The following is a 221,699-nucleotide window of genomic DNA, read 5'->3' on the forward strand; positions in this document are numbered from 1 at the left end:
TCCATCTTCGTATTGTATACCTAATTGATTGAGCTGTGAGCGCTCTAAAACGTCTCCAATCTCACCATCAGAAAAAACATCTTCTCCGTATACGACCCCCTTTTCTGCATTACCAAGGTTACCGTAGAATCCAACTTGCCAAGGGTCAACCCCTTCAGCAGTGTAATACTCCTCGGCATACGAATTCAAATCAATTGACGACCGAGACACATTTGACATGCTGTACTCATACGATAGAAGATCGAAAACAAATTGACCTCTACCGCTCTCCACCACAACAAATCTGTCTGGAACTATTACAAACTTAGTGTACTTTCCTTTCTTTAGAGGTTCATCTGAAACAACGATTTCCCCCGTCTTATCATCAATTTGGACAGAGGTATTGTCTTCGACTTCTTGAGTAGCGGCTTGACCACTGAGAACTTCATCTCCTTCAGAAGTATAACTGGTTTCTGTGATTTGAAACGAGTGAGTGAATTTCTGCCCATCCTTCTCGAAAGTGTCGTGAAACGACGATATGTCGTTTAGTTCCCCACTTACTAAACCTATAACACCGGCTTTCATATCCTCCTGTTAATACTTTAGACGTATATTTGTTACTGTTAGAACGAATTTCAATCGATGCATCATGATGCATTCGCGAGATGCGAGTAGTTATTCTATATTATTGTATGCTCTGTTAGTAGGAATTTACTCAGGCGTCTCTGATTTGTTCTTTAAATTTCTTGACTCTCAGTATTAACACTATAAACGACTAGCTCAAAGACCTCCCGTGGTTCAAAAAGGTATTACCGGAGGTAGAATCCGTCGTCCGCGAGTTATGTTTGGTCCGCTGGTCAATTCAATCGGGTACCAGCGTCTACGTAGGCGTTACTCCTCGTGATCACGACCTGGCACGGACCGATTTCGCGGGGCGTCTCATTGTTGTGTTCCATCGCAATGTCGAAGGACTTGAACAATTCGGCGCAGTCAAGGCATGGGTACTCATTCTTCATTAGCCTCCGGTATCTTCGATTCATTGATTGCGTACATTCCATGGCCTAACGGTTCAACAATGTCATCCTGCTTCAGCCGACCGAGCCGTTCGCGGACATACTGGGCAGAATAGCCAGTTTGCTCAGCAATTAATGGCGCATTCGCGCGCCCTTCCCGAAGCACGTCCACGATAGCCCAATCTGCATTGCGCATGTCGTCAGCATCCATGAATTCGGTTGTTATACTCATCGGTGAGTGATAAGTCACGGGCAATGGCCTAAAACCTATTGGCAATAACCCACAACCAATAGGTTTAAGCCACTGCCGAATAGACTATGAAGTAGAGACGCAGGGTGGCCGGGAAAACGATTCTCGGCCGGCTGCTTAGAACAGCCGACCTGTGTCCTGATACAGGACAATGAGTATTCAGACGCGTACCCACGAAACGGTTTCGGAAGTTGAATCGGAAACGGAAACCACCCAAGTCGACCTAAGTGCGGTCGCTGGCGAGCACACGGCAATGGCCGATCAGCTCCCAGATTTCGACGTTTTTCACGTTGCACGACAGGCCGCGACGGACGCCCTCGAGACCGCGGTTACGGAGGCGATCTGAAATGGCGATTACCTCGAAAGACGTTCGCGAGGAGGACGCCGAACCGCGCCTAGAAGACGAGTTCCACGCGGAGGCTCTCGAGATCGAACGTGCGAAGACGGCCACCCAGCAACCAGTGCGGGCCGACGGCGGCACGGACCACGCCGAGCTTCGCGAGGGCGAGACTCGAGACGACGACAACCTACACGCGCGGCGAACCCAGGAAATGAAAGAGACCGCCGAAGCCGAACTCGAGGACGAACCGATCGACGTCGGTGATCAAGTTGAGGACCGCGAGGACTTCGATGCGACGATGGTCGTCGTCCGAACCCCACTCGAACCGGCCAACGAGGTCGACGCCCGGAACGGAAAGACCGTCGCGGAGTGCAACCCAGAGTATCCGGAGGATGACGACGTCGTCGTTGTGAAGTTCCCAAAACGGACGAGCGTCAACCTCTCGTCGCTCCAGGGCTACGCGTTCCCGCGTTCGCGGGTTCGGATAACGTCTCGCGTCCACGATCGCGATGGAGGTGACAACTAATGTCGACCGAAACAGACGACACCGCCGTCGCCGGCGCGCTCGAGGGCGAGACCGTCGACGGGACTGTGCTGCCGCGGTCGTTCCTCGTCGAAGGGGCAGGCCCGGTCACCGTCGTTCGCGAACACGATGACGTCACCGAGCGCACCGAGGGGAAGATCTCGATTTCCCGACGACTCGAGACGCTCGAAGCGTTTGCAATGTTCTGGTATTACCGGGACCTCAAGAACTGGAAGCGAAACGCGATTCGGGAAGTCCTCGAGGACCACGAGGACGGCACGACTCGCTACATGATCAGCGACGAACAACTCGAGCAGTGGGATGTTCAGGTCGACGGCCGAGCGGAGGCGTTCATCGGCGTCGCCGAGACGATCGTCGAAGACGAGGTCGCCGACGACTTTGACGCACCGAACCAGCGATTCCTCGCCTACAGCGAGAACCCCACTGGACGGGACGTCGACGAGCTGACGCTCGAGTTCTCGAAGGACCTCAAAGCGTCGCCACTCTGGGGCCCAGGTGTGCGGCTCACCGAGCTCGTCGTTCGGCACGCCGAGCGCGACGACCTCGGGCACTGCGTCGAAGCGCTGCTCGAGGAGGTCGAAGGCTGATGGCGGTCGCCGAATCTCCACAAGCCAATCTCGGCGATCGCGAACAGCGCGCTTTGGAACAATACCTCACCGTCCTCGAGGAAGATCCGCGCGTTAGGGGTGCCGACGATCTGTTCCTGGTCGTATCCGAGAGCGGGTCGGAGTACCTTGTCGATCTCGACGGCCTCTCGAACTGCGAGTGCCCGGACTCGACATACAGGAACATAACCTGTAAGCATATCCACCGAACGCTGTTCGCAACGGGGCGACGACCGATCCCCGTCAGCGTCGATCGCGACGACGTCGACGAACAACTCGGACACCACGTCTCTGGTGAAATCAGGTGGTCCGAGTGAGTGTACAGACGTCGAATATCGACGTCGCTACCGAAGCTGTGCAATCACATCCAGTGGTCCAGGACGCTCGAGTCGTCGATGACCACGCTGGGCTCGAGACCCTTGAAATCGTCTTGCTCGAGCATGTTGATCGAGTACCACCGGCCGTTCTTCGTCAGCTTGGAACCCATGACTGTGGAATCAAAGCAGCCACGCCACAGGGCGACCACCTGTTTGTTGAGGTAAAATGAGCCGCGACGCACTTGCACGTGATACGGAGTACCAGATTATCCGGAGCGAGACACCGGTTTGGGACGACGGGTTCAAGATCGGCGAACCGACCGGAGAAATCGAGTGTTGTGGGTGTGGTCGATCGGCGATGAACATCGACGAGATACCTCACCGCAAAGACTGTACCCAGCGTTGGGCGAAAACCGACTTCTGGCGTAATCGGTTCAACGGTTAGTCGGCCAGAATATTCGGAAATACAAGTAGTCTTTTTAGTGGACCAAAAGAACGTGGCAGATATGATCGCCGATCCGCGGGTGTTCGATGACGAGTTCGTCCCACCCGATCTACTCCACCGGGAGAACGAGATCGAACAGCTTCTCCGACGGTTTACGACCCGACACCCGACGGAATCGGATGTCCTCATTTCGGGACCCAGCGGGGTCGGGAAGACTGTCCTTGCGCGAACGGCGGTTGACCACCTCGAGACACAAACAGATGTCACGCGAGTGTTCGTCGACTCGCTCGGGAGAACAACCGGCGGCGTCCTCCGGGCGATGCTTGAGCAACTCCCTCGAGGTGCAGATGACGTTTCCCAGACGCTCCCGACGCGGGACGTCTGTCGGGAGATCCGCGAGGCGATCACCGGCGAGACGATCGTCGTCCTAGACGAAGGCGACGACCTCCCCCATACGAACGCAGTTGGCGAACTGCTCGCGATGGCCAACGTCACGGTCGTTGTAATCGTCCACGATGGGACCGACTGGCTTTCTCGTTTAGATGTCACCGATGGGCACCGCCTTGACCAGGGCCATCTCGAGCTTGGACGCTACGGTGTCGACGAACTCGCAGACATCCTTGAGCGGCGTGCGCTTCAAGGCTTACACGGCGATGTCGTCTCCCGAGCCCAACTCGAGGCGATCGCCAACGAGGTCGCCGGCGTTGCTCGCTACGGCATCCAGTCACTGCGATCCGCAGCGATACTCGCCCACGAACGCGGCCACCGGCGGATACGTGATCGTGATGTCGATGACTCCTATGAGCACGCCCGCCACCGAATGCGAAAGTTGAACCTGAGTTCGTTGCCGTTCCACCACCAGGTGCTGTATGCGATCGTCCACGAAGCTGAAGAGCTCTCGGCATCGGAGTTGCACGACCACTATGACGCTGTTTCGGAGGAGATCTATGCTGGATCGCCACCACAGCCACTCGGAGAACGCGCTCGCCGCGGGAAGCTCTCGAAGCTCCAGGAGTACGATCTCATCGACTATGATGGCCCGACGCGGGATCGGCTCTACTGGATACTTGACCAGAATGTCGATCCGAGGGTCGAGTTGCCAGAACCAGTCTCGTCACACTAGTGGACGCTTCGTTTGAATGTGTTCTGGGAGCGTATCAGTCGTTAGAATAGATTTCCGCTCGTATCTCACTGAGCACGTCATAGGCGTCGTCCCTATCAGTTATCCACACTTCCGCTTGATCAGCAGTCACATATTCAAGAGGCATTTCATCATTCGCCGCCATCTCATCGAGTACTGTCTCGATATCGGTATCGTACCCGGTCCCCAGAAATTCGAGGTGTGGGACCGGCATTGGTGTTCCAGTCATTGCGTTACTGACACACCCCGTTGAACGAAGGTGGTGCAAAATATCTGCTTTTATGACCTTCTTCTCCTCCATTCAGTACTATCTTGGTTCTTCTATCACTGCTACTTTACTATTGCTAGTAACCTGGCTACATGAGATAACGCAACTCGATTGCACAGCCGCAACAGTTTAGACTCGTGGTGACAAAATACCACTGTGACTACCCCATGAGTGGACCAGATCCCAGAGCGTATACCGACAACTCGGCGTTCGTCCGGTTGCTGGAAACCGAAGGACGGGTTCGCATTCTGGATGTCCTTCTCCGGCGGCCGCAGGCATCACTCACCGCCGGAGAGATCTCGGAGCTCGCCGGGTTCGATACCTCAACGTTTAGCCGGAACAAAGGAGAACTTGAATCGTTGGATATTGTCGAGAAGGACTTCGATAATGGGCAAGCGGTGTACTCGCTCAACACCGATAGTGAGATTGTGCAAGTCCTCGGTGAAGCGCACACAGAACTTGCTCGGTTCGATCCTGAGGTCATTGAGAAGACGCACAATTGGGACGACCGTCAACTCAAAAAAACGCTTGCGCAAATGGATAATTTGGAAGGGGATACCGAGGAGGATGCTGATGAGGAAATCAGTCTTGCAAAAACGCTCATACACAAAACCGAAAGTGCTGAAGTATGACAATTCAAAAAGACATCGGTACCCCGTCAAAATCACCCATCCATAGTCTCGGTTTTATACACGCAGACACCGGCGAGAAAGTTGCAGAGTTTATTGAAAAACAGGCGGTGGTGGTTCCGGAAAGGGGTGATTCAATAAGGCTTGGGCATCTCATAGCCAATAATGAAGAGCAAGTAGAATCATATCCTTCTGACAACTATATTGTGGAAGACATCACATATTCGTATGATCTCATAGACCGTCCAGACCACAGCGACCGGTTATCAGTTACTATTCTTATAGAAGTGACGCCCGACGATTGATCGGTTCACCACCAACGACATTCGGAATTGAAAGGGGGTTTAAAGCAATCACCATGCCAACCAGCGGTTGTCATGTCGACTGCAAAACAAACGATCGATGTCGACCTCCGCACTGACATCGACGCCGAGCTCCCCGCGGAGGTGCCACGGGTGGTTACCCTCGAGATCGAGTACGGCGACGAAACCGAACGGACGGTGACGATCGATTACGGGCAAGAAGAGTGGACATTCGAGTTCGTCGAGGGCCAGTGTACCGACCGTGATCCGCCAACGCGGCCTATCCCTCAGTGGATCAACGAAGCACTCAGAGTTGTGGAAGCAGAGATTCGGTGAGAACAGATGTCAGTCTTCGACATCCTCGACCGGGTCCAAGTCACCGGCATCGAGCTCTTCGTTGAGGTACGCCTCTCCCGTTTCCGTAATTCGGTAGAGACCGCGAGAAATCTTGGTGACAAGACCGTATCGAGCCAACATGGGGAGGCGGTTACTCGCGTGTCCCGCAACAGGACCACCAAAATCCTCGACCGCTTGTGGTGTGAGATTCCCTTCCTCGCGAAGCAACTCCAGAATCCGATCATCGCTGGGAACCATCCAATCCGCATCTCTTCGCATCGTATCTCCAGTATTTACTGTCAAACTCATAGTGTTCCCGATTAGTATCCAATAGTGAAAGATACGCCTTAACCGTTCTGGGGTTCTAAGTATAGACTTAGTAATTCTCAGTAAGGATTATGTAAATGGAGTCGTATACTATGAATTGGAAGTCAGAATATTGGGCATGAAAACGCCCACCGTGCTGGCACACGGCGGACTGGCTTCCGAATCCCATCACGAGGATTTCGAAAGCATGCACAACGAGTACACCGGGGTAAAAAGAGATTACCCCACAGAGCGCAGTACCGCTGGCCGCAACCGCGGCCAAGATGACTCTCCAGCGAGCGACAGTTCTTTGGAAAAACCACCGCGCGAAGACGCGGCAGTACAGACGGGAGGTTGTTCAGGCCAGCGACCCCGTCTAGGTGACCCGTCCGAACGCGACGCGGATAACGCTATCCCATCGGCGTATCTGGCCGGAGCACTCGAGCGCGCTGACCGCCACGATTCGGTGTTCTTCTACGGGGTGCACGTATGAGCGTCGTTGGAAGGGTCGTCGGCGGCCTGCTCGGCACCGAACCCGATCACACTCCCAAGACACCACTCGAGATCGACGACGTATCGCTCATCGTCGACAACGAACGGCGGCGGCTCACACTGCACGCACTCGAACGTGCCGACGAGCCGATCCCGCTAGGCGACCTCGCCGAGATCGTCGCCATGGGCGAGCTCGAGAAGCCGCCCGCCCAGGTCAGCGGGAAGGAACGCAAAGCCACCTACATCGCACTCTACCAGACGCACCTTCCGCGCCTCGAGCGCATCGACATCGTCGCGTACGATCGGATGGCCGATGGCATCGAGAAAGGCACGGCGTTCGAACATGCCCACCGAATCCTCGAGGCCGTCTACACCGAGGTCGAGGGCACCGAACAGATCGATGGAGGCGAGCGACGATGACCTCGGTCAACTCCTGGTACCCCGAACCCGTCGAGATGGACGGCCCTGGCCTCGAGTGGGGACCGGTCCAGTGGGCCAAAGTGGGCACGTTCTCCGACGACGAGCACCCGCAACTCGGCGACAACGAGCGCCGATTCTACACGATCGCCATCCGTCGTGGGTGGTCAGAGGAGACCGACGCCGCCTCGATCGCGGTGCTCGGTGTCACTCGGGATCTCGAGAGCGGCGTCGAGACCCGCTACCGCGCCGACAGTGAGAACTGGACGCCGGTTGATCGCGACGGCATCCCACCATCGGTGTGCAAACGACCACCGAGGGATTCGAACATCCCGGTAGCGCGGAAGGCAAAGTTCCGTAGTGTCCTCGAGCGCGCCCACGACCGTGGTAACAACCCCGTCGACACGCGTTCCGACAGCGCTAGCGAACTGCGCGCCGACGGCGGCACCCGCGAATCCGAGCAAGTCGATCGCGCCGTTCGCGAAGCCGCGACGCTCATCGACGCCGGTGACTCGAAACGCGTCGCCATCAGCTACGTCGTCAACGAGTACGAACTCGAACACCGCCGGGATGACATCCACCAACGCGTTCGGGATCGACTCGAGCACAAGGTGGTCGCCGACGGTGGTCGTGATGCGTTCCTCCGTGGTGAGTGCCACTACTGCGACGTCTGCTCAACGCCGTTCGAGACGCTGGGCGAGTTGATTCGGCACGACTGTCAGGACCAACAGCTAGTCGCCGACGGCGGTCGGCCCGAACACCACGCAAGCTGTGATGACTGTTCCTGGACGTACCGCGACACCGACCTCGTCGACGTCTCCGACGAGATGGAACGCCACGCACGAAAGGAGATGCATGATGTCGACCTTGAGCGGGCGGTCGCGACCGACGGCGGTAACGCTGTGGGCAGTACTGAGCGCCTAAAGCAAGAACAGGGTGTTACGACAGAGTATCAAGTAATGCTGACGCTGGAGCGAGGGTCTAAGCACATTTGGGCAGGACGGAGAATGACATACTGTAGTCCTGCTCCAACCTCAGAAGAAGAAGCGGTAGAGCTGACGAGACAGAAGCACGATGGCGAAATAGAAGAAATCCGTGGTGTAGAGACGCAAGAAGTCCCCGCGCCAGAGAAGTGGCCTGATGATGACCCACGTAGGCGGTATGTGGACACGGATACCAAACGCGACGGGGGTGTCTAGTGATGTTCTACCGCGTACGCTTCCACCTCGCGAGGCTGCTCGCGATGGCGATCTGCGAGCCGAAACTCCGACTCGGAAAGCGTCGTCACGACAACTACTGCGACCGCTGTGGCGAGTACTGCGGGTGCTACTACGCCCAGAAACTCGCGTTCCCAATCGAGAGCTTCGAGCCCGACGCTTCCTCGAAATGGGAGAAGCTGCGGGCGATGTGGAACGCCGAGTACACCCGCGTCTGCATCGAGTGTAGCGCCGAACTCGAATCAGCAGCTGAGAACTCCACTGGAATCGAAGGGGGTGACCGGCGGTGAGCGAGATCATCCCCGAGGACTTCGACCTCAAACACGCCCGCCAAGCCCCGTCGACGACACCACACAAGGAGCGACCACGCTGTCCCGAGTGTCGACAACTCGCGGTCAGGAAGAAAACAGGGAAACCGACGGGGGTCCCCCAAGGCGACGGCGACTACTACTGTAATCGCTGCGGGGCGCAGTTCGACGAGCCCGTGTACGGTGAGTACGATGAGTGACGCCGCCGACGGGCTTCGTCGCTTCGCCGACGTCGTCGACGCATTCGGCGAGACGCCGATCGACGTCGACAGCGCTCAGCTGCTCGAGGCCGACGCAAACGAGCTCCGCGGACAGCTCACCGTCACCGTTCGCGAAGACGACCTCGAAGGCTTCGGTGTAACCACCGAACCCGACGATCAGCACGAGGAGACTGACGAGGGCGAGAAGGACACTCTCGATCATACCGTCACCGAGGACCTCGAGCGGGCATACAACGAAGCGGGCGGCAATATCAGCGCTGCCGCCGAACGCTTCGAAGTCGGGTACGGTGCAGTCTACCGTCGGATGACCGACCACGACGTTCACGAAACTGACAGTGACGAGAACGGCACCTCCACCGAGGACGATCCCGAGCCAGAGTCAGAGGCACACGACCTCGAGGAGGACGCCGCGGACGACGCGCCGGCGGGCACCGGCGACGACGTCCAGGACGAGAGCGACGAGATCACTGTCGACGCCGTTGACGGCGGAAGGGATGAACCCGATATAGAGCTCCCGGACGGGGTGACAGCCGCGGACGTCCGGGTCGCGACCGACGAACGCGAAGGACTCGGAGACGTTGCCGACGACCTCGGCATCACGAGAGGCCGTGCGCGAGCGATCACGGTCGCACTCGACTGCTATGGAGATGTTCGGGACATCCCAGGAGGGCGACGATGAGCCAACGCGAGTGCTCCGTCTGCGGGCAAGAACTCGAGAGCCCGCTTGCCGGGCCTGCTCACGCACGGAAACACAAAAACAAATTCGAGGAACTGACCGGACGGCGACCGGATGACTACAGGGAGGTCCAGGAGCAGTTCAACGACGGCGAGGTTCCCGGCGACGTCGACCTCGAGGCCGGGTCGCCGACGACGCTCGAGCAGTTCGTCGACGGGCGAGCACAGCTGAACCCACTCCAGGGACTCGTCCTGGTCACGATCGTGTCGGCAGCCCTCTTACTCTCACTCCTGTTCGCCGAGGGGGTGGTGTTCGCGTGATGGCGAGTGTCGAGGATGTCGCCGATCGCGAACGCCGGCGTGCGGCTGAGCATGCGGTCGGCGAGATCCCTGACCACGTCCAAGACCGGTGGCCCGATCGGGCGCTCATCGACGACATCGATGTCGACCAGGCGTGGCGCGAGGCCGATCCGATTCACTACCCGAGCGCGCACCTCGGCGCAGTCGCGCGTTACCACCGTCGAAGTGATACCGTCATTCTCGCCCGACAGGGCGCGATCACGACGTGCATCGAGCTGATGGATCGACCGTGGTCCGAGCGCATCTACATCCGTAATCAGGTGAGCGACAAATGAGTAAATCTGCTACCCCAACCCCCGACGAACCCGCTGATGAGCTGACCGACGACGAGCGAGAGCTGTTCAAACGACTCGCAGACCATTACGACAATGAGGTGGGGCGCATCTTCGAGATCGCGCTTCAGTCCTCGACGGACAGCGAGGAGGCCAACTCATGAAGCTCGTCACGCTCCATAACGTGGGGCTTATCCTCGAGCGTTCGCCGGCCACTGATAAGGTCACCGCGCCGGTCGGGGTCGTTTTCGTCGACGATCTCGTCGTCGATCCGTTCTTTGAGCATGTCGACCAGCTGCTTGGCCTCGAGGTCGAGACTGAACCGGCAGTGGATGCAGAAATCTCGGTCGTGGGGCGTCTTCTCCCCGCAGCGAGGGCAGGTAACCGGAGCGACCTCTTCGGTCGTGTCCTCGGTGTCAACCTCGAGGCCGTGCATGGCCGCGTATTCCTTCTCCTGGGTCTCACCGGAGAACTTCGCGACGTACCGCGAGATGACAGGCGAGCCACGAGCCCGTCCCTGCCGGTCTTCGATGAACGCCTGGGACTTGTCGCGCATCGAGAGCCAGTAGGCGTTCGACTTTCGCAGATTGGTCGGCGTGACCGGCTTCTGGACGTCGGCTCGAGCAGCGGACTCCTTGAAACACTGGAGGAACCGCTGGTAACTGAGCCGGCCGGTGCTGTTGAGCTTCGACCAGAGGTAGTCGTCGCGACCGCCGGGATGTTCGTTCAGCCAGCGGTTCACGTACGGCGTCGCGAAGATCAGATGGACGTCGTGCTCGCCCCGCTTCCCGTCGACGCGGACCTTGGTCGAGTGTTCACCGTCGGTGACGTCACCGACCGTCATGTCGTAGAGCTCGCCACCCCGGAATCCACCCTCGAACTGCAGGGCGATGATCGCCTTGTCGCGCGGGTTGCGGGCCATCTCGATCATCGGCTTGACGTCGTGCTCGAGGTCGAGCATGTCCGCTTCGTCGGGCTCGGGATCGTAGTCGCGGGTGGTCTTCGTCGAGATCCAGTCGTGCGTGTCGGGGATCTCGTCGTCACGAGTGACGTGCTTGGCGAGCAGTCGGAACGCGACGCGGTAGTCGCGGTTGGTTTCCTGGGATCCGTCTTCGACGTCGTAGGTGTCGTGGATCCAGCGGACGACTGTCTTCGCCGCGTCCTTGGCCTCGTAGAAGGGGTCGCCGTCGACGTCGCTGTCCTCGAGGATGGACTCGTGGAGCTCGGCATCGGCGTGCTCACTCATTCGGACGAGATGCCGGAGGAGCTTCTCGTGTCGGTGGTGGCCGTAGTCCTCCCGTCGGAGTCGGAGTTCGTCGCTGAACTCGAGCAAGAGTTCGCGATCGACGTCGGAGCCGCCACGATCGCCCTTCGTGAGCTTCTCACGGAGGACTTCGACGCCGCGTTTTGGGTCAGGAGCCATGACTATTCATTCAAGCTGACGATGTTAAGGGTTTGGCTGAGATCCCTCCACCGGCTTTCTTCCGGCGAACAACTTCGTGAGCCGGGAGGCTGTCTTGGAGGGATTTGGATCAGGGAGGGGCGTGCTCCGACCGTGGTTCGCAATCCCCCACCGGCTTTTATCGAATTGCTCACAATCCAATAACTCGGGGTCCTGGACTCCCGACGCATGCAGCGATTAGTTTCCATTCTGAATAGTTGGAAGTAGCTAGTCAATGAACGTGATACCGGTAATCTCGAACCGTGCCCCACCTTCAGTTCCCTCGAGTGCGCGAACATCCCACCCGTGGGAGTGGGCTACTTGCTCGACGATCGAAAGTCCGAGGCCAGTTCCATCACCGACAGATGAATAGCCGATCTCGAAGATTTGGTCGAGTTCCTCAGGCGGAATTCCGGGACCAGTATCTTCGATAGCAAAGCCCGTTTCCATCGGTTCGACTCGGACGGTGATGTCCGGCCCTCCGTGCTCGATCGCGTTTCCGAACACGTTCTCGAGCAATTGGCAGAGCCGGTTATAGTCTGCCTCGATAGTCGATGAGTCCCTGTCATCGATACAAAGTAATTCACCTCCGGCAGTCTCACCGTTAACAATAGTCCAGGCATCTTCAACAGCTTTCCAAAGAGAGACAGGTTCGGTTTTACCGATGCCTCGTCCCCGCTGAGTAAGCCATAACACGTCATCGATGAGACGTTTCATTCGATCGTGTGCGTCCGCAATCGCTTGATGGTACTCGTTCTCGCGCTCTTTTTGAGCGAGTCCCAAGTATCCGTTGGCCAAGTTTAACGGATTTCGAAGGTCGTGAGAGACGACACTGGCAAACTCGTCGAAATTATCACGTTCACGCCTGAGTTTCTGCTCGCGCTCCTTTCTCTCGGTGATATCGGTTGCCACACCGGCGATCTCCACGGGAACTCCCCGCTTGTCAGTAACCAGTTCGAGTCGCGATTGAACCCACCGGACTCCCCGATTCGGGTGTTGGACACGGAACTCTTGTTCTACCGGCCAGTCAACCACCCCGTCCTGTTGATCTGTTATCTCCTCGACTATCTTGCTCCGATCGTCGGGATGGAGATAATTCATCCACGATTCGGGATCCTTGTATGCTTCCTCGGGTGTGATCCCGTAGACATCCTCGACAGCAGGATTTGCATACAGTGTCTCCGAGTAGTCTGTCGTGACGAAAAAGAAGGCATCACGCACATGTTTGCCGAATCGCTCGAATCGATCATGTAGTGACCGTAATTGTTGTTCGCGCTCTTTCTGTTCGGTAATATCACGGACGTACCCCGCGATCCGGCTCACAGTTCCGTCCTCGAAGATAGGTTTTCCCTCGCTTCGAACCCACCGTAGCGCTCCGTCTGGACGAATTACCCGATACTCGATCTCATCTGACTCGCCGGCCGCGACCGTTTCCATGGAACGGGTTACAATCTCGCGATCTTCGGGATGAACGTACTCCAGAAACACTTCGGGGTTGGATTTCACTTCGAGGATCGAACCACCCCAAATATCTTCGTACGCCGAATTAACGAACAGCAGTTCACTCCAATCGCTGTTGAACATGAATAGGATATCGTCAGACCGTTCAGCAAGCTGATGTAATTTCTGCTTAGTTTCTTCAAGCTCGTTTTGTGATCGAGACTGTTTGACGACGTTTCCGATCCGATTCGCGAGTACCGTGTACTGACTGGTACCGGGCCCCTTTTGAAGATAGTCCGTCACACCTGCAGAAATCGCGTCACTGGCCACTTCCTCGGAGCCTTTTCCGGTATAGAGAATAAACGGCAGATCAGGATATTCCTCTCGAACGGCTTCAAGAAACTCAATACCGTTCTGCTCAGGCATATCGTAATCAGAAACGATGCAATCAACATCGTACTCGGCAAGGCATTCCAGACCGGCGTCTGCAGCGGTTGCGGTTTCGACGGAAAGTCGGCTATCCTCACGTTGAAGGAAGGTAGCAATCAGGTCGGCCAAACTCGAATCGTCGTCGACGTGAAGAACTAGTATCTCCTCTTCACTACCACTTACCATCTCTCTTTATAACTGGTGGCATGGCCCTGTTGTTCTTTCGGCCACCCATTCTCCGACGTACGAGAGTTGTTCGAAAAACGAAAGCGCAGCTTCTGAGACGGTCTACGACCAGATCCATCTCTGCACCAGATCACTCGGTTTTCGGACCCAGCAGTGGTGACAAAACAATCCTCACGCGGGAGGCAGTCAATCACTTCGAGAGACGGACTGATCACGCGAGTGTTTGTCGACTCCTGCTAGAAAACAACGGGAGGAAGTCTAACCGCGCTTCGCTGAGCGTGTCGACGAACGGAATCCGACTGACGAGTAGGAGTAGATATGAGTACCTGAAGATGGAGTGTACTCTCATGGAACGACGACACTTCGTTGCAGGGGCGCTCGCGGCAACGATCGGAGAACGTGCCTCTACCGAAGCAGCCGACGACGAACCCACGTTCGTCCTCGAGAGCACGGCGGGGAACGACGTGATTATCTACGATAACCCGTACGAGGGCGTCGACTGGTCCTCGGACGGCAGGTACAAAGCCGATCACCACGTCCACTGGCGAGGGTTTGGAGACGAACCCGCCGACGCGCTCGACGTGTTCACAGACGGTGCGGAAGTCGAGGGTGGTTCATTGGACGACGATCAGCTGTACGAGGTTCTGGGAGTTGGGTCACAAGCCGAGGACGAGGAACCGTACTGGGGGTCCGACGAAGGCGGCTGGGAGGACATGGACACCCGGGACGACGATTGGCAAACTCGAGATCCGGAAGCGCTCGGCCTCGACGGCGTGATATCTTTTCCGAGTCAGGAAATCGACGACGTTGAGCACATCTGTCACTTGTTCGCCGTTTCGTCTCCACAGGATTTCGAATACTACCCCGGCAGCGGTGGCTCGACGGGTGACTACGGCGACTTGTCTGAGGCCCTCCCGGAGATTATCGAGGACGACGACAACACGATCGTTTGCGGGCGGGGCCAGGTCGTCATCCCGCATCCGTCGCGATACATGAGCTCGGTAGATGACTGGGATCGATATCTCCCGTTTTTCGAGGAGTACAGCCTCGATGACGGGCTCCTTGGTCTCGAGATTTATCAAAAAGGGCTCGGAGAGCAGGGCAATCACTACGGCGACGGCTTGGACCTCAAGGACATGTTCTCCATGTGGGACAGTCTCCTTTCCGAAACCATGCCAGAACGCCCGATTTGGGGGTTTTCGGCGAACGACTGTAATCTTGGCGAGTGGGGCCACGGGGCCGGTCCGGACCTCCGCTGGTGGACGGTCCTCCTCTCGGACGACGAGTTCGATCCGTCGTGTCAGCATGAGTCTCGGTTGGCACTGTTCGACGCCCTCGAGGAGGGGCGATTTTACATCACCATGCGGGACCGGTACGATCAGTGTGACCCGGCTGGCGCCCCCGAACCACCGCAGGTCACTTCCATGGATATCTCTGCGGAGGAGATCACGATCGATGTTGATTGGCCCGACGAGATCGGAACGATCGACTGGTACAGCAACGGTGACGTGGTCGAAACCGGCGAGACGATCGAACTCGAGGAGAGTCACATCCCGTACGTGCGAGCGCACATCTACCGCGGCGATAGTACCGGAAGCGGGAATTCGGACGGACAGATCGCAACCCAGCCGATTGCACTGGTCGCGGACGGCTACGAACTACCGGGCGACCTCCGAGATGTCTCGGTATCACGTTTGTCGACCTGACGGTCCTCGCGGGGCTCTCGGTTGGCGCTCGGGCCCTAGTCGACCGTCATCCGCCAACGAAGAGCGTGTGTCGAACGGACGATAATTTCAGAAGCGTCGCTGGCCGTCGACGGCGAAGTGGTGCCCGCTCACGGACCGTTTTTGAGGACCGCTCACTCGAGAGCCTCGAGTAGCGTGGCGACGAGTTCGAGGTAGCCAAGCGTCGCGATAGTAACGACGATCAGGGCGAGCACGAACGGAACGATCGTTCGAACGCGCTCGCGGAGCGTCACGCGCTTTTGCTCACGCGTCGCCCAGACTAGTTGGAGAACCGTCACCACCATCGGAATTGCCATCGTTACCGTCGTCATCGTATTGTCCTCCGCGTGTTTGTCACACATTGTTGAGGGGACTGTCGGTTGTGTGACCGAGCGGACGGTTCGATTGCCATACTGACGACGGGGAGGCGTTTTACTTGTACCTCAGTCAGACACTCAATAGCTGAAAAAGGGGTCAGACAGCTGTCTGACGCGGTTCAAGGTGTCGTTCGGTATTCAGTTCGATCGGGGGGAGAGTCAGACACACTCTTCGGCAAACAGCCGCTGAGCTGTCTTTATCGAACATTATTCGGTAGATTGGCCGTGTTAGAGTAGACAGACCGGTTTCGAATCGTGATTCAGTACCCGATCGAGTCGTTCTGAATCGGGTGCCATCTGCAACGGCGAAATCACCAATACGCTTCGAGAAAGCATCGTACAGTCGCTATCACTCTGAAATTTCGTTGCTTTCCATGGCAACCGTTTCCGTAGCGACGAACTTCGCGAGCTGGCGCTTTTGGTGATTATGGACGAGATGGTGCTCGAGTTTCTGACCGTGTTTGATAGAATCGTGACAGAGCGGACATTCGAGTGGTGGTTTCGTCGCCATACCATGGTCACATTGCTCGGGCGGATACCTCTGTTGCTGGCGAATTCAACCAGTGTACTCCCAGCGGTTGAGTTCCGGAAAAGCGATGCGTAATTGTGTAAATCATCGATCGACGAACCAGCAGCCGAGTAGTCACACTACGGATTCGGCGAGTGTGGCATTCCCTGATTCCCGGCTGCAAAAGGCCTGTTATGGCCTGACGTTGGGTACCCCAGCGTAAGGGTATGCGTCGGGAAGAATGGTGTGTTGGCGATGATCGGTCTGTTGGCAATAACAGATTCCCCCCATCCTCCTCCTTCGCGATTTGCTATTTCAAGTACGAACATATCAATCTTATCGCCGGTTCGATTTGGGAGTTCTATATACCACAAACCCATGCCGGTTTTCGACAACTTATCTGTTTTTCTACACCCACGGTTGCGTTAGAGAACCCGAGAGGGGCCTAAAGGGTATCCGCGTTCAGTCGGCGAGCAGCCACTGGAATCGCGGGTGGATCCACGACCACTCTTGATCGACGATCCAATCCCGAAGTTGTTGACGGTTAGACACTCCAGTTACGGTATCGACGAGTTTTGACGGCGATTCACCCGTCACTGGTTTGTAGGCAATTGATCTGGTTGCCGTACAGTAAAATGACGCCCGTGTACAGTCGTCTTGCAGGCCGATAAGGTAGCGGTTTATCTGATCTTCAGCGAGTAAGTACTCGCTCACTTGCTCGACATCGAGGTCGTCATCGTTGTGGCGAACGTCGACGATCGCCTCGATTAACTCTTCCTCGAGCTTCCGTTCGTGGTTCGGACTCATACTCGAAGAGTTGGTATCGGAGAGCAAAAGGCAACGGCAGGCGAAATCTTCCCGGAAGAGTTTATCAGCGGGACAGGAGAATACCTCGAGGTCGTTCGGAAATCGAAGATTCTCAAATCACTTGAACCCGAGGTAATTCACACCGCTGATTGGGCCTCAGATGCCCGAGTTCTGTGCGTTTGAAGCGGCTCTTTCGAGGGATCTGTCGTTACGTGAATTTCCCTTTCCAGAATGCGTGGTGGCTTGCATACGTCCGGGTAGTCGATATACGTCTGAGTCGCCGACGACGAGATATGACGTCCGAATCAACTGGCACGATGCGCAATGCCGAACAACCGGCCAGCTGTCCGCACTGTGGCACCGCAAACGACTTCGTGTTCACGTACTGTCGGGACTGTCTCGCGGAACTTCCTTCGACCCCATCGGCTACTCCCGAAACGAACCTTTAACTGATCGCTGACATCTTATTTCTAAACATACCCTTCTAATCAAGGTATCAAACGAGAGCATGGGTTGACTAACCCAGAGAAGTAGAGATCAACCGCCGTACTCAACGCGATACTGTTCCCCTATAGAGCGTATTGTCTCAGTATTTGTGATATCGAAGGATACTGTTCATGTTCATTGAGTGAACTATATCAGACACGGCGTTGGGACGCCTACTACGTGTGAACCTCACGACCACTCTGGATCGAGTTCTCTCAACCGTTGGGTATCCATCCGCGACACACGGATTGATCAACCGATACGCAGACAGACTCGAACTCGACATCGAACCGTCAGCTCGCGTTTCCAGCGGCTGTCTCTTCCGAGGGGCGATCGATCTCGGTCCGATGACGAGAGTGAGTCGTGGGTGTATACTCAATGGAGATGTTACCGTCGACAAACAGACGAATTTCGAGCCGAACTGTGACGTAATCGGGAACGTCGAGTTCGGGAAGTACTGTGCGATCGCAAAACGAAGCACGTTCCAGCAGATCAACCACGAAACGACGAAACCGTCGATGCAGATCCGGTTGTACGACGAAGTCCTCGACAGCGAATTGCCACCAGCGTCGAACGGCCCGATAACAATCGGCAACGACGTCTGGGTCGGAATCGGGGCGACGGTGCTATCAGGGGTTACCGTCGGTGACGGCGCGGTCATCGGTGCCGGCTCGGTCGTCACCAGCGATGTCGAGCCTTACTCGATCGTCGGTGGCGTTCCCGCAGAGCACATCAAGTGGCGATTCCCCGAGGAGGTTCGAGAGAAACTTCTCGAGACCGAGTGGTGGACCTGGGACGAAGCGACGATCCGAGAGAACCGTGACTTTTTCGAGCGAAAGATACAGGCCGCTTCCGACATTCCCGTTTTCACCCCGGATTCCGAGACGGAGGATGGGGCGGTCGAATCGAATACGCTCCCAGTCCATTGATCGGAGCGCTTTGATGACTTGGCCGGGTGGATTTGCGAACACGAACACTCCGCAGAGCAGACGGTCAAACTACCGCCGAAAGTCCGAGCACAATACCGAACGCGCACACGGCCCAGTCAATCCTCGAAAACGAGAGCGCAGGAAGCGTCGGGTTCCACGAGAAACACCGGGCCTGCAGTGCGACCGATAGCCGATCCGCTCGAGTGAACGCCCTCGAGAGTCCGAGAACACCGATCCGATTGACGCGGTCTACGACACCACGTTCGGTTCCGAGTCGGGCGGCCATCGCCTGGCGAATGCGCTGGAGATCGGTCAAAAGCAGCGGAACGAATCGAAAGACTAGGCCGACCCCCATCCCGAGCAGTTGGCCGGGTTTTCCGGGAACCGTTCGCTGGATTGCCGCTCGAGAGTCACGTGCGGGCGTCGACCTGACGTACGCTGCGCTGAACAGGAGGATCAACAGCACGCGGTAACTGGCCAGTGCAGGATCGACGCCGTCGGACGGGACGATCCAGGGAGAGCCGACGGTGAGAATCGAAATGATCGGTGCGGCCGCGAGGATCGGAAGCGCAAACCGATAGGCGAACAGCGCCCGCGAGAGCGCGACGCCGGCGGCCGCGAGCCCGAGAATCGTAAAGAGGGTGAAGACGACGAGCGCTCGTGGCGTCGTGTGAGCCAGCGCCGTGACGGCGAACCCGATTTGGACGGCGAGCTTCGAGCGTGGATCGAGCCGATGGGCGAACGTGTCGTCGGGCTCGTAGGTCAACATTCGGCTGAATCACCCGACGGTCCGTTCGCAGGCGGCGAGGAACGCGCTTTCCGGACGGTGCTCGAGCATCGTCCGCTCGAGCGGCAACCGTTCTCGCGAACGGTCATGACGGGACTCGAATCTCGAGATCCGCCAGCGACTCGAGCGCCCGCGCCGGCGGCTCGTCGACCAGGATCTCCCCCTCGCGCAGGACGACGATCCGATCCGCGAGCCGGGCGACGTCCCGAAGGTCGTGCGTCGAGAGGACGATTCCGGTGCCGTCCACCGAAAGGGACTCGAGCCGGTCGAGAACGGCCTCGCGCGACGGCTCGTCGAGACCGGTAAACGGTTCGTCCAACAGGAGATGCGTCGGTTCCATCGCCAGCGCGCCGGCGATGGCGACCCGCGATTGCTCGCCGCCCGAGAGCGTGTCGATGCGGTCGTCTCCTCGACCCTTGAGGTTCACCGCCTCGAGCGCGGCTTGGACGCGACGATCGATCTCCTCGCGCTCGAGACCGAGGTTTTCCGGGCCGAATGCGATATCGTTGCCGACGGTCGCGGACACGAACTGATCCCGCGGGTGTTGAAACACCATTCCGACGGCCGTTCGAGCGGCGACAGGGTTTTCGGCGACCGAAACGCCGTCGACGAGCACTTCGCCGCCGTCGGGGGTCAATAGCCCGTTGCAGTGTCGAAGCAAGGTCGTCTTCCCGCTCCCGTTCGCCCCCGCGAGGAGGACGAACTCGCCGTCTTCGATCTCGAGGGAACACTCCTCGAGGACGGTGGTATCGTCGAAGCCGTAGGTGACGGATCGGAATTCGATCATGTATGCGGTTTCGGAGTCGTGGACTCGTTATGCGGTGTACTCACTATGTGGTGTCGATAACGCCGGAGCGAACGATCGCGATCGCGGCGGCCATCTTGAGCAGGTCACCAGGGATCAACGGAAGCGCGACGACGGTAAACGCTTCCAGTAGTGCGGTTTCCGTTACCCACGCGTACCAGATGAATCCGCCCAGATAGACGACCGCGGTCGCGACGGCGAGGCCGAGGATCACGATCGGAAGGGAGACGGTTTCCGGGTCGCGAAGCTCACGGCCGCGGTGGACGATCGCTCCGACGAGCAGGGCTCCGACGGGGAACGTCAAGAGAAATCCGCCGGTCGGGCCGAGTAACACGCCGGGGCCCGCCGAGAACCCGGAGAAGACCGGCGCGCCGAGTGCGCCCGCAAGGAGATAGAGAATCATCGCGAACGCTCCCCACCCTGGACCCAGATACAGCCCGGCGAGGAAGACGACGAGCATCTGGAGCGTTCCCGGGACCCCCGAAATCGGTATCGCGACGAAGGCTGTCGCCCCCATGAGCGCCGCGAGTAACGCCGCTCGAGCGAACGACCGGACCACGTCCCCCTCGACGAGGTCGACCGACCCCTGTTCGGTTTCCATACCCCCTCTCGTCCGTAAACCGTGATCAAAACTTCGGTTTACCGCGTCTCGAGCGTCGGTCTTACGAACTCGAGCAGTCAGTCCGTTCGCGGAGTCGGGTCACCCGTCTGGTCATCGATGGCGTCGCAGAGAGCCAGTTTGGTGTCCGCGTCGGGCGGTGAAGACTGATTCCCGCAGCGTCGTGGCTTCGTTCGAACGCGGTGACGAGCGCGTCGGTACCAATCGCTTCGGCGGCTCGGTCGTCGGCGCGAAGTCGGAGCCGACGGGTACCCGCTAGCCCGCCGAAGACGAGGAGCAACGCGAGGGCGAGCCCCGGAAGGACGGGAAGATCGGCAAGCAATACGCCAGCAACGGGAACGACCGGAAGGAGGATCGTCAGGATCCCCCACAATCCTTCGAGGTGTCTCGCCTGCTGTTTCCGGCACGCGAGCAGCGCTGTAAGCGTCGAATCGTCTAGTTTCTCGAGAGCGGCTTCGGAGCAAAAAAGGACTCGTCCGGTCGGCGCTCCCGAGAGTTCGATCGAAATCTGCTGTTCACCGCCCTCGAAGACCCGAACGCTTCGAGGCGAGAGTTCGGCCGTTTCGAGGAGGCGATCGATGCGTGCGTTCTCGGTATCCGTCGGGGCTCGTGTCGATCCGAGAACGATCCCGAGCAGTGGTCCGCCGACCCAGAAACCGATGCCCAGAGCGCCGATCACGATACCGACGAGGCCGGTTCGAAGGAACGGCCCGACCGCGGAGAGAATGCCGAAGACGACCAGGGTAAGTAGCGTTAGATCGCGAGCGTAGCGTCGCCGTACCGTCGACCGATCCTCGTCTGCCAAATCCGGTCTGTGCGAAAGCGCACTCGAGATGCCGGCGGTTCCGACGACGCCACCGGCGAGCCCGGCAGCGAGCGCCCCGAAAACGGCGGCGGGAAGGGACGAACCGGCGAAAGCGATCGGCTCGGCCAACGATGCGAACGCTTCGCCACGCGAATCGACGAAGATCCAGACGAAGAGACCGCTCAGGAATGCGAACGCGATAGCTGCAATGTGCAATCGCCACGAAACCGTTTCGTCGCCCCAGCGCCGACTCCGTCGAGCGAGCAGGAAACAGCTGATCGCCGAGACGATCGTCCCGATTCCGATGCCCGTCACGAGAACCAGGAGAACGGCGTCGATCGAATATCCCATCAACTCATCGGTGTCGAACGCGTTACAAATATATTACTATTTCAACGGTCTGAGACGAATCGAACGGGGTGACGATCGACTCCAGTACCGGCGGACCCGACTCGCATCGGGAGCCCAATCGATCGCTACCTGTCGGATACGCCTACCGTTTGAGAGCCACAGCAACAATCTCAAACAGCGGAGAAATGGACTCGAACAACCCGGATAGAGAAGTCTCAAAAACGGCGTCGGTTTGCAACACGAGATTGTATCGTCCTCCTAACTGGAACGAACGGGGTGCTTAAGCGCCGATTCGTCCCGCTTCGGGTCGTATGGGGTTCGATAACACGACGTCTCGAACGCGGGGGAACGGAAATCGCGGAGCAACGCGCGGATCAGCGGAAGGGGACGGATCAACGGAAAGCCACGGGCCTACGGAAGGCAACGTATCAGCCGAAAGCCACGCACCAACCGAAAGCCGTCGAACAGGTCCGTCGACGGCCGCAACTCGGCAGGGCGCACAGAATTGGGAGGACCGAGGCGGACGATGAAGCGAACGACGCTTCTCCTAACGGGACTCGTCGCCGTCTCGATGGTCGTCAGCGTCGTTGCCCTACCGTTTCTCGGGGGTGGGGGCTTGTTCGATCAGCATCCGGATGACGAAGCGGATGGCGCGATCGAGATGGACGATTCCACTGCGATTACTGACACAAATATTGGGGACGAACAACTCGACGAAAGCGAATCCGTCGCGACGGGGGCGTCCGACCTCGAGGCGGTATCGATGGCCGCCGTCGAGCCGGAACTCGAGACGGCCGATGCGGGCGCGCTCACGCAGGACGACGAAGACGCCGTCGAGGCGGGCGTCGAAGAGGGACTCGAACTCGCACAGGCCCAGGGCGTCGAGATCACGCAGGAACAACGGACGGCGGCGCTCGAGGGGGCGAGCCAGTCCGCCGCCCAGTACCAGGAAGCACAAGCCGAGCAGGTTCAGGAAGCGACGAAAGGTGCGGTCCACGGCTCGCTGATGCAATCACAGGCCGTCGAGGCTGAGCAGGTCCAGGCGGCCGTCGTCGGGTCAACGAGCGGTGCCTTAGCGCAGCACCAGACCGTCAACGCGAGCCAAATGCAAGCCGCGACTTGGGGAGCGACCCACGGCGCGATGGCCCAGTACCAGCGAGTGACGGTCGAGCAGATTCAGGTTGCGACCGCCGGTGCGGCCGCCGGGGCGGCCGCCGAAGCGGGCGAGAAGGGCGTCGATCGAGCGCCGAAGATCCAGGAGGCCGCACAGGGTTCGGCCTACGGCGTCCTCGAGCAGTACCAGAAGATCACGGCCGAACAGCGCCAGCAGGTAACTCTCGAGCACGTCCAGTACGCGGCGGCGGGTGCGGCGAGCGGTGCGCTCGAGGGGAGCACCGCCGCGGCGCTCGAGCAGGATCAGCGACTCGAGGTCGAACAGCAACAGGAGGTGACGGTCAAACAGATCCAGAAAGCGGCGACGGGAGCCGCAAAAGGAGCGCTCGTCCAACAGCAAGCGGTGAGCGTCGAGCAGACCCAGGCCGCGGCCCACGGTGCGGGCGTGGGACCGTTGAAACAGCTCCAGACGGTCAGCGTCGAGCAGGTACAGCGGATTTCGATCACGCAGGTCCAAGAAGCCTCCTTCGGCTCGGCGAAGGGTGCGATCGCCCAGAGTCAGGCGGCCTCGATCGAACAGATCCAGTCCGCCGCGGACGGCGCGGGCCAGGGCGTGCTTGTCCAGCAACAGGAGATTTCGGTCACGCAGATTCAGGCGGCGGCGACGGGCGCGGCGAAGGGCTCCGTCGAGTCGGCGATCCAGCAACAGATCGTCGAGGTCGAACAGATTCAGGCGGCGGCTTTCGGCGCAGGAGAAGGGGCGGTCCTCCAGCAGCAAGCCGTCGAGGCGACGCAAGTGCAGGCGCTGGCCGAGGGTGCCTCGAGCGGCGCGCTCTTCCAGCACCAGGAAGCGTCGATCGAGCAGATTCAGATCGCCGCCTCGAGCGCCTGCCAGGAGGCGGCGAACGCGATCCAGTACCAACAGATCAGCGTCACGCAGGTGCAGTCGCTGACCCAAGAAACGGCCAGTGACGCGGTCGCCTACGCCATCGGAGAAGGCATCGACGACGAAGCCCAGATCATCCAGTACGTCGAGGTAGAGGTGGTCCAGATCATCGAAGAGATCGACGAACTCGAGGGCGAGGCGTCGATCAGCATCGGAGACCAGGAAAGCGGGGGCGAGAACGTCACCGTCGACAGCGTCTCCCTCTCCGAGGGTGGCTTCGTCGCGATCTACGACGGAGTCGACATCGGCGTCGATCCGGAAGGCGTCATCGGTCACTCTGCGTACCTCGAGTCGGGCGATCACGAAGACGTCCAGATCGATCTCGACGACCCGCTCGAGGAGAGCGGCCCGATCGTCGCGGCCGTCCACCACGATACGACCGACGATCAAACCTTCCAGTACGTCGACAGCGGCGGCGAGGACGACGAGCCCTACGTCACCCAGGGCGGCGCGCCGGTGCTCGACAGCGCGTTCATCAGCGTCGAAGACGACGAGCCGGAGCCGCCGGACGAGCCCGAGGCGACGCTCTCGGTGAGCGATCAGGAAGGCGACGGCGAGACGCTCGCGGTCGACGAGGCGAACGCGTCCGTCGAGTACGCGATCGCCGCCGAGTACGATGGCGAGGCGGTCGAAACCGATCCGTTCGAGGCGAACGAGACGGTGACAAACGAGACGGTTTCCCTCGAGCCGCCGATCGAGGAGAACACGACCGTCGACGTCTCGGTTCTCGACGCCGAGAACGAGACGGAATTGGCGAGCGAGTCGATCGAGTACGTACTCGAGGACGAAGAGCCCGACCCGCCTGACGAGCCCGAAGCGACGTTGTCCGTCGTCGATCAGACGGGTAACGGCTCGACGCTCGCGGTCGACCAGGCGAGCGCGACCGTCGAGTACGGGCTGACCGTAACCGACGAGGAAGGGACCGAGATCGCCGCGAGCGGACCCTACGACGCCAACGAAACAACAAACGACGAGACGGTCGCGCTCGAGCCGCCTCTCGAGGAGAACGCCACCCTCGACGTCAACGTCGTCTCGGCGGAGGGGGTCGAGACGGGTGAGAACGGTGTGGAGGCTGACGGCGCGGGGACGGACGGCGGTGAGGCGAACGGTGCGGAGGCGGACGACGGGGAAACTGACGATACGGAAGCGGACGACGAGACCCCCGAATTCGACGGCGAGGTGCTCGAGAGCGAAACCATCGAGTACACGGTCGAACCCGACGACGTGCCCGACGAGTTCGAGGCCGAGTTCCCGACCTGTTTCCAGGCGGAAATGACCGGCACCTTCGAGGACGGTGACCGAATCATCGTTGCGACGACGTTCTACGAGAGCGGCGGCATCGGAAACACGCTCGGGGAGTACTCCGTCACGGTCGGTGAAGACGTCGAGGCACCGCTCGAGGGAACGATCGTCTTCGAGGTCGACGAGCAGTTCGCCGTAACTGAGACCGAAGAGGGCGCGCTCGTCGAAGTTCCGAGCGGTAACTTCGGTGCGACGATCGTCGGCTTCAGTTCGCCCGACGCGGTTCCCGGCAGCATCGACTACTCGAATCCAGAAGCGGGCGAGTGCGTCGAGGAAGTTCGGCCGGAGCTCCCCGAACTCACCGTCGAAGACACGACGCCGACCGACGACGGAATCGACGTTACCTTCGGCTACGACAACCCCAACGACGCGGACCTGATCGTCGAGAGCGAACTCGAGGGAGCGACCGAGGACGAACCGCCGACCGAACTCGCGCCCGGTTCGGACTCGTTCACCGTCGACTGGACGCCCGAGGACGACGACGAACAACTCGCCTGGGTGGTCGACATGGGATTCTACGACTACGACGAGCCCGTCGTCGTCGAGACCGATCCCGCGGGAGAGATCGATCCGGACGATCCCGCCGAGTTCGCCGTCGACATCCTCGAGCCGATCGAACCGGTCGAACAGGGCGACGAGCTCATTCTCGAGGCCAACGTCGAGAACGTCGGCGATGAGGAAGCCACGCAGTCGATCGATCTCGAGCTCGACGGCGTCTCCGACGCCACCGACCTGACGCTCGAGGAGGACGACGGCGAGACCGTCACGTTCGATGTCGATACATCCGATCTCGAGCCCGGCGAGTACGACGCGACCGTCTCGAGCGAGGACGACAGCGAGACGGCGACGGTGACGATCGAGGAAGCCGCGGACGAGGAGGCAGATGAAGCGGAGGCGGACGCGGAGGATCCTGAGGCCGAGGACGATGACAACGCGACCGCGGAGGACGAGGACGACGTTCTCGAGGAAGACGATCCGTTCGAAGAGGACGATCCGCTCGAGGACGAGGCGCCCGACGAAGATGAAGACGGGCTCGAGAACGAGCCCGACGGAGCGGACGATCCGACGGACGCTGAATCGCCCGAAGACCCGCCGGCGGGGGGTGAAACCGATGGCGAGGAACCTGGTGAGTCACCCGAGAACGACGGGGAGATCGAAGTTGACGGCGACGACGGTGCTGATGGGGACGAGTTTGGCGGTGACGGGCCTAACGGGGAGAACCCAGCAATTTCACCGCTTCGGTAGGGTGGTTCGGTATATCTCGCCGGAGAGGCGGTTACGGTTCCGTCCAGTCGTTGCCGAAGACGGCTCGAGCGAAAAACACCGAACTGATGGCTCCGAGACCGAACAGAGCGTAGTACGCGATTCCCACGGACTCGAGGGCGATGATGACGGCCACGACGACCGTCGCGAGTAGCACGACTCCGACCGAGATAATTTCGCGGTCGAGTCCGCGCGCGTCGGCGAAGACGTAGCCGAGGCGAATCGCCGCAATCACGCCGAGAATCGAGAGGTAGCTTCCGACCGAGATGTCGAAAATCAGCGCGACGACGCCGAGAATCACGGCGAGTTCCGTGGCGGCGCGGAAACTGAAGCGCTCTCGAGCGAGGCCGACGAACGAACCCATAGGTCACAGTTCCGGCAATATTACCTAACTATTGTGGAAGCGAGTCAATCTATCGTGCGCGGATCAGTCGTACTTTCGAAAGCCGATGTCTCGAGCCATCTCTCGGAAGGACTGGCGACACAGCCAGATATCGTACTTACCGATCAATCCGTCCTCTCGGCCGGTTGCCCGACAAACCTGCGTTTGTCCGGTCTGGGCGTCGTCAGTTCGTTCGGTTTCAGTCTGTTCAGTCATCGGCTGTGAGCACTGGTTAGGCCACGATTTCTGTCGTCCGGAGCGAAACGCTGGAACATCAAGCTCTACCGAATCGCTTCATTACCAAGAATCTTGCTAAATGAGTGCCTCAAGTTATTAATCAGGTGTCGGTCGTCGAGAGGTTGTCAGCGAGTCAACTTGGTTGACGATTTCGAGACGAGCACAGTGACTCGAGCGCTGAACCGAGAGAACGACTTCGCTCTCGGTACCGATTCTCCGAGAAAAACGGATCAGCGGGCGAGCCGTCGTCGGAACTCAGTGCTGGTGACCGGTCGCTTCGCCGAAGGTGACGCCGAAGCGTTCTTCGAAGAGATCCATCACGCGAGCTTCCTGGGCCTCGAGTTCCTCGTCCGTCCCCTCACCGTGGTGGACGACGTGGTGGGCTCGGCTCGCGAACGAAAGCAGCGCGACGTCGCCGAGCGTTTCCGTGGGAGTCTGTCCGCCTTCGGCGACCATGTCGACGAGTCCAGCGGGTACTGTTACGGTTTCCGTGTCTCCGTCGTCCGCTTCTATCGAGAAGGTTATCGTCTCTACTTCGTCTGTCATACGTCTACCCTGGCGGAGCCCACCTAAATGTGCTGTGGCTTGCGACTCTCGGCCCGGCGGATATCGGCTAGAAGACCGGACGGTTCAACCCCTTTCAGTGTCGGCTCGGTATTTTTGGCCGTCGACGACGTAGCCTCGAGTATGCCATCAGTCGAACTCGACGAAGAGACGGTAGAGCGCTTGGATCAACTGCGCGTCGAAGACGAATCGTACGACGAACTGATCACCGAGCTCATGAACATCTACGAAGCGAGCGAGTTGACGATGTTTCACTCGGGTGATTAACGAAGCGAAACGAGACCGTCTCGCCGGGCAACTACTTCGGAGTTCGGCGACTTACTCCGGTGGTTCGTACGGTTCACGGTGGACGACCGGCTCTTCGTCCTCGTCGATACGGATCGTGACCACGATTTCGTCGCCCTCGGGATCGAACGACGTGGTAAAGAAGTTCGTCGACGGAAGCGTCTCGGCGTCTTCTTGCCACACCGAGCTTTCCTGACGGAGTTCGTCGGAGTAGGCCACTAACTCGTCGGCTTCGATATCTGACGCTCCCGAAAGGTGTATCGTTGCTATCTCTGTTTCCGTATCGAATTCGACGTCGGTGACGACCTGGTACTCCTCGTCGTCGACGGGCTCGTCGTCGGGCACCTCCGTCGGTTCCTCGTAGGGGAAAAACACCGTCCACTCGCCGTCGTCGGTGAGGAGGATGAACCGTTCGGTCTCCTCGACGAGTTCGCCGTCTTCGGTCGTGTCGTAGGTCGCCTCGACCAGCACGGCTTCCTCGCCCTCGAGGACCTCCTCGAGGGAAACGTCGCCTTCCTCGAACCAAATTTCGATTCCGGGCGTCTCGAGGACGTCGTCAGTATCGAACTCCTCGTCGACGAGTTCGCGCTCTAGGTTTTCGGTGTCGGCGGGTTCGTACGAAAAGCCACCGCCAGCGCCGCCGCCGTCTCCGCCCTCGTGACCGTCGTCGGTTTCGTTTCCGTCGCTCCCGCCGTCACCGTCGGCGGCTGCCTGATTGAACGGGTGGTACGTGTGCATGTGCTCGCGGACCGCGTCCGGATCGTCCTCTGTGGAGGCTTCGAAGTAGGCGTCGACGACCGCGAGCGCCTCGTGTTCGTCGTCCTCGTCATCCGTTCCGTTATTGGCGCTCGATCCGTCGTCGGAGCTCGTTCCGTCGAGGCATCCGGCGAGCGCGCCAACGATACCCGTTCCGGCGGCCAGGATGTACGTTCTGCGCTTCATATAATGAGCAATGCGACAGGTATGAAAGGGTATTTTGACGATTTTCCGGTTCACAAACAGCCCGCGACCTCCGGAATATCGCCGAAAACGATCGGCCTCGGCCGAGACGAACCGGATAGCACTATCGCAGGTCCGGGTTGCTGTCGAATTGATCAGCCTCGAACCCGTTGGACGAGCCGTACGAAACCGAGTAGAGCGAAGACGGCCCACCCGAGTGCGATTAGCGCAACGATAGCGAGGAGTACGTATCCGCGTCGTTCCCTGCCGGACAGCTCGAGCCAGCCGATCGGTCCAACCCACACGGAAAGATCAAACCAGCTAAACAGGAACACGACGACGGTGAAAGCTCCCAACAGCAACAATCGATTCCTGACGTGTTTCCGAATGGATCGTCCCGGAGAATCGCTCGTCATCGGCGACTATCGTTGATTGCGATCATGAGTATCATCGGCCCGCTGATTTGGCGGTCAACCCGGGGATACCGCTTCGTCTACTCAGTTCTCGGCCGCGGCTTCGCAGACGCCTTCCCATCGGCGATTCGACTCGAGTTGCGCCTGTAACTCCTCGGCGTACTCCTGGGTGAGCGTCTCCGCGGCTTCGCGTTCGGCGTCATGGGAGCCGCCCGAGGATCCCCCGCCCATTCCGAGGGCGCTTTTGATCGAATCGACGACGCCACCGCCGGAGCTCGAGCCGCCAGCAGCTCCGCCGCCGGCACCCATCGCACCCATCTGCGATCGAACGTTCTCGAGTTCCGGAAGGATGCTATCGACGTTTTCGGTGTTCGCGACGATTCGAGCCTCCTCGGGGGTTTCGGGCCGTTCGATTTCGAACTCGGTCGCAGTCATGATCAGACTCCACTCCTGACTCGAGAATCGGGAGCTCTCCACTCGCGGGGAAAACTCCTGATCGACGGTCATCCGCTCGCTGACGATCCGGTCGGTCCAGGCGTTGTCGCTCATGGGAACCGGTTGGGTGGGTGATGGTATCAGGGTTTCCCTGTTGACTCTCGTGAACTGGCCGAAATCGGGGTCGGTTCCCAGCGAGCAACAAAACACCCAACAGCGAAGCGCCCGAGAAGGCGAGTATGTCCGAAGGCTCGATCCGTCGCCGCGGTTACCAGCAGCTTCGACGACTGGTTCTCGGCGGTTACTACCGACTCGTCGGAGCGAACTACGCTCGGGAGGCGATCGCGCCGCAAAAACGGACGGCGGCCGGGACGATCCGGAGCTACGAACTGTACAACCGCCACGGCAACGACGAGATGCTCGCCGAACTCGACGATCGGTGCGGTCCGGACGACGTTATCTACGATATCGGTGCGAACGTCGGAACCTACTCGATCGCGCTTCTGGCCGCCGAACCCGGCCGGCGAGCCGTCGCGTTCGAACCCGCACCCTCGGCCGCGGAACACCTAATCACGAACGCGGCGCTGAACGACCTCGAGGACCGCCTCGAGATCAGTCCCGTCGGGCTCGGCGAGGAGCGGGGGGCGAAGCCGTTCTACGTCTCCACGTACACGGAGCTTTCCGGATTCGAGCGCGAGAGCGCCGAGCGCTGGGAGGCGTCGGTCGCGGAAGTCGTGCGGGTTCCGGTCGAGCGCCTCGACGCGATGGTTGAGGCGGGGCCGGTTCCGGACGTCCTCAAAATCGATGTGGAGGGAACCGCGCCCGCGGTGTTGAAGGGGGGTCACAAAACGCTCGAGATCCAGCAACCGCTCATCTTTCTCGAGTGCCACGAGGAGGGTCTCGAGGGGAACGCACCCGCCGAGTGTCGGGAGATTCTCGCCGATCACGGATACACAGTCGACGAGCGAGAGACGTACTGGGTGTGTGAACCACCCCACAGCAAATCTCGACCGTCCTAAGAGGGATCGTTTGTTCCGACCGGCGGGCCCGCTATTCGTCGACCTCGAGTTCGACTAACTGCAACGATCGATTTAGATGACAGACGTCGTGTGGCGGATCGCCGACGATATCTTTGATGCGGTACTCCTCGTCGAGGTCGATCCCGTCGGGTTCGCAGTACTGGTGGCTCGGGCACTCGACGTACGGACAGGAGCCCGGAAGGCTGTTTTTGCTCCCCGCGTACGCACCTTTTTTTCTGACGTTCGCTTTGGCCGAAACCGGTTCGACTTCGACGGCCCGAACGCCCTCGTCGTGCATGGCACACTCGAGGATCTGGGCGTTTTCGCGGATCGACGTGACGCGGTATTTGGTATCTTCGGAGAGATTGAGACACTGACTTCGGTACGGACAGCCGGCACAGGCGTCGGCTTCGCCCTGATAGACGAATTCGGTCCCCGGTTCGGCTAGCCGGGTTCCGAGGAGGGTGACGGTCGACATATCGAGAGGTAGTCGCCACTCGCGGTTAAGCCTCACGTCCCGGATCGAAGCGGGTGAGCGGTGTGCGTTTCACTTTCCGCAGTTCTACAGCTTTTTCGTCACTACACGCGTTTCTCAGTCGCCCACGCTCGTCAGTCTTCCACGCCGGTTCCGCCGGTGAGTTCGTCGAGTCGTTCGAAGTACTCCTCTCGAGGGACCTGATAGAGTTCGCGGTAGTCGATCTCGCCGTCGTCGAACTCCCGAGCGAGTTCGGTGAGAGACTCGAGGGCTTCGGGACGCGACGGGAATCGATTGGTCTCGCGGAGGTACACCTCGGGCTCGAGATAGAGCGTGACGTGCCAATCGTCGTCGGCGGTTCCCGGGTTGGCCCCCGGTCGACGAGTGCGGCGTCCGTGCGTGAGATAGAGCGTGGGCAAACACGGAGCGGGAAACGCATCGCCGTTGAAGATGTCGGGTCGGTACGCGAGGACGATGCGACCATCCTCGCCCTCGTTCCAGACGGTCCAGCTATCGGGGAGGCCCGCCAAATTTGCCATCGTGATCTCGGTAAGAGGAGGGAACGTAAAGTATCGTCGTCACCTCGGTGATTCGGCCCGTCGAAAACCGCTCAACTAGCCCGTTCTCGAGTCACGACGAGCCGCGCGCCAGCGCTCCGTGTCCATGCAGGCCGTTTGTTTATACGCACGATTCCCCAAAACATGGTGTGATGCCCGTTGACAATCAGAGGTTCTGTCAATACTGGCCTCGAAGCGGCTTCTCATAAATACCCTTTGGGGCCAAGCTTAAGTCGCTGTATTACTACATATTAAATACTTCCGGTATCCGATAGCCGGATCGTGCCTGCCCACAGGTGCTGTCGTACCGTGAGAACCTCCAGGTGCTGTCGTAACGCGACGAGATGTCGACGGTCGCCCACGCTCGCGCGGTGATGACAACCATGACACCACACCCGACGCCGCCCGCGGACACCCGCTCCCAGAGGGCTGCCACCTCGAAGAGCAACGCAATCGTCTCTCGGTTCGACGTTCTGCGGCGAACATCGACGGTCGCAGCGAGGACGTCACCGTGTTCGAACCAGCAATATGCTACTCATTCGGCGAGCCCATTCATTCTGGGTGCGGACACGGACCGGCGAACAGAGAGACAAATTCAACAACTGATACCATGACTGGTGACATCGAGACGCTCGAGAAGCTCAGTACCGATTACAAGCAGTCGATGCCCGAAGACCTCCGCGAGACCAAGTCGTTCGACTGGTATCTCGAGGAGGCCTACCGGGATCCGAAGATTACCCGCAACGCCCACCAGCGGGTCGCGGACATGTTCGATTACTACGGCACGACCTACGACGAGACGGAAGGGGTCGTGGAGTACCAACTCGCCAGCGAAGATCCGCTCGGCGACGGCGAGAACACCTTCTACGGGAAGGTGATCCACCAATCGATCCACGAGTTCGTCAACAAAGTCAAATCGGGCGCTCGACGGCTCGGCCCGGAGCGCCGGATCAAACTCCTGCTCGGTCCCGTCGGTTCGGGGAAGTCCCACTTCGACAAACAGGTTCGAAAGTACTTCGAGGACTACACTCTCCAGGATGAGGGCCGGATGTACACCTTCCGGTGGACCAACCTCTGTGACGTCATCAAGGATCAGGATCCGACCGACGACGAAGTTCGGTCGCCGATGAATCAGGATCCGCTGGTCTTGCTTCCCCTAGAGCAACGGCTCTCGGTACTCGAGGACGTAAACGAGCGTCTCGACGCGCCCTACACCATCCAAAACGAGCAGAGTCTGGACCCCGAAAGCGAGTTCTACATGGACAAACTGCTCGCGTACTACGATGACGACCTCCAAGCCGTCCTCGAGAACCACATCGAAATCGTCCGACTGATCGCCGACGAGAACAAGCGCCAGAGCCTCGAGACGTTCGAGCCCAAGGACAAGAAGAACCAGGACGAGACGGAACTGACGGGCGACGTTAACTACTCCAAGATCGCCGTCTACGGCGAGAGCGATCCGCGCGCGTTCGACTATTCGGGCGCGTTCTGTAACGCGAACAGGGGGATCTTCAGCGGGGAAGAGCTCCTGAAGCTCCAGCGAGAGTTCCTCTATGACTTCCTGCACGCGACCCAGGAGATGACGATCAAGCCCAAGAACAATCCGCGGATCGACATCGACCAGGTGATCGTCGGGCGGACGAACATGCCCGAGTACAAGGACAAGAAAGGCGACGAGAAGATGGAGGCGTTCAACGACCGAACCAAGCGGATCGACTTCCCGTACGTCCTCTCCTACGAGCAGGAGTCCCAGATCTACAACAAGATGCTTTCCAACGCCGACGTGCCCGACATCAACGTCGAGCCCCACACGCTCGAGATGGCGGGGCTGTTCGGCGTCCTCACGCGGATCGAAGAGCCCGATACCGAAACGGTCGATCTGCTCGCAAAGGCCAAGGCCTACAACGGCGAGATCGACGAGGGCGACGACATCGACGTGAAGAAGCTCCGCGAGGAGGCCGCGGCGAAAGCCGAGATCGGCGAGGGAATGGTCGGGATCTCCCCGCGCTTTATCGGCGACGAAATCGCCGAAGCGATCATGGACTCGAAACACCGCTCGCGAGGCTTCCTTTCACCGCTAACGGTCTTTAACTTCTTCGAGGAGAACCTAGAGCACCACGGCTCGATTCCCGAGGACAACTTCGAGAAGTACTACCGCTACCTAGAGACCGTCCGCGAAGAGTACCGCGAGCGGGCAATCGAAGACGTCCGCCACGCGCTGGCCTACGACATCGACGAGATTCAGCGCCAGGGCGAGAAGTACATGGATCACGTGATGGCCTACATCGACGACGACACGATCGAAGACTCGCTGACGGGCCGCGAGCAGGAACCCGACGAAACGTTCCTGCGGTCGGTCGAGGAAAAACTCGACGTGCCAGAAGACCGCAAGAACGACTTCCGACAGGAGGTGAGCAACTGGGTCTCGAGGCGCGCACGCGAGGGCGAGGCGTTTAATCCGCAGGACAACGAGCGCCTGCGCCGCGCGCTCGAGCGCAAACTTTGGGAGGATAAGAAACACAACATCAACTTCTCCGCGCTGGTCAGCGCGAGCGATATCGACGACGACGAGCGCTCCTCGTGGATCGACGCCCTGATCGAACAGGGCTACTCCGAGGGCGGCGCAAAGGAAGTGCTCGAGTTCGCCGGCGCGGAGGTGGCGAAAGCCGAAATCGAGGACTGACATGAGGGGAGGAATACCATGAGAGGATCCGATTACGTCCGCGAAGCCGATCGCACCTTAGAGGAGACCTACGAGGAGCCGATGAGTCTCGGGGCGTACGTCGATCGGATCTTCGAAAATCCGACGATCGCCTCCCACGCGTCGAAGTACTTACTCGAGGCGATCGAAGCGGCCGGAACGCGGACCGTCGTCGAAGAGGGCGAAGAGAAACAACGCTACCGGTTCTTCGACGATCCGCACAACGACGGCGAGCACGCCATTCTCGGGAACACCGAGGTGCTCAACAGCTTCGTCGACGACCTACGGTCGATCGCCGCGGGTCGGGCGAAAGACGAGAAGATCATCTGGTTCGAGGGGCCGACGGCGACCGGAAAGTCCGAACTCAAACGGTGTCTCGTCAACGGGCTTCGGGAGTACTCGAAGACGCCCGAGGGCCGTCGTTACACCGTTGAGTGGAACGTGACGACCGCGTCCGACTCGAGAGGGCTAAGCTACGGCGGCGATCCGACTGTGGGCGACGACGAGCACTGGTACGAGAGCCCGGTCCAGGCCCATCCGCTGACGGTGTTCCCGGAAGAAATCCGCGAGGACCTACTCGCGGAGCTGAACGGACAACTCGAAGATCACGTCCCGATTCACATCGACTCGGAGCTCGATCCGTTCTCGAGGGAGGCCTACGAGTACCTCGAGGAGCGGTACCGCCGACAGGGCGAAGAGTCGCTGTTCTCGGCAATCACCGACGAGAGTCACCTTCGAGTGAAAAACTACGTCGTCGACGTCGGACAGGGCGTCGGCGTGCTCCATTCGGAGGACGACGGGCCGCCAAAGGAGCGATTGGTCGGCTCCTGGATGCACGGCATGTTACAGGAACTCGACTCCCGCGGCCGAAAGAACCCGCAGGCGTTCAGTTACGACGGCGTCATCTCGCAGGGCAACGGCGTGCTGACCATCGTCGAGGACGCCGCACAGCACGCGGACTTACTCCAGAAGCTGTTGAACGTCCCCGACGAGCAGTCCGTGAAACTGGACAAGGGGATCGGAATGGATGTCGACACGCAGATGCTCATCATCTCGAACCCGGACCTCGAGGCCCAGCTCAACCAGCACTCGGATCGCAACGGGATGGATCCGCTGAAAGCGCTCAAACGCAGGCTCGATAAACACCAGTTCGGCTACCTGACGAACCTGAGCCTCGAAACCGAATTAATTCGCCGAGAACTGACGAACGAGACGTCCATCTGGGAGGCCGATAGCTACAACGAACTCGAAGAGCGGATCCGCCAACCGGTATCGGTGACGGTCAGAGATAGCGAGGGAGAGACGACGGTGCGAGAGTTCGCACCCCACGCTATCGAGGCCGCGGCGCTGTACGCCGTCGCCACACGACTCGACGAGGAGAACCTGCCGGCCGGTTTGGATCTCGTCGAGAAGGCGTTGCTCTTCGACCAGGGCTACCTGCAAGAGGGCGACAGTCGCAGAACGAAAGACGACTTCGAGTTCAACGGCGACGGTCACGACGGCGAACACGGCGTGCCGGTGACCTACACTCGCGACCGACTCGCGGAACTTCTCCAGACAGACCGGGATCGACACCACGCGGAGCTTCCGGTCGAGGACGTGATCATGCCTCGAGACGTGTTGAACGCGATGGCCGACGGGCTCGGGGACGCACCGGTGTTCTCGACCGGCGAACGGTCCGAGTTCGAGAACCGCATCGTCCCGGTCAAGAACTACATCTACGACCAGCAGGAGTCCGATGTCATCGAGGCGATCATGCACGACAAGCGAGTCGACGAGGAGACCGTCGCCGAGTACGTCGAGCACGTCTACGCCTGGGAAACCGACCAGCCGCTGTACAACGACCGCGGCGAGGAGGTCGAACCCGACGCGCTGAAGATGAAACTCTTCGAGGTCGAACACCTCGGGCGCTTCTCGGAGGAGGCCTACCAGGGCAACCAGCCTCGAGAGAGCGTCGTCCAGTTCCGCCGCGAGAAGGTGATAACCGCGCTCAATCGTCACGCGTGGGAGCACCGCGACGAGGATTTCGCCGTCGAGAACGTCGATCTCACGGCGATTCCGGTCATCAATACGGTTCTCGAGAGCCACGACTGGGACGATGTCGAGCGGACATTCGAGGACTTCGATCCGCGCCAGTGGGACGACCCGCCGAGTGGCACCGAAACGGAGGCCGTCAAGGAGCGAACGATCGAGACGATGGTCGATCTCTTCGAGTACAGCGAGGCCTCCGCCGAACTGACCAGCAGACACATCATGGGACAGGTGAGCTACCGATGGAACTGAACACGAACGAACACGGGAAACGGGAGCTGGGCGGGGAAACGAACCCGACCCGAGCCCCGGCAGTCGCGGGTGCCCGGTGGGCATCCGAACGACTCGAGCGAACGGAGGTGCACAGATGGGGCTGAGAGACGATCTCGAGCGATTCCGTGAAGTGGGCGAGAAGCGCCGCGAGGATCTGGCCGACTTCATCCAGTACGGCGATCTCGGCCAGAGTCGGCCCGGTTCGATCAACATTCCGGTAAAAATCGTTTCGCTTCCGGAGTTCGCCTACGATCAGCGCGATCAGGGCGGCGTCGGTCAGGGAGACGGCGATACGCCCGACGTGGGCCAGCCGGTCGGTCAGCCCCAGCCCCAGCCCGGGGACGACGACGGCGACGACGGCGACGAACCCGGCGAGGAGGGTGGCGAACACGAGTACTACGAGATGGATCCCGAAGAGTTCGCACAGGAGCTCGACGAGGAACTCGGCTTGGATCTCGAGCCCAAGGGAAAGCAGGTCATCGAGGAAAAAGAAGGGCCGTTCACGGACCTCACTCGATCGGGTCCGGACAGCACGCTGGACTTCGAGCGGATGTTCAAGGAGGGGCTCAAGCGCAAGCTGACGATGGACTTCGACGAGGAGTTCCTGCGAGAACTGTGCAAGGTCGAGGGGATTTCGCCGCGCGAGGTCTTCGAATGGGCCCGCGGCGAGAACCTCCCGGTGTCGATGGCCTGGGTCGAAGAGGCTCACGCGGACGTGGCCGACGAGCGCGGGAAGTGGTCCTCGATCGAGGAGGTCGAGGCCAACGTCACCCGCGAGAGCGTCCAACAGAGGATCCGCCGAGAGGGTATCAAACATGTACCCTTCCGCCGGGAGGACGAGCGGTACCGCTACCCCGAGATCATCGAGGAAAAAGAGAAGAACGTCGTTGTGGTCAACATCCGCGACGTGTCGGGCTCGATGCGTGAGAAGAAACGAGAGTTGGTCGAGCGAACCTTCACGCCGCTCGACTGGTACCTACAGGGCAAGTACGACAACGCCGAGTTCGTCTACATCGCCCACGACGCCGAGGCGTGGGAAGTCGACCGCGACGAGTTCTTCGGCATCCGCAGCGGCGGCGGCACGAAGATTTCGAGCGCCTACGAACTCGCCGCCGAACTGTTGGAGGAGTACCCCTGGAGCGACTGGAACCGGTACGTCTTCGCCGCGGGCGACTCCGAGAACTCCTCGAACGACACGGGCGAGCGGGTCATCCCGAAGATGGAGGAGATCCCCGCGAACCTCCACGCGTACGTCGAAACGCAACCGAGCGGCAACGCGATCAACGCCACCCACGCCGAGGAACTCGAGAAGCACTTCGGTCGCGACGCCGAGGACGTGGCGGTGGCGTACGTCAACGGCGAGGACGACGTGACCGACGCGATCTACGACATCCTCTCGACGGAGAGCGAATCGGACGAGTAAGTGCAAAACGAGCAACAAATCATGAGTAAAACGAATTCCAACGCCGACAGGTTCCGGAAGCAGGCGATCGCCGAGGAACTCGAGGAGCCGGTCGAGGAGGCTCGAAACCTGGCCGAAAAACTCGGCCTCGAGCCGTATCCGGTCAAGTACTGGATCATCGACTACGACGAGATGAACGAACTCATCGCCTACGGCGGATTTCAGTCGCGGTACCCTCACTGGCGGTGGGGAATGCAGTACGACAAACAACAAAAGCAAGGCCAGTACGGCGGCGGAAAGGCTTTCGAGATTGTCAACAACGACAATCCGGCCCACGCGTTCTTACAGGAGTCGAACACGATCGCCGACCAGAAGGCCGTCATCACTCACGTCGAGGCCCACTCGGATTTCTTCGCGAACAACGAGTGGTTCGGCCTCTTTACGAGCGGACAGGCCGACGAGGGTGCGGTCAACGCCGCGGCCATGTTAGAGCGCCACGCTCAAGCCATCGACGACTACATGTCCGATCCGGACATCGAGCGGGCGGAAGTCGAGAAGTGGATCGACCACTGTTTGACCTTAGAGGACAACATCGACCAGCACCAGATCTTCACCCGACGGCTCGATATCGAGGGCGACGTGCCCGACGAAATCGACGAGGATCTGGCCGAAAAGCTCGACGAACTCGGCCTCTCCGAGGAGGTCAAGGGCGAAGTGTTCGACGAGGAGTGGCTCGAGGCCGTCGAGAACGAGGACGTCTCGGTCGAGTTCCCCGAGGAGCCCCAAAAGGACGTGCTCGCGTTCGTTCGCGAGTACGGCAAGCAGTTCGACGAGGAGTCGGGCCGCGCCGTCGAGATGGAGCCGTGGCAGCGGGACATCCTCGATATGATGCGCGCGGAGTCGTACTACTTCGCCGCCCAGAAGATGACGAAGGTGATGAACGAGGGGTGGGCCGCCTACCACGAATCCCGGATGATGAGCGACGAGGGCTTCGCCGGGGACGACGAGTTCGTAAACTACGCCGATCACATGGCGCGGGTGCTCGCCTCTCCCGGGCTCAACCCCTACAGCCTCGGCATGGAGCTGTGGGAGTACGTCGAGAACAAGACCAACAGGCGAGAGGTGTTAGAGCGTCTGCTCCGCATCGAGGGTGTTTCGTGGCGAAACCTCACCGATGTCGTCGACTTCGATGCGGTCCTCGAGACGCTCGGGCCCCCGGACGCGCTCGCGCGGATCACGTCCGAGACCCTCGACGAGGTCGCGGAGCTTCGACCGGAGTACGTCGACGACGAGGCGCTCGAGGCCGCTCGCGACGGAGAAATCGATGTCGAACAGTACCCCTGGAAAGTCCTCACCTACGACGGACTCGCGCGACGGCACTACTCGCTGGTCAAACGCCAGCACCGCGGGTTCCTGACCCGGATCAATCAGAACGACCTCGAGCAAATCGGTCGGTACCTGTTCGACGACGCCAGATACGAAAGCGTCGAGGAGGCACTCGCCGATGTCGAATTCAGCGCGGGTTGGGATCGGATGTTCGACATCCGGGAAAGCCACAACGACGTGACCTTCCTCGATCAGTTCCTGACCCAGGAGTTCATCACGGAAAACGACTACTTCACGTACGAACACTCCCAGGCGACGGGACAGTTTCACGTCTCGAGTGACGAAGCCGAAGACGTCAAGAAGAAACTGCTCCTCCAGTTCACCAACTTCGGGAAACCGACGATCGCGGTCTACGACGGCAACTACAACAACGCCAACGAGTTGCTGCTGGGTCACCAGTACAACGGCGTCATGCTCGATCTCGGGCAGGCCAAAGAGACCCTCAAGCGCGTCTTCGAACTCTGGGGTCGTCCGGTGAACCTGCTGACGGTGATCAAGGAAGTCGACGAACACGATATTGAGGTCGCAAAACGAAGGAATCGAGAGCCCGAACCGGAGGAGCGAGGAAAATGCATCCGCTACGATGGCGAATCGATCACGGTCGAAGACGTGTCGTGGGAGGAGGTCGAACACCTCGCCGCAGAGGATGTCGATTACGACACGAAACCGGACGATTGGCTCGCGTGATCGTCTTCTTGGCTTGATTCTCTTTTTTCCCTTACCGTCTTTTTCTCCTGATTCCTCGCGGAAAAACCATCGGAAGACTTTTAGCGCTTATCCCGTATCCCAACAATAGCATGGACAGCGATGGGGAGACGTCGGTCGAGCGCGATAGCGATTCGACCGTGGGTTTCGAGCTCCCGACCGTCTTGGCACAGCTCGATAGCGACGATCCCTCGAGCCGCGAACAGGCCGTCGAGACCGTCCGATCGGCTGTCGATACACACCCTGAGGCATGTCTTCCAACCGTTCCAAAACTTCGAAAACTACTCGCTGAACGCTCGAACGAATCGAGAGACGCGATCGCATACTGTCTGGCGGAACTTGCGGACGAATCACCCGACGACGTAGCCCCCTCGGTCCCGGGAATGGTCTCGTTTTTGACCGCAAACGAGGCCGACTCCGCGGCTCGAGACCTCTTTCGGTGTCTCCACGCGATTGCTGAGCAACGACCGGATACCGTTATCGATCACATCGATGAACTCGTTGTCGTCCTCGAGCGGCGAGAGGGTGTCGACCGGTGGGGCGTAGAGTTACTGGCGGAACTCTCCAGGGAGTATCCGACGGAACTCACACCGGCGATCCCCACACTTCGTGAGACGCTGGCGAAACACCCTCAGAAAGGCGGTGTTTCGGCGCTGTCGGCGCTCGGACGGGTGGTCAAAACGGAGACGACCGTCGAACTCGAGTTCGTCGATGATATCGTTTCGCTGGTCGAACACGAGGACCGTGCGCTCCGAAACAATGCGATCGCGTGTCTCGGCGACATCGCTCGCACGTCGCCATCGGCGATCGAAGATGCGTGTCCGACGATCGCCACGACACTCGAGAGCGACGATCCGAACACGCGAGCGAACGCGGCCGTGACGCTCGGCCGTGTCGCGACGGAAACCAACGATATCGGGAGGGGACGACAGCGATTACTCGAGTTGCTTTCCGATGACCACGCCCACGTTCGGGCGAACGCCTGTACGGCGATCGGCTACGGAACGGTCGAGGATGCCCGGGATACGCTCGAGGAGCTCGCAGCCGAAGATCCGAACGCGGTCGTCCGCGAGCGAGCCGCGTGGGCGTCCACGCAGTTTTGACCCGTCCACTCTTGTCTTTCGATCACACAGCACCAGTATGCAGTGTTCCCTCGAGACTGACCAACGGCTGACGACCGTCGATCTGACCGACCGCGTCGCGAGTGCAGTACCGGACGATGCCGAACGAGGACTGTGTACGGTCTTCGTCCAGCACACGACGGCGGCAGTTTTCCTGCAGGAGAACGAAGAGCGACTTCGAGCGGATCTGGAGGGATTCTTCACGGACCTCGTTGACGACGAGGGACACGCTCACGACCGCCTCGACGGGAACGCCGACGCGCATCTCAGGGCGTCGATCGTTGGCCCGTCAGTGACGATTCCAATCGAGAACGGCTCACTTTCGACGGGCCGGTGGCAGTCGGTGCTGTTGGCAGAATTCGACGGGCCGAGAACGCGAACGGTGTCGGTGACGATCGTCGAAGAGTAAGCGAGACCCGCGATAGTAACTGTGAGTATCCCGCTCGAAAACCCAGTATCAGTCGAGTGGGTGTCAGTCGAGTTGGGCCTGAACTTCCTGTTCGTGCGTTTCGACGATCCGTTGGGAATGGCCGGTTTCGCTGGAGCGATAGATGGCGTCGATCACTCGTTGGACGGTCAACGCCTCGTCGATCGTGTTCGTCTGGGGCTCGATCCCCGTCGCGACGGCTTCGAGGAATCGCCGATCCTGTTCCTGATGGCCGGTTATCGACGGGTCGCCGGTAAGGTCGACGTCCGCGTAGTGGTCACAGCCGGTCGTTCCGGTCTCGAGAATCGTGAGATCGTTGTCGCCGATATCGAACGATGCGCCGGCTTCGGTTCCGCGCACGACGAAGTCGGTCGAGGGCTCCCGGTTCGTCGCCCAGGCCGCCTCGAGGGAGATCGTTGGTCCGTCCTCACACCGGATGAACGCACTGACCGAATCGTCGACGTCGTACGATTCGGCGGAGGCGTCCCAGTTGTCGCCGAATCCGTCCGGATCGGCGTACTCCTCGCGTGTCCCGAACGTCGTCCTCGTCACGCCGGACACTTCGGTGACCTCGGGAAAGCCGAGCGTGTAAAGCGCGAGGTCGATCGCGTGGACGCCGATATCGAGCAACGCCCCGCCGCCCGCCAAACCCGGATCCGTAAACCACGAACCCGGCCCGGGGACCCCGCGCCTCCGAACGTAGTTCGCTTCGACGTGGGTCAACTCTCCGAACCGTCCCCGGTTGTTGTACTCGTTGAACATCGCCGTCGACGCCGCGTGACGGTTGTGAAAGCCGACCATACAGATCCCGTCGGATTCGGCTTCGGCGTCGACGATCCGCTCTGCACTCTCGAGCGTGTGTGCGAGCGGTTTTTCGACGAGAACGTCGAGCCCAGCCTCGAGCGCTGCGACAGTGATTGATTCGTGAAATCGGTTCGGGGTTGTGACGATGACGGCGTCGACCGCGTCGTCTCTAACGAGTTCCTCGTGGGATTCGTACGTGCGCGCATCAAACTCTTCTGCGAATCGGGTTCGCTTTGCTTCGACGAGATCAGCACCGGCGGAGATATCCGCCCCCTGGTCGAGAAAGTTTCGTGCGTGTAGTTGCCCCATTCCACCGAGACCGACGATTCCGATTCCGATCGAACTCATTTAGAAACCACCGGTTTCTCTCCGGAACAACTCGATGACCGAAGACTAACAAAATGTTTCGGCGTCGTTTGTATGCGATGCCATCTGTCCATAGAGGTACGGGGTGAGGGAACGAAATAAGTATTGTGTCCTGTTAATCTATACAAACATCCAGATATTCAGATTATATTTGATATTATACCTATATGTAGGGATTTTGTGGCGAATAACAGTATATTCCGTAGACGAGTAACAGCGTATTTCCCTTCTCTCAGTATCGAAGAACGGTAGACCGGAACGTCCGATTCGATCGACCCGGCTACGCTCGTCGAGTGTCGACGAGCTCGACGACGACCGATAGCTCCTCTCCCGTCGCCGCCTCGAGTCGCTGTCTGACCGTTTCTGCGAACTCCGGCGGCTCCTCGGATCCGGGCGGTCGCTCGACGAGGACTGTCACCGCGGGCCGCTCGCCGGTATAGTAGTCGTATGGCTCGTACTCCACTGACACCTCCTGGAACTCGAGGTCGTCGTAGGCAGGATCCTCGCTCATCGTTTCGAGTTCCACGGTTACGTCGTGTTCGACGGCAGCGGTGTGGTGTGTTCCGTACGTAACGCCGACGAGCACGACGGAAAGAAGCGCGATAACGAGCACGATGACTATGACACGTGATCGGAGTCGGCCGTAGACCCGTTCGACGCTTCCACTCCGGTCCGGCCGGTATCCCGAGAGCCAGAGCAACAGGAGTGCAGTGAGATTGATCGAAAACATGTTGATCAACACGAGCGTGCTCGCGGTGAGGATAACTTCCGGGTGTCCCCAGGCGATCCCGAGTCCGGCGGTCGCTGCGGGTGGAATCAGTGCAACCGCGATCGCGACGCCGACGAGAACCGATCCCACGTTTCGCGTGAGGCTGATCACGCCAGCCGCCCCCGATCCGAGCGCGAGAAACAGGGAGAGGAAGCCGGGAGTAATACGCTCTTGAACTTCCGGAACGGTCGTTATATCGAACGCAGGTGGAAGGAGAATCGACCCCCGGAGTAGATAGCCCAGTACTGCCGCAGTGAACACCGACGCGAGAAGTCCGAACACCTGCAACTGGACGCCTCGAGAAGCGAGGCTGTCATCGTCGACGATGACGCCGACGCTCGCGGCGAGGGCCGGCCCCATCAGGGGAGCAACGACCATCGCACCGATGATGGTCGCAGCCGAATTAAGCAACAGTCCCGCGGTCGCGATGATCGTGCTCAACACGAGTAACGCGAAGTACGTCGACGATTCCGGGGCGAGATCGACCGCCCGCGACCGGAGTTCCTCTCGAGAGATACGAGACCCGCCAAACTGCTCACTCAACACGTCCTCCTGCTCGGAAACGATCGTCTCGGCGGCGACCACGACGGAATAGGACTCATCGGTCAGGCCTGCTTCGTGGAGTTTCTCGAGTATCGGTTCGACACCCGCCGGCGTAATTGGTATCGAAACCAGCGCCTCGAATCCGCCCGGGCCAACTTCTTCGGTGATTGCGTAGTCGATTCCCTCCGCTTCGAGCGTCTCGAGAACGAGGTCTCGATCGCCGCGCGGGACGAAAATCTGTAAGAGACGCATGGGAAACCTACGGTAGATAGCGAGATAACGATCTGTGCCGGACTTCGTGACAGTCACCGAGATGGTCAACACGACCAAACGCTACGGGCTTCTTTCCGACCCCCTGTCACACTCCTGTGACGGCAAGCCGAGAGAAATAGTACGTACTCGAGTGATACGCGTCGGTACCGAAGAAGAGAACGGGCGCGCAAAATAAACCTCGATAGCAGTAGTTCTGATTTTGGTCGCTGTATTTCAGTTAGATAGACGGTTTAGCTACAAACCTGAAACATAGCCCTCAAATTCGAAACTACTGATAGCCAGATTGCCCGATTCACCACGAGAAAAAGTGTTCTCGTTGCTGAGCGTCTGTTGGTGATCAGACGAACGGGGGCAAATTTACAGCTCGAATCCTTGAAGCACCTGATTCCGAACTGACTCTGCAAATCCTTCTGGGTCAGTGACTGGATCCGGATGACCGCTGTTGTTCTCGTTTCTGCCGTCCTTTTTCTTCTTGTCGTCTTTCTTTCTGTCGCGTTTTTTGCCGTCTTTTCTTCTATCGTCGTGCTTTTTATCGTCTTTCTTTTTCCTGTCCTTTTTCTTCTTGTCGTCTTTCTTTCTGTCGCGCTTCTTGCCGTCCTTTTTCTTGTCGTCTTTTTTCTTCCCGTCGCGTTTTTTGTCGTCTTTCTTTTTGTCGCGTTTCTTGCCGTCTTTCTTCTTGTCGTCGTGTTTCTTGCTGTCGTTTTTCTTCTTTCCGTCGTGCTTTTTGTCGTCGTGTTTCTTGCCGTCTCGCTTCTTCCCGTCGTGTTCCTTTTGTTCGCCTGCAGAAGCAATTCCCGTTAGTCCAACTGATCCGACACCGACCACTGCGGCGGTTCGGAGAATGCTACGGCGACGTTTGGTATGGCTATCGTCTCTCATAGTGAGTTGGGTTAGACCCACTATTACTCTCCTTCAGAAACGGCCATGAAGCGTGCAACTAGTTGCACAAAGAAATCAATTTGTGGTGGTAATTCTGCGAGATATAGTGTTGAATATGCGTTATTAAAAAGGACACAATGTAACTAGTCGTATAAAATGAACGCGGGTAAACACCCAAAAGCCGTACTGTCTTACTCTCCACTTCCCCGCACTCGAGCGGTGGCGACGGCTCCCCGCCAGAATAGCCGGAAACAGGGTAGGTTCGCCCAATTCATCTCATTCATTATTTTCCGACTTTCAGTATTTATTTGGTAACTAAATGGGAATATTTCTGCAATTACTCGGGAAGAAAAAGACTATATACTAATCATTTCTTCAACTATGTGACGAGCATGCCTCCCAAAATTGGCACCCTCTCCCACCCTTCGGACGAAACCGCCAGCAGTACGCGGTCCCCGAAATCGGAAGAGTACTCCGGTGATACGATCTTTCACATCCTTCAGACCAGTCGACGAAGGGAAACAATTAGATACCTATTAGACAACGACGGCCCCGTCAAGATGCGTGATATCGCCGAGCACGTCGCCGCAGTAGAACACGAGACAACCGTTGGGAAACTCGACTCGACGCAGCGTCAGCGCGTCTACATTCCACTGTATCAATCCCACCTTCCAACGCTTGACGAGGAAGAGATCATCGAATACAACAAAAACCGCGGGATCGTCCAACCGACGGACAAACTCGAACTGTTTCGGCCGCATCTCGAAATTAAAAACGGGAAACGAAGCGACACGCAAGATCAGGAAGAAAACACGCCCCGGACGGATTGGACCACTATTCTGCTACTCAGTTCTACCTGTGTAAACGTTCTTCTTGCATCAATCGTTGGCGTTTATGCCGCAGTTAGCGAGATGAACACCGGCTTCCTGTTGATCGCGGTCATCAGCGCATTGATAGCCATCGGGATAACGTTCTGGACAGCCAGAAGGAATCGCTTCGGTTCGTGGTTCTCGAACAGAGATTTACCGTCAGCGAATTAGCGCCCCGTCTACGAAACGAACGTCGAATCCCCGATCGGAGATACCGCAGTGCAAGCGACGAAAGGGCTACTCTTCGTCACGTTACAATGTCGCTTTGCCGTCGTCGGTAATGACGCTCTCGAGCAGTGAGACCGGCGTGGCATCGTACGCCGGGTTCTCGACGGCGAATCCTTCCGCTGGCTCGAGCAGTACTTCGCTTCCCGATCGAAACTCGTTTTCGAAGACGAACCCGTCGGTAATGAGCTTCGCGGCCGAGCCGAGCACGGTTACGGGCACCTCGAGTTGGTCAGCGGTGGCAGCGATCGGGAACGTCCCGACGCGATTGTACAGCGTTTCGTCGACGATACAGTCCATGCCGATGACGACGCGATCGCACTCCTCGAGATAGAGTCCGTTCGCGCTGTCGGTGATCAGCGTCGGCTCGATGTTCTCTAACGTGGACAGTTCTCTGACGGTTTTTCGGCCGATATATCGCGGTCGTGCCTCCGTCACGTAGACATCGATCTGCTTTCCGTCGGCCGAGGCCAACTCGAGCGCCTCGAGGACCGTCGAAGAGTAATCGTGGGTCAACAGCGTGTCTCCGTTCTTGAGCACGTCGACGGCGTTCTCCGCGGCTCGGCGCTTTGCGGACTCGATTCGGGAAATAACCGCCTGAATGTGGGTCTCCGTGGCCGTCTTGGCTTCGTCGACGGTTTCTGGGTTTTCGTCGGTCACTTCCTGATTCACCGTTCGAATCGCGTTCTGTAACGATGCGTGCGATGGATTCGCCCGACGAAGCACGTTTCCGTTCTGTTCGAGCGCGCGAAGGTACTCCTCGACGGTCGCGTACTCGCGATCGAGTAGGTCCCTGAGCGCGCGCGTCGCGTTTACGGCCACCACCGAGGAGCTGTGTGTCTGCATCTCCCTGATTTCCTCGGCCGTCTCGTCGATCATACCCGTGACCACAGCCGTTAGCGCAAAAGGTGTTCCGGGAACTCGACGACTCCGGCCGGGTGGCTCGGATTGGAGTCCGTCCCATCGATGTCGCTCGCACTCCACAGGTTTACGTCGTCAAAGCCCGATAGTAATCGATTACCGTCACCGTTCGAGACACCTGTCCGCGGTGCGATGCCGTCATCAGCGTCGAACGACGACCGGCGCTAGTCGACAGGTCAGTGACGAAACGGCCACAACCCGCCTGGAAGTACACCACGCCGGACGAGGAGACTTGCACGTCCACCGACGGAATCGCGTTCCGCTGTGGCGAGGACGGTCAGTCACCGATCTCGAGAGAAACGCCACCATGGGTGGGGCCAACCGTTCTCTCTCAATTTCGTCAGAGACGAACGGGGCGTCGAACTCGAGCCGGATCCGCCAGCATACGGCGGGTCTCGCTTCGATTGTACCGGCTGAGATGGCGGTCCGTGCCCAGTAACACAACGCTTTTTCGACGGCGGGGCTGACTACCGGTATGGATGAAGCCGCCGTTCGCGATCGGCTGCAATCGGTCGAGGATCCCGATCTCGGAGACGATATCGTCTCGCTCGGCCTTATTAACGATCTCACCGTCGACGACGGCGAGGTGACGATCGATCTCGCCCTCGGTGCACCGTACTCTCCCTCGGAGACGGACCTCGCCGCCGAGGTTCGGACCGTGCTCGAGGAGGAAGGACTCGAAGTCGATCTCTCCGCGAGCATTCCGGACCGGGACGACCTCACGACTGACGAACAGGTTCTGCCGAACGTCAAGAACGTGATCGCCGTCGCCTCGGGTAAGGGTGGCGTCGGAAAGTCGACGATGGCCGTCAACCTCGCCGCCGGACTCTCCCAGCAGGGCGCTCGAGTCGGTCTCTTCGACGCTGACGTGTACGGACCGAACGTTCCCCGAATGGTCGACGCCGACGAGCCGCCGATGGCGACGGAGGACGAGACGCTCGTCCCGCCCGAAAAGTTCGGCGTGAAGCTGATGAGCATGGCGTTTCTAACGGGAGAGGACGACCCAGTCATCTGGCGCGGTCCGATGGTTCACAAGGTAATCACGCAGTTGACCGAGGACGTCGAGTGGGGCCACCTCGACTATCTCGTCATCGACCTGCCGCCGGGAACGGGTGACACCCAACTGACGATGCTGCAAACGATGCCCGTTACTGGTGCCGTCATCGTCACGACCCCACAAGGCGTCGCGCTCGACGACGCCCGCAAGGGCCTCGAGATGTTCGCCAAACACGACACTGTCGTTCTCGGCATCGCGGAAAACATGGCGACGTTCGCCTGTCCCGACTGCGGCGGCGAACACGACATCTTCGGCTCCGGTGGCGGCGAGGAGTTCGCGGCGGCCCACGACATGCCGTTCCTCGGGTCGGTGCCACTCGACCCCTCCGTCCGCGAAGGCGGCGACGAAGGCGCACCAGTCGTCCTCGACGAGGATAACGAGACCGGCGATGCGTTCCGAAAAATCACCGAAAACGTCTCGAACAACACCGGGATCGTTCACCGCCGCTCGATAACCAGCCCCGCCGCGACGCGACCACCCGAAGAGGAATGACCGGGAACGGTGACGACGGCGCTTCGGAATCGGACGCTCAACGCGGTACTGACTCCGATGCAGAAGTCGCGTTCGAGCCCAATCCCGAACGAGTCGAGCGGTTGCGGACCATCGCCGACGAGATTCGGGGCGAAACGAGCGAAAGCAAACAGCTCGCGAATATCCTCTATCGAACCAGCGACCTCTACGACGCCGACGAGGAGACGAGTCCCGAGGAGATCGTCCGGAACGTGAAGTTCATTCTCGAGGTCACCGAACGCGGCGGGCTCGGCCGATAGGTCTGAATTCCCCCGTTCGGGATGTCGAAAGCGATCTCGTCGGGAGCAGACGCGCCGTTTTTGTTCCCGCGACGCGAGACTCACCCTGTGGACGCGAACCAACAGTCTCGAGCGAACCCTTTTGGTATGGACGAGGAGTGCCAAAACTGCCCGGCACTCTGTGAGACGCGAACGCAGGTCGTCCACGGCTACGGCGACGTCGGCGCGGACTTCTTGTTCGTCGGCGAGCGACCGAGCGCCGTATCGGACGAACTGGGCGTCCCGTTCGCCGGTCCCGAAGCGGACGAGACGGCTGACAGATCGACCACTGACGAATCAGCCAACGACGGACCAGCCAACGGTGGCGTCCGACGAATCCTCGAGCGGCTGGGACTCTGTGATGCGACCTCCCCGCCGTCGGAGCCGACGCTAGTCAACGTCTACCTCACGAACCTCACGCGCTGTCGGGATCCCGAGCGACCTCCGACTGATCAGGAAATTTTAAACTGCGAGCCGTATCTCGAGGCCGAAATTCGGATGATCAACCCGGAAATTCTCGTTCCCGTAGGCGAGCGCGCGCTGGCCGAAATCGCCACCGAGTACACGCGAACGCCTGCCGAAGAACTCGATCTCGAGGAATCACACGGCGAGCGCATTCGTGGGCGCGGGTTCGAACTCGTACCGATGATCGCCCCGAGCGAGCAGACCGACGAGCAGACCCAAGTCTGGGTCGAAGCGTTCGCGAAACTGTTGGCGACGGATTATCGACAGACGAAGGGGCGGCAGGGTCGCTAACGGTCGCGGAAGGGTTTGCTCGAGAATTCTCGGCGTTACCAGTACGGATTGGCTAGCCACCGCCTCGAGCGCGAGCCAAGTACCGCGAGCCCCACCACGACGAGCGCGGCGAGGGCGAGCGATCCGAGCGTCGGGGCGAGCAAGCTTTCGGTCGCTCCGGTCGTCTCGAACGCGAAGCTATCGACAAAGCTGGCGACGGCGACGACCACGAGCGACGCGATAGCGAGTATCCCGAGTACAGCGGTCGGTGTTCGATAGTTCATACCATCGGTAACGCACCCCTGGACTATAATTCGTCCGACGATTCGGCTGACGAATCGGTTCGGTGGTCCGCGAGAGCCCGCGAAGCACTGCCTTCAAGGCTCGCCGGAGCCGACTGGCGACTATGATCGTCGTCGTTCCGGTGGATCCTCCTCGAGACGGGCTGGTACTAGCGTCGCTCGCCGAACGGACGCCGCTCTCGGAGCGGGAGGCGAGACGGCTCTACGAAGCGACGACGGCCGACGTGCTTCGCGGCGTCGCGGCCAGCGGCGGGGAGCTCCTCGTGAACTATCGAGACGAGGAAACCCTGCCGGCGGATTTCGACGGCGGCGACCCCGAAGCCGAGGTTCGCTCGCTCGTCGAGGATGCACTCACGGAAGAAACCGTGAGCGATACTCGATTCGAACGGCAGGTTGGCTCCACGCGGTCGGCTCGTGTCGGTAACACGGTCACTCACTTGCTCGAGCGCGAAGAGACGGCGAGCGTCGGCGTCCTCGAGCCGACGGCACCGCTCGTCGGGCGAACCGAAATCGACGGCGCGGCGATGTCGATCCGACGCCACGATGTCGTCCTCGGCCCGTCGTCGGGCGGTCGGACGTATTTCTCCGCGTTCTCGGAACCGATCGATTTCGAAGACGCGTACGCCGTTCCCGAGCTCTCGACGCTCGCGACTCGAGCGGCCGACGCCGGTCTCCACAGCGGCTTCGCGCCGATGTTTCCGACCGTCGAAACCGAGCAGGGACTCTGTGCGACGGTCGCGATGCTCGAGGCCCAGACGGCCGCGGACAGAGTCCGCGCACTCGACACCGCGGAGGTCGTGGGCGAACTGGGACTCGATGTCGGGACGGACGAGCGACTCGAGCGCCGATAGACCGACAACGCTTTTTAATCGGATGCGGAAAATGGGGATGAGGTGGGGTGGCAGAGCGGCCTATTGCGCCTGCCTTGAAAGCAGGTGGCGTCAGCCTCTTGGGTTCAAATCCCAACCCCACCGCTTTTGCGACGAACAATACGTGAGGAGCAAAGCGTGAACGTTGGGATTTGAATGAGACCAGTCGAGCGCAGCGAACGGTGAAACCGTGAGCGAGCACGTCTGGGCGTGGTTCAAATCCCAACCCGCCGTGCTTTCCTGTAAAAAGGGTGTCATAGAACGGCTCTCGAGAATTGGTTTCGTCCGTGCCTTCGGTGTATATCGCGGTCAGTTGGCTTGTGCACTGAACGACAGGAAACTTATTGGAGGTAGAGTTGGAACTGTTACATATGAGCCAGAACAAATCTGATGGTGGGAAGTTCATTGCTTCAATCCATCGCTCGATACTTGGTTCACTACTCGCAATAGCCGGGATTGTGGGGCTTTCCGGGGTAATGGAAGCCCTCACCGGAGGGCACCTATTGTTTGGTCTCATTGGAATCGTAGTTGCTGGAATCGCAGTCTATTGGATTTATTACTTGTTCATGGAAGGTTTGCAAGAACGGTGAGGGAAGATCCGATACATACTTCGCCCGTACTTACCGTTCGACGGATAGTCACAGGAAGCATTCGAACTGTTCTATGGCACTCTCTCTATGGAGAGTAAGTTGAGTCGTCCAGCGGTACTACAAGGATGCCTACAACAGCCCGGTAAGTCCAAATCAGACGCGATCACAGAGTCTATCGATAGCTTTGAACTACTTGCGAACAGAAGTAGTTAGAAAGGATGACTTTTCCTTCACTTCCCGCTGGATATGATGTTTCGAAGCCCGTACAGGCCGGACGATCAGACTGTCATATTACAGTTGGGTTCGACCAAGACCGTTCTCACATTCCTCGCTTCCTTGTTCAACTCCACTATCAGACGGGAACTAATCCGGTTCAGTGGGATACAATCGCCCGCATGGACCATAACGAAACATCAGTAACCGGGCACGATGTCTACCAAGAAGGGCTTCACGTCGATACCGATCGACGTTCGAGCAAGGAAGTTCACCTGAAGTTAGCACACGGACTATTACCGTCAAATCGTGGGACGGTGATCCGAGGATGTGTTGACTACTTCAGGCGGGAAACGGACTACTTTATCGATGTCTACGAGGAACGAACGGTACCAGGTGGTCCGCCGAAGTGGTCAGATGGAGGCGAGAGCACACGTACCTTTATCCGTCCGAGCACAGTAGGAGAGAATATGAGCCAAGAGTCGCCTACTCAGGACTCTCTTTCGCCAGATGAGCTCACAGAATTGCTCGCCGATGCAACTGACACAACGGCGGAAGAGATCGACCAAGGCGCGTCCGACCTTGAGATCGCCTCGCCGGAAGAGGCGACTATCGTTGACGAGTAAGTCCATCGACGACCTATTTTCGCTGAGACGAGATCACCCACTACAGATGTGTATCTAACCCTGTACCAAACACTTTTTCACTTATTACTTTTCATCCGAAGACATGGAAATCCGTGAGTTAACAGATGAGGATGAGCGACGTGAGGCAGTTCCGATTCTCCGTCAATTGTGGAGTGACGCCGGCCCCGACAGCATATTGGAGTGGACAGCAGATGATGAATACTATTTGTTTGGCGGGTTTGTCGAAGGCGAATTAGTTGGTGTGGCTGGCGTCCTGGTTAAACACGTCCTCCACCATGCCCGGCACGCATGGCTCTACGACCTTGTTGTGGACGAATCGCAGAGAGGAGAGGGATACGGAACTTCGCTTGTAGAGTTCGTAGAACAATGGGCCGACGAGAGAGGGTGTGAGTACGTTGCGCTGGCGTCGCCACTGGCGAAAGACGACGTTCACCAATACTACGAGAACCAAAACTACGAAAAATGGGGATACGTCATCGAGAAGCAACTGTGATTAGTACAACCTCTGTACTTATCAGTTATCGAGCGAATCGAGAACCGATCACTTTCAGTGTCCGGCGGAGCTATATGCGGCTTCCACCCGAGGAACACACATATCGACAGCGACCGCATACTGCCATGGACGTCTCAATCCTCCAATCCACAATCGAAATCGACGAATCGCTCGTTGAGGAATCGTCCGCAGAAATCCGAACCCAAGTTCGCGAATACGAACGCGGCGACCGACAGGCGTTCGACCTCGAGATCGCCACACCCATCGGATTCCTCGGCGACGTGATGGATGCGATGAGCGAGATTCCCTTCGGGGAGACGCGCTCGTACGGCGACCTCGCGGCGGCCCTCGAGACGAGCCCCATCGCCGTGGGGCAAGCGTGCGGCCGAAATCCCGTGCCGGTGATCGTCCCCTGCCACCGCGTCGTCGGGAGCGACGGCTCGCTCAACGGCTATTCGGCGGCCGATGGCGTGGAAACGAAACGGCGATTGCTCAAGCTCGAGGCTCCTGAGCAGGACACGGTACAGACCCGGTTAGTAACGGACGCGTAGAAAATAGTGTACAGTTGGCGGCAAATACCGATTCCTCTCGAGACGAGATCGCGAACTACCGGTACGAAAGCTCGAGTTCGCGCGCCCGCTCGAGTAGCTCCGCCTCGTAGTAGTCCCCGGTCTGTGCGGGCCGCGTGCTGTCGATCGCACGGACTTGCTGGACGGTGTTCCGGAAGTTCTTGAACGTCGCTTCGTCGACCATCTGGCCGTCGATGGTGACCGCGCCGGTGCCCTCGCGTTTGGCTTCGTTGAACCGCTCGATCTTGTGCACGTCGCGCTCGAGCTCCTCGGGCGTCGGCATGTGGACCGTGTTGGCCTGAATGGTCTGTTTTGGATAGAGCGACCAGGAGCCGTCGAGGCCGAGCGAGGCTTCGTGTTCGACCTGGTCCGCGTACTCGTCGGCGTTGTAGTAGGTCAGCCCGGCGCGCTCTTTGAACAGATCGTCGAAGGGTCCCCCGATCGAGAGGAGATTCCCTGCGCTGGCTTCGTTCGAAAGGGCCTCGAGGAGTCCGTCCCAGCGGGGCATGCCGTCGCCCAAATCTCGACCACCGAGTTCGGCCGCGTAGTCGACGGGACCGAAGACCAGCGCGGTGAGTCTCGAGTCAGCGCCGAACTTCGAAATCTCGCGGAGATCCGATCGCGCGCGACCGGTCTCGACGATGATCGAGAGGCCGATCGAGCCGTCGGCGTAGCCGTGTTCGGCTTCGGCCTCCGCGACAACCTCGGCGGCTCGCTCGACGTCCTCGAGGCGGCCGACCTTCGGGACGACGACGCCGTCGATCTCGTCCCCGATTTCGGCGACGAGTCGGTCGATCTGCTTTCGCCCCTTCTCGCAGTACTCCTCGTCCTCGTAGCTCCACTCGACGCGGGGCCAGATTTCGCCGGCGAACTCGTACTCGGGCACCAGTTCGATCGTGTTCTCGAGCCCCTCCGCTTTCATGTCCGGAGCGGTCCCGTCTTCCATGTCGGGGACCAGCCAGTCGGGTGCCTGAAACCCCTCGGACTCGAGGGCCGAAACGAGGTACTTCGCCGAATCGTCTTTCGGGACGGCGGCCGGTGCGGTCTGAAACGTGCGACAGAGTCGGATATCGTCGGTCATTGTCGTGGGTGTGTCTGTGGAAGTTGGTTGAACGCGATACGTTTCGTTAGTCGTTGGATCGCTTGTCGCTGGACCGTTTCTGAATCTCCGCGGTTCGAGTTCCCGAGTAGACGGGTTCGTCGTCCTGGTTGAACGCGATGTGCTCGAACCGGACAGTACCTGCCTGGTCGGATGCCGTGTCGTCCTCGGCCTCGAGCACGCGCGTGAACGCGTAGACGGTGTCGCCGCTCGCGACGAACGTGTGGAACGTCTCGTCGTCGAAGCCGACTTCGCGCCAGGTCCGTTCGTCCGAGCGCGCGTGACCGAGCGCGGTCGAGCGCGTGACGTCGCCGTAGGTGACGATCCCACCCGACGGCGAGTCGCCCATCACGTCCGCATTGTGGTGTTGTTTGGCCGTGTTGAGCGTCGCGAGCGGCAACGACGCGACGGTCACGTCGTCCTGCGTGCGACCGCGTTCGTGGCGGTAGGCCACCGCGGCGTTGCGACCGGCGCTCTCCTCGAGCGCCGCGACGAAGTCCTCGAAGTAGCCGCCCTCTGGGGTGAGAAACTCCGCGGGGAGGTCCTCGGAGCCCTCGGCTCCGGATTCCGAAGCAGCCTCCGAAGAGCCGCCGTCGGTTTCGACGGGCTGGCGGCGGGGGATCATGTTTGTTCGCTCGTACGAACACAGTACGTCGCCGGTCTCGGCGTCCAGTCCGCGCGTTCGCCAGGAGACGATCCCGTACTGGGGTCGGGAACTCGAGGTGGCCGTGTCGACAACCTCGCTCTCGACGCGTAGTTCGGTGCCGGCGTACACCGGTGTGCCAGGGAACCGGACGTCCGTCCGCCCGAGGAAGTAGCCTCCCTTTTCGCTCAGGTCCTCGACGGTGATCCCGAGCGTCGCGGCGGTGAGGTAGTCGGGGTGAATCGGCGGTTCGTCGAACCCTCGAGCGGTCGCCGCGTCGGTCCGCCAGTAGGCCGGATCGTGGTTCAGCGTCTGGCTCATCCACGACTCGTTACCCCACCTCGAAAGCGTGAGGCCGGGATCGTGTTCGATAAGGTCGCCTTCCGCGAAGTCCTCGAAGCAGTTACCTTTCTCTTTGGTCTCGGCGCGCTCGAGCGCGCGAGAGAACGTCTCAGTAGTAGTCCAGTCAGTCATTTGCAGTCACCTCCTCTGGGTCCGTCTCGTATTCCGTTCGTCTCTCTGCCCGTTCCCGCCGCGCGATCGTTCGGCGCATCTCGTTTTCGACGATCATGTAGCCCTCGTCGAAGCCCATGCCGGGCTTTGCGAGCACTTGTGCAGCGTTCGTCGCCAGAGCGACGTGTGCGCAGGCTCGAGCGGAGGTTTCGGTCTCGTTGCAAGTTCCTCCGAGGTACGCTCGAGTCTCGGTTCCCTCGCAGTAGCGAACGGCCTGTCCGCTCCGGTGGATCCCGCCCAGATCGGGCGTCTTGATCTGGACGATATCCGCCGCTTCGGCGTCGACGAACGCTTGTACGTCCTCGAAGGTGTTACACCACTCGTCGGCGACGATGTCGACGCCGACGCCGGCTTCTTCGAGCCCGGCGCGCAGTTCGGTCATCGCCTCGATCTGGCTCGCGCGGTCGCCGACGTCCATCGGCCCCTCGATCTGGATCGGGGAGGGACCCGACGCGTCCTCGAGCGCCGCGAAGTAGTCGACCACCTCGGGGCGGTCGTAGGGCGCGCCGAAGACCTCGCCGATCATGCCGTAGACGTCGATGTGGAACCGGGGGTCGTACTCAGCGGGGCCCAGCTCCTGGGATCGCTCGACGAGCCACTCGACGTACTCGAGGAGCGTCTCGCCGTTCTCGCCGATCTTTTCGACGCTGTTGATCAGCGCGTGGGGGAGAACGGGGACGCCCTTGATGAACATCTTCTCCGTGTTCGTGTAGCGGTCGTCGCCGGACTGTCCGAACACGGGAACGGGCTCGGTCGCGGGTTCCGTGCCCAACGCGTCCGCCAGTACGTCGGTTGGCGTTAGTCCTTCAGAATTGGCAGCTGCGGCCAGTAACGCCTGTGAAACCCCGTAGCGGATCGCCGTGTGCAACCGGTCGCCGCCGATTTCGAGGTCCTCGAGGAGTTCGGCGTTCTCGAGGAACGCGCTCGCATCTCGCCCCTCGAGGACATCGCTGACGGGGCCTTCGATAACCTCGGCGTACGCCTCGGCCTGGAACAGCGGATCGCGCCCGCCGGCACCGGAGTACTGCACCGCCGCGCAGTCGCCCCGAACCTCGGTGCCGTCCTCGAGTTCGACATCGACGATGATCGACTCGCCGGCCTGGCGGATCTCGTCGAATCCGTCGGTGACGGGATCGCCGTCGTAGGTGAACCCGTCGTGTTCGGCGCCGTCTTTGATCGCTCGCTGGTCGTCGAAGAAAAAGCCCGAATAGCCGGGTGTGGCGTGGATGGCTTCGATTTCCATCTCAGGCACCCCCCTGCGGTCGGCCGATGAGCTTGCCGTCGCTGATCGCGTCGACGTCGTCGGCGACCATTCGGAACGATTGCTCCCGACCTTCGGTGTCGGCCCGCTGTGTGAGCCGAGCCTTGTGGATCTCCTTGATATCGTCGTCCATCTCGAGGTCAGCCCACTCGAAGATTCGCACGCGGCCGTCGTCGTCCCGTGCCGGCAACACGGCACCCGCCGCGCTGTCGCTGGGTGCGAACGGCACGTCGAGTGCGCCCGAGTCGAACGCCTTGATCGTTCCTTGAACCACGTCGCCGTCGCCGTGGTCGAAGATGGTGTCCATCAGACACCGCGTCTCTCGCTCGATGAGATCCTGTTCCTCCTCGATGCCGTCGATGTCGATCTGTTGTTCGATAGCCATGTCGATGACCTGTCGCGTCGTGCGCAGTCCCGCGGAGTTCGCCTCCTTCGTCGGAACCCCCTGGAACTCCTGAGGTGATTTCGTGATGACTTTGTCCGGCTGTGCGATCGAAGCCGTCATCCCGCCGAGGCTGATCACGCCGTTCGCTCGAGCCTCGTCCGGCGGGAACCCGCCCATCCACTCGTGGAAGACGGTCGTAACGACGACCTCATCGGGGAGGTACTCGTTGCCGAGTTTTTTCAAGGCGTTCAGCGCCGCAACGTCCTGGACGATGTTGCCGACTTGTCCGTAACCGAGCGTGACCGAGCGCACACCCTGGGTCGCGGCGAGCTTGCCCTCGACGAGCATTATCGCGATCGCGATCGACGGCGGAACGAGCGTCCCCGTCAACGGGCCGAACGGCTCGCGGTTGATTCGGACGCCGCGTTCGGTGTAGGCGCCCGCGAGCCGGTCGACGAACTGCCACTTCTCGATGGTCTCTTCGAGCCCGTGGCGTTTCGTGTAGGGGATGTTGTAGGAGATCGGACCGCCTTCGAAGCTCTGGAACCCGCCGGCGAACGTGATCGCGGCGAGCAACCTCGCGTCGGGGGTGCCGTGTCGGACCTCGATCGGCGCGTCGATCGAATCGATCAGCTCGCGACAGCCCTCGACGCCGTGGTTGACCGCAGGGAAGCCGTTGAGCGTATCCTCGCCCGTGTCTCTGGCTTTCTCGAGGCCTTCTTCTGCCTTCCCGTACTCGTTGTCGCGCGTGTACGAGTCGATGGTCGTCGGGAGGAGATCCGCGTTCCCCTCGCTGTGGAGGTATTCGAGAAGTTCCACTTGATCGTCGAGTCGAGGCACGCCCGCTCGCGGTTGCAAGAGCGGGTCGTCGGCCGACTCGAGCACGTCGGCGAACCGCTTGCTGTCGGGCAGTGATTCGTGGTACTCGATCGCTTCCTCGAAGTCGACGGCCTCGCCCGTCGACCAATTGGATCGAATCTGTTCGTCGATACGCTGTAGCTCTTCGGACGGAATGCGTTCGTCTCGTATCATTTAGAAATGAATCATTAGGAACTGATGGTCGCTCGTTCCGTTTCCGGTGTCCGGTTGGTGAGGTCCTGAGTCAGGGCGGCGACCGCCTCTTCGGTATCGGTTTCGGAGTCGAAGACCCGATCGAAGCCGAGTTCCTCGAAGGTCGCTCGCGTCTCCTCGAAGTCGTCCTGTCCGACTGCGAGGTTGCCACCGATGTAGGTGGTGGCGTCGACGCCGGTCGCCTCGAGCAGCTCGTGAAAGCCCTGGCAATCCTGCTCGGCGTGACCGTAGAGCGAGGAGACGAGTACGGCCTCCGCGTCGTGCTCGAGTGCCGCCTCGGCGAACTCCTCCTGGGAGGTCTGTACGCCGAGGTTGATGACATCGAACCCTGCTGCGTCGAAAGCCTGCTCGAGGATCGTAATGCCGACGACGTGGGCGTCGGAGCCGATCACGCCGAGGACGACCGTTTGGGACATCGTATTCGAACGCTCGAGACACCGCAGTATAAAGTTAATGATCTTCCATGATAATATTCTTTAAACATCCTTTCACCCACACCGTGTGACATAACCACACCTTCATGATTAATAGCAAAAGTTATTTACGCAGTATCGGAAACGTGGGCTCATGGGAGCGCTGTCAAATCTTCGCGTGTTGGATCTCACGCAGGTCCTCGCAGGCCCGTACTGTACGATGTTGCTCGCGGATATGGGAGCTGATGTCGTCAAGATCGAACGTCCCGGCGGCGACCTAATCCGGTCGAACCCGCCGTTCGTCGAGGATGCGGACGAGGAAGCCTACGGCGGTTACTTCCAGAGCGTCAACCGCGGCAAGCGGAGCATCGAACTGGATTACGGCGACGACGAAGACCGGGAGGACTTCCTCTCGCTCGTCAAAGAAGCCGACATCGTCGTCGAAAACTACCGCTCCGGGACAATGGAGAAGTACGATCTCGGCTACGAGACGCTTCGCGAGCACAATCCGGAACTCATCTACTCGTCTATCCGCGGGTTCGGCGACCCGCGGACGGGCGAGACCCACCGACAGGGTCAACCCTCGTTCGATCTCATCGCGCAGGCGCTCGGGGGCGTCATGGAAATCACCGGACAGGCCGATGGTCCGCCGACGAAAGTCGGGCCCGGCATCGGCGACCTCTTTACGGCTACGCTGAACTGCATCGGCATCCTCGCGGCGGTCAACCACCGCGAACAGACCGGCGAGGGCCAGTACGTCGATACCAGCATGTACGACTCGATGATCAGCATGACCGAACGCGCGATTTACCAGCACTCCTACACCGGAACGGCGCCGACGCGACAGGGGAACTCCCACCCGACACTGTTTCCCTACGACGCCTTCGAAACCGCCGACGGGTACGCCGTCATCGCGGCGTTCGGCACGAACCACTGGCGAGAAGTCTGCGCCGCGATGGATCGAGAGGGACTCGCCGAGGAGTACCCGACGCCAGCGGCTCGTCTCGAGAATCGCGACCAACTTCGGGAGGAACTCGCGGCCTGGACGAGCGAACAGTCGACGGACGAGCTCTGTGAGACGCTCGAGGGCCGCGTTCCGGTCGCACCCGTCCAGAACACCGAAGACATCTTCGACGATCCGCACGTCCACGACCGAGAGATGATCGTCTCCGTCGAGCAACCCGGCGCGGGCGAGGACGTCGAAATCGCGGGTAATCCTATCAAGATGACCGAGACGCCGCCCGAGCCTCGAGGACGTGCGCCGTTGCTCAACGAGCACCGCGAGGAAATTCTCGATCGGATCCGCGGGGAATCCGAAGCGACCGCGGACGACGACTAGCTCGCGGGCTCACCTTCCGCTCACGCCTTCCTTTTCGTCCCGTCTCCGATTTCGACTCCGAGAAGAAGTAACGTTTTTGCGACCCCCGCGCACACGTCACGGTATGGATTGGCCACACGACCCGGACGGCGAGGAAGGGAGCGAGGGGATGCGCAACTACGACATGGCGATCATCGCCAAGAAAGTCGACGAGGACGAGGACTTCCCGCTCGAGGTCGACGAGTTCGTCGCGGAGTACGGCGACGATCCGATCAGAATCAACTACCAGCGCGTCGTCGCACTCAGCGACATCTTCGAGTACGTCGAGGCCGACTCGTTCGAAACGATCGTGGACATGCACAAGGAAGTCGGTAACGCGATGCGCGAAGGCGACTTCTGGGAGTACCATCCCAAAGGAGCCGATCCTGAGAAGAAACACGCATAGTCGGCCGTTCGTCGAACCCATCACGGATCTGGATTACGTATCACTTATACGAACACGTTCGAAAGATCGGACACAGTGACTAACACGCAGGTTACGCTCATTCAGATCGACAATTACGGTCCGTGGACGGTGACGCCCGAACCTCGCCGCGAAGCCGACCTGCAAACGATGCAGTCGCGGCTGTATGCGGACATCTCCCAGTTCGTCGGCAACCGCGGCGGCTACACCTTCTTCACTCGCTTTGACAACATGATTGCCGTGACCAACGGGCTCAGCCTCGAGGATCATGCGGTCCTGCAAGAATCGGTCGGCAACCGGTATCCCGTCACGTTGAGTCTCGGCGTCGCGACGGGAACGAGCCCCGTACAAGCACTCTCGGACGCGACGGAATTGGTCCAAGATGCCGGCAGCGCTCAGGACAAGAATCGGCGAGAGATCCTCGACGGGCGAGTCGTCGAAGCGAGCCACGGGACCACAGACGACGTACAGATCGCTCATTTCGACGTCATCGACGCGACGGGCGAGTACACGGACGAACTCAACGCCTACGATACCTTCATAGAGATCGAACAGGGGTACGCGGCGCTCATGCGACATATGCGCCACTCCCACCGGAGCCTCTCCTTTTTCGTCGGCGGCGACAATATCATCGTCGTCTGTCCGGATCTCGATGAGGTCGACTACCGGGAAGCGATCGGTCACGTCGAACAAGCAGTAGACGTCGAGCTCCAAGTCGGCGTCGGTCGCGGGGCGGACGCCCACAACGCGGGAATGGCGGCAAAACACGCCCTCGAAACGTGCCGAGCCGACGGAACGCGCGCCGAACTCGAGTGGTAAGCCACTCGAGGAACGGGACGTCGGTGCGATAACCCCGATCGAGCTCCAACCTGAATCCTTCGACGGCACCGGGATTAAACCTGGCGGGGGTAGCTTTTAGAACGTCTGTGGGTATTGTTCACACATGGAACCGGAACTGTCGGTCAGGGACGTCCTGACAACGGAGTACGTCGGCGTTAGTGAGTCAGACACCGTTCTCGGTGCGGTCCGGCTCATGCGCGAGGAGCGCGCCGGCTGCGTCCTCGTCGTTCGGGGGTCGGAACCGGTCGGAATCGTCACCGAGTGGGACGTCCTCGGACTCGTCGCCGAGGAAGCAGACGCCGCCGAGACGAACATCGGTGCCGTAATGTCCACGCCCGTTATTTCCGTCCGCGGCGAGCGAGCGCTCACCGATGCGGCAGATCTAATGGCTCGAGAAAACATCCGAAACCTTGCCGTCGAAGACGAATCGGAGGTCATCGGCGTGCTCACGCAACGGGACGTCATCGCGGCGGCCGGATCGTTTCAGGCGACGGCGGCGCGTTCGGCAGACACACAGCGAGACGAGGACCTACTCTCGAGTAGTGTCAACGTCAACGACTCCCTGGATTCACGAACGGACGGGAACGCCGACCCCGAGGTTCTCCCCAACGGCGGTGACGAGTACTCGACGCAGGGGGTCTGTGAAGACTGTGGCTCGCTCTCGGATTCGCTCTGGGATGCCAATGGCCAGCTCGTGTGTGCGGATTGTCGAGCAGTCTAAGAAGCCCGCCTATTCCCGTCCTCACGCGGGCCCAACGATAAGTTGTGTCAGCAAGTAGGGCAGATATCAAACCGATAGAAAGACCTTTCGGGCGAGACGATGGAGGGTCGATAATGATCGAGACCCTCGACGATCTGGACGTCGAAGGGACGACCGTGGGCGTCCGCGTCGATATCAACAGCCCGATCGCCGACGACGGATCGCTGGCTGATGACGCACGCCTTCGCGCCCACGTCGACACCCTCTCGGAACTCTTGGACGGCGGTGGCCGCGTCGCGGTCCTCGCCCATCAGGGTCGCCCCGGCAGTGACGATTTCACCGGGCTCGAAGCACACGCAACGCGTCTTTCGGACTTGCTCGATCGAACGGTCGAGTACGCCGACGTGACGTTCAGCGACGCCGCTCGAAAGACCGTCCGATCCCTCGAGAACGGCGAGTGCGTCGTCCTCGAAAACACTCGGTTCTACAGCGAGGAGTACATGGAGTTCGCCCCCGAGCAGGCGGCACAAACGCACCTCGTCGAGGGGCTCTCTACCGTTCTCGACGCCTACGTAAACGACGCGTTCGCCGCGGCTCACCGCTCACAACCCTCTCTGGTCGGGTTCCCGGCGGTCCTCCCGAGTTACGCCGGTCGCGTAATGGAAGCAGAGCTGGACGTTCTCGGTTCGATCGAGGAAACACAAGAACCGCGCGTCTACATGCTCGGCGGCGCGAAGGTCTCCGACTCGATCGATGTCGCCTGGAGCGTCCTCGAGAAGGGCCTCGCCGATCACGTCCTGACCGCGGGCGTCGTCGGGAACGTCTTCCTGATCGCCGACGGGGTCGATCTCGGCGACGAAAGTTCGGACTTTATCTACGATCAGGGATACTGGGACGAGATCGATCGCGCGAAGGACCTTCTCGACGCCTACGGCAGTCAAGTCGCACTGCCACGCGACATCGCGATCTCTCGAGACGACGAGCGCTACGAACTGGGTATCAACGCCTTACCGCCGAAGAACAACGAAGGAGCGCTAGACATCGGGAGTTCGACGTTGGCCTACTACGAACGGCTCCTCGACGATGCGGGCACCGTTATTCTGAACGGCCCCGCCGGCGTCTTCGAAGACGAACAGTTCCGAACCGGAACGCGCGGACTGTACGAGGCTGCGACCGACGTCCCGACGAGTATCGTCGGTGGCGGTGACACCGCCTCGGCCCTCCGATCGCTCGGCATCGACGGCTTTTCACACGTCAGTACAGGCGGCGGTGCCGCGCTTCGAATGCTGACCGCCGAACCACTCCCCGCCGTCTCGGCACTCGAGAATGACCCAGAATCAGCCAGTCATTGAACCCGCGACGACCGCCGATCTCGATGCGATCGTCACGCACTGGGTCCAACTCGCTCACGATCAGCGGGAGTACGGGTCGTACATACTGGCCGAACAGAACCGAGAACTAATGCAGGAAGTGCTGGCGGCACACAGTTTCGACGGGCGACTGCTCGTCGCTCGAGTCGACGGAATCGTTGCGGGCTTTGCGTCGTTTTCGATCGAACAGGGGTCGTTGGCTCTCGAGTCGACTCGCGGGTTCCTCTCGAACCTGTACGTCCGTCCGGCGTATCGAGGGGAAGGGATCGGGACCGAGTTGCTCGAAGCCGTCGAGCAAGCGCTCGTCGAACGCGGCGCCGACGACCTGATTCTCGAGACGATGGCCGAAAACGAGCGAGCGCGTCGATTCTATCGGCGTGCGGGCTACGAACCGTTCCGAGTCTCGATGGAGCGCTCGCTCGAGGATCGGACGAAAAACGATACACACTCAAAGGGGGAGGAATAACGCATTCATAGCGCCAGGGGAGCATGGGCGGTTCATGCACTCGACTTGTAATCGAGACTCCCGGGGTTCAAATCCCTGCTCTGGCTTCTTTCGTGCGTGTATTTTCGCGAGCGAGAAAGGCGAAGGAAGGATTTGAATAAGAGAAGAGTTTGCACTGACCTGGTTCAAATCCTTGCTCTGTTTTCAGACTGTATAAGTTCACAACCAGTCGTACCTTGATCCCGAAAATTCTTCGCGCCGGAATCGGTCGATACCGCAGACAAAAGCCGATTCTCTAGCCGCTGTGGCGTTGCGATCGACCGGTCACTCGACGCACACACCATGAAAATTGAAAAATCGCATCGAGCGGTGATGGTGAGCTGGCTATCATTCCGAACTCAGTGCATGAAACATAGGGAAATAGTTAATAGGTATTGCCGATAATAACTACGTGCCCATCCAGGTTTCCCCCAATCTGGAGGCGACACTACTCCCCCTACACTCTTTCCCCACTTTTCGGTCGGACTGAACGAATTTTGCTTGAGGGATGAAAGAGAGATTCTCTACTGTAAAGTCGTGACCTAATCGCCGGCAATCATTCGGAGTCGAAAGGAGAGATATACTAAAATAAGGACGAACGCGCCGGCGTACAGCCAGGCATCGGTCGAAATGGCGTATACGAGTGCACCAATATTGAGAACGATACCAAACAGGTAAATCGGTTTGAGTCGAGTCGTATCCATTACGTCGTTATTCCTCCCCGAGACGCTAGTTTCTATCGTTCCAGACTGCACTAGCAAGAGAAGATATAACTATCCGTTAATCAAAACTCCAGAGTGTCTCTGTGCTAGACTTGACGATCCCCTCAAAATAGGCGATATTGTATAAACGCGTCCATTAATGCCCATATTCCTACAATACACTCAGATATAGGTCACAGGATTTATAACTGATCGTGTTAAGTGTGCGCTCAATGCTACTCTCAATGGACCGGTCTGACGGAAGTTCTCAGCGATCGCTTAGTTTCGAGGTTATCAACGCCATCGCAGAGAAAGAGGGAGTCGACACGACAGCCATCGAACCGCCCGAGTACGAACCGCTCTACGAAGTTCTCAATCCAGAAGCGCTGGACGCTCTATTTGCACCTCGAGAGGACGGATCACCTCGAGCGAACGGTCGAATTGAGTTTGCGTACTGCGGATATCAGGTCACAGTAACAAGCAACGGAGAGGTCCACGTTACCGAGTGAAAAACGTCTTCAGAACTATATTAGCGACCGTCGGCTGTGAGTTGATTCCGTAACTTTGGGGGGATCGAACGGGCCGTTCCGTCCTCGCGATCGACGAAGACTTGCACGGATCGCGCCGTTGCAGCCCGTTCGCCGTTGGCTCGAATCTCGTATCCGATCGGAATACTCGAATCGCCGAGATCGGTAACTTCCAGCCCGACCCACACATCCTGCTCCGCTTCGATTGGCGTTTTGTATTCGATCTCGAGCGATGCCAGAACCGTATCGAGATCGACGAGTGATCGGCCGACGACATCGCGGAAGTACGCTTCGCGAGCTTCTTCGAGGTACGTCGCATAAATAGCATTGTTAACGTGGCCCATGAAATCGACATCTCGGAGACGGACGTCGACAGCCACTTCGTAGGCGTACTCGCTCATCTCAGTTACCCGTACGTTCTGGGGGGAGCTATAGCCACCGATTTGTCGCCGAGGTCAACAGTTAGCTTCGAAGACAGTTTCGTGCAACCGCGTGGAGACAGTTTCCATCAACGGCTCGAGATTCGCCGTGTCGTCGCGGTTGTACTCGATCAGCGTCTCGAGGGCCTCCTCATCGCCGCGTTCGTACTGGTGCCAGAGACGGACGGCATCCCGCCCGGAAAGGTCGGGCTTGTCACGATTGATTCCGAGATCTTTCTCGACCTGTTTGAGTCCGCCGTCGAGGCCGATCTTCTTACACGGGTACATGAGGTCGACGTGTGGCATCGAGACATCTACGTCGTAACACGTTTCGAGGAACGGGACATCGAACCGTTTCCCGTTAAACGTGACGAGCAACGACGCGTCGTCGAACTCCGCTTGCAAGCGAGCGGCAGTGAGATCGTCGCCGTTGACGAACGTCTTCGTGTCGCCGCCTCGGTGGACGCTGACGGTCGTTACGTCGTTACGAGCGGAATCTAACCCGGTCGTTTCGATATCCAGGAAGCAGGCGTCGCTCTTAACGTTCTCGTAAAGACGCCAGTGACTCGAACTCGGAAACGCGTCGGCGAAAAACGACATATTCCCGCGCGTCAAATGAGATTTTCCCTCGTCGATAAACGACTCGATCCGCTGTGCGAGTGTCTCTCCGACGACTTCGCCCTCGAACTCGTCCCAATGGGTTACACCGTTCGCCCAGAGGCGGTGTTCAGTCGCCTCACCAACCCCTTGGACCGGAATGAAACTGTTCTCGATTTGCACACCTGTGGAGGTGTTTTGCGGGGACAAAAGCGCTTGGATCGGCGCTTCTCGAGGCCGTGGCAGCGGCCCACTCACGTCCGTGAAAATCGCTTTCCGAAGATCGCCTCCCTTGCTATCGTAAAATCGTGGTAATCGGCTCTCTTTTCACACAGGAGATACTACTGTGGGATATGACCGACCGTGACGACGACCTCGCGGACGCCGTCCGCGAACTCTCCGAAACGATCGACGAACTGCGCGAGGAACTCGCGCCGCGTCGTCGTCGACCAACGTTCCGTCCGCCGACGCCGGGTGAGATGCTCCGCGTCGCAGACGAGTTCGCGATTCCGGCGGCGCTAGCGCTGTTGAAGGCCAACGTCCGTGCACTCGAGGCGTTTCAACGCGGTATCAAGGTCGTCCAAACGGAGCAGGAAGCACGAGATCGGACCAAAACGGCCGCGAAATCGACCGAAAAGCGTGCGAAAAAGCTCCGAAAGACGACCGTCTCACAGCTCGATACCGTCCTCGAGGAACTCCAGCGCGGTGTCTCCGAGGGATCGGTTCCGGCCGACGAACGCGTAACCGACCTGCTGAGTGAAGCTCGAGAACTCCGTGACGACGTGGACCGACGCCTCCGTGACGCCGTCGAGGAGACCGACTCGACCGACGCACAACCGATCGAGATCGACGGTGACGACTCGGACTCGAGCGAGTCCGACCAGGCGGGTTCCGTCCTGAACGACGAAGACGATTCGAACGTCGACGTCGACGCCGAACTCGAGACGCTCAAAGACCAGTTCAACGATGACGACCCGTCGACGGACCACCGGGGGGATCGACTCGCTGACGAGTCCGACGGACTCGGAGAGGAAGACGGGGATCAGCCTCCTGGGAGTGACGACGGCGATGAATCGCCCGACGATGACGACGGCGACGCCGCGGACGACTAATGGTTCGAACGGCGGCCGATTTTACTGATTGACGGCGCAGAAATCAATGTTGAAGACGATTATCGACGGGGAGAATCGCTTGCCAGTTCAAACCGGTTCGAATCGATAGCCGTCCCACTCCTGACTGTCGGGCTCTCTGATTCCCTCGCCCGGTGTCCGAAGTTCGTCGACGTAGACCGGCTCGACTTCGTCGCCCGTTTCGATGTCGTCGCCCGTCGCCTGGCCGATCGCGCGGACCGGCTCGCCGTCGACGTCGAACTCGACGATCGCGAGCGTGTTGGGCTCGCGGACGCCGGGCGGCGTCGCCGTACTCGTCGTCCACGTAATCACTTCGGCGGTGTACTCGCTCAGATCGACCGTATCGACTGGTTCGCTTCCGTCGGGGCCGACCGGGTGGCCGGGGTAGCTGATCGATCCGTCCTCGTAGCGATAGGCTTCCATGGTCATGCTCCTGCCTCCATGATCGTCGTAATAACGCAGTTTCCGAACCCGCCGACGTTACAGCAGAGACCGACGTCGGCGTCGACCTGTCGCGGCCCCGCTTCGCCGGTGAGCTGTTCGTAAATCTCGACGCCCTGTGCGACGCCGCTCGCCCCGAGGGGGTGACCCTTCGACTTCAGCCCGCCAGAGGTGTTGATCGGCAACTCGCCGTCGCGATCCGTGTACCCCTCCTCGACGAGCTTCCACGCCTCTCCCTGCTCCGCGAATCCGAGTCCTTCCATCTGCAGGAACTCGAGGATCGTGAACATGTCGTGGAGCTCGGCCACGTCGATATCGTCGGGCTCGTAGCCGGCCATCTCGAACGCCCCTTCGCCGCTCTCGACGACGCCGCCCATGATCGTCGGGTCGGGTCGTTCGTGTACGACGTGGGTGTCCGTCGCACCGTCGATTCCCGACACCACGACGTAGTTGTCCGTGTACTCCGCCGCGACCGACTCCGGACAGAACATGAGCGCCGCGCTTCCGTCGGTGATGGGACAGAAGTCGTAGAGCCGAAGCGGATCGGCGACGACGGGTGACTCGAGGATCGTCTCGAGGTCGACTTCCTTCTGGAACTGCGCGTGAGGATTGTCGACGCCGTTTTTGTGATTCTTGGCCGCCACTTTCCCGAGACTCTCTCGCGGCGCGTCGAAGCGCTCGAGGTAGTGTCTCGCGGTCAGTCCCGCAAAGGATGGGAGCGTGACGCCGTGTTTGTACTCACACGGATGCGTGAGCGACGCGATAACATCCGTCGCCTCAGCGGTCGTCCGGTGTGTCATCTTCTCCCCGCCGACGAGCAACGTCATGTCGCTCGCGCCGCTCGCGACGGATCGCCACGCTGCGTACATGCCGGCTCCCCCGCTCGAGCTGGTTTGATCGACTCGTTCGGTGTAGGCCGGTACCGCGCCGATATCGTGTACCAGCGCGTTAGGAACGCCGGTTTGTCCCTCGAACTCCCCGCTCGCCATGTTCGAGACGTACAGATGTTCCACGTCCGCCGGATCGACGGCCGCGTCCTCGAGGCACTCCTCGCCGGCCTCGGCGAGGAGTTCACGTATCCAGGCGTCTCGTTGCCCGAACTGGGTCATCGAAGATCCGATAATTGCAACTCGTTCCATACCCTGACAATCACGGGAGATCGGTTTATATGATTGGGTCCCGAGTTGCTCGTCCAGCAGAAATAACAGCGTTCGAAACGGAACTCAGACTAATGCCGCCCCGAAATTCAGGCCGAAGCCGCCTCGACGTTCAAGCCGACCGGCTTCGGAACTCACGCTGACGCCGCCTCGAGGTCGCTCGCACGCGAGCGTGCCTGCGAGATGACCGTCGGCCGCGCTTCGAACGAAAGGAGGACGTCTTCGTCGCCGTAGGTCACGTCCTCGACGTGGGCATTATCGTGAATCCACGAGACGAGACTCATCGTGTCGTCGGTCATCGGGAGGACGAGCCGTTCTTGCTCCCAGTCGGGAAGCTCCCGATCGATTCGGTCAAGCAAGTCGTCGATGCTCGTCCCGTCGCGCGCGCTGACCGTGACGGGGTTCGGGGCCAGCGCCGAGATGGCGGCGGCTTTCTCCTCGAGTTCCTCGTCGCTCACCGCGTCGATTTTGTTCAGGACGGTGACGATCGGGGCCTGGTTGCGCTCGTAGAGCGTGTCGTGACAGGTGACGAGTTTCTCGTGAATCTCGTCGATCGGCTCGCTGACGTCGACGACGAGCAAGACGAGATCCGCGCGATAGACGGAGTCGAGCGTGGATTTGAACGACTCGACGAGCCAGTGTGGGAGGTCGCTAATGAACCCGACCGTATCGGTCACGAGCACGTCTCGAGGCTCGATGTCGGCCCGGCGCGTCGTCGTTCCGAGCGTCGTAAAGAGTCTGTCCTGCGATTCTGCCGTCGAATCGAGATCCGGGTGAAGCTCCTCGTTTTCGTCGACGTCCAGATCGTCGGCGAGTCGGCGGAGAAGCGTCGATTTTCCGGCGTTCGTGTAGCCCGCGAGCGCGACGAGGTCGAACCCGGATGCGCGACGGCGCTCGCGTCTGTGCTGTTCGTTCTTTTCGATCTGCTCGAGTTCGTCCGTGATCCGGCTGATCTGGGACTTGATGTCCTGCTCCCGGCTTTCGTCGTACTCGCCGAGACCCATGAAACCGGGGTGTTCGTCCCGTTTTGCCAGACTCGTCTTTGCCTCCGCTCGAGGGAGTTCGTAGCGAAGCTCCGCGAGTTCGACCTGGAGCTGTGCCTTTCGGGTCTGTGCCCGTTGGCCGAAAATCTCGAGGATCAGCGTGAACCGGTCCATGATCTCGACCCCCTCGGGAAGGAGCTGCCCGAGGTTGTACATCTGATACGGTCCGAGACGGTTGTCGAAAATGACGGTTGTCGCCTCGGACATCGCGGCCTTCTCCGCGAGTTCGTTCGCCTTCCCCTCGCCGAGTTGCAACGCGGCGTCGGCCGTTCGGGACTGGGTTACTTCGCCGACGATGTCGTATCCTGCCGCCCGCGCGAGCTCTCGTATCTCGCTCGTGTCGGGCGTTCCGGAGTCGATTCGTTTTGCGATGAGTGCCTTCATACGATTAGCTGTGCATTGTCTGAGCAGTTGTCGATCGACGGGTACGCCGTACTACCGCCTGTGCCGTCGATTGGTTCGGGCTAACGGTCAACTTGACGCCCGTCCGGTGCTCTGACACGCTAGAGATGCCGGGCAGTCACCTCAATTGATGCTGTCGGACTCATACTCCACTGTAGGAGTCCGACCGCCTTGAATCCCGTGGCGCTTTCCGATCGCGACGACTCGGGACTGCATCGCTCGGACGTTCTGTGTTGGCTCCCGGACTGCCGTCGGTTCGGCCCACGATGGTTCTTACTGGTCATCCATCTGTAGACCTATCCATCGCCCATTACCTCAGTTAAACAACACATATGGGATGAACTCACCTTCGTTCGCTAAATAGCGAATGTCACGTACCACAACTGATTTTGTCACCGGTTCCCTTCGATCGCCTGATGGTGGAGATTGATCCAACGTCGGTGGGGTTCGAGTTCGCTGCGAGTGCGATTCTCGGCGGACTGATCGGCTTTGCGGTGAAAAACGTCGCAAAAGTCGTCGCAGTCATTATCGGCGTCCAGCTCGTCGTCTTTCGATACCTCGAGTCGAACGGTATCGTAATCGTCGACTGGGACCGGCTCACCGCGGGATTGCTCGAGACCCAGGACCAGGCCAGACAGGGGGTACACTGGATCAGTTCGGTCGTCTCGACGCTCTCGGTTGGCGTCGGATTTGCGAGTGGGTTTTTGCTCGGTTACTATCGCGGGTGAGTGGTCCCCGGTGGGACGGTTCGAGGAATTGACGTACTATCGGGTTCGGAGATCGTCTTTGTCCTTGACGACCTGCGTTTCAGCTTCGCCGCTGGTATTCTCGTTGACCACGTCGTAGAAGTCGTTCTGGAGGCCTGCGGGGAAGGTGATGACGCCGATCCACGAGCCGTCAGGCTGCCACTCTTCGCTCTCGAGGTCGCCGTACTGGCGGATCTTCGCCTGTGCACTGCCAGCGTGCTCCGGCGGAATCTGGACCGCGATCGAGACCTCTTCGAATCGAATCGGGATCACTGGTCGAAGGTCGTCTAACGCGTCGTCGACCTGTTCGCTCACCGGCTCCATCGGATCGACCGTAAACCCGGCCTCCTCGAGCGCGTTTTCGATCCGCTCCGGTGGATGGGGCGCGTCGTCCATCTGCGGATTGATGGCGTTGCGCGCGATCGTCGTGATGAGCTGTTTTCGTTTCTGCTCTTGCATCTCGCGGCGCTGGTCGGCCGTGATCTGAATCTCTCCGTCTTTGATGACCTCCGGGATGATCTCGAGTGGATCCGTCGTATCGAACACCTTCTCGAGGTCATCCTCGGCCGGTCGATCGCCACTCGAGGCGTCCTCGAACACGTCCTCCGCGGCGATGTAGTCCTCGAGATCGCCGTCGAACTCCCCCCGCTTGATCTCGAGTGCCGCGTCGGGATCGACTAACACTTCGAATCGCGCCCCGTGTGACTCGAGTCGCGCCGTCACCGCCTCGTCGAGTGATATCATACCGGTGCATACCCCCGGCCGGGTAAAAGAGCTTTTGCCGCAGGCCAACGCCTCGGGTTCTTCGAGTCCGGCGGTTTCCGGAAGGGCTGCGGTAGAGACATGGATACGACAACATACTGCTGAAACGTTTCCCCGTCTGTCTGGACACACGGCTGTCCGACTAGAGTGAGCGAAACGCAAACGCAAAAGGTGACGCGTTATTCGTCGTCTTCGTCCGCGTCTTCCTCACCGAGGAGGTCGTTCTCCTCGAGGTGGGACTCGATCTGGTCGAGACCGAACTGTTCGAAGGACTCGGATTCGGCGTCGACGGTTGCAAGCCCGACTTCCGACGGCAGGAGACCGCCGTCGTTGACCGATGCGAGCGCGTCGAGCGCCAGCGAAATACCGCCGTCGAGATCCGCTTCGGGGTCGTAGTTCTCCTCGAGATAGCTCTGGAGTTCGCCGCGGTCCGCGCCGACTGCGAGTGCTTTCCACTCGTAGGGCGTTCCCGACGGATCGGTCTCGAACAGGCGCGGTTCGCCGTTGTCGATACCGCCGACGATGAGTGCGACGCCGAAGGGGCGCGCGCCGCCGACCTGCGTGTACTGCTGGATGTGGTCGGTGACGTTCTTGGTCAGCGTTTCGACGCCGACCGGCTCACCGTAGCGCAGGTGATTGACCTGTGCCTGACGGCGGGCGAAATCGATCAGTTGTCGAGCGTCGGCGACATGCCCGGCACTCGCGATTCCGATGTGGTCGTCCGCCTTGTGGATCTTTTCGACGCTCGAGTCCTCGAGGAGCGGGGACGGGATCCGCTTGTCAACTGCGAGAACGACGCCGTTTTCCGTTCGAATGCCGATACTCGCCGTACCACGTTTGACCGCCTCGCGGGCGTACTCGACCTGGTAGAGTCGGCCGTCGGGCGAGAAGATCGTGATGCCTCGGTCGTACGCCTGCTGTTGGGCTTGTCCCTGCATAGTATCACACTAAATCGAGGTCTGTCGCGCCGACGAACGCGTCGTCGAGTCGGATATCAGCGGATCCGTTTCGGCCGACCGCGACTCGCTCAGCGTTCTCAAACACGACGTTTCTCTCTGACGGGACTTGCCCGCGTTTACCTAAAAACTTTTCTTCAGCGGCACGGATCGTACCACTGATCCCTGTGACCCGAATACCGACCGGAGAACCGTTAATACGGTCGATACAGGCGAGCGCTGCCCTGGCGGGTTCCGTCTCTCCGTGACGAACTTTGATGACTGTTTTGCCGGTTCCGTCCCCGAACTCGAACCTGACCACCGATAGATCGGCGTCTGCACTCCCCGGATCGCCGAGTAAATTCTGGCCCGCGTACCAGAGTTCACGCTGAAACGACCGTCGATCGATGTTCGCGTCGGGCCAGGACTCGAGTTCGACAGCAAGGTATCGCCATCGAGGACGGAGATGTTTTGGAAGGTGCTTCATCACGTTGTTCGTTATTCGGATCCCGTTTTATCGCTTGTCGAACGTTCGGCGACGAGGACGCCGACTTGCTCGTGAACTCGCTCGACCGCTGTCAGCGAAAATCCGGCGTCGGTGAACGCGTCCGCGAGCGTTCCGACGGTCGCCGGGTCGTCGACGTCGGGTGAGTAAAACGGCTCGCTCGGGTCCGGTTCGCCGAAGAACATCACGTCGCCGAGGACGAACGTCTGCGGTTCGAGGGAGGCGATAGCATCGATCGCCTCCCGTTTTTCCGCGTTCGAGAGGTGGTGCATCGCGAAGTTCGACGTGACGATATCGACCGGGCCGTCGTACTCCGGCTCGCGGAAGGTACCCTCGCCGAACGAGACGTTTTCGAGCCCCCGTTCGTCGGCTTTCGTCCGCGCTTCCTCGAGCATTCCCTGGCTGATGTCCCGGCCGACAACGTGTCCGGCGTCGTCCGCGAGTGCGAGTGCGATCGCACCCGTTCCGGTCGCGAGATCGAGAACCGTTTCGTCGGGGCCCGGATCCGCGTGCTCGATGACCAGATCGGCACACGCTCGATACTCGGGCGATTTCGAGTCGTCGTACTCGCTCGCTTTCTCGTCGAACCGAGCCGCGTGTTCCTCAAGGCTCTTCTTCATATCGTCCCCGTTTGACCCCCGGCTCAATGAACGAATCGGACTGGATCTCTCGGTTGCGCTCGGCGAGCGTTTGCCACTCCTCGAGACCGGTTTCGATCCACTCCGGTGAGACGCCGAGTTGTTCGCCGAGCGCGCGGAGCTCTCGCGGACTGCGAAACTCGAGGTGTGATCGAGGACCTGCGCTCACGACGTAGGGTGCGTCGTAGTAATCGACGATCTCGCGAAGTTTCCGAAGTGACTGGATGGTTCGAACGCGTCGACCGCCGCTCTCTCGAAGCACGTCGACGAGGTTGAACTCGATACGGACGCCGTTCTCGAGGGCTGCCTTGACGAGGACGTGATTGATATCGCCGCTCCCCGCCATCGGATGGGCGAGCACATCGACTTTCTCGTTTTCGACGGCGAAGCGATTCATCTCGTTGGTTCCGCCGTGAATCGCGAGTATCGTGGTCGACGACCGATAGTTTCCGACCGACCCGCTCGCCCGTTCGGGCGTATCCGCGCGGATTTCGATTCCCTCCACGACGTCGACGCCGTACTCCGCCGAGATTTCCCGGGCGTCGAATTCGCTTCTCGAGTCGTCGTGGTTTCGGACGACCACGCCGTCGAAGCCGTATTCGGCCGCCGCCTTGGCAAGTCGAGCGACGGTGCTTTCACCGTCTGGTCGAGCGTGGACGCCTTCGTACATACTCGAGTTTGTACGCGGTGACAACTTGGGGTTTACGTACTCAGATTTGAGTCGACGAGGATCGGAGGAAAGGGATCGAAAACTGGCCGAATTCAGGACGAAAGGGATTAGTTGAGGATCGACTGGGTAACGGTCGCAATCTGGCCGTTATCCGCTTCACGAAGCCGGTCGTCGCCGATCTTTAGGCGAAGCCGTGGGCGGCCGACATCGATCGGAACCTTCTCGGTGTCGATGAGACCCATGTCCTCGAGTTTGGTCTTCGTTCGGGAGAACGTCGCCTTGGACGCGATGCCGACATCCTCTCCCCACTTGCTGATGTCGTACAGGAGCGCTTCGTTTTTCGCTGCGACGACCAGCGAGATGGTCACCTCGTCGAGGCCGTCCCCGTCTCCACGGGCAGTCTCGAGGGAGTTGAGGATAGCGGTGAAGTCCGCTTCGGCGTCGGGACTGATCTCCTCGGAAAGTGTCTCTCGAACGTCGCTGATCGGCGGCGTTCGAAGTTTGAACGGTTCCGCGTTCTCCCATCGGGTTTCGTACGCGTCGAACGTGTCGTCGACGAAATCGTCGTCATCCGTCACGAGTCCTCCGACACGGTCTCCGGCGTGAACGACGGCGATAACACGATCCTCAGTGAGACAGAGTGAATTTTCCGGTGTCTCCCCCAGGGTTCGGAGATCGAGTGCACCGTCACTAATGAGATCGGCGGCGTTCGAGGCGACGATGAAGTCCCCCATGACGTCCTTCAACGTCTGTTCGTTGGCGAGCATCTGGACCGTCGGCAGCGAACCATCGAAATCGGTTGCCACCGAGACGAATTCTTCGATTGCATCCCGGGATGGGTTTACCATATAAACGTCGCCACTTGCGTCCTCTAGAACGGCTCTGAGGATATCGTCAATCTGATGATTGAGTAAATTCGAAGACATCTGTGTACCGAACTAAATGCCGGCGACATACTTAATTTTGTTGGCCGTTCGCACAGGATAAGTTACACTCTCAACCAAATACTGGTAATTTTTATCGGTTAGTGGTTCGTTCTACACGAGATTTGGTTGAATGAGGGATGTGTCTCGTTACCCGTATGGACTCACATCACAAATAATATATAACACGCCGATTTTCCGACTGGAGAAAACGACTGGAAGAAGTATAATTCGGAAGGGGTCGTTCGAGAATAGGGGGTTTTCGTCTACAGTGATATGCTTCGGGAGCGCGGTAATCACCACAGAACCGATACAACGTTCGTGAAGAACGCATCCGAACAGCGAGAGCAATTCAAATAGTAATGGTAATCACTATATACAATCGGCCAACAGTCACAAGTGCATGGGCACTATCCACCAATCGCTTTGGCGTGTCGGTTATGAGATACAAACACGATTCAGCCGAACAACCTGTCCCAATCGAGTGGGGTGTGCGTCTGCGAAGCGAGTGAGCACCTACGGCGGACCGTAGTTACCGATCTGAGCCAGCCGTCAGTTTTTCGAATAGCTGTTGGGACCAGTACACGTCCCCATCGTATATCACGGACGCGTTAGCCCCTTCGAGAAACGGGGGCAGTTCCTCCTCGCTCAACAACAATTCCGAGGGAGAACCACACAGATAGGCGTGTTCGTTGCCTTCGGCGTGGGGAAAGTAATACGAGCCGTTCTCCCGCGTCGAATAGCACTCGACAGAAAGCAGGTACTGATCGTCGTCGACCGCATCGATAGTCACGGTCGTCGGATACTGTTGTTCTCCCTGCGAAAGCGAATGCGTTCCGTCACCAACGACTGCATAGTCCTTGCCCATCATAATCCGTCTCCGCGCAAGGTCCATCGCGCGTTCGATGCTAAACCCGCGAACGAGTAGTTTTGCGAACATCGAGCCGACTTTGATGGCGTGATCGTTCAACACCTTCTGGACGGTGACTGCTCCGGCAACGCTTCCCTTTTCGACGAGATGCAACCCCTCGTAAAACGAACCACAGGCGTTCAGGAAGAACGTTTGCGTGTTACACTCCTGGAGACTGCTCGTCGAGAGCGTTCCATCGGGACAACACAATCCTTCGGTCTCACAGTGGCCGATATAGTGAACGAAATCGTGTTCGTCCTCGAAGACGCGAGCGAGCTCTGCGGTTGTAAGCGACTCTTTGACGGTGAGTTCTGTCGAGAGAGATTCGGATCGCTCACGGTAGATTTCTGCGACCGACTCGTGTTCGCTCGCCATCTCGGGATCGTTTAACACGACGACGATCGACGACGTTTCACTCCGGCGCTCGAGATATCGGAGCCGGTTATTGTAGGCGTCGGGCACCGATTTGAACACGTCGATCGGAACGCCGTCGGCGATCCAGCCGTGGACGCGTCCGCTTCGAAGTTCCGGCTTAATGATATCGATCGAGGGAATTTGTCCATTTCCGGGACGCGCGGTCGTAGCTTCGTTCCGGTAGAAATCGTCGAGCGATCGTTCGACCAGTTCCTGCTCGGCGAGTTCGGAGAACTTCGGTGTGGAAATCAGACTCATTCGATCGAGCAAGAACGGGAGCGTTTCGGCGTTAGCCGGTGTTGGATCGACGTATGTCGCAAGGTGCCACTCGGGGAGTCGGTGTTCTACCGCTTGGTAGGGGACCTCGAGGTATCTCGCGAGTCGATCCCGAATGGATCGGCCGTACAGGTGGTCGCTATCGATCTCGAGCGTGTCGAGGAGACTCAGTTCGGAGAGCGACGTTCCGAACGGACCGACGTTTCTGACCAGGCAATCGAGAAAGAAGACCTTGCGAAGCAATTGCTCGATTTCGTCTTCGAGGGCCGGCATCGGCGAAAGACGGTGATCCTCCTCGAACTCCTCGAGGCGGAGGCGGGGGGTCTCACAGTCGGTGGGCCTAACGGTTGCGTGGAGATAATAGGCGAGCGGTGCGGTGACGTACAGGGCTTCGTACGTCGGCGGAACCAGCAGTTCGATACCTGATTCGGTAACGTCTCGACGAACGCTTTCGGGGATGTCCAGTTCGGAGCCTGTTTCGATACGAGGCGGGTGGCCCCTGAGCGAGGGATACGTCCTGTCGGGACTCGTGGTCTTCTGGGAAACGTGGAGGTGGCTGATCGCGCGTGCGAGACCGCCGGTCGTCTCGGGGACGACGATCGTCTCGGCGGGGATTTCGTGACGACTGCGAAAGCCGAGAACGATGCGCATCTGTTCTGGAAACGAAACGACGACCGTTTCGATATCGTCGGTCCGGTGAATCGTCGCCGTGCCGGAAAAACGGAGATAGGTTTTGATTCTCGCATCGACATCGACGACGTATTCGCCGCGAGGGAGCGAGAGCGGTTCACCGCGAGGATCGAGTTCGTACTGTTGATTGGTGCCGATATTGGACGCATAGACGACGGCGTGTGGCAATCGAAGTTCGTCGGTCGTTACAACAATTGTTTCGTCGACAGGCCGCTGAATGTCCGGGCCTGAGCCAGAAATATCGAGATCCGATCCACTGACGACGATCTCGGCGTTGTCTGCGTCAGCGACTCGGAGATTTCCGTTAGTAATTTCCCACCGTAGCATCAACTCGAGAAATGCGACTCGGAGAAGTTAGTTGTATCGAGCTAACAGGCCCTCGTCATTTGTGAATCAATGCCGTGGTATCGGACGGACGGAACTGGCCTCACTTGCCGAGGAAAGGTACACTTATGGAGCATCCAGTCAGGAATTTCACTATGGAACACGACCGCGTCCGGGACGTCGATCCCGCCGTCGCCGACGCCCTCGAGAGCGAGGTTGATCGGCAGCGATCGACGCTTCAGATGATCGCGAGCGAGAACCACGCCAGTCGAGCAGTCCTCGACGCACAGGGGAGTGCGCTGACGAACAAGTACGCGGAAGGCTACCCCGGCGAGCGCTACTACGGCGGCTGTACGTACGCCGACGAAGTCGAACAACTCGCAATTGACCGGGCATCGGACCTATTCGGTGCAGAACACGTAAACGTTCAACCGCACTCGGGAACGCAGGCCAATCAGGCGGTCTACTTCGCAATGCTCGAGCCGGGCGATAAGATCCTCTCGCTCGATCTGACCCACGGCGGCCACCTCAGCCACGGCCACCCCGCCAACTTCGTCGGTCAGCTCTACGATGTCGAGCAGTACGAGGTCGACGCCGATACGGGCTACATCGATTACGAGGGCCTCGCCGAGCAGGCGGCGGAGTTCGAACCGGACATCATCGTCTCCGGCTACTCCGCGTACCCACGCGAAATCGAGTGGGGACGTATTCAAGACGCCGCAGATGACGTCGACGCACTCCACCTCGCAGACATCGCTCACATCACCGGACTCGTCGCGGCGGGCGTTCACTCCTCTCCCGTCGGCATCGCCGATTTCGTTACCGGCTCGACGCACAAGACGATCCGTTCCGGCCGCGGTGGGATCGTCATGACGAGCGAAGAGTACGCGGACGACATCGACGCGGCGGTCTTCCCCGGCGGGCAGGGCGGCCCGCTCATGCACAACATCGCCGGCAAGGCCGTCGGCTTCGAAGAAGCGCTTCAGCCGGAGTTCGAAGAGTACGCAGAGCAGACGGTCGTAAACGCCAAAGCGCTCGGTAACGCGCTGTCCGAGCACGGCTTCTCGCTCGTTTCGGAGGGGACCGATAACCACCTCGTACTCGTCGACCTCCGCGAGAGTCACCCGGACACCTCCGGCGGCGACGCCGAAGAGGCGCTCGAGGACGCAGGAATCGTCCTCAACGGCAACACCGTCCCCGGCGAAACGCGCTCGCCGTTCGATCCGAGCGGTATCCGCGCAGGGACGCCGGCTCTGACGACGCGCGGCTTCGACGAGGACGACATGCAAACGGTTGCCGACTGCATCGCTCGAGTCATCGACGCACCCGAAGACGACGCCGTCAAAAGCGAGGTCCGAGCGGAAGTCGACGCGCTGTGTGAGGCGAACCCGCTGTACGAATAGGTCGAACTCGACGTTCGAGACAGTTAGACGTTCTATCTGGCGGTGTACACTGTTTTGAGATTTGCTCCGTTTACACCCTCTCCCCTGACACTCGCTGGCAGGGTACTTACCGGTGGACCGGTCCAATCGTCGACGATGTCGAAACGACCCACTGGCACGTCGATGGATGACGACCGACTTCTCGAGCTTCACCGGGCCGGAGAGTCGACCGAATCGCCACTCGCGGTAACCGTCACGCCGGTACTCGAGCGCCTGGAGATGCCCGAGGACAGCCACATTGATTGGAACGTCGACGAGCGCGACCAGGATCCAATGTTGGTGTTCGGCCGAATTTCCGAGGACGAGGTTTCAGACGCTGCGTATCCGCGTCGCTTGCACGATACTGACGGGGAGATATCGGCACCCGTTCCGGACACGCTTCTCTCTACCGACCCACCCGACGGGATCGGCCTCGAGCGCGAGTCCTACGATCCCGACAACCCGCTGTTGTTCGAATCGATCGCGACCGGCGAGACGATCGGGTTGATTCCGGCTCGATTCGACGACGGGACGCCGTTCCGCCGGGAGCCGTTACCGGAGACGGACACCCGGAGCGACCCGATCGCACAGGCCGAACTCGAACGGGACGACGCGACCGACGATCCGTCGCCGCGGCCCGAAACTATCGACGCCCCCATAGACGCCGAGGTGCTCGAGACGGTCGTCGAGGAAACGGATATCTCGTTCGAGGCCCTTTCGGGCGTCCTCGAGAACCTGAGCCGGCAACGTCTCGTCGGCGAAAGCGATGCGGTCGGGGAGTACCCGCCGGTGGCGGTAGACGACCGTGGAATCTGCATCGTGTCCGACGACGAGTGGGAAGAGCGCCTCGAGCCCGAACTATCGATGGACGACTCGTCGGTACTCGAGGCCGCACGGCTGGTCCACAACCGGCAGGCGAAGCGACTTCTCGGCCAAATCGAGGATTCGGATCTGCAATACCGCGGGTTCGACGAGGAGTACGACGCGATCGTGACCGACGAACGCGAGACCGCAGAGTGGGACGTTACCGAAGCCGGTTCGGGATGAGTTCGGTTACGATATCCACAAACGTGAACATCTTCACCATCGAGGGTGGGAAAATAGGCACAAACCCGAGGGTTGATTACGCTCGCTCACGGCATCTCGAGTGATGACCGAGATCATCGATGGAAACGCCGTTGCGAGCGAGATTCGCGATGGATTGACCGACGCGATCGAAACGCTCGCCGACGCCGGAACGCGACCGGGACTCGCGACCGTCCTGATGGGCGACGATCCCGCGAGCCAGACGTACGTCAACATGAAACAGCGCGACTGCGACGAGGTCGGGATCGAGGGGACCCACGTCGAAATCGACGGGGATGCCCCCGCCTCGGAGCTGTACGATGCGATCGAGGATCTCAACGACGATTCGTCCGTCCACGGATACATCGTCCAGGAGCCGGTTCCCGATCACATCGATTACAGAGAGGTGCTTCGCCGAATCGATCCCGCAAAGGACGCCGACGCGTTCCACCCCGAAAACGTCGGCCGGCTCGTCGCGGGCCAGCCTCGATTCAAGCCGTGCACTCCACACGGAATCCAGAAGTTGCTCGCGGCCTACGACATCGAAACGGAAGGGGCGGACGTGACCATCATCGGCCGGTCGAACATCGTTGGGAAGCCGATGGCGAACCTCCTCATGCAGAAAGCCGACGGTGGCAACGCGACGGTGACAGTTTGTCACTCCCGAACCGAGGATCTCGAGGCGAAGACACGCGGAGCGGACATCGTGATCGCCGCTTCGGGCGTCACGGAACTCGTCGACGCCTCGATGCTCGCCGACGGAGCGGTCGTGATCGACGTCGGCATCTCTCGAGTGGACGCGGACAACGAGAAGGGGTACGAACTCGTCGGCGACGTCGACTTCGAGAGCGCGAAATCGAAGGCGAGCGCCATCACACCCGTTCCCGGCGGCGTCGGGCCGATGACTCGAGCGATGTTGCTTCATAACACGGTCAATGCGGCGAGCGACCAGCAGGGAATCGACGTCGACCTTCCCTAAGCCGGATCTTCCGATAGTCGGCTCTACTGGCGTTCCAAGCCTGAATTGCCGGGAGAAATCGATGGCGTCATCTGGTTTTACTCTCAGTCGATGCTTAGAACGGGACTGGGAGGCGAGCTTTCGTTACTCGTACTCGAGCGTTCGAATTCTGTGCGTTGCACTCGCCAGGGCGTCTTCGTCGCCACGGAGTCCATCCGCGAGTTCTCGAGTCGCCCGAATTAGGGTTTCGGCGGTTTCGGGCTGAATATCTCCCTCGAGCATCCGAATTCGCGTAACGTGATCCCCGAGCGTCTCGAGTGCGCTCTGTTGGTCGGTCGTGAGCGATCCGTCGTCACTCCAGGTTCGGATATCGCGGCGGTACTCTCGAACGGCGTTCGCGGCGGCGATTCCGCGAGCCGATCGGAGCGACGGCGGAACCTCATCCGGCGCTGGCCGTTCGCCGTGATCTACGATCTCGAGCAGGGAGAGGAAGTAGAGCTCTTCGTCCTCCTCGAGGCGTCGTTCGCGCACGACGATATCCCCAACGTGGAGTAACTCGGTTGCGGCGAGGTAGGTATCATCGAGTTTCCGAAGATCGCCGCCGTTGACGAATCCGCGCTGGCGAACGTACTCGCGAGCGCGCTCGCGACTTCGTTCGGCGAGTTCGCTCGTCGAGCTCTCCTCGATAGTGTTCCGAACCGGCGTTAGGTCGAACGTGACCTCCATATCCGTGTGCTCGGTTCGCTCGTCGAGCCCGACGCTTCGGAGCGTCCCACAGTTCGGACAGCTAACGCTCCCGGTTTCGTAGTACGACCATCGGGTGCCACACTCGGTACACTCGCGTTCGCCCCGAATTTTCATATTCGCGTGTACGACGAGCAGCCCAAAAGACCCACCGACCCGTCCTTACCCGCGTAAAAACACCGTTGCCGCGGAGACGCCGCCAACACCGACCGTCAGCCAGTACGTACAGACCCGGTAGATGATCGCGATAGTCAGTGCGGCCGCCGGCTCGAGCTGACCCAGAGTCGTCAGGCCCGCCGTCACCATCGCTTCGACTCCGCCAGTTCCACCGGGAGCGGGGACGACGGCACCGAGCTTTCCGAGGGCGACGACGAGCGCAACGATTGGCAGTGCGAGACGATGACCGAGCGCGGCGGCACCGATGTAGACGGGGAGCATCAGGAATATCATCCCCACGTGTGCGTACACCGTCGTGATGAGTAGCGTTCGTCTGTCCGCCGTGATCATCGTGATAGTCGTGTAAAAGCCGTCGAGTCTAGCTTGGACGGCGGACCGGCTGAGTTGTTCGTCGAACCGGGACGTGAATTTCCCGAGAGCACGTCGAGCGGCGGTTGTGCTGAAGAGGACGAGCCCGTAAACGATATCCGGACGACGAACACCGATAACGACGATCGAAATGACCGCGACGAAGAGGGCACTGAAAGCGACGAACTGTACGAACAGATCGGTGCCGAGCACGTCACCGGTTGCGACGATCCCGAGAGCTAAAAATCCGAACGAGTAGTACGGAAGGTAGTTCAGCAGATCCGCCGAAACGATCCCGGCGAGACCATCCTCGTATGCCATCTCCGAGTTCTGGGCAACGAGGTACGCGACGAAGGGTTCGGTTGCAAGCTGACCGTAGGGCGTCACGTATTTGAGGAACATCGCGGTGAGAAAGATGCCGGCGATGCGTTTGCGAGACAGTTCGCTATCGACCAGCGTGAGAAACCTGTTCCAGACAAATCCGCGAAATGCTAACGCGAGAATTCCCGACAAGACACCGAGACCTAATACCGAGTAGTCCGCCCTCGAGAGCTCTTCGAACACGTCTTGGCTCCCAACTGCGGAAATGAGAACGACCATGAGGAGCGTCGCGAACGTAAACCCGAGAGCGATGCGTCGTTTCACGATTCGATCATTGTATTGTAATTACAACTACGATATGAATGCAACGGGATCGAGCCGAGAGACGGTTCGGTCGATTACTCTATTGTTCTCTCGTTGAGCTGACTATCAGATTTTGTTATTGGACGTACCCCAGGTCATCAAGATACGGCAGTTGCAGGCCGCATTCCAACAGCCTGGAACGTACTATCTGATTGTATGTCTCGCCCACGACTCAATCGACGGAAGTTCGTAGTTGCCGCTGGTTCAGCAAGTGCACTGGTTTTGGCTGGGTGTGCCGACGACGACCCAGATGACGATGATGACCCTGCAGACGATCCCGAGGATGATAACGGTGATCCGGTCGGCGACGACGATGATGACGATCCAGATGAAGACGACGAGGACGACGATGACGAGCATACACTGACTGTAACCGTTGAGGACGGTGACGAAGAGCCCGTAGAGGGTGCGACCGTCACTGTCGACGACGGCGAGGAAGACGATCCGATGGACGACGAAGAAATGGAGGACGAAACCGACGAAGACGGCGAGGTGGAATTCGAGGACCTCGAGGACGGCGAATACACCGTCACCGCCGAATACGAAGGAGATGAGGCGGAAGAAGACGTCGAAATCGACGGTGACGACGAAGAGGTTACCCTCACCCTCGGTGAGGAAGGCAACGGCATGGACGACGAAGAAGACGAGAATGGCATGGACGAAGATGATGACGGCAACGAATCAAACGATACCGACGCCTAATCGAGAGGTCGAACTCCCCATACTCAACTGAACGATCGATCGAGTGATCCAATCGGCCGCTCATTTTTCGACGGACTGTACCCCGATAGTGAGATCGTTGCGCTCGAGAGTGGTCGAAATCGTTCATCAAAGCTCTCCTACGGGTTTGGCAACCGGCGACCTCCATCGTGTGCCGGTGGAAGGACTTTTTGCGTCTCGAGCAGCTACTCACTCGTATGCGAGACGAGGAGGAGATCCGAGAGCAGTACGAATTTCTCAAAGAACATCTCGAAAGCGAGGACATGAACCACGACGGTGTGGAGCAAATGTTTACGTATTATAAGCGGGCGCTTGGATGGACCCTCGAAGAAGAACACATTTAACGACGAACAGTAATCGTCTCAAATATATCGGGCTTCAGGCATTGTCGGTACCTTTAAGTACTCCGGGCCAATTTCTTCAGGTGACGCTTCGCTTGGAGGTCCGAAGCGTCAGCGGGGACCAATTCAGGGCGGCAAGCGACCGCGTGGCATTTTTCCGCCACGCGGTTTGCTTTCCTGTTTACGGATAGCTAATGTTCGTTAGTTGACTCGATACCATTTGATTGCAGAGAATTCCTTCGGTAGAAAGTCCGGTAGCGGGTCGAATACGTTCCTAATTGTACTCTTAAAACCGTCTGAAAGCTAAACATGAACTGCGCATTATGTGTGGTTACGTGGCGATTCTCTCACTAGTACTATAGGTAGGAAGAATCTCTATTGTGCGTATGCGACTCGAAAAATGGTCGTATTGATCGGAGAAACCCGATATACTTATTAAATTCCGACAGTAAGTACAACCGGTACTTACCCAATGTACGACCTGACAGGATTTCAGCGGGACTTGCTCTACGTCATCGCTGGCGAGGAAGAACCCCACGGACTGGCAATCAAAGACGAACTCGAACAGTACTACGAAAAGGAGATTCACCACGGGCGACTCTATCCAAATCTCGACACGCTCGTCGATAAAGGGCTCGTAGAAAAGGGGCAGCGAGACCGTCGAACGAATTTCTATACGCTCACTCGACGTGGACAACGCGAACTTGAGGCCCGTCGCGAGTGGGAAGCACAGTACGTCGAGTTGTAACGGCGAACCCGTCCTCCCTCGCTCTTCGTTGCGTATCGGCCCGTAGCCGTATTAACTGACCACGAATGATTCTTCATCCCAATTGACACGGTGATTCGTCGACCCGATTCACGTTCGTCTCTCGAATACCGGTGAAAACCGTTCAGCGAAAGTGGACGAATACGAATTCCTCCGGTAACAGAAACTGGATTTCAGCAGTTCGTTTATATGTTCCTACGAATAACACTGGGAGGTGAACGGAATCACGTTACAGGTCGTCGAGGGAACGCTCGACGAAACTGTCGTTCGGATCGCACTCGCCGGCGCACTCGGGTTGTTTCTCGGACTCGAGCGCGAGTGGTCCAAGCGCTCAGCTGGGATCAGAACGTTCTCCCTGATCAGTCTCCTCGCAGCCGTCTTTACGATTCTCGTTCTCGAGACCGATATCGGAGAAGGATTGCTCGTTCTGGGTGGACTGCTGGTCATCGTTCAGGGCGTCTTATTGGCCGTTAGGGGGCTCATAGACGACGATGCCGAAGCCGGTCTCTCACTGACGACGTCCGTATCGATGCTCGTCGCCTACGGCGTCGGATCGCTAGTCGCGGCCGGGTTCATCATCGAGGGCGTGACCGTTGCAGTCCTCTCCTCGCTGTTGCTCGTCCTCAAACGCGAACTCCACGAGTTCGCCTGGGGGCTCTCTCGAGAGGAAATGCGGTCGACGACGGAGTTCGCGATCCTGGCGTTCGTCATCTACCCACTGTTACCTCCCGAATACGTACTCGAGATCGGAACCATCGACATTCCGGTCGAGCCACAGGTGATCTGGTTGATGGTCGTCGCCGTGGCGGGAATCGGTATCGTCAACTACGCAATCGTCTCGAGTTACGGCGGCCGTGGAATCGCAGTCACGGGGTTTTTCGGCGGACTGGCGGCCTCGACCGCGGTTGTGGGGACGATGCTCGATCACGTTCGCCAGCGGCCGGAGGCGGCGTCCTACGCGGTGGCCGCTATCATCCTCGCGGACGCGGCGATGGCCGTTCGAAATCTGGCTATCGCGCTCGCGTTTACGATGGGAGGCGGCGTCGAAATCCTCTACGAGGCCATCGTTCCGCTCGGGGCGGTGATCGTCGTTGCGTTCATCGTAGCTGGTATCACCGCGGATTGGCGAGAGTCGACCGTAATGGAACTCGAGAGTCCGTTTTCGATGAAAAATGCGCTTGCGTTCGGAGCGGTCTTTCTCGCGGTGTTAGTGTTCGGGTCGCTCGCGGAGGTCTGGTTCGGAACGCTCGGGTTCTACGTCACCGCCGTTGCGAGCGGGCTCGTTTCGAGCGCCGGCGCGACGACCTCCGCGGTAGTCCTGTATCGTGGCGGTCAACTCGGTCCGACGGAAGCGACGATCGCGATTTTGCTCGCGACGGTCTCGAGTATCGTCGTCAAGGCACTTCTGGCTGCGACGTCGTCGAACCAGCAATTCAAAAGTCAGGTTGCGATCTACAGCGCCGTGTTGTTGCTCGGCGGTGCGCTGGCGTCCGTTATTCTGGTCATCTAGCGGACGATAATGGTCTTTATGCAAGTCGTTCGAGAGGACGATCGTTCTCCTTCGATTCACGCTGGAGCCGGCCGAGATGGCGCTCCGAAGTCGGGACAGCTTTGGGTATCCGTGATCCAGTATACGACGTGTCATACCCGGTCCGGGCGAGTCGGCGCCGCATTCAGCGCGATCACGAAACGATCATCGACGGGATCGACTACTGTGCCGACGCGGTCGCTGAGTCGTGGGACGGCACGCAGACAACCGAACGGCGACGCGTCGTCGAACCGTTGCGATCCGCCCTCGAATCGGCGGGAATACTAGAGGCGCTGCCCATCGTTCTCGCTGACGCCGTCGAATCCGCGGGATACGAACTTGAGGCGACACCGGTTCCTTCAGCCCCGTACGTCGTTCTTACGAGCAAAGGACCGATCTGTCGGGCGACGATCGAACCGGGCCGAGTACTAATTCGTTTCGACGTGTTCGATGTCGTGTACAATTCACAACCCGTCTACCAACGACTCGACGGCATTCAACTCTCGGTCTCGCTGGAGTGAGAGAACTGGATGTCGAACTGCCAAGGGTTCCCCTGTACTCGCGACGAGGAGCGATTGGTATCAATGCGCACATATTAATAATACCGCAGTATTTATTACTAACATGCCACAACAAGGTGTTGGTGACTAATAGTGACTGTTAATCCACGTTCGGCGTCCCGACGGCGGGTGCTCGCCGCATCAGGTTCACTGGCGACGCTCGGTCTCGCCGGATGTCTCGGTGGGGACGACGACGGTGACGACGAGAACGGAGAGGAAGATGGAACTAACGGTGAGAACGGAGACGACGATGAAAGCGAACCCGACGACCTCGATGTCGGGGAGTTCGAAGTCATCGATCGAGACGACGATTCGGTCGCCGTCTACATCCACGGGGACCACTGGCACGATGACCCGCTCGAGGTCCCACACGATGACAACCTTTCGCTCGGTGCACACGTCGAAGACGAAGAGGGCGACGAGATCGAACTCGGCGACGAGTACGAACTCGCCGTCGAGGTGTCGGACAGTGCAGAGGAAGGAATCGTCGAGATCGATCCGGACGAAGACTTCCACGGGGATCACGTCCACCTTCACGGAGTCGACGACGGATTCACGACCGTCGTGTTCCAGGTTCGATCCGATGATCACGTCGTCTACGAGACTCCCGATCTCGAGGTTGTCGTCGGCGACGACCACGATGATCATGACGACGACCACGACGATCACGACGACCACGATCACGACGACCACGATCACGACGACCACTGATCGGCCTCTCGCATTCCGGTGTTGCTACCGGGAAGCTTCAGGTTTCGATCGACCGCTCGAGCAGCTACCAGGATTCGAAGCGAATCGTATACGCGATCTTCGGTTGCTCGAGTCGCTTACTAAGACGCATTTGGAGAGTAGTACGAGTTAATAACTTCTGAACGGCCCATAATAACGCTTTTATCCATCCACTCGTACCTACCCGTATGAACTATTCACGTCGGTCAGTCCTTCGAACGGGGGTGGGAGCCGTCGCACTCGGAACGATCGCCGGGTGTCTCAGCGAGCCGGACGGCGGCGGATCCGAAGGTGGATACGCCGCGTTCTTTCCGCTCTGGGACTGGGCCGAGCAGATTGCGGGTGAGGAAATCGCCTTCGAAAACGCCATCGATGCCGGACAGATGGGACACGGGTGGGAACCGCCTAGCGATCTCCAGCGGGATATTGCAGACTCGAGCGTCTTTATCTACCTCGACACCGACGAGTTCGCGTGGGCCCAGGAGTTTGCTGCGGAGTTCGAACGCGATTACGACCACGTCACGTTGATCGATGGGATGGACGGACTCGAGAATCAGCTCCTCGAGATGGATACCGACGGCGACATCGACCGCGAGCCAGCGGACCACGACTTCGACCCCGACCAGATCGAAATTACCGGGTTCGACCTCTACGATCAACGAACCGGCGAAGAAGTCGCCTATTGGCACGACGATCACTGGCACAGCGGCGTTCCGGACGTTCCCGTCGGCGGCGAAATTGCGCTCGCTGGCGTCTTCGAGGATGCAGACGGGAACGTGCTCCCGCTCGGGACCGACGAACAGTTTCAACTCGAATTCAGCTACGTCGACGAGGAAAGCGATGCGCTCGAGTTCGAGTCCCGAGGAGATCACGTCGTCCTCTCGGGTACCGAGGAGTCTCAGACGCGAATCGTCTTCGAACTCGTCGCTAACGATGAGGTCGTCTGGGATACGAGCGAAGATGCCTCGATCGTCTCGGTCGTGGCGGAACTCGAGGAGACCGATGCTCCCGAGAACGCGGATCCACACGTCTGGGTCGATCCCGTCATCTCACAGGACATCGTCGAAACGATCGCAGCAGGGCTCGCGGAGGCCGATCCGGATAACGCCGAGTTCTACGAGGAAAACGCAGTTGACTATCTCGATGAACTCGAGGCAATCGACGACCAACTACACGAACTAACCGAAAACGCGGACCGTAACGTTGCGGTTTTCGCTGGCCACGATTCCTATCAGTATATCGAACGCCGGTACGATTTCGAACTCCACACGCCAGCAGGCGTTTCGCCGGACGAAGTCGAGAGTACCGAAGATATCTCCGAGATGATCGAAGTCGTCGAGAAACACGATATCGAGACGATCCTCTACGATCCCTTCGAGACGCAAAACCCCGACGAGGACGTTCCCGACATGGTCGAGGTCCTTCTCGACGAAACGGATGCGACCGAATACGAACCGCTGACGCCGCTCGAGGGTAATACCGACGAGTGGGACGATGCGGGATATGGATGGGTCGAACAGATGGAAGAGATCAACATCCCGTCGTTGAAACGAGCACTCGGTGCCGAGTGATTCGACGAAAATGGAAGAAATAAGCCGTCTCGCGTTCGAGAAGGAAGTGAGCATACCGTGAACCCGGCAGTTGCTATCGAGAACGTCACGTTCGCCTACGGAGACAAAGTCGCAGTTCGAGACGTGTCGCTGACGATCGAGGAGGGTGACTTTCTCGGATTGATCGGCCCGAACGGGTCGGGGAAGACGACGCTGTTACATCTCATGCTCGGGCTTCACTCCCCCGATTCGGGTTCGATCGAGCTGTTCGGCGAACCGGTTTCGGAATTCGAACACGGCGAACGCATCGGCTACGTTTCCCAGCAGGCGACCAGCCGTGGCGGAACGATGCCGGTGACCGTCCGCGAGGCCGTGACAATGGGGCGGTTTCCACACGCGGGCCACTCGAGGCTGAGCGATTTCGATTACGAAATCGTCGACGACGCGATCGAAACCGTCGGAATCACTGAACTCGCCGACCGGCGAGTCAACCAGCTCTCGGGCGGCCAGCGCCAGCGGGCGTTTATCGCTCGAGCGCTCGCCTCCGAGGCCGATCTCCTCGCGTTAGACGAACCGACGGTAGGGGTCGACGCCGAGTCTCGAGACGAGTTCTATCGACTGCTCGATTCGCTGAACGAGTCGGGGATCACGGTCGTGTTGATCGAACACGATATCGGCGTCGTCACGGACCGCGCAGACCACATCGCCTGCATCAATCAGGAACTGTACCACCACGGAGATACCGAATCCTTCGTCGAAAGCGACGCCCTGACCGAGGCGTACGGAACATCCGGACAGGTCGTCCACCACCACCACTAATGGCCCGCTCACTCAGACGAATCGTCGAATTCGTTGGAATCGGACTGACGGCCCTGTTGGCGGTCGTCATGATCGCGTTCGTCGGCCTCGAGTGGCTTCGCGGCTACGGGTATGCTGAAGGACTGTACGATCAGTTCATCATCTTCGGACAGTGGATGGACGTCTATCTGGGAACGAACGTCTTCAGCTACGGATTCATGTGGCGGTCGGTCGCGACGGCCGTCTTCATCGGAATCGTCGCGCCGCTGGTCGGAACGTATCTGGTCCACCGAGAGATGGCGCTCATCGGTGAAACCCTCGCACACACGGCTTTCGCCGGCGTTGCCGTCGGATTGCTGTTCACCACGACGACTGATTGGGACGGCTCCTTGTTGACGGCCGCGCTCGTGGTTGGCGTGCTCGGCGCACTCGGCGTCCAGTGGCTGACCGAACGCACGAACACCTACGGAGACGTTCCCATCGCGATCATGCTGACGGGGAGTTTCGCCGTCGGAACGCTTATCATCAGCTACGGTCGCGGACTCTCCGGTGTGAACATCGAGGAGTACCTCTTCGGAAGCGCCGCGTACGTGACGACCGGCGGATCGCAGTTGATGGCGGCGTTGAGTCTCGCGGTCGTCGCCATCGTCGCGGTGACGTACAAACAGCTGTTGTTCATTACTTTCGACGAGCAGGCCGCACGCGTCGCGCGACTCAACGTCACCTGGTACAACACGCTGTTGATCGTGATGACCGCCGTCGTCGTCGTCGGAGCCATGCAGATTCTCGGGGTTATCCTCGTCGCCGCAATGTTGGTCATCCCGGTCGCGGCCGCCTCCCAGATTTCTCACAGCTTCAGGGAGACGCTGATCCTCTCGATCCTGTTCGGCCAACTCTCGGTACTCGGCGGATACGGTATCGCTATTCACCAGGGGCTTCCCCCGGGTGGATCCATCGTCGTCGCCGCAATCGTCATCTACCTCGCGGCAATCTTCGGCTCGAATCGGTCGATATCGGCACTTTCGATGCACTGATCCGTGACAGCTCCTTCGGACTGGGAACGTCGAATACGTTTAACACGCTGCTCGTGAAATCCACGACCGATGGGAAGGCTATCCGAGCTGTTCGAACCCGAGACCGTCGCCGTCGTCGGCGCAACGGATCGCGAAGGCGCAGTCGGACGGGCGATCCTCGAGAACCTTTCGAGCGGATTCGCGGGTGAGGTCGTTCCGGTAAACCCGAACCGCGATACCGTGTTGGGCCTCGAATGTTATTCCGACTTCGAGAGTGCACCGTCGGTCGATCTCGCGATCGTCATCGTCCCGCCGCCGGTCGCCCTCGAAACGCTCCGAGAGGTCGGCGAGGCGGGAACCGAAAACGTCGTCGTCATCACGGCCGGGTTTTCCGAAACCGGTGCCGAGGGGGCAGAACGCGAACGCGAGCTTCGCGAAATCGCGGAGACGTACGACCTCAACGTCGTCGGCCCGAACAGTCTGGGAGTCATGTCAACGCCAGTCGGAATGAACGCGACCTTCGGCCCCGAAAACGCACGCGAGGGGTCGATATCTTTTATGAGCCAGTCGGGCGCGTTCATCACCGCGGTGATCGACTGGGCCAACGAGCAAAAGATCGGATTCCGAGACGTCGTCTCGCTCGGCAACAAGTCCGTTCTCGAGGAGACGGACTTCGTCCGCGAGTGGGGAGACGACCCGGACACGGACGTCATCATCGGGTACCTCGAGGATATCGACGCGGGCGAGGAGTTCGTTCGCGCCGCGCGGGAGGTGAGCGACGAGACGCCGATCGTGCTGGTTAAATCCGGCCGGACGGATGCCGGGGCACACGCGGCCTCGTCTCACACGGGTGCAATCGCTGGGAGCGAACGTGCGTACGAAACCGGGCTCCAGCAAGCCGGCGTGCTCCGAGCGCAGTCCGTCCAGGAACTGTTCGATTACGCTCGTGCGCTTTCCGGGTTACCGCTACCGGAATCCGGCGATGTCGCCGTCGTCACGAACGCCGGCGGCCCTGGCGTTCTCACGACGGATGCGGTCGGCGATTCGTCGCTCGAGATGGCGTCGTTTACTGACGAGACGCTCGAAACGCTCGCAGAGTCGATGCCGAAGGAGGCGAACATCTACAACCCGATCGACATCATCGGCGATGCAGATGTCGAACGATTCGGCGAGGCGCTCGATACAGCACTGGCGGATCCGAACGTCGGGAGCGCCGTCGTCGTCAGCTCACCGACGGCCGTACTCACGTACGACAAACTGGCGGAAGTGGTGATCGAGACGCGGGAGCGACACGGAAAGCCAGTCGTCGCCTCGATGATGGGCGGCGACCGAGCGCGAGCCGCCGAGGAAGTGCTCCGCGAGTTTGGAATCCCGAACTACTTCGATCCGGCACGGGCAGTTTCGGGGCTCGATGCGCTCGCTCGGTACCGCACTATTCGGGACCGCTCTAGGGGCGACCCGAAAACGTTCGATGTCGACCGCGGGCGAGCGCGTGAGATACTCGAGCGGACGAACTCGCGGTCGGGCAACCGCCTCGGCATCGAGTCGATGGATCTCCTCGAGGCGTACGGCATTCCGACGCCCTCGGGGTCGGTCGTCGACGATCCGGAGAAGGCGCGGGAGGTTGCAGAATCGATCGAGGGCGACGTCGTCATGAAAATCGCGAGTCCGGAAATTTCACACAAGTCGGACATCGGGGGCGTGAAAGTTGGCGTTTCCGACGAGGACATCTACGACGCTTACGAAGATTTGGTCGCGCGGGCACGAAATTACCAGCCGGAGGCGAAGGTGCTCGGCGTCCAAGTTCAGGAGATGCTCGAAATGGACGAGTCGACCGAAACGATCCTCGGGATGAACCACGACCCGCAGTTCGGGCCGCTGCTGTTGTTCGGCCTCGGCGGGGTTTTCGTAGAGATTCTCGAGGACACGTCGGTGCGAGTTGCGCCAATCGGCGAGAGCGAGGCCCACGAAATGATCGACGATCTCAACTCCTCCCCCTTGTTGGCCGGTGCCCGGGGCCGCGAGCCAGCGGACATCGACGCCATCGTGGAGTCGATCCAGCGGCTATCACAGCTTGTGACTGATTTCCCGGCGATCCTCGAGCTCGACATTAATCCGCTCGTCGCAGGATCTACCGGTGTCCAGGCGATTGATCTCGTCCTCACAGTCGATACGGAGAAACTATGACAGACACAGATTCCACACCAGATAGCGACACGGACAACCGGACCGACACCAAGACACTCCTCGTTAGTTCCCTCGAGCCAAGCACCGGAAAGACTGCGATCGCGCTGGCGCTCGGCCGACTCGCTCACGGCGATGACGACGACGGCGGAACCGTCGGCTACATGAAGCCGAAAGGAACCCGCCTCGAGAGTAACGTCGGGAAGACGCTCGACGAAGATCCGTTCCTCGCTCGAGAACTCCTCGAGTTCGAAGCGGAGATTCACGACATGGAACCGATCGTCTACTCGCCGACATTCGTCGAACAGGTGATTCGAGGTCGGGAAGATACCGATGAACTCAGGGAACGAGTATTGGAAGCGTACGAAACGCTCGCAGCGGGCTGCGATCAGTTGTTCGTCGAAGGTGGTGGCAACCTCGACGTTGGCGGCAGTATCGACCTCACCGATGCGGATGTCGCTGAGTTGCTCGACGCTCGGGTCCTCCTCGTCGCGTCCTACGAGTCTCCCAGTGACGTCGACCGCGTCATTACAGCGGCTCGAACGTTCGGGGATCGATTGGACGGCGTCCTCTTTAACAACGTTTCCGACGCAGCGTACGACGAACTCGAAACGGACGTCGTTCCATTTCTCGATGGGAACGGGATTTCGACGCACGGAATTATCCCGCGAAAACAGACCCTCGCCGGCGTGACGGTGGACGAACTCGCCGAGGAACTCGGTGCAACGGATCTCACAGCGGACGGCTCCGAATCGTACGTGGAACGGTTCACCGTCGGTGCGATGGGTGCCGAGAGCGCGCTTCGGCACTTCCGCAGGACGAAAAACGCCGCCGTCATCACAGGCGGCGACCGGTCGGAAATTCACACGGCCGCGCTCGAGGCACCCGGTGTGAACTGTCTTATCCTTACTGGCGGGCACCGTCCGTCGAGAACCATCATCGGGCGGGCGACCGAACGAGGGGTTCCGATACTGGCAGTGCAAACGGACACGCTCACTACCGTCGAACGCGCCGAGGACATCGTCCGAACCGGTCGAACACGCAGCGAACGAACCGTCGAAGAAATGGAATCCTTGCTCACCGAGTACGCGGATCTCGACCACGTTTTCGAGACGCATCCGTAGCAGTGACTCGAGTGTCCATCACTGGGTAGCTGTAAAACCGGTAGGTCGGTCCGGGCAAACCGACCCGTTCCGGGTCGCCGAATGTCAGAGGCACCCCGGCACCTGTGTCTACACGTTCCATACCCATATGCTCATTTGGTGCGTTACCGACCACGAAGTCATCTCGGTTATTTAGGCCTTGTGGCCATTTATAAGCAAACCCGTCGGAATTGCGGAGAATACGGATTCGTGTGTCGTTAGTTCTTGAAGGTGCGTAATAGGTTTTATTCTTTCTTGACAGAAGGTCGATCGGCTTGCGCGTCTGACTAACAATTAAGAGTGTTCCATACAAGAATGGGATTATGGACGATACTCAGCAAGAAATAACATCCCTCGTCGGTCGCGAAGTCTACTCGAACAACGGCGTTTTCGTCGGCGAAGTCGAAGACCTTCGACTGAACGTCGACGGGCAAACCGTCACCGGACTCGCGCTCGGGAGTCTCAACACGGAGCTATTTGAAGCCGAAGCTCGCAGTGCGAGCGGCGTTATCGTCCCGTATCGATGGGTCCGCGCCGCCGGGGATGTTATCCTAATCAACGATGTCGTCGAACGCGTTCGTAACCCTGACGAGGAAAAAGAGGAAGTAATCGCGTAGTTAGCTTCCGTTTGAACCTTCGCTCCCATCGACTCCCATCGCATCGAACAGCGTTCGTTTGACCGCTTCCTCGGTCAGTTCGAGGAACGTATCTCTCGTTTCCGCCGAGATTTCGATTCCGGTAAAGATGCCCAGCGGGATCTCCGCACTCGCCTGCGTGGAGTGTCCCGCCGTTTCGCCGATTTCGCCGTAGGCGTCGTCGAGGATTTTCCCGATGTTAATCCGGATATCCTTCGAGCGCGCCGAGAGGAAAATTGTCTCCTCGGCGATGCCAAAGACCGCGGTCGTCGTTACGCCCTCGAGATTGAGCAGGTGACTGGCAGCCTGGGTCAACGCTTCTCGATCGCGAACGATTCCAGCGTTGGAAACGAGATGGCTCCCCTGAACGTCTCGGTTCGCGATTGCCTCCGCGAGCACGTCCAGAGTTTCCGGAGACATCGACGGCGATTCGACCTGTTCTAAGGTATCGTGATCCGCGAACGGGTAGAGATAGGCTGCGGCGGTGAGATCCGCCGGGGTCGTATCGCGTTTGAAATCGAGCGTCTCGGCTCGAATCCCGTAGAGAAGTGCCGTCGCGACTTCCTCGGAGACGTTGACATCAAACTCCTGAATGTACTTCGTCATAATCGTCGACGTCGAGGACATGTTCGGACGAATGTCGACGAACTCGGGCTCGTACTCCGCCTCGGGCTCGTGGTGATCGATAACGATATCCACGTCGAGGTCGATCTCGCTCGACGTCGAATGATCGACGAGCGCGACCGTATCGTGGCCGGAAAGATCCTCGAGTTCGTCCCACTGGACGAGATCGATCCCGAGGAGATTCACGAAGGCCCTGTTCTCCTGGTGACCCATATCCCCGAGATACACGATATCGGATTCGACGCCGAGGTGGTCTGCGATCGCCTGTAACGCGGCGGCGCTTGCAATCGAGTCCGGGTCCGGACTTTCCTGGGTCACGATTGCCAGTCGCTCGGACGTCTCCTCTAACAGCTGTGCGAGCTTTCCGGCGTTGTACTCGAGTTCCCCCGACTCGAGTGCGCGGAGCGCCGAATCTGCGATGACTGCGGACGGATTGATGACGATATCGGCACCGAGTTCGGAGAGTTCGTCGCCGGAGACTGGATCGCTCGCGCGGGCGACGACGAACTGGTTGCTGTCCGTGTTTCGAATGTGTTCGACGGCGCGTTTGTTCGCCTCGACGTTCGAGGCGAGGATCAAAACGACATCGCGTTCGGCCACCAAATCGGCGGCCTCCGGTTCGCGAATGTCTGCGGTTCGTGCATCGAGGTCCTGATCTCGGAGTGATTCGACCCGGCTTTCGTCTCGGTCGATGATAAGAACGTCTTTGCCTTGCTCGACGAGTTCCTCCGCGACGGCGTAGCCGACGCTCCCACAGCCGAGAATAGCGTAGTCAGAAATCGACGAGATCGTAACCCCCATACTCATATGAACGTGATGTAGGTCTCACAGCACTTAACGCTCCCGAAGATTGGTACGTTCCGTGAACGGTGATTGGGATTGGCAGTAGTTGATGTGTGCGCACCCCTCCCACGACGGGTGCCAAGGGAAACGTATTTGAATGCGTATCCGAAAATTTCGGGTACAGGGCCGGTAGCTCAGTTAGGCAGAGCGTCTGACTCTTAATCAGACGGTCGCGTGTTCAAATCGCGCCCGGCCCGTTCTACACCGCGAACAATTCGTGAGCGGTGCATCACGGAACCGGTGGGATTTGAACGCAGGGAGAGCGCAGTCTCGCGAACGAAGTGAGTGAGGAAGCGATCGACCGTGTGTTCAAATCGCGCCCGGCCCGCTTTTGCGACGAACACTTTCGTGAGGAGCAAAGCGGCCAGAGCGATTTGAACTAGACCAGAAAGGCGCAGCAGAGCGAGCATTTCTTGGCGTAGTTCATAATCGCGCCCGGTCCGCTTCACTGACGCACGATAGCTTGCTGTCACTTCTACAGAAAAAGCACCATCCTTTTCATGAGAATTAAGGGAACTTGTTATTCTATATATCGGTTGCCACCACAAGGCCAACGGCGGTGCTGTGGGAAGGTCAAAGTTGAAGGGTTAGGTGAATAAAGATACAGATAAGTGAGGGTATCAATCATGGCAACAGTTCGGAGAGAAGACAAGTGGACGCTTGAAAAGGATAGAGAAGGAGTATACGCAATCTGTGAACGGGGGAAACTCAGCGCTCGCGTGATCACAGCTGATTACGAACCTCAGGGCATAATGGACGACGTGGCCTCAGATATGATGACGGAAACAATTGAAGTCCGCAACTTCAAAGAAGCAGAACGGGAATTCCACAACTATATTGAACAGGTGGAGAGTGGAGGATTTAGCCTATTCTGACCGTGCCAAGAAAGCCCCGTTGTTACTCCAACTCCACAGCCTTCTCCGGTGAGTGATTGCTGCGGTCGTTGTGTGCTCGAATTGTACAGACTGTTCAAGCCGTTGAATAACGCTTACCAGACTGTCCACCCGCTTACGTTGAATAACGCTTACCAGACTGTCCACCCGCTTAATCCCAATCGAGAGAGAAATCTAATAGCCGCAACTCTCGGCGGAATTAGCTCTTCTCGCAGGGTCGCCAGTACACTTTCCCGCTCGCAATCTTCTTCGACTCGAGGTCACCCATAAAAGTCAGATCCTCGAGTTTGGTACGAGCAGTATTACGGTGACAGTTCAATAGTTCAGCGATCTCGGGGGCGTCAAAGGGCTCGCACCCATCTTCGGCGGCTACAAAGAGATGGAGAACAACGTCAGTTGTGATTCTCGGTTTTCGTCCGCCAGACATTGCCTATGGCCCCTCATCCGAACGGTCTGCGATTTCGGACAACTCGAGCAGATCTGAAATCTCGTAGGTCGGCGTCACCGAGAGGTCGACGGAACGGCAGTGCTCGCGGCGGACGAACACCGAATCCAGCCCGGCCCGGTGTGCGGCGATCACGTCGCTTTCGCTATCGCCGACGTAGAGCGCCGAGTCGGCCTCGAGGTCGGCCAGCGCCTTCTCGAGGTAGTGGGTGTTCGGCTTTTTCAGTTCGAGGCTCTCGAGCGTTTTCTCGCGGCCGTAGTAGGTATCGAACAGCGAGTGGAGGTCGAACGCGTCCAAGACGAACTCGATCGTGCTGTGATGGTTGTTGCTGACGACGCCGCAGGTATGTGGGAGTGAAGCGATCGCAGTAACATCGTCATACACGGCTCTGGTCCCGTCCCGAAACGTCTCGAACTGGGATTGCTCGTCGAGGCGTTCGCGCGCCTCCCAGAACCGCTCGGGTTCGAGATCGTACGTGGTACAGATTTCGTGGAGGTCCTCGAGCGTGACGCCGTCGACGATCGCGTCGACGTGATTGGGATCGATATCGGTCACACCGACCGATCGGAACGCGCCACGGGTTGCTTCGGCCTGGGTTTCCCGGGCAGGCGGATCGACGAGGATCCCGTCGCTGTCGAAGAGGACCGTATCGTGCGTTGTCACGTCTACCGGTTCTCGAAACCGGGAGTTGATTATTTCGATTACTGCTTTCTGGTGTGGCTCTTGCCCTCGAACGTCTCCTCCGTGCAAATTCGGACGGAATGCGTCTCTGTCGCGGGGACTGGCTTCGAGTCCCGTGTCAGTGTACCACGTCGACTCGTAGCTATGCGTGCCGTGGAAACGATCGAGAACAAGTCGTCAAAACGAACGGTCGGTCGATGCGCTATTCTGATTTGTCGGCGTTCATCTCCGGAATCTCTTCGGTTTCGTCGATTGGTTCCTCGATCGGCTCATCGTCTGGCGGCTGTTCAGTCGGCGGTTGAGCACCCGGCGATTCGAAATCACCAGCCGACCCGGTTACGAGGAAGTCAGCAATGTTTCCGATGAGGACGTTGTTGTCCGCCCGCTGTGCGTTTTCGGGCTCGAGGAAGCTCGAGTCTCCGATGAGTGCGGTGTTCCCGTCAACGGCAGCGACGTCGTACTCGCCGTCTTCACGGGTGGTCGACAGCGTCGCATCGGTCTCGAGCACCGCATCACTGTCGCTGGTTCCCACTGAGGAGGCGCTTCGGAGAACGACCTCGTCCACGCCGTCGGTCAGTTCCGAACTCCCGGTTGATTCGGCGTAGATGCTGAGGTAGTTGTTATCGTTCTCCGCGACGTTGTAGAGATAGCCCGCATCCGTGTACAGTCCGTCCGAACCGCCGAGTTCGGCGACGCTACCTGAGCTTCCGGGATCGGCGGTCATCACGAAACGACCGCCGGCGTCGGTAAACGCGTCGATGCTCTCGCGATCTTGTGCGGTGAACGAGACGGAGCCGGGCGCGACGAACGCGTCGGCCTCATCGAGCGATTGTGCGAGCGGTCCGTCTTCCATAGCGCCCGCGTAGAACTCCACCTCGTGGCCGTTTTCGATGAGCGTCGAGACGAGCGGCGTAACGCTCCGGTCCGCACCGCCCATGGTACCCGTCGAGAGTTCGGGGGACTCCCCGCTATCCTCGATCGGTAGCGGATCGACCGCGACTTGGCCCGCGGCCGCTCCACCGGTGTGGATCAGGACGGTATTCGATGACTCCTGGCTATCCATCGTGATATCGCCGCCGTCTGCCGTTTCGTCGGGCAGCGCATGCTCTGGTTCGAAGTGACTCTGGTCGAGCTCGGCCGGTTCCGGCGTTCCGTCGTCGACGACGAGGGTGCCTGCGGCGACGAGCCCGATGGTGAGAACGAATCCGAGAACGAACGTGGCGATCAGCGTTCGGCCGGTCGCACTCATGGGCGTTCACCTCCGTGGTCCTCGTCAGCGCTCGAATCGGTCGATTCACCGCCGACTTGATCGTGCCAGACCTCCGGCGCGATCAGTTGTGGCTGATATGGATTGATCTCCGCCCCACCGGTATCCTGTATCACGGGTTCACCGTCGTCCGTCGTTTCGATCACCAGTCCGTCGAAGGGACCGGCATCACTACGGTTCATCTCGATATCGTAGGAGTCTACTCCAGCCGCTTCTGCGGCACTGTGGATTGCATCGTCGAGCGTTCCGATCTCGTCGGCGTATCCGTTGTCGACTGCTTCGACGCCGAAGTAAGTTCGTGCGTGTGCGACTTCTTCGCGATCGAGCTCGATCTCGTCACCACGTTGTTCCATGACACTGTCGATGAACGTCTGTTTGATCATCTCCGTATCAGCTCGGTCATCGTCCGGATGAGCGGAGCCTTTGTCCGGTGCACTCTGTCCCTCGCTCGGTCCGGTCGGCATCGGTGCCGGACCGGTCACACCAACGCTACCGACCGTCGAAGAGGGTGACACGAAAATCTCGTCAGCGGGTGCCATCGCGTAGTACGCACCCGAGGCACCCATCGAGTCGACAGCCGCCGTTACCGGCATCTCCTCGGCGGTCCGTTCGACCGCCGTGTACATTCGCTCGCTCGAGGCCGGTTGTCCGCCGCTGCTGTCGATTTCGAGAACGACTGCCTCGACGGAGTCGTTGTGGCGCGCGTCCCGCAGTTCGTCTTCGAACTCTTGGGATTCACTCGAATCAATAATTCCGTTTACTTCAACGACTTTGACCGTCCCGTCTCCACCACTACCGAGGGCGTATACTTGCGGTGCTGCAAGCGCACCAGCGGCGATTGCGAGCAACGCTACCACCGCAACTTGCTGTCCTCGCGAAAGCCTATTGAATGGCCATAACGTCATGTGCTCTGACTTTCTCATATATAATACATAACTCGCTAAGAGGAGTTTCAGTCTCAGAAAATCCGGTCGAGTCGGCTACTTACTGCAGTAAACACGTCTAGGAACCGGCATCGCTGTTATTTGCGGGCTAATTCGACCGTGAGCACTACCGCGACCGGTCGGTCGACGGGATAGTCAGACTGAACAGTGCTAATATGTTTGGAACTGCCGTTATTGCCCCCCTCCCAGTAAGTGAGTCCATGACCTCGATCGCAGATATCGAAATCCCTATCACCGAAACCTGTCTCGGCGATGTTTCGGACGCTGTACCGACGCTTTCTTGCGAGATGGAACAGGTGATAACCTCGAGAAACAGAACGTTGTGGCTCTCGGGAGCGGAATTAACGGTACTTGAGTCCGCACTGGATGAGGGATCAGCCGTCGGTGACTATACACGGGTTGGCGGTGGAGACGGGCGATGGCTGTTCGACATCGAATTCGAGCAGGGTTCCGTCGATATTTTCGAGGTCGTACGCTCGACGGACGGGACCGTCCTTTCTGCAACGGCGACGGACGGATCCTGGCAGCTCAGAGTTCGGTTCGTCGAACGCGAAGCGATACGCACGTTCTACGATCGCCTCCGCTCAGTGGATATTACACCCGAGATCGTTCGATTGTACGATCCGACGACTGAGATGCATTCCCGATACGGAATGACGACTCAGCAGTACGAAACGCTCCTCGCCGCTATCGATCACGGCTATTTCGAAATACCCCGTGAAATATCGATGCAAGAACTGTCCGATGAATTGGATGTCTCCCACCAGGCTCTTTCGGAGCGGCTTCGGCGGGCGTATCGGGCACTCGTGACCGCTGAACTCGAGAACACCGACAGTCGGATGCCACCGAAATTCGTTCCGACGAGTTAAACGGGTTACAGGAGGCGTTCTCGGTTCGGACTGTACTAATAAACAGATCTGCACTAGTGGAAGTAATAGCGGTGTACTCCTTCGTTCTCCCCGATGGGTGTCACTTGCAAGCACCATCAACATAATGCAGTTCGTGGTAGTTTTTGATGTAATGAGTGCACAATTCAGCGACGACGACGTGGGAAAAAGCGTTGTCAACGAAAACGGTGACGAGGTCGGAATCGTCGCGGATGTCGAACACGGTACCGCACACGTCAAACCAGATCCGGGGATTACGGACACAATAAAAGCAAAACTCGGCTGGCAGGGTACGGACGACGACACGTTCCCGCTTCAGGAGGCGGCAGTCGCGAGCGTCTCCGGTGACGAGATCAGACTCGAGGGCGACCCCGGGGACACGGGTACAGGTGCCGGTGCAGGGACAACAGCGGGTGCCGGATCCGCGGCGGGATCAGATATTGGGGACGACACGGGAGTCGGCGACGAGTCGATGCGTGGAGACGATGACGGAATCATGGATGACGATGATGGAATCATGAGCGACGACGAAGACAGGATGGGTGACGACGACGACGGAATCATGGACGACGACGATGACGGGTTGATGGGTGACGACGATGACGGAATCATGGACGACGACGATGACGGGTTGATGGGTGACGACGACGACGGAATCATGGACGACGACGATGATAGGATGGGCTCCGATGATGACGGGTTGATGGATGACGAGGATGACGGGTTAATGGGGAGCGACGATGACGACGGAATCATGGATGATGACGATGACGGGTTGATGGATGACGACGACGATGACGACCTCATCGGAGACGACGACGATACTCGAGTCGGTGACGACGATGACGACACGATCTAATCTCCTTCGGTATTTCACCGCCTGTCAGGATTGATCGAGCTAACGTAACCGGTCGAGAGTACTTTCGGATGGGGGCAAATCGCGTCCCGTACCCGTCGCATTTTGTGACATACGGTCGAGTACTCCTCGACAATCGAACAACTACACAACGGTCGGAGCCGAACGTATTCGAGTATCCCGTTGACCGAAGCGTTATTCCTCGAGGATGGATATGTCTCTCTATGGTCACTCCCTCCACATGTATTGTCTCGTCGGTCCGCAATCGGTTATCGGGATTCCAATGGTAGTCGACGAGCTAACGCTTCGAGCCGAAGAGGCGACTCGCTGTGCCGAAGATGCGGCCCTCAGACTCGAGCGACGGTACGAATCGGTTCTCGAGCAAGAACGTACTGAATCGGTCTCTCGCCGCCGGTTTCGCACACTCGTCGAACGAATTCGCCAGACCGGTGCGCCCTACGGGGTTCACACAATCGTCTATCGCCCGTCCGGTGAGTTGCTGTTAGTTCGCCACGACGCCGTCGATCTCTGGGTCCTCCCCGGCGGTGGTATCGATCCAGGAGAATCGTTTCTCGAAGCCGCGCGTCGAGAACTCGCCGAAGAAGCCGGCGTCGATGCGTGCTACGACGGCCTCGCGATGATTACCCGCGTCGAACTCGAGACGAACGGCTACCGGACGTGGGGTATTTTACCGGTGTTTGCGGCGCAAGCGGAGACAACCACGCCGGATATTTCGGATCCCGACGACGAGATTTCGGCCGCTAGGTGGTTCGACACGTTGCCCGAAGATACACGCGATAGAGCGGAGTTGCGTGCCTGGCGATCTCACCGGCTTTAGTGGTGTTCCACGCCTGAACTGCTGGGTAAATCGGATGAACGCCATCGATTTCACCCAGCAGTCGACGGTTGGGACGGTACTAGCAAATTTTGTCGAACGAACAACTGTGCTATCAGGCTGGCCTCGATCATCTACCCGGGGACGCCGCGTTAGGCGTCCGGATTTCCGTGTGACACGCCCTCCCGCTGATCCGCTTGCAGTCGTCGAAGCGTTGCTCGGCCGTTGCTCGCTTCGTACCCGAAGAGCACCGACTCGCCGTATTCCCCAGCCACTTCGGTGGCGTGAATCAGATCGTCTATTTCGATGTTTATCGCGTACAGTTCGATGGTGAACGGGGTCTCGAGGGCGCTCTCGAATCCTTTTGCGATCGTCTCGAGCCAATAGGTCGTCGAGTAGGCCATGTCGTACAACGGGACGACGAACTCGTCGATGTAGGGCTCGAGCGCTTCTATATCGATACCCGCCCGCTCGTAGAGATGTCCGGGATACGGGTCGGGATACAGCGTCATGTAGACGCGGCCGGGGATTCGCTCGACAGCCTCGGCGACGAACTCCGTTATAACGCTGGCACGCCACTCGAGGCGGTCGTCGTACTCGCTGGCCTCAAAGCGTTTCTGACAGGAGTCACAGTGACAGTACTCGCCCCTCGGAAAGCCGATATCGTCGAGACGAACGTCTTCGTTCGCTTCGACGCAGTCGTCGATGATGTCGAAGAGTCCCTCGCGATACTCCTCGCGGGTCGGACAGATGTACGCCCAGTCGAAGTACGGTTGATCCCGAGTAGCTGCGTTCCCCTCGTCATCGACCGGAACGAGAGACGGCTCTGCGTCGGCAGCCGCGTTGTCACCGAAACAGGAGATCATGTTCACCGCGTTCGGGACAGGTTCTGCAGACCTGCCGGTCACGTCTTTGACTTCGTAGAAGGCGCGATCGAACTCCGGCCAATCGAGTTCGTCTTCGTTACGCGTGACGACGCCATACATAGTCGTTCGTACGACGCCAGACGGGTAAGCGGTTCGGGTTTCTGGTTTGCTGGAGCGGAGCCGTTCGAGAAATACTCGTTCGAACGATTCCGTTTCCAGTGTTCGTGCGATCCGTTCGGTTCGTTTCAGGAAATTATTCCGTCTGTTCTGCCTGCTCAGCCGGTTCGAAATCGTATTCGACCTCCGAAGAGCCACCACCAGAGACGACCTTCCAGAGGACGGCGATTGCGAACAGGGCGACCAGTATTTTGAGTGTGCGCGACATACTCAACTAGGGATACGGCCACAACGTACTTATGATTTCTGTTAGTTCACGGGTTTTGATCGATGAACACAGTTCCCGCTCTCGAGTTCAGGTGTCGATCAACGCGGGGATGTTTTCGCGGAAAATCGTCTCGCAGTACGAACATCGGACGGCCTCGTCGAGTACGTCGAACTTCGAGGTGACGGGTTCGTCGCCGGTCGTAATACACCCGGAGTTCGAACACGAGAGAACGCCCTCGACCGAGTCGGGGCGGTCGACGCGGGATTTCTCGACGACTTCGTACTCGCGAACGATGTTGATCGTCGCGTCCGGCGCAATAAGCGTGAGTACGTCGACTTCGTCCTGACTTAGTTCGCGATCCTCGACCTTGATAATATCCTTTCTCGCGAAGCGATCGGATGGGACGTTCATCCCGATCGAAATCTCTTCGCCCTCGCTTCCGTCGATACCGAGGACGGCAAGGACGTTCAGCGCCTGGCCGCTACGGACGTGATCGATGACGGTTCCGTTGTGAATCTTGCTGACCCGAAGTTCGTGATCGTGATTGTGGGTCTCGTCGTGACCGGTCTCCTCATCGTGGTTGTCATTACTCATCGGAATCACCCAAAAGGAGGTCGAGCAAGGCCATTCGAACGGGTACGCCGTTGTGTGCCTGCTCGAAGTACGCCGCGTGATCGGTCTCGTCGACTTCGGGCGCGATCTCGTCGACCCGCGGCAACGGGTGCATGACGGTAAGATCGTCAGCCGCACTCGCCAGCGAGTCGGATCCGATCTGGTACTCCCCCGCAACTTTCTGATATTCGTTCTCGTCCGGGAACCGTTCCCGTTGAATTCGGGTCACGTACAGGACATCCAACGACGGCAGGATTTCCTCGAGCCCGTCGTGTTCGCGGATCGACGCTCCCTCTTGATGGAGGTCGTAGACGACCTCGCGCGGAAGCGCGAGACTGTCCGGGCTGATAAAATGTTGCTGGGCTTCGAACTTCGAGAGCGCGTAGGCGAGTGAGTGAACCGTTCGACCGTACTTCAGGTCGCCCATGATGCCGATCGTCAGGTCGTCCAACCCCGCGTTCTCCCGGATCGTGTACAGGTCGAGCATCGTCTGTGTCGGGTGGTGACCCGCGCCGTCGCCGGCGTTTACCAACGGAACGTCGACGAACTCGCTCGCCATCGTTGCCGATCCCTGCTTCGGGTGGCGCAAAACGAGCGCGTCGGCGTACCCTTCGATTACTCGGATCGTATCTGCGAGGCTCTCACCTTTCGTCACGCTCGAGGATTCGACCGAACCGAGGTCGATGACGTCCCCGCCGAGACGTTTCATCGCGGTCTCGAAGCTGAGCTTCGTCCGCGTACTCGGTTCGAAAAAGAGCAGACCGAGGAGCCGACCCGCGTGTTTGTTGGCGAAGGCCGATCGATCGGCGTCGATCTCGGCTGCGTGATCGAGGACGGTCTCGATATCAGCGCGCGAAAGTTGTTTGCTCGTGATGAGGTGATCGTATCGCATCCGTTCGTGTACGCAGTTGCGTTCACCTTGAATCCCTCCGTTCTTCGGTCGCCGGAACACGCCCGAGAATTCAAGTAGGAAAACGGAACCAACGTCGCTATGATCGCAATTGCAGGCGCGAAAGGCGGCTGTGGGAAGACGACGACAACGCTCGGCCTCGCACAGGCGCTCGGCCGCGCCGGAAACCCAACCATCGCCGTGGACGCCGATCGGCACCTGCCGAACCTCCACGTTACTGCCCGTGTCGATCGTGAACCAACTGTCGAGCGGGTCGATGCGAACGACCCCACCGCAGATTTTGCACAACAGGTTCCCGGGCACTCTAACGTCGGCGTCCTTGCCGCCCCGAGGGCGGAGAAATCGATGCAAACCCAACTCCGGATGCTCAGCACAGAGACGGCCGATATCGTTCTAGACTGTCCCTCCGGTGCGGGACCGGATCTCGCCGACCCGCTCTCGATCGCTGATGCCGTCGTCATCGTTACTACCGCGACCGACGAGAGCCTAACCGCCGCGGCCAAAACGATCGATATTGCCCGTCGTTTCGAGGCGCCTGTCGCCGGGACGGTACTTACGAGATGCGATGCGGTGCCGGCGGGGTACGATAATCGGCTCGACGTCCCGGTCCTCGCGACGATTCCCGACGTTGAACAGCCACTCGAGACGACCGCAGCGTGCGAGGCGTTCGACTCGCTCGCTTCGACGTTAGTATCGGAAGGATACTTATCCAATGCGATAGCCATCGACAGCCCCACGCAAGGGCGTCTCGAGACGGGCATCGATGCGCTCGATCGAAAGCTCGGTAGCGGATTACCGTCGGGTTCTGTCGTCGCCTACAGAGCCGACGCGGCGAGTCAATCCGAACAACTGTTGTACGAACTGACTTCCACGCGCCAAACGCTATTTCTCACGACAGAGCGCTCCGTCGAAGGAGTGTTACGGACGCTCGAGTCGATGCATATTGAAGTCGGCAGGCCGACCGTCAAATCGGTTGACGACGGCGACAGCATAGAGGAAGTCACTCAGCTGATCGAAGCGTTTCCGAACGAATCGAACGTCATCATCGATTCGATGGATCTTCTCGAGTACTCCGAGACTGCCCCCTACGTTGAATTTCTCAACCGACTCGACGAGCACATATGCGAGACCGATAGCCTCGCGTTTTTGCACTGTCTGAAGGGGCCGAACGAACCCGATAATCGGACGCGAACGGAACACTGCGCCGATGCCGTTTTCGACCTTCGAACCGACCGTTCCGGGACCGAACTCGAGAATTACCTGTCGATACCAAAGCTCCGTTGTGGCGACCAACCAACCGAAGCGATCAAACTCGAGTTCACCGACGGCGTCGAGATCGACACAAGTCGAGATATCGCCTGAACAGGCGTTTTCGAGTGATGAAAACGAGGACAGCCGCTCACGAACACCAAGTGTCAGTCACGTCTGTGGTCGGTTAGGCTCGAAAGAAATTGCGTCGAAAACGTGACGCGAGTGTCGTGAGTTACTCTTCGTCGACTGCGCCTTCGAGTTCGTCGACGATTTCGTCCGCATCGACGTCGGCGTCCTCGAGCGCGTCCTCGATGTCGCCGCCGCCCATACCGCCCATGCCGCCACCCATCATTCCGGGCATGCCCATGCCGCCCATACCGTCGATGGTCTCCTGGACGATGACGCGGTCGACGCCGATCTTGCCCATGATGTCCTGTGCGATCTGCTGTTTCGAGAACATCCACTGCTGGTTCATCGTCAGCTGTGGCGTCGCCTCGAGGTAGAGCGTTTCCTTCTCGACCGTCTCGGTCTCGAACTCCGGCTCTGCGTCTTCGTCCTCGTCCTCGTCGGGCTCGACGGGGACTTCCTCTTCGACTTCGTCCGTCTCGATCCAGAGTTCGAGCTTCTGATCGAGGTACATCTCGATGAGGCCCTGGGCCTGCTGTTCGCGGTCGTCGACCTCCTCGAGGATTTCGTACTCGTATTCGACATCCTCGCCGGCTAGTGGGTGGTTGAAGTCAACGCGGGCGCGGCCACCAATGATGGTGCTGATGTAGCCGTGTTCGCCGTCGATGTTGACGTGCGCGCCAGGGTAGCGGTCGTCCTCGTCGATTTTCTCGGCGCTGACGGTCTGGACGTCGTCGGGGTCGTACTCGCCGAATGCTTCTTCGGCGGAGATCGTAACGGTGCCCTCGTCACCGGCTTCACCGCCGATGATCTCCTCTTCGACGCCTTCGAAGATGTGGCCTTCACCGAGGACGATCGTTCGCGGCTCGAACTCGCGGTCCTCCTCGTCGACGCCCTCTTCCTCAGCGACTTCGGCGTCGGTCGTGTCGACTAGCTGTCCTTCTTCGACGGTGCGTGCGGTGTAGGCGATTTCGACGAAGTCCCCGTTTTGGAGTCCCTCGACGGTCTCTTCTTCGCTTTCTTCGTCGACGTCATCGGCCTGCTCATCGAGCTCGGCCTCTTGATCCTCGGTCATACGTTGTACGTCCCCCTGTCTACATTTAAGGACGACGTTTTCGCGCCAGCACGTGGTTCGAGTTCGTCATTCGAAAACACCGTCCCGCGAATCGGACAGAAACGACCGATACTTACCCCCGCTGTGCGTGAAAACAGGTATGTACGAGGTCGAAGTGAAAGTCCCCGCCGATCTCGAGCGCGTCCGTGATCGGGTGGCCGAACTCGGGGCGACGGAACTGGGAACTGTCGTTCAGACGGATACCTACTACGATGCCCCACACCGGTCGTTCGCCGATACCGACGAGGCGCTCCGGATTCGACGGGAGCGCCCTCTCGACGAGGAAATCGCCGAGACGAACGTCACGTACAAGGGGCCGCTCGTGGACGACGAATCGAAGACGCGCAAGGAGATCGAAACCGGCCTCGAGGACGGCGAAGCCTTCGGTGCGGTGTTGAAGCGTCTCGGATTCGAACCGGCCGCGACGGTTCGAAAGGAACGCGAACGGTTCGAACTCGAGGCGTTCGACTCGTACACGATCACCTGCGATGCGGTCGACGACGTGGGTGAGTACGTCGAAGTGGAAACGATCGCTACCGACGCCGACCTCGAGCCGGCACGCGAGGGCGCGTTCGAGGTGCTCGAGCAGCTCGGACTCGACCCGGACGAAACCGTCCAAACCTCCTATCTCGGCATGCTCCTCGAGGAGTGACCGATTCGATCACCCCGACAATTACCCCAGAGCATATTATCGAGGTCAACTGTTTCCGCAAGTTATAGAACCACGCTCGAACAAGATTAGGTAATGAGCGAGCGGAACATTAGAGTCGAACCGATCGAACGTCGGGCTGTTGAGGATCAGGAAGTCGAAATCGTCGAGCGAAAGGGAATCGGTCATCCCGATTCGATCTGTGACGGTATCGCCGAAAGCGTCGCGGGAGCGCTCGCACGCGAGTATCTCGACCGCGTGGGGAAGGTTCTCCACTTCAACACCGACGAAACGCAACTCGTCGCGGGCGAAGCCGCACCCGCGTTCGGCGGCGGCGAAGTCGTCGATCCGATCTACGTGCTCATCGTGGGCCGAGCGACCAAACGCTACGAGGGACAGATCATCCCCACCGAAACGATCGCGCTCAAAGCGGCGCGGGAGTACCTCGAGTCGGAAATCCCCCAGCTCACCTACGGTGAGGACATCGTCGTCGACGTGAAGCTGGGCGAAGGAAGCGGCGACCTGCAGGACGTCTTCGGCGAGGACGAAGTGACCGTTCCGATGGCCAACGACACAAGTTTCGGCGTCGGCCACGCGCCGCTTTCGGAGACCGAACAGATCGTCTACAACGCCGAGGATCGACTCAACGGCGAATTCGCCGAAGATAACCCGTACCTCGGTCCCGACGTGAAGATCATGGGTAAACGCGAGGGTGACCAGATCGACGTTACGGTCGCGGCGGCCATGATCGACGAGTACCTCCCGAACATGGACGCGTACATCGACGCGGTCGAATCGGTCCGGGAGTTCGTCGAGACCATCGCCGCGGAGTACACCGATCGGGACATCAACGTCTACGTCAACACCGCCGACGACTACGACGAGGGTGCAATCTACCTGACCGTCACTGGAACCTCCGCCGAACAGGGCGACGACGGTTCCGTCGGTCGCGGCAACCGAGCGAACGGCCTCATCTCACCGAACCGGTCGATGTCGATGGAAGCGACCAGCGGCAAGAATCCGGTCAACCACATCGGCAAGATATACAACTTGCTTTCGACCGACATCGCGGAGCGAGTCGTCGACGAAGTCGACGGTATTCGCGACTTGCGCGTTCGACTGCTGAGTCAGATCGGCCGCCCGATCGACCAACCGCACGTCGCCGACGTTCACGTCGTCACCGAAGACGGCGTCGTCCTCGCCGACGTGGAAGAAGAGATCGAAGCAATCGTGGATGACGGACTCGGAAACGTCACAGGGATCACTCGTCGCGTCATCGACGGCGAACTGTCGACGTTCTAGACTCGGCTGGTATTTTCAGAACACGCTCGAGCGCGTCTCCGAACGGTTCGTTTTCGATCGATAGGGGAACAGAGAAGTCCCTCTTCGGCTTCGTCCGGCCGGACGTATACTGGAGCGTCTCGTCGAGCTTCGGAATAATAATTAGCTCCCCCCGCAAACTACTATTACGAATCGAAACACCATGGTGTCAGCGTAGTGTCTAACTCGAAGACGAACGCTCGAGCGGTCGTTTTTGCGGTCGTCGCGAGCACTTTCTTCGTCGGGTTCGGCGGCGGCGTTATTTTCCCGATTCTCCCGAACCTCGGCGAGGTGCTCGGTATCTCGGCGCTTATGGTCGGCGTTATCCTGTCGGCCAATCGGTGGACGCGGCTCTTTGCAAACGCGCCCGCAGGGATTCTCGTCGACCGAATCGGGACCCGGAAACCGTTCATCGCGGGTCTGGCAATCGAAGGCGTCGCGACGTTCGGTTACGTCGTCGCGATTCTCGCTCAGGACATCGCGTTCATCCCGGACGTTCCCGAGTTCTGGTTCGTCCTTTCGCGGATCATGTGGGGGATCGGAAGCGCTCTCGTCTTCGCGACGGCGTACACGATTACGGCCGATGTCAGCGAGGCCGACTCGCGGGGAACTAGCATGGGGATCGTCCGCGCGGGAATCACGTTCGGGTTCCCCGCCGGGATGGTTCTGGGCGGCCTCGTCAGCGAGATATACAGCAACGCGAGCGCGTTCATCCTCGCGGCCGCCTTCGCGGGACTTGCGAGTGTCATCGCGTACTTCATCGTCCCCGAAACGCACGTCGAAGAGCACAACGCCTCGGTCAAGCCGTGGGATATCGAATTGACCCTCCCGGCGATCACCGTCGGACTGGTCAACTTCGGGCTCTACTTCGCGTACATCGGCGTCCTGTTCTCGACGCTCGTCATCTACCTCGACGCAGAATCGTTGACCCTTTCCGTCGATATTCTGGGCTACGCAATCGATTACGAAGAGCAAGGTACGTCCGGCATGCTGATGGCGGTTTCCGTGCTTTGTGGAGCGGTTTTTACGATCTCGGGCGGTGTGATCAGCGACAGCGTCGGCGCTCGAGTCCCCGTCCTCGTTTTTTTCCTAATCACGAACTGCATCGGCTTCGTCGTCCTCATCTTTGCACCATCGTTCTGGTACGTCGTTATCGCCTGCGCGCTGATCGGTGCCGGACAGGGAGGCGTCGGCGGTCCGCTCACGGCGCTGTTGGCCGATCTGACACCCGAAGACAGAATGGGACGGGCGATGGCCACGAACAACGTTCTCGGCGACGTCGGCGGCGGGCTCGGTCCGTTAATCGCGGTTCCGGTCGCGGAAGCCGTCGGCTTTAGCTTCATTTACACGCTGAGCGTCTTCATCCCGCTCTGTGGGGCTGTCGTACTGGTTGCAGGAATTTACAGCCACACGGGAAGTCTCAGTCCGACGGTCGACGAATCGATCATTTAATGCGACCGCCGCGTCGTCCGGGCCTCGTAACCCCCTTATAGTCAGGGCCCGCTATCGAAGTCTATGCACCCGCCGGGCGCTGACACCGTCCTCGTTCGCCACGGGGACTTAAACACCAAAAGTACGACCGTCAAGCGGTACATGCTCCGGATTCTCGTCGAGAATCTCGAGGCCGCACTCGAGGACCGGTCGGTTTCCGGCGATGTCGATCGGCGGTGGCATCGGCCGCTGATCACGACGCACGAATCCGACGTCGCACAAGCCGTCGACGCCGCGGCGACGACCTTCGGGGTAGTCTCTGCGAGCGCCGCCGTGACCCTTCCGCCCGAGCGGGAGAAAATATACGACGTACTCGCCGAAACCGCACGAAAGCACTACGACGGCGGTTCGTTCGCCGTCGACGCCCGCCGTGCGGACAAACGCCTTCCCTACACGAGCGAGGATCTCGCTCGAGAAGGCGGGACCATCATCTGGGAGGCCGTCGAAGACGAGTTCGAACCCAAAGTCGACCTCGACGACCCGGATCTTACCTTCGGCGTCGAGATTCGCGACGAAGAGGCGTTCGTTTATCTGGATTCCGTTTCCGGGCCCGGCGGCCTCCCGCTCGGCTCGCAAGAACCGCTGGTCGCGCTGGTCAGCGGCGGCATCGACTCGCCGGTCGCCGCCTACGAGATTATGAAACGGGGGTCGCCAATCATCCCGGTCTACGTCGACCTCGGCGACTACGGCGGGATCGATCACGAGGCTCGAGCCATGGAAACCGTTCGATCGCTCTCGCGCTATGCACCGAATTTCGATATGCGCGTCTACCGCGTTCCCGGGGGCGACGTCGTTTCGAAGCTCGTTGAACGGATGGAGGAGGGACGAATGCTCTCACTTCGCCGATTCTTCTATCGGGTCGCCGAGGAAACTGCCGAGCGAACGGGAGCGAGCGGTATCGTTACTGGCGAGGCAATCGGCCAGAAATCGAGCCAGACGGCACAGAATCTCGGCGTAACGAGTCGCGTGACGGATCTGCCGATCCACCGCCCACTTCTCACTCGTGACAAACAGGAGATCGTCGCCCAGGCCCGCGAAATCGGGACGTACACCGACTCGACGATCGACGCGGGTTGTAATCGGGTCGCACCGGATCGAGCCGAGACGAACGCCCAACTCGAACCGTTGCTTGCGGCCGAACCGAACGACCTACTCGAACGCGCAACGACGGCGGCCAAGAATGCGGATCTGGTCGAACCATAAGCTGAGTTATCACAGGTCTGTGAGGTAGTCGGTGTTGTGGTGGACATACTGGGGTGGGCCGTCCGTGTAATTCGTCTCTCAGAGCTCTCTGGACAGAAAAGAGAGGATCCGTAAGCGTGGGCTATGGATAGATATGAAACAGTTACCCGACCGTTTCGGCCCGGTTTCTTTCCTATAGCTATTTACTACTGTGTGTATATCTAACACAACTCGGCACCGTCCTTTGTACCATTCTAATTACAAAGGGTCGATAGTGGCAAGGTCGTCTCGATGCGGATTCTCATCTTCGCGAATACGCCGGCACACGCCCACACGTACAGTAACGCCATCTCTCGGCTCACCGAACGGGGCCACGATGTCCTCGTCCTGGCACGGGAGTATGGATGCACAACGGACCTTCTGGATTTTTTTGGTATCGCATACAGAGTGTACGGGAGCCACGAAACAACTGCATACTCTCACCTCGAGTTCGCACGCGAACTAGGTGGACAACTCGCAGAAATCGCACTCGAAGCGCGGCGGTTTCAGCCGGACGTACTCTTCGGTCGGGGACCGTACGCCGCGTTTTCAGGGACGATTACGTCGGCGAACACGGTACTGATCCTCGACGACGAACCGGGTGATTTCAACCATACCGTCTCTCAGCCGTTCGCCGACGCGATCATTACCCCGCACGTCACGCGGCGAGATCTCGGTTCGAATCACTACACCTTCGACGGGTTCAAAGAGTGTGCATACCTCCATCCGGAGGTCTACGAACCGATTCCGGACATCCGCGATCGGCTCGGGGTCAAGGACGACGAACAGTACGCGATCGTCCGGTTCAACGCGTTCGATGCGCTCCACGATGTCGGTGTGGAGGGGTTTTCGGCAGCACAGCGAAAGGACCTCCTCACCTCGCTTTCGAAAGAAGCGACCGTCTTCGTCTCCGACGAGGCCGGGACGATGGATCTCGAACAATTACCGGCACGCGAGTACGATCTTCATCCCGCGTTGATCCACGATGCGATTCGAGAAGCCAATCTCCTGGTTGCAGACACCGGAACGATCGTCACCGAGGCGGGTCTCCTCGGAACCCCGGCGATTCGCTACGGCGGGACTGAGGACCGAGAGTTCGGCGAATTCGCCGCGCTCGAGAACGCGAGACTGATCGAAGACTGCGATCGATACGACCCCGTCAAGTCACGCGCACTCGAGTTCCTTCGAGACGAAAGCGCTCGCACTCGCCGACGCGAGCGTCGCGACGCCTACGTCGAAGGTCTCGTCAACCTGACGGAACTAATCGTCGACGTCGCCGAAGCCCGCGGAAACGTCGACCGGGTCGTCTCGAATAGCTCCAAACGGCCGCGGACGGCACAGGTTCCGAACCAGTAAGGCGAATCGCTACTCCTCACGCCACGCCGGCGACGAAACTGGCATCGGATCGGTGATTTGGCCCCCGGTGTCGATCGAAACGTGGTCCGGAGGCGAAACCCACATTACCGAGTCCCGCGCACATCCCAACAGTGACCCGCGTCTGTCTCATCGGAGAAGACGGTGTGAACCTCCAGTACGAACTGCTCTCTCGAGAGACATCCAGGGATGCGCTGGCAACGTACGACCTCGAACGCCCGTTCGAGAACGCGCTCGCGGTTCGGACCGTGAGCGTCGGGGCCGCCGTTTCGTTGCTGAACGATTTGCAGTGGTACCTCACGCGGTTCGTCGACGAGTGTCTCGTTCAGGAACCGAGCATCGACGACGAGGAGTGGCTGTCGCGACAGTTGGCCGAACAGCTCCGAAACGGCGATATCGACTCCGAAACGACGGGCGAATTCTGCAAGGTGTACGGCCTCGAGACACCTTCCGCCGGACAGGAAGCTATCGACGGAGCTGAGACACCGCCACGTTCCGAGACAGAAAGCGGTGGAGAACCGGGACCGACTAGACGAACGAGCTCCGATTCCGGCTCAGACGGCGATGCCGACGAAGCGAGTTCAGAACCGCAGGTCACGACAGCGTTCGGACCGAAGCAACTGGTCGAGCCGTTGTACGTTCGCCGTATCGACGGCGACCTCCCCGAGTACGACCTCAGGGACGTCGAAGAAACACTCGTCGTTCGCCTCACCGAATCGGAATTCACCCGATGACGGGCGGCACCGGCGTCACGACCATTTCCGGCGTCGGAGCGAGCGGAAACACGGACGTTCGGCTGAGCTACCGTCGCGCCGGAACGTCCGGCGATCCGGTCGTCTTGCTCCACGGTGGCGGCGTCGACGACGCGACGCTCTCCTGGCGACACGCGATCGACGCGCTCGCCGACGACTACCGAGTGTACGCCCCCAACTGGCCGGGATACGGAGGAAGTACTCCGATCGGCGAGCAGACGATCGACAGCTACGTTTCCATCCTCGAGGGATTCCTCGCCGAAACCGACCTCGATGACGACTCGCCCTCCCTCGTCGGCATCTCGATGGGCGGTGCCGGCGCGCTCGGCTACGCACTCCGGCATCCGAAGAACGTCGACGCACTCGGGCTCGTCGACAGCTACGGCCTCGGACGCCGGATTCCCGGCGGTTCGTTCTTCAAAAGCGCGGCACACGTCCCCGGCGCGAACTCGCTCGGCTGGACGGCGATGAGCGTCTCGAACGAACTCGCGCGACTGGCGCTCGGTAACGTCGTTTCGAACTCCTCGAATCTCGATCCGGCCTTCGTCGACGAGTTTCGATCTCGAGCGAGCGAACGAGGCGCTGGCGAGGCCTTCGAAGCCTTTCAACGAGCGGAACTCACCGCGGATGGCGAGGCTCGGACGGACTTCACCGACGACCTCGAGTCGCTCTCGATTCCGACGCTGCTGGTCCACGGCGTCGACGATCCGCTGTTTCCAGTTCGGTGGTCGAAACGAGCCCACGAACTCCTTCCGAACTCGAGACTCGAAGTCATCGACAACTGCGGCCACTGGGTTCCACGCGAGCGTCCGGGAGAATTCAACGTAATTCTGCAGAGCTTTCTCGAGAACGGTACCGACGACTGATCTTCCCGTCCAACTGAGCGGCTAGCTCGAGTCGTCCCGTTCGAGGTCGGTTTCGTTCCCGCTCGCTCGGTCGGAAGCGGTGGCGGAATCGGAGTCGCCTTCGTCGCCGGATTCGGTGCCGGAACCGGAGTGGCCCTCACTACCGGACTCGGACCCCACGTCGCTGGCGCTGCCGGTGGCGATCCCGGTTCCGTACTCTCTCCCGTCGGCGTCGGTGATCGTCGCGGAAAACGAAGACGGCTGTTCGTCGTCGACCGTCGCTCGGACGAGCGCGCCGACTGCGGTCATCTGTGAGGCGCACATATCACGGTCCGTCTCCTCGTCGGTGACGTCGCCGCGAACCGTCACTGTTTCGTCATCCAGTTCGACAGTTTCGAGCACCAGTTCGTAACAGAGATCCGTCGCGCCGCCCTCGAGCGAAAGTACCCTCGAGTCGTCGAAATCCGTCTCGTCGAGAAACGCCGAAACTTCCTCGTCGTTCTCGAGGCCGCGTTCTCCGGCCCAGCCCTCGGCGTCGGCTTCAGTTCTCAGCAGGTCTGTCTCGGGGTTTTCGGGTCGATCGGGATGCCGGAAGCCGACGGTTTCGTACTCGAGCGGACCGTCGTCTCGGTCGTCTTCGGTGCCGCTGTCTCCATCGTTCGAATCGTCCTCCCCATCGTCCGAGCCGTTGTCGCTCTCGGCCGTCGAGTCGGGTGAAGAGCCCAGTCCGCCGTTATCCAAACAGCCTGCGGTGAGTGCGACCAATCCGATCGAACCGGCGATGACGTGGCGTCTCGAAGGGCGTGACATGATAGGTGACGCTACACTGTTCGCGATTATGTATCTCAGGCTAGCTGAAAAAGTTATTTTATCGACGATCCCCGTTCCGAGTGCCGCCGGTACGACGGCAGTTAGTCGAACAGCCCGGTCGAGAGGTACCGTTCGCCGCTGTCCCAAAAGACAGTCACGACCAGCGGACAGTCGTCGAACTCGCCTAGCCCAGCCCCGCTAAGCGCTCCGCTTCCGTCGGAACGAGTTTCCGGCGACTGTGTCCCCGCCTCGAAGGCGTCGGGTACCTCGGGGCAATTCAGGTCGGGTTCGGCGATGCGTTGTGCAACGCGTTGGGAAACGAGACTCGTCGCGCCGCTGGACTGGCCGACGAGAATTCCCTCCTCGCGGGCGAGTCTTCGACACTCGTCCTCTGCGTCCTCGAGTCGAACCGTTTCCACCGAATCGATCAGGTCCCGATCGAGATTGTCGCTGACGAATCCCGGACCCATTCCCTGAAAGTCGTCGTTTCCGGGTTCGCCCGTCGAGAGAACGGCGTTTCGATCCGGCTCGACGGCGACGATGTCCATGTCTGGAAACTCCTCGCGAAGCCGTCGACCGATGCCCGAGAGCGTCCCGCCGGTGCCGACGCCGGCGACGAGGGCGTCTATTTCCCGTTCGCCGACCTGTTCGACAATCTCTTCACCGGTAGTCTGATAGTGGGCTTTCGGATTGGCCGGGTTCTCGAACTGGCCGAGTTGAATCGCACCCTCGGCCTCGAGTTCGTCCGCGCGTTCGCGGGCATCCTTCATCTCGCCGTCGACGAGTTCGAGATCGGCTCCGTAGGCGGACATGATCCGCCGTCGCTCCTCGGATTTCGAGGCCGGCATCACGATCGTGAGATCGTAGTCTCGAGCGGCACAGACGAGGGAGAGCCCGATACCGGTGTTGCCGCTGGTCGGCTCGACGAGCCGGTCGCCCGGTTCGATCAGTCCCTCGCGCTCGGCCGCTCGCACCATCTCGCGCGCCGGACGGTCCTTGGCCGACCCGCCGGGGTTGAACGATTCGATCTTGGCCGCGATCGTCACACCCTCCGGCGAGTCCACCTGGACGAGCGGCGATCCGATGGTATCCAGGATGCTCCCCTTCATTAAAATCGCGTAGGGAGTCGAGACGTAAACCGGTGCTGGACTTCGGCAGGACGTGCCGGTGTATCGGTCACTCCCAGTTGTACAGCGCGTCCCGAAAGATCTCCCCGGCGTCGGCTTCCGTCACCGGTCGCGGATTACGGAGATTCAAGGAGAAAGCCTCGCCGTTCACGGTGGGGAGGGTGTCAAATCGGAGCAGGCGCTGTTGGGTCTCGACGGTTTGGCTCGCGAGACAGTCGACGTCCTCCTCCTAACCGTTCTCCTCGAAGACATCCTCCGGCGGGTACTCGGCCGCGTCGGACGGATAGAACGCTTGGGAGAATTCCTCGGGCCAGTGACTCTCGAGCGCACCGCAATATGGGACATCGATGGGAGGACCAATCACGGTGATACACCTCGTGCGCTACACCAAAGTACTACATAACCGTTCGTGTAGTTTGGCCCACTGAGAAACGGCCCCATCACCCCGTGTCAGAACCCGATCATCAGCGGCCCGATCAAAACGCCCATCAGGTGAACCCGACGGGTCCGAAGGCGAACTGGAACCATACCAACCCCGGCCGCGACGACGAACACGCCAATTCCGATCACGCCGGTGAAGAGGTACGAAAGGACGAGGAGGAGCCCGAGGACGGCGACCGAAATCTTCCAGTAAGAGAGGCGGCCGACGAACTCGAGGTAGAAGTCTCCGACCACGATCACGAGAACGAAGCCAGCCACGCCGGCGAGCAGGATACTCAGGAGCAATATTGGCAACTCGAGCGGCGCATTCGCGTTTTCGAAGGCGACCATCACCCCCGTTCGGGGTTGTCCGATCGCGACGAGCGCAAAGAGGGCAAAAATCGAGTTTGCGGTATCGACGCCGCTCGTCGCGACGATGTACCCCCGGTCGCCCGATTCGCCCGGAACGAGGACGAGCACGGCGACGGCCGCGATCGCCGCGGAGATACCGGGAATGTAGCCGACGACGGCTCCAGCGAACGCGCCCGCGAGCGCGGTCAGCCCGACCAACCGACGCGACAGTCGAATCTCCCCATCGCGCTGGTGCGGCACCCCGCCGCCGCGGATGGCGTCGATCAGGACGGGCGCGCCGAACAGTCCCGCGAACAGCGGCGCGAGCATCCCACCAGCCTCGAGGGGCGAGTCCGGCTCGAGATCGAGCGTGAGCCCGCCGAGCGCGGCCGCGAGCGTAAAGGAGAGTATCGCGCCGAAACGGCGTTTCCAGGTGTACTCCGAGGCAATCAGTGCAACCACGACCATCGCAAGCACGAGCGGAAGATTCGAACGGATCGTCGGATAGGCTGCGGTGACGCCCCAGGTGATCGGAAGCGCGAGAGGAACGGCCGCGATCACGGCGAGGATACTCCCGAGAGCAGAGAGTCGAATCGCCTCGTAGCCGCGCCCGTCCATCACCATTCGGTGGGCCGGGAGCGCGGTGATCGCCATCTCCGCGTCGGGAACGCCGAGCGCCATCGCCGGAACCGCGTTGACGAACGTGTGGACAACCCCCGCCGCGAGCATCGCACAGCCGACGAACAGCGGTGGCCCGGGGATCGAAGGAGCGACCCCCGCAAGCAATAACGCGAAATTGTTCGCGTGCAATCCCGGAACCAGGCCGCTACAACTTCCGAGTACGACCCCCGCGAGGATCCAACCGACTAGCTGAGCCGAAAGCGCTGGATCCGTGAGCAACTCGAGAGCGAGAGCGGCCATGCCCGGTCTGGCCGCGGGATCGGTTATCAACTCTCGGTCGACAAGAACGGAGCAAACCTCGGACGACGAGCAAAAATTCCGCGACGCGGAGCCGAGGCTACTGCGTTATCGCTGAAAGAAAGGTCTGGTTTGAATCGTCTCGAGACGAGTTATCCGAAGAGTTCGCCGAGACCTTCGCCGCCGTCGCCTTCGTCTTCGTCGTCGTCCTCATCGTCGGCACCTGCATCGGCGTCGCCGCCCTCGTCAGCGGCCTCCTCGTCTCCGCCTTCGTCAGCGCCGCCTTCCGCTGCGGCTGCGCCGCCCGCGGCAGGAACTGCGGCGGCCTCGTCGACGGCCTCGTCGATGTCGACGTCCTCGAGTGCGGCGACGAGCGCCTTGACTCGGGATTCTTCGACATCGACGCCGGCTGCGTCGAGCACGTCCGTCAGGTTGTCTTCGTTGATCTCTTCGTCCGTTTCGTTCAGGATGAGTGCAGCGTATACGTATTCCATTGTTGTAACCTCTATTAACCGAACATTTCGCCGAGCCCTTCGCCGCCACCGGAATCGTCATCGTCGTCTTCGTCGTCCGCTTCGTCTTCGGTGTCAGCGTCGGACTCCTCGTCTTGATCGTCAGCCGATTCGTCTTCGTCGGGCACCGCCTGCGTGGCAGCCGGTGCCTCGACACCCTGGAGTTCCTCCGGAAGCGCCTCTTCGTCCTCGATCTGGGCGGCGAGCGCACGAAGCTGTGCGTCCGCCTTGCTCACGAGGTCGTCGGCGAGATCCGGCGACTCGATCGACGCCTGCAGGCCGAGGCTCTTTGCCTCGCCCGTCGCCTTCGCGATGAGCGTCGGTGCGGTCGACTCGGTCGGGAACGTCGCGTTGACCGCGAGGTTCCGTGCGCGAGCGGCCGCGGTGGCCACGTCGCTCTCGTAGGCTTCGATGTCGATGTCGAGATCCTCGGGATCGAACTGAACGCCCTCGGCGACGACCGAACGAAGGTCGAGACCGACCTCCTTCGGCTCGATACCGAGTTCGTTGAGAACGTTCGAGAGGTCTGCCGAGACTTCCCCTCCGGCCTCGAGGACCGTCGAGTCCTCCATGACCTGAATCGAGCCGTCCTCGATGCGGGCGTTCGCGCCGATGCTCTGGAGTTCGCCGACGAACGGCCCGGGATCGACACCGGTGTCACCCTCCGGGATGACGATGTCGTTCGGGGCGACCTCGCCCTCGTTGATCGGGGCGGGCGTCTTCGACGCCTCGAGTTCCTTGTACAGTGCGAACGGATTGCTATCCGTCGCGACCAGCCCGACCTGTCCCTCAATATGAGAAACGAGTTCGTCGAGTCCGGCTTCCTCGAGTGCGTGGGTCTGAAGCGTGTTTCGGCTGACGCGGACCACGGCGGTGCCGTGGAGTCCGCGGCGCATATCCTGGAGCTGTTTGCTTGGAATGCCGGCGATACCGACGACGCCAACGCTCTCGTAGCTCTCGATGATCTCCGAGAGTTCGGCGACCTCCTCTTCTTTCCACTGTGGAAGGTTCTCAGTTTTGCGCTCGGCTTCTGCGCTCATCTCAGGCCACCTCCACAGACGGGCCCATCGTCGTCTTCAGGAAGACTGAATCGATGTTCTGTGGACCCTTTTCGAGGTCGGCGTGCAGTCGGCGAAGGATAACGTCGACGTTGTCGGCGATATCCTCTGCTTCCATATCTTCGGCACCGACGCGCGTGTGGAACGTACGTCGGTCCCGAGAGCGAATCTGAACCGTGTTTTTGAGTCTGTTGACGGTCTCGACGACATCCTGGTCGTGCGAGAGCGGGTCCGGCATCTTCCCTCGCGGACCGAGGATGGTCCCGAGGTGCCGTGCGATATCTTGCATCATCGCCTCTTCGGCGATGAAGAAGTCCGTCTTGTCTGCGAGGTCTTTGGCCTCGTCGTCGTCCAGATCGGCCACGTCGTCGCCCGAGAGAACGTCGTCCGCGACTTCTTCGGCGCGGACTGCAGTTTCTCCCTCAGCGATGACGATAATCTGAGTTTCTTGGCCGGTTCCGGACGGCAAGACGACGGACTCGTCGACACGATTCGACGGTTCGTCTAGGTCTAGGTCGCGCAAGTTCACTGCGAGGTCGACCGTTTCGGTAAAGTTCCGATCCGGTGAGTCCTCGAGCGCTCGAGCGACTGCTGTTTCAATATCCGAGTTTGCCATCGTTCACCTCCGTAGTACGCAGGGATGCTCCTACGGGTCAGTGAAACAGGCGAAGCCTGTCTCCTTTGAGAACAGTCCCATGACGAACTTAAACCCGTCGAACCGCGCTCTCGCGGGACCACGGCGGTATGAGAGTCTATTCCACGGCGTTCGGTTCGCGAGTCGGTCCGTCAGGTTCGCCGGAACTACTCCTCGAACTCCTCCGATTCGGGAAGCGGATCTTCGTTCTCGGTTCGCATCCACTCGAGTTCGAATTCGATACTGCGTTCGACGCCATCGTCTTCCGGTTCGTCCTCGAGTTCGACCTCGAACTCGAGCGAATCGGGCGGGTCGATCGAAACGGCATCGTCGCCGATTTCGACGTCGAACCCGTCGGACTCGCGCAAGCTTTCGGCGAACGTCTCGAGGTGCGTTGCGATGTCTTCGCGTGAAAGCGTCCCTTCGTACTCGATTTCCGTCTCGTCTTCGTCGCTCATGGATTCATCTTCCGGTTGGAGACGAATAATCGACGCACCTGAACTTGCCAGCATCTGTAACGTGTCCGCTCGAGAGACTGACCAAACACTCGAGAGCCGACACACAGACGACTATCGAACTGAAAACAACGAAAATCCGCGGAGCTCGGTCGCGAGCTCGGGAGTTATTCGACGAGGACGTCGTCGTACTCGCCGTCGTCGACTTTCGCCTTGAACTCGCGGGCATCGTCGCCTTCGATGGTGACGCCCATCGAGGCGCAGGTGCCGACGACCTCTTTGGCGGCGTTTTTCGTATCGTAAGCGAGCAGGTCCGGATGTTTCTGCTCTGCGATTGTCTTGACCTGATCGACGGAGATGTCGGCGACGAAATCGACCTGCGGTTCGCCGCTTCCCGTCTCGAAACCGGCCTCGTCTTTGACGAGCGCGGCCGTCGGTGGCACACCGACGTCGATCGAGTAGGAGCCGTCCTCCTCGTACTCGACGGTTACGGGTACTTCGGTGCCGTCGAACGCTTCTGTCTGTTCGTTGATGTCGTTGACGACCGCCTGTACGTCGACGGGCGTCGGTCCGAGCTCGGGACCGAGCGGTGGGCCAGGGTTCGCCTGGCCACCCGGAACGAGCACTTCGATGGTTCCAGCCATACCCCAATCAATCCTCGCTCGAGTTTTAAGGGTTGCTTTTTCGGGCAGTCCGATCCTGGGACTGTCTGACAGGGCTCGAACGGAACGGATCCGCTCCGCGCTGGCGTGCCCGGTTGGCGGCTAGTCGACGTTCTCCGCTCGCCACGTCGCAAACGACTCGAGAACGTGGTCCTCGTCGAATCGTTCGATGCAGGGCACCTCGTGGGGATGGAGTTCCTGAACGCGGGCGAGGAGCTCGTCGTACGCATCCTCGGTCGTCTTCGCGAGCAAGATTACCTCCTCGTCCCGATGCACCTCACCCTTCCAGCGGTAAACGGATTCCGAGGACAACTGGTTCACGCAGGCGACGAGACGCTCCTCAAGTAGCGTTTCCGAAATCTCTGCGGCTGCGTCCGGCGGCGACGTAATGTAGACTGTCGGCACGATAGCCGACTACGTTCGAGTCAGAGAAAAGCGTTCACGCTTCGAGCTCGGCTGTGGCTCCGTCGCCGTTCGAGATCCGGTTCGAGTTCGGCGGCGGGTCCGGCAATCGAATTAGTTTCCGCGGATCGGATTGAACGCGCCGTTGATGTCCCACTCGTGGAGACAGTGCGGATTGCCGATCTGTTTTTTGCCGTCTTCGATTGCGAGCTGCCAGGCCTCGAGGTTCTCGTCCCACTGTTCGCCGCGACCACACCGCTCGCAGACGCGGGCGGTCGGGGTTCGAAGTTCGACGCTCATTAGCGGCTATGAGAACTCAACGCATATAATCGTGACTGTGTTCGGCAAACACTGCGCGAATCATCGAACGTTCGTGATAGATGGCAGCGCGACTCGAAAAGAGATGACCGGGTCAGTAAACTGCGTCGACGATTTCCTCGCGAAGTTCGTCGAACTCCTCGAGGTACGCACGACGGTCGGCGCGAAGCTCCGAGAGCGCATCGTCGTAGTCGTCGACGTGATCCGGAACGTAGTACTCCTCGATATCGAGCCCCGGAACGGTTTCGGGAATCGTCAGTCCCGTTTGCTCGTCGTCGGTCCAGTCGATGGTCCCGCGAGCGACTTCGGTGAGGACGGTCACGGACTCGGTGACGCCGATATCCTTCGACTCGTTGCCGAGATAGCCCGTGTTGATCACGTAGCAGTCGACGTCGAGCGTCTCGATCAGGTCCTGGAAGACGTTGCCTTCCTCACCCTCGGGTCCGATGATGAAGGGGTTGGTTCCGACGACGCGGATCGATTCGCCCGCTCGAGACGGATCACCGGCGCTCGTTTCGATCGATTCGCCGAGCATGAACGCGACTGCGGCCTGATCGGTGTCGAGTTTCGCGACCGGCGGCATCAGCGGATTTCGCGTGATGAAAAAGACCTGATCCATCCGGTCTAAGTCGATTTCGTCGTCCGCGCTCTCGAGTTCCTCGCGCTGGACGACCGCCCGGGAGTTGGACGTATAGCGGGGGTCGTCGAAGTCGACCGTTCCGTCGTCGTCGACGGCGACGTTCTCGAGGACGGCCGAGTCGTCAGTTGCGGCCTCGTAGAGACCGGGCTGTTCGTCGGGATCGAGGCCGATCGTCTTGATGAACAGCCCCTCTCCTTCGCTTCCGGCGACCGATCCGTCGGGCAGGAGTGCACAGACATCGTCCTGCAGCATCACCGCGTTTTCGGGGTCCTCGAGCCAACAGCCGTGGGAGGTTAGGGTCGACTTACCCGTCGCGGAGAGGCCCATGAAGACCTGTCCGACGATTCGGAGATCGTCGTCTTCGTCGCGGACGCGAACGCGCTTGCTCCCGGCGTGAAGGCCGAGTCCGCCGCGTTCTTTGGCTCGGCGCATGAACAGGCGGAGGAACGACTTCTTGGCCTCGCCGAGATAATCGGTGCCGAGGACGGCGGTGAACCCGTCGTCGGGCAAGACACGGATTGCCCGCTCGTCGTGATCGGGGAGCTGAACGGTCGAGAAATCAGGATCGCGGCCGTCGGTCGGCTCGAACAGTTTGGCCCAGGCGAGCGCGATTCGAGCGTGTTCAACCGGCACGAATAATCGACAGCAAAACGTCGCGTCGGGATGGCGACCGAGTAGTCGGTCGACACAAAGCACTTCGCGCTCGCTGGCGATATCGACGGCTTCGGCGAGCAGGTCGTAATCGTCGTCTGAAAACTCGCTATCGATCGCGTTTTTCGTCCGGTCCGAGCTTCGAGAACGGAACTCGCTGACGTACGAGGGCGACCCGTATTCGGTCGTCGTCTCGTCGGGGCCCGCGAGTTCGCGCAGTTCCTCGAGTGACGGGTTGTATCGAACGTTCGACGCCGTCGACGGATCGGGAAGCTGTCTGACCAGCGGACGGGACTCCGTCCCGGTTTCGGACATATACATGATCAACCAACTTCCTGATGCATAAACCCGGAGGTTTCTGAATGCAGTGTGTCACAACCTACCCTAATTGGACCTGTCATTTGGGAGTTGTTACCGATTTATGGGTTCAACTAGTCGGATCCTGTTTTGAGAATATATAGTCATAGTACTGGTAAGTATGAGGATTTACTCGAGACAGAAATAAGATCTTTTTCCCACGCAATCGAGACGTTCACATCCGAGCGGAGAGGATGCTCGATCCAGTTCGCAGGAGTCGTAGCCATCGACCTTCCTGCGAACCGGACGAACGTTGTCTACCTGCGGGCCGTTTCACGCGACTCGAGGCGAGATCAGCGAACATAGGTAATAGGTACTGATTTCACGGATGATCGTATTAGTACAGCCAATGGCTCAACTCGAGCAAATACACGTCTACCCCGTCAAATCACTGGATGGAACGGCGGTAGAAGCGGCGACGATTCGGGAAAACGGAGGCCTCGAGTGGGACCGTCGTTACGCAATCGTCGACGAGAACGGAAACTACGTCAACGGCAAGCGGGAGCGACAAGTCCACGGATTGCATGCGGAGTACGACCTCGAGCGCAAGACAATTTCAGTCCGGGAGCACGGTACCGACGACAGCTTTACGTTTCACTTGGAAGTCGATCGCCACGATTTCAGTTCGTGGCTGACGTGCTATTTCGGCTACACCGTCGAAGTCGTCCGCGCCGACGAAGGAGGATACCCAGACGATACCGACGCATCGGGACCGACGGTTATCAGTACCGAAACCATCGAGACCGTCGCATCGTGGTTCGAGGGCATCGACGCCGCAGAGATGCGTCGGCGGCTCCGACCGAACCTCGAGATTAGTGGCGTCGAACCGTTCTGGGAGGATCGACTCTACGATCGACCGGGAACGGTCGTGCCGTTCGAAATCGGCTCGAGTACGATCAACGGCGTCAACCCGTGCCAACGATGCGTCGTTCCGACACGAGACCCGGATACGGGAGCGCAAACGGAGGGCTTTCAGAATCGGTTCGTCGAACGGCGCGAAGCGACGCTTCCGGAGTGGGCGAATCCAGCGTGGTTCGATCACTACTTCCGGCTGATGGTTAACACACGGGTCCCCGAAACTGTCTGGGGGAACCGCCTCGTAACCGGCGAGTCGATTACGGCTGGCAAACCGGAAGCGGATTCGGCTCCAACGACATCTTGAGGGCTGTTGAAAACGCGTTGGCATTATACCGTCTCATCGCTGAGAACGCTCGAGCCATCTTTTCGTCGCCGATCAATACGTTTGGATCGGATCCACGTTTCGCATGTCGCCACCACACCGGTGACACTCACTGAGAAGTGCGTCGTCAACCGTCTCTCGTCGCCCGCACCTGAGACACTCGTACTCGAGTTGGATAGGCCGGGACATACGTCATTGTAATTATTGCTTAGTGTTAACTCTTTCCACACCCAGGACTACTCGAGTCGCGATCGATCCGAATTCGAACCGACCCTACCGCGGACCGGATCGAAATTATGGACGGTCGTCCACTATATTACGCCATATTATCGGAATTTATTGTTCAATCGTCCACCGAAGTACACCCACACAACGCTTTTGGGCCAACTCACTCGCTCGTACAGTATGGTCTATACAGATCCGTACACGCCGAACGAGAACAGGAAGAACAGGAGAACGTACGAGTGTCGAGCCTGCGGACACCGAGAAACGACGTCGAGTTCGATCGGGTTCTGTCCGAAGTGCCACGGTGCGGTGTTGAACATCGGCGTCACTCGAGAGTGAGAACCGTCGGGCGATCGTTCGCGAATCGAGCGCTCGCGAACGGGAACCGATCAGTCGAAATCGGGAAGGTCTTCCGGCGGTTCGTACTGGGCTTCCCAGTCGATGTATTCCTCTTTTAGCAAGACGGAAACGATCTGCCCGAACTCCGTGAGCTCCGCGTTGATCGACGAGACGGTTCCCCACGAATCGAGCTCGGGATGATACTCGCGCGCCTGCCAGTCCTCGGCGATACCCGGCGCGTGATAGCCGACTCGATCGGCGAAATCGTCCCAGAAGAAATCGAACTCGACGAAGAGGTCGAGGTCACGAGCGATCCCGAACTCGCGTTCGTCCAGATCCGTGTCCTCGAGCCACTCGTCGAAGGCTTCCTCCCACGCTCCCTCCTCGAGGAACCCCTGTAGTTCCTCGCGGCGGTAGTCGATATCAGTTTCGTCCTCTCCGGCGCTGATCGTCGCATCATCGTACTCGTTCGGATCGACGAACGACAACTCAGGCGGATCCGGCGGTTCGACCTCGAGTCCCATAGCTCGTCTTTCGGTTCGTCCCCGGATAAGAATTCCCACCTCGAGTCCGCGTCGCGCGTTTCCGGCTCGAGACGGAACTGACGCGCGAAACCGGAACCCGAAAACTCAACCCGCGAACGCCCCTTCACCGGGATAATGACTGCTTTCGAGGCTGCGATTCTCGACGTCGACGGAACGATCGTGCGCGGCGAGGAGTTGATACCCGGTGCGATCGATGGCCTCCGCGCCCTCGAGAACGAGGGAATCGACAGGGTGCTTTTTTCGAACAACCCGACCAGAGGTGCAGCACATTACGGAGCGAAACTCGAACCACACGGGCTTGACATCGCGTCGGAATCGGTTCTCACGTCCGCACTCGTTTCGGCCGAATATCTGCAAACGAATCACCCGGACGAGTCCATCTTTCTGGTCGGTGACGACCGATTGCGGGCCATTCTCGAGGATCACGACCTTTCGGTAACCGAAGAGCCCGACGAGAGCGATGTCGTTCTCGGGTCGTTCGACCGGGAGTTTTCCTACGGGACGATTTGGAAATCACTCCGAGCGCTCGAGGGGGACACCCCGTTTTACGGGACAGATCCCGACGTCACGATTCCGACAGAGGACGGGAAAATCCCCGGCTCGGGGACCATTCTCGCTGCGATGGAAGCCGTCGCCGGTCGCGAACCGGACGCGATTCTAGGAAAACCATCGAAGCTTGCGGCCGAAACCGCGATCTCACGACTCGAAACGCCCCCGGAACGTACGCTCGTGGTCGGCGACCGTCTCAACACCGATATCGAACTCGGAAACCGGGCCGGAATGACGACGGCCGTCGTCCTCACCGGGGTGACCGAACGAAGCGACCTCGAGAATTCGACTGTCGAACCGGATTACGTTCTCGAGTCCCTCGGCGATATCGCGGAGTTGTTGGCTTAATCCGGTCTCGTCTCGCAATCCCTGAAGCGAAACCGGAGTCGGGCCGCCGATAAACGGCGTCCGAAAACAGAGTAAGTCAGCTTCGTTGCAATCCTCTTCTTCGGCCAGGTATCTCCGCTAAACGGCCGGTCATTGAGAGTTGCGTATTGTGTGACGGTCCTTCTATTAGCGAAACGTGAATCGAAACGATTGGATGAAAAGAGTACTTACTATACTACGCTGTCCGATCTACGAGAGTAATACTGCTAGATTCGCTCTCAAGGCCGCTCGTAACCCATTCGACTCGTTCTACGGTGTGAGTGATATGATAATACAGATCGGCTCTCGATCCTTCCCTCAATTGATAGTTTTCGTCGGTTGATGTGATCGTTTTTGCTGGAGACGGAGTATGCACATGAATTCCAACCATGGAACCGGTATATCCATTTGCATCTACTTGCGTTCCCCGAAAGAAATCCCTGGATTCGACTTCCCCAGACTTTACAAGGATATCGACAATCACCCAGGCCTCCTCTTCTCGTCCAATAGCGTCCAATAGTTCCCCCGCAAGATCTTCTGTTACCTCCGTTTCTATTCGGTCCGTTGTGGGGTTCCACGTTCGATATTCGATTTCGGTTGAATCTTGAGTTATGAGGCCGAGGCAACCGGTTGTTGATATCGGCAGCATCAATCCTATACCCCGCAATACATCTCGTCGTTCACGGAGGGCCATACTACAACCTTATAAATTAATCTGTTAAATCTATCTATGAGTGATACATACCCGTATATATTGTGAGACTGTTCTGATTTAAAAATCGACTGCAGAATATATTCGCTGTCCCCGACACCCATACTTGGCAATTATCAGTGAAGTTGGTCGCTGCCCCGTTTCCTACTTGACCCGTATTAATCGTTAGAGTGCTTGGTCAAAGTTATGACCAACACACGCAAGAGTAACCTCACGAAACAGTTTCCACCAGCGTCGTGAACGCACAAACGCACCGTATTTTCGCTTGAGTCGAGAATTGACCGTTTCGCTTTGACTCCGTTGCCCGTAACGTTCGGAATTCAATCGTACATTCCACGCTTTGTGAAAGTGACGAGAACGTCCGAAGGTTGATAAGCGGACGAATCTCTTTCTCTCGGGCCGTTGTCGAATCTGTCGATCGTCATATCCCTTCTCTCCAAGAAGAACATCGAAGTGAAATGCTTGCTCGGTAAACCGAGGTAACTGCGACTTTATGAGTCTGCATCCGCTCACACTATCGATTGGATCTGTAATTCACCACGGATTTTAACGGAGCCAATGAGTTGCAAATAGGGTAATAACGGCTTCGACTCGGTGAGAGCAGTGTCGGAATCGAACTAGTTGCCGTTTTCGCCCGCGAGCGCCTTCTTCCGAAGGCGCTCGCCTTCCTCCGTGTCGACCGTCAGTTCGGGGACGGACGTCGGCGCTTCGTCCTCGTCGATAGCCACGTACACGAAGTAGGATTCGGTCGTTTTCTCTCGCTCGTGCGTTCGGAGGTCTTCGCGCTCGGTGACGATCCGAACCTTCACGCTCGAGGATCCGACGTCGTAGACGTACGCGGTGATAAACGCCGTATCCCCCACCGGGATCGGGCGTTCGAAGTCCATTCGATCGACGCGCGCGGTCACGCAGGTTTCGCCGGCGAATCGCATCGCCGCCATCGCCCCGACCTCGTCCATCCACTTCATTACGTTCCCGCCGTGGGTGACGTCGAGCATGTTCGCGTGGTGGGGTTGGACCATCTCGCGGTTTTCCACCACGGTCTCGAGGAGATCAGTCATCGGTCGGTGTTTTCCGACGAGTGCAATCAATCTCTCGACACGCCACGAGGGGCGTGCCTGACTCACACGGTTCGATACTGGTAAAAGTCGGGCCCGAGTTGGTCCGGTAATGAGCGATGCAGGTGACGTCGACGTTCCCGACCCTTCGGATCCGCCCGAACGTGAGAACGGATCCGTCCAAGTTCTGGGGACGGCTCACGTTTCCCAGGCGAGCGTCGACGAAGTCGAGGAGACGATCGAACAGGAGTCTCCCGATATGGTCGCCGTCGAACTCGATGAGGGGCGCTACCGGCAGATGCAAGGTGGTACGCCCGACGATATCGAGGCAGAGGACCTCCTTTCGGGTAACACCGTCTTTCAGTTTCTCGCATATTGGATGCTTTCGTACGTCCAGTCTCGCCTCGGAGATCAGTTCGATATCGAACCGGGCGCGGATATGCGAGCCGCGATCGACGCGGCCGAAGCGAACGACCACGGTGTCGCACTCGTCGACCGGGACATTCAGATAACGATCCAGCGGTTCTGGGCTCGATTATCGTTTACGGAGAAGCTCAAAATGGTCGGCGGACTGGCACTCGGGGTAACGGATCCTCGGACGCTCGGAATCACCTTTGGTGCCGTCGCCGGCGCATTCCTCGGGTTCATATTTGCGGCGTTTCTCGCCCCGTTTTTCGGATTTGGAGACCTTCTTATGCTCGGAATCACCGAGCAAGCGACCTTACAGTACGTCGGTGCCGTCGGCGGCGGAACGCTCGTCGGCGGACTGGTCGGTCTGCTCTTTCTCCCATCGCTGGATAATGCGGGTTCCACCTCGAGCGGAATCCTCAACGGCTTCTCGATTCGGGTTCTCGCCGGTATCGTGCTCGGACTCGCCGGCGCCGTCGCACTCGTCGCAACCGAGACGTTCGTCGGCCCGGCGTCCGCCGCGACGTTCGAAAGTGTCGGGACCTATTCGATACGGGGAGGGATCGGTATTATCGCCGGACTCGGACTCGGTGTCCTCGTCGGCGGCGTCGTCGGTATCGTACTCGACGCACTGACGGCTGATGTCGAAGACGTAGACGAGATAGACATCGAGGAGATGACCGACGGCGACGTGGTCGCCGCGATGATGGAGGAGTTCCGACGCTTTAGCCCCGGCGGTGCTGAAGCGTTGATCGACGAACGCGACGCCTACATCGCGCACAATCTCCACGCGCTCTCGAATCAGGGCTACGACGTTCTCGCCGTCGTCGGTGCAGGACACAAAGCGGGTATCGATAAGTACCTCGAGAACCCCGACTCGCTGCCGCCGCTCGAGTCGATTACGGGAACGGATTCCGGACGCCGATTTTCGGTCGTCAAGCTCTTTGGCTATCTCGTGATGACGGTCTTCATCGGCTTTTTCTTCCTGTTGATCATGGCCGGTGTTCAGGATACCTTCCTGCTCCAACTCTTTGCCGCCTGGTTCCTTTTCAACGGCATCTTCGCGTTCACGCTGGCCCGGCTCGCCGGGGCGCGCTGGACCAGTGCCGGCGTCGGCGGTTCGGTCGCCTGGCTCACCAGCATCAATCCGTTGCTCGCTCCGGGCTGGTTCGCCGGCTACGTCGAACTCAAACACCGACCGGTCAACGTTCGCGACATCCAGATGCTCAACGAGATCGTCGGCGACACGGAACGGCCGCTCGGCGAAGCCGTCGAAGAGATGTTCGACGTGCCGCTGTTCCGGCTCATCATGATCGTCGCGTTAACGAATGTCGGGAGCCTGATCGCAACTCTGTTGTTCCCGCTGGTCGTTCTGCCGTGGCTGGCTGGCCCCGAAATCGGCGGCGTCGACGCGCTGTTCGACGAACTCCTCCGCGGTGCCCGCAACACGCTCGAGCTTCTGTGGGGGATTTTCGCATGAGCCTTGTCGAGGTGAGCGATCGATGAGCTACCGAACCAAGCCGGAATTGAGCTTTAGCGACAAGGAGTTGATCGACCTCGCTATCGCCTGGATCGTCTTGAGCGTCGCATTCGCACTGATATTGAGCCCGATTCATCGAGGTATCGGGACGACAGGAACGTTCGTCATGATGATCGCGTTGAGTTTCGTAACCGTCGGGGTCGGGTTCCTCTGTCACGAACTCGCCCACAAGGTCGTCGCGATTCGGTACGGCCAGGTTGCCGAGTTTCGGGCGGACTACCAGATGCTCTTTCTGGCGGTTATGAGTGCCCTGATTGGGTTCCTGTTCGCCGCGCCGGGGGCGGTCTATCACGCCGGTCAAATCACCGAACGCGAGAACGCGATGATTGCGGTCGCCGGGCCGTTGACCAATCACGGTTTGGCGCTCCTGTTCTTCCCGCTGTTGTTCGTTCCGGGACTCTCCATCGTCGGACACATGGGAGTCCTCATCAACCTCTTTCTGGCCGCGTTCAACATGATCCCGTTCGGTCCCCTCGACGGCAAGTCCGTCTGGAACTGGAGCAAGCCCGTTTTCGCCGCCGTGTTCCTCGTGAGCGTGGGCCTGCTGGCCGGATTTCTCATGGTATTCGGCATCGGGTTCTGATGATGTTCTGCCTTGAGGCTGCAGACGACTCCATCACGTTGCTTGCGTTCTCGCGCCTCAGTTGACTGACCGACTTTTCGAACCACTCGAGTTCCGACGCTGTGGACCGGTGGGCTTTTAGATTGTCCGGGAGGTCCTTCAGATATGACCGACCAGACGGACGGAACCGATTCAGACTCGGAGGGCGGCAAATCCGAGGGGCTCACGTACGCCGAAACGGGCGTCGACATCGAGGCGAGCGAGGACGCCACTGCGGCGTTGCTCGAGGCCTTCGGCAGCGACCTGACGACGGAGTACGCGGGACTGATCGACATCGGCGATCGATACCTCGCGCTGGCGACCGACGGCGTCGGAACGAAGTTGCTCGTCGCCGAGGCCGTCGAGGACTTCTCGACGATCGGAATCGACTGTATCGCGATGAACGTCAACGACCTCGTCGCCGCGGGCGTCGAGCCGACGGCGTTCGTCGACTATCTCGCGATCGACGAACCCGACGACGAGATCACCAACGAAATCGGCGAGGGACTCGCGGTCGGCCTCGAGCAGGCCGACCTCACTCTTCTGGGCGGCGAAACTGCGGTGATGCCCGAGGTCGTCTCCGGATTCGATCTGGCGGGCACCTGCGTCGGCCTCGCGGACAAAGACGCGATCTTCGAGGGCGAGGCGGCCGTCGGCGACGTGCTCGTCGGTTTTCCCTCGAACGGGATCCACTCGAACGGCCTCACGCTCGCACGCGAGGCCGTAACACGCGAACACGAGTACACCGACGCGTTCCCGCTGGACCCCGAGGTAACGATCGGCGAGGAACTCCTTCGGCCGACGCGGATCTACACGGACTTACTCGAGCCGATGGTCGAAAACGGCGTGCGAGCGGCGGCTCACATCACGGGCGGGGGGTGGACGAACCTCCTTCGGATGGGCGAGAACCGCTACGTCGTCGACGAGCCGCTTCCGGCACAGCAAATATTCGAGTTCGTTCAGACCAAAGGAGCGGTCGCCGACGAGGAGATGCACCGCACGTTCAACATGGGCACGGGATTCGTCGTCGCCGTCCCGTCCGAACGAGCCGATTCGCTGGTCGAAAAGACGGACGGGGAAATTATCGGGCGAGTAGAAGACGGCGACAGCGTCGAAATTCGCGGGCTGTCGCTGTCCTAAGTCGGTATCGAATCCGTTCTCGGGGTTCGCTCGCCTACCGGTCCGCCTCGCTTTCGGCGTGGGATTCGGGACTCGGAGCGTCCTCGTCCGAACGGTCGTCGACCACGGTTCGGATCGCATCGTACTCCTCGTCACTGTAGGCGATAAACCGGACGTCCTCGAGGGTCTCTGGATCGTACTCGGCCAGTTCTTCCGCGATGATCCTCGCGCCGTCCTCGAGATCGAATCCCGCGACGCCACAGCCCAGAGCCGGGAGCACGAGCGACTGACACGCGAGGTCGTCGGCCGTCTCGAGGGCGTTTCGCGTGGCGTCTCGGATGCTCTCCTCGGTCGCTTTCCCGTCACCGTAATGTGGCATCGCAGCCGCGTGGAGAACGTACTCGGCGTCGAGATCGTACGCGTCGGTCACGGCCGCTTCGCCGAGATCGATCGGGCCGTTCTCCTTCGCTTCCTGATTGAGTCCTTCGCCGCCGGCCTCGCGCAGCGAGCCCGCGACGCCGGACCCCATCTCGAGGCTCGTTCCCGCGGCGTTGACCAGCGCGTCCGCGGACTGTTCGGCGATGTCTCCCTGAACGATATCGTACTCCATACGTGCGACGACGGGAGCCAGTCGTTTGAAAGTGAACCACGCGAATCCAATTTCGTTTCAGAGAACTGGTCTTAGGCCGACCAAAACCTTTTTAGATTTAGGCCCACCTAACTCCACGTAATGGACGCCCCCGTCCCGGAACAGGATACTGACCTCGAGGAACCACGAGACGAGTCGACGACGATCATCTCGGCGCACGAACCGCGACCCGGAAAGTTGGTCGTGACCGAGCGAAACAACACCGACGGCTGGATCGCCTGCGATGCGGCCGTCGATCTCGAGCCCTAAGTCTCGGACATCGTTCGTTGTGTGCCCGGTCGCATCAACAGCGAGTGCGATGAGTTGATGGGTTCTCGAGGTATTTTGGGGCGTCTCGAGTCTCTTTTGCCTCCGCGTTCTGTGAATGCGTCTGTTCGATTCTCGAGGGTCTGGTGTGGTCGGCAAGCACAGATTAAACACGCGCCGTGCGGGTATCACACGAAGCTGATTAGTAGCTCTTCCACGAAGTATTTAGTCAGCTGATTTATAATAGGGACATGGAACGTCGTCATCTTCTTGTATCAGCAATTGTGGGGAGTGCTTGCTCACTTTCAGGATGTGTGGGCCAGCAGTTGCCGGAAACCCCCGACGAAGGGACTCTCTGGATACGAAATCAAACTAACACTGAGCAAGTTATTGAAGTCGATATTACAGATGAACGTAGTGCTGTCGTTCTATCCGAAGAGTACGAACTCTCTCCCGAGGAATCCGACAATTCACACACCCGAGAAACGGGAGTAGTGAGCCTGAACGAGACATATCCCGTGGAGGCCACTACAGCCGACCACGACGCTAACTACAAATGGGAGGTCTCGGAAGGGACTGGAATCCTCTACGTCGTCATCGAAGACGAAGAACTCTCATTTGTCCCAGAGCCGTTTGAGGGATGACTGCGTTCAGTTCGCACATAGATAACCTCTTCGAGGCGACATTATTCCTCGCCGAAAACAGTAGTTATATGACAATACAGGGCGTAATGTCAAATGGAAGCCACACACTCCGCGGCAAGGGGGCGTTCGTATTGAAATGCCCCGGGTGGTGCAACACCCGAGACGTGGCTTCCAAACCCGAGTGGGTTTGTCAACCATGTCCGGATTGCTTCTCCGCGGGCTTAAACATCCCGTCCGACAGACGAATCGAAGTCGAACAATCGCCGCCCTCGCTCACGCGCCTGGAGGTGAATCTGAGCGATGACCCCGCCAACGGATGACCTGGTCGTGGACATCGTTCGGACCCTCGAGAAACAGGGAGTTCCTCGAGATTCCTACCAGCTCGCCAGCGAGTTCGATCCCGAGGCGCTCGCCCGATTGATCGACTCCGGCGGACGTTCGGTCGAAGTTCGCCTCGAGGTTCGTGGCGTCTCGCTCGTCGTGACGAATCTGGGCGTTCGAGCGACCGACGAGGGACTCTCGGCTCGTCCCGAGTGTCCGAACTGTGGACTCCCGGTATCCGCCGTCGTTCAGCTCGTTCCGGATCGCCACAACGCCTACCCCTGTGGGTGTCGGGTTCGGGGCGATTTGCTCGAGTAGGATTTTGAGTCCCGAACCATCATTGTGGATGCTCGAGCCAGCGAGTATCTCGTTGTCGACCTTGTACGAATTATTCACGGATAGATTCATGCCGAACTGTATTGCAATTGCAGTCTCAGAAAGCCCCCGGCACGCTCGAGTCGGGAGGCTCGCTGCGCGCCTCACTTCATTCGGTGCTTGTTTCGGAAGACTCGCCGTGCTCGTCTTCCGGCGTTCGCCTCATTCCATTCGGCTCACCGTCGCCTGCCTTCCTCGAGCGTGCCAGCCCCTTTCAATCCCACCCACAGCGCCTCTTCCTCCCCAGCCGACTCGTTCGCTCCTTTCAGTCCGCTCACTCGCCCCTCACACAATATGGACGACGCACCCTCGCAAAGCTCGAGTGCGTCCCCAGCGCGCGCCACGGTCGGAGCTTCGAGGTCCGCAGGACCTTGAGGCGAGCAGCGAAGCCGCGAAGCGCGGTTCGAGCATTGCGAGAACCGTGCTCCTCGGGGAAGGCAGGCTGAAAACTGTTCCTGGCGTCCACGCGAGCGAAGCGGGTGTGGGCTCGGAAGTCGCAGCCCGCGCAGCGAAGCGAGCAGGAACGCCTTCAGGCAGACTGAAAGGGCGAAGCGGACGCGGTTCGGGGCGAGCAAAGCGAGTGAGAAAACCGATCGCGCCCGCGAGCCCGCTGCGGGCTTTCAAAATCGTGCTTGACCCAACAGCTGCAGCTAAGTGCTGTGTAAAATTCGAATGCTCACTATAACAGTGTTTTCCGATGGAAAATATTCGACACCGAAACTGGATGCGACCGTCGCACTGTGCAGCCGACTGCTTAGTGGGTCGCTTCCTCGAGGACCAGCGTGTCGTCCTCGAGGTAGTGTTCGAAGTGGTGGGCGTCGTCCTCGACCTCGACGAGGATTTCGCGGAGGATCTCCGCCGACGCGTAATCGCCGAGGTTTTCGGCGAGTTCGATGCTGTCGCGCATCGATTCGATGATGTCGCCGTAGATTTCGAGATCGTTCTGGAACATCGTCCGGACGTCGTAGACGTCCTCACCTTCGAACTCGACGGTCGCGCGCTGCTCGAGGTTCGTCGGGCCCGAAACTGGCACGCCGCCGAGAGCCTGGGCGCGCTCTGCGATGTGGTCTGCGCCTTCTTCGGCGTGTTCGTAGGCTTCCTCGAGGAAGACGTGGAGTTCGAGGAATTCCGCACCCTCGACGACCCAGTGGTGTTTCTTGAGCTGGTGATACAGGACGTACGCGTTCGCGAGCTCCGTGTTCAGCGCGTCGACGACCTGTTCGGCCTTTTCACGGTCAAGGCGAAGTTCGTTCTCCTCGACGTGATCTGCCTGCTGTCGGACGGTCTTTTGGGTGCTCATCTCAGTTTGTACTACACGAGCATTCGCCTTAAAGGTTTCCCTGCAATGAACTTTTCTTTGTTTACCGAAAACTTATGTTCTTTGTATACGGCAAGTGGTTGGCCGATCGTCGTTTCGATTCAGCATAGCTCCACTCGTAGCTGACTGTAACGGACAGATTACCGTTTTTTCACCCTTGAGTAAATATTTTCAAGGTGGAGTTCGTACTAGCGCCTATGGCAACGAGAACAGCACAGCGGACGGAGCGAATCTACGTCGACGGGGAGTGGCTCGAGACGGGAGAAACCCTTTCCGTCTCCGACCTCGCCGACGGCGGTACGTTCGCGAAAGTCGCCGCAGCAGGCCCGACACAAGCCCGCGCTGCACTGGCAGCGGCACACGAAATCAAACCGGAGATGCGCCAGACGACCGTCGTCGAGCGCGCGAAGTGGTGTGAAGCGATCGCTGAAGGACTCCGCAATCGCGAGGAGGAACTCGCCGAAATTATCGTTCGCGAAGCCGGAAAGCCGATTTCCTCGGCGCGCGGGGAAGTCGGATCGGCCGCGGAGCGATTCGACCGGGCGGCCGAAGAAGCTCGCAACATCGTGAGCAAAGGAGAGTTCCGCGAAGGATCGACCGAGGGTCACGAGGGCTGGCAAGCGATCGTCAAGCACGAACCGATTGGCTCCGTCCTCTGTATCACGCCCTACAACTATCCGCTGGCGACGACCGCACTCCAGGTCGCCCCGGCGCTCGCGGCAGGAAATAGCGTCTTGCTCAAACCCGCGAGCAAGACGCCGATTTCGGCGGCGATCCTCGCAAACGTCATCGCGGATGTCGACGGCATACCCGACGGCGCGTTCAACTTCGTCCCCGGCGAAGCCAGCGACATCGGCGACGTTCTCTCGGGCGACGACCGCATCAACGCGATCGCGATGACCGGTTCGTCGGGAGCCGGCAAACACGTCGCGGGCGAAAGCGGGATGGTCAATCTCCACATGGAACTCGGCGGAAACGCCCCCGCGATCGTCTTCGACGACGCCGAACTCGAGGAGGTCGCCGGTGCCTGCACCTCTGGCTCGCTCAAGTACGCCGGACAGCGGTGTTCGGCGATCTCTCGGATTCTCGTCCAGGAAGACGCCCACGACGAGCTCGTCGAACAGATCGACTACAACATGAGCACGTGGCAGGCGGGAGACCTCTTCGACGAGGACACCGCCTTCGGCCCGCTCATTTCCGAAGAGCAGGCCGAATGGGTCGAGGAGCTCGTCGAAGACGCCGTCGAGAAAGGTGCGGACCTCGTTCGAGGCGGCAGTCGACACGCGCCAGACGGGGTTCCGGACGAACTCGGCAGCCAGTTCTTCGAACCGACGCTTCTGGCGAACGTCCCCCACGACGCTCGTCTCATCGACGAAGAGCAGTTCGGTCCGGTCGCCGTCGTGACGACCTTCGACGACCGCGAGGAGGCGCTCGAGATCGCAAACGGGTCCGACCTCGCGCTCGACGCCGCGGTGTTTACGAGCGACTACAACCGCGCGATGGACGTTGCAGAGCGCGTCGACGCCGGCGGCGTTCGGATCAACGGCGCTCCGAGCCACGGCCTTGGAGACGTTCCGTTCGGCGGCAACAAGGACTCGGGAATCGGACGCGAAGGTCTCGACGCATCGATTCACGAGATGATGCGCAAGAAGAGTATCGTCCTCTGAACGCGATGAACCAGCCGCGACCGCTGTCGCTGTCTCGAGCCCGAGAAGGAGCTCGAGCCGTCTCGTAATCGGTTTGGCCGTCTGATTTTGGTTGGTCGACGTTCATACTGTCGGCCAGAAGTCAACACGAAGTCGGTCACGAATTCGCGGCCGTCTCCACCGGTGACGGCCGCAACGGAGCGACCGATCTTCACGTCGTTCTGTCTGATAGTATCAGAAAAGATCCAGCCGCGCAGAAATCAGCGGTGCGAAAACTAGGCAAATCGCGACGTTTTCGCGGTTCCTACTCGCCCCGAAGCTCCTCGATGTGATCGATCCGCTGCTGGACGAGATCCGGTTTGCCGATATCGTGGCGCATGTGGAGTCCCTTCTCGCCGGCGACTGCCAGCGCGTCTTCGGCGATCTCCTCTGCCTCGCTGATCGAGTCCGCGACGCCGACGAGCGCGAACGACCGCGAGGTCGTCGTGTAGATGCCGTCCTCGCGTTCGTCTACGCTCGCGTAGTACAGCAAGGCCTTACCCGCACTCTCTCGCGGCTCATCACCGCTCGAGTTCTTCGTGGCGCCCACCGCGCGCGCCACGCTCTCTTCATCAACCTGCACTTTCGCACCCGCTGTCGGATTCGTTGGGTAGCCTTCCGGAACCGCATATTTACAGACCGTCGCCCGCTCGGCGAACTCGAGTGACGGCGGCTCCTCCCCATCTCGAGCGGCCACGAGAACGTCCAGAAAGTCCGTCTCGAGGACGGGTAGGGTGTTCATCGCCTCCGGATCGCCGAAGCGGGCGTTGAACTCGATCACTTTCGGCCCTTCCGAGGTGAGCATGAACTGGCCGTAGAGGATACCGCGGTAGTCCTCGAGCGAGTCGACCGTGGCTTCGATGATCTCGACGGCGTCCTCGTAGTCCGCCTCGGTCATGAACGGAAGCTCGAACGTCGCGTCGGTGTAGGATCCCATCCCGCCCGTGTTCGGCCCTTCGTCGCCCTCGTAGGCGCGTTTGTGGTCCTGGACGGCCGGGGCAGTCTCGAACCCGCCGTTGGCGACGAACGCCTGGATCGTGAATTCCTCGCCGATGAGCCGTTCCTCGAGGACGATCCGATCGTAGTCCGAATCCCGGATGTACTCCTTGCCCTCCTCTGACGTCACCTGGTCGCCGATGACTTTCACGCCCTTCCCGCCCGTGAGACCGGCGGGCTTGATGGCGAGGTCGCCGTCGTACTCGTCGATGAACGCGCACGCGGCGTCCATGTCGTCGAACGTTTCGAAGTCGGGACAGCCGGGGACGTCGTTCTCCGCCATGAACCGACGCTGGAAGGCTTTGTCCGTCTCGATTTTGGCGTCGACCTGCTTCGGTCCGAAGGCGTAGACGCCGACGTCCTCGAGCGCGTCCGAAACGCCGGCGTCGAGGGGCGCTTCGGGGCCGACGACGGCGATCGTGGCGTCGATCGTCTCCGCGTAGTCTGCGACCGCATCTGGATCGGTCGTCTCGAGCGTTTCGAACTCGGATGCGAGCCGCGCGATACCCGGGTTCTTGTTCCCCGCGCAGGCGGACAGTTCAACGTCGCTTCCCGCGAGTTCGCGAGCGATCGCGTGCTCGCGCCCGCCGCCGCCGATCAACAGCACGTGTTCGCGCATGCTCGATAGCCGGACGCACGAACCTGTAAGCGTTGCTCTTTGCTCGAGCCCGGAATGCCCACGGACGTGGATATTTCGGGACCGAGCCCGGTTCTCGGAAACCGTACCGAGCCGTTTTCGGGGTACCCGATTTCCACGACAATCACAATCTACTAACAACACGGTTGCGTAGACCGCGCTGTGATCAGGAGTCTATGAGTACGTGGAAGCGAGACTTCGCCAGCGGACTCATCGTTCTCGGCCCGATCATCGCCACGTTGTTCATCTGTTATCTCCTGTATTCGTTCATTGCGAACCTCACGCCCGGTGTGGTGATCAACGCGGAGCTCCTCGAGCCGTTTCTTCCCGGTATCGGAGAAGCAGCCAGAGCGCAGCTCGCCCGATTAATTCGAGTGATCACGTTTCTCACGCTTCTCGCGGCCCTGATGATCGCCTTCGGCCCGTTTTTGCGGACGAAACTCGGGTCGCTGTTCGAGGACCTGATCGACTACGGTGCGAACCGCGTTCCCGGTCTCCGACTCGTCTACAACGCCTCGAAAACGGCGACCGAAACGACGATTGGCGAGAACGAATCGCTACAGACGCCGGTCAAACTCGAGACCTGGAAAGGGTTTCGGATGACCGCATTCAAGACTGGACAGATCTCCGAAGACGATCGAGTGTTGCTCTTCTTACCCACGTCGCCGAACATCACCACCGGCTTCGTTCTCGAGGTCGATTCCGAGCGCATCACGACGATCGACGAAAGCGTCGAAGAGGCGCTGACTCGAGTCGTCAGCGCCGGATTCGGCGACGCGGATCGAGCCAAGGCGGATCTCGAGAAGGGGACCGAAATTACGGTTATCGACGAGATGTCGATCGACCGAAAGGACGACTGACCTGCTTTCCCGCGTTCACGCGGGCGTTCGACTCGCTTGGGCTCTGTGACTGCTTGCGGCTCTGTAACTCACTCTTGCGGTTTTGTAACCTCACACATCGGCCTTGTACCGGACCGCCCACGTCCGTCCGGAACGAACAGAACGACTACGTTTGTTGGGAACGAACAAAATTCGATACCCGGCCGCGCTACGAGTAGAACAGCGGCGGCCGCCTGTCCTCGCTTTGTGCACTCGTCTCTTCATCCGGCTCTGTACTATCCTCCGAACCCGATACCTCGAGCCTTTCCCTGTCTTCGGCTTCGAGCAACGCGTCCAGAACGTCGATAGCGGCCCCGCGGTGTAGCGGCTGGTTGTCGTTTCCACACTGTTCGTCCATCACGCAGGCGGGACAGCCGTCGATCCGCCCGCACCCGCAGTCGGCGATATGCTCTCGCGCGCGCTGAGCGACGGCTTCGAAGTTCTCGTAAATCGCCCGCGAGAACCCCAGCCCGCCCTCGATACCGTCGTAGATGAACCAGCCACTCGAGGGAGTGGCCTCGAGTTCGACCGCGGTCGCCCGAACCGTCGCCCTGGCGGCGGCGAGGGTTTCCGGCTCGTTTCTTTGGGATCCCGTCGAGCGAGGGTGATCGTTAGCGTCTTTCGTCGGTTCGTCCTCGCCGACACCGAGGTCCAAGTGCGAATCGATCGTCAGGGTGGCGAGCCCACCCAGATCGCGTTTATCGAGCATGAGCTCGAGCGGCGCGACGCCGATGGTCGCGTGTTCGGCGGCGTGGAGTCCGGCGGCGTACCCCAGGTGAGGGGTTTCTGCGAGCTCCGAGTCGAGAGCGGGGACCGAAAAGTCGCGATACTTCTCGACGAGGGCTCGTTCGACTTCGCGAGGGACCTCGAGCCAGCACAGTTGCGTGTCCATCGACAGCGGCGGGTTGTCCGTCGGCACGCCCTGCGCTCGTCGTTTCCCGCCGTGGACCCCGACTTCGTCGTAAGTTCCGTGATAGACCAGTACCCGGCCGCGTCCGTAGTGGAGCGTGAAGTCGCCAATGTCGCGGCTCTCTTCGGCGGTCGCATCGAGGACCGTCACGTCGCTCTGGGTCACCGTGTAGTAATCCACGTCCGTCGGCCGCACCGTGACGTGGGGCTTGGGGCCGTCGTGAACCACGTCACAGACCTCGTACTGACGACCTTCGTGGAGCCGGACGGCTCCCTCGTGGAAGTCCCGGTAGACCCGCTCGCGCGCAAGCGGCTCCATCTCCGGATCGTGTTTCTCGTCGACGCCCTCCGCGAGTCGGACTTCGTACTCCTCGCCCCGCGTCGCGTACAGCGAAATCGTCGACTGGGGACGAGGCGGGCCGCAGTAGGAAACGCCCGTCTCGAGGACGCCCGTCACCTTTCCCGCTCGTCGCCACATCTCGAGGGCGCGCTCGAGTCGCTCGCGGTCGGCGAACGAACCCGCGTCCCGTTCGTCTATCGCGAGCTCGTCGGCCGCACAGAGCAAATGCTGGGCGAAGACCGCGTCATTGCCGACATCCGCGACGGCGTCTTCAACATCGGACTCGAGCAGGAATTCGGGGTTCGAGACGACGTACTGATCGAGGGTTCGGTGTTCGGCGACGAGCACCGACAGCGCCCGGTCCGTTCCCCGTCCGGCGCGGCCGATCTGTTGCCAGAACGACTGGCGCTGGCCGGGATACCCCATTTGGACCGTCGCATCCATCTCCCCCACGTTGATCCCGAGCTCGAGGGCGTTCGTCGACGCGACGCCGTCTAAGAGCCCGTTTTTCAGCCGGTGTTCGGTTCCGTGGCGTTTCACCCTCGAGTGGCCCGCGTGGTACGGTTCGATGGCGCTTCCCCTGTCGGGGTCCGTATAGTGTCGACGCCGATCCCGTCGGTGCTGGCTCGCTCGTTTGACCGAGAGTTCGGCGAGCTTTCTCGAGGGTGTGAACAGAAGCGTCTGGACGTCCTGGTACGCGAGGTGCGAGAGAAGTTTCGGCGACTCGACGGACGCTGGGACGCGCTCTATGACCCCTTCGACGGCGTCGGACGCCTCGCCCTCGTCCGGAACGGCGTCCGCGCGTTCGCCGCCGTCTTCGGAACCGGCGTTCCCGTCCTCGCGCGCCCTCGGTGGCGGGTTCCAGAGAACGATATCGCGGGGCCCCTTCGGCGAGCCGTCCTCGTCGACGACCGTCACCGGCTCGTCGATCAGCCCTTCGGAGTGCTCGCCCGGATTGCCGATCGTCGCGCTGGTCATCACGAATTGGGGTGCCGTTCCGTAGTACCCGAGGACGCGTCTGAGCCGCCGGAGGATCCAGGCGACGTGCATGCCGTGGACGCCGGTGTAGGTGTGGGACTCGTCGATAACGACGAGGTCGCAGGCCGAGAAAAAGCGCGCCCAGCGGTCGTGGTCGTGAAGGTAGGTGTTCACCCCCGCGAAGTTCGAGATGATCACGTCCGCCTCCTCGCGGATCTGCCGACGTTCGGTTCCGCGTTCGGTATCTCCGTCGTAGACTCGAACCGTGATGTCGAGTTCCAGTCGGTCGTAGATGTCGTTTAGTTCGCGTTCCTGATCCCTCGAGAGGGCTTTCGTCGGATACAACACGTAGGCCGTCGAGTCGCCGCGTTCGTGCTCGGCCGATCTGCGCTTGGCCTCGAGATAGTTCCGGGCGATCTGGAGGGCGTAGATCCGCGTTTTGCCGGAGGACGTACTCGTCGCCACGCAGACGTTTTCGCCTCGATCGAGCGCCTCGAGGGCCTCGGCCTGGTGGACGTAGCAATCGTGTTCCAGCGGTTCAGCCAATTCGGGCTCGAGGAGGTCCTCGTTCGACACCGTCTCCGCCTCGCGGCCCGGTCGTTCGAGAACGGTCACGTCCTCGGGATCTCGATACCGCGGGAAGCTCGCGAGGAGGTCGTCGCCGATTATCGGTTCGCCGGCGGGTGAGTCGACCGTTCCCTCGGGTCGGTTACTCATCAGTTCGATCACTCGTTCTCGACAGTTCGTCCGTTCGAGTATTCAGCATCAAAAATCACCGAGTCCGGTTTGTGAGCCGGCGTTCGTCGTCTCCGGTCTCGACTCCGCGGCGACCATCGTAGCGTCCCGTAGCTGCTCGTAAACGTGCCACAGCGCCCGACAGTCGTCCTCACAGTAGGCTTCGTGGCGGTCCCACTCGAGTTCCGCACCGGTTCGCATAAATCGCTGGTAGGCCGCCGCGGTCCGGGCCCCGTCTAGGTCGGTCCCCGCTCCGTCGTACCCGAGCGCCGCCGAGACGTCCTCGAGCGCATTCGTCCGACCGGGAAGCACCGCGTTCTCGTCGCCGACGGCCCAACCGTAGAGATCGAGTTTCGGAACCGACTCCCACGAATCGACGTACCGTGGGACGTGCCGATTGAGGAACGACTCGAGGTGCCGGTAATCGAACCGCCACCCGTTCCACGTCAGGAGCGCCCGATCGGGGTGGACACCGAACAGCCAGTCGCAAAAGGTCTCGAGTACGGGACCCGGCTCGTCCGGATTCGATCGCTCGACGAACGCGCGGTACTCGTCGACCGCGGGATCGTAGACGCCGATCTGCCAGATGATCGTCGGCGAAAGCCCGTCGGTTTCGATGTCGAGACACAGCGGCGGCTTCGGCCAGCCCTCGCCGGGGAGCGATTCGTTCGAGAGCCGACGCGGTTCTCCCGACTCGAGGACTTTCGCGTGCCGGTGCATCCGCGCCGCCGTTTTGCGCCCGATTCCCGACACCGAGGAGAGCGTCTCGATCGGCGTCTCGAGGAGTTCGGCTCTGTTCGTTACGCCTCTTTTCTCGAGTTTCCGGGCGGTTTTCGGGCCGACTCCGGGGACGGCCTCGAGTCCGAAGGCGTCCGCCGAAAGCGTCTCGATACCGCTTACGCCGGGCGTTGCGGAGTCACCTCCGTTGGAGCGCCCTGCGACGCCGCCGTCGAAGCCTCCGGCGTCGTCCTCGAGAGCCGAATCGAGAGTCACTGCCGAAATCGATCTCGCGGTTCCGTACCCCTCTCGAGGGCCGATTCCGACGAGCCGAACGCCGACGCGGGTTTCGTCGAGCGGCTTCGTTGCCGTTTCTTGTGCTTTCGTCGACTGAATGGCGTCGGCTCCGACGGCCAATACGTCGCCGGTGTCGGCCTCGAGTCGCCAGACCTCGTCGTACCCGGCGGCGAGCCCGCCGGTCAGGACGGTCGTCGTCTCGCCGGGTGGCAAAGACGTGGCCAGTTCGGACGAACGTGAAAGGTCAGTCTCGAGCGCCGTCGGCCGAACCGTCGTCGTCACGTCGTCACAGACGACGGCGGCGACGGAGTCTCCGGACCCGAGGAGCTGAACGAGATCCGGTTCGGCGTCGGGGAGTGCACTGACGCCTCGAGTGGTGACGAGCGAACACGGTCCCAGCTCGTGATGACGAATCGGTTCGGCGGCGTCTATCAGGGGCGGGTGGACGACCGGAACGTCGAACGCGTGTCGGGCTCGAGCGTCCGCCTGCGGCGCGCGTTCCGGGCCGTGGACCAGAACGATATCCGGGTCGAAGTACGCTCGAGCGTCTCGCAAGGCCGTGAGGGACCGGTTCGATAGCACGGCGGGAGAGACTGTGAGCACGCGCGAGCCGCCTCGAGTACGCATCGGTCGTCGGAAGGCCACCCGCGATTATGAGCGTTTGGAGATCGGAGTGAAAGTGTAGCGAGTCGGGACGCCCCGAACAGCGGTGACGAGCAGTTTGTCCGGTCACCTCCCTCCAGCAGTCTTTTTCCAATTGCGACGAATGAACTGGTATGGATTCGAATCGGTCGTCAGATCTGTCGCGAGAGCGGTCCGATACGTCCCTCGAGCCTCGAGGGAAAGCGAAAACGGGTATCACCCGTCGGCGGGTTCTTCACTCGTCGGTGGCGGTGGGTGCGTTCACGGCATTCGCCGGCTGTCTCGACGACGATTCGAATGCGGATCAAGACGGTGAAGGCCAAGGAAACGAACAGAACGGCTCCGACCCGAGTCCACCGTTCGAGATCAGAACGATCGACGCCCGCGGGAGCGAGAGCGGGGAGATCTCGATTCCCGAGGACGGAACCGTTCTCGTCGTCAACTTCGCCAGAACCCAGTGTCCGACGAGCGAGGGACAAATATCCGATATTTCCGACGCGATCGACGAAGGAGGGACGGATTCGGCCCGATTTCTGACGGTCAACGACTGGACGAGAGGACCGGCGGATACCGAAGACGAACTGTCCGAGTGGTGGAAAACGGAAACCGACGGCGACTGGCTCATCGGTATCGACGAAGACGGTGAGGCCGCCGACTACTACGATGTCGTGAGTTTTCCCAAGACGATGGTCCTCGATGAAGACGGTAAAATCACATGGAGTCACTCGGGTGAGAGCGGATCGAGTCGACTTCTCGGAGCCATCGACGACGCCGTCGACTCCGAGGACGACTCGGCGTGAACGTCTAGTGAGACGGTCCAGTTAAATGTCTAATGAGCCAACCCAGCGTGAACGTCCGGTGAGGCGATCCAGCGTGAACACCCGACGGCGACGATTCGCGGTAAACGATCGGTTGAATCGAGGCGATTTATGGTGACCCAGCCGAAACCGGTGTACAATGCGTCAGTACCTCGAGCTAGTCGATTCGGTTCTTTCGGACGGAGCACACAAGCCGAACCGAACCGGCGTCGACACGATTTCGTCGTTTAGCGAGCACTACGAGGTCGATCTACAGGAGGGGTATCCACTGTTGACGACCAAAGCGATGGACGGCTACCGGTGGAACTCGATGATTCACGAGGTCTGCTGGTATCTCTCCGGCGAAGAGCACGTCAAGAACCTCCGCGAGGAGACCAAAATCTGGGATGCGTGGGCGGACGACGAGGGTAACCTCGACACCGCTTACGGTCGCTTCTGGCGACGATATCCGATTCCGGAGGGAAAGAGCCAACTCGAGGGGGAGTCCTGGCCCGAAGACGGTCATCGCTGGGTTAGCGAGGAGGCAGACGGTCGGCGGACGTTCGACCAGCTTCAGTACGTGATCGACACGCTCTCGGATAGCCCGAACTCGCGTCGGCTCGTCGTCAACGCCTGGCATCCCGCCAACGCGGCCGTCTCGACGCTGCCGCCGTGTCACTACTCCTATGTCTTCAACGTGCAAGGGGACCAACTCAACTGCCACCTCACCCAGCGCTCGGGCGATGTCGCGCTCGGTATCCCGTTCAACATCGCCGCCTACGCGCTCCTGACAAAAGTGATCGCCAACCAGACCGGCTTCGAACCAGGTACCTTCGCCCACACGGTGGTCGATTCGCACGTCTACTGCGGTCGCGGCGATCGCGGTGACTGGTACGCGGACAACCTCGAGTCCCTCCAATCCCGTTTAGCCGACGTCGACGACCGGGAGGAGTATCGAGACGTCAACGCGTGGCTCGAGTCCGAAGCCCCGGCCGAAGCCGAGGGCGACGAACGGTTCGACCACGTCCCCGGTCTACTCGAGCAACTCGCTCGCGAACCGCTCGAGCGGCCGACCCTGGAGGTCGCCGACGTCTCGATCGATGAGTTGCGTGCAGATGATGTCTCCCTCGAGGACTACGAGTCCCACGACGGGCTGGAGTTCGCGGTCGCCGAATGAGCGAGGACGGACGGTCCGGAGCAGTAGACAGTCCAGTTCTCGAGACGAACCTCGAGCTGGTCGGCATCGTCGCCGTCGCCGAAAACGGTGTCATCGGCAAGGATGGCGACATGCCCTGGCACGTTCCCGAGGATCTGGCACACTTCAAGGAGACGACGATGGATCACCCGATCCTCATGGGACGGGTGACCTACGAGGGGATCCTCGAGGCGCTGGGCGAACCGCTTCCGGGGCGCACGACGATCGTGCTCACGAATCGGGACCTCGAGACGCCCGAGAACGCCGTTGTGGCACACGGGCTCGAGGACGCGCTCGAGGCGGCCGAAACGGCGGCTCGAGAGCGCCACGGCGGGACCGAGCGCGCGTTCGTCGCCGGCGGTGCGACGATCTACGAGCAGTTCATCCCCGCGCTCGATCGGCTGGTCGTCACCGAGGTTCACGACGACCCGGACGGCGACACGTACTTCCCAGATTGGGATCGCGGCGCGTGGACGGAGGCGTCTCGAGACGACCGGAACGGATTTTCCTTTCTCGAGTACGTTCGTGAGAAGCGCTAACTCGGCGAACGCGATGGCGATAGCGTCAACTATTTGAATTCTGCACCTCATTTAGGCAGTAAGGCGCTGCGTTTCGTACGTGGCGAAGCGAGCGGACGCATCGAAATCGACAATGGCCCTCCTCCCACTACTCGTCGACGTCGGAACGAACCTCGAGGAAGCGTCCGGCCTCCTGCAGTACCTCCTCGTGTTCGTGTTCGCGGCGATTCCGGTGATCGAGATCCTCTTCGTGATCCCCGTAGCGATCGGAATCGGGCTCAACCCGGTCCTGACCGGCGTCTTCGCGTTTGGCGGGAACGTCGCCTCGGTCTACGTCCTGATTCTCTTCCAGCAACGAATCGCGAACTGGTGGGCCAGCCGCCGCGACGCGCCGCCCAAAGAGCGAAGCGACCGGTACGCTCGAGCCCGCCGCGTATGGGATCGGTACGGACTCCCCGGACTCTCGCTGGGCGGGGTCGTCCTGACCGGCGTTCATATTGCGGCGCTCGTCGCGCTCGCGGCGGGGAGTCGAGCTCGAGCCGTCGCGGCCTGGATGACGATCAGCATCGCCCTCTGGACGGTCGCGCTGGTCGTCGCCTCCGTCTACGGGCTCTCGCTTCTCGGACTCGTTTGAACAGAGAGCAATAGCGTGTAACGCTCAGTCGACGACGTTTTGGCGGTCTCTGCTCGCTCTCGTCTCTCACGGATCGTCACGAGCCGCATTTTACATCCAGAAAGCCCCCAACCCGCTCGAGTCGGCTGACGACGCGCGCGCCGCAGTTCGCTTCGCTCACATACGGTGCTAACGGCCCCAGCCTCCCCGACCGGGTCGGCCCCTTTCGATCCCGCCCACAACAACCTCACGGCTCACGGGTCACTTCGTTTGTGGGTCGTTTCTCTCCCCGCTCACCGTTCGAGGGCTTCACTTCGTTCAGCCCTCGCGTTCCCCGCTCGCATCATCGAGGTACTCACTTCGTTCGCGCCTCGTACTCCCCAACCGGCTCGTTCGTTCGTAGACTCACTCACTCGCCCCTCGCGAAGGAACGAGCGCGTCCTCGCCGCCGATGGCTCGGACGCCTCGAGAGCGCGCCAGAAACGGAAAATCACTCGTATCTCGAGATGGGTGGTTTGAGCATCGCGGGATTCGCAAGCCCGCCGCGCTTTTACAGTTCCCGAGCCTACATCGGGCCATGACCCAACCGACCGAGCGCAATCGGCTCTCCGAGGAGCAGAGCCCCTATCTTCGCCAGCACGCGGACAACCCCGTCAACTGGCAGCCGTGGGACGAACAGGCCCTCGAGACCGCGCGCGAACACGACGTACCCATCTTCCTCTCGATCGGCTACTCGGCGTGTCACTGGTGTCACGTCATGGAAGAGGAGAGCTTCGCCGACGAGGAGGTCGCCGAGGCACTCAACGAAAACTTCGTCCCGATCAAGGTCGACCGGGAGGAGCGCCCGGACGTCGACAGCGTCTACATGACGGTCTCCCAGCTCGTGACCGGGCGGGGCGGCTGGCCGCTCTCGGCGTGGCTCACGCCCGAGGGCAAGCCCTTCTACGTCGGGACCTACTTCCCGAAGGAGGAAAAGCGCGGCATGCCAGGCTTCCTCGACCTCCTCGAGAAGACGAGCGGGTCGTGGAACCAGGATCGCGAGGAGGTCGAAAACCGCGCCGAGAAGTGGACCGCCGCGGCGAAAGAGCAACTCGAGGGGGCGTCGGGCCCCGACCGAACGGGTGGAGGCGTCGGAGACGGCGAATCCGCACCACCCTCGAGCGACACGCTCGAGAGCGCCGCCCAGAGCGCGCTCCGAAGCGCCGACCGCCAGTACGGCGGGTTCGGCTCCGACGGGCCGAAGTTCCCCCAGCCGGCTCGGCTCCACATCCTCGCTCGGGCGGCCGACCGATCGGATCGCGATGGCTACCGAGAGGTGCTCGAAGAGACCCTCGATGCGATGATCGACGGCGGTCTCTACGACCACGTCGGCGGCGGCTTCCACCGCTACTGCGTCGATCGGGACTGGACGGTCCCCCACTTCGAGAAGATGCTCTACGACAACGCCGAAATCCCGCGGGCGTTGCTCGCGGGCTATCAGCTCACTGGGAAAGAGCGCTACGCCGAAACCGTCGAGGAGACCCTCGAATTCGTCGAGCGGGAGCTCACCCACGACAACGGCGGCTTCTTCAGCACGCTCGACGCCCAGAGTCTCGACGAGGACGGCGAGAAAGAGGAGGGGACCTTCTACGTCTGGACGCCCGACGAAGTCGAAGCCGTTCTCGAGGACGAGAAAACTGCGGAACTCGTCTGTGCGGGATACGACATCACCTCCTCGGGAAACTTCGAGGGATCGAACGTCCTGAATCGGACCGCGACCGCGGCGGAACTCACAGAGCAGTTCGAGCTGTCCGAGGACGAGATCGAACGGCGACTCGAGGACGCGCTCGAGACCCTCTACGAGGCGCGCGAAGAACGTCCCCGACCGAACCGCGACGAGAAAATTCTCGCGGGCTGGAACGGCATGATGATCTCGGCGTTCGCCGAATCCGCGCTCGTCCTCGGCGAGGATGCTCACGCCGAAACCGCGACCGACGCCCTCGAGTTCGCCCGCGAAACCCTCTGGGACGAGGGCACTGGACGACTCTCGAGACGGTACAAAGACGGGGATGTCGCCGTTGACGGCTACCTCGAGGACTACGCGTTCCTCGCCCGCGGAGCCCTCCATTGCTACGAAGCAACCGGCGACCTCGAGCATCTCGCGTTCGCGCTCGAGCTCGCGGAGACCATTGAAGCCGAGTTCTGGGACGCGGAGGGAGAAACGCTGTATTTCACCCCCGAAAGCGGTGAATCCCTGGTCACTCGCCCGCAGGAACTCGACGACAGTTCGACGCCGTCCTCGACGGGCGTCGCCGTCGAGACCCTGCTCGCGCTCGAGGACGTGGCGGCTCCCGACTCGAGCTTCGGCGAAATCGCGGCGGCCACGCTCGAGACCCACGCCGCGACGATCGAGTCCAATCCGCTCCAGTACGCGACGCTCTGTCTCGCCGCGGATCGCCTTGAGAGCGGCCTCCTCGAGCTCACCGTTGCCGCCTCGGAGCTGCCCGAGACGTGGCGAGACCGGCTCGGCGAACGGTATCTTCCCGACCGACTCCTCGCTCGACGACCGTCGACCGACGAAGAACTCGAAACGTGGCTCGATCGGCTCGACCTCGAGGAGCCGCCGGCGATCTGGGCGGGTCGGGAGGCCCGAGATGGCGAACCGACGCTGTACGTCTGTCGAGACCGGGCGTGTTCACCGCCGACGACGGACATCGACGAGGCACTCGGGTTTCTCGAGGAACGGCAGTCGACGAGCGAGATAGACGGCATCGACGAACAGGACACGCCGTTTTAATCTTCGAGTCGGGGAAGCGTCACTGGTTTTCGACTGTCCTCGGGAAGCGCTGCTCTTGACTGTGGATGTCGATCGGACACGAACGGACGAGAATCTGCTCTGTTCGCTCTCCCCGAACGTTATTCGGCCGTCTCGAGCGTCGCCTCGAGCTGATCGGCGAGCCAGACGGCTGGCGGTCGGTCCTCGGATTCGACGAAGCGGGTGACCTCCTCGCCGCCGTCGTCTTCGACGACGACCGTCGGGATGTATTCGACGTCGTACTCCTCGACGCCGGGGCCCTGCTTGTCCTCGTCGACGGCGATTTCCTCGATTCGATCTTCGGGAACGCCGGCGGCCTCCAAGGCCGCGCCGAAGTCGGGGAGGAGCTTTCGGCAGTCCTTACACCAGTCGCCGCCCCAGACCTTGTAGGTTAGTTCGTCGTTGTGCGCTTCGAGCGTGTCGACGGTTTCCTCGTAGGACGGGGCGTCCCACGTCGGATTCGGCTGCATGGTCTCGAGACTCATGGAATCGAGTTGTGCGCCCGGCGGCTTAACGACCGCGCTTCTGGCAGGTGTTTCGAACGATCTCGAGACATCGACGAGTCGGACGAGGCCCGATCGTTATTTGGATCGGGCGAGGCGCGGTCACTCGGCGGCGACCGCGAGAACGGAAACGATCGCAGCGGCGCCGATCACGTAGAGGCCGAATCGCGGTTCCATCTCTGCCGACCCGATCCCGGCCGCGAAGACGACGCGCTCGGTCGCGACCGCGTACCCGATCGCACCGGCACCCACCCCTTGCATGACGCCGCCGATCGAGACGAGCCAACTCGAGATGATCGCTCCGAGGAGCGCGAGCAGTGATCCACCCACGACGAGCAAGACGACTCCGTAGACCGCTTCCGGATCGCCGTGCGCCGCGACCTCGGAGAGCACCTCGAGAAGGGTGTACTCCGTCTGGTTGGTCCCGAAGCCGCCGACCGATTCAGTGACCTGGAGGTATGGAAACACCAGCGAGAGCAGTCCGAGCGCACCCCCAATAATTCCGAAGAGTCGCCATCCCTGGTTAGTCATAGCCACGGATCTATCCCCCCAGCGCTTGAACATTACTATCCTCGAGGTTTCGTGTCGGGCGAGTGGCTACTCGAGCTAACGACTACCTGAGAAAGTCAGCCTGCGAAACGGTTCCGGACGGTTGAACGAGTCGGCTCCCCGGCTATTCGTCGACCCACTTGATCGAACAGCCCTGCGACGGCTTCCACTCGAGGTCGACCGCCTCGCCGGCCAGGACCGCGTCGATGGCCTCGCGAACGTGGAACCGGGTCGGTTCGTCCTCGGGGTTCATCGCGTCGTCGAGGCGTCCTTGATAGGCGAGTCGGAACTCCCCGTCACTGTTTTCGAAGAGGAACGGATCCGGCGTGCAGACCGCGCCGTACTCCGAAGCGACCGATTGGCTTTCGTCTCGCAGGTAGGCGTCGAAGTCGATCGGCCCCTCCGCGGCGTACTCGCGCATCTTCTCGAGCGAGTCTTCGGGATACTCCTCGGCGTCGTTGGGGTTGATTCCGACGACGGCGACATCGTCGTACTCCTCTGCCAGTTCGTTCAGCAGATCGAACTTGGCTTTGGCGTACGGACAGTGGTTACAGGTAAAGACAACCAGTAGGGCCTCGTTTTCCGCGAACGACTCGAGCGTGTACGTCTCTCCGTCGGCTCCCTCGAGTTCGAACGACGGTGCGACGTCGCCTTCGTCGAGTTCGGTTTCGGACTCTTTCAGGACCATATCGGGTTGGTTTCATTCGTTGAGCCTTAAACGTCGGGTTCGCCCCGGTCCGAGGCGAGACGAATGCGGACGCCACACGACGACTCACATATTTGTACCCCCCGCAACATCCTTGTCGTATGAAGTCACTCGAGGTCACGGACGAACAGTACGCGTTCGTACAGCATCTCCGCGAGGAAATTTCCGAACAGGTCGTCGGCAAATACGGTCACGTTCGCGAGAAAGACGCCGTGCAGTTCCTGATCGACAATCTCGACGGCGACCTCGAGATGGACGGGGAGTTCGAGGCGGCGGACGTCTCGTCGGAACCGATCGAGGATGTCGACGAGTCAGACGGTCTCGAGGAGGTTTCCTACGACGAATCCGAAGAGGGAAGTTCGGATGCAGAGCCAGCGGATGAGAGTTCGGACGCCGACGGTAGCGACGAAGGTGGTGAAGGCGACGGAGCTGAAGACCCAGACGAGGCGGAAGGGGCCGGCGAAGTCGACGGCGACGAAAACGCCGACAGCGACGAAAGCGACGGTGCCGCCGACGACGACGAGATGTTAGACGAGATGATGAGTCTGCTCGAGACCCACGAGGACAAGTGGGAGGAATCGTCGTCCGGAGACCATCGCTACAGCGTCGAACTCCCGGACGGATCGACCGAAGAGGTCCAGACGAAAGACGACGTTCGAGCGATTCTTTTCAAGAAGTATCGGTAGCCCTCGTTTCGCACTGTCTGCCGCCCCGTACTGATCGACGAGTTTGCGAGGCCGGCTCTTGGCCGACGCGTTTGGGAGTGATCGACACGAGTCCGGAAGAAATTTACTCGCGCTCGCGCATCCGTCCGTATGAGCGAACGCGAGGTTCTCGAGTTGCTCCGTGAGAACGCGCGATACAGCACTGCGGATATCGCGCGAATGACCGACCTCGAGGAGTCGGCGGTCGAAGAGACGATCGAGTCACTCGAGGAGGCGGGCGTGATCTGTGGCTACCAGCCGGTCGTCAACTGGGACGAACTCGAGGAAGAGCGGGTCCGCGCCGAAGTCGAGTTGAACGTCATGCTCGACCGCGAGACCGGCTACGGCGACATCGCAGAGCGCCTCGCACGATTTCCGCAGGTGACCGCGTTGCGACTCGTCAGCGGCGACTACGACTTCGATATGGAGGTCGAAGGCGATTCGATCCGCGAAGTATCGCAGTTTATCAGCGAGAAGGTCGCACCCGTCCCCGAGATCACCCAGACGGTCACCCACTACGTGATGACCTCCTACAAGGAAAACGGGATCGAACTCGGCGACGGCGACGACGACGATAGGTTGTCAGTGTCCCCATGACGATCGAGTTGTCCGAGCGCGTCGAGTCGGTCGGGCCATCGGGGATCCGGCGCTTTTTCGAAATCGCCGAGGAGCGCGACGACGTCATCTCGCTGGGCGTCGGCGAACCCGACTTCTCGACCCCGTGGGCCGCTCGAGACGCGGCTATCGCCTCCCTCGAGCAGGGAAAAACGTCCTATACGGCGAATCGCGGCAAGCGCGAGCTTCGCGAAGCGATTTCGAGATACGTCGACGACCGCTTCGATCTCGAGTACGGCGCCGATGAGGAGATTCTCGTCACAGCGGGAGCCAGCGAGGCGGTGGACCTGGCGTTTCGAGCCATCGTCGATCCCGGCGACACGGTCGCTGTCGCCCAACCGTCGTACATCTCTTATGAACCCGGCGTGACCTTCGCCGGCGGCGAGGTGCTTTCGGTCCCGACTCGCGAGGCGGACGACTTCCGGCTCACCGTCGAGGAACTCGAGCGGGCAGGCGCGGCAGACGCGTCTGTGCTCGTTATCTGTTACCCGAACAATCCGACGGGCGCGATCATGACGCGGGAGGATCTCGAGCCGATCGCCGCCTTCGCTCGAGAGCACGACCTAACGGTGCTTTCGGACGAGATCTACGCCGAACTCACCTACGACGACAACGACCACACCTCCATCGCCACCCTCGAGGGAATGCGCGAGCGAACGATCGTGTTCAACGGCTTCTCGAAGGCTCACGCGATGACTGGGCTCCGACTGGGCTACGCACTTGGCCCCGCCGAGGCGATCGGAGCGATGAACCGGATCCACCAGTACACGATGTTGTCGGCACCGACGACGCCACAGTACGCGGCCCTCGAGGCGCTCGACACCTGCGAGGACGACGTACAGGAGATGGTTGACCAGTACGACCGACGGCGGCGATTCGTCCTCTCGCGCTTTCGAGAGATCGGGATGCCGTGTTTCGAGGCGAAGGGCGCGTTTTACGTCTTCCCGGAGGTTCCGGAGGGGTGGTCCGCAGAGGGATTCGCCGAGGACCTCCTGCACGAGCAGGGCGTCGCGGCCGTGCCCGGCGATGTCTTCGGCGACGGTGCCGAGGGTCACCTTCGGGTGTCCTACGCGACCGGCCTCGAGGATCTCAAGGAAGCGCTGAATCGGATCGAGATATTTCTCGAGGAACGCGAATAGGTCGCTCCTGACGGCAATCCGGAGCAGATCCGGCGATTCGCCACGTTATTGATTTTCCGGCCCGTCTGCGAGCGTATGGTCGACTATCTTCCCCTGCCGGACGACCAGAGACAAGTCTTTTTCGAGTACACGAACTACGCGTTCTCTCCGCAAACGGGGCCGATAGACTACGATCCGGAGGAACACGAGACGCCGCGGTTCACCCTCGGATCACCCCGTGGCCTCTATACGGAGGATGAATCCGACGAGGAGCCCCGCGTCGTCTGCCGCCAGTACTGGCTCGAGGCGAGCATTCGCGGCGAAACCCATCCCGTCGCCGGACTCGCGGGAGTCGCCTCTCCCCCCGAATCTCGTCGGCAGGGGCTGGTTCGAAAACTCCTCGAGCGGTCGCTCGAGGAGTATCGAGACCGGGGCCGAGCCGTGTCCGTTCTGTGGCCGTTTCGGTACGACTTTTATCGGAAGTACGGCTGGGACACGGCCAACGATCGCGTGAGCTACGACTGCGACCCGGACGCGCTTTCGTTTGCGACTGGGGCCGTCGACGACCCGACGTTCGTTGCCGTCGGTCCCGACTCGATTGGAGCGCTCGATGCCGTGTACGGACGACACTCGGACGAGTACGCTCTCACGCTCGAACGAGACGACGCGTGGTGGCGGACTCGAATTCTGTCCAACCGGGGAGCCGATCCCTTCGTCTACGCCCTCGAGCGCGACGGGACGACTGCGGGGTATCTCGTCTACACGATCGACGGGGAGTGGGGTTCCCGGACGATGAAAGTCAAGGAGTTAGCGTTCGACGACCACGACGCGTTTCTCTCCCTCCTCTCGTTCTGTCACACGCACGATTCGCAGGTCGAAACGGTGGAGCTTCCCGGTCCAGCCGATTCGGACCTTCTCGATCTCACGCCGAAACCGGAGGCCGTCGACTGCACCGTTGAAACTGGCCCGATGGTCCGCATCGTGGACGTCGAATCGGCGCTTTCGATGGTCACGTATCCGGTCGGGGAATCGTCCGAAACGACCCGACGACTAACGCTTTCCGTCTCCGATCCGCTGGTCGAGTGGAACGGCGGCTGCTTCGAACTCGAGGTCACGGGAGGGAAAGCGACGTGCGATCGAACCGACGACGAACCGGACGCCGAAATCGATATCGGCGCGCTCTCTCAGCTCTTGGTCGGAACGCGTTCTGCACGCGACCTCGAGCGAGTCGGACGGCTTCGAACCGCGTCCGAAGCGGAACTCGAAACGCTCGAGTCGCTATTTCCGGAAACCCAGGTCTATCTCCGAGAGCACTTTTGACGACGCTTCGAAGACGCTCGAGCGGTGTATTTTCGGTCCGTGTCGTCAGTCGGCTCGACGAGTCGACTGGCGTCGTTGGATCGTGGGATAAAGTGTCGAACGGAAACTGACGGCCGAAACGAAAATCGGGTCGAAACGGGGCGAACGACGAAACAAGAGCGGAGTCACTCAGTCGTCGGACTCGTAGTGGTCGCCCGCGGCCGACGGCATTCGGGTTTTTCCGACGAAGGCGAGAACGACGAGCACCGTGACGTAGGGGATTATCCCGACGAGCGTCGGAGATAGGTCAAATCCGGCGACTTGTTGAATCTGGTGTTGGAGTGCTTCGAGGCCGGCGAAGAGGAACGAAGCGAAGAACGCGCCGATCGGGTTGTAGTTGCCAATCAGGTACGCCGTGAGTCCGATGAAGCCGCGACCGTCCATCATCGTATCACCGCTGCCGACGAACTCTCCGAGGTTGAGTGCTAACCCGGCACCGCCGATCCCACAGTAGACTCCAGAGAGGAGGACGCCCGCGTACCGGACCTTCCGGACGTTGACGCCCGCCGTGTCGAGCGATTTCGGATCTTCGCCGCTCGCCTCGATCCACATCCCAAACGTGGTCCGATTGAGGAGGTACCACGAGAACGGTACCGCGAGGATGAGAAGCAATACTGGCGGCGTCACGACGAACACCCCGCCGATCACCGGTAAGTTCGAAAGACCGGGGATCGCCCACGCGGAGAAACTCTCGACGCTCGGACTGCTGACCTGATCCCAGATGATGTAGCTCGCGAACGGGGCGAACCCGAGCGCGATCAGCCAGACCGCGAGTCCGGCGATAATCTGGTCGGCCTCGAATTCGATACAGACGATCGCGAACAGCAGCGCGACCACCGTACTCGCGACGATAGCGAAGCCGAACGCGAGCCAGATGTTTGCACCGATTGGCGTCAGCGACAGCGCGTACAGACTTGCAATCGCACCGAACGCGCCGATGATGAGCAAGCCCTCGAGTCCGATGTTGATGACGCCGGCTTTTTCGGCGAAGATACCGCCCATCGCGGCGAACCCGATGGGGACGGTGAGTCGCAACGCCGAAGAGATGGACGCCGAACCCACGAGGCCGACGGTCCAGAGGCCGATCACGAGAAGGCCGACGAAAACGGCTCCGAGAGCCATCGCATCTCGCCTGGAAATTTCGATTGTCGGTTTCTTCACGCCTCTTCACCTCCGCTTGCCCCAACCGGGTCAGACCCAAATCCGGACCACTTGCCGAGCATTCGGAAGAACTCGGGCATCGCGATGAAGAGGATGATCATACCGCGAAGCACGTCGACGAGTTCGTTCGGAACGCCGAGCGAGAGATCGATCGCGACGCTCCCGCTTTTAAGGCCGCCGAACAGGAGCGACGCCGGGATAACGCCGATCGGGTTGTTTCCGGCGAGAATGGAGACCGCGATTCCATCGAACCCGAGCGCTGGCATGCCGGATTGCCAGCGGTACTGGACCATCATGACGTAAATCGCACCGGCGACGCCGCCGAGTGCGCCCGAAAGGGTCATGCTGGTCACGATATTTCGTTTGGCGTTGACCCCACTGTACTCGGCGGCGGCCTCCTGAATGCCACTCGTGCGTAGTTCGTAGCCGAGGACGGTCCGCGTGTACAGCAGGGAGATCCCGACTGCGACGAGTAGCGCTCCGATCAGCGCGTATATCGAAAACCGAGAGCCGCTGATAGACATCGGGAACCGAGCAACTGACGGAATCGTCTCGGTCAGAGTCGAATCTGATGTCAGATCACCGACGTGGTTGTTGACGAGATAGATCGCGACTCCGGTCGCGACGAAGTTGAGCATGATCGTCGTGATCACCTCGTGTGCGTCGGCGTACGCTTTCATCAGTCCGGGAATCATTCCCCAAACACCGCCAGCAAGTGCCCCGGCGGCGATTCCGACGGGGATAACGATGAGCATGCCGACGACGTTTTGCGGAACGAACTGGCTGAGTTCGAGAACGACTAATGCAGTCGCCAATGCGCCCAGAACCATCTGGCCTTGCGTCCCGATGTTGAACAGTCCGGCCCGGAAGGCAACGGCAACCGAGAGTCCGGTAAACAGCAACAGCGTCGTCTCCCGTAAGGTCCGTGCGAGCCCGCCTGAGGACCCGAACGCGCCCTCGAGCATCGTCCAGTACACCTCAAGCGGATTGTAACAGCCGTACCCGATACCGGGCAACAGGACGAACGGGTCGTCGCATTCGGTAACGAATCCCGAGACGAGCACGAGAACCGCTCCGACGGCCACCGCGAACAGAAGCGAGGCGAGACTGATGACGATTCGTTCGACCGGCGAGGCGTCGACGAGTCGATCGAGTACCGAACCGGCTCGCGTTCGAAGCCCGCTCATGCGGATTCTCGCCTCCGAATTCGAGCACCGTCGACGTCCATACCGGTCGGCCGTTCGCCGGCCATCAGGAGCCCGAGTTGCTCCTCGGTGACGTCGGCGGGGTCGACGACCGCGATGATATCGCCGTCGTACATGACCGCGAGTCGATCGGAGAGACGCCTGACCTCCTCGAGTTTCGAGGAGACGAGCAACACGGCCTTTCCGTCCGCTCGGAGGTCCAACAGTCGATCGTGGATGAATTCGATGCTCCCGATGTCGACGCCTCGCGTCGGCTGTGAGGCGACCACTAGCGACGGATCGCGCTCGAACTCGCGACCGACGATGAACTTCTGTTGGTTCCCGCCCGAAAGCGAGTAGGCATCAGCCGACGGATCGGGTGGCCGAACGTCGTACTCGTCGATCACGTCGTCGACGTACGATTCGGCGTTATCCCAGTCGATTCGCCACCCGTCGGAGAACTCCGGCAGGCGCTGACAACCGAGGATGCCGTTTCGCCGAAGATCGTAGTCCATCACGAGGCTTCGTTTCTGTCGATCCTCGGCGACGTAGGCCATTCCCATCCCGATCCGGTCACTGCGTGGGAGTTCGGTGATATCCGTCCCGTCGAACGTGATCGTGCCATCTGACGGCGTTTGGAGGCCTGTAATAGCTTCGACGAGTTCGGATTGGCCGTTCCCGTCGACGCCGGCGATCCCGAACACTTCACCTTCGTGAACCCCGAAATCGACGGCATCGACCGCCGTTACGTTACGGTCGTCTTCGACGCTCACGCCCTCGACTTCGAGCACCGGTGTTCCGCGTTCGATGTGGGGTTTTTCAACCTCGAGTAAGACGTCTCGCCCGACCATCATTCGGGCGAGCTCTTCGCGCGACGCGCCTTCGGCCGGAACGGTGCCGGCCAGTTCGCCGTCGCGGAGCACGCTGATGTCGTTTGCCGCGTGCAACGCTTCGCCGAGCTTGTGCGTGATGAAAATTATCGTTTTTCCTTCGGCGATTAACTCCTCGAAGATGTCGAACAGCCCCTCGACCTCCTGGGGCGTAAGCACCGCAGTCGGTTCGTCGAGAATCAAGATTTCGGATCCTCGGTAAAGGGTCTTGAGAATTTCGACGCGCTGTTGTTCTCCGACGCTGATATCCTCGATCCGTTCGGTTGGATTCAGATCGAAGCCGTACTGTTGTGCGAGGGCTTTGGTCTCCTCGATAGCTTGCGTTCGATCGGTTGCGAGTCCGCCCCACTTCGTCGGTTCGTCCCCGAGAACGACGTTTTCGGCGACGGTCATCGTATCCACGAGCATGAAGTGCTGGTGAATCATCCCGATCCCGGCGTCCATCGCGTCGCGAGGGCCGTCGAATTCGCGTCGCTCGCCGTTGATCCACACGGTACCCTCGGTCGGTTCGTACAGTCCGTAGAGGACGTTCATCAGCGTGGTCTTTCCGGCGCCGTTCTCGCCGATAAGTGCGTGAATCGTCCCCGACTCGACGGCAAAATCGACATCATCGTTCGCGATTACTCCCGGGAACCGCTTCGTAATGCCGTCTAGGTGGACGGCTACGTTCTCAGTCTGTACACGGTCAGACGAGTCGTCGTCAGCGTACATCTGAATCTAGAGGTCGTCGAGATTGTCCGGAACGTCGATGTCGCCGTCGATAATCTGTTGGCGAGAGTCCGCAAGCGCATCGACGATGTCTTCAGGAAGTTCGTCCTCGAAATCCTGCCCAATAACCGCGTCGACGCCGTCCTCCTCAAGTCCGAGGTCGTTGGTTTCTCCACCTTCAAACTCGTCTTCGACGACTGACTCAATCGAATCGTAAACGGCGTTATCGACGCGTTTGATCATACTAGCGACGATCACGTCGCTTGATTCTTCGGCGCTGAGCGACTGGTCATCGTCGACGCCGATCGCAAACCGTTCGTTCGATTGGGCCGCCTCGAAGACGCCGCCTCCAGTACCGCCGGCGGAATGATAGACGACATCCGCACCGTCTACGTACATTCCGTTCGCAATTTCTTGGCCCGTCGACGGATCGTCCCAACTCCCGGCGTACGCCGACGGCGTTTCGATGGAGTCGTCCACGTACTCCGCACCGGCGATGTAGCCGGCTTCGAACCGCTCGATGAGCCCCGTCTCTTCGCCGCCGACGAAGCCGACGATGGAGTCGTCCGGATTCGTTTCGCCGCCAGCGTGTGCGTATTCTGTCTCTGTCAGGAGCCCCGCGAGATGTCCAACCTGGAACGATCCTTCCTGTTCGCGGAAGACGTAGCTGTCGACGTTATCGGCGTCAACGACCGCGTCGACGATGACGAACTGCTGGTCGTCGAACTCCTCGGCGTTCTCGATCAAATCGGTTTCGTGATCGAAGCCGATACAACAGACCAGATCGATATCCTCGTCCCCCGCGAACTGCTGTTGCATGTCGTTCATATCCGCGACGGTATCCGGCTCGGCATCCTGATAGTCGATATCGAAGTCGGATTCGGCGTCTTCGATGCCGGAGTGAGCCATGTCGTTAAACGATTCGTCGCCCAGCCCCCCGGTCGAGTAGACGATACCGACAGTGACATCCGCTTCGTCGTCACCGTCTCCGTCGTCAACTAAACACCCGGCCATTCCCGCGGTTGCTCCCACACCAACCGACGAGAGAAAGGTTCGTCGTTGCATAACAGTTACGGATCAAACCGAACCATCTTATATTTTCTGGACCGAATTTTGACCATCCACGTGCGTTTAGATAATTTCCATTACCGAGTTTACAGTCATAAACTACATTCGCCTCAGGGTGGAGTGACTTCCTCGATCAGATTCATCCATTCGAACGAATTTTGTCGGTAGCGCCGCGCCGAGCCACGTAACAGGGTGAGAGAATGTCATATCTACGGCCGAGCAACGAGTCGGACCCAACTCAGCCCGTGACCGAACGAGACCAGTACAGCACCACCCCTCCGAGGACGGTCGATACGGTGAGTATCCCGAAGCCGGGGATATCGTCGCTTTGACCCACGTTCGCACCCTCGTCGGAACGGTCGTCGTCTAATTCGCCGGATTCGGGGATTTCGTCGCCGCCGTCGTCCGGGCGGACGATCTCCTCGGTCGGCGGACCGCGTTCTTCGCCGCCTCCGTCGACGGTGATCGTTCCGGCGTGTTCGAACGTTGCGAGCGGGTGGCCGTCGATCAGGAACGCGTTCGCGTTATCGAACTCGAGGACGACGTCGGACGGTTCGAGGTCCTCGGCGATTTCGAACGTCAACGCGACCACGCTTCCGTACCCGGTCACGCCATCGAGATCCGAATCCCGTTCTTGCACGACGGAGGCGTGTCCGTCCTCGTTACCGTCCGTGTAGACCGTCGTATCGGTATCTTGGCCCTCGAGCCACGTGCCGCGTTCGACGTCGGACACGCTCACCGCTTCGGGGTCGTATCGCACGTCGAATTCGACGGCGCCGACGCCCGTTCCGTCGTACCCGCCGCTGCTCTGGCCCATCACTCGAATCTCGACGGAATCGCCGGCACTCGCGTCCGGTTTGTCGGGTTCGAACAGGAGCATCAGTCGAGAATCTCCCGCGAGAACGCCCCCGGTGACGGCTATCGTAAGCGCTGTCAGCACGACTACGAGCCCGAGAGCCTTTTTGGCGGCCTGAGATGTGAACATCGTCGATAGCTCGGTTGTCGGGAACGTTCATTCGGAACGGCCGTCGGGAGCGCTTGATCGACCGCTCCGAACGGCTCCAGTACTGCTCACTCGATGCGTTCCGAGGACATCATACCGATTGAATCCGTCCCTCTTCTTCGGGTGAGATGACTCCTTCTGCTTCGATCGCGCTCAGCGCGAGTGCCGAGACGAGCGTTCCCTCGTCGTCCGATCTGATGACTTCACCCTCCGCGAGCGGTTCGTAGCCGTCTCCGCCGCCCATGAGGAAGTCGTTGGTCGCGAGCTCGTAGGTTTCGTCCGGATCGACCGGCTCGCCGCCGATCTCGAGTTCTTCGACGCGGTCCTCTTCCGGGGCGTCCGGATCGAACGTAAACGATATCCCGCTCACCTGCGGGAATCTGCCGTGGCCCTCCTCGACCGAGCTGACGCCGATTTCGACGGCTTCCTCGAGCTGTTCGCCCGTCACTTCGATCAATCCCGTGTAGTTTGGGAACGGGAGGATATCCACGATCATCCGGCGGGTGATATCTCCGGCGGGGTACAACTCGTCGCTCCGGATCCCGCCGCCGTTCTGAAGTGCGGCGTCGGCACCGAACTCCTCGCGCATAACGTCGGTGAGCCAGTTTCCGAAGTTCGATTCTTCCCGGCGAACGGTGTCGGTCCTGACGTCGAGATCGACCGTCGTTTCGCCGATTACCTCCTCGAGTTCCTCGTCGAGGTCCGCTTCGAACCCGACTAGTAGCTCCTGAATTTCCTCGTGTGGATCGACGTCACCGGCTTCGACCAACTCGACCAGATCGTGTATTTCAAACGTGTAGTCGGCTATCTCGCCGTCTTCGATCTCGAGATCCAGCTGGCCGACGTAATCGAACTCGTCGCCGACGAACGAAAGGATCGTGTCGTTGATCTCGGCCGGTTCGTCGTAGACCTGTGCGGCGTGATCGCCGACGATCACGTCGAACCCGTCGACTTCCTCGGCTAGTTGTTCGGCGTTGTGACTCGAGATGTGCGAGAGCAACACGATGATATCCGCACCGTCGTCTCGCATGTCGGCGATGACCTCTTCTGACGCTTCGGCGTACTCGAGGAACTCGGTGTTTTCGCCGGGGGAGGAAACGTCCTGCGTATCGGACGGCGCCAACCCTGTGAAGCCGATGCTGACGTCATCGGCCGCTTCGATTACGTATCGTTCGGCACCTGCGTCGCTCGCGACGACGTCGTCGGCTTCCGTATCGACCGCGTTCGCGCTGAGCCACGAGAACTCGCTCATCTCCACGTTTTCTTTCATGCTCTCGAGGCCGTTGTCGAACTCGTGGTTTCCGACGGCGTTGTGCGAAAGCGGACTCGCGTTCAACATCTCCGTGATGTGTTTCCCGTCGTACACCGACGATTCGACGGACATGTGGAGGTCGTCGCCGTTTCCGACAGCGAACCCGTTGGCGCCCGGGCTCTCCTCGTAGAGGTCGTCGATGAGTCCGAAGTAGTTCGCGATGTTCCAGTCGTCGTCGGACTCGCCCATCAGACCGTGAAAGTGCGTATCGTGGATGAGGCGGATGTTCGTTCCATCCGTGCCGCCGTTCGAGTCGTCGTCATCGTTCGGGTCGGACGCGTCCCCACAGCCGGCGAGCGCGACCGCACCGGCGGCCCCGACGTACTGGAGAACGCGTCGTCGTTGGACCGTGTCCGATCCGTCACTTGTCATTGATGAACATACCATTTCACTGGAATCTAAAAACAGTTCCTATTACTCGACAGTTACGCTCCATACAACCCAATATCAGTACATAAAACACAAAAGTTGGGGAACTATGCCACACACAGCTATCTTCGAACGGCGAATTCGCGATCGTTGAAGCCGAAGATTCGTTCTCGGGAGACAGCGCGAGCGTTCGAACTCGATGAGACGGTTACCCGGAGTAGTGAGGGTCCCCGTGCCGGTACATATCGAGCATCATCCGTTCGAACCGATCGCCGTCGACCGACTCGACCACGCGAGTTCGGGGCTCACCGTCGGTGACCTCGAGTTCGTCCACCAAACTGTAGCCTCGAGTCGGTCCCTCGCGGTCGTCGACTTCGACGTGGTAGGTTCGGGCTTCCTCGACGATATCCGGCTCGAGGAGCGTCGCGAGCGTCATCGAGTCCGGCTGGGTCGTGACGTCCGCGCCGAGGGCGTCGTCGTCGGATTGGGCGTTGAACTCCCGGACGGCTTTCGTAATCGTCACGTAAAAGTCGGCCAGCGGGGTGTCTATCGTCTCGACTTCCTCGAACACCTCGGGTTCGAACAACGAATCCCGAACCGTGACGCCCCAGTCGACGAGGGTCGCCTCGAACGCCTCGATCACCATCCGAGCCGCGTCGGGGTCGACCCAGAAGTTGTACTCCGCCGCCGGGGTGATGTTCCCCAGCGTGTTGACGGCTCCACCCATGATCAGGACGCCGTCGAGCAATTCGGGAAGGTCGGGTTCGCGCTGGAGTGCCAGCGCGACGTTCGTCAACGGTGCGATACAAGCCAACGTTATTTCGCTGGGATTCTCTCGAGCCATCCGGACGATGTAATCGACCGCGTGCTCGTCGGCCGAGGGGATCCCCGTGTCCGGAAAGAGATCCCCGCCAAGTCCGCCCTCCCCGTGGACGTACTCCGCGAAGTCGTACTCCTTGAGCAACGGCGATTGCGCACCTTCGTAGACGGGCGTGTCCTCGGCCGCCCCGGCGAGATCGAGCGTGTATTTGGCGTTTTCGACCTGGTACTCGAACGGGACGTTTCCGGTACAGATCGTGACGCCCTCCAGGGAGACGCGATCGGAAAGCGCCGCGAGCAAAATCGCCTGCGTGTCGTCGCCGGCGGTGTCCGTATCCAGAATCAGTCGTGTCGTACTCATACGACTCCAGTTGCGAGCCCGGGTACAAATATGTCTCCTTCAGTCGATAAAAGTGGACCACTGTAAACAATTCAATAAATAGCACTCCGGACTGGGGAAGAAAACCCTAAGATGCGTCGATCCTTCGAATTATTCAAACGACGTTTTTCTCGGTTCGGTCGTCGCCCGTATCGAACCGGTCGCTCGAGAGCGCCGAACCGTCCACGAGCGATACCTCGCCGTCGAAAACCAATTCGGCGACGAGTTTCCCCGTCGCCGGGGCGTGTTGAAACCCGTGTCCCGAAAACCCGCCGGCGGTGATGAACCCCGGAATCGTCTCTTCGACGATAGCGTGGTTATCGGGTGACACGGCGTAGAGACCCGCCCAACCGCGCTTGAAGCGAGTCTCCGGCCCGAAACACGTCGTCCACTCTGAGATCGTCTCGAGCGCGTTTGCGGTCCACTCGAAATCCGCCGATTTGGCGTAGGAATCGGGGTCCGATCGTGAATCCTCGGCCGTGGCGTTGTCGGCTCCGTGGCCGCCGATGAGCACGTCGCCGTCCCGCTCCGGCCGATAGTAGGTTTCGGACTCGAGATCGATGGTAAACGGAACGTCCGCCGGAACCGCCTTCTCGGGCGAGACGATGCCGATCTGTCGTCGCTTCGGCACCATCGGTAACTCGAGTCCGGCCATCGATGCGACGCGACCCGTCCAGGGACCGGCGGCATTGACGACGAAATCGGCCTCGAGGCGTCCGTTCTCGGTTTCGACGCCGACCACGCCGTCGCCGTCCGCGGCCGTGAGGATATCGATAACGGCGGTGTTCGTTCGGATGTCTACACCCATTTCCGCACAGGCGGTGGCATACCCTTGCAGTGCAAGGTGCGGATCCGCGAAGCCGTCTCCCGGTGAGTACGTTCCGGCGACGAACGAATCGGCGTCAACGTGTGAATTGTATCGGGCAATGTCCGACGCCTCGAGTAAGTCGCTGGGGACGCCGCGATCGGTTTGCAATCGAACGCCTTCCTCGAGCGTCTCCGCCACCGCTTCGCTTCTGGCGAGAAAGAGATAGCCCGCGCGCCGGTAGTCGATATCGACGCCGAATCGCTCTTCGAACGACTCCCAGACGGCGATGCTCTCGAGCGAGAGGTCGACGTTGACCGGCGTCGAGAACTGTGCTCGTATGCCACCTGCGCTCCGTTCGGTACTTCCGCTCCCGAGGGAGCCTTTTTCACAGACCGTCACATCACCGCCGCGCGAGGCGAGCGCGTACGCACTCGAGAGGCCGACGATCCCGCCGCCAACAACGACGACATTCATATGTTACCATTACCCATTGACTTCGATAAGGATTCGGGGGATTCCCACGCTAGAAACCACTAATCATTTCGACTTGTCTCCCTTCTGGTTCGAGTGTGTCATCCGTCTGACGTACACTGAAGTAGTACCCCATCGTGGTTCGAATATGGTCCGTATTTTCTCTGATTCGAACGTCGCCTCCCTCCTCGAGCTCGAGGACCTTTTGCCCGTCGTCGCCACAGCGTTCGAGCGCCAGCGAGACGGCGCCGTCGAGCGGCCGGAGCGTCCCCACTATCCGATCGGAACCGGCGTCGACACCGACGCGCCCGAGGAGTCCACCGGGACCGGACTCTGCATGCCAGCGTATATCCACGGCTCACCGTACGCCGCCACGAAACTCGTGACCGTTTGCCCCGAGAATACCGAGCGCGAACTACCGACAGTCAACGCACAGATTTCGCTCGTCGACGTCGAAACCGGCCAGCCCGTCGCCTATCTCGCCGGGACGCGGATCACGAGCGCTCGAACCGGCTGTATCGGCGGCCTCGCCGCGAACGAACTCGCAACGAACGAGCCGATCGACCTCGGTTTGATCGGAGCCGGTACCCAAGCCCGCTGGCAAACTCGAGCGATCGACGCCGCCGCCGAACTCGAGTCGATCCGCGTCTACTCGCCGAGCGACTCGAGAGAACGGTGTGCAACCGATCTCGAGGGCGAACTCGGCGTTCCCGCAGAGCCGGTCTCGAACCCTCGAGACGCCGTCGACGGGTCAACCGTCGTCGTCACGGCGACGACGAGTACGGAGCCCGTGTTCCCGGGCGAGGCGCTGACACCGGGAACGCTCGTCATCGCAGTCGGTGCGTACTCGCCGGACATGCGCGAACTCGACGACCGAACGATCGCTCGAGCGGATCGAGTTTTCGCGGACGTTCCCGAGGAGGCGAGAGAAACCGGAGACCTCTCGGGCCACACGAATCTCGACGTCGTCGAATTCGGCGACGTACTGGCGGGCAACGACGGCCGCGAGAACGACGACGAAATACTCGCCTTCTCGAGCGTCGGATCCGCCGTCCTCGACGCAGCGACCGCCGAATACGTCTACGAACGTGGCGTCGACAAAGACGTCGGGTCGGTCGTTTCGCTGTGACCATCCTCGAGTCACTCCGACGCGATGTCACTCGAAACGCAGTAGCGTTGTTCGTCGCATCGTCTTGCCGAGAGTCACCGACGTCGCTCGCTTACGGCCACGACACTCAAATAGCGCCTTTACGAAGCAATAATAGGCGTTTACAGCCGATGACTGACCTGCAATCGGGCGCGGACTCCAGCACTCAAGCGAGAGCGACTGCCAGGTCGTCTCAATTCTCGTCGGTGATCTATCGTGGCCAGTAAGTCGATTCCGCCGATCGATCGAGTCACGGACGCGTTTTTCGCGCTCGATTCGGGCTTTCGGTTTACGTACATTAACGAACGGGCCCAGGCGCTCCTCAAACGCTCTCGAGGAGAACTGATCGGTCGTGTGATGTGGGACGAGTTTCCTCGCACGATCGAAACGCAGTTTCCGGACGGGTTCTACCGAGCGATGGACGAGCAGATTCCCGTCTCGTTCGAGGTCTATCACACGCGTCTGGAAACGTGGTTCGAGGCTCGCGCGTATCCCTCCGAAGACGGACTTTCCGTGTTCATGCGGGATATCACCGAGCGAAAGGACCGGGAGACGAAACTCGCACAGAACGCCGCCGTCGTCGAATCCATCCGAGACGGCGTCGTCGTTCTCGACAACGGAAACCACATCGTCGCGGTCAACGAAGCCATCGAAGCCAATTTCGGAATCGAACGATCGAAGCTAATCGGAGAACACGTCGAATCGCTCCCCCAGTTAGCGTCGATCGAGGACGAGGACACCCTCGAGATCGGGCGTGCGATCGACGACGTCTCCGTCGGCGCTGCGCAGTTTCGCGAACTCGAGATTCCGTTCACCGATCGGCACGAAAACGAGCGGATCTGCGAACTCCGATTGGTTCCGATCGAAGACGAGCGCGCGAACATTGCGGGGATCATCCGGGACGTAACCAAACAGCGGACTCACGAACAGATTATCGAGTCGCTCCACGAACTCACTCGGTGGTTGTTCCAGTCCGACGACCCCGACGAAATCTGTTCGATCGCGGTCCACGCCGGAAGCGACCTCCTCGAGTTACCGATCAGCGGCGTCTGGTTGCTCGACGACACCCACGGCTATCTCGACCCGGTGGCCGGAACGGCCAAAGCCCACGACGAATTCGGCGGACTTCCGCGATTCCGCCCGGGCGAAGGACTCGTCTGGGACGTTTACGAATCCGGCGAGACGGAATACTACAAAGACTTGACGGAGATCGACGAGCTGTACAATCCATCGACACCGGTTCGATCCGAGATCATCGCCCCGATCGGGACACACGGCGTGCTCATGACCGGATCGTTCGAGCCGAACCAGTTCGACGAAACCGACCTCGATCTCGTCTCGACGCTCGTCGAGAACACGAACGTCGCGCTCGACCGCGCCGAGCAAGATCGACTCCTCCGCAAGCGAACGAACCAACTCGAGCAACAGGCCGAACGGTTAGAAGCCGTCGCGGACGTGCTTTCGAACGACCTCAAAGCGCAGATCGAGACGATTTCGGATGCGATCGATGTCGAGAACGAGCAGGAAACTGAATTACCACGTTCGTCGCCCGACGACTCGGTCGAGCGAACCCTCGGGAGAGCCGAACAGTTGGTCGACGACGTCCGCGAATTCGCCCGGAGTTCCCGAAGCGTCCGAGCCCGTTCTCGAGTCGTTCTCGAAACCGCGGTCGACACCGCCGTTGATCGATCGGATCTCGAGCGGACAGCGGTAGTCGTCGAAACCAGTGCCACGCTCAGAGTCGACGAAGATCGGTTCGTTCGGTTACTCGAGACCGTTTTCGAGGACGTTGCGACTCGCCGGGGATCCGACGGTATCGTAACCGTCGGAACCATCGGCGTGAGTGAGTCGGACGAGCCGACTCGGGGTTTTTTCGTGGCCGACAACGCGTCGGAGAGCGCACTCGACAATCACGACCAATTGGTAGAACCCCAACTCGATGGCGACCTGAGCCGCGCTGGACTGGGTCTCGTTCTGGCCCGAGTGATCGCACAGGCACACGACTGGGTGGTCACCGCCGAAACTGGCGACGACGAAACGAGGATCGAATTCCGCGGGGTTACGACTCTGGAAGCGGAATAATACAAAAACTGTCTGTATCTCTGTATTTTCGCTACTCGAGTTCGCGTTCGATCGTCGCTCGGAGGGTCCGAATCTCCGCCGCGTCGGTCTCGATCGTTTCGTTTCCGAGTTCGATCGTGAGCGTCCCGTCGCCGGTCGGAGCCCCAAGCGAGACGACCGGCGTCTCGTCCGGGAACGCATCACGAACCGCATCGGGATCGGTCGTCTGAACGAGCGCCCGCCCCGGCTGTTCGTGAAACAGTGCCCCCGTCGCATCGTCGCTCGAGAGAGAGACGTCGAGTCCGACATCCGGCGAAACCATCTCCGCGAGGGAAACGGCGAGTCCCCCGTGGCTCACGTCGTGGACGGCTCGGGTCGCGTCGTCGTCGGCGACCGCAGCGAGCGTTTTCACGAACGAATCCGGCGCGTCGGAAAGGGTCGGGAACCGGTCGCTTCCGGAGAACTGGGCGAGATACTCGGAACCGCCGAGCCGATAGCCGTCGGATTCGTCGCCGAGATCGCCGACGAGCAGCAGTTCGCCGTCGGACGTCGCCGAAAGCGGCGGCGCGTCGTACCCCGCTTTCGTTCCGACCACCGCGAGCGTGGGTGTCGGCGGAATCGGTCCGGCGGCCGAGTCGTTGTACAGCGAGACGTTACCGCCGACGACGGGAATCGAAAGCGTCGAACACATCTCCGCGAGTCCGTCGACGATCCGTTTGAAGCCGCCGTACACCTCCGGTTTTTCGGGGTTCCCGCCGTTGAGGCAGTCGACCGCCGCCAGCGGCGTTGCCCCTTTGGCCGCGAGGTTCGTCGCGTTTTCGAGTGCGATCGCTTTCGCTCCCTCGAGCGGGTCCACACTGGTCCAGTTCGGCGCGCCACCGGAGGAAATCGCGAGGCCGGTTTCACACTCCCTGATGGCCATTACCGCCGCGTCGTCGCCCGGCGGAACGCTCGTCCGGACGCCGACCTCGTGGTCGTACTGCTGGTAGACCCATCGCTTCGAAGCCGTGCTCGGACTCGAGACGACCGTTTCGAACGCCTCCTCGAGATCGGTATCCGGCCGGTCAACCGCCGGTTCCGGCGGTTTCTCGACTGAGAGATCGTTCATCGGCGCGCCTTCGCCCAGGAAGTACGCGTCGACGTCGACGACGGGTTCTCCTTCAAACGTGCACACGTAGTTCTCGTCGGTGACTTCGCCGATCACCGAACAACCCAGATCGAACCGCTCGGCGATTTCGCGGACGCGATCGACGTTCGTCGGTTCGACCTCGTAACACATCCGCTCTTGAGACTCGGCGAGCAGGATCTCGAGGGCGTTCATGTTCGGCTCGCGCTGGTGGACGCGCTCGAGTTCGATCGTCGCACCGAGCCCCCCTTTCGCGACGAGTTCGCTCGAGGCACCGCCGAGTCCGGCGGCCCCCAAATCGCGTGCGGACTCGATCAGGCTCTCGTCGACGAGGACCTCGTTAGCCTCGATGAGGAGTTTTTCGGCGTACGGATCACCGACCTGCACGGCGGGCCTGTCTTCGGTTTCGGCGTCTTCGGCGAGGTCTTCGCTCGCGAAACTCGCGCCACCGAGGCCGTCGCGACCGGTCCCGTTGCCGACGAGCACGAGCTTGTTGCCCGGCTCCTGTGCCTCGGCGGTGACGAGTCGATCTTCGTTCGTCAGGCCGACGCAGGCGACGTTGACAAGCGGGTTCCCCTCGTAATCGGAGTGGAAATCCACGCTGCCGCCGACGGTTGGAACGCCGATGCAGTTGCCGTAGTGGCTGATCCCCTCGACGACCCCCTCGAAGAGGTACTGGGAGTGCTCGCGGTCGAATTCGCCAAAGTATAGCGAATCCGCGAGGGCGATCGGATAGGCACCCATCGATAGCGTGTCGCGGACGATGCCGCCGACGCCCGTCGCCGCGCCGTCAAACGGGTCCACGTAGGAGGGGTGGTTGTGACTCTCGATACCCATCGTGATGTAGACCGATTCGTCGGCTTCGGTTTCGGTCCCCGCGCTCGCTTCGGTAATCGGCTCGTCGGCGTCGCTGTTCGACGGGAGTTCGACGACTGCCGCGTCGTCTCCCGGCCCGATAACGACCTGCTCCCCCTCGCTTTCGAACGCTGAAAGGAGCGGTCTCGAGGAGCGGTACGCGCAGTGTTCGCTCCAGAGGTTCTCGAACAGCGCCGCCTCGGCCGGGGTGGGATCGCGGCCCAGTTCCTCGACGACGAGTTCACGGTCCGAATCGGCAAGACTCATTCATCCCCATGTTGAAAGCGGGCCGGTAAATGGATTTCTATGTGCACGTCCGTGTATATCGTTTCGGTAGCCGTCGATGTCGAACGGGAGCCCGGAATGCGAACCGAGGGCCCCGGTAGCGACGAACGCGAGCGGAGAACACGTCGCGGGAATCAGCAACGACGACCACCTTCGACCGCGCCCGCGTACCGAGGTGCTTTTGATCAGTCGGACTAAACATCGAGCCGTGCTGTCGGTCGAACTTCATACCCACTCATCGCTGTCGTACGACGGCCGAGACCCGGTCGAACTCATCTTGGAGCAGGCCGCTGCCGTCGGCCTCGATGCGATCGCGATCACAGATCACGACGAAATCGACGCGAGCCTCGAGGCCGCCGAACGAGCCTCGGAGTACGGCCTGGTCGGCATTCCCGGCATCGAAATCTCGAGCAAGGCCGGTCACATCCTCGGGCTCGGTATCGAGGAGGCCGTGCCGCCGGGACTCTCTTACGAATCGACCCTCGAGGCGATCCGATCCCAGGGCGGACTCGCCGTGGTCCCCCACCCGTTTCAGGAATCCCGCCACGGGGTTATGGCGCGTATCACTCGAGAAGAACTCGCCGAAGCCGACGCGATCGAGATCTACAACTCTCGACTCCTTACGGGCCGTGCCAATCGGCAGGCCGAGCGATTCGCCGACTCTCACGGGTTGCCGATGACCGCCGGGAGCGACGCACACATCAGCGAAATGGTCGGCCAAGCGGTGACCCGCGTGAACACTGACGAGCGGGCGGTCGATCCGATTCTGACCGCGATTGGCGAGGGAGAGACCTCCGTCGAGGGCAAACGGACTCCCTGGCACATTAGTTTCCGTCAAGCCGCGGGCGGCGTGACGCGTCGGGTCCGGAAAGGCGTGGGGGCGTTGTTTCAATGACGCTTCGCGGCGCCGATCCGATACCCGTTCGAACCGCCCTCGAAGAGCGTGACCCGCTCCCCGGAACGGCAGGCTTTGCCGGGACAGTCGACGACCGCCTCGTCCGAGACGTTCTCGGGCGCGTTCCGCTGTTCATCGAAGGGGACCCCGAAAACGATCGCACCGGGAGCGCGGATCGAACGAGCGGCCGTTTCGAAACGTGGGCGTTCGACCCGACCGAACTGAACGCCCCGGAGCTGTTCCCCGCCGGCTCCGCGTTAGCGCCGGACGAAACGGGACTCCCCGAGCAGGTCTGGACGCTTCCCGATCCGGCTCCGTACGACGATCACGACATCGCTCTCGAGAACCTCTCGACCGCGGTCGAGACGGCTTCGTCGACCATCGAAACCGAAAACACCGCCGTCGCGTTCTCGGGCGGCGTCGACTCCGCATTAGTCGCGGAGCTACTCGATGCACCACTTTACGTCGTCGGCTTCCCCGACAGTCACGACGTCGAAGCCGCACGGACGGCGGCGGACGCGATGGGCCGCGAACTGACCGTCGTCGAACTCGAGCCGGCCGATCTGGAACGCGCCGTTCCCGAGGTCGCGCGGGCGACCGGTCGAACGAACGCGATGGACGTCCAGATCGCGCTGGGGCTCTACCTCGTCGGCGAACGCGTCGCCGAGGACGGCTTCGACCGACTCGCCGTCGGCCAGGGTGCCGACGAGCTGTTCGGCGGCTACGAGAAGGTCGTTCGACTCGACCACCGCGTCGACGCGGAGACCGTCCGCGGGGCCGTCCGAGAAAGCATCGCGACGCTTCCGAGCCAGTTGCCTCGAGACAGCTGTACGATTCGGGCGGCCGGCGTCGAACCGGTCGCACCGCTCCTCCACGACGCCGTCGTCGACGCGGCGCTTCGGCTGCCGGACGACCTGCTCGCCGACGAAAACACGCGGAAGAAGGCGCTCAGATCCGTTGCAACCCAGTATCTCCCCAACGAGGTCGCCACTCGAGACAAAAAGGCCGTCCAGTACGGGAGTTTAGTCGCTCGAGAACTCGACCGGCTCGCGAGACAGGCAGGGTACAAACGACGGATCGACGATCACGTTTCGAAGTATATCGAATCGCTGCTCAAGGAGTAACCAAGACGAGCCGACGAACTATTTTGCAAAACGAACTGCGGCCTGAAAACGACGGTTGAGTCCGGATCAGCTATCCGTCTCGGTCGGAATCGCGTTTCGGGCCTGTGCGCCCTTGTGCTCGGCGACCTGTCGTCTGTTGATCTCACCGACTCGATCCGCGGCGCTGGCAACGAGTTCGTCGATGGAATCGTAGACGCCGCTTTCCTCGTTCTTTGCGACGGTCCCGGTGCCGTCGGCACCGAAATCGGGATGCATCGGGATTCTGTTGAGGATCGGAATGTCGAAGTCGTCGACGATCTTCTCGACGCCCTCGCCCTGCTCGCCGAATAGTTCGTGTTCGTCGTCGCAGCTCGGACAGACGAACGAACTCATGTTTTCGACGACGCCGACGATCGGTGTGTCGTGTTTCTGGAACATATTGATCCCCTTTCGGGTGTCGTCGAGCGCCATCTCCTGTGGCGTCGTGACGATGATCGATCCGTCGACCGGCATCGATTGCAGAAGGTTCAACGACGCGTCACCGGTTCCCGGCGGCAGATCGACGATGAGGTAGTCGAGACGACCCCACTCGACGCCCTCGAGGAACTTCATCATGAACTTGTTGACCATCGGTCCCCGGAGGATCGCCGGGTCGTCGTCGTCTTCCATCATGAATCCCATACTCATGACGCGAACGCCGTCGGATCGTGGCGGGACGAGACTCTCGTCGGGCGACACTCCCGGTTCGCTCTCGACCGGCAAGATCCGCGGAATGTTCGGGCCGTGAATGTCCGCATCGAGAATGCCGACCATCGCTCCGCGGGACTCGAGTCCGGCAGCGATGTTGGCGGCGACCGTCGTCTTTCCGACGCCCCCTTTCCCGGAGGAGACGGCGATGACGTTTCGGACCTGCGGGAGGACTTCGTCGTCGAACCCCATCTCGCCGCTGACGTGGGCCTTGAGATTCGCCTCGAGGCCGTTTTCGGCGAGTACTTCGCGAATTTCCGTCCCGATATCCATTTCTGCCGGTGAGTACGGGGCGTTGAACGCGAGCGAGATGTTCGCCGTGCCGTCTTCGATCGAGAGGCTGTTAATTAGGCCGAGCGAGACGATGTCGTCACCGATCATCGGATCCTCGATGCTCTCGAGTTCGATTTTGAGTTCGTGTTCTGTGATACTCATGGTGCGTCGATATCTCTAGACGAACGGTAGGGGTGGAACGGGATACGTGTGATGGTTTTGGGTTCAAATGCACCTGACGAGAACGAACGGCGGCAAATAGCAACGAATGGTAACAGTCGACAGCGAAGAAAAACGACCGAAACGGCAGTTGAGAGTTACGGACCGACGGAAGTGAGCGGTTCCGGTAATCCGCCGTAGAACACAAGGGCGATGACGAGGGTGACGATGAACATACCAATCCACATCTGCGACGTGATGGCGACGAGATAGGAGACCCCGAGCAGTCCGGAACTCGTATCGCGGGGCTTCCCGGCGAACCACGCAGCGACCATCACGTACACCGGAACGAGGACAACGCCGAAGATGAGAACGGTCCCGATGTTCGGGAAACCGGTCACACCCTCCGTCCCATCGTACCCGTGGTAGAGGAGGGTTGAGAGTGCGAGAGAGACTTCAGGAATCATGCTTCAACCTCCTGTTTCTTCGCACTTTCGTCTACTGGTTCGTGACCGTGGTCGTCCTGAAGGTGTTCGATCGCGTGGAGTTCGACCACGGGGACGACCTTAGCCATGACGAGGAAGAACAGCACTACCATACCGACGGTCCCGACGAGCGAGAGCCACTCGATCAAGCTCGGGAAGTACGCACCTGGCGTTGCCGCGTAGATCTCGAACGTCGGGTGAAGGAATCCTTCGACGACGAAGAGGATTTTCTCCATCAGGGTCGCAAGCAACACCGTTACGCCGGCGACCATCGCGCGGGCTCGAGTGAACAGCGACGGCCGAATGGTCTGGGCGAAGATGTAGACGAGCGTGCCGAAGACCATCGCCATCGAGAGGAGATAGACTGGGTGGAACAGCGTCGCTTCCTGTGCGACGGCCGTGTCGATCGGTGCGGCGAACATCCCGACGACGTTCTGCTGGAGCTGGAGCCAGAGGAACAGCAGACTGAAGAAGCCGAGCCACAGCAAGAGGCCGCGGAAGACGTCATCAGTGATGATGTGATCCCAGTCGTAGGCGTATCGGAAGGCGGCCGCAACCAGTATGACGCCGCTGATCGCCGAGGTTAGCGCGATCGTGAGGAACTGCGGCCCCTGCACGGCGCTAAACCAGGCGGGCATGCCCGGCAAGACGGCGAACAGCCACGGAATCACACCGCCGTGAAGCAACAGTGGTGCCATGATGATGATCGCGAGCGCGAGCCACCAGACCATCCGTTCGATGATTTCATCCTCTTCCTCGGAGTACCCGAGGGTCAGGACCTTGTAGATCGGTTCGAAGTGGTCCGGCAGTTGGCCGCGGAGTCGCGTTACGTCGTATCGGATCGTCAGCGCGAGATAGGTCGCCGTCAGCACGAAGTATGCTGTGATGACCGTCACGTCCCACACCAACGGCGAGGTGTTGACCGTAATGTGGTAGTGGCCGATGATACTTGTTACCATGCGGTCCGGACGGCCCATGTGGACCATAATGTAGAATCCTGCGGCCGAGAGACCGGCGAGCGTCAGCATCTCCGCAAGGCGAGCGACCGGCATGTACCGGTCCATCCCGAGCAGTCTGACTGCTGCTGAGAGGATGATGCCGCCGTGGGCGATCCCGACCCACCAGATGAACGCGCCGATGTACAGTCCCCAGGTAACGCCGCCGCCGCTCCCCCAGTCCGAGAGGTTCGTAACGGAGAGGCCTTGCTGGAGCTGGTAGGCCCAGGCTACGAGAAAGAGCCCGAACGCGAGCGTCGCGGCGCCGAACAGGATGTAGTAGTTTCGCGACGTTTCCCGTAAGGGACGAAGGATGTCGTCCTCGCTTGGCGTCTTGGTGCTCATATCGGCATCCTCTCGGAGATGTAATCGAGGTCGACGGTGTCTTCGTCGGTAACCTCTTTTCGGACGTCTGCGAGGACCTGGTCTTCGCCGGTGTCAGCACGCTCGTAATCATGCTGATCGTATTGAACTTCCCCTTCAGTCTGCTCCGCCCTCGGACCTGGTTCGTTGCCGACGTAGACGACGTTCGGGTTCGTGCCGACGTCCTCGAGCAGCTTGAACGTCGAAGCGTGCGAGCCCTCTTCGCCCTGAACGATCCGTGTCGCTTCGGTCTCGGTCATTCCGTCGTCGTCATCGTCTTCGGCGGGTTCATCCTCGCCGTCGAGAATTCTAACGGCTTCGAGCAAGTCCGACTCGGCATCGTCTAACTCCTCTTCCTCGAGTTCGTCGTAATCGAGGCCCTCCTCGGGTGCGAAGTTGTCACCGGCTAGTTCGGATTTCGCACGCGTCAGTGCGACGTCGTCGAGATACTGTTGAGGAGCGCTTTCGGAATCGTTCATGTCGCCGAACTGGATCGCGTCCGGTGGACAAGCGGTTTCACAAGCAGTCGTTCCGATCATCTCTTCTCCTTGGTTACCGTCCTGGTGGGACGGACACATGGTACATTTGCTCATGACACCGCGGGGTGCACGGCTATCGACTGGACGACCACGTTCGTCGTATATGTGATCGGTGTCGATAGCTTCGGCGTCCACGTCCGGTTCGCCCCACTGGAAGTAGTTGACGCCGTAGGGACAGGCAACCTGACAGTATCGACAGCCGATACAAACTTCGTAGTCAGTAAGAACGAGTCCGTCGGAATCTCGCGTGTGTCGCGCCGTCGTCGGGCAGACTTTCTCACACGGCGCGTCCGAACAGTGCTGGCACGGACGGACGAGTCGCTGGCGTCCGGAGTTCAGATCCTCATCCGGATCCTCGTAGTCCAGCACGTACATCCAGTTCACACCGGCGTCGAGTTGGTTCTCTTCGGCACACGCCTGAACACAGGAAAGACAACCGTCACACTGCTCGAGGTCGATGACCATCCCCCACTGGGTGCCGTCGTCGTCATCGTCGTCTTCCTGCGCGGCGGCGTCGACGCTCGGTTCGTCGTCGCCGAAGGTCGCGGCGGCACCGAGTCCGAGGAAGGCGGCCCCCGCGCCCATCTTCTTCATCATTTCGCGACGATCCATATCCTCGTCGCCTTCGAACGCCTCGAGTGCGTTGGAAGCGTTCGCTTCCATCTCCTCTAAGGCTTCGGCGGTCGGCCGGTCGTCCTGGCCGAACTCCTCCATCATGTCCTCGTGATACTGTTCGTGGAACTCGGCCTCGGAGAGTTCACCTTTGGTGACTCGCATGGCGTCTTCTGCCATCTGCATCCCGAGGTCGGTATCGTACTCGGTATCGTCGAGCATTGTTTCGAGATCGTTCTCCCATTCCTGCCCGAGCGGGTGGAACGACTCGTCGTCTGCGCTCATCGGGTTAGAACACCTCCGATGTGGCTGTTGAATAGACGTGCATCATACATGTTCGCACGCAATCACTTTCGTTCATTAGTGGAACCTCTATACCGTCTTCACCACTAGATCTGTTTCAAGTGTCGAGTCGATTTCCAGCGCTCGAGAATTGACGCGAATATATTCGCTAATTTATAAGGAACGGGGCTGAAATTGCCGGGACTATTATTGTTGCACGCCAATCAACGGTTGCGATTATCATCTGGTCTCAACCGGAAATTAACTCGGTGCGACCGGTTCGTTCGTTTCTGTGGATTCGTCGGCGTGAGGGACGCTCTCGACGAACCGTTTGATAACCGCTTCCTCCGCTCGATGAAGCGTTTCGCTGCACGTCGATTTCGCGATGTCGAGTTGCTCAGCGAGTTCGGTCAGCGAACATCGCCGCGGCGTGTCGTAGTATCCTTCGTCGACCGCCGCGACGACGACCTCGAGTTGTCGTTCCGAAAGGAGCTGCCGCTCGTTGGGATCCTCTCGGACGGTTTCGATCCGGTACTGGATGTCAAATCGCTCGAGTTGGCTGGCGAGGTTCGCGAGCCGTTGTCGGGTTCCCGTCACCTCGACCGTCGCCATTCCGTTTTGAATTTCGACCGGGAGCTCGATCGGCATTCCGGATTCTCTCGAGGAAAAGAGAAGCAACGGATCGGTGGTCTCGAAGTGAACCGTCACCTCGCCCTCGCCGCGGTGGATCGTCGACAGTTCCGTTATCTGTTCGTGCTCGGTCATCGCTTCGACGACGTCGGCACCGTCGGGTCCGGCGATCTCTACGAGGGCAAATCCGGACTCGGAATCGGGAACGGCCGCGAGGACGCGAAACGTCGACTCGGGATATGCGGACGACACCTGCTGAATCCATACCTGCTCCGGCATCGTTATCGCGAGTGTTGCCTGTGCCATAATACCCGTTCTCGTCGAGACCTTCCTAGCCCGAGTACCAATATGTTCGCCCCGTTGCAACCAACTGGGAATGATCGAAAGCTCGACTTATGAGGGCCTCTTGACCGTGTTCCCGACAGCACCTCTGTTACCGCCATCATTATGCGAGCAGGTCGTGACCCTCCAGTATGGACATCTATACCGGTCGTGGAGACGACGGGGAGACCGACCTCCGGACGATGGATAGGGTGTCGAAGGCGAGTCACCGGATCGAAGCCTACGGCACGGTCGACGAACTCAACGCCGTCATCGGAACGGCTCGGCCGGCCGCTTACGACGACCTCGAGGCGAAACTCCGGGAGATACAAAATCACCTCCACGTCGTGCAGGCGGACTTCGCGAACCCGGAACCGGACGAGGACGATCCCCGGATCGAATCCGAGCACGTCGAACTCCTCGAGGAGTGGATCGACGAGTACGACGACGAGCTCGACCCTCTGACGTCGTTTATCCTCCCGAGCGGCGGCGATCTCGGGAGCGGCCTTCACTACGCTCGAACGATCTGTCGACGGGCGGAACGACGCGCCGTCGCGCTGGCCGGCGAAGAAGAGATCAACGACACTGCGGTCACGTACCTCAACCGGCTCTCCGACGCCCTGTTCGTGTTCGGTCGCGTCGGAAACGCTCGGGACGGGGTCGCCGAAGAGAGTCCGACCTACTGAGTTCCTCGGATTCGTCGACTGGACGGTTGGTCCTCGGCCGACGGAACGGCGGTCCATTCGTGAAGACAACCGGCCGAGCAAAACCGCAAGTCGATCGGTTCGGGAGGTAAGTCACTCACGTCCGCTTCGGTCCCAGCCGCGGAACTTGTTTCCGTCCCAGTCTCGGTATCCGTCCACGGCCGGGTTTCGGGATCAGTTTTTGGCCCGGTTGCGGCATCTGCCTTCGAACCCGTCTTCGGATGCGTCCTGAGCGTGTACGCGATTTCGTCAGCGGACCCGCAGTTGTCACAACTCATATCAGTTCGATCGAGTGGGACGTTCTTGAGTATGCGATGGTTTCTCTGTCTCGTCCTCGAGTAATACCGAATTACCGACGCTCGAGTCGTCCGCTCTCGGCGGTGGGACGGAGAATCGCCGTCGGCAACCCGCGGATCAGCTCCACCACCCGTCGGTCGTATCGAAACGCTTACTCCCGACAGGCCGGTGCGATTGTATATGAGCGACGACGCCGTTACTCCAGAGGACGTCCGCCACGTCGCGTCGCTGGCCCGGGTCGATCTCGAGGACGACGAGATCGAACAGTTCACCGGCCAGTTCGCGGATATCCTCGAGTACTTCGAGACGTTAGACGAGGTTCCAGCGGTGGACCAGGACGCAGAGCTCACGAACGTCATGGAACCCGACGAGGTTCGTGAGTCACTCGACAGCGAGTCGGCACTCGAGAACGCCCCCGAAACCGAAGACGGCTACTTCAAAGGGCCGAACGTCTCCTGATCATGTCCGAAAACATCTTTATCACCGAAGAGACGCTCCAGGGCGACGACGACGGCCCGCTGGCCGGCAAAACCGTCGCGGTCAAGGACAACATTTCGACGGAAGGCGTTCGAACCACCTGCGGGTCGAGGATGCTCGAGGAGTACGTTCCGCCCTACGACGCGACGGTCGTCTCCCGACTCAAGGACGCCGGTGCGACGATCGTCGGCAAGACCAACATGGACGAGTTCGGGATGGGGACGACGACCGAAACCTCCTTTTTCGGTTCGACGGACAATCCCGCCGCACCCGGCCACGTTCCCGGCGGCTCGTCGGGTGGCTCGGCCGCAGCCGTCGCCGCCGGTGAAGCCGACCTCGCGCTCGGCTCCGATACGGGCGGCTCGATTCGCTGTCCGGCCGCCTTCTGCGGCGTCGTCGGTATCAAACCGACCTACGGACTGGTTTCGCGGTACGGGCTTGTCGCCTACGGGAACAGCTTAGAACAGATCGGCCCCTTCGGCTCGAGCGTCGAGGAAGCCGCTTCCCTGCTCGAGGTCATCGCCGGACCGGACGATCGGGACGCGACCACGCACGAACCACCGTACGGAGACGAGAACGAAAACGCGGATGGCGACACCACCTCCTACGCGTCCGCCGCCGACGGCGACGTCGAGGGTCTGACGATCGGCGTTCCCACGGAACTGCTCGAGGGTGCGGACGAGGGCGTCGTCGAGACGTTCTGGGACGCGATCGAGGATCTCGAGGCCCAAGGTGCGGAGTACGAGGAAGTCAGCCTCCCGTCAGTCGAACACGCCGTCGAGGCCTACTACGTGATCGCGATGTCGGAAGCCTCCTCGAACCTGGCGCGGTTCGACGGCGTCCGGTACGGCCACGCCGCCGGCGAGAAGGGCAAAAACGACAACTGGAACGAGGCGTTCTCCCAGGCCCGAAAGGAAGGGTTCGGCGACGAGGTCAAGCGCCGTATCCTGCTCGGAACGTACGCGCTCTCGGCCGGCTACCACGACAAGTACTACAAGAAGGCACAGGACGCCAGAGCGTGGGTCAAACAGGACTTCGACGAGGCGCTTTCGGAGGCCGACGTGCTCGCCTCGCCGACGATGCCGGTTCCGCCGTTCGAACTGGGCGAGAGTCTCGAGGACCCGCTGACGATGTACCTCGCCGACGCCAACACGGTGCCGGTGAACCTCGCTAACCTCCCCGCGATTTCGGTTCCCGCGGGTGAGACTGACGGACTTCCGGTTGGGGTGCAACTCGTTGGTCCAGCCTTCGGCGAACGCGAGATTATTCGAGCCGGTAGCGCGCTCGAGTGAGAAACGGACCAACCGGCGGTCACTCGTTTTCGATACGTTCGCGGGGCGTTTCGTAGCCGTCACAATCGCGTGATACGAATCCTAGCGTCGTCTCCCATCGATCGAATCGGCGGAGTGGTGCCTACGGCGGAAGACAGCAGCGAAAAACGATCGCAGGTATCGACAGAAGTCGTTCGGCGACCGATCGTTCAATCCTGATACGCGAGGTTCATGATCCACTGCGAGAAGGCGTCGCTGTTCGGGTCGACCTCCTCCTCCCCGATGAACGGCGACAGCATATCGCCGGCCATCAGGTGCGTAAAGTCCAGATCTCGGGCGGTCGGCGTGATGTAATAGGTGTTGTGTCCGTCGTACACCGTATCTTCGCGGTCGACGAGTTCCTTCTCGACGAGGGATTCGACAATGCGACTCCCCTTCCGAGAGGAGACGTCGAGTTCCTTCCAGAAGTCGCTCTGGTGGATGCCCCCGGAGTTGCGGACGAGTTCGAGACCCGCTCGTTCGTCCGCGGAGAGTTCGGCTTCGGCGGTCGAGAGACTCACGGAGCCCACCTCGCGAGCGTACTCGTGGCTACGAACGGATGTGCGCGCATATCACAAAGACAGTGGGCAAGGCGCTTAAATGTGGCCTTCGAGGTCGCCGCCCGAGGACAGTTCATCGTAAGCGGTTCGACACGGCGGGCCGTCTGCGAACTCGTAGGTCGGCGTTTCGCCGAGTGCGATCAACGAGGACGACCGCGTGCCGAATCCGTCTCGGTGGATACAGACGCCGTACTCGTGATCGCCCAGAACGTCGCCCGCGCGCTCGAGCCACTCGTCTGCGAGTTCGCCAGAATTCGCCTCGAGTTCGTCTCGAACTGACCGGGCGTTACTCGCTTGCGCTCGAGCCAGTTCCGGGCGAACTGACGGGATCGCGACTTCGTCGTCGACGGCCACGTTGACCACGACGTGGACGCCCGGCTCGAACTCGAGGCGTTCCAACTTGCCGTCCCACGTGTAGCAGTAGGCCTGCTCCGCGTCGGCGACGGTGAGGTTGAATCCGCCGTACTCGTGTTCGTCGGTCGCCGTCTCGATCGTCCGAGCCGCTTCAGCCGCCGACTCGGCCTCGAGGACGTCCGCGACCAGTAATCCTCGAGAGCGATTCCCGGCGAGGTCCGCGTCGGTCCAGCGGTTCGTGATTCCGGCGAAGACGCCGTGCTCGTTATAGCCGATCCAGGTCCCGCCAGCTTCCCTATCCCGCGGCGCGATCACTAGCGGGTCCTCGTGATACACGCCGGGGACCGTCGACGGACGCTCGAGGGCTTCGTCCCTGTTCGCCGCGACGGCGACGGGCGCCTCGTCGAAAACCTGCCAAGCGAGCGTCAGTGTACACACGTGTGAACGGAGGATCCGACGGTTTATATGCTATTGGCCAGCCGGATTGGCCGCCGTGTAACCGCTCCGAGAGCAGCGGGCTCCGACAGCGATACGGCTCTGCTACCGATACGACTGCGATAGCGATACGACTCCGACAGCGAGACAGGTCGGATGTCCAACTCGACTTGCGTTACTCGACATCCGCAACGGCAGATTCGAACGTTCGTTCTTCCGTAACGATGATCGTTACCTCCGCATCGTCGCTCCCTTGACAACTCATTTCGTCCAGCCGGTCGACGATTTCGGCGTGCTCGAGGACGAGTTCCTCGTCTTCCAGTTCGACGTGAACCGAGTACTCGCCCGCGCTTTTGATCCAGGGCCCGTTCAACGGTTTCTCGTCACCGTCGGCTTCGTCTCCCGACGCCTCGAGGTCGTACGTTTGATCGTGAAAATGCGAGCCGTCATCGCGGACAGTGACATTGAGCGTCGCCGGCTCGTCGGATCGATTGCGGCCTCGGAGTCGTCTGAACCGGAGGTGATTCCGACTCGAGTGTAGCGACGAATACTTGTACCAATTGTATCCACTCACCCCGAGCCCACTCGTACCGACCGCGCCGACGGCTCCGATGAGGAGCGATCGACGGTTGATGGAGGGTTTCATAGTTGCGTTGGTAACATCCAACATTCATAATACTATCGGGTATTTGACCCGATAGTGGGCGAACGGACTGCCTGAGTATCGGTCCTCGAGGTTCTGTAGAGCTCGGGTACAACACGGCAATTCGCGCCACCATCGAGAAGGCGCCAAGGCGCTATGGCCGCCCGAACCAAATTAGTCGAGAGACGCCGCGTCGATGTCGTCCGTCTCGAGGGCAGTCCGAACGGCCTCCCGGTCGACGGTTCCCGACGCCGTCCGCGGAAGCGAATCGTCGAAACCGATCGTCTTCGGCTGTTTAAATCCGGCTAGCCGTCCGTCACAGAACTCGAGAAGATCGTCGGCGGACACGCTCTCCGAGGACGCCGTCGGGACGACCAGCGCGCCGACGCGCTCGCCCCACTCCGGGTCCGAGAGGCCGACGACCGCGAGTTCCTCGACAGCAGGATGTGACAAAATCACGTCCGCGACTTCGCCCGGATCGACGTTCTCCCCGCCCGTCACGATTCGATCGCTACGGCGGTTCAGCACCCACAGGCGACCGTCCCGATCTCGATAGCCGATGTCCCCCGTGTGCAGTCCGCGTTCGCCGAACGCGGTTTCCGCCCGCTCGTCCTCGAGATATCCCGGCGTCACCGTCGGCCCCGAGACGACGATCTCTCCGGGTTCTCCGGGCGCTTTCGGGTCTCCGGATTCGTCGACGACGGTAACAGTCGTAACGGCGAGTGGCTGTCCGACGGTTCCCTCGTGCGCTCGGGTCTGTTCGGGCGTCGCCGTCGAAATCTGTGACGCAGTCTCGGTCATTCCGTAGGTCGGATAGGCGGGTATTCCGGCTTTCCGCGCTCGCTCGAGTAACTCGCTCGAGGCCGGCGCACCGCCCAGTAGAACGAATCGGAGCGAGTCGGGGTCGCTCCACCCTGCGTCGAGCAGTCGCTTGAGCATCGTTGGAACGAGTGAGACGCCGCTGATATCGTATTCGCCGACCGCTCGAGCGGTCGCTTCCGGCTCAAATTCGCGCTGGATGACGAGGGGCGTCCCGTAGAGCACGGACCGGATCGCGGGGGCGAGTCCGCCCATGTGATACATCGGAAGACAGCAGAGCCAGCGATCCGTCGGAAGAACGCCCAGTCGAAACGCCGATGCGGTCGCACTCGAGACGAGGTTTCCGACCGTCAGTCGCACTCCCTTCGGTTCGCCGGACGTTCCGGACGTAAACAGGATCAGAAACGGATCGTCTCGATCGAGGACGGTCGGCTCGAGAGTCGCCGTGGCCTCGCTCGAGTCGCTCGGAAGCGGCCGAACACGAACGGGATTCGAGCCCGAATCGGTCGGCTCGTCGACGGAGAAAATCGGTCGATTCGCGCTCGAGATCGCCAGGGATTCCGTCTCCCGCTCGCAGATCACGGCCTCGAGATCTGTCCGCTCGATCTTCGATTCGATCTCGGTCGCCGTCTCGCGGACGTTTAGCGGAACGAGGATGGAGCCGGTTCGCATCGCCGCGAAGACGAGCGTCGCGAACGCGGGGCGGGTCTCCATCAGGACGCCGACGCGGGCGGACGAGTTACTGCAATCGTCGTCCCTACCGGCTTCGACGATTGACTCGAGACCGGCCGCAACGCGGCCCACGCGCCGATCGAACTCGCGGTAGCTCCACCGCTCGTCGGTTTCGATATCGATCAGCGAAGTCTTCTCGGGCGTCGTCTCGCGCCGATGAGTCAGCAGATCCGCAGTCGGCCAGTCGACGGACTCGCGCATTACTCGGACCAGAGGCCCGAAACCCCAAGACCCTTCGCCTGCGGGATGACCGCGGATCCGCTTTCGAACAGCACGGGGTCGCGAGCCAGATCCTCGGCGAGTAACTCGCCCGTCGCGAGACCACAGGCGGGCAGATCCGGAATCGCCGCCGCGAGGTGTACGGCACCCGTTCGGGCGACGACGGCATCGATGGTCGTGGTCACGATGGGCGTTATCTCGAGTTCTCCGAGCCAAGCGGCGACCTGCTGGGTGATATCCAGCCCCCCGAGTGCCATGGGTTTCAGGACGATCGCATCGGCCGCACCGGCTTCGCAGATCGAATCGACCCCGTGCTCGAGCAATCCTTCGTCGAGACCGATGTCGACGCCTCGACCGCGTAGTGCTGCATGCCCCTCGAGCGCACCCGCCGGAAGGGGCTGTTCGAGAATCGAGACGCCGTCGTCGGCGAATCCCTCGATCGCGGACTCGGCCTCTTCGATGGTCCACGCGCCGTTCGCGTCGGCTCGAAGCTCGACGCCGGGACCGGCGGCCGCTCGAGCCTGCCGAACGCGTTCGATATCCGCTTCGACGGACCGGACGCCGACTTTCAGCTTACAACAGTCGAATCCGCGCGAAACCGCCGCTTTGACTGCGTCTGCGGTCTCTCTCGGTGCTCCGTCGCTGATGGTCGCGTTGACCGGAACCCGACCGACGAGCGAGTCGGTGCTGAGGTACTGGTACAGCGGCGTCGATTCGCGCGACGAGCGGAGGTCCGCGACCGCCAGCGTCACTCCGTGGCGAGCCGCCACGCGGTCGTCGACGGCGTCGATCGCTTCGGTTATTCCCTCCGCAGAAAGCGCCGCGCTCGCCCGTTCGAGCCCTCGTTCGCACGCCTCGAGGGACTCCGTCCAACCCGGCAGCGGGGTCGCTTCGCCGTAGCCGACGGCGTCGCCGTCGGACAGTTTCACGAGGAAGCCCTCCCGGCGCTCGATCGGCCCGTGGGCGGTTTCGAGCGGCGACTCGAGCGGGAGCGAAAAATGCCGGAACGAAAGTGTCGGCGTCATCCGAGTATCAGCCCCGCCGCGAAGAGTATCGAGAAGATCGTGAGCAGTTTCCCGGTGTCCTCGAGTGCGGGATTGAGCGCCGCTCCGTCGGTTCGATTCAACATCGTCCGCGTAATCATCGCGGCGTAGGGTATCGTCAGGAGCGGGAGGAGGACCAGCAGTTCGAACCCGGCCCCGAGCCAGAACCAGAGCGGTACCGCGTAAGCGAGGAGCAGTAATGCGACAAACTCGACGCGACTCCAGCCGTATCCGAGCCGAACCGCAAGCGTGTGTTTACCCGTCTCGCGGTCGGTCTCCCGATCCCGGACGTTATTGACGACGATCATCGCCGTCGAAATTCCGGCGACCGACAAACTGGCGACGAACGCCGTAATCGTAACCGTTTCGTCCGGGATCGAAGTCGTTAGCGGCTCCGCGTGAATTGAAGCGGCCTGGACGTAAAACGTTCCCATCACGGCGACGACGCCGAAGAAGACGAAGACGAACAGATCGCCCAGTCCGTGGTAGCCGAGCGGATAGGGGCCGCCGGTGTAGGCCCACCCGCAGAAGACGCTCACCAGCCCGATGACCAGGATCGGGAGGCCGCCGACGTACACCAGGTACGTTCCGACGAGGACGGCGAGTCCGAACGTGACGATCGTCGCGAGTTTGACCTGGCTGGGCTCGATGAGCCCCGACTGGGTTACTCGAGTGAATCCGTCCCGGTCGTCCGTATCGGCCCCCTTCTTGGCGTCGTAGTAATCGTTCGCGAAGTTCGTTCCGACCTGAATCAGTGCCGCTCCGACGAACGCCATCAGCGCCGGAAGCGGTGCGAACACCCCCTCGTGAACCGCGAGCCCGACTCCCACGATTATCGGCGCTGCGGCCGCTGGCAACGTCTGTGGCCGAGCAGCCATCACCCAGGCTTTCGTCCGCGAAACCGCTGCCGTACTCATTACTCGAGTGTCCCACTTCAGGGAGTGTCAACGTTGGCATTGCGGTTGAACACTCGGAGCGGGGCGCAACCGCCTCTCGAGCGGCGTCGGTCATCCCGTTATTCCGAGCGATGGAGCACCTGATTGGCGCGACGTTAGTACTGCCAGGGGTACTCCGAGAAGTCCGGGTCTCGCCCCTCGACGAACGCGTCCCGGCCCTCTTTGGCCTCGTCGGTCATGTAGCCGAGCCGCGTCGCTTCGCCGGCGAACACCTGCTGGCCGACCATCCCGTCGTCGGTCATGTTGAACGCGTACTTGAGCATCCGCATCGCCGTCGGGCTCTTCGAATTGATCCGCTGGCCCCACTCGAGTGCGGTTTCCTCTAACTCCTCGTGGGGAACGACCTCGTTGACCATTCCCATCTCTGCAGCCTCCTCGGCGGAGTAGGTCTTGCCGAGGAAGAACACTTCGCGAGCTTTTTTCTGGCCGATCTGTTTCGCGAGGTACGCGGAGCCGAAGCCAGCGTCGTAGCTCGCCACGTCGGGATCCGTCTGGAGGAACTTCGCGTGTTCGTCGCTCGCGAGCGTGAGATCGCAGACGACGTGCAGCGAATGGCCCCCGCCGACGGCCCAGCCGGGAACCACGCAGACGACGACCTTCGGAATGGTGCGGATGAGTCGCTGAACCTCGAGGATGTGAAGCCGTCCCTGTTCCGACGCGCGCGCTCGCTGGCTCTCCCCGCTCGCGTTATCAGAGGCGTGTTGCGCCTCACTCACCTCGTCGTCCTCGTACTGGTAGCCGTCTTCACCGCGAACAGTCTGATCGCCGCCGGAACAGAACGCCCAGCCGCCGTCTTCGGGCGACGGACCGTTCCCCGTCAGCAGAATACAGCCGACATCGGTTTGGCGTTTGGCGTGCTCGAGCGCGTCGTACAGTTCGTCGACGGTGCCCGGCCGAAACGCGTTGCGAACGGCGGGGCGGTCGAACGCGATGCGGACGGTTCCCGAGTCGACCGCTCGATGGTAGGTGAGATCGCGAAAGTCGAATTCCTCGATCGGTTCCCACCGCTCCGGGTCGAAGTGTTCTGAAACCATGTCCAAAACTGGGGACCTGGCTGTGAAATAGGTTCGGCTCGCGGGTCCGACCCCTCGTTTCCAACGCTACAGGGCGGATCGAACCCGCTCTGCGAGCGCTTCTCTGCGCCGGTGACTCGCTTCGGCGTCGAACTCGACGTGGAGCACTTGCGTCCCACCGCTTCGGACCGATTCCCGATACCGTTCGGGAAACGCCGCGGGATCGACGGTCTCGAACTCGAGGTCGTACAAGTCCGCCAGCGAGTCGAACTCGAGGCCGTGGGGCGTCTTGAACTGGCCGGTAAACGGGGGATCGAACTCCTCGATCGGAAGCATGTGGAAGATGCCGCCGCCGTCGTTGTCGAGCACGACGATGGTCGCGTCGACGCCGCACCGCTCGACGGCGAGCAACCCGTTCGAGTCGTGGTAAAAGGCCAGATCGCCGGTGACGAGCACGAGCGGGTCGTCCGTCGCGCTGCCGACGCCGAGTGCCGTGCTCGTGATCCCGTCGATCCCGCTCGCACCGCGGTTCGCGAGTACCGTCAGTTCCGCCGACCGCGGTTTCCCGAACCGGTCCGCGTCCCGGATCGGCATGCTGTTCGAGACGAAAATCGACGCCGGATCCGGCGCTTCAGAAAAGACGGCCGAAAGGATCGACCCCTCGAGCGGGCCGTGGTCCGCTTCCGACTTCGCGTCTGCTATCGTCTGCTCGTGAACTCGCCAGTGTGTTCGCTCTGCGGTCTCGAACGCTTCCAACCAGTCCTCGGCGGTCGTTTCCCGCCCCCGAGACTCCTCGAGTTCGTCCAGCACGCCGTCGATGACCGCTTCCGGTTCCGCGGCGATCAGATCGGTCGCGGAGAACGTGGCTTCGCGCCACTCGCCGGCCGGATCGACGAGGAACTGTCGAGCGGAACTGTCTGCCAGGTACTGGCGGAGCGGCTTTGACGTTGGCGACGCCCCGAACCGGAAGACGGTGTCGGGCGTCGGTAGTTTTGAGACGTACGTGTCGTAGCCACCACAAATGGGTGAATCGGAATCAGAAGCCCGGAACTGTGATCCGAACCGGCACCCCGAAAGCGGATCCGCGAGCACCGGTGCGTCGACGGCCCGCGAAAGCCGTCGGACGGGTACCGGGTCGACGCCCGGTGAATCACCACTCGAGTATCCGACGGGATCCGCCGGGCCGGCGACGATCAGCGGTCTGTTGGCCGTCTCGAGTTGCCGTGCGATAGTTCGACAATCTTCGGTCGACGGCTCCATTCGTCCTCGCGCGGTTTCGACGAAGGCGCCGTTTCGACCATCACCGGCGACCGTGTCCTCGACTGATTCCGGTACCGTCTCCGACGCCTCCGTCGGCTCGAGGGGTTTCTGGAACGGACAGTTGAGGTGAACCGGTCCCGCAGGCGTCCCTCGCGTCTCCGCGAGCGCTCGAGCAGCCGTCGTTCGCAGCGAACGCACGCGTCGGCGCTGGGTTCTGGGCTCTGGAAGTTCCGCGTACCACCGAACAGAATCCCCGTAGAGCTTGACCTGATCGACGGTCTGGTTCGCGCCGCTATTGCGCAGTTCCGGCGGGCGGTCTGCCGTGAGGACGAGCAGGGGTACTCGAGCTTGATTCGCCTCCATCACGGCCGGGTGGAAGTTCGCAGCCGCCGTGCCGGATGTACAGACGAGGGCGGTCGGTTCGCCCGTCCGTCGACCTCGTCCGAGTGCGAAAAACGCCGCCGAGCGTTCGTCTAGGTGTGAAAAAACCTCGATTTCGTCGTGCTGGACGAACGCGACCGTAAGCGGCGTCGAGCGGCTCCCGGGCGCGATACAGACAGCCTCGAGTCCGCCCGCAGAGAGCTCCTCGACGAGGATTCGAGCCCACAACGTCGCCTCGTTGGGTGCGTTCGTCATTGGAGTTCATCGAGGATCGGCCTGAACTTGAGTTGGACCTCGTCCCACTCCTCGACTGGGTCGCTGTCCGCGACGATTCCGTTCCCTGCAAAGAGCGTGACTGAGCTGTCGGTCGCGACCGCGGATCGAAGGCCGACGGCGAACTCGCCGTCGCCGTTCCCGTCGAACCAGCCGATCGGAGCGGCGTACCAACCGCGATCGAACGCCTCGGTCGATCGAATCGTCTCCCAGGCGTTCGTCGGCGGGACGCCGCCGACCGCGGGGGTCGGGTGAAGCGCTTCCACGATGTCGAGGACGTGACAATCATCGCTGAGCGTCGCCGAAATCGGCGTCTGGAGGTGTTGTATCGTCGCTAGCTGTCTGATCGTCTGCTCGGAAACGGTCACCGATTCCGCCAGCGGCTCGAGCTGGTCTCGAATCGCCTCGACGACGAGACCGTGTTCGCGCTGTACCTTCTCGCTGTCGCGTAACGTCGCTGCAAACTCGCTGTCGGATTCGAGGCTCTCCCCCCGCGGAACCGAGCCCGCGAGCGCCTCCGTTTCGAGTTGCTGGCCCCGCTTGGAGACGAGCCGCTCCGGCGGCGCGCCGAAAAAGGTCCCGCCCGCTTCGTGGCCGAACAGGAACCGGTAGCAGTTCGGGTACTTCCTGCGCAACCGCTCGAGGGTTTCCGGAACATCGACGGACGCGTCGAGCGTCGCCGTCAGCGACTGTGCGAGGACGACTTTGGTGAGTTCGCCTCGGTCGATACGCTCGAGGGCGGTCTCGACCTGTTCGGTCCACTCGCTCGACGTCGTCGATCTGCTGGTGCCGTCGACGCCGGGCCCGGTTCCGCTCGGGCGCATCGAGGGCAACTCCTCGAGGCGATGTCGCCACCGCTCGAGTCGGTCGGTCGCCTCGTCTTCGCCTGGCGCGGTCGCCGTGAGCCAGACGCCGTCATCGCTGCGCGTGGCCTGGACGGCGGGAAGGATAAACGAGGCCGCCTCGAACCCTTCCCACGGTCCATCCGGGTCGTGACCGTCGTGAAACGATACGCCGCCGAACGCCCGCGGTCGAGCGACTGTCGGGCCGTCGTACTCGAGCCGATCGAACGCTCGTTTCGCATCGGACCGAAGTGCGTCGAATCTGGACGGTCCGCTCGCTCGAAACCGCGTCGCAACGCCAGTTCCTGCGATTTCGAGTCCGTCGGGGGCCGCCCACTGGACGCGTGGCTCGCCTTCGCTGTCGACGACGGCCCCAAAGGAGATGCCCTCGAGTTCACAACTACGACTGTGATACTCGGGGGCGTCTCGCTCGAGCGTTCCTGCCACCTCCCGTCCACCCGACGGTCGCTCCATCGACCATTCCTCGGGACCGGCGTGCCTTCAGCCTAACTATATCGTTCCTCACGCCACGGATCCGCCGTCTCGGAGTAGCCACGACGTTCCCAGTAGCCGAGTTCGGGTTCGGTCAAAAACTCGACGCCGTCGACCCACTTCGCTCCCTTGTAGGCGTACTTATGCGGCGTCACGACGCGGAGCGGACCGCCGTGGTCCCGCGGTAGCTCCTCGCCGTCGAGTTCCCAGGTGAACAGGACATCTTCGCGCATGCACTCCTCGAGCGGGAGATCGGTCGTGTAGTCGTCCAGCGCGGAAAACATGACGTGGACGGCGTCGTCGTGAACGCCGGCGAGTTCGGCGAGTTCGGGGAACGCAACGCCGGTGAACTCGCGGTCGAACGTGCTCCAGCCGGTCACGCAGTGGAAATCCTGCCGTTGCGTTTCGGCGGGAAGCTCCTGAAACTCCTCCCAGGAAAAAGCGAGTTCCTCGTCGACTGCACCGCTGACGGTAAACTCCCACGTCTCCGGATCGAACGGCGGCGTCCCGCTTTTCGAAAGGACCGGGAACTCGCTGGTTTCGCGTTGTCCCGGCGGGAGCCGTTCGTCCCCAAACTCCTCGTAGCAGTCGGTGACGTCTTTCATGTGCGAGCGTTGGCGTCGATACAGGTAGATGTACCGCTCGCCATCCCACCGCAGTACGGTTCGAATCAAACGAGACGATTCACAGTTGGACCGATTCGTTGGTATCCGGGAAACAGTAGGGATACGCGTTCGATCGTTCGGCGACCCTCGCTCTGAGAACTACCGGTAAATGTGAAATTCGACGGACTGCGCACCCCTCGAAACACACCTGAAACGGTCTCCCGGACGTTCAATTTGGTGGTACCGTTCGGAACCCTCGCCACGAATTAGTACGGTCTCATCGACCGTCTTGACGCATGGCTTCAAAACAAGAGATGGGAACGGAACACGTTTCCGGAGAGCAAGCACAGGAAGTCGGCGAACAGGCCCTCGGCCCCGCACTGTTAGCATCGGCTGCGTCGGTCGGGCTGTCGTGGTACTACTTCTTCATCCGCGGAGACCGACAGCGCGGTCTCTTCGTCGGACTCTGGCCCCCGACGATCCTCGCGTTCGCGAGCTACTTCAACCAGCGGAAGATGCGCCAGCAACTCGAGATGATTACCCAGCCCGGTTCGACGATCAAGAACACCATCGACTCGATGATGGGCAACAAGTAGTTCGGACACGCCACCAAAATTCGCGACCCCTTCCAATTTCTCGCGTCGAGGCGCGTATTTTGCGATCGCATCGTTCGAGCCGTGCTTCCTGACTCGTTCGAAACGTGACCGGACAGCAAGCCGTCTTCGAGCTCGTCGATCCGTTCGTATCAGCCAGCGTTCCCAAGAGTGCACAATCCCCGTCAAATCTAAATACCCCCTTGCCGAAACGCGAGTCAGATGCCGAAAGTAGAGATCACTATCCCAGAACACCTCGAGATGCAAATCGCGCAGATGGTCGAGCGCGGTGAGTTCGTCAACCGTGAGGAAGCGATCGAAGACCTCCTGTCGACAGGTATCAAGGCCTACAAAACGAGCGGACCGATGGACGAAGACGAAACGGGCGGCGGTGGCCTCGAAGACGACGGAATGATGGGCCACGACGACGAGTACGTCTTCTAATTCGCGGTTCGATTTCTTCTCTTCAGGCGGCCAGGAGGGGAAGGGCGTAACTGATCGCCAGTCCAACGGCCAGAACGATTGCGCCGATACCGACGTTTTTGAGCGGGAAGTCACTCATCGGCGCGGTCGTTCGGTCCGCCTCGAGATCGTGACCGACGTCTGCTCCCGAATCATCGTCCACTGCGGGTTCGCTGTCGTCTGCCATACCGAGTGCTTTCGGTTTCGATCACTTAAGACCTCCTACGTGCTCGAGAACCGGGCTGTTAGACGACCCGTTCGGAAAGCGCCTCGAATGAGTCGAAGCCATGTCGTGGTCGAAACCATCAAACGCCGGTCGCCCCAACAGGTCGATATGCTCACGAAACGAGTCATTCCCTGTATCGACGTCGATCTCGACGACGAGGGGAATCCCGCCGTCTACACGGGCGTCCACTTCGAGGATCTGAAGTACACCGGCGACCCGGTCGAAATGGCCAAAGCGTACAACGAATCCGGAGCCGACGAGTTCGTCTTTCTCGATATCACCGCCTCCGCGGAGGGACGAGAGACCATGCTCGACGTGGTCTCTCGCGTCGCCGACGAGGTGTTCATCCCGCTGACGGTCGGCGGTGGAATTCGGACGACCGAAGACATCAAAGAGACGCTTCGCGCGGGAGCCGACAAGGTCTCGATCACCACCGGCGCGCTCGAGCGGCCCGAACTCGTCAACGAGGGGGCTCGAGCGTTCGGCAGTCAGTGCATCGTGATCAGCGTCGACGCGCGCCGTCGCTACGACGAAGCCGGCGAAAACTACGTCGAAATCGACGGGGAGTCGTGCTGGTTCGAGTGTACCAAAAAGGGCGGCCGGGAAGGAACCGGCGTCGACGTCATCGAGTGGGCCCGCGAGGTCGAGTCTCGAGGCGCGGGCGAACTGTTCGTCAACTCCATCGATCGGGACGGGACGAAAGACGGCTACGACATCCCGCTCACGACGGCGGTCTGCGAGGCAGTCGACACGCCCGTTATCGCCTCGTCGGGCTGTGGCGGGCCCGAACACATGCACGAAGTCTTTACGGAGGCGGACGCGGATGCGGGACTCGCAGCGTCTATCTTCCACTTCGACGAGTACTCCGTCGCCGAGGTCAAGGACCACCTCGCCGAACAGGACGTTCCGGTTCGACGGTGAGCGGTCAGCCGACCGCTTCAGAAATTCGCAGGCCGTCGCGCTGTCGCGGAAGAAATCCGTTCGCGGATACGAACCAGAATCCGCGATTCAATATCCTTATACACGCGCGGTCGACCGCTACTAACAGTGACGTGGCGATGTGCGTGGTGTGACGAACCGCACGATTCGAACGATCCCCCGTGTGATAGCTGCGGCTACAACTCGTTCAATCGAGTCGAGGACGCCGAGGCGGACGACGGCACGGTCGAGACGGCACCGACCTACGTCTGGGCCTGTACGAACTGCGGGCGAGAGCACATGCGGAACTCGCCGCCCTGTGCCCGCTGTGGAAACCACACCCTCGAGAAGACCAGACAGACCTTCGAGGACGTCGACAACGATCTCGAAGTTCCCGGGTGGCTCGAGGTCGCGAAACCGTACTCGCCGATCATCGTCGTGATCACGCTCGTCGTCGGTCTGTTCGCAACCGGTATCGTCCCGCTGTCGGTTTTACCCGGAGTCGGGGTCGAGGTTCCCGGAGAGGACGCCGAGGCGGAGGGGATCGACCTCGAGGAAACGGCGTTGGTAGTCCACGAGGCGCTGAATGCCGAGCGGGAAGCGACTGACGAAGGCGAAACCAGCGATGGCGGTGAACTCGACGAGGCGCTCGCGTATGACGACGGTCTCGAGGAGTTCGCGACGGCCGAGAATCAACGGATCGTCCTCAGTGCCTACACCGACGAGGAGAGTGAACGAGTTGACTCGACAGAGTTCGACCTCCCTTGCGAACAGGAGCCACAGGGAACACAGATCATCGCCGGATCTTCGATCGAGGAATACGGCTCCGAAGACGATCTCGCAGAATCTGTGACGGAGGAGTTACTGGAGTCACGGGAAACCGATCGAGCGGATCACGGCAGTGAAGGGATCGACGTTCACGTCGGTCCCGATGGAACGGTGTTCATCCTCCATTTCGCGTGCTAGTACCGATCCAAGCGTCGACTGATGAGTAAAGCCGGTTGACCGCTATCGGATTCACTCGTCAGTTCAGGCTTGGATCGCCACTAGTGTCCGTTCGCGCTCGAGTTGGTAACTGCCAGTCTCGGCGAAATCCGTTTGACCATCGTTCGAACGCTTCGACATGCGGTAGGTCGCGGCGATTTGGTGGTGTATCAATCGATCAGGTGGTGGAAAAATCGGCTCACGCTTAACTCCCACGGCGCTCAAAACGTGGTATGGATTCACAGGAAGAACAGGTTATCCGATTGCTCTCGGATTCGACCAATAGAGCGGTTTTGGAGGTGCTCAATGACGCCGCTCAGGATCTCTCGACGACTGAGATCGCCGAACGGCTCGTTTCTCGGGATGATGACGTACTCCGTTCGACGGACTACGACGACAAACTCGAGAAGTGCATCATCTCTCTCCATCACGGTCACCTCCCGCGACTCGACGAGGGAGGGCTGATCGCCTACGATCCCGACGAAAATACGGTCGCATACGGCGATTACACGGCGGCGAACGCTGAGTGGCGGGAAATCGAAGTGATCGACGAACTGCTGTCTCGGTTCAGAACGACGAACCAGTCAGACGAGAGCGCAATCGGAGTGCTCGACGGCCGAGACGAGGTGTATACGTACGCCCGTGAGATGGCGGACAAGGCCAACGAAGAGGTATTTCTCATATACACCTCCGAGGAATTGTTACACGAGGATTGCATCCCGCACGCGAAAAACGCGATCGAACGCGACGTTGCGTTTTACGCGGGTGCGAAAGGGCAAAAAACCCGTCGCTTCTTCAAACAATCTCTTCCCGAAGCGACGATCTGGGAACCCCAGTTGGACTGGATGAACGACTCCTCGAGCTATCCGACGGTCAGTCGACTGATTTTCGCGGATCGCGAGAAAGTCGTCGTCGGCCTCTGGGACGAGTCGTCGCCCGGCGGGAAGATGAACGAGATCGGTATGGTCGGAGAGGGACGAACGAACCCACTGGTAGTCCTCGTCCGGGAACTGTTAGGCCCTCGTTTGGATCATCTCGATTACCAGAGCGAGACCTTCCTGCAGAATCTTCCGTTCGAAACATGACAGAACAACCCCGTTCCGATGACGGTACCGATCGAAAACACTCCAGATCGTCACCGTTCGTCTACAGTATCGACGACGGTGAACAACCGAGCGAAGCGATCGTCAGGGCGGTCGCATCGTATACGGCCACGCCGGCCCTCGACCTCGAACCGCTGTACGACGTTATCGATCCGGACCACGTCGATAGCGTGTTCGAACGACTGGACGAGACCAGCCCCACCGTACTCTCGTTCGAATTCAACGGTTGCGGCGTTACAGTGAGAACCGGTGAAGTTCGCGTTCGGCCGGCCGAAGGCGATAGCGAGCGACGGAGGTAGGTGCAAATATGCTCCTCGCCAGTGGTCGATTTGCTGTGGTTCGGTTATCGCGAGGAGACCCCGAGAATCGTGCTTCGAGAGGAGATCCCGAACCGTGCCTCGAGATGAGCCCTCGGCTCGAGGACACTTACGAATCGCCAAAATACCGGGTCTCGCCGTGCCCGGAACTATGCAGCCGCTTCGAACGCGTCTCGGAACGCCGCCGTCTTGTCGCGAATGTTGCCCGCGCCCTCCTCGAGCGCGTCGATCGGGTCGACGCCCGATTCGGTCTTGATCGTCAGGATGGGTTCCGTCTGTCCACCCGACTGTTCTGGGTTCACGTCGTACGTTGCCGCAGCGATGTCCTCGTGCTCGAGGAGCGTGCCTTTGAGCACGTTCATGAACGTGTGATCCTCTCCACCGATCTCGATCGAAAGCTCGGTCTCCGTACGTTCGGTGACCCGCAGTTCCATACGATTTCATCGGAGCGTCACGTGCTTGTACCTTTCGAAGACACCGTTCGTCCAGTTTGGGCATCGCCGCACGAAGACAGGAGAAAGATAAATCCCTATACCGCTTCGCTCGAACGGGAGGGATATGGATCCGATCGGGGTCGCGTTGGGGCTCGTTCTCGCAGCGACGTTCGTCGTTTCGATTGCGGCTATTAGACGCTTGCACGACCCCGATCAGCGGTGGCGAGACGTGGCCCGATCCCGATTCGTTTTCGGCGTCCCGTGGGGGACGGTCATCGTTCTCGCGTTCGTTCTCGCCGTGTATCTCTTCGTCCAGGACGGAATCTCCGATTTCAGCGATCCGGTCTCCATTCCGTACCGGGCCTGGTCGTACTACTACCCGCTCGGAATGGCCTCGGCATCCTTTACGCACGCGAGCGCGGGACACCTTTTGAGTAATTTCTTCGGAGCGCTCGCGATCGCGCCGATCGCAGAATACGCCTGGGGTCACTATCCGAACGGACGAGACGAGCACTCGAGGACATCCAGATGGACGGATCCGCGAATTCGAGCGTTCGTCATCTTTCCGCTGGCGGTTATCGCAGTCGGACTCCTCACGAGCCTGTTTGCGCTCGGCCCGGTGATCGGTTTCTCCGGGATCGTCTTCGCGTTCGCCGGTTTCGCGATCGTTCGGTACCCGATCCACACGATCGTCGCGATCCTCGGCGGCCAATCTATCTTGCTGACGACCTATCGGGCACTTTCGAACCCGATCGGCGTCTACGTCGCCCAACCGAGCCCCGCGACCGCACCGTCGTGGGCGAACGTCGCCATCCAGGGCCACGCACTCGGGTTTTTCGTCGGCTTCATCCTCGGTGCGATCCTTCTCGAGCGGCGGAACTATCGTCCGAACCCGCTTCACGTCTGGATCTCGATTCTCATCTTCGGGTTCGCACAGGGGCTGTGGCAGATTTACTGGTTCGGGGGACAGAACCTTTTCTACCTGTTTCAGGGGCCCGGCGTCGCGATCGTTACCGCGCTCGCACTCGTCGTCACGGCCGCGGTCACCGCCTCGGATCGGCCGATCGTTCCCGCATCGATCCGAGAACGGTTCACCCGTTCGTCGGAAGCACGTCGCGAGATTCGTGCGAACGTCACGACCGATCGTATCCTCGAGATCGGGGCCTCGGCTCGAGACAAAACGAGGGACGACCTCGAGCGTGTCGCCGCTATCGACCGCGGGAGCCAACCGCGCGATTCGGGGGTGTTTTCGGCACTCAGCGGGCGTCAAGCCGCCTTCCTCGTACTCATCGTCGTGGTCGCGGGCATTTCCGGACCCGCAATTCCGGTCAATCTCTTCGTGATATCGGGAGACACCGCCTCGCCGGACAACTCGATCGCCGTCGAGGACTACACGATCGAGTACGTCGAAGGGGCAGAAAACGAACTCGTCGGCGTCATCGATGTTGGCGCGTTCGGGCAGGATACGACGGTCGAATCGAACGGCGTCATCGTCTCGAGCGACGAACGTCACATCTGGCAGGAAACGGTGACCGCCCACCAACTCGAGTTCAGCGGGGAAGAAACGGTTTCGGTCGGTGGCCCCGGCTGGCGGGAAACCGTCCACGTGGAACGGACCGGCTGGGTTCCGACGGGGAACGATCCGGTCTACCAGATCTGGCTCTCCGAAGCCGACGGCGAGGGACAGCTGGCGTTTACCGCCGACGAGTCGACGGCGGACGTTCAGATCGACGATCGGATGGTCACGGTCGGGACCGACGAGGACGAATTCGTTCTCGAGGTCGAGCTGACCAACGACGACGGTGAGACCGTCGAGTCGGCGGTCGTTGAGGTTCCCGATGATGGCGAGACTGCCCAGGCCGACGGCATCGAGTTCATCCACGAAAATGGCGGAATCTACGCGAGCGCCGACGGAACGATCGTTCAAGTCGCAGAAAAAGAGGAGTACAACGAAATCAAGTGAACTACCCCGCCCTGCTCGGCCTGAAGGCCTCGCTGAGGGCGGGGCTTCCTGATTCCACGACGCACTTTGCAGGAACCGTGGTGGTTCCCGTAGGGAGCACAGTCTCCACAGGCGTTGATTCGGAGTGTCCCACTCCTAGTTGCTCGACGGGAAATTCCGTGGGATAACGCACGCTTCTTGTCCGCTGGCGCGGACTGCGGTGCTCCTTGAGGATGGGGGGCTTAGCGCCTATATTCAGCTAACGACACTGCTTCGGCGTCGACTGAGCGTTACTGCCGATCGCCCGAGTCCCAATCGATTCGAAACACTTCCGCCTCGAGTGTACGGGATTCGTCGGTGTGAAACTCCAGTCGGTTATCCAGCGAAAACGTCGCACGGAACGCGTGAGTAACGGTTCCACCGACGTCCTCCGCGTACGATTCGACGAATTCCTGACTACCCTCGTTGTGGATCGTGTAGGATGTCGCGGCGATCGAGCGGGTCGTCTCGAGAAAGTCGCGGTCGGCGTGACGATTCCCTCGCTGAGCGCCAAACGGCGGGTTCGAGAGCACCGTCGCATCGGTCACTGACAACGGCGGACGGGTAACGTCACCTTGGACCCACTCGAGAGGACTTCGAACCATCGATCCCTCGCTCGAAACACCGCCGACGGAGCGATCAGAGAGTACAGATTGCGCGTTGCGACGAGCGAGTGCGAGCGCGTCGGGATCGATATCGATCCCAATGACGCGGTCGGCGTCGCAGAAACCGGCACCGATCGCGAGCATCCCGGTTCCGGTTCCCAGATCGACGACGGTGTCGCCGGCTAAATCACCTTGTAACGAAGCGAAATGGCAGATATGGGCCGCGACTTCGGCTGGGGTGAGATACTGCTCCAAGTCGGCGGACGGCTCCCTAAAATCCGCAACGTCCTCTAATCGTCGCGCGAGCGTTCGCCGCGAGGGCACGCTCACCGCTCGAGCGGCACCGACGAATCGATCTCGAGCGCGATTCCGTCCCGTCGTGCTCGCTCGAAGCAGGCGTCGAGTGCGGGTCGAACCTTTTCGGGGTCCGCCACGTCGTCGACGGAAACGTGGACCGAGCCGACGCCGAGGAACGAACCGGCGCGAAGGTACTCTCGAATTCGGTCTGCTTCCCGTTGCGTGACGAGCGAACAATCTTCGTCGAACGAGGCCTCGACCGTCAGCCCAGCGGGGAAGAGGCCGTTTTCCTGCAGTTCGGATTTGAGTTCGCGAAGGTAGCTTGGAGCGGTCGATTTGACGGTCTCCGCCTCGAGTCGAACCGGGGTAATATCTTCGGGTTGACACCGTTCGATCGTTTGATCGATAGTGGGGCTCGGTGACGTACTCATTGCTCGGGGATACGTAAGCCGCATACAAAAGGTTTTGTAAATGTTCAGTGGTTATACAGTGTGTCGATCCGATCGAACGAGTCGACATCAGTCGCAACGACGTTCGGTGGGCGTCGTCGATTCAAAAGCGCGGTGTCCGATCGACGGATTCTGAGATAAAGTTAAGAACGTGCCGTCACAGGAATCCGTATGGAGAAGTGTCCACGATGTTCGTCCCCGCTCGAGCGGCTTTCGCTCGCCGACGTGACGACGGTGACGTGTGGCCATTGTGGGTACGCCGATGTTCCGGTCGAACACGAACGAGAGTTCCCGGAACTCGAATCGTGGCGGGACGCCTTCAATCGATTTTACGACATAACCGAGAGTACCGATGAAGAGTAAGCCGCGCCAAGGGGGGTTTACAGCGGGTGAAAGCGATGGTGAGGTCGCTGTTATTCGTTCGCCGTGGCTGCTTCTGCTTCTTCCTCGTCGCGGTCGTGGTCGACATCTTCGTCCGAACGGGCGGCGACGAGGCCACCGCGCGCGACGCTGTAAAGCGGTTCGTTCGCGTGGGTAACGCCGCTGATCGAGAACGGAATGTTCGCGTCCGCTAAGTGGTCACGGAAGAGGTCCTCGAACCCGCTCGGGCTCGAGGTCCCGCCGGTGACGACGACGGGAACGTCGAGTCCTTCCTCGACGTCTTCCTCGTCGACCTCGCTGACGATGTTCTCGATGACGTAATCGAGGAGGTTCTCGTAGTAAATCGAGAGGGCACCTTCGACGCCGCCCACGTCCGTGGTGAAGTCGAGTTCGAAGTCGTCCTCTTTGATCGAGGTGACCTTGTCGACCGGCGTCCCGGTCGCTCGAGCGGCCTGTTCGTCGACCCAGTCGCCACCGCGGGCGACGGAGAATTTCATGACAGGGACCGCGTAGTACGCCAGACAGACGTTCGTCATCCCCGCGCCGAAGGAGATACCGAGGCCGGTGAAGTTGTTGTCCGCGAGTTCGGAGTAGATGACGGACATTCCCTCGTTGATCGGCTCGGCGTCGTATCCCATGTCGTTCAGGAACGACTCGATCGTCTTCTGGTGGTAAAGCGTCGAGAGATCGTCGTCGATCGGATCCGCGGGGGTCGAGAAGTAGAGTTTCTCGTCAGGATAGGTCGGTTCGCCGACGACCTGTTCGATGATGAGTTTCATCATCGGGATGGCGGACTTCTCGTCGTTCGAGAGAATCCCGTGTTTCATCGGTCGCCGCGTTTCCTTGTTGAAGATGTTCGCAAAGTTCAGTGCGTCGTCGCCAACGACGTACACTTTGTCGTCCTTACGGATGTGGAGGACTTCGCTTCGAGAGAGCATCTGCTCGGCCATATCCGAGTACTCGATCTCCACGAAGGAGTTTCGTTGCTGTACAAATACCGTGTCATCGCCATCCTGCTGGGCAGACAGGATGTTCATTGTCCCAACGTCTAGGCCTTTGGCCATAGTTTGGGAAGGCCACCGACAACTTATAAATCTATGTGGATTATTTTTATCTGGAACAGAGTAACGAGAACCGACAGTTCGCGCAGTTGCAACTGGATTACTTTCGGCCTAAGAGCGAGCGCAACCGTTCGACAACCGAACTAAACGGTTTCGTCACAGTATCGAGCGCACCGCTCGAGTCGTCCGTCGCCATTTCTTCGGCCCGCTTTTGCTCTCTGAGTTCTTTGAGCTTCGCCGTCTGATCCTCGACGGACGAACTCGAGGTCGTCGTCTTCGTTTCGCCCCCTTTGAGTCCCTTGAGACCCGCCACCTGCGAGTCAACGCCGGACGATCGGGTTGTCGTTGCGGTGTTGTCAATCTCGACGTTATCGAACTCGTGACCACTAAAACTGAGTTTCGTGTTGTCGCCTTTTTCGACACCGCCCCAGGATAGTTCGACGTCTTCCATCGCAGCGTCGATATCCTGTTGAATCTCCTCGTCAGTGTAGGATTCGTCCGTCTCTCGGTCGTCGGCTGCGGTTCTCTCACCGACCCCGGCCGATTGGGCGAGTTCGAGATAGTGTGCGATCAGCGCGCCGCCGGTCGAGGCGATGAGCCCCGCAACGCCGACTGCGTACACTGCAACGACTGCTACCGTGTAATCCTGTCCGTGACCGTTCCAGTCTAGAGGATACGCGTGAAAGAATCCGAGAACGGCTCCGAGCGTCACTGTCGCACCCACGAGAGAGGTATACAGCATTCGTCGGTTCGAGGGCAACAACACGACGATCCCGAGCATCATCGCCGGAAGCGACAACATTCCGAACCCGTAGGCCGGTTCCGTCCACATGACGTATGTCGACGAACGTGCTTCGTAGGTGCTTCCCCAAATGAAAAGTACCAACGCTGTTACCGCGAGTCCGATACCACCGAAGAACAGGCCAAATCCAACATAGATGTCGTTTCGGCCCGACGGCTCGCCAATGTATCGACGGTAGAGGTCGAATAGGTATCCGTCCGAATCGCCTCGTGCTCCCATTGACACCTCGTTTATACTGCAGTACCATGACTTTTCGGACCACGAGAACGTGACGACTGCCAACAGGTCGTCTCACGTCGCCGCCGAACCCGTTAGGAAGTCCCGCTTTCGTGACGGTGGCGAAACGGTCGACTCCGAGACTTAGTCGGAACGCGTGATTCCGTAACTGAGCCGGAAAGCGCCGCCGTTTTACGTGCGCCCACGAATGAAAACATAATGAGCCAGCAGTCGGAGTACAGCGAGGGAGACCTCCGAAACACCGGAATGAGCCTCAAGCACGACCGAGAGTGGGACTACGAACTCGAGCGGATCGTCGACGAAATCGACGAACGCGACGCCACCAAGGTCGGGCTCCAGTTCCCCGAAGGCTTGAAACGTCGCGGACCGAAGGTCGCAGACGACCTCCGGGAACGCGTCGGCGAGGACGTGACGATCATGCTCTCGGGACAGCCCTGTTACGGAGCCTGCGACCTCGATACGTACCTGATGAAACGCACCGACGTCTTCGTTCACTTCGGCCACTCGCCGATGAAGGACACGGACAAGGTGATCTACGTGCCCCTGTTTTCGAACGTCGACGTCACGCCGATCATGGACGAAGCCCTCGAGACGCTCGAGGATCCCGAAGACGACCCCGATGTCGGCCTCGTGACGACCGCCCAGCACATGAACCTCTACGAGGAGATGAAAACGTTCCTCGAGGAGCGCGGCTACGATGTCGACAGCCGCCGCGGCGACGAACGGTTGACCCACGAAGGGCAGGTGCTCGGCTGTAACTACGCGAGTGCGGACGTGCCGGCAAACCAGATCCTCTACGTCGGCGGCGGTAAGTTCCATCCGCTCGGCCTCGCGATGGAACACCCCGACAAGCACGTCGTCATCGCCGACCCGGTCAACAACGTCGTCACCGTTGCGGACACTGAAAAGTTCATGAAACAGCGCTACGGCGCGATCCACCGCGCGATGGACGCCGAAAAGTGGGGCGTCATCTTCTGTACCAAAATCGGTCAGGGTCGCTGGGAGCAAGCCCAGGACATTCTGGACGAAAACGACAACGCCTACCTCATCACGATGGACGAAGTCACGCCAGACCGGCTTCGGAACTTCGACATGGACGCGTTCGTCAACACCGGCTGTCCGCGAATCACGACCGACGACGGCCCGCAGTTCCACAAGCCGATGCTCACCCCGGGCGAGTACGAAATCGCCGTCGGCCACGAACCGCTCGACAGTCTCGAGTTCGACACCTTCCACGGCACCTGGTAGCCGAGTCTCGAGGAACTGTAACCCAAAATACATTTATGGTATTTCCCTCTCGATAGAGGCATGTCCGCCATAGCGGTCTCGCTAAGCCTGGAACTGGGCACGCTCCTCAGTTCTATCGCGCAAACAAGCCCTGGGTCGCAATCCCCGTCCAACCCTGGACCGCAATCACCGTTTGACCCGATGCTTTCGATCTTTCTCGAGGTCGTTGTTCAGTTCGTCATAACGCTGATCATCGGCACGCTCGTTCTCGGAGTTGCACCGGAGTGGTCGAAACGAAACGTCGACCGCATGCGTTCCATGCCCGGCGAATCGTTCCTGTACGGCTTGCTTGCGCTCGTCATCGCTATCGGAAGCGCGGTCGTTCTCGTAATCACGATAGTCGGCGTGTTGGTCCTCATTCCCGGGTTACTCGTTTTTGCGATCGGCCTCTTACTCGCCTCCGTTTTGGCGACTGTTGCAGTTGGAACGGCGCTCGTCGGCGGGTCCAGTTACTGGCAAGGATTGGTCGTTGGGTCGCTGCTCGTTTCCCTCGTCTCCGTGGTCCCGGTGTTCGGTGGAATACTCGATTTCGTTCTCGTGAGTACCGGTCTCGGATCGTTCACGTACGGATTCTGGAAGTCGACGTGAGTCAGTCAGAGTGAGTCTCTCTCAGGATTTCTTGGGATCGTACTGATGTGAACACGACAATTAACAGGCGTCTCTCACCCTGTACGACGACGCAGATTCCGTCACAACGTGCGAACAGTGCTCGTGGTATGACTTTTCATTCTTGCAGTCCTAAGGGGTTTGGGAACGTGCTTAATGAGGTGGCGTCCCCAGAATCAGTAATGACGAACTATGCGTACGGTCCGACGAGTAAACCTGGAACTGGCGACGAGAAACGACTCGATGCCGTGCTTGAAGCGTTTGCCAGCCCCGTCCGACGACGCCTCGTTGCGATTCTATTCGAGTCCCCGAACTCGAGCGTCGGGGCGTCGGAACTCGCAGAGCGACTCGAGGCCGACGACGACGCGCCTCAGGTCGGGTCTCTCGAATCACTCCTCATCGATCTGCACCACCGTCATCTCCCGATTCTATCGGATGCAGGATTGATAGCCTACGAAACCGAATCCAGACGCGCTACGGCGACCGTCGACCCCGCCGCTCTCGATGCAGATATTCAGGATGCGTTCACGTTCCCGGAGAAAAACGCCGAAGAAACGGATGCTGCGTTCGAAGCGGTCGCCGATCCACGCCGACGATACATCCTCGAAACCCTTGCAGGAACGTCCCACGCCGTAACTGTCGAAGCAATCGCAGTCGATCTCAGTCAGCAACTGCGAGACGGCCGCAACCAGCCGACATCGACCGGTGACTGGAAGCGCGTTCAGGGACTCATCACGCACACGGATCTGCCGCTTCTGGCCGACGCCGGACTCATCCACTACGATCCCGAGGCGAATCGAGTTCGCTCCCGGACGCCAGAAGACCGAGACAACGAAACGGCCGCCATCGTCGAACTCTCGACCTCGTGTTAGTTGAGAACGGAACCGACGGACCGACTCTTCTCGACCATTTCGTCGAAAACGGATCAATTTCGACTAGACGGTTCGATTCTAGCGATCGTGTTCGACTCCAGCCACTCGGTTCGATCGTAGATAGACCAATCAACCACAGCTAGGCGGATCGGCCACAGCTAGACGGATCGGCCACAACTTTCACGAACTGAAGCGGAAACGACAACACTTACGCACGTACTCCGATCATGCACAGGTATGACAACGAGCGACTGGGACGAGTGGCTTGTTCGTGCGATAGAGGACGCCAATCCGGACGGCGTCGCCATCTGGTACTTCGGCTGCAACGGCTTCGCACTGAAAGGCAGCGACGGAACGACGGTCTTTATCGATCCGTACGTCGGAATCGGAGACCCTCCGCGAACCGTTCGGATGATCCCGATTCCCTTCGATCCGGCGGATATCACCGACGCGGATGCGATCCTCGCCACCCACGAACACACTGATCACGTCGACGGACCGAGCCAGGCTCCGATCCTCGAGAACACCGGCGCAACGTTGTACGGACCCGACGACAGCCTCGCCGTCACCCAAGAAGAGGGGTGGACAGACGAGTGGGACGTCACCGACGAGCAGTTCGAAGAGGTTACGGAAGGTGACACGATCGAAATCGGCGAGTTTACCCTCCACGTCGAGGAAGCGAACGATCCCGATGCGACCCATCCCGTAAGCTACGTCATCGAACACGAGGCGGGGACGTTCTTCCACGGCGGCGATACGAAACCGTCGGACGAGTTCGAGCGAATCGGCGACGAATACGATATCGACGTCGGCGTCCTGGCCTTTGGTACCGTCGGGAACGTTCCCGACAAGGAGACCGGCGAACCGAAACGAACCCGCTGGTACAACGACGAGAACCAGATCATCGAGGCGGCGAGTGCACTCGAACTCGACACGCTCTGTCCGAGTCACTGGGACATGTGGCGGGGACTGACAGCGGACCCGAAAGCACTCTCCCATCACGCGAACAGTTTCGAATATCCAACGGACCTCGAAATCATCGAGATCGGAGACAGAGTCGACCTCTAAGTCGCCAGCGGCGTTCGTCAGTTTAGCACGTTCTCCGAGCCAGAACGGCACGTTCCTGGGCAATGTAGCCTTCTACCGTTTCAAATCGCCACCGTCGACACTGCCGTGCAATTTATAGTAATGGTAAGTTAATATTGCGTTCATGAGTTCAGCCGCTGACATAGACGAGGTAATCGAGACGCGTTCTGACGGGGTGACTGTCCGGAAACTATTTGCAGCCGACGAGTTCCCGGTTCCTGCAATTCGATTCGAAATCGACTCGAGCCGCGACGAAGCGGTCACCGTCACTGTTTCTGAAGATATTCCCGAATCGTTTCCCATGGATGGTGTGGGGTTCCATCCAAACTACTACAGTGAGGATTGGACTGCGTTTCAAGATCATCACGTCGAGTTCACTCGAACGCTCTCTCCCGAGGAGACGCTCGTCACCGTGTACGGCATCCGTATCGGCGACGACTCCGAAGCGGGTCAGTTTCTGACCGACTCCACTACCGTCGACGTGGAAACGGACGACGAGAGGATTGAGGCGGCTGGCGATGCGGACGACCGAGAGAACGCTTTGGGTGGAACCGAAGCGGCGGGTAGCAACGAAGTCGACGACACCATGATCGATGAGATCATCACAGACGATCGGAATCAGGTCGTCAAAGACATGATATCCGGCGATTCGGACGCCGTCCCCGGTCTCGATGAGGATTCCGCCCCCGAAGAATCGGGCGTGGACGAACCGGCGGCGGACGATGCCGCTTCTGAGGCAGACGATGCCGACGATCTCGGTCTCGAGGACGACGACGGCACCGAGGAAACTGTGGAAACTGAAGAGACACAAGATGGCGACCAGGCACACTCCTCCGGCGTCGATCTCGACTTCGAGGAAGACGACATTCCGGGTCCGGAAGACGACGAGACGGAGTCGGTCGACGACCCTGAAGCTGAACTCGGTCTCGGACCCGAGACGAATTCCGAAACCGAATCCGACCGCGCTGATGCGATCGGCGACACAGAGACGACCCCTGAGGACGAACCCGAATCCGAATCAGTTGACGACGAATCCGAGTGCGAACCAGTCGACGGCGGCGAATCCGAGTCCGAAACGGCAGTGGGAGCGCCACCAGCAGATGGCGAGTCGCACTCCGTCAGCGCACAGCTCGCGGACGAAATCCGATCCGGATCCGTTAGCGAACGGGATCTCGAGATCCTCCGTTCCGAACTCGATATCGAAATGAACGGCCCGGATCTCGCGAGAGTCGACCACCTTCAATCGCGCGTCGAGGAAGTGGCCGCGTACTCGGGAGCGATCGAAGAGTTCCTCGAGGAGTACGGCACCGGCGAGCAGATTATCGAGCAGTTCAGGGCCGAACTCGAAGGGGTCGAATCCGAACTCGACTCGATGAAAGGACGCGTCGACGCCACCGAATCCGAACTCGACGAAGTCGTTTCGGACGTCGATCACGTCGAGTCCGAGACGGCGCTGTTCGGTGAGGAATTGAACTCGGCGACGGACCAACTCGACGAACTTTCCGAGGAAGTCACCGGCATCGATACTCGTTTCGAGGAACTGGAATCCGAAATGGGAGAGACCCACAGCGCCGTCGACGAACTCGAAGCAGACGTCGAAACGAACAGGTCCGACGTCGAGAAACTCGAGGCCGATATCGGTGACGTCGTCGAAGACGTCACAATCGTCGAAGAGTCCGTCGAGGACGTGGAAGGAACCGTCTCGAAGGTCGAACAAACCGTCGAAGACGTCGAAGATACCGTCACGACGGTCGAAGACACCGTTACAACCGTCGAAGAATCCGTCGAGGACGTGGAAGGAACCGTCTCGGAGGTCGAGCAAACCGTCGACGACGTCGAAGATAGCGTCTCGACCATCGAGGAGTCGGTCGACGACGTCGAATCGACAGTTGCGGAAGTCGAACAGTCAGTCGAAGACGTCGAAGGCGAAATCGAGACGCTCTCCGAAGACATCACCGAATTGAACGACTGGCGCGATCAGCTCGGCTCGATGTTCTCCAACTGAGCCGGGAGAACGACAAAACGCAACTCGTTTAGTTCTCGGTTGTCGATTTTGGGCCAATGGGCGAGACGATCCCGATCGCGATTCCTCGAAAAGGACGACCACTCGAGTCGGTACTGGACCGGTTGGCGACCCGACTTGGGGTCGGCAATCTCGCGGACGACGTCAGTTCGACGCTTCGTCACGAGAAGGCGCTCACGAAGGGCGCACTTTCGAGCGACTACGACGTATACCATCGTCTCGCAGACTACAGCACCGTCGACGATCCGACCGAACCGGAGTACACCCTGTTGCGCGACGACCGCGCGGGGAAACCGCGCCGGATCGTCTTCGATAGCGTCACGATCCCGCTCGAGGGCGTCGACGGCGTCCCGGACGGGACGTCGATACAACTGGTCGGACGGGAGGAACCGTTTCGCGCGCTTCGCACCCACGAATTCGCGCTCGGCTTCGACAGCGCTGACCTCGTCCTCGAGGAAGTCGTCGAGTTGCGTGCGGATCCGTTAGAGCGAATCGCCGATATCAACGCCCGGATCGACCCGTCAGATACCGACGTGCAAGTCGTCACCGGCCTCGGCGACACCGTCTATCACACGTTGATGGCGACCCCTGACGCGACGCCATCGTCCGAATCGATCGACCGTGGATTTCTCGAAGAGTACACCGGATCGCTGTGTATCGTCCCGCGATACGAACGACTCGTTCAGGCCGTACTCGGCACGGACGCGCTCGAAGGCATCAGCTTCGAGCATCCGGCTCCGTCGGTCGAAGAAGAGGCGGCCATCGCCAATGCGGGCGTGGGCGTCTATCTGACGGTCACCGGATCGACCGCTCGAGAGCACGGCCTCTTGCTCGGCGAACAACTCTTCCCGAGCGAGACGGTACTGATGGAAAACACCGCCGAAACGGACGAAATCATCGCTAGCGTTCGATCACTGCTGGCGGACGGCGAGGCAGAAACCGAACTCGCGGTCGGTCTCGGCGAGTAACGACGCAACTCGAGCCATACTGCACGTCTGAACCGGCAGAACCTCGTTCGTCACGTCGCGGGTTGGTCGTCGACGAGTCGACGTTCTTCCTCGTCGCGAATTATCGTGACTTCGCCGTCGCGAACGACGATATCGAGCAACGACGCGACGTCGTACTCGCTGTCGACCATCGCGTCGCCGCCGTCGACCTTCCGCATCGCGACGACGATATCGACGATGTTCGCACCGATGGACTCGAGCGCTTCGGTGATCGCTCGGAGCGTCCCGCCGGTGCTGAGCATGTCGTCGAGCAAGAGGACGTTGTCGTCCTCGTCAACGTCGTTGATGTACATCTCGCTCTTCGAGTAGCCCGTCTCCTGTGTAAGCGAGACTTCACCCTCGAGACCGTACTCGCGTTTGCGAATAACGACGAGCGGGATATCAGTCGCCAGCGAGACGGCGGTCGAGATGTGGATCCCCATCGCGGCCGGGGTGACGATTTTGTCGACGTTCTCGAGTTCCGCGGCGCGGACGATCCGGGTGACCACTTCTCGAAGCAGGCTGGGCTCGAGCACCGGAACGCAGTTACTGATCGGGTGGACGAGGTACTCGTAGTCGTCCTTCTCGATGATCGGCGCGTCGTGAACCGATCGCTCCAGTTTCTCCATGCCGATACTTCTTGTGGCGCGAATAAAAGCTATTGATTGGCTCTTGGTCCCTCGGTGGGGAGACGACGCTTCGACCGAAGAGCCGCGCCGTTCCTCGAGAAAAGAACCTATAAATGCGGGATTTGAGAGGTGAAAGACAACGCTTCATGTCTGAGGAAAGGGATGGTGAAATAGAGCTCGCGTACGAACTCGACGAAAAACCACCGTTATCCGAGGCGATTCCGCTCGGCATTCAACACGTCCTGGTGATGATCGTTCCCTCGACCGCAGTCGCGTTCCTCGTTGCAGGCGAAGTCGGTCTGGGGGCCGCAGATACGGGATATCTCGTCCAGATGGTCCTGCTGTTTTCGGGCCTCGCAACGATTATTCAAGCGTACACGATCGGACCGGTCGGCGCCAAACTCCCGATCGTCATGGGAACGAGCTTTACGTTCCTCGGAGCGGCTAGCGCAATCGGAAGTCAGCAGGGGTTGGCGGCCGTCTTCGGAGCGATATTGGTCACCGGAATCGTCGTCGAAGGGCTGATAGGCTGGCAGTTCAGGCGCATCGAGCCGTTTTTCCCGCCGCTGGTAACGGGGCTAATCGTGATCATCATCGGACTCTACCTCATTCCGACGGGAATGGAGTATTCCGCGGGTGGAGATCCGGGTGCAACGGACTTTGGCTCCGTACAGAACCTCGGGCTCGCGGGCCTCGTCTTGCTAATTGCAGTACTGTTCAATCTGTTTCTCGATGGAATGGCACGCATCCTTAGCGTCTTCATCGGAATCCTCGTCGGCTACGTCGTCGCCGTCGCATTCGGCGTCGTCGACTTTAGTCCGATCGGCGACGCGGCGTTGTTCGAAGTTCCAACACCGGGCGAGTTCGGGTACGCGTTCGATCCCGTTGCGATCGTTACGTTCGCGTTCCTGTTTCTCGTTTCCGCGATGGAGACGGTCGGTGACATGTCCGGAATCACCGCTGCGGAGGGACGCAACCCCGACGAAGAGGAGTTCCGCGGCGGAATATTTGCGGACGGGCTCATGAGTTCTATCGGCGCGATCTTCAGTTCGTTCCCGGTCACGTCGTTCTCCCAGAACGTCGGAATCGTCAACTTCACCGGGATCATGAGCAGACACGTCGTCGGGATCAGCGGTATCTTTCTCGCCATTATGGGCCTGAGCCCGATCGCCGGAGCAGTCGTTACGACGATTCCGGACGCGGTCTTCGGCGGCGCCGTCCTCGTGATGGTCGGCATGGTCGCGGCAAGCGGAATGCGATTGCTGTTCTTGAACGTACAGATGAACCGACGGAATATGGTCATCATTTCGACTGCCCTGGGTCTCGGTCTCGGCGTCGCGGTTGTCCCCGAAGCACTGCAGGGGCTTCCACAGGGTGCACAGACGTTCTTCGGCGAGGCGGTCATCATGACCGGACTCTCCGCGCTGCTTTTGAACACGTTCGTTCCGGGCGACTCGAGTCCGTTGTTCGACGACCCAGACGGCCCAACCGACCTTGGTGATTCTGAGGGGTCGGATCGGGACGGACCGAGCGGTGTCGACGACTGAACGAATCGTTCGAAATCGGGAGGCCCGCTCGAGGTGAGGTGCTCACCAATATTTAAGCGATTAGACGGTAACGGCTACTCGTGAAACGAATCATCAGTACGGACGACGCACCGGCGGCCGTCGGCGCGTACAGTCAGGCGACCACGAACGGTGACCTGGTCTTTACGGCAGGACAGATTCCGCTGACCCCGTCGGGCGAACTGCTCGACGACGAACCGATCGCCGAACAAACCGAGCAGAGTCTCACCAACGTCGAGGCGGTCTTAGCCGAGGAAGGCCTCGAGATGAACGACGTTCTCAAAGTCACCGTTCTTCTCGACGACATCGATACGTTCGACGAGATGAACGAGACGTACGCGGACTTTTTCGACGACGAACCGCCGGCTCGGAGCGCGTTTGAAGTGGCCAACCTTCCGAAAGGCGTCGGCATAGAAATCGAAGCGATCGCGACGAACAACTGAGATCGCGACGAACAATTGATTCGATTACGGGCGCGCGTCGTCGGTCTGCTCTCGGTACGCTTCGAGATCGAGTGCAATTTCGGACGCTTCCTCGCGAACTGCCTGTGCATCGATCGAACGCACTTCCCCGCCCTCGACGAGCACCTCGCCGTCGACCATCGTGAACTCGACATCGTCACCGTGGGCACCGAAGACGAGATGCGAAATCGGTTCGTGCAACGGCGTCGCCCGCGTTTTGTCGGTATCGATGCCGATAATATCCGCACGCCATCCAGGGCGAAGTTCGCCGAGTTTATCGAAACCGGCCGCCTCCGCGCCGGTTATCGTCGCCATTTCGAATATTTCCTCTGCGGGGATCGCAACCGGATCGAGTCGGTCGACTTTCTGGAGCAGGCTCGCCTGTCGCATCTCCGTGAACGGGTCGAGCGTATTGTTACACGGCGGGCCGTCGTTTCCGAGGGCAACCGGAATCCCGCGCTCGAGATAGTCCATAATCGGTGCGACGCCGCTCGCGAGTTTCATGTTCGAAGAGGGGCAGTAGGTGACGTGGGTTCCCGTCTCGGCGAGAATCTCCCGTTCGCGTTCGTTCGTCCAGACGCAGTGGGCCAGCACGACATCCTCGCCGGTAAGCCCGACCTCGTCTAACCACTCGATGTTTCGCATACCGGTGTCCGATTCGACCGTTTCGATCTCACCTCGGTTCTCGCTCGCGTGCGTGTGAATTCGAACACCGTCGTAGGCGTCCGCGAGCTCTCGAGCCCCTCGGAGACACTCCTCCGTACACGAGACTGCAAAGCGGGGAGTTACCGCGTAGCGAATTCGGTCGTCGAACGAGCCGTGGTACCGCTGAATCAGCCGTTCGGATTCCGCGAGCGCTTCCTCGGTTTCTTCGATCAGGCCTTCGGGCGAACGCTGGTCCATCATCACTTTCCCCAGAACCCCGCGGATTCCGCTCTCACCGGCGGCTTCGAACGCCCTGTCGGCGTGGTTTACCGATAGGTGGTCGATACAGGTCGTCGTCCCGCTCTCGATCATCTCGAGGTAGCCGAGTGTCGCCGCAATCCCCATCTCGTCGTCCGATAGCGACGCCTCCATAGGGAGGACGTACTCGAACAGCCACTCGAGAAGTTCCGAATCGTCGGCGATTCCCCGTCCCAGACTTTGCACCGAATGAATGTGACCGCCGACGAGCCCCGGTGCTAGAATATCGTGTTCGTGTTCCTCGAGATCCGGATACCGATCGCGGAGATCGCTTCGCTCCCCGACCGCAGCGATTTGGGATCCCTCGACGACGACCGCACCGTCGTCGAGTACGGATCTCGAGTCGGCGATAACCGTTCCGGAGAGTAGCATCTATCCCCAGAATTCGTTTCCAGGGTCAAAACGATTTGTTCTGTGCGGTGGGGCTGAGAATGGACGGACCTTCATCCTCGACCTATTCCCATTCTTCGGTATAGCGATATGAGATTTATCTGTCCGACATTGACCACAGGTATAGTGTCACCACCCGACCATAACGAACATGGAAACAATGACCAATACTAACTACGCGGTTAGAGCCCCTAACTAAGCAACGGCAGTTGAGAGGGACGAGACCGGTCATCCGATAGCTCACGTTATGAATCGACCTCGCTGAACCGAATTCGGACTCGAGACTCGAATCGACGAACTCCGAAGACGGTAGTCGCCCGATAGTGCCCGCATCGAACGAACTACCCGCAAAGACAAGCGGAGAATAGTTTGATCAGCTAGTGAAGTCGACTCGGTGTCAAGCGAGCGGTGTTCTCTGGTCATCAAGCGAAACCAGAGTTTTGCGGACATTGGAAATTCTGTCGGGAGGAAGCCCTGCCGATTTCGCAGGAACTTCTGACCGCGCCTAGCTCCGATTCGTTCACTCACGGAAAATAGAAAACCGTACGACGACCCTGAGGCGTTCGCGTAAACTCCGTGTTATGCTCGAGTAGAGGTAGGGGCACGTACTCCCCGCTCACGCTCACGTCCATAAAACGGCCGTTCGCCGGGTAAAAGATACCGTTAGTCCCACACTATTCAAGCGCACCTCTCAGGTGTGCTTCTATCGCTTGGTTGTTGCTTGCGTTCGAAGCCACAGTGTGATCTTCGAGCCAATCTAGAGTAGGGGCATCTCGCCCGTCCTGTGAACCGGCTCGAGTCGGATTCTGAGGTGGCGAACCAGGGGATAACGCACGCGGAGTGACTCAACACCGCTCTCGATAACGCACCATGTATTCGATTCGCCCGAGACTCGAGTCAGAACTGCAAACGGAACAAATACACCCAGTTCACCCGCATCTGAACTCGTTCTTGGGACGGACCGTATCCGGTGTTCGTTTGGAATCGACGACAGAGACAGTCGTCGAGTCGAAAAGCGTTAGTCACGACTCGAGCTCCCGATTTCCGCCAAAGCGAATACCCGGTCGAGGATAGCGCTCTCGGAGCCCAACGAGGAGCTGACTTCGACCGACGGAACGATACGTCTGTAGTCGTTCTAACAGCCCCTGAGTGCCCTGTGAAGCCGCTTTGTTGTTGGCCACGTCTAAGTCGTCGCTTTGACGCTGTGTTCCGCTCAAACCTGCCGGTTTTGACCCTTGATACTGATCTGTCCACCCGAAGCGTACTCTTATACAGTAATAAGCGACATCGAAGATATCGAAAAACAGAACACTTGATCTAGCGATTCAGATCGATGGACGAGACTGACTGAAGGGATCCACAGTGGACGATTCTCGAGATCGATCAACACACGGATTGAACGCGTTCACTAGCACCCCGAACCGTTCGAAAGGAGCGGAGAAAACACTCACCACAACTGCGTTTTGGCGGTATTTATTCTCTTTCCTCAGTACCGGAATGATGGTGAGACAAACAGGATAAGCGATCTGGTATGTGTGCCCTCTCGATTTGAGACGTACTGTTATTGGACGAAGTCAACGCTGAAATGCTCTATTTTTATCTTAAATTGTAGTATCTCAGGGCCTTCGTATCTTAAACTGTAGGGCTTCCTCTGACGCCTGGAGAGTCATGAGGTTCGAGATAAAATCCCTTAGCTCGAAATATGGGGTAGATTGAAGGTCCGGGAATCGAATGCGTTCAATATGGCGGAGTCCCCCGAAACAACTCGGAAATCTGTAAAGACGTACGTTCCCGAGTACCAGAAAGACGAGTGGAAATCCCACGCTGAAGAACTCGGAATGAGCCAAAGCGAATTTATTCGAACGATGGTTCAAGCCGGTCGAAAGGGGTTCGATTCCCCGATCGAGGAACCCCGTTCTGGGGCCGCTAACCCTGGGGGTAACGGCCTCGAAACACGGGTCCTAAATTTACTGTCTGCTGATACGTACTCGTGGGACCAACTCCTCGAGGCAGTAAGTGACAACATCGAAGACCGACTCGAGGAGACGCTCGAAGAACTGCAGGCCGAAAATCGAATTCGATACAGCGGTCGCCACGGTGGGTACACCACAACCGGTGATACGAATGGCAACTGAGGCCGAATCGGCAGAGTCCGTCAGCGATCCGATCGAGTATTTTCTCGACGACCAGCGATATCACGGCAAGAGCGACCGCACGCTCGAGGCCTACGAACGGGTTCTCCGGGAATTCGAGAGCTACGTCTGTTCGGAGTTCGACGGTGTCGAATCCCCGGGCGACGCCGACCGACGGGAGTGCATGGCCTGGATTCACTCCCTTCGCGGGCACCGGAAACCGAGTACGATCGCAACGTATGCGTCCTATCTCAACCGATTTTACGACTACATGAACCGGGTCGGAACGTTCGAAGATAATCCTATGGCGCTTGTTATGGAGGAAATGTCCGAATCCATCGATACGAACCCTACGCGGCGTGAGATCTCGATTTCGGAAATGCGCTCGTTCGTCGATTCGATCGGTCACCCGCTCGAGCGAGCCGTCCTCGTTACTCTCCTCAAAACGGGGATGCGTGTCGGCGAATGTTGCAACCTCGACGTTCGAGACCTCAATATCGACGTTTCGGCCCTCGAGTACGATCTCGAGCCGCGCGTACAACTCGAGCGCCGACCGGACTCGCTTTTCGTCTCCGCAGAACCGTCTCGAGGGACGAGTGTCAACGGGGAGGAACGAACGGCATCCAACAAACGGGAACGGGACACTATCATCCCCGTCGACGACGAGCTTCAGGGGGTTCTCATCGAGTGGCTCGCGATCCGTCCGGATAGTCGCTCTCCCGCGGAACCGCTCTTTCTCGATACCGGTGATTCCTGGGGGGAACGGCTCACTCCGTCGGATATTCGATATATCGTCGAGAAACACGCTCGAGAACGAGGCTGGTATCGCACGGGTGGTGGTGCAACCGAAAACGTGACTCCCCACTACTTCCGGCACTTTTTCACCACTCACCTGCGAGATCGGACTGGAGATCGTGGTGTTGTGAAGTACCTCCGCGGAGACGTCGCAAGCGACATCATCGACACCTACACCCATAACTGGGGTGATCAGGTTCGGGCGGTGTACGAATCGAATATTTACACACTTTCTTGATCGGTGTTTTCCATCGAATTCTACTAGAGAGAGTTATTTACTATGATTGTACTCAATATACACAGTCTTGAACCAGACAAATAAATCTTATTTCGCTATATCATTTTCTCGCCCCTGGGTGCCAAATAGATGCGAGAGATGATGCTCGATGTGACGTTCGTGCCTGAACTGTGGGATCCGAGCCTGAGCTCCACCTCTCCAGTGCGTTGATGCAAATTCCACAGCGGACCTCCGCGAACAGTCTACTCGAGTAGTCTCTGAACTCGGCTAGGTAGCGGCTCAATGCACAGCGTGGGTGTTCGTTACATCTATTTTTCAGACGTATTGAAAGAGTGGTGGACAATACTGATTCGGCATTTCAGAATCGCACGCTCAGCGCATGAAACAAACGGTGCTGTGACAGTGTCACCACTCGCAATCTGGGCGATCATAGGATGAACCGGGCGTCAGTCGGGTGGATCGAGACCATAGCACTGATTCGTCACGGTCAGAAACTGGTTCGCGTCCACACACGGCGCGTACGATCGATTCTCGCCATCGATGGCAATCTTCACGAGTAGGTCAATCAGCCGCCACACGTTATACAGGACGCACGCGAACGCGAAGTTGAAGAATCGGTAATCGCGCTCGGTCGAGGTGGTTCGAACCATGAAGTGTTTCTGTTTCTTGAAGCCGTTCTCGATACCCCAACGGTGACGATACCATCGGATGAGTCGCTCGATCATGTGGACGAACGCCTTCCCGTCCATCTGCTGATCGTCGGCGTCATGGGCGGTGACGTACGGGTGGTTCGTCTCGAACACCACGGTTCCGGTCGTATCTACGTCTCCGCCCTGCGCCTTCTGCTTACGCTCTTCCACTTCTTCTTCGCGCTGGATATCCGTGAGCAACCGCGAGAACGACAGCCCTTCACTCGGCTCGCCTTCCACGTCCTCGAACTCCCAGTCGCCGCACATCTCCTCCCACGCTTCTGACAGTCCCTCGCCCTCATCCTTGTCGTCCGAACTCAAGCGCTTCGGAAGATAGATCTGCTTGTGCGTGGGCGTACCGTCGCCCGGCCCCTCCTCAGTGACGTGAAAGCGCTTACCGTTACGATACATCCACGCGATGGTGTCAGCTTTGTCGCTGTTGGTGAAGATGCGCGTCGGGTTCAGGTAGTGGACGTCGTACTCTTCGCAGGTGTTCTTGACGGGTTTGCTATCGAACTCACGGT

The 221,699-nt window shown here is 60.0% G+C and carries 235 protein-coding genes, 3 tRNA genes and 3 pseudogenes (2 of these 241 cut by a window edge); 126 read left to right on the forward strand and 115 right to left on the reverse strand.

The window, feature by feature from the left end; all coding sequences use genetic code 11:
* On the reverse strand, positions 1-564 hold the 5' portion of the coding sequence (locus tag ACZ5C7_RS15230; protein WP_464377137.1) for a hypothetical protein. The gene continues 123 nt to the left of window position 1, outside the view; the window shows 564 of its 687 coding nt (coding positions 1-564); the start codon lies at positions 562-564; its stop codon lies off the left edge, out of view.
* A gap of 420 nt (positions 565-984) precedes the next feature.
* A complete protein-coding gene (locus ACZ5C7_RS15235) occupies positions 985-1,224 on the reverse strand; it encodes a winged helix-turn-helix transcriptional regulator (RefSeq protein ID WP_464377138.1) in 240 nt (79 codons plus the stop codon).
* 169 nt (positions 1,225-1,393) lie between these two features.
* Between ACZ5C7_RS15235 and ACZ5C7_RS15240 the strand changes: the two genes are divergently transcribed.
* From ACZ5C7_RS15240 to ACZ5C7_RS15255, 4 genes are read left to right on the forward strand one after another with little or no spacing between them, the layout of a single operon-like run.
* Positions 1,394-1,588, forward strand: a complete 195-nt coding sequence (locus ACZ5C7_RS15240) for a hypothetical protein (protein WP_464377139.1) — start codon at positions 1,394-1,396, stop codon at positions 1,586-1,588.
* Position 1,589: 1 nt separating this feature from the next.
* On the forward strand, positions 1,590-2,108 hold the full coding sequence (locus ACZ5C7_RS15245) for a hypothetical protein (protein ID WP_464377140.1): 519 nt from the start codon (positions 1,590-1,592) through the stop codon (positions 2,106-2,108).
* The gene (locus ACZ5C7_RS15250) at positions 2,108-2,713 is read left to right on the forward strand and encodes a hypothetical protein (RefSeq protein ID WP_464377141.1); all 606 of its coding nucleotides are present in this window, start codon (positions 2,108-2,110) and stop codon (positions 2,711-2,713) included. The genes ACZ5C7_RS15245 and ACZ5C7_RS15250 overlap by 1 nt, the downstream gene beginning before the upstream one ends.
* Positions 2,713-3,048 (forward strand): SWIM zinc finger family protein, encoded by a 336-nt coding sequence (locus ACZ5C7_RS15255; RefSeq protein WP_464377142.1) that lies wholly within the window; start codon positions 2,713-2,715, stop codon positions 3,046-3,048. The genes ACZ5C7_RS15250 and ACZ5C7_RS15255 overlap by 1 nt, the downstream gene beginning before the upstream one ends.
* Positions 3,049-3,092: 44 nt before the next feature.
* Here ACZ5C7_RS15255 and ACZ5C7_RS15260 read toward each other — a convergent pair whose 3' ends face one another.
* Entirely contained in the window at positions 3,093-3,218 is a 126-nt protein-coding gene (locus ACZ5C7_RS15260) for a hypothetical protein (RefSeq protein ID WP_464377143.1), read from the reverse strand.
* Between the two features lie 56 nt (positions 3,219-3,274).
* Between ACZ5C7_RS15260 and ACZ5C7_RS15265 the strand changes: the two genes are divergently transcribed.
* On the forward strand, positions 3,275-3,493 hold the full coding sequence (locus ACZ5C7_RS15265) for a hypothetical protein (protein ID WP_464377144.1): 219 nt from the start codon (positions 3,275-3,277) through the stop codon (positions 3,491-3,493).
* A gap of 61 nt (positions 3,494-3,554) precedes the next feature.
* Positions 3,555-4,616 carry a Cdc6/Cdc18 family protein gene (locus ACZ5C7_RS15270; RefSeq protein ID WP_464377145.1) on the forward strand — a complete coding sequence of 354 codons (1,062 nt, stop codon included), beginning with the start codon at positions 3,555-3,557 and terminating at the stop codon, positions 4,614-4,616.
* A gap of 34 nt (positions 4,617-4,650) precedes the next feature.
* Here ACZ5C7_RS15270 and ACZ5C7_RS15275 read toward each other — a convergent pair whose 3' ends face one another.
* Positions 4,651-4,935, reverse strand: coding sequence for a hypothetical protein (locus ACZ5C7_RS15275; RefSeq protein WP_464377146.1), 285 nt, complete (start codon positions 4,933-4,935; stop codon positions 4,651-4,653).
* Positions 4,936-5,039: 104 nt separating this feature from the next.
* On the opposite strand from ACZ5C7_RS15275, the gene ACZ5C7_RS15280 reads away from it, so the two are divergent.
* The 3 genes from ACZ5C7_RS15280 (at position 5,040) to ACZ5C7_RS15290 (ending at position 6,169) form a co-directional block, all read left to right on the forward strand.
* Positions 5,040-5,534 carry a winged helix-turn-helix domain-containing protein gene (locus ACZ5C7_RS15280; protein WP_464377147.1) on the forward strand — a complete coding sequence of 165 codons (495 nt, stop codon included), beginning with the start codon at positions 5,040-5,042 and terminating at the stop codon, positions 5,532-5,534.
* The gene (locus ACZ5C7_RS15285) at positions 5,531-5,836 is read left to right on the forward strand and encodes a hypothetical protein (protein ID WP_464377148.1); all 306 of its coding nucleotides are present in this window, start codon (positions 5,531-5,533) and stop codon (positions 5,834-5,836) included. Before ACZ5C7_RS15280 ends, ACZ5C7_RS15285 begins: the two co-directional genes overlap by 4 nt.
* A gap of 72 nt (positions 5,837-5,908) precedes the next feature.
* On the forward strand, positions 5,909-6,169 hold the full coding sequence (locus ACZ5C7_RS15290) for a hypothetical protein (protein ID WP_464377149.1): 261 nt from the start codon (positions 5,909-5,911) through the stop codon (positions 6,167-6,169).
* Positions 6,170-6,178: 9 nt separating this feature from the next.
* On the opposite strand, the gene ACZ5C7_RS15295 is transcribed toward ACZ5C7_RS15290, so the two are convergent.
* Entirely contained in the window at positions 6,179-6,427 is a 249-nt protein-coding gene (locus ACZ5C7_RS15295) for a PhiH1 repressor (protein ID WP_464377150.1), read from the reverse strand.
* A gap of 187 nt (positions 6,428-6,614) precedes the next feature.
* Here ACZ5C7_RS15295 and ACZ5C7_RS15300 point away from each other — a divergent pair, with 187 nt between their 5' ends.
* From ACZ5C7_RS15300 to ACZ5C7_RS15340, 9 genes are read left to right on the forward strand one after another with little or no spacing between them, the layout of a single operon-like run.
* Positions 6,615-6,968, forward strand: coding sequence for a hypothetical protein (locus tag ACZ5C7_RS15300; RefSeq protein WP_464377151.1), 354 nt, complete (start codon positions 6,615-6,617; stop codon positions 6,966-6,968).
* Positions 6,965-7,387, forward strand: coding sequence for a DUF7344 domain-containing protein (locus tag ACZ5C7_RS15305; RefSeq protein ID WP_464377152.1), 423 nt, complete (start codon positions 6,965-6,967; stop codon positions 7,385-7,387). Before ACZ5C7_RS15300 ends, ACZ5C7_RS15305 begins: the two co-directional genes overlap by 4 nt.
* A complete protein-coding gene (locus ACZ5C7_RS15310; RefSeq protein ID WP_464377153.1) occupies positions 7,384-8,583 on the forward strand; it encodes a hypothetical protein in 1,200 nt (399 codons plus the stop codon). Before ACZ5C7_RS15305 ends, ACZ5C7_RS15310 begins: the two co-directional genes overlap by 4 nt.
* A 2-nt stretch (positions 8,584-8,585) precedes the next feature.
* A complete protein-coding gene (locus ACZ5C7_RS15315; protein ID WP_464377154.1) occupies positions 8,586-8,891 on the forward strand; it encodes a hypothetical protein in 306 nt (101 codons plus the stop codon).
* On the forward strand, positions 8,888-9,109 hold the full coding sequence (locus ACZ5C7_RS15320) for a hypothetical protein (protein ID WP_464377155.1): 222 nt from the start codon (positions 8,888-8,890) through the stop codon (positions 9,107-9,109). The genes ACZ5C7_RS15315 and ACZ5C7_RS15320 overlap by 4 nt, the downstream gene beginning before the upstream one ends.
* Entirely contained in the window at positions 9,102-9,809 is a 708-nt protein-coding gene (locus ACZ5C7_RS15325) for a hypothetical protein (RefSeq protein WP_464377156.1), read from the forward strand. The genes ACZ5C7_RS15320 and ACZ5C7_RS15325 overlap by 8 nt, the downstream gene beginning before the upstream one ends.
* The gene (locus ACZ5C7_RS15330) at positions 9,806-10,126 is read left to right on the forward strand and encodes a hypothetical protein (protein WP_464377157.1); all 321 of its coding nucleotides are present in this window, start codon (positions 9,806-9,808) and stop codon (positions 10,124-10,126) included. Before ACZ5C7_RS15325 ends, ACZ5C7_RS15330 begins: the two co-directional genes overlap by 4 nt.
* A complete protein-coding gene (locus tag ACZ5C7_RS15335; RefSeq protein ID WP_464377158.1) occupies positions 10,126-10,440 on the forward strand; it encodes a hypothetical protein in 315 nt (104 codons plus the stop codon). The genes ACZ5C7_RS15330 and ACZ5C7_RS15335 overlap by 1 nt, the downstream gene beginning before the upstream one ends.
* Positions 10,437-10,601 carry a kinesin gene (locus ACZ5C7_RS15340; RefSeq protein WP_464377159.1) on the forward strand — a complete coding sequence of 55 codons (165 nt, stop codon included), beginning with the start codon at positions 10,437-10,439 and terminating at the stop codon, positions 10,599-10,601. The genes ACZ5C7_RS15335 and ACZ5C7_RS15340 overlap by 4 nt, the downstream gene beginning before the upstream one ends.
* Here ACZ5C7_RS15340 and ACZ5C7_RS15345 read toward each other — a convergent pair.
* Together ACZ5C7_RS15345 and ACZ5C7_RS15350 are read right to left on the reverse strand one after the other, a co-directional pair.
* Complete coding sequence (locus ACZ5C7_RS15345) at positions 10,565-11,860, reverse strand: tyrosine-type recombinase/integrase (RefSeq protein WP_464377160.1); 1,296 nt, start codon at positions 11,858-11,860, stop codon at positions 10,565-10,567. The two genes, ACZ5C7_RS15340 and ACZ5C7_RS15345, sit on opposite strands and share 37 nt — an antisense overlap.
* Before the next feature lie 246 nt (positions 11,861-12,106).
* A complete protein-coding gene (locus ACZ5C7_RS15350) occupies positions 12,107-13,933 on the reverse strand; it encodes a PAS domain-containing protein (protein WP_464377161.1) in 1,827 nt (608 codons plus the stop codon).
* A gap of 347 nt (positions 13,934-14,280) precedes the next feature.
* Between ACZ5C7_RS15350 and ACZ5C7_RS15355 the strand changes: the two genes are divergently transcribed.
* Positions 14,281-15,639, forward strand: a complete 1,359-nt coding sequence (locus tag ACZ5C7_RS15355; RefSeq protein ID WP_464377162.1) for a CehA/McbA family metallohydrolase domain-containing protein — start codon at positions 14,281-14,283, stop codon at positions 15,637-15,639.
* A gap of 152 nt (positions 15,640-15,791) precedes the next feature.
* Here the strand turns inward: ACZ5C7_RS15355 and ACZ5C7_RS15360 are convergent, their stop codons facing one another.
* Together ACZ5C7_RS15360 and ACZ5C7_RS15365 are read right to left on the reverse strand one after the other, a co-directional pair.
* Complete coding sequence (locus tag ACZ5C7_RS15360; RefSeq protein ID WP_464377163.1) at positions 15,792-15,989, reverse strand: hypothetical protein; 198 nt, start codon at positions 15,987-15,989, stop codon at positions 15,792-15,794.
* A 1,015-nt stretch (positions 15,990-17,004) separates the two neighbouring features.
* A complete protein-coding gene (locus ACZ5C7_RS15365; protein WP_464377164.1) occupies positions 17,005-17,349 on the reverse strand; it encodes a hypothetical protein in 345 nt (114 codons plus the stop codon).
* 317 nt (positions 17,350-17,666) lie between these two features.
* On the opposite strand from ACZ5C7_RS15365, the gene ACZ5C7_RS15370 reads away from it, so the two are divergent.
* Positions 17,667-17,798 carry a DUF7577 domain-containing protein gene (locus ACZ5C7_RS15370; RefSeq protein WP_464378458.1) on the forward strand — a complete coding sequence of 44 codons (132 nt, stop codon included), beginning with the start codon at positions 17,667-17,669 and terminating at the stop codon, positions 17,796-17,798.
* Positions 17,799-18,017: 219 nt separating this feature from the next.
* Positions 18,018-18,764, forward strand: coding sequence for a CatB-related O-acetyltransferase (locus ACZ5C7_RS15375; protein ID WP_464377165.1), 747 nt, complete (start codon positions 18,018-18,020; stop codon positions 18,762-18,764).
* Positions 18,765-18,828: 64 nt separating this feature from the next.
* Here ACZ5C7_RS15375 and ACZ5C7_RS15380 read toward each other — a convergent pair whose 3' ends face one another.
* From ACZ5C7_RS15380 to ACZ5C7_RS15395, 4 genes are all read right to left on the reverse strand, one after another.
* Positions 18,829-19,533: an energy-coupling factor transporter transmembrane component T family protein gene (locus ACZ5C7_RS15380; RefSeq protein ID WP_464377166.1), complete on the reverse strand. Its 705-nt coding sequence runs from the start codon at positions 19,531-19,533 to the stop codon at positions 18,829-18,831.
* Between the two features lie 103 nt (positions 19,534-19,636).
* On the reverse strand, positions 19,637-20,338 hold the full coding sequence (locus ACZ5C7_RS15385; RefSeq protein WP_464377167.1) for an energy-coupling factor ABC transporter ATP-binding protein: 702 nt from the start codon (positions 20,336-20,338) through the stop codon (positions 19,637-19,639).
* A gap of 43 nt (positions 20,339-20,381) precedes the next feature.
* On the reverse strand, positions 20,382-20,957 hold the full coding sequence (locus ACZ5C7_RS15390; protein WP_464377168.1) for a biotin transporter BioY: 576 nt from the start codon (positions 20,955-20,957) through the stop codon (positions 20,382-20,384).
* A gap of 61 nt (positions 20,958-21,018) precedes the next feature.
* Positions 21,019-22,131: a hypothetical protein gene (locus tag ACZ5C7_RS15395; RefSeq protein WP_464377169.1), complete on the reverse strand. Its 1,113-nt coding sequence runs from the start codon at positions 22,129-22,131 to the stop codon at positions 21,019-21,021.
* A gap of 526 nt (positions 22,132-22,657) precedes the next feature.
* Here ACZ5C7_RS15395 and ACZ5C7_RS15400 point away from each other — a divergent pair.
* The gene (locus ACZ5C7_RS15400; protein ID WP_464377170.1) at positions 22,658-26,737 is read left to right on the forward strand and encodes a DUF7282 domain-containing protein; all 4,080 of its coding nucleotides are present in this window, start codon (positions 22,658-22,660) and stop codon (positions 26,735-26,737) included.
* Positions 26,738-26,768: 31 nt separating this feature from the next.
* On the opposite strand, the gene ACZ5C7_RS15405 is transcribed toward ACZ5C7_RS15400, so the two are convergent.
* From ACZ5C7_RS15405 to ACZ5C7_RS15415, 3 genes are all read right to left on the reverse strand, one after another.
* A complete protein-coding gene (locus ACZ5C7_RS15405) occupies positions 26,769-27,119 on the reverse strand; it encodes a hypothetical protein (protein WP_464377171.1) in 351 nt (116 codons plus the stop codon).
* A gap of 63 nt (positions 27,120-27,182) precedes the next feature.
* On the reverse strand, positions 27,183-27,353 hold the full coding sequence (locus tag ACZ5C7_RS15410; RefSeq protein ID WP_464377172.1) for a 30S ribosomal protein S14: 171 nt from the start codon (positions 27,351-27,353) through the stop codon (positions 27,183-27,185).
* A gap of 276 nt (positions 27,354-27,629) precedes the next feature.
* Positions 27,630-27,920 (reverse strand): DUF7545 family protein, encoded by a 291-nt coding sequence (locus tag ACZ5C7_RS15415; RefSeq protein ID WP_283837578.1) that lies wholly within the window; start codon positions 27,918-27,920, stop codon positions 27,630-27,632.
* Between the two features lie 141 nt (positions 27,921-28,061).
* On the opposite strand from ACZ5C7_RS15415, the gene ACZ5C7_RS15420 reads away from it, so the two are divergent.
* Positions 28,062-28,205, forward strand: coding sequence for a DUF7557 family protein (locus tag ACZ5C7_RS15420; protein WP_464377173.1), 144 nt, complete (start codon positions 28,062-28,064; stop codon positions 28,203-28,205).
* Positions 28,206-28,256: 51 nt separating this feature from the next.
* On the opposite strand, the gene ACZ5C7_RS15425 is transcribed toward ACZ5C7_RS15420, so the two are convergent.
* A complete protein-coding gene (locus tag ACZ5C7_RS15425) occupies positions 28,257-29,165 on the reverse strand; it encodes a hypothetical protein (protein ID WP_464377174.1) in 909 nt (302 codons plus the stop codon).
* A gap of 494 nt (positions 29,166-29,659) precedes the next feature.
* Positions 29,660-30,124, reverse strand: a complete 465-nt coding sequence (locus ACZ5C7_RS15430; protein ID WP_464377175.1) for a DUF5799 family protein — start codon at positions 30,122-30,124, stop codon at positions 29,660-29,662.
* A 125-nt stretch (positions 30,125-30,249) separates the two neighbouring features.
* Here ACZ5C7_RS15430 and ACZ5C7_RS15435 point away from each other — a divergent pair, with 125 nt between their 5' ends.
* Positions 30,250-31,029 (forward strand): FkbM family methyltransferase, encoded by a 780-nt coding sequence (locus ACZ5C7_RS15435; protein WP_464377176.1) that lies wholly within the window; start codon positions 30,250-30,252, stop codon positions 31,027-31,029.
* 31 nt (positions 31,030-31,060) lie between these two features.
* Here the strand turns inward: ACZ5C7_RS15435 and ACZ5C7_RS15440 are convergent, their stop codons facing one another.
* Positions 31,061-31,507 (reverse strand): UPF0179 family protein, encoded by a 447-nt coding sequence (locus ACZ5C7_RS15440; protein WP_464377177.1) that lies wholly within the window; start codon positions 31,505-31,507, stop codon positions 31,061-31,063.
* A 131-nt stretch (positions 31,508-31,638) separates the two neighbouring features.
* The gene (locus ACZ5C7_RS15445; protein ID WP_464377178.1) at positions 31,639-32,043 is read right to left on the reverse strand and encodes a DUF5820 family protein; all 405 of its coding nucleotides are present in this window, start codon (positions 32,041-32,043) and stop codon (positions 31,639-31,641) included.
* 628 nt (positions 32,044-32,671) lie between these two features.
* Here ACZ5C7_RS15445 and ACZ5C7_RS15450 point away from each other — a divergent pair.
* From ACZ5C7_RS15450 to ACZ5C7_RS15480, 7 genes are all read left to right on the forward strand, one after another.
* Positions 32,672-34,744, forward strand: a complete 2,073-nt coding sequence (locus tag ACZ5C7_RS15450; protein WP_464377179.1) for a PrkA family serine protein kinase — start codon at positions 32,672-32,674, stop codon at positions 34,742-34,744.
* Positions 34,745-34,762: 18 nt separating this feature from the next.
* Entirely contained in the window at positions 34,763-37,045 is a 2,283-nt protein-coding gene (locus tag ACZ5C7_RS15455; protein WP_464377180.1) for a PrkA family serine protein kinase, read from the forward strand.
* A complete protein-coding gene (locus ACZ5C7_RS15460) occupies positions 37,036-37,170 on the forward strand; it encodes a hypothetical protein (RefSeq protein WP_464377181.1) in 135 nt (44 codons plus the stop codon). Before ACZ5C7_RS15455 ends, ACZ5C7_RS15460 begins: the two co-directional genes overlap by 10 nt.
* Positions 37,161-38,489: a YeaH/YhbH family protein gene (locus tag ACZ5C7_RS15465; RefSeq protein ID WP_464377182.1), complete on the forward strand. Its 1,329-nt coding sequence runs from the start codon at positions 37,161-37,163 to the stop codon at positions 38,487-38,489. The genes ACZ5C7_RS15460 and ACZ5C7_RS15465 overlap by 10 nt, the downstream gene beginning before the upstream one ends.
* 21 nt (positions 38,490-38,510) lie before the next feature.
* A complete protein-coding gene (locus tag ACZ5C7_RS15470; RefSeq protein ID WP_464377183.1) occupies positions 38,511-40,541 on the forward strand; it encodes a SpoVR family protein in 2,031 nt (676 codons plus the stop codon).
* A 110-nt stretch (positions 40,542-40,651) separates the two neighbouring features.
* Positions 40,652-41,662 carry a HEAT repeat domain-containing protein gene (locus ACZ5C7_RS15475; protein WP_464377184.1) on the forward strand — a complete coding sequence of 337 codons (1,011 nt, stop codon included), beginning with the start codon at positions 40,652-40,654 and terminating at the stop codon, positions 41,660-41,662.
* Between the two features lie 37 nt (positions 41,663-41,699).
* Positions 41,700-42,089 (forward strand): secondary thiamine-phosphate synthase enzyme YjbQ, encoded by a 390-nt coding sequence (locus ACZ5C7_RS15480; RefSeq protein ID WP_464377185.1) that lies wholly within the window; start codon positions 41,700-41,702, stop codon positions 42,087-42,089.
* A gap of 63 nt (positions 42,090-42,152) precedes the next feature.
* On the opposite strand, the gene ACZ5C7_RS15485 is transcribed toward ACZ5C7_RS15480, so the two are convergent.
* The 3 genes from ACZ5C7_RS15485 to ACZ5C7_RS15495 all read right to left on the reverse strand — a co-directional run bounded on the left by ACZ5C7_RS15485 (position 42,153) and on the right by ACZ5C7_RS15495 (position 45,741).
* Positions 42,153-43,259 (reverse strand): Gfo/Idh/MocA family protein, encoded by a 1,107-nt coding sequence (locus ACZ5C7_RS15485; RefSeq protein WP_464377186.1) that lies wholly within the window; start codon positions 43,257-43,259, stop codon positions 42,153-42,155.
* Between the two features lie 298 nt (positions 43,260-43,557).
* On the reverse strand, positions 43,558-44,841 hold the full coding sequence (locus ACZ5C7_RS15490; protein ID WP_464377187.1) for a TIGR00341 family protein: 1,284 nt from the start codon (positions 44,839-44,841) through the stop codon (positions 43,558-43,560).
* 378 nt (positions 44,842-45,219) lie between these two features.
* On the reverse strand, positions 45,220-45,741 hold the full coding sequence (locus ACZ5C7_RS15495; RefSeq protein ID WP_464377188.1) for a hypothetical protein: 522 nt from the start codon (positions 45,739-45,741) through the stop codon (positions 45,220-45,222).
* A 392-nt stretch (positions 45,742-46,133) separates the two neighbouring features.
* On the opposite strand from ACZ5C7_RS15495, the gene ACZ5C7_RS15500 reads away from it, so the two are divergent.
* Positions 46,134-46,781: a DUF7344 domain-containing protein gene (locus ACZ5C7_RS15500; RefSeq protein WP_464377189.1), complete on the forward strand. Its 648-nt coding sequence runs from the start codon at positions 46,134-46,136 to the stop codon at positions 46,779-46,781.
* An 81-nt stretch (positions 46,782-46,862) separates the two neighbouring features.
* Here the strand turns inward: ACZ5C7_RS15500 and ACZ5C7_RS15505 are convergent, their stop codons facing one another.
* Positions 46,863-47,714 (reverse strand): eIF2B alpha/beta/delta subunit family protein, encoded by an 852-nt coding sequence (locus tag ACZ5C7_RS15505; RefSeq protein WP_464377190.1) that lies wholly within the window; start codon positions 47,712-47,714, stop codon positions 46,863-46,865.
* A 182-nt stretch (positions 47,715-47,896) separates the two neighbouring features.
* On the opposite strand from ACZ5C7_RS15505, the gene ACZ5C7_RS15510 reads away from it, so the two are divergent.
* The 4 genes from ACZ5C7_RS15510 (at position 47,897) to ACZ5C7_RS15525 (ending at position 50,357) form a co-directional block, all read left to right on the forward strand.
* Complete coding sequence (locus tag ACZ5C7_RS15510) at positions 47,897-48,223, forward strand: hypothetical protein (RefSeq protein ID WP_464378459.1); 327 nt, start codon at positions 47,897-47,899, stop codon at positions 48,221-48,223.
* Between the two features lie 8 nt (positions 48,224-48,231).
* Positions 48,232-49,305, forward strand: coding sequence for an Mrp/NBP35 family ATP-binding protein (locus ACZ5C7_RS15515; protein ID WP_464377191.1), 1,074 nt, complete (start codon positions 48,232-48,234; stop codon positions 49,303-49,305).
* Entirely contained in the window at positions 49,302-49,583 is a 282-nt protein-coding gene (locus ACZ5C7_RS15520) for a hypothetical protein (RefSeq protein ID WP_464377192.1), read from the forward strand. The genes ACZ5C7_RS15515 and ACZ5C7_RS15520 overlap by 4 nt, the downstream gene beginning before the upstream one ends.
* An 87-nt stretch (positions 49,584-49,670) precedes the next feature.
* Positions 49,671-50,357 (forward strand): uracil-DNA glycosylase, encoded by a 687-nt coding sequence (locus ACZ5C7_RS15525; protein ID WP_464377193.1) that lies wholly within the window; start codon positions 49,671-49,673, stop codon positions 50,355-50,357.
* Between the two features lie 35 nt (positions 50,358-50,392).
* On the opposite strand, the gene ACZ5C7_RS15530 is transcribed toward ACZ5C7_RS15525, so the two are convergent.
* A complete protein-coding gene (locus ACZ5C7_RS15530) occupies positions 50,393-50,620 on the reverse strand; it encodes a hypothetical protein (protein ID WP_464377194.1) in 228 nt (75 codons plus the stop codon).
* A gap of 122 nt (positions 50,621-50,742) precedes the next feature.
* Between ACZ5C7_RS15530 and ACZ5C7_RS15535 the strand changes: the two genes are divergently transcribed.
* The 7 genes and pseudogenes from ACZ5C7_RS15535 (at position 50,743) to ACZ5C7_RS15565 (ending at position 54,001) form a co-directional block, all read left to right on the forward strand.
* Positions 50,743-51,489: a hypothetical protein gene (locus ACZ5C7_RS15535; RefSeq protein ID WP_464377195.1), complete on the forward strand. Its 747-nt coding sequence runs from the start codon at positions 50,743-50,745 to the stop codon at positions 51,487-51,489.
* A 41-nt stretch (positions 51,490-51,530) separates the two neighbouring features.
* Positions 51,531-51,612 (forward strand) — tRNA-Ser (locus tag ACZ5C7_RS15540).
* A gap of 266 nt (positions 51,613-51,878) precedes the next feature.
* Complete coding sequence (locus tag ACZ5C7_RS15545) at positions 51,879-52,097, forward strand: hypothetical protein (protein WP_464377196.1); 219 nt, start codon at positions 51,879-51,881, stop codon at positions 52,095-52,097.
* A gap of 218 nt (positions 52,098-52,315) precedes the next feature.
* A pseudogene (locus ACZ5C7_RS15550) lies at positions 52,316-52,681 on the forward strand (DUF7718 family protein); the annotation flags it as partial.
* 99 nt (positions 52,682-52,780) lie between these two features.
* Positions 52,781-52,936 (forward strand): hypothetical protein, encoded by a 156-nt coding sequence (locus ACZ5C7_RS15555; RefSeq protein ID WP_464378496.1) that lies wholly within the window; start codon positions 52,781-52,783, stop codon positions 52,934-52,936.
* A 103-nt stretch (positions 52,937-53,039) separates the two neighbouring features.
* Positions 53,040-53,450: a GNAT family N-acetyltransferase gene (locus ACZ5C7_RS15560; RefSeq protein WP_464377197.1), complete on the forward strand. Its 411-nt coding sequence runs from the start codon at positions 53,040-53,042 to the stop codon at positions 53,448-53,450.
* Between the two features lie 125 nt (positions 53,451-53,575).
* A complete protein-coding gene (locus tag ACZ5C7_RS15565; RefSeq protein ID WP_464377198.1) occupies positions 53,576-54,001 on the forward strand; it encodes a methylated-DNA--[protein]-cysteine S-methyltransferase in 426 nt (141 codons plus the stop codon).
* Between the two features lie 55 nt (positions 54,002-54,056).
* Here the strand turns inward: ACZ5C7_RS15565 and citE are convergent, their stop codons facing one another.
* Genes citE through glmS form a run of 5 tightly spaced genes read right to left on the reverse strand, consistent with a single transcriptional unit; the run spans position 54,057 to position 59,407 of the window.
* The gene (gene citE / locus ACZ5C7_RS15570) at positions 54,057-55,100 is read right to left on the reverse strand and encodes an L-malyl-CoA/beta-methylmalyl-CoA lyase (protein WP_464377199.1); all 1,044 of its coding nucleotides are present in this window, start codon (positions 55,098-55,100) and stop codon (positions 54,057-54,059) included.
* Positions 55,101-55,146: 46 nt separating this feature from the next.
* A complete protein-coding gene (gene mch / locus ACZ5C7_RS15575) occupies positions 55,147-56,235 on the reverse strand; it encodes a 2-methylfumaryl-CoA hydratase (protein ID WP_464377200.1) in 1,089 nt (362 codons plus the stop codon).
* Positions 56,228-57,517 (reverse strand): methylaspartate ammonia-lyase, encoded by a 1,290-nt coding sequence (locus ACZ5C7_RS15580; protein ID WP_464377201.1) that lies wholly within the window; start codon positions 57,515-57,517, stop codon positions 56,228-56,230. Before ACZ5C7_RS15580 ends, mch begins: the two co-directional genes overlap by 8 nt.
* 1 nt (position 57,518) lies before the next feature.
* Positions 57,519-58,952, reverse strand: a complete 1,434-nt coding sequence (locus ACZ5C7_RS15585; protein ID WP_464377202.1) for a methylaspartate mutase subunit E — start codon at positions 58,950-58,952, stop codon at positions 57,519-57,521.
* A 14-nt stretch (positions 58,953-58,966) separates the two neighbouring features.
* Positions 58,967-59,407, reverse strand: coding sequence for a methylaspartate mutase subunit S (gene glmS / locus ACZ5C7_RS15590; RefSeq protein ID WP_464377203.1), 441 nt, complete (start codon positions 59,405-59,407; stop codon positions 58,967-58,969).
* A 151-nt stretch (positions 59,408-59,558) separates the two neighbouring features.
* Between glmS and mct the strand changes: the two genes are divergently transcribed.
* The 7 genes from mct to ACZ5C7_RS15625 all read left to right on the forward strand — a co-directional run bounded on the left by mct (position 59,559) and on the right by ACZ5C7_RS15625 (position 64,647).
* Complete coding sequence (gene mct, locus ACZ5C7_RS15595; RefSeq protein WP_464377204.1) at positions 59,559-60,743, forward strand: succinyl-CoA:mesaconate CoA-transferase; 1,185 nt, start codon at positions 59,559-59,561, stop codon at positions 60,741-60,743.
* A gap of 103 nt (positions 60,744-60,846) precedes the next feature.
* On the forward strand, positions 60,847-61,167 hold the full coding sequence (locus ACZ5C7_RS15600; protein WP_464377205.1) for a DUF5785 family protein: 321 nt from the start codon (positions 60,847-60,849) through the stop codon (positions 61,165-61,167).
* 75 nt (positions 61,168-61,242) lie between these two features.
* Positions 61,243-62,004, forward strand: a complete 762-nt coding sequence (locus tag ACZ5C7_RS15605) for a GTP cyclohydrolase III (RefSeq protein ID WP_464377206.1) — start codon at positions 61,243-61,245, stop codon at positions 62,002-62,004.
* Between the two features lie 124 nt (positions 62,005-62,128).
* Positions 62,129-62,746 (forward strand): CBS domain-containing protein, encoded by a 618-nt coding sequence (locus tag ACZ5C7_RS15610; RefSeq protein ID WP_464377207.1) that lies wholly within the window; start codon positions 62,129-62,131, stop codon positions 62,744-62,746.
* A gap of 113 nt (positions 62,747-62,859) precedes the next feature.
* A complete protein-coding gene (locus tag ACZ5C7_RS15615; RefSeq protein ID WP_464377208.1) occupies positions 62,860-64,077 on the forward strand; it encodes a phosphoglycerate kinase in 1,218 nt (405 codons plus the stop codon).
* Positions 64,052-64,561: an N-acetyltransferase family protein gene (locus tag ACZ5C7_RS15620; RefSeq protein WP_464377209.1), complete on the forward strand. Its 510-nt coding sequence runs from the start codon at positions 64,052-64,054 to the stop codon at positions 64,559-64,561. The genes ACZ5C7_RS15615 and ACZ5C7_RS15620 overlap by 26 nt, the downstream gene beginning before the upstream one ends.
* A 12-nt stretch (positions 64,562-64,573) precedes the next feature.
* A tRNA-Thr gene (locus tag ACZ5C7_RS15625) sits at positions 64,574-64,647 on the forward strand.
* 474 nt (positions 64,648-65,121) lie between these two features.
* Here ACZ5C7_RS15625 and ACZ5C7_RS15630 read toward each other — a convergent pair.
* Positions 65,122-65,283 carry a hypothetical protein gene (locus tag ACZ5C7_RS15630; RefSeq protein ID WP_464377210.1) on the reverse strand — a complete coding sequence of 54 codons (162 nt, stop codon included), beginning with the start codon at positions 65,281-65,283 and terminating at the stop codon, positions 65,122-65,124.
* Between the two features lie 230 nt (positions 65,284-65,513).
* Between ACZ5C7_RS15630 and ACZ5C7_RS15635 the strand changes: the two genes are divergently transcribed.
* Positions 65,514-65,789, forward strand: a complete 276-nt coding sequence (locus ACZ5C7_RS15635) for a HalOD1 output domain-containing protein (protein ID WP_464377211.1) — start codon at positions 65,514-65,516, stop codon at positions 65,787-65,789.
* A 20-nt stretch (positions 65,790-65,809) separates the two neighbouring features.
* Here ACZ5C7_RS15635 and ACZ5C7_RS15640 read toward each other — a convergent pair whose 3' ends face one another.
* Positions 65,810-66,208: an acyl-CoA thioesterase gene (locus tag ACZ5C7_RS15640; protein ID WP_464377212.1), complete on the reverse strand. Its 399-nt coding sequence runs from the start codon at positions 66,206-66,208 to the stop codon at positions 65,810-65,812.
* Positions 66,209-66,262: 54 nt separating this feature from the next.
* Positions 66,263-67,006, reverse strand: a complete 744-nt coding sequence (locus tag ACZ5C7_RS15645) for a ribonuclease H-like domain-containing protein (RefSeq protein WP_464377213.1) — start codon at positions 67,004-67,006, stop codon at positions 66,263-66,265.
* Between the two features lie 170 nt (positions 67,007-67,176).
* Between ACZ5C7_RS15645 and ACZ5C7_RS15650 the strand changes: the two genes are divergently transcribed.
* Entirely contained in the window at positions 67,177-67,935 is a 759-nt protein-coding gene (locus tag ACZ5C7_RS15650) for a DUF7547 family protein (protein ID WP_464377214.1), read from the forward strand.
* 87 nt (positions 67,936-68,022) lie between these two features.
* Here ACZ5C7_RS15650 and ACZ5C7_RS15655 read toward each other — a convergent pair whose 3' ends face one another.
* The 3 genes from ACZ5C7_RS15655 to hflX all read right to left on the reverse strand — a co-directional run bounded on the left by ACZ5C7_RS15655 (position 68,023) and on the right by hflX (position 70,978).
* Positions 68,023-68,382, reverse strand: coding sequence for a PhlB family protein (locus ACZ5C7_RS15655; RefSeq protein ID WP_464377215.1), 360 nt, complete (start codon positions 68,380-68,382; stop codon positions 68,023-68,025).
* On the reverse strand, positions 68,379-69,533 hold the full coding sequence (locus ACZ5C7_RS15660; protein ID WP_464377216.1) for a thiolase family protein: 1,155 nt from the start codon (positions 69,531-69,533) through the stop codon (positions 68,379-68,381). Before ACZ5C7_RS15660 ends, ACZ5C7_RS15655 begins: the two co-directional genes overlap by 4 nt.
* A 152-nt stretch (positions 69,534-69,685) precedes the next feature.
* Positions 69,686-70,978, reverse strand: a complete 1,293-nt coding sequence (hflX, locus tag ACZ5C7_RS15665) for a GTPase HflX (RefSeq protein ID WP_464377217.1) — start codon at positions 70,976-70,978, stop codon at positions 69,686-69,688.
* Positions 70,979-71,412: 434 nt separating this feature from the next.
* Here hflX and ACZ5C7_RS15670 point away from each other — a divergent pair, with 434 nt between their 5' ends.
* A complete protein-coding gene (locus tag ACZ5C7_RS15670) occupies positions 71,413-71,724 on the forward strand; it encodes an FUN14 domain-containing protein (RefSeq protein ID WP_464377218.1) in 312 nt (103 codons plus the stop codon).
* A 36-nt stretch (positions 71,725-71,760) separates the two neighbouring features.
* On the opposite strand, the gene ACZ5C7_RS15675 is transcribed toward ACZ5C7_RS15670, so the two are convergent.
* From ACZ5C7_RS15675 to ACZ5C7_RS15705, 7 genes are all read right to left on the reverse strand, one after another.
* A complete protein-coding gene (locus ACZ5C7_RS15675) occupies positions 71,761-72,486 on the reverse strand; it encodes a ribosome assembly factor SBDS (protein ID WP_464377219.1) in 726 nt (241 codons plus the stop codon).
* A gap of 197 nt (positions 72,487-72,683) precedes the next feature.
* On the reverse strand, positions 72,684-73,442 hold the full coding sequence (gene psmA / locus ACZ5C7_RS15680) for an archaeal proteasome endopeptidase complex subunit alpha (RefSeq protein WP_464377220.1): 759 nt from the start codon (positions 73,440-73,442) through the stop codon (positions 72,684-72,686).
* A 4-nt stretch (positions 73,443-73,446) separates the two neighbouring features.
* Positions 73,447-73,926 carry an Rpp14/Pop5 family protein gene (locus ACZ5C7_RS15685; protein ID WP_464377221.1) on the reverse strand — a complete coding sequence of 160 codons (480 nt, stop codon included), beginning with the start codon at positions 73,924-73,926 and terminating at the stop codon, positions 73,447-73,449.
* Between the two features lie 11 nt (positions 73,927-73,937).
* Positions 73,938-74,564 (reverse strand): class I SAM-dependent methyltransferase, encoded by a 627-nt coding sequence (locus ACZ5C7_RS15690; protein ID WP_464377222.1) that lies wholly within the window; start codon positions 74,562-74,564, stop codon positions 73,938-73,940.
* Positions 74,548-75,252, reverse strand: a complete 705-nt coding sequence (locus ACZ5C7_RS15695; RefSeq protein WP_464377223.1) for an RNase P subunit p30 family protein — start codon at positions 75,250-75,252, stop codon at positions 74,548-74,550. Before ACZ5C7_RS15695 ends, ACZ5C7_RS15690 begins: the two co-directional genes overlap by 17 nt.
* A gap of 107 nt (positions 75,253-75,359) precedes the next feature.
* Complete coding sequence (tbsP, locus tag ACZ5C7_RS15700; protein ID WP_464377224.1) at positions 75,360-76,178, reverse strand: transcriptional regulator TbsP; 819 nt, start codon at positions 76,176-76,178, stop codon at positions 75,360-75,362.
* Between the two features lie 529 nt (positions 76,179-76,707).
* A complete protein-coding gene (locus ACZ5C7_RS15705) occupies positions 76,708-78,792 on the reverse strand; it encodes a hypothetical protein (RefSeq protein ID WP_464377225.1) in 2,085 nt (694 codons plus the stop codon).
* Between the two features lie 152 nt (positions 78,793-78,944).
* Between ACZ5C7_RS15705 and glyA the strand changes: the two genes are divergently transcribed.
* From glyA to ACZ5C7_RS15720, 3 genes are all read left to right on the forward strand, one after another.
* On the forward strand, positions 78,945-80,192 hold the full coding sequence (gene glyA, locus ACZ5C7_RS15710) for a serine hydroxymethyltransferase (RefSeq protein WP_464377226.1): 1,248 nt from the start codon (positions 78,945-78,947) through the stop codon (positions 80,190-80,192).
* A 135-nt stretch (positions 80,193-80,327) separates the two neighbouring features.
* Positions 80,328-81,257 carry a hypothetical protein gene (locus tag ACZ5C7_RS15715; protein ID WP_464377227.1) on the forward strand — a complete coding sequence of 310 codons (930 nt, stop codon included), beginning with the start codon at positions 80,328-80,330 and terminating at the stop codon, positions 81,255-81,257.
* A gap of 103 nt (positions 81,258-81,360) precedes the next feature.
* The gene (locus ACZ5C7_RS15720; RefSeq protein ID WP_464377228.1) at positions 81,361-82,254 is read left to right on the forward strand and encodes a bifunctional methylenetetrahydrofolate dehydrogenase/methenyltetrahydrofolate cyclohydrolase; all 894 of its coding nucleotides are present in this window, start codon (positions 81,361-81,363) and stop codon (positions 82,252-82,254) included.
* A 123-nt stretch (positions 82,255-82,377) separates the two neighbouring features.
* Here ACZ5C7_RS15720 and ACZ5C7_RS15725 read toward each other — a convergent pair whose 3' ends face one another.
* The gene (locus ACZ5C7_RS15725) at positions 82,378-83,094 is read right to left on the reverse strand and encodes a DUF7117 family protein (RefSeq protein WP_464377229.1); all 717 of its coding nucleotides are present in this window, start codon (positions 83,092-83,094) and stop codon (positions 82,378-82,380) included.
* Between the two features lie 45 nt (positions 83,095-83,139).
* Entirely contained in the window at positions 83,140-84,147 is a 1,008-nt protein-coding gene (locus tag ACZ5C7_RS15730) for a lysylphosphatidylglycerol synthase transmembrane domain-containing protein (RefSeq protein WP_464377230.1), read from the reverse strand.
* Positions 84,148-84,342: 195 nt separating this feature from the next.
* Between ACZ5C7_RS15730 and ACZ5C7_RS15735 the strand changes: the two genes are divergently transcribed.
* From ACZ5C7_RS15735 to ACZ5C7_RS15790, 12 genes are all read left to right on the forward strand, one after another.
* Positions 84,343-84,888, forward strand: a complete 546-nt coding sequence (locus ACZ5C7_RS15735) for a carboxypeptidase regulatory-like domain-containing protein (protein WP_464377231.1) — start codon at positions 84,343-84,345, stop codon at positions 84,886-84,888.
* Between the two features lie 215 nt (positions 84,889-85,103).
* Positions 85,104-85,250: a hypothetical protein gene (locus ACZ5C7_RS15740; protein WP_464377232.1), complete on the forward strand. Its 147-nt coding sequence runs from the start codon at positions 85,104-85,106 to the stop codon at positions 85,248-85,250.
* A 469-nt stretch (positions 85,251-85,719) separates the two neighbouring features.
* A complete protein-coding gene (locus ACZ5C7_RS15745) occupies positions 85,720-85,995 on the forward strand; it encodes a PadR family transcriptional regulator (protein WP_464377233.1) in 276 nt (91 codons plus the stop codon).
* Positions 85,996-86,227: 232 nt separating this feature from the next.
* Positions 86,228-87,523 (forward strand): MgtC/SapB family protein, encoded by a 1,296-nt coding sequence (locus ACZ5C7_RS15750; protein WP_464377234.1) that lies wholly within the window; start codon positions 86,228-86,230, stop codon positions 87,521-87,523.
* Positions 87,524-87,651: 128 nt separating this feature from the next.
* Positions 87,652-88,062, forward strand: a complete 411-nt coding sequence (locus tag ACZ5C7_RS15755; RefSeq protein ID WP_464377235.1) for a DUF7988 family protein — start codon at positions 87,652-87,654, stop codon at positions 88,060-88,062.
* Between the two features lie 132 nt (positions 88,063-88,194).
* Positions 88,195-88,812, forward strand: coding sequence for a hypothetical protein (locus ACZ5C7_RS15760; RefSeq protein ID WP_464377236.1), 618 nt, complete (start codon positions 88,195-88,197; stop codon positions 88,810-88,812).
* Positions 88,813-89,018: 206 nt separating this feature from the next.
* A complete protein-coding gene (locus ACZ5C7_RS15765; protein WP_464377237.1) occupies positions 89,019-90,401 on the forward strand; it encodes a metal ABC transporter solute-binding protein, Zn/Mn family in 1,383 nt (460 codons plus the stop codon).
* A 57-nt stretch (positions 90,402-90,458) separates the two neighbouring features.
* Positions 90,459-91,199: a metal ABC transporter ATP-binding protein gene (locus ACZ5C7_RS15770; RefSeq protein WP_464377238.1), complete on the forward strand. Its 741-nt coding sequence runs from the start codon at positions 90,459-90,461 to the stop codon at positions 91,197-91,199.
* Complete coding sequence (locus ACZ5C7_RS15775; protein WP_464377239.1) at positions 91,199-92,212, forward strand: metal ABC transporter permease; 1,014 nt, start codon at positions 91,199-91,201, stop codon at positions 92,210-92,212. Before ACZ5C7_RS15770 ends, ACZ5C7_RS15775 begins: the two co-directional genes overlap by 1 nt.
* Before the next feature lie 69 nt (positions 92,213-92,281).
* Positions 92,282-94,378, forward strand: coding sequence for an acetate--CoA ligase family protein (locus ACZ5C7_RS15780; protein WP_464377240.1), 2,097 nt, complete (start codon positions 92,282-92,284; stop codon positions 94,376-94,378).
* Complete coding sequence (locus tag ACZ5C7_RS15785) at positions 94,375-95,499, forward strand: phosphotransacetylase family protein (protein ID WP_464377241.1); 1,125 nt, start codon at positions 94,375-94,377, stop codon at positions 95,497-95,499. Before ACZ5C7_RS15780 ends, ACZ5C7_RS15785 begins: the two co-directional genes overlap by 4 nt.
* Positions 95,500-95,840: 341 nt before the next feature.
* Complete coding sequence (locus ACZ5C7_RS15790; protein ID WP_464377242.1) at positions 95,841-96,134, forward strand: PRC-barrel domain-containing protein; 294 nt, start codon at positions 95,841-95,843, stop codon at positions 96,132-96,134.
* On the opposite strand, the gene ACZ5C7_RS15795 is transcribed toward ACZ5C7_RS15790, so the two are convergent.
* Positions 96,135-97,583: an NAD-binding protein gene (locus ACZ5C7_RS15795; protein ID WP_464377243.1), complete on the reverse strand. Its 1,449-nt coding sequence runs from the start codon at positions 97,581-97,583 to the stop codon at positions 96,135-96,137.
* A gap of 159 nt (positions 97,584-97,742) precedes the next feature.
* Here ACZ5C7_RS15795 and ACZ5C7_RS15800 point away from each other — a divergent pair.
* Positions 97,743-97,816: transfer RNA gene (locus ACZ5C7_RS15800), tRNA-Lys, on the forward strand.
* A gap of 429 nt (positions 97,817-98,245) precedes the next feature.
* Positions 98,246-98,494 carry a hypothetical protein gene (locus ACZ5C7_RS15805; protein ID WP_464377244.1) on the forward strand — a complete coding sequence of 83 codons (249 nt, stop codon included), beginning with the start codon at positions 98,246-98,248 and terminating at the stop codon, positions 98,492-98,494.
* Between the two features lie 448 nt (positions 98,495-98,942).
* Here ACZ5C7_RS15805 and ACZ5C7_RS15810 read toward each other — a convergent pair whose 3' ends face one another.
* From ACZ5C7_RS15810 to ACZ5C7_RS15820, 3 genes are all read right to left on the reverse strand, one after another.
* Entirely contained in the window at positions 98,943-99,620 is a 678-nt protein-coding gene (locus tag ACZ5C7_RS15810; RefSeq protein WP_464377245.1) for an HAD family hydrolase, read from the reverse strand.
* A 220-nt stretch (positions 99,621-99,840) separates the two neighbouring features.
* On the reverse strand, positions 99,841-100,887 hold the full coding sequence (locus ACZ5C7_RS15815; RefSeq protein WP_464377246.1) for a hypothetical protein: 1,047 nt from the start codon (positions 100,885-100,887) through the stop codon (positions 99,841-99,843).
* On the reverse strand, positions 100,884-101,762 hold the full coding sequence (locus tag ACZ5C7_RS15820) for a S49 family peptidase (protein WP_464377247.1): 879 nt from the start codon (positions 101,760-101,762) through the stop codon (positions 100,884-100,886). The genes ACZ5C7_RS15815 and ACZ5C7_RS15820 overlap by 4 nt, the downstream gene beginning before the upstream one ends.
* A 287-nt stretch (positions 101,763-102,049) precedes the next feature.
* On the opposite strand from ACZ5C7_RS15820, the gene ACZ5C7_RS15825 reads away from it, so the two are divergent.
* The 3 genes from ACZ5C7_RS15825 (at position 102,050) to ACZ5C7_RS15835 (ending at position 104,430) form a co-directional block, all read left to right on the forward strand.
* The gene (locus ACZ5C7_RS15825; RefSeq protein WP_464377248.1) at positions 102,050-102,718 is read left to right on the forward strand and encodes a helix-turn-helix domain-containing protein; all 669 of its coding nucleotides are present in this window, start codon (positions 102,050-102,052) and stop codon (positions 102,716-102,718) included.
* A 151-nt stretch (positions 102,719-102,869) separates the two neighbouring features.
* Positions 102,870-103,595 (forward strand): hypothetical protein, encoded by a 726-nt coding sequence (locus ACZ5C7_RS15830; protein ID WP_464377249.1) that lies wholly within the window; start codon positions 102,870-102,872, stop codon positions 103,593-103,595.
* 280 nt (positions 103,596-103,875) lie between these two features.
* Positions 103,876-104,430, forward strand: coding sequence for an NUDIX hydrolase (locus ACZ5C7_RS15835; RefSeq protein WP_464378460.1), 555 nt, complete (start codon positions 103,876-103,878; stop codon positions 104,428-104,430).
* A gap of 149 nt (positions 104,431-104,579) precedes the next feature.
* Here the strand turns inward: ACZ5C7_RS15835 and ACZ5C7_RS15840 are convergent, their stop codons facing one another.
* The 4 genes from ACZ5C7_RS15840 to pyrB all read right to left on the reverse strand — a co-directional run bounded on the left by ACZ5C7_RS15840 (position 104,580) and on the right by pyrB (position 107,182).
* A complete protein-coding gene (locus tag ACZ5C7_RS15840; protein ID WP_464377250.1) occupies positions 104,580-105,413 on the reverse strand; it encodes a hypothetical protein in 834 nt (277 codons plus the stop codon).
* A gap of 133 nt (positions 105,414-105,546) precedes the next feature.
* Positions 105,547-105,678, reverse strand: coding sequence for a hypothetical protein (locus ACZ5C7_RS15845; protein WP_283837484.1), 132 nt, complete (start codon positions 105,676-105,678; stop codon positions 105,547-105,549).
* 87 nt (positions 105,679-105,765) lie between these two features.
* Positions 105,766-106,272 (reverse strand): aspartate carbamoyltransferase regulatory subunit, encoded by a 507-nt coding sequence (gene pyrI, locus ACZ5C7_RS15850; RefSeq protein WP_464377251.1) that lies wholly within the window; start codon positions 106,270-106,272, stop codon positions 105,766-105,768.
* Positions 106,265-107,182 (reverse strand): aspartate carbamoyltransferase, encoded by a 918-nt coding sequence (gene pyrB, locus ACZ5C7_RS15855; RefSeq protein ID WP_464377252.1) that lies wholly within the window; start codon positions 107,180-107,182, stop codon positions 106,265-106,267. The genes pyrI and pyrB overlap by 8 nt, the downstream gene beginning before the upstream one ends.
* 99 nt (positions 107,183-107,281) lie before the next feature.
* Here pyrB and ACZ5C7_RS15860 point away from each other — a divergent pair, with 99 nt between their 5' ends.
* A complete protein-coding gene (locus tag ACZ5C7_RS15860; protein WP_464377253.1) occupies positions 107,282-108,562 on the forward strand; it encodes a DUF7125 family protein in 1,281 nt (426 codons plus the stop codon).
* Positions 108,563-108,683: 121 nt separating this feature from the next.
* Here ACZ5C7_RS15860 and ACZ5C7_RS15865 read toward each other — a convergent pair whose 3' ends face one another.
* On the reverse strand, positions 108,684-109,652 hold the full coding sequence (locus ACZ5C7_RS15865; protein ID WP_464377254.1) for an FKBP-type peptidyl-prolyl cis-trans isomerase: 969 nt from the start codon (positions 109,650-109,652) through the stop codon (positions 108,684-108,686).
* Between the two features lie 139 nt (positions 109,653-109,791).
* Between ACZ5C7_RS15865 and cyaB the strand changes: the two genes are divergently transcribed.
* From cyaB to ACZ5C7_RS15900, 7 genes are all read left to right on the forward strand, one after another.
* Complete coding sequence (gene cyaB, locus ACZ5C7_RS15870) at positions 109,792-110,343, forward strand: class IV adenylate cyclase (RefSeq protein WP_464377255.1); 552 nt, start codon at positions 109,792-109,794, stop codon at positions 110,341-110,343.
* Positions 110,344-110,436: 93 nt separating this feature from the next.
* On the forward strand, positions 110,437-111,642 hold the full coding sequence (locus ACZ5C7_RS15875) for a methionine adenosyltransferase (protein ID WP_464377256.1): 1,206 nt from the start codon (positions 110,437-110,439) through the stop codon (positions 111,640-111,642).
* A 195-nt stretch (positions 111,643-111,837) separates the two neighbouring features.
* Positions 111,838-113,112 (forward strand): MFS transporter, encoded by a 1,275-nt coding sequence (locus ACZ5C7_RS15880; RefSeq protein ID WP_464377257.1) that lies wholly within the window; start codon positions 111,838-111,840, stop codon positions 113,110-113,112.
* Between the two features lie 63 nt (positions 113,113-113,175).
* Positions 113,176-114,354 (forward strand): tRNA sulfurtransferase, encoded by a 1,179-nt coding sequence (locus ACZ5C7_RS15885; RefSeq protein ID WP_464377258.1) that lies wholly within the window; start codon positions 113,176-113,178, stop codon positions 114,352-114,354.
* Between the two features lie 270 nt (positions 114,355-114,624).
* A complete protein-coding gene (locus ACZ5C7_RS15890; protein WP_464377259.1) occupies positions 114,625-115,728 on the forward strand; it encodes a DUF354 domain-containing protein in 1,104 nt (367 codons plus the stop codon).
* 131 nt (positions 115,729-115,859) lie between these two features.
* A complete protein-coding gene (locus ACZ5C7_RS15895; RefSeq protein ID WP_464377260.1) occupies positions 115,860-116,480 on the forward strand; it encodes a DUF5804 family protein in 621 nt (206 codons plus the stop codon).
* On the forward strand, positions 116,477-117,364 hold the full coding sequence (locus ACZ5C7_RS15900) for an alpha/beta fold hydrolase (protein ID WP_464377261.1): 888 nt from the start codon (positions 116,477-116,479) through the stop codon (positions 117,362-117,364). Before ACZ5C7_RS15895 ends, ACZ5C7_RS15900 begins: the two co-directional genes overlap by 4 nt.
* Positions 117,365-117,385: 21 nt before the next feature.
* Here ACZ5C7_RS15900 and ACZ5C7_RS15905 read toward each other — a convergent pair whose 3' ends face one another.
* From ACZ5C7_RS15905 to ACZ5C7_RS15960, 12 genes are all read right to left on the reverse strand, one after another.
* Positions 117,386-118,153, reverse strand: a complete 768-nt coding sequence (locus ACZ5C7_RS15905; RefSeq protein ID WP_464377262.1) for a hypothetical protein — start codon at positions 118,151-118,153, stop codon at positions 117,386-117,388.
* Between the two features lie 101 nt (positions 118,154-118,254).
* Positions 118,255-119,262, reverse strand: coding sequence for a PLP-dependent cysteine synthase family protein (locus ACZ5C7_RS15910; protein ID WP_464377263.1), 1,008 nt, complete (start codon positions 119,260-119,262; stop codon positions 118,255-118,257).
* Positions 119,263-119,509: 247 nt separating this feature from the next.
* Entirely contained in the window at positions 119,510-119,644 is a 135-nt protein-coding gene (locus ACZ5C7_RS15915) for a hypothetical protein (protein ID WP_464377264.1), read from the reverse strand.
* 86 nt (positions 119,645-119,730) lie between these two features.
* Entirely contained in the window at positions 119,731-120,972 is a 1,242-nt protein-coding gene (locus ACZ5C7_RS15920; protein ID WP_464377265.1) for a tripartite tricarboxylate transporter permease, read from the reverse strand.
* 149 nt (positions 120,973-121,121) lie between these two features.
* Positions 121,122-121,463, reverse strand: a complete 342-nt coding sequence (gene rpl12p, locus ACZ5C7_RS15925; protein WP_464377266.1) for a 50S ribosomal protein P1 — start codon at positions 121,461-121,463, stop codon at positions 121,122-121,124.
* A 14-nt stretch (positions 121,464-121,477) separates the two neighbouring features.
* Positions 121,478-122,521: a 50S ribosomal protein L10 gene (locus ACZ5C7_RS15930; RefSeq protein ID WP_464377267.1), complete on the reverse strand. Its 1,044-nt coding sequence runs from the start codon at positions 122,519-122,521 to the stop codon at positions 121,478-121,480.
* A gap of 1 nt (position 122,522) precedes the next feature.
* The gene (locus tag ACZ5C7_RS15935; protein ID WP_464377268.1) at positions 122,523-123,155 is read right to left on the reverse strand and encodes a 50S ribosomal protein L1; all 633 of its coding nucleotides are present in this window, start codon (positions 123,153-123,155) and stop codon (positions 122,523-122,525) included.
* A 185-nt stretch (positions 123,156-123,340) separates the two neighbouring features.
* Positions 123,341-123,631: an amphi-Trp domain-containing protein gene (locus ACZ5C7_RS15940; RefSeq protein ID WP_464377269.1), complete on the reverse strand. Its 291-nt coding sequence runs from the start codon at positions 123,629-123,631 to the stop codon at positions 123,341-123,343.
* A gap of 164 nt (positions 123,632-123,795) precedes the next feature.
* Positions 123,796-124,272 carry a 50S ribosomal protein L11 gene (locus tag ACZ5C7_RS15945; protein WP_283837455.1) on the reverse strand — a complete coding sequence of 159 codons (477 nt, stop codon included), beginning with the start codon at positions 124,270-124,272 and terminating at the stop codon, positions 123,796-123,798.
* Between the two features lie 120 nt (positions 124,273-124,392).
* Positions 124,393-124,695 (reverse strand): divalent-cation tolerance protein CutA, encoded by a 303-nt coding sequence (gene cutA, locus ACZ5C7_RS15950; RefSeq protein WP_464377270.1) that lies wholly within the window; start codon positions 124,693-124,695, stop codon positions 124,393-124,395.
* 111 nt (positions 124,696-124,806) lie between these two features.
* On the reverse strand, positions 124,807-124,992 hold the full coding sequence (locus ACZ5C7_RS15955) for an HEWD family protein (protein WP_464377271.1): 186 nt from the start codon (positions 124,990-124,992) through the stop codon (positions 124,807-124,809).
* A gap of 112 nt (positions 124,993-125,104) precedes the next feature.
* A complete protein-coding gene (locus ACZ5C7_RS15960) occupies positions 125,105-126,616 on the reverse strand; it encodes a phosphoenolpyruvate carboxykinase (ATP) (RefSeq protein ID WP_464377272.1) in 1,512 nt (503 codons plus the stop codon).
* Positions 126,617-127,007: 391 nt separating this feature from the next.
* Between ACZ5C7_RS15960 and ACZ5C7_RS15965 the strand changes: the two genes are divergently transcribed.
* Positions 127,008-127,820, forward strand: coding sequence for an MOSC domain-containing protein (locus tag ACZ5C7_RS15965; RefSeq protein ID WP_464377273.1), 813 nt, complete (start codon positions 127,008-127,010; stop codon positions 127,818-127,820).
* A 72-nt stretch (positions 127,821-127,892) separates the two neighbouring features.
* On the opposite strand, the gene ACZ5C7_RS15970 is transcribed toward ACZ5C7_RS15965, so the two are convergent.
* A complete protein-coding gene (locus ACZ5C7_RS15970; protein WP_464377274.1) occupies positions 127,893-128,027 on the reverse strand; it encodes a rubrerythrin-like domain-containing protein in 135 nt (44 codons plus the stop codon).
* Positions 128,028-128,243: 216 nt separating this feature from the next.
* On the opposite strand from ACZ5C7_RS15970, the gene ACZ5C7_RS15975 reads away from it, so the two are divergent.
* The gene (locus ACZ5C7_RS15975) at positions 128,244-128,402 is read left to right on the forward strand and encodes a rubrerythrin-like domain-containing protein (RefSeq protein ID WP_464377275.1); all 159 of its coding nucleotides are present in this window, start codon (positions 128,244-128,246) and stop codon (positions 128,400-128,402) included.
* Positions 128,403-128,452: 50 nt separating this feature from the next.
* Here the strand turns inward: ACZ5C7_RS15975 and ACZ5C7_RS15980 are convergent, their stop codons facing one another.
* Positions 128,453-128,926 (reverse strand): hypothetical protein, encoded by a 474-nt coding sequence (locus ACZ5C7_RS15980; protein WP_464377276.1) that lies wholly within the window; start codon positions 128,924-128,926, stop codon positions 128,453-128,455.
* Between the two features lie 135 nt (positions 128,927-129,061).
* Between ACZ5C7_RS15980 and ACZ5C7_RS15985 the strand changes: the two genes are divergently transcribed.
* Positions 129,062-129,844, forward strand: a complete 783-nt coding sequence (locus ACZ5C7_RS15985; protein WP_464377277.1) for an HAD-IIA family hydrolase — start codon at positions 129,062-129,064, stop codon at positions 129,842-129,844.
* Positions 129,845-130,058: 214 nt separating this feature from the next.
* Here the strand turns inward: ACZ5C7_RS15985 and ACZ5C7_RS15990 are convergent, their stop codons facing one another.
* The 3 genes and pseudogenes from ACZ5C7_RS15990 to ACZ5C7_RS16000 form a co-directional block, all read right to left on the reverse strand.
* Positions 130,059-130,556 carry a hypothetical protein gene (locus tag ACZ5C7_RS15990; RefSeq protein WP_464377278.1) on the reverse strand — a complete coding sequence of 166 codons (498 nt, stop codon included), beginning with the start codon at positions 130,554-130,556 and terminating at the stop codon, positions 130,059-130,061.
* Between the two features lie 183 nt (positions 130,557-130,739).
* A pseudogene (locus ACZ5C7_RS15995) lies at positions 130,740-131,024 on the reverse strand (IS5/IS1182 family transposase); the annotation flags it as partial.
* A 167-nt stretch (positions 131,025-131,191) separates the two neighbouring features.
* On the reverse strand, positions 131,192-131,635 hold the full coding sequence (locus ACZ5C7_RS16000; protein ID WP_464377279.1) for an acyl-CoA thioesterase: 444 nt from the start codon (positions 131,633-131,635) through the stop codon (positions 131,192-131,194).
* A gap of 109 nt (positions 131,636-131,744) precedes the next feature.
* Between ACZ5C7_RS16000 and ACZ5C7_RS16005 the strand changes: the two genes are divergently transcribed.
* The 3 genes from ACZ5C7_RS16005 (at position 131,745) to purM (ending at position 135,321) form a co-directional block, all read left to right on the forward strand.
* Positions 131,745-133,520 (forward strand): TraB/GumN family protein, encoded by a 1,776-nt coding sequence (locus ACZ5C7_RS16005; protein ID WP_464377280.1) that lies wholly within the window; start codon positions 131,745-131,747, stop codon positions 133,518-133,520.
* 22 nt (positions 133,521-133,542) lie between these two features.
* The gene (locus ACZ5C7_RS16010; protein WP_464377281.1) at positions 133,543-134,163 is read left to right on the forward strand and encodes a zinc metalloprotease; all 621 of its coding nucleotides are present in this window, start codon (positions 133,543-133,545) and stop codon (positions 134,161-134,163) included.
* Between the two features lie 144 nt (positions 134,164-134,307).
* Entirely contained in the window at positions 134,308-135,321 is a 1,014-nt protein-coding gene (purM, locus tag ACZ5C7_RS16015; protein WP_464377282.1) for a phosphoribosylformylglycinamidine cyclo-ligase, read from the forward strand.
* Between the two features lie 34 nt (positions 135,322-135,355).
* Here the strand turns inward: purM and ACZ5C7_RS16020 are convergent, their stop codons facing one another.
* A complete protein-coding gene (locus ACZ5C7_RS16020; RefSeq protein ID WP_464377283.1) occupies positions 135,356-135,910 on the reverse strand; it encodes a macro domain-containing protein in 555 nt (184 codons plus the stop codon).
* A 120-nt stretch (positions 135,911-136,030) separates the two neighbouring features.
* Between ACZ5C7_RS16020 and ACZ5C7_RS16025 the strand changes: the two genes are divergently transcribed.
* The 3 genes from ACZ5C7_RS16025 to ACZ5C7_RS16035 all read left to right on the forward strand — a co-directional run bounded on the left by ACZ5C7_RS16025 (position 136,031) and on the right by ACZ5C7_RS16035 (position 137,478).
* Entirely contained in the window at positions 136,031-136,198 is a 168-nt protein-coding gene (locus tag ACZ5C7_RS16025; protein WP_464377284.1) for a hypothetical protein, read from the forward strand.
* Positions 136,199-136,446: 248 nt separating this feature from the next.
* Complete coding sequence (locus tag ACZ5C7_RS16030) at positions 136,447-136,839, forward strand: hypothetical protein (protein ID WP_464377285.1); 393 nt, start codon at positions 136,447-136,449, stop codon at positions 136,837-136,839.
* 300 nt (positions 136,840-137,139) lie between these two features.
* A complete protein-coding gene (locus ACZ5C7_RS16035) occupies positions 137,140-137,478 on the forward strand; it encodes a hypothetical protein (RefSeq protein ID WP_464377286.1) in 339 nt (112 codons plus the stop codon).
* Positions 137,479-137,711: 233 nt separating this feature from the next.
* Here ACZ5C7_RS16035 and ACZ5C7_RS16040 read toward each other — a convergent pair whose 3' ends face one another.
* Both ACZ5C7_RS16040 and dpsA read right to left on the reverse strand, forming a co-directional pair.
* On the reverse strand, positions 137,712-137,879 hold the full coding sequence (locus ACZ5C7_RS16040; RefSeq protein WP_464377287.1) for a hypothetical protein: 168 nt from the start codon (positions 137,877-137,879) through the stop codon (positions 137,712-137,714).
* 410 nt (positions 137,880-138,289) lie between these two features.
* Positions 138,290-138,835, reverse strand: coding sequence for a DNA starvation/stationary phase protection protein DpsA (gene dpsA, locus ACZ5C7_RS16045; protein ID WP_464377288.1), 546 nt, complete (start codon positions 138,833-138,835; stop codon positions 138,290-138,292).
* Between the two features lie 215 nt (positions 138,836-139,050).
* Here dpsA and ACZ5C7_RS16050 point away from each other — a divergent pair, with 215 nt between their 5' ends.
* Entirely contained in the window at positions 139,051-140,520 is a 1,470-nt protein-coding gene (locus tag ACZ5C7_RS16050) for an aldehyde dehydrogenase family protein (RefSeq protein WP_464377289.1), read from the forward strand.
* Positions 140,521-140,803: 283 nt separating this feature from the next.
* Here the strand turns inward: ACZ5C7_RS16050 and purD are convergent, their stop codons facing one another.
* Positions 140,804-142,153 carry a phosphoribosylamine--glycine ligase gene (gene purD, locus ACZ5C7_RS16055; RefSeq protein WP_464377290.1) on the reverse strand — a complete coding sequence of 450 codons (1,350 nt, stop codon included), beginning with the start codon at positions 142,151-142,153 and terminating at the stop codon, positions 140,804-140,806.
* Between the two features lie 194 nt (positions 142,154-142,347).
* Here purD and ACZ5C7_RS16060 point away from each other — a divergent pair, with 194 nt between their 5' ends.
* A complete protein-coding gene (locus tag ACZ5C7_RS16060; RefSeq protein ID WP_464377291.1) occupies positions 142,348-143,031 on the forward strand; it encodes a DUF502 domain-containing protein in 684 nt (227 codons plus the stop codon).
* Positions 143,032-143,218: 187 nt separating this feature from the next.
* On the opposite strand, the gene ACZ5C7_RS16065 is transcribed toward ACZ5C7_RS16060, so the two are convergent.
* Together ACZ5C7_RS16065 and ACZ5C7_RS16070 are read right to left on the reverse strand one after the other, a co-directional pair.
* Complete coding sequence (locus ACZ5C7_RS16065) at positions 143,219-145,993, reverse strand: DEAD/DEAH box helicase (protein WP_464377292.1); 2,775 nt, start codon at positions 145,991-145,993, stop codon at positions 143,219-143,221.
* A 48-nt stretch (positions 145,994-146,041) separates the two neighbouring features.
* The gene (locus tag ACZ5C7_RS16070; protein WP_464377293.1) at positions 146,042-147,652 is read right to left on the reverse strand and encodes a ribonuclease H-like domain-containing protein; all 1,611 of its coding nucleotides are present in this window, start codon (positions 147,650-147,652) and stop codon (positions 146,042-146,044) included.
* 149 nt (positions 147,653-147,801) lie between these two features.
* Between ACZ5C7_RS16070 and ACZ5C7_RS16075 the strand changes: the two genes are divergently transcribed.
* From ACZ5C7_RS16075 to ACZ5C7_RS16095, 5 genes are all read left to right on the forward strand, one after another.
* Positions 147,802-148,467 carry a TlpA family protein disulfide reductase gene (locus ACZ5C7_RS16075; RefSeq protein WP_464377294.1) on the forward strand — a complete coding sequence of 222 codons (666 nt, stop codon included), beginning with the start codon at positions 147,802-147,804 and terminating at the stop codon, positions 148,465-148,467.
* A gap of 157 nt (positions 148,468-148,624) precedes the next feature.
* Entirely contained in the window at positions 148,625-149,641 is a 1,017-nt protein-coding gene (gene thyA / locus ACZ5C7_RS16080) for a thymidylate synthase (protein ID WP_464377295.1), read from the forward strand.
* Positions 149,638-150,198: a dihydrofolate reductase gene (locus ACZ5C7_RS16085; protein WP_464377296.1), complete on the forward strand. Its 561-nt coding sequence runs from the start codon at positions 149,638-149,640 to the stop codon at positions 150,196-150,198. Before thyA ends, ACZ5C7_RS16085 begins: the two co-directional genes overlap by 4 nt.
* Positions 150,199-150,310: 112 nt before the next feature.
* Positions 150,311-150,811 (forward strand): small multi-drug export protein, encoded by a 501-nt coding sequence (locus ACZ5C7_RS16090; RefSeq protein WP_464377297.1) that lies wholly within the window; start codon positions 150,311-150,313, stop codon positions 150,809-150,811.
* 556 nt (positions 150,812-151,367) lie between these two features.
* The gene (locus ACZ5C7_RS16095) at positions 151,368-153,566 is read left to right on the forward strand and encodes a thioredoxin domain-containing protein (RefSeq protein WP_464377298.1); all 2,199 of its coding nucleotides are present in this window, start codon (positions 151,368-151,370) and stop codon (positions 153,564-153,566) included.
* A gap of 119 nt (positions 153,567-153,685) precedes the next feature.
* Here ACZ5C7_RS16095 and ACZ5C7_RS16100 read toward each other — a convergent pair whose 3' ends face one another.
* The 3 genes from ACZ5C7_RS16100 to ACZ5C7_RS16110 form a co-directional block, all read right to left on the reverse strand.
* Positions 153,686-154,069, reverse strand: a complete 384-nt coding sequence (locus ACZ5C7_RS16100) for a TlpA family protein disulfide reductase (RefSeq protein ID WP_464377299.1) — start codon at positions 154,067-154,069, stop codon at positions 153,686-153,688.
* A 120-nt stretch (positions 154,070-154,189) separates the two neighbouring features.
* The gene (locus ACZ5C7_RS16105) at positions 154,190-154,618 is read right to left on the reverse strand and encodes a hypothetical protein (RefSeq protein WP_464377300.1); all 429 of its coding nucleotides are present in this window, start codon (positions 154,616-154,618) and stop codon (positions 154,190-154,192) included.
* A 142-nt stretch (positions 154,619-154,760) separates the two neighbouring features.
* A complete protein-coding gene (locus ACZ5C7_RS16110) occupies positions 154,761-155,324 on the reverse strand; it encodes a thioredoxin family protein (protein ID WP_464377301.1) in 564 nt (187 codons plus the stop codon).
* Between the two features lie 119 nt (positions 155,325-155,443).
* Here ACZ5C7_RS16110 and ACZ5C7_RS16115 point away from each other — a divergent pair, with 119 nt between their 5' ends.
* The 4 genes from ACZ5C7_RS16115 (at position 155,444) to ACZ5C7_RS16130 (ending at position 159,099) form a co-directional block, all read left to right on the forward strand.
* Positions 155,444-156,028: a hypothetical protein gene (locus ACZ5C7_RS16115; protein WP_464377302.1), complete on the forward strand. Its 585-nt coding sequence runs from the start codon at positions 155,444-155,446 to the stop codon at positions 156,026-156,028.
* A gap of 129 nt (positions 156,029-156,157) precedes the next feature.
* Positions 156,158-156,643 (forward strand): Lrp/AsnC family transcriptional regulator, encoded by a 486-nt coding sequence (locus ACZ5C7_RS16120; RefSeq protein ID WP_464377303.1) that lies wholly within the window; start codon positions 156,158-156,160, stop codon positions 156,641-156,643.
* Positions 156,640-157,800: a pyridoxal phosphate-dependent aminotransferase gene (locus ACZ5C7_RS16125; protein WP_464377304.1), complete on the forward strand. Its 1,161-nt coding sequence runs from the start codon at positions 156,640-156,642 to the stop codon at positions 157,798-157,800. Before ACZ5C7_RS16120 ends, ACZ5C7_RS16125 begins: the two co-directional genes overlap by 4 nt.
* 75 nt (positions 157,801-157,875) lie before the next feature.
* The gene (locus tag ACZ5C7_RS16130) at positions 157,876-159,099 is read left to right on the forward strand and encodes a GNAT family N-acetyltransferase (protein ID WP_464377305.1); all 1,224 of its coding nucleotides are present in this window, start codon (positions 157,876-157,878) and stop codon (positions 159,097-159,099) included.
* A gap of 168 nt (positions 159,100-159,267) precedes the next feature.
* Here the strand turns inward: ACZ5C7_RS16130 and ACZ5C7_RS16135 are convergent, their stop codons facing one another.
* The 8 genes from ACZ5C7_RS16135 to ACZ5C7_RS16170 form a co-directional block, all read right to left on the reverse strand.
* The gene (locus ACZ5C7_RS16135) at positions 159,268-160,260 is read right to left on the reverse strand and encodes an ABC transporter permease (RefSeq protein ID WP_464378461.1); all 993 of its coding nucleotides are present in this window, start codon (positions 160,258-160,260) and stop codon (positions 159,268-159,270) included.
* 35 nt (positions 160,261-160,295) lie between these two features.
* Positions 160,296-161,486, reverse strand: coding sequence for an ABC transporter permease (locus ACZ5C7_RS16140; protein WP_464377306.1), 1,191 nt, complete (start codon positions 161,484-161,486; stop codon positions 160,296-160,298).
* A complete protein-coding gene (locus ACZ5C7_RS16145) occupies positions 161,483-163,084 on the reverse strand; it encodes an ABC transporter ATP-binding protein (RefSeq protein WP_464377307.1) in 1,602 nt (533 codons plus the stop codon). The genes ACZ5C7_RS16140 and ACZ5C7_RS16145 overlap by 4 nt, the downstream gene beginning before the upstream one ends.
* Positions 163,085-163,090: 6 nt before the next feature.
* Positions 163,091-164,146 carry a BMP family lipoprotein gene (locus tag ACZ5C7_RS16150; protein WP_464377308.1) on the reverse strand — a complete coding sequence of 352 codons (1,056 nt, stop codon included), beginning with the start codon at positions 164,144-164,146 and terminating at the stop codon, positions 163,091-163,093.
* 241 nt (positions 164,147-164,387) lie between these two features.
* Entirely contained in the window at positions 164,388-165,134 is a 747-nt protein-coding gene (locus ACZ5C7_RS16155; protein WP_464377309.1) for a cohesin domain-containing protein, read from the reverse strand.
* A gap of 109 nt (positions 165,135-165,243) precedes the next feature.
* Complete coding sequence (locus ACZ5C7_RS16160; protein ID WP_464377310.1) at positions 165,244-166,836, reverse strand: bifunctional metallophosphatase/5'-nucleotidase; 1,593 nt, start codon at positions 166,834-166,836, stop codon at positions 165,244-165,246.
* Between the two features lie 205 nt (positions 166,837-167,041).
* Entirely contained in the window at positions 167,042-168,013 is a 972-nt protein-coding gene (locus ACZ5C7_RS16165) for a nucleoside hydrolase (RefSeq protein WP_464377311.1), read from the reverse strand.
* A 133-nt stretch (positions 168,014-168,146) separates the two neighbouring features.
* Positions 168,147-169,313: an NAD(P)/FAD-dependent oxidoreductase gene (locus tag ACZ5C7_RS16170; protein ID WP_464377312.1), complete on the reverse strand. Its 1,167-nt coding sequence runs from the start codon at positions 169,311-169,313 to the stop codon at positions 168,147-168,149.
* A gap of 145 nt (positions 169,314-169,458) precedes the next feature.
* Between ACZ5C7_RS16170 and ACZ5C7_RS16175 the strand changes: the two genes are divergently transcribed.
* The gene (locus ACZ5C7_RS16175) at positions 169,459-170,439 is read left to right on the forward strand and encodes an ornithine cyclodeaminase family protein (protein ID WP_464377313.1); all 981 of its coding nucleotides are present in this window, start codon (positions 169,459-169,461) and stop codon (positions 170,437-170,439) included.
* Between the two features lie 234 nt (positions 170,440-170,673).
* A complete protein-coding gene (locus ACZ5C7_RS16180) occupies positions 170,674-172,539 on the forward strand; it encodes a sensor histidine kinase (RefSeq protein ID WP_464377314.1) in 1,866 nt (621 codons plus the stop codon).
* A 31-nt stretch (positions 172,540-172,570) separates the two neighbouring features.
* On the opposite strand, the gene purL is transcribed toward ACZ5C7_RS16180, so the two are convergent.
* Entirely contained in the window at positions 172,571-174,766 is a 2,196-nt protein-coding gene (gene purL / locus ACZ5C7_RS16185; protein WP_464377315.1) for a phosphoribosylformylglycinamidine synthase subunit PurL, read from the reverse strand.
* A gap of 226 nt (positions 174,767-174,992) precedes the next feature.
* Here purL and ACZ5C7_RS16190 point away from each other — a divergent pair, with 226 nt between their 5' ends.
* Together ACZ5C7_RS16190 and ACZ5C7_RS16195 are read left to right on the forward strand one after the other, a co-directional pair.
* Positions 174,993-175,679, forward strand: coding sequence for a PHP domain-containing protein (locus ACZ5C7_RS16190; RefSeq protein ID WP_464378462.1), 687 nt, complete (start codon positions 174,993-174,995; stop codon positions 175,677-175,679).
* Positions 175,676-176,803: an asparagine synthase C-terminal domain-containing protein gene (locus ACZ5C7_RS16195; RefSeq protein WP_464377316.1), complete on the forward strand. Its 1,128-nt coding sequence runs from the start codon at positions 175,676-175,678 to the stop codon at positions 176,801-176,803. Before ACZ5C7_RS16190 ends, ACZ5C7_RS16195 begins: the two co-directional genes overlap by 4 nt.
* A 66-nt stretch (positions 176,804-176,869) precedes the next feature.
* Here the strand turns inward: ACZ5C7_RS16195 and ACZ5C7_RS16200 are convergent, their stop codons facing one another.
* The 5 genes from ACZ5C7_RS16200 to ACZ5C7_RS16220 all read right to left on the reverse strand — a co-directional run bounded on the left by ACZ5C7_RS16200 (position 176,870) and on the right by ACZ5C7_RS16220 (position 182,173).
* Entirely contained in the window at positions 176,870-177,964 is a 1,095-nt protein-coding gene (locus tag ACZ5C7_RS16200) for an Mrp/NBP35 family ATP-binding protein (RefSeq protein WP_464377317.1), read from the reverse strand.
* A gap of 155 nt (positions 177,965-178,119) precedes the next feature.
* On the reverse strand, positions 178,120-178,428 hold the full coding sequence (locus ACZ5C7_RS16205; protein ID WP_464377318.1) for a hypothetical protein: 309 nt from the start codon (positions 178,426-178,428) through the stop codon (positions 178,120-178,122).
* On the reverse strand, positions 178,425-179,786 hold the full coding sequence (gene nrfD / locus ACZ5C7_RS16210; RefSeq protein ID WP_464377319.1) for an NrfD/PsrC family molybdoenzyme membrane anchor subunit: 1,362 nt from the start codon (positions 179,784-179,786) through the stop codon (positions 178,425-178,427). Before nrfD ends, ACZ5C7_RS16205 begins: the two co-directional genes overlap by 4 nt.
* On the reverse strand, positions 179,783-181,240 hold the full coding sequence (locus ACZ5C7_RS16215) for a 4Fe-4S ferredoxin N-terminal domain-containing protein (protein WP_464377320.1): 1,458 nt from the start codon (positions 181,238-181,240) through the stop codon (positions 179,783-179,785). The genes nrfD and ACZ5C7_RS16215 overlap by 4 nt, the downstream gene beginning before the upstream one ends.
* A gap of 258 nt (positions 181,241-181,498) precedes the next feature.
* Positions 181,499-182,173: a helix-turn-helix domain-containing protein gene (locus ACZ5C7_RS16220; protein ID WP_464377321.1), complete on the reverse strand. Its 675-nt coding sequence runs from the start codon at positions 182,171-182,173 to the stop codon at positions 181,499-181,501.
* Positions 182,174-182,340: 167 nt separating this feature from the next.
* Here ACZ5C7_RS16220 and ACZ5C7_RS16225 point away from each other — a divergent pair, with 167 nt between their 5' ends.
* Complete coding sequence (locus ACZ5C7_RS16225; RefSeq protein ID WP_464377322.1) at positions 182,341-182,874, forward strand: cob(I)yrinic acid a,c-diamide adenosyltransferase; 534 nt, start codon at positions 182,341-182,343, stop codon at positions 182,872-182,874.
* Here the strand turns inward: ACZ5C7_RS16225 and ACZ5C7_RS16230 are convergent.
* Complete coding sequence (locus tag ACZ5C7_RS16230; protein ID WP_464377323.1) at positions 182,868-183,170, reverse strand: hypothetical protein; 303 nt, start codon at positions 183,168-183,170, stop codon at positions 182,868-182,870. The genes ACZ5C7_RS16225 and ACZ5C7_RS16230 overlap by 7 nt on opposite strands.
* A 199-nt stretch (positions 183,171-183,369) precedes the next feature.
* On the opposite strand from ACZ5C7_RS16230, the gene gatC reads away from it, so the two are divergent.
* Entirely contained in the window at positions 183,370-183,648 is a 279-nt protein-coding gene (gatC, locus tag ACZ5C7_RS16235) for an Asp-tRNA(Asn)/Glu-tRNA(Gln) amidotransferase subunit GatC (RefSeq protein WP_464377324.1), read from the forward strand.
* 2 nt (positions 183,649-183,650) lie between these two features.
* The gene (gene gatA / locus ACZ5C7_RS16240) at positions 183,651-184,958 is read left to right on the forward strand and encodes an Asp-tRNA(Asn)/Glu-tRNA(Gln) amidotransferase subunit GatA (RefSeq protein ID WP_464377325.1); all 1,308 of its coding nucleotides are present in this window, start codon (positions 183,651-183,653) and stop codon (positions 184,956-184,958) included.
* 188 nt (positions 184,959-185,146) lie between these two features.
* Here the strand turns inward: gatA and ACZ5C7_RS16245 are convergent, their stop codons facing one another.
* The 10 genes from ACZ5C7_RS16245 to ACZ5C7_RS16290 all read right to left on the reverse strand — a co-directional run bounded on the left by ACZ5C7_RS16245 (position 185,147) and on the right by ACZ5C7_RS16290 (position 195,603).
* Entirely contained in the window at positions 185,147-185,497 is a 351-nt protein-coding gene (locus ACZ5C7_RS16245; protein WP_464377326.1) for a helix-turn-helix transcriptional regulator, read from the reverse strand.
* Positions 185,498-185,572: 75 nt separating this feature from the next.
* Positions 185,573-186,328, reverse strand: coding sequence for an NRDE family protein (locus ACZ5C7_RS16250; RefSeq protein WP_464377327.1), 756 nt, complete (start codon positions 186,326-186,328; stop codon positions 185,573-185,575).
* A 172-nt stretch (positions 186,329-186,500) separates the two neighbouring features.
* The gene (locus ACZ5C7_RS16255) at positions 186,501-186,971 is read right to left on the reverse strand and encodes a hypothetical protein (RefSeq protein WP_464377328.1); all 471 of its coding nucleotides are present in this window, start codon (positions 186,969-186,971) and stop codon (positions 186,501-186,503) included.
* Positions 186,972-187,142: 171 nt separating this feature from the next.
* Positions 187,143-188,720, reverse strand: coding sequence for a class I adenylate-forming enzyme family protein (locus ACZ5C7_RS16260; RefSeq protein ID WP_464377329.1), 1,578 nt, complete (start codon positions 188,718-188,720; stop codon positions 187,143-187,145).
* Positions 188,720-189,763, reverse strand: a complete 1,044-nt coding sequence (locus tag ACZ5C7_RS16265) for a mandelate racemase/muconate lactonizing enzyme family protein (protein ID WP_464377330.1) — start codon at positions 189,761-189,763, stop codon at positions 188,720-188,722. Before ACZ5C7_RS16265 ends, ACZ5C7_RS16260 begins: the two co-directional genes overlap by 1 nt.
* A complete protein-coding gene (locus ACZ5C7_RS16270; protein WP_464377331.1) occupies positions 189,760-190,698 on the reverse strand; it encodes a 1,4-dihydroxy-2-naphthoate polyprenyltransferase in 939 nt (312 codons plus the stop codon). The genes ACZ5C7_RS16265 and ACZ5C7_RS16270 overlap by 4 nt, the downstream gene beginning before the upstream one ends.
* Before the next feature lie 134 nt (positions 190,699-190,832).
* Positions 190,833-191,771 (reverse strand): 1,4-dihydroxy-2-naphthoyl-CoA synthase, encoded by a 939-nt coding sequence (locus ACZ5C7_RS16275; protein WP_464377332.1) that lies wholly within the window; start codon positions 191,769-191,771, stop codon positions 190,833-190,835.
* 66 nt (positions 191,772-191,837) lie between these two features.
* Positions 191,838-193,646 carry a 2-succinyl-5-enolpyruvyl-6-hydroxy-3-cyclohexene-1-carboxylic-acid synthase gene (menD, locus tag ACZ5C7_RS16280; RefSeq protein WP_464377333.1) on the reverse strand — a complete coding sequence of 603 codons (1,809 nt, stop codon included), beginning with the start codon at positions 193,644-193,646 and terminating at the stop codon, positions 191,838-191,840.
* Entirely contained in the window at positions 193,643-194,980 is a 1,338-nt protein-coding gene (locus tag ACZ5C7_RS16285) for an isochorismate synthase (RefSeq protein ID WP_464377334.1), read from the reverse strand. Before ACZ5C7_RS16285 ends, menD begins: the two co-directional genes overlap by 4 nt.
* A gap of 32 nt (positions 194,981-195,012) precedes the next feature.
* Positions 195,013-195,603, reverse strand: a complete 591-nt coding sequence (locus ACZ5C7_RS16290; RefSeq protein WP_464377335.1) for a sulfite oxidase-like oxidoreductase — start codon at positions 195,601-195,603, stop codon at positions 195,013-195,015.
* A 296-nt stretch (positions 195,604-195,899) separates the two neighbouring features.
* Between ACZ5C7_RS16290 and ACZ5C7_RS16295 the strand changes: the two genes are divergently transcribed.
* Both ACZ5C7_RS16295 and ACZ5C7_RS16300 read left to right on the forward strand, forming a co-directional pair.
* On the forward strand, positions 195,900-196,199 hold the full coding sequence (locus ACZ5C7_RS16295) for a hypothetical protein (protein WP_464377336.1): 300 nt from the start codon (positions 195,900-195,902) through the stop codon (positions 196,197-196,199).
* Between the two features lie 219 nt (positions 196,200-196,418).
* On the forward strand, positions 196,419-196,640 hold the full coding sequence (locus ACZ5C7_RS16300; RefSeq protein ID WP_283837373.1) for a ribbon-helix-helix domain-containing protein: 222 nt from the start codon (positions 196,419-196,421) through the stop codon (positions 196,638-196,640).
* A 22-nt stretch (positions 196,641-196,662) separates the two neighbouring features.
* Here the strand turns inward: ACZ5C7_RS16300 and ACZ5C7_RS16305 are convergent, their stop codons facing one another.
* The gene (locus tag ACZ5C7_RS16305; RefSeq protein WP_464377337.1) at positions 196,663-196,845 is read right to left on the reverse strand and encodes a DUF7550 family protein; all 183 of its coding nucleotides are present in this window, start codon (positions 196,843-196,845) and stop codon (positions 196,663-196,665) included.
* Between the two features lie 147 nt (positions 196,846-196,992).
* Here ACZ5C7_RS16305 and hisF point away from each other — a divergent pair, with 147 nt between their 5' ends.
* From hisF to ACZ5C7_RS16325, 4 genes are all read left to right on the forward strand, one after another.
* Positions 196,993-197,805 (forward strand): imidazole glycerol phosphate synthase subunit HisF, encoded by an 813-nt coding sequence (gene hisF, locus ACZ5C7_RS16310; protein ID WP_464378463.1) that lies wholly within the window; start codon positions 196,993-196,995, stop codon positions 197,803-197,805.
* Positions 197,806-197,931: 126 nt separating this feature from the next.
* Entirely contained in the window at positions 197,932-198,768 is an 837-nt protein-coding gene (locus ACZ5C7_RS16315; protein ID WP_464377338.1) for a hypothetical protein, read from the forward strand.
* 251 nt (positions 198,769-199,019) lie between these two features.
* Entirely contained in the window at positions 199,020-199,871 is an 852-nt protein-coding gene (locus ACZ5C7_RS16320; protein WP_464377339.1) for a DUF7344 domain-containing protein, read from the forward strand.
* Positions 199,868-200,188 (forward strand): HalOD1 output domain-containing protein, encoded by a 321-nt coding sequence (locus tag ACZ5C7_RS16325; protein WP_464377340.1) that lies wholly within the window; start codon positions 199,868-199,870, stop codon positions 200,186-200,188. Before ACZ5C7_RS16320 ends, ACZ5C7_RS16325 begins: the two co-directional genes overlap by 4 nt.
* 167 nt (positions 200,189-200,355) lie before the next feature.
* On the opposite strand, the gene ACZ5C7_RS16330 is transcribed toward ACZ5C7_RS16325, so the two are convergent.
* Positions 200,356-200,640, reverse strand: a complete 285-nt coding sequence (locus tag ACZ5C7_RS16330) for a DNA-directed RNA polymerase subunit L (RefSeq protein WP_464377341.1) — start codon at positions 200,638-200,640, stop codon at positions 200,356-200,358.
* 124 nt (positions 200,641-200,764) lie between these two features.
* Here ACZ5C7_RS16330 and ACZ5C7_RS16335 point away from each other — a divergent pair, with 124 nt between their 5' ends.
* Complete coding sequence (locus ACZ5C7_RS16335; protein ID WP_464377342.1) at positions 200,765-202,603, forward strand: rhomboid family intramembrane serine protease; 1,839 nt, start codon at positions 200,765-200,767, stop codon at positions 202,601-202,603.
* 1 nt (position 202,604) lies between these two features.
* On the opposite strand, the pseudogene ACZ5C7_RS16340 reads toward ACZ5C7_RS16335, so the two are convergent.
* From ACZ5C7_RS16340 to ACZ5C7_RS16350, 3 genes and pseudogenes are all read right to left on the reverse strand, one after another.
* A pseudogene (locus ACZ5C7_RS16340) lies at positions 202,605-202,751 on the reverse strand (RNA-guided endonuclease TnpB family protein); the annotation flags it as partial.
* Positions 202,752-202,872: 121 nt separating this feature from the next.
* On the reverse strand, positions 202,873-203,556 hold the full coding sequence (locus ACZ5C7_RS16345) for an METTL5 family protein (protein WP_464377343.1): 684 nt from the start codon (positions 203,554-203,556) through the stop codon (positions 202,873-202,875).
* Positions 203,553-203,954 carry a DUF7961 family protein gene (locus tag ACZ5C7_RS16350; RefSeq protein WP_464377344.1) on the reverse strand — a complete coding sequence of 134 codons (402 nt, stop codon included), beginning with the start codon at positions 203,952-203,954 and terminating at the stop codon, positions 203,553-203,555. The genes ACZ5C7_RS16345 and ACZ5C7_RS16350 overlap by 4 nt, the downstream gene beginning before the upstream one ends.
* A gap of 189 nt (positions 203,955-204,143) precedes the next feature.
* On the opposite strand from ACZ5C7_RS16350, the gene ACZ5C7_RS16355 reads away from it, so the two are divergent.
* On the forward strand, positions 204,144-204,335 hold the full coding sequence (locus ACZ5C7_RS16355) for a hypothetical protein (RefSeq protein ID WP_464377345.1): 192 nt from the start codon (positions 204,144-204,146) through the stop codon (positions 204,333-204,335).
* Between the two features lie 50 nt (positions 204,336-204,385).
* On the opposite strand, the gene ACZ5C7_RS16360 is transcribed toward ACZ5C7_RS16355, so the two are convergent.
* Positions 204,386-205,417: a disk-shape morphogenesis protein volactin gene (locus ACZ5C7_RS16360; protein WP_464377346.1), complete on the reverse strand. Its 1,032-nt coding sequence runs from the start codon at positions 205,415-205,417 to the stop codon at positions 204,386-204,388.
* A 97-nt stretch (positions 205,418-205,514) separates the two neighbouring features.
* The gene (locus ACZ5C7_RS16365; RefSeq protein ID WP_464377347.1) at positions 205,515-206,435 is read right to left on the reverse strand and encodes a cell division protein CdpA domain-containing protein; all 921 of its coding nucleotides are present in this window, start codon (positions 206,433-206,435) and stop codon (positions 205,515-205,517) included.
* A gap of 216 nt (positions 206,436-206,651) precedes the next feature.
* Here ACZ5C7_RS16365 and dph2 point away from each other — a divergent pair, with 216 nt between their 5' ends.
* The 6 genes from dph2 (at position 206,652) to ACZ5C7_RS16395 (ending at position 213,295) form a co-directional block, all read left to right on the forward strand.
* Complete coding sequence (gene dph2, locus ACZ5C7_RS16370) at positions 206,652-207,701, forward strand: diphthamide biosynthesis enzyme Dph2 (protein WP_464377348.1); 1,050 nt, start codon at positions 206,652-206,654, stop codon at positions 207,699-207,701.
* A gap of 60 nt (positions 207,702-207,761) precedes the next feature.
* Positions 207,762-208,328: a DUF8173 domain-containing protein gene (locus tag ACZ5C7_RS16375; RefSeq protein ID WP_464377349.1), complete on the forward strand. Its 567-nt coding sequence runs from the start codon at positions 207,762-207,764 to the stop codon at positions 208,326-208,328.
* A gap of 200 nt (positions 208,329-208,528) precedes the next feature.
* On the forward strand, positions 208,529-209,218 hold the full coding sequence (locus ACZ5C7_RS16380; protein ID WP_464377350.1) for a DUF7344 domain-containing protein: 690 nt from the start codon (positions 208,529-208,531) through the stop codon (positions 209,216-209,218).
* 237 nt (positions 209,219-209,455) lie between these two features.
* Positions 209,456-210,286: an MBL fold metallo-hydrolase gene (locus tag ACZ5C7_RS16385; RefSeq protein WP_464377351.1), complete on the forward strand. Its 831-nt coding sequence runs from the start codon at positions 209,456-209,458 to the stop codon at positions 210,284-210,286.
* Between the two features lie 142 nt (positions 210,287-210,428).
* Complete coding sequence (locus ACZ5C7_RS16390; RefSeq protein WP_464377352.1) at positions 210,429-212,309, forward strand: AAA family ATPase; 1,881 nt, start codon at positions 210,429-210,431, stop codon at positions 212,307-212,309.
* Positions 212,310-212,365: 56 nt separating this feature from the next.
* Positions 212,366-213,295 (forward strand): hypothetical protein, encoded by a 930-nt coding sequence (locus ACZ5C7_RS16395; protein WP_464377353.1) that lies wholly within the window; start codon positions 212,366-212,368, stop codon positions 213,293-213,295.
* A 50-nt stretch (positions 213,296-213,345) separates the two neighbouring features.
* On the opposite strand, the gene hpt is transcribed toward ACZ5C7_RS16395, so the two are convergent.
* On the reverse strand, positions 213,346-213,942 hold the full coding sequence (hpt, locus tag ACZ5C7_RS16400; protein WP_464377354.1) for a hypoxanthine/guanine phosphoribosyltransferase: 597 nt from the start codon (positions 213,940-213,942) through the stop codon (positions 213,346-213,348).
* Positions 213,943-214,088: 146 nt separating this feature from the next.
* On the opposite strand from hpt, the gene ACZ5C7_RS16405 reads away from it, so the two are divergent.
* Together ACZ5C7_RS16405 and ACZ5C7_RS16410 are read left to right on the forward strand one after the other, a co-directional pair.
* Positions 214,089-215,489, forward strand: coding sequence for a uracil-xanthine permease family protein (locus ACZ5C7_RS16405; protein WP_464377355.1), 1,401 nt, complete (start codon positions 214,089-214,091; stop codon positions 215,487-215,489).
* An 80-nt stretch (positions 215,490-215,569) separates the two neighbouring features.
* On the forward strand, positions 215,570-215,950 hold the full coding sequence (locus tag ACZ5C7_RS16410; protein WP_464377356.1) for a Rid family detoxifying hydrolase: 381 nt from the start codon (positions 215,570-215,572) through the stop codon (positions 215,948-215,950).
* A 24-nt stretch (positions 215,951-215,974) separates the two neighbouring features.
* On the opposite strand, the gene ACZ5C7_RS16415 is transcribed toward ACZ5C7_RS16410, so the two are convergent.
* Positions 215,975-217,303, reverse strand: coding sequence for a 5'-deoxyadenosine deaminase (locus tag ACZ5C7_RS16415; RefSeq protein WP_464377357.1), 1,329 nt, complete (start codon positions 217,301-217,303; stop codon positions 215,975-215,977).
* 1,760 nt (positions 217,304-219,063) lie between these two features.
* Here ACZ5C7_RS16415 and ACZ5C7_RS16420 point away from each other — a divergent pair.
* Together ACZ5C7_RS16420 and ACZ5C7_RS16425 are read left to right on the forward strand one after the other, a co-directional pair.
* Entirely contained in the window at positions 219,064-219,456 is a 393-nt protein-coding gene (locus ACZ5C7_RS16420; protein WP_464377358.1) for a DUF5805 domain-containing protein, read from the forward strand.
* Positions 219,446-220,486, forward strand: coding sequence for a tyrosine-type recombinase/integrase (locus ACZ5C7_RS16425; protein WP_464377359.1), 1,041 nt, complete (start codon positions 219,446-219,448; stop codon positions 220,484-220,486). The genes ACZ5C7_RS16420 and ACZ5C7_RS16425 overlap by 11 nt, the downstream gene beginning before the upstream one ends.
* A 446-nt stretch (positions 220,487-220,932) precedes the next feature.
* On the opposite strand, the gene ACZ5C7_RS16430 is transcribed toward ACZ5C7_RS16425, so the two are convergent.
* Positions 220,933-221,699: the end of a transposase gene (locus tag ACZ5C7_RS16430; protein ID WP_464377360.1), read on the reverse strand. The gene runs 880 nt beyond the window's last position; 767 of the gene's 1,647 nt are visible here — the last part of the coding sequence; its start codon lies off the right edge, out of view — the gene reads right to left on this strand; the stop codon is at positions 220,933-220,935.

This window comes from Halostagnicola alkaliphila, from assembly GCF_055379965.1.

Bases quoted from the DNA above. Each gene is read 5' to 3' on its own strand.
- ACZ5C7_RS15235 (WP_464377138.1), bottom strand. From the start codon at position 1,224: ATGAGTATAACAACCGAATTCATGGATGCTGACGACATGCGCAATGCA.
- ACZ5C7_RS15240 (WP_464377139.1), top strand. From the start codon at position 1,394: ATGAGTATTCAGACGCGTACCCACGAAACGGTTTCGGAAGTTGAATCG.
- ACZ5C7_RS15245 (WP_464377140.1), top strand. From the start codon at position 1,590: ATGGCGATTACCTCGAAAGACGTTCGCGAGGAGGACGCCGAACCGCGC.
- ACZ5C7_RS15250 (WP_464377141.1), top strand. From the start codon at position 2,108: ATGTCGACCGAAACAGACGACACCGCCGTCGCCGGCGCGCTCGAGGGC.
- ACZ5C7_RS15255 (WP_464377142.1), top strand. From the start codon at position 2,713: ATGGCGGTCGCCGAATCTCCACAAGCCAATCTCGGCGATCGCGAACAG.
- ACZ5C7_RS15260 (WP_464377143.1), bottom strand. From the start codon at position 3,218: ATGGGTTCCAAGCTGACGAAGAACGGCCGGTGGTACTCGATCAACATG.
- ACZ5C7_RS15265 (WP_464377144.1), top strand. From the start codon at position 3,275: ATGAGCCGCGACGCACTTGCACGTGATACGGAGTACCAGATTATCCGG.
- ACZ5C7_RS15270 (WP_464377145.1), top strand. From the start codon at position 3,555: ATGATCGCCGATCCGCGGGTGTTCGATGACGAGTTCGTCCCACCCGAT.
- ACZ5C7_RS15275 (WP_464377146.1), bottom strand. From the start codon at position 4,935: ATGGAGGAGAAGAAGGTCATAAAAGCAGATATTTTGCACCACCTTCGT.
- ACZ5C7_RS15285 (WP_464377148.1), top strand. From the start codon at position 5,531: ATGACAATTCAAAAAGACATCGGTACCCCGTCAAAATCACCCATCCAT.
- ACZ5C7_RS15290 (WP_464377149.1), top strand. From the start codon at position 5,909: ATGTCGACTGCAAAACAAACGATCGATGTCGACCTCCGCACTGACATC.
- ACZ5C7_RS15295 (WP_464377150.1), bottom strand. From the start codon at position 6,427: ATGGTTCCCAGCGATGATCGGATTCTGGAGTTGCTTCGCGAGGAAGGG.
- ACZ5C7_RS15300 (WP_464377151.1), top strand. From the start codon at position 6,615: ATGAAAACGCCCACCGTGCTGGCACACGGCGGACTGGCTTCCGAATCC.
- ACZ5C7_RS15305 (WP_464377152.1), top strand. From the start codon at position 6,965: ATGAGCGTCGTTGGAAGGGTCGTCGGCGGCCTGCTCGGCACCGAACCC.
- ACZ5C7_RS15310 (WP_464377153.1), top strand. From the start codon at position 7,384: ATGACCTCGGTCAACTCCTGGTACCCCGAACCCGTCGAGATGGACGGC.
- ACZ5C7_RS15315 (WP_464377154.1), top strand. From the start codon at position 8,586: ATGTTCTACCGCGTACGCTTCCACCTCGCGAGGCTGCTCGCGATGGCG.
- ACZ5C7_RS15325 (WP_464377156.1), top strand. From the start codon at position 9,102: ATGAGTGACGCCGCCGACGGGCTTCGTCGCTTCGCCGACGTCGTCGAC.
- ACZ5C7_RS15330 (WP_464377157.1), top strand. From the start codon at position 9,806: ATGAGCCAACGCGAGTGCTCCGTCTGCGGGCAAGAACTCGAGAGCCCG.
- ACZ5C7_RS15335 (WP_464377158.1), top strand. From the start codon at position 10,126: ATGGCGAGTGTCGAGGATGTCGCCGATCGCGAACGCCGGCGTGCGGCT.
- ACZ5C7_RS15340 (WP_464377159.1), top strand. From the start codon at position 10,437: ATGAGTAAATCTGCTACCCCAACCCCCGACGAACCCGCTGATGAGCTG.
- ACZ5C7_RS15345 (WP_464377160.1), bottom strand. From the start codon at position 11,860: ATGGCTCCTGACCCAAAACGCGGCGTCGAAGTCCTCCGTGAGAAGCTC.
- ACZ5C7_RS15350 (WP_464377161.1), bottom strand. From the start codon at position 13,933: ATGGTAAGTGGTAGTGAAGAGGAGATACTAGTTCTTCACGTCGACGAC.
- ACZ5C7_RS15355 (WP_464377162.1), top strand. From the start codon at position 14,281: ATGGAACGACGACACTTCGTTGCAGGGGCGCTCGCGGCAACGATCGGA.
- ACZ5C7_RS15360 (WP_464377163.1), bottom strand. From the start codon at position 15,989: ATGACGACGGTAACGATGGCAATTCCGATGGTGGTGACGGTTCTCCAA.
- ACZ5C7_RS15365 (WP_464377164.1), bottom strand. From the start codon at position 17,349: ATGAGTCCGAACCACGAACGGAAGCTCGAGGAAGAGTTAATCGAGGCG.
- ACZ5C7_RS15370 (WP_464378458.1), top strand. From the start codon at position 17,667: ATGCGCAATGCCGAACAACCGGCCAGCTGTCCGCACTGTGGCACCGCA.
- ACZ5C7_RS15380 (WP_464377166.1), bottom strand. From the start codon at position 19,533: ATGTTGACCTACGAGCCCGACGACACGTTCGCCCATCGGCTCGATCCA.
- ACZ5C7_RS15385 (WP_464377167.1), bottom strand. From the start codon at position 20,338: ATGATCGAATTCCGATCCGTCACCTACGGCTTCGACGATACCACCGTC.
- ACZ5C7_RS15390 (WP_464377168.1), bottom strand. From the start codon at position 20,957: ATGGAAACCGAACAGGGGTCGGTCGACCTCGTCGAGGGGGACGTGGTC.
- ACZ5C7_RS15395 (WP_464377169.1), bottom strand. From the start codon at position 22,131: ATGGGATATTCGATCGACGCCGTTCTCCTGGTTCTCGTGACGGGCATC.
- ACZ5C7_RS15400 (WP_464377170.1), top strand. From the start codon at position 22,658: ATGAAGCGAACGACGCTTCTCCTAACGGGACTCGTCGCCGTCTCGATG.
- ACZ5C7_RS15405 (WP_464377171.1), bottom strand. From the start codon at position 27,119: ATGGGTTCGTTCGTCGGCCTCGCTCGAGAGCGCTTCAGTTTCCGCGCC.
- ACZ5C7_RS15410 (WP_464377172.1), bottom strand. From the start codon at position 27,353: ATGACTGAACAGACTGAAACCGAACGAACTGACGACGCCCAGACCGGA.
- ACZ5C7_RS15415 (WP_283837578.1), bottom strand. From the start codon at position 27,920: ATGACAGACGAAGTAGAGACGATAACCTTCTCGATAGAAGCGGACGAC.
- ACZ5C7_RS15420 (WP_464377173.1), top strand. From the start codon at position 28,062: ATGCCATCAGTCGAACTCGACGAAGAGACGGTAGAGCGCTTGGATCAA.
- ACZ5C7_RS15425 (WP_464377174.1), bottom strand. From the start codon at position 29,165: ATGAAGCGCAGAACGTACATCCTGGCCGCCGGAACGGGTATCGTTGGC.
- ACZ5C7_RS15430 (WP_464377175.1), bottom strand. From the start codon at position 30,124: ATGAGCGACAACGCCTGGACCGACCGGATCGTCAGCGAGCGGATGACC.
- ACZ5C7_RS15435 (WP_464377176.1), top strand. From the start codon at position 30,250: ATGTCCGAAGGCTCGATCCGTCGCCGCGGTTACCAGCAGCTTCGACGA.
- ACZ5C7_RS15440 (WP_464377177.1), bottom strand. From the start codon at position 31,507: ATGTCGACCGTCACCCTCCTCGGAACCCGGCTAGCCGAACCGGGGACC.
- ACZ5C7_RS15445 (WP_464377178.1), bottom strand. From the start codon at position 32,043: ATGGCAAATTTGGCGGGCCTCCCCGATAGCTGGACCGTCTGGAACGAG.
- ACZ5C7_RS15450 (WP_464377179.1), top strand. From the start codon at position 32,672: ATGACTGGTGACATCGAGACGCTCGAGAAGCTCAGTACCGATTACAAG.
- ACZ5C7_RS15455 (WP_464377180.1), top strand. From the start codon at position 34,763: ATGAGAGGATCCGATTACGTCCGCGAAGCCGATCGCACCTTAGAGGAG.
- ACZ5C7_RS15460 (WP_464377181.1), top strand. From the start codon at position 37,036: ATGGAACTGAACACGAACGAACACGGGAAACGGGAGCTGGGCGGGGAA.
- ACZ5C7_RS15465 (WP_464377182.1), top strand. From the start codon at position 37,161: ATGGGGCTGAGAGACGATCTCGAGCGATTCCGTGAAGTGGGCGAGAAG.
- ACZ5C7_RS15470 (WP_464377183.1), top strand. From the start codon at position 38,511: ATGAGTAAAACGAATTCCAACGCCGACAGGTTCCGGAAGCAGGCGATC.
- ACZ5C7_RS15475 (WP_464377184.1), top strand. From the start codon at position 40,652: ATGGACAGCGATGGGGAGACGTCGGTCGAGCGCGATAGCGATTCGACC.
- ACZ5C7_RS15480 (WP_464377185.1), top strand. From the start codon at position 41,700: ATGCAGTGTTCCCTCGAGACTGACCAACGGCTGACGACCGTCGATCTG.
- ACZ5C7_RS15485 (WP_464377186.1), bottom strand. From the start codon at position 43,259: ATGAGTTCGATCGGAATCGGAATCGTCGGTCTCGGTGGAATGGGGCAA.
- ACZ5C7_RS15490 (WP_464377187.1), bottom strand. From the start codon at position 44,841: ATGCGTCTCTTACAGATTTTCGTCCCGCGCGGCGATCGAGACCTCGTT.
- ACZ5C7_RS15495 (WP_464377188.1), bottom strand. From the start codon at position 45,741: ATGAGAGACGATAGCCATACCAAACGTCGCCGTAGCATTCTCCGAACC.
- ACZ5C7_RS15500 (WP_464377189.1), top strand. From the start codon at position 46,134: ATGCCTCCCAAAATTGGCACCCTCTCCCACCCTTCGGACGAAACCGCC.
- ACZ5C7_RS15505 (WP_464377190.1), bottom strand. From the start codon at position 47,714: ATGATCGACGAGACGGCCGAGGAAATCAGGGAGATGCAGACACACAGC.
- ACZ5C7_RS15515 (WP_464377191.1), top strand. From the start codon at position 48,232: ATGGATGAAGCCGCCGTTCGCGATCGGCTGCAATCGGTCGAGGATCCC.
- ACZ5C7_RS15520 (WP_464377192.1), top strand. From the start codon at position 49,302: ATGACCGGGAACGGTGACGACGGCGCTTCGGAATCGGACGCTCAACGC.
- ACZ5C7_RS15530 (WP_464377194.1), bottom strand. From the start codon at position 50,620: ATGAACTATCGAACACCGACCGCTGTACTCGGGATACTCGCTATCGCG.
- ACZ5C7_RS15535 (WP_464377195.1), top strand. From the start codon at position 50,743: ATGATCGTCGTCGTTCCGGTGGATCCTCCTCGAGACGGGCTGGTACTA.
- ACZ5C7_RS15545 (WP_464377196.1), top strand. From the start codon at position 51,879: ATGAGCCAGAACAAATCTGATGGTGGGAAGTTCATTGCTTCAATCCAT.
- ACZ5C7_RS15555 (WP_464378496.1), top strand. From the start codon at position 52,781: ATGAGCCAAGAGTCGCCTACTCAGGACTCTCTTTCGCCAGATGAGCTC.
- ACZ5C7_RS15560 (WP_464377197.1), top strand. From the start codon at position 53,040: ATGGAAATCCGTGAGTTAACAGATGAGGATGAGCGACGTGAGGCAGTT.
- ACZ5C7_RS15565 (WP_464377198.1), top strand. From the start codon at position 53,576: ATGGACGTCTCAATCCTCCAATCCACAATCGAAATCGACGAATCGCTC.
- citE (WP_464377199.1), bottom strand. From the start codon at position 55,100: ATGACCGACGATATCCGACTCTGTCGCACGTTTCAGACCGCACCGGCC.
- mch (WP_464377200.1), bottom strand. From the start codon at position 56,235: ATGACTGACTGGACTACTACTGAGACGTTCTCTCGCGCGCTCGAGCGC.
- ACZ5C7_RS15580 (WP_464377201.1), bottom strand. From the start codon at position 57,517: ATGGAAATCGAAGCCATCCACGCCACACCCGGCTATTCGGGCTTTTTC.
- ACZ5C7_RS15585 (WP_464377202.1), bottom strand. From the start codon at position 58,952: ATGATACGAGACGAACGCATTCCGTCCGAAGAGCTACAGCGTATCGAC.
- glmS (WP_464377203.1), bottom strand. From the start codon at position 59,407: ATGTCCCAAACGGTCGTCCTCGGCGTGATCGGCTCCGACGCCCACGTC.
- mct (WP_464377204.1), top strand. From the start codon at position 59,559: ATGGGAGCGCTGTCAAATCTTCGCGTGTTGGATCTCACGCAGGTCCTC.
- ACZ5C7_RS15600 (WP_464377205.1), top strand. From the start codon at position 60,847: ATGGATTGGCCACACGACCCGGACGGCGAGGAAGGGAGCGAGGGGATG.
- ACZ5C7_RS15610 (WP_464377207.1), top strand. From the start codon at position 62,129: ATGGAACCGGAACTGTCGGTCAGGGACGTCCTGACAACGGAGTACGTC.
- ACZ5C7_RS15615 (WP_464377208.1), top strand. From the start codon at position 62,860: ATGATCGAGACCCTCGACGATCTGGACGTCGAAGGGACGACCGTGGGC.
- ACZ5C7_RS15620 (WP_464377209.1), top strand. From the start codon at position 64,052: ATGACCCAGAATCAGCCAGTCATTGAACCCGCGACGACCGCCGATCTC.
- ACZ5C7_RS15630 (WP_464377210.1), bottom strand. From the start codon at position 65,283: ATGGATACGACTCGACTCAAACCGATTTACCTGTTTGGTATCGTTCTC.
- ACZ5C7_RS15635 (WP_464377211.1), top strand. From the start codon at position 65,514: ATGCTACTCTCAATGGACCGGTCTGACGGAAGTTCTCAGCGATCGCTT.
- ACZ5C7_RS15640 (WP_464377212.1), bottom strand. From the start codon at position 66,208: ATGAGCGAGTACGCCTACGAAGTGGCTGTCGACGTCCGTCTCCGAGAT.
- ACZ5C7_RS15650 (WP_464377214.1), top strand. From the start codon at position 67,177: ATGACCGACCGTGACGACGACCTCGCGGACGCCGTCCGCGAACTCTCC.
- ACZ5C7_RS15655 (WP_464377215.1), bottom strand. From the start codon at position 68,382: ATGACCATGGAAGCCTATCGCTACGAGGACGGATCGATCAGCTACCCC.
- ACZ5C7_RS15660 (WP_464377216.1), bottom strand. From the start codon at position 69,533: ATGGAACGAGTTGCAATTATCGGATCTTCGATGACCCAGTTCGGGCAA.
- hflX (WP_464377217.1), bottom strand. From the start codon at position 70,978: ATGAAGGCACTCATCGCAAAACGAATCGACTCCGGAACGCCCGACACG.
- ACZ5C7_RS15670 (WP_464377218.1), top strand. From the start codon at position 71,413: ATGGTGGAGATTGATCCAACGTCGGTGGGGTTCGAGTTCGCTGCGAGT.
- ACZ5C7_RS15675 (WP_464377219.1), bottom strand. From the start codon at position 72,486: ATGATATCACTCGACGAGGCGGTGACGGCGCGACTCGAGTCACACGGG.
- psmA (WP_464377220.1), bottom strand. From the start codon at position 73,442: ATGCAGGGACAAGCCCAACAGCAGGCGTACGACCGAGGCATCACGATC.
- ACZ5C7_RS15685 (WP_464377221.1), bottom strand. From the start codon at position 73,926: ATGAAGCACCTTCCAAAACATCTCCGTCCTCGATGGCGATACCTTGCT.
- ACZ5C7_RS15690 (WP_464377222.1), bottom strand. From the start codon at position 74,564: ATGAAGAAGAGCCTTGAGGAACACGCGGCTCGGTTCGACGAGAAAGCG.
- ACZ5C7_RS15695 (WP_464377223.1), bottom strand. From the start codon at position 75,252: ATGTACGAAGGCGTCCACGCTCGACCAGACGGTGAAAGCACCGTCGCT.
- tbsP (WP_464377224.1), bottom strand. From the start codon at position 76,178: ATGTCTTCGAATTTACTCAATCATCAGATTGACGATATCCTCAGAGCC.
- ACZ5C7_RS15705 (WP_464377225.1), bottom strand. From the start codon at position 78,792: ATGCTACGGTGGGAAATTACTAACGGAAATCTCCGAGTCGCTGACGCA.
- glyA (WP_464377226.1), top strand. From the start codon at position 78,945: ATGGAACACGACCGCGTCCGGGACGTCGATCCCGCCGTCGCCGACGCC.
- ACZ5C7_RS15715 (WP_464377227.1), top strand. From the start codon at position 80,328: ATGTCGAAACGACCCACTGGCACGTCGATGGATGACGACCGACTTCTC.
- ACZ5C7_RS15720 (WP_464377228.1), top strand. From the start codon at position 81,361: ATGACCGAGATCATCGATGGAAACGCCGTTGCGAGCGAGATTCGCGAT.
- ACZ5C7_RS15725 (WP_464377229.1), bottom strand. From the start codon at position 83,094: ATGAAAATTCGGGGCGAACGCGAGTGTACCGAGTGTGGCACCCGATGG.
- ACZ5C7_RS15735 (WP_464377231.1), top strand. From the start codon at position 84,343: ATGTCTCGCCCACGACTCAATCGACGGAAGTTCGTAGTTGCCGCTGGT.
- ACZ5C7_RS15740 (WP_464377232.1), top strand. From the start codon at position 85,104: ATGCGAGACGAGGAGGAGATCCGAGAGCAGTACGAATTTCTCAAAGAA.
- ACZ5C7_RS15745 (WP_464377233.1), top strand. From the start codon at position 85,720: ATGTACGACCTGACAGGATTTCAGCGGGACTTGCTCTACGTCATCGCT.
- ACZ5C7_RS15765 (WP_464377237.1), top strand. From the start codon at position 89,019: ATGAACTATTCACGTCGGTCAGTCCTTCGAACGGGGGTGGGAGCCGTC.
- ACZ5C7_RS15775 (WP_464377239.1), top strand. From the start codon at position 91,199: ATGGCCCGCTCACTCAGACGAATCGTCGAATTCGTTGGAATCGGACTG.
- ACZ5C7_RS15780 (WP_464377240.1), top strand. From the start codon at position 92,282: ATGGGAAGGCTATCCGAGCTGTTCGAACCCGAGACCGTCGCCGTCGTC.
- ACZ5C7_RS15785 (WP_464377241.1), top strand. From the start codon at position 94,375: ATGACAGACACAGATTCCACACCAGATAGCGACACGGACAACCGGACC.
- ACZ5C7_RS15790 (WP_464377242.1), top strand. From the start codon at position 95,841: ATGGACGATACTCAGCAAGAAATAACATCCCTCGTCGGTCGCGAAGTC.
- ACZ5C7_RS15795 (WP_464377243.1), bottom strand. From the start codon at position 97,583: ATGAGTATGGGGGTTACGATCTCGTCGATTTCTGACTACGCTATTCTC.
- ACZ5C7_RS15805 (WP_464377244.1), top strand. From the start codon at position 98,246: ATGGCAACAGTTCGGAGAGAAGACAAGTGGACGCTTGAAAAGGATAGA.
- ACZ5C7_RS15815 (WP_464377246.1), bottom strand. From the start codon at position 100,887: ATGAGTGCGACCGGCCGAACGCTGATCGCCACGTTCGTTCTCGGATTC.
- ACZ5C7_RS15825 (WP_464377248.1), top strand. From the start codon at position 102,050: ATGACCTCGATCGCAGATATCGAAATCCCTATCACCGAAACCTGTCTC.
- ACZ5C7_RS15830 (WP_464377249.1), top strand. From the start codon at position 102,870: ATGAGTGCACAATTCAGCGACGACGACGTGGGAAAAAGCGTTGTCAAC.
- ACZ5C7_RS15835 (WP_464378460.1), top strand. From the start codon at position 103,876: ATGGTAGTCGACGAGCTAACGCTTCGAGCCGAAGAGGCGACTCGCTGT.
- ACZ5C7_RS15840 (WP_464377250.1), bottom strand. From the start codon at position 105,413: ATGTATGGCGTCGTCACGCGTAACGAAGACGAACTCGATTGGCCGGAG.
- ACZ5C7_RS15845 (WP_283837484.1), bottom strand. From the start codon at position 105,678: ATGTCGCGCACACTCAAAATACTGGTCGCCCTGTTCGCAATCGCCGTC.
- pyrI (WP_464377251.1), bottom strand. From the start codon at position 106,272: ATGAGTAATGACAACCACGATGAGGAGACCGGTCACGACGAGACCCAC.
- pyrB (WP_464377252.1), bottom strand. From the start codon at position 107,182: ATGCGATACGATCACCTCATCACGAGCAAACAACTTTCGCGCGCTGAT.
- ACZ5C7_RS15860 (WP_464377253.1), top strand. From the start codon at position 107,282: ATGATCGCAATTGCAGGCGCGAAAGGCGGCTGTGGGAAGACGACGACA.
- ACZ5C7_RS15865 (WP_464377254.1), bottom strand. From the start codon at position 109,652: ATGACCGAGGATCAAGAGGCCGAGCTCGATGAGCAGGCCGATGACGTC.
- cyaB (WP_464377255.1), top strand. From the start codon at position 109,792: ATGTACGAGGTCGAAGTGAAAGTCCCCGCCGATCTCGAGCGCGTCCGT.
- ACZ5C7_RS15875 (WP_464377256.1), top strand. From the start codon at position 110,437: ATGAGCGAGCGGAACATTAGAGTCGAACCGATCGAACGTCGGGCTGTT.
- ACZ5C7_RS15885 (WP_464377258.1), top strand. From the start codon at position 113,176: ATGCACCCGCCGGGCGCTGACACCGTCCTCGTTCGCCACGGGGACTTA.
- ACZ5C7_RS15890 (WP_464377259.1), top strand. From the start codon at position 114,625: ATGCGGATTCTCATCTTCGCGAATACGCCGGCACACGCCCACACGTAC.
- ACZ5C7_RS15900 (WP_464377261.1), top strand. From the start codon at position 116,477: ATGACGGGCGGCACCGGCGTCACGACCATTTCCGGCGTCGGAGCGAGC.
- ACZ5C7_RS15905 (WP_464377262.1), bottom strand. From the start codon at position 118,153: ATGTCACGCCCTTCGAGACGCCACGTCATCGCCGGTTCGATCGGATTG.
- ACZ5C7_RS15910 (WP_464377263.1), bottom strand. From the start codon at position 119,262: ATGAAGGGGAGCATCCTGGATACCATCGGATCGCCGCTCGTCCAGGTG.
- ACZ5C7_RS15920 (WP_464377265.1), bottom strand. From the start codon at position 120,972: ATGGCCGCTCTCGCTCTCGAGTTGCTCACGGATCCAGCGCTTTCGGCT.
- rpl12p (WP_464377266.1), bottom strand. From the start codon at position 121,463: ATGGAATACGTATACGCTGCACTCATCCTGAACGAAACGGACGAAGAG.
- ACZ5C7_RS15930 (WP_464377267.1), bottom strand. From the start codon at position 122,521: ATGAGCGCAGAAGCCGAGCGCAAAACTGAGAACCTTCCACAGTGGAAA.
- ACZ5C7_RS15935 (WP_464377268.1), bottom strand. From the start codon at position 123,155: ATGGCAAACTCGGATATTGAAACAGCAGTCGCTCGAGCGCTCGAGGAC.
- ACZ5C7_RS15940 (WP_464377269.1), bottom strand. From the start codon at position 123,631: ATGAGCGACGAAGACGAGACGGAAATCGAGTACGAAGGGACGCTTTCA.
- ACZ5C7_RS15945 (WP_283837455.1), bottom strand. From the start codon at position 124,272: ATGGCTGGAACCATCGAAGTGCTCGTTCCGGGTGGCCAGGCGAACCCT.
- ACZ5C7_RS15955 (WP_464377271.1), bottom strand. From the start codon at position 124,992: ATGAGCGTCGAACTTCGAACCCCGACCGCCCGCGTCTGCGAGCGGTGT.
- ACZ5C7_RS15960 (WP_464377272.1), bottom strand. From the start codon at position 126,616: ATGTCCGAAACCGGGACGGAGTCCCGTCCGCTGGTCAGACAGCTTCCC.
- ACZ5C7_RS15965 (WP_464377273.1), top strand. From the start codon at position 127,008: ATGGCTCAACTCGAGCAAATACACGTCTACCCCGTCAAATCACTGGAT.
- ACZ5C7_RS15970 (WP_464377274.1), bottom strand. From the start codon at position 128,027: ATGTCCCGGCCTATCCAACTCGAGTACGAGTGTCTCAGGTGCGGGCGA.
- ACZ5C7_RS15975 (WP_464377275.1), top strand. From the start codon at position 128,244: ATGGTCTATACAGATCCGTACACGCCGAACGAGAACAGGAAGAACAGG.
- ACZ5C7_RS15980 (WP_464377276.1), bottom strand. From the start codon at position 128,926: ATGGGACTCGAGGTCGAACCGCCGGATCCGCCTGAGTTGTCGTTCGTC.
- ACZ5C7_RS15985 (WP_464377277.1), top strand. From the start codon at position 129,062: ATGACTGCTTTCGAGGCTGCGATTCTCGACGTCGACGGAACGATCGTG.
- ACZ5C7_RS15990 (WP_464377278.1), bottom strand. From the start codon at position 130,556: ATGGCCCTCCGTGAACGACGAGATGTATTGCGGGGTATAGGATTGATG.
- ACZ5C7_RS16000 (WP_464377279.1), bottom strand. From the start codon at position 131,635: ATGACTGATCTCCTCGAGACCGTGGTGGAAAACCGCGAGATGGTCCAA.
- ACZ5C7_RS16005 (WP_464377280.1), top strand. From the start codon at position 131,745: ATGAGCGATGCAGGTGACGTCGACGTTCCCGACCCTTCGGATCCGCCC.
- ACZ5C7_RS16010 (WP_464377281.1), top strand. From the start codon at position 133,543: ATGAGCTACCGAACCAAGCCGGAATTGAGCTTTAGCGACAAGGAGTTG.
- purM (WP_464377282.1), top strand. From the start codon at position 134,308: ATGACCGACCAGACGGACGGAACCGATTCAGACTCGGAGGGCGGCAAA.
- ACZ5C7_RS16020 (WP_464377283.1), bottom strand. From the start codon at position 135,910: ATGGAGTACGATATCGTTCAGGGAGACATCGCCGAACAGTCCGCGGAC.
- ACZ5C7_RS16025 (WP_464377284.1), top strand. From the start codon at position 136,031: ATGGACGCCCCCGTCCCGGAACAGGATACTGACCTCGAGGAACCACGA.
- ACZ5C7_RS16030 (WP_464377285.1), top strand. From the start codon at position 136,447: ATGGAACGTCGTCATCTTCTTGTATCAGCAATTGTGGGGAGTGCTTGC.
- ACZ5C7_RS16035 (WP_464377286.1), top strand. From the start codon at position 137,140: ATGACCCCGCCAACGGATGACCTGGTCGTGGACATCGTTCGGACCCTC.
- dpsA (WP_464377288.1), bottom strand. From the start codon at position 138,835: ATGAGCACCCAAAAGACCGTCCGACAGCAGGCAGATCACGTCGAGGAG.
- ACZ5C7_RS16050 (WP_464377289.1), top strand. From the start codon at position 139,051: ATGGCAACGAGAACAGCACAGCGGACGGAGCGAATCTACGTCGACGGG.
- purD (WP_464377290.1), bottom strand. From the start codon at position 142,153: ATGCGCGAACACGTGCTGTTGATCGGCGGCGGCGGGCGCGAGCACGCG.
- ACZ5C7_RS16060 (WP_464377291.1), top strand. From the start codon at position 142,348: ATGAGTACGTGGAAGCGAGACTTCGCCAGCGGACTCATCGTTCTCGGC.
- ACZ5C7_RS16065 (WP_464377292.1), bottom strand. From the start codon at position 145,993: ATGAGTAACCGACCCGAGGGAACGGTCGACTCACCCGCCGGCGAACCG.
- ACZ5C7_RS16070 (WP_464377293.1), bottom strand. From the start codon at position 147,652: ATGCGTACTCGAGGCGGCTCGCGCGTGCTCACAGTCTCTCCCGCCGTG.
- ACZ5C7_RS16075 (WP_464377294.1), top strand. From the start codon at position 147,802: ATGGATTCGAATCGGTCGTCAGATCTGTCGCGAGAGCGGTCCGATACG.
- thyA (WP_464377295.1), top strand. From the start codon at position 148,625: ATGCGTCAGTACCTCGAGCTAGTCGATTCGGTTCTTTCGGACGGAGCA.
- ACZ5C7_RS16085 (WP_464377296.1), top strand. From the start codon at position 149,638: ATGAGCGAGGACGGACGGTCCGGAGCAGTAGACAGTCCAGTTCTCGAG.
- ACZ5C7_RS16090 (WP_464377297.1), top strand. From the start codon at position 150,311: ATGGCCCTCCTCCCACTACTCGTCGACGTCGGAACGAACCTCGAGGAA.
- ACZ5C7_RS16095 (WP_464377298.1), top strand. From the start codon at position 151,368: ATGACCCAACCGACCGAGCGCAATCGGCTCTCCGAGGAGCAGAGCCCC.
- ACZ5C7_RS16100 (WP_464377299.1), bottom strand. From the start codon at position 154,069: ATGAGTCTCGAGACCATGCAGCCGAATCCGACGTGGGACGCCCCGTCC.
- ACZ5C7_RS16105 (WP_464377300.1), bottom strand. From the start codon at position 154,618: ATGACTAACCAGGGATGGCGACTCTTCGGAATTATTGGGGGTGCGCTC.
- ACZ5C7_RS16110 (WP_464377301.1), bottom strand. From the start codon at position 155,324: ATGGTCCTGAAAGAGTCCGAAACCGAACTCGACGAAGGCGACGTCGCA.
- ACZ5C7_RS16115 (WP_464377302.1), top strand. From the start codon at position 155,444: ATGAAGTCACTCGAGGTCACGGACGAACAGTACGCGTTCGTACAGCAT.
- ACZ5C7_RS16120 (WP_464377303.1), top strand. From the start codon at position 156,158: ATGAGCGAACGCGAGGTTCTCGAGTTGCTCCGTGAGAACGCGCGATAC.
- ACZ5C7_RS16125 (WP_464377304.1), top strand. From the start codon at position 156,640: ATGACGATCGAGTTGTCCGAGCGCGTCGAGTCGGTCGGGCCATCGGGG.
- ACZ5C7_RS16130 (WP_464377305.1), top strand. From the start codon at position 157,876: ATGGTCGACTATCTTCCCCTGCCGGACGACCAGAGACAAGTCTTTTTC.
- ACZ5C7_RS16135 (WP_464378461.1), bottom strand. From the start codon at position 160,260: ATGGCTCTCGGAGCCGTTTTCGTCGGCCTTCTCGTGATCGGCCTCTGG.
- ACZ5C7_RS16140 (WP_464377306.1), bottom strand. From the start codon at position 161,486: ATGAGCGGGCTTCGAACGCGAGCCGGTTCGGTACTCGATCGACTCGTC.
- ACZ5C7_RS16145 (WP_464377307.1), bottom strand. From the start codon at position 163,084: ATGTACGCTGACGACGACTCGTCTGACCGTGTACAGACTGAGAACGTA.
- ACZ5C7_RS16150 (WP_464377308.1), bottom strand. From the start codon at position 164,146: ATGCAACGACGAACCTTTCTCTCGTCGGTTGGTGTGGGAGCAACCGCG.
- ACZ5C7_RS16155 (WP_464377309.1), bottom strand. From the start codon at position 165,134: ATGTTCACATCTCAGGCCGCCAAAAAGGCTCTCGGGCTCGTAGTCGTG.
- ACZ5C7_RS16160 (WP_464377310.1), bottom strand. From the start codon at position 166,836: ATGACAAGTGACGGATCGGACACGGTCCAACGACGACGCGTTCTCCAG.
- ACZ5C7_RS16165 (WP_464377311.1), bottom strand. From the start codon at position 168,013: ATGAGTACGACACGACTGATTCTGGATACGGACACCGCCGGCGACGAC.
- ACZ5C7_RS16170 (WP_464377312.1), bottom strand. From the start codon at position 169,313: ATGAATGTCGTCGTTGTTGGCGGCGGGATCGTCGGCCTCTCGAGTGCG.
- ACZ5C7_RS16175 (WP_464377313.1), top strand. From the start codon at position 169,459: ATGGTCCGTATTTTCTCTGATTCGAACGTCGCCTCCCTCCTCGAGCTC.
- purL (WP_464377315.1), bottom strand. From the start codon at position 174,766: ATGAGTCTTGCCGATTCGGACCGTGAACTCGTCGTCGAGGAACTGGGC.
- ACZ5C7_RS16195 (WP_464377316.1), top strand. From the start codon at position 175,676: ATGACGCTTCGCGGCGCCGATCCGATACCCGTTCGAACCGCCCTCGAA.
- ACZ5C7_RS16200 (WP_464377317.1), bottom strand. From the start codon at position 177,964: ATGAGTATCACAGAACACGAACTCAAAATCGAACTCGAGAGCATCGAG.
- ACZ5C7_RS16205 (WP_464377318.1), bottom strand. From the start codon at position 178,428: ATGATTCCTGAAGTCTCTCTCGCACTCTCAACCCTCCTCTACCACGGG.
- nrfD (WP_464377319.1), bottom strand. From the start codon at position 179,786: ATGAGCACCAAGACGCCAAGCGAGGACGACATCCTTCGTCCCTTACGG.
- ACZ5C7_RS16215 (WP_464377320.1), bottom strand. From the start codon at position 181,240: ATGAGCGCAGACGACGAGTCGTTCCACCCGCTCGGGCAGGAATGGGAG.
- ACZ5C7_RS16220 (WP_464377321.1), bottom strand. From the start codon at position 182,173: ATGGCACAGGCAACACTCGCGATAACGATGCCGGAGCAGGTATGGATT.
- ACZ5C7_RS16225 (WP_464377322.1), top strand. From the start codon at position 182,341: ATGGACATCTATACCGGTCGTGGAGACGACGGGGAGACCGACCTCCGG.
- ACZ5C7_RS16230 (WP_464377323.1), bottom strand. From the start codon at position 183,170: ATGAGTTGTGACAACTGCGGGTCCGCTGACGAAATCGCGTACACGCTC.
- gatC (WP_464377324.1), top strand. From the start codon at position 183,370: ATGAGCGACGACGCCGTTACTCCAGAGGACGTCCGCCACGTCGCGTCG.
- gatA (WP_464377325.1), top strand. From the start codon at position 183,651: ATGTCCGAAAACATCTTTATCACCGAAGAGACGCTCCAGGGCGACGAC.
- ACZ5C7_RS16255 (WP_464377328.1), bottom strand. From the start codon at position 186,971: ATGAAACCCTCCATCAACCGTCGATCGCTCCTCATCGGAGCCGTCGGC.
- ACZ5C7_RS16260 (WP_464377329.1), bottom strand. From the start codon at position 188,720: ATGCGCGAGTCCGTCGACTGGCCGACTGCGGATCTGCTGACTCATCGG.
- ACZ5C7_RS16265 (WP_464377330.1), bottom strand. From the start codon at position 189,763: ATGACGCCGACACTTTCGTTCCGGCATTTTTCGCTCCCGCTCGAGTCG.
- ACZ5C7_RS16270 (WP_464377331.1), bottom strand. From the start codon at position 190,698: ATGAGTACGGCAGCGGTTTCGCGGACGAAAGCCTGGGTGATGGCTGCT.
- ACZ5C7_RS16275 (WP_464377332.1), bottom strand. From the start codon at position 191,771: ATGGTTTCAGAACACTTCGACCCGGAGCGGTGGGAACCGATCGAGGAA.
- menD (WP_464377333.1), bottom strand. From the start codon at position 193,646: ATGACGAACGCACCCAACGAGGCGACGTTGTGGGCTCGAATCCTCGTC.
- ACZ5C7_RS16285 (WP_464377334.1), bottom strand. From the start codon at position 194,980: ATGGAGCGACCGTCGGGTGGACGGGAGGTGGCAGGAACGCTCGAGCGA.
- ACZ5C7_RS16290 (WP_464377335.1), bottom strand. From the start codon at position 195,603: ATGAAAGACGTCACCGACTGCTACGAGGAGTTTGGGGACGAACGGCTC.
- ACZ5C7_RS16295 (WP_464377336.1), top strand. From the start codon at position 195,900: ATGGCTTCAAAACAAGAGATGGGAACGGAACACGTTTCCGGAGAGCAA.
- ACZ5C7_RS16300 (WP_283837373.1), top strand. From the start codon at position 196,419: ATGCCGAAAGTAGAGATCACTATCCCAGAACACCTCGAGATGCAAATC.
- ACZ5C7_RS16305 (WP_464377337.1), bottom strand. From the start codon at position 196,845: ATGGCAGACGACAGCGAACCCGCAGTGGACGATGATTCGGGAGCAGAC.
- hisF (WP_464378463.1), top strand. From the start codon at position 196,993: ATGCTCACGAAACGAGTCATTCCCTGTATCGACGTCGATCTCGACGAC.
- ACZ5C7_RS16320 (WP_464377339.1), top strand. From the start codon at position 199,020: ATGGATTCACAGGAAGAACAGGTTATCCGATTGCTCTCGGATTCGACC.
- ACZ5C7_RS16325 (WP_464377340.1), top strand. From the start codon at position 199,868: ATGACAGAACAACCCCGTTCCGATGACGGTACCGATCGAAAACACTCC.
- ACZ5C7_RS16330 (WP_464377341.1), bottom strand. From the start codon at position 200,640: ATGGAACTGCGGGTCACCGAACGTACGGAGACCGAGCTTTCGATCGAG.
- ACZ5C7_RS16335 (WP_464377342.1), top strand. From the start codon at position 200,765: ATGGATCCGATCGGGGTCGCGTTGGGGCTCGTTCTCGCAGCGACGTTC.
- ACZ5C7_RS16350 (WP_464377344.1), bottom strand. From the start codon at position 203,954: ATGAGTACGTCACCGAGCCCCACTATCGATCAAACGATCGAACGGTGT.
- ACZ5C7_RS16355 (WP_464377345.1), top strand. From the start codon at position 204,144: ATGGAGAAGTGTCCACGATGTTCGTCCCCGCTCGAGCGGCTTTCGCTC.
- ACZ5C7_RS16360 (WP_464377346.1), bottom strand. From the start codon at position 205,417: ATGGCCAAAGGCCTAGACGTTGGGACAATGAACATCCTGTCTGCCCAG.
- ACZ5C7_RS16365 (WP_464377347.1), bottom strand. From the start codon at position 206,435: ATGGGAGCACGAGGCGATTCGGACGGATACCTATTCGACCTCTACCGT.
- dph2 (WP_464377348.1), top strand. From the start codon at position 206,652: ATGAGCCAGCAGTCGGAGTACAGCGAGGGAGACCTCCGAAACACCGGA.
- ACZ5C7_RS16375 (WP_464377349.1), top strand. From the start codon at position 207,762: ATGTCCGCCATAGCGGTCTCGCTAAGCCTGGAACTGGGCACGCTCCTC.
- ACZ5C7_RS16380 (WP_464377350.1), top strand. From the start codon at position 208,529: ATGACGAACTATGCGTACGGTCCGACGAGTAAACCTGGAACTGGCGAC.
- ACZ5C7_RS16385 (WP_464377351.1), top strand. From the start codon at position 209,456: ATGACAACGAGCGACTGGGACGAGTGGCTTGTTCGTGCGATAGAGGAC.
- ACZ5C7_RS16390 (WP_464377352.1), top strand. From the start codon at position 210,429: ATGAGTTCAGCCGCTGACATAGACGAGGTAATCGAGACGCGTTCTGAC.
- ACZ5C7_RS16395 (WP_464377353.1), top strand. From the start codon at position 212,366: ATGGGCGAGACGATCCCGATCGCGATTCCTCGAAAAGGACGACCACTC.
- hpt (WP_464377354.1), bottom strand. From the start codon at position 213,942: ATGGAGAAACTGGAGCGATCGGTTCACGACGCGCCGATCATCGAGAAG.
- ACZ5C7_RS16405 (WP_464377355.1), top strand. From the start codon at position 214,089: ATGTCTGAGGAAAGGGATGGTGAAATAGAGCTCGCGTACGAACTCGAC.
- ACZ5C7_RS16415 (WP_464377357.1), bottom strand. From the start codon at position 217,303: ATGCTACTCTCCGGAACGGTTATCGCCGACTCGAGATCCGTACTCGAC.
- ACZ5C7_RS16420 (WP_464377358.1), top strand. From the start codon at position 219,064: ATGGCGGAGTCCCCCGAAACAACTCGGAAATCTGTAAAGACGTACGTT.
- ACZ5C7_RS16425 (WP_464377359.1), top strand. From the start codon at position 219,446: ATGGCAACTGAGGCCGAATCGGCAGAGTCCGTCAGCGATCCGATCGAG.